The sequence below is a fragment of the Paenibacillus sp. N22P23 genome (assembly GCF_059383735.1).
In genome coordinates this window covers 1-230,686 of the sequence record NZ_JBXENT010000005.1, presented here as the reverse complement: position 1 = coordinate 230,686, position 230,686 = coordinate 1, and the positions used below count along the sequence as shown (strand labels likewise).

The following is a 230,686-nucleotide window of genomic DNA, read 5'->3' as shown; positions in this document are numbered from 1 at the left end:
GTCACAGCTGGCATTATAGCAGAAATAACGGCAGCGGGGACGAGCAGCGTCTCCGCTGCCGGTCGAGTAGTCGATTGTTCCGGCTTGCATGTATCGAGCGGCTGGATCGACCTTCACGTTCATGCGTTCCCGGAGCTCGATCCCTACGGGGATGACATTGACGAGATTGGTGTGAAGCAAGGCGTTGCGGTGATTGTTGACGCTGGCAGCTGCGGTGCGGATCGGATCGACGACTTGGCGGCAAGTCGGGTGAGAGCGATGACGACAGTATTCGCGCTGCTGAACGTATCGAAGATCGGTTTGCAGCGGATCGACGAACTATCCGATCTGGCTTGGCTCGATAGAGAAGCCGCATTGCAAGCCGTTCGATCGTATCCGGACTTCATTATAGGATGGAAGGCTAGAATGAGCGGCAGCGTCGTTCGCGATAACGGCATCCGGCCTCTATATATCGCTAGGGAGCTGGCCGAAGCGACCGGTTTGCCGCTCATGGTTCATATCGGGTCTGCTCCCCCGAGAATTGAAGAGATTCTTCCGCTGCTAGCAAGAGATGATGTCGTCACGCACTATTTGAACGGGAAGAGCAACAATTTGTTCAGCGAGGTTGGCAGTCCGATCTCCGAGCTGGACGAGGCTATCGCCAGAGGTGTGCGAATGGATGTCGGACATGGAACGGCAAGCTTCTCCTTCAAGACGGCGGAGGCGGCCAAGCGGTGCGGCATCCGCTTCGATACAATCAGTTCGGATATCTATCGCGGGAATCGGAAGCACGGCCCTGTCTACAGCTTGGCGCATGTCATGTCGAAGTTTCTATGCCTGGGTTATTCGCTAAACGAAGTAATTGGCGCCGTAACGACTAATGCGGCTGAATGGCTGAGAAAACCGGAGCTGGGCCGCATTCAAGCAGGTGACCGGGCGAATCTGACCTTATTCTCTGTGAAAGAGGAACGTACGTTGTTTGTCGATTCGGAGGGAGATACGCGCATGGGCGAACAACAAATTATAGCTAGAGGAGTATGTGCGAATGGGCGATTCATTGAATGCTAAATATGGTTTGAAACGCGTTATTAACGCCAGCGGGCGAATGAGCATTCTCGGTGTGTCGGCGCCTTCCGATACCGTCATGGAAGCGATGAAGCTTGGTGGACAACGTTACGTGGAAATCGCCGATTTGGTAGACAAGGCGGGCGACCATATCGCGAACGTGCTCGGCTCCGAAGCTGCAGTCGTCGTCAACTCAGCATCCAGCGGCATTGCATTGTCTGTTGCGGGTATCGTTACGCAAGGCAATCGGCGCTTGAGTGAACGGCTTCATCAAGAGCCGATTGCCAAGAACGAGATTATCATTCTTAAGGGACATAATGTCCAGTACGGCGCACCGGTGGAGACGATGGTGTTTCTGGGCGGAGGTAAGCTCGTTGAAGTCGGTTATGCGAATGAAGGCAAGGCCGAGCATATCGAAGACGCGATCAGTGATCGCACAGCGGCAATTCTATACGTGAAGTCCCACCACGCGGTGCAAAAGAACATGATTAGCGTAGAGGAAGCTTGGGAAGTGGCGCAGCGCAAAGGTGTTCCGCTAATCGTGGATGCGGCTGCGGAAGAGGATGTCCGTAAATACGTGAAGTTCTCGGACCTCGCGATATACAGCGGATCCAAGGCGATCGAAGGGCCGACTTCCGGTATTGTCGGAGGCAAAAGAGCCTATGTCGAGATGGTTAAAGTGCAGCTGCACGGCATTGGCCGCAGCATGAAGGTCGGTAAGGAAACGACGTTCGGGCTGCTTCAAGCACTTGAGGAGTATATGGTCAAGCCAGATAACAGTGAGCAGGAGAAAGCAGCTCTGCAAACTCTTATGCCACTGAATGAGCAGCTTGGCATCAAAGTATCAATTGTTCAAGACGAGGCGGGGCGGGCGATATTCCGTGCACGCATTCAGATTGATCCGGCGTTATCCGGCACGACGGCCAAGGCAGTCGCTGAAGGATTGCAAGGCGGCGACGTCGCCATTTACACGCGTGATTATGGCGTGAAGCAAGGTTATTTCGATATCGATCCGCGTCCGCTGCTTGGTGACGATATCGATGTGATCGCGGCTAGAATACGTACGCTTACGGGAGGCAATTAACATGTCCAAGATGACGAAACGGTTGTATAAAGGCCGCGCGGCCCTAAATGTGCTGGCTAATTCCGTTCAGAATGCAAAAGATGTTTTCGATGCGGCAGAAGGCTTTGTACTTGTCGGTGTCCTCTCGAAAGACTATTCGACCGTCGAAGCAGCCGTTACCGCGATGAAGCAATACGGGGAAGCGATCGATGACGCGGTCTCCATCGGACTTGGTGCCGGGGACAATCGGCAGGCAGCCGTCGTCGCACAGATTGCCAAGCATTATCCCGGAACGCATATCAATCAGGTTTTCCCGGCAGTTGGCGCTACACGGGCGAATCTGGGAGAGCAAGACAGCTGGATTAACAGCCTCGTTTCGCCTACGGGCCAAGCTGGCTATGTGAATATTTCGACAGGACCCTTCAGCGCGGCGCAACCGGAGCAGGCAATCGTGACCGTGAAGACTGCTATCGCGCTTGTGCGCGATATGGGTGGCAATGCACTCAAATATTTCCCGATGAACGGTTTGAGCCGAGAGGATGAGCTGCGTGCCGTTGCGAAGGCTTGCGCAGAGGAAGGATTCGCGCTCGAACCAACCGGCGGCATCGATATGGACAACTTCGAGGCGATAGTGCACATCGCGCTTGAAGCGGGCGTTCCACAAATCATTCCTCATGTTTATTCATCGATCATCGACAAAGCGAGCGGAAGAACGAATGTCCAGGATGTACGCGCGCTGCTGGAAATCATGAAGAAGCTGGTTGATCGCCATGGCTAACCGTGCACGCGTCGCCGCTTTCGGCGAAGTCATGATGCGTCTGCAGGTACCGGGCTACGAATTATTGTCGCAGGCGGATCATCTTCGTTATTCGTTCTCCGGCACCGGTGTGAACGTTGCCTCTGCACTAGCGCGTTTCGGGCATGAAGGCTACCTTATATCGCGGCTGCCGGACAATGCGCTTGGAGAGGCGGCCGCGGCGAACCTGCGGAAGCTGGGCATCTCCATGGAATACGTTAGCCGCGCCGGTAATTACCTCGGCATGTACTTCCTAGAGAATGGGTTCGGCGCGAGACCTGGTCGTGTCACGTATTCCAATCGGCAGGAGAGCAGCTTTAACACGGCTCCTTCGGATGCTTACGATTATGAAGCGATCGCCTCGGGTATTGACCTTATTCATTTCTGCGGGATCACGCTGGCTATGAACGATGACGTCAGGCGGCATTTGCGTCAGCTAGCAACGGCAGTGAAGAGGAACGGTGGAACGGTCGTCCTCGATTGTAATTACAGGCCGACCCATTGGGGAGATGGAGGATACGCGAAAGCGAAGCCCTATTATGAGCAGATGTTCGAGCTTTCAGACATCGTGATGATGAATGAGCGAGATATGATCCATATTCTCGGCATGTCGACGGACAAGACGGATCGACTGGAGCAGTTGACGGAATTGTTGCCGATGGTCGCTAAGCGATACGCTGGCATATCCGTGATCGCGGGTACACATCGCACGATTAACGGTGGTAACACGCACTCGCTGCGCGGGTTTATGTATAAGAACGGAGCCATGACGATTGCTTCCGAGCCGCTCACTTTTGCCGTTTACGATAGAATCGGAGCGGGTGATGCATTCTGCAGCGGTATCATACATGGCGAGCTCTCCACCTTCGAACCGGAGCGAACGGTTCGCTTCGCGTCCGCCGCGGCTATGCTCGCTCACACGGTTGCGGGGGATACGCCGATCTCGTCGGAGCGAGAAATCGAGCGTGCGATGATCGACCTTGCGAATGGAGACGTGATTCGATAATGAAGCTGTCACGCAGCAAGAAGCCATTGTATGCGCAAATTGCGAGCATCGTGAAGGACAGAATCCTGCACGGCGTTTATCCGGTCGGAACGAGCATACCGCCGGAGCCGCAGCTCGAGCAAGAATTCCAGGTCAGCAAAGTTACGGTGCGTAATGCCATTAAGGAGCTGGCGCAGGATGGCTACGTGGAGACAGGCAGCGGCAAAGGAACGAAGGTCATTCGCAATACGTCCGCCTCCAAGCTGTCCAAGCTGAAGCGTTTTACAGAAGTGCTGGTTGATGAAGGGCATCAAATCGCCAAACAATTGCTTCGCGCGGAGAATGTCACGAATGAGGAAGAATCGATGGCGTACCGATTGTTCGGCGAGCGGTGTTTGCAGATTGAGAGAGTATATCATCTGAACGGTGAACCCTACATTCATTACACGCACTATTTGTCGAGTCGGGCGGCGAACATCGAACTGTCCGACCTGAACGCACAGTCGCTCTATGACTTGATTGAAGAACAGCATGTCTCCATCAGTAAGTACCGGGATGAATTTTCGGTAGCAGCCACAGCTCCTACTATGGTCTTGGCCTCGCTCGGAATCAAGGCGGGAACGCCGCTTCTCAAGCGGTCGCGCTATGCGTACGACGAGAGCGGAGAATTGATTGAATATAGCGAGGGCTTCTACAATACCGAACGACATCACTATGTCGTCAATTACGACGTATAAATGAAGGGCTGCTCCGGAAGGGATGAAATCCTTCTGGGCAGCCCTTCGCATGTTCCTTTCACAACTAACGCTTTCTCTTACTTGTATAGCTGTGTTTGCTGTTGATTAGCTTCTTCAAATCGCTTCGGAAGAATACATCGCGCAGCTCTTTCGGCTTCAGCGGAATTAAGGGGCTAAAATACGGCACGGTGATGCTCTTCAGCATCACGATATGGATCATCATTACCGTGGTAGCCGCAATAACGCCGGATACGCCTGCAAAATAAGCAGCAACTAAATAAATACAATTTAATGTAAGCATAGTTGTGGATAACCCGCGACTTGAAAAAAAGGTCATTATGACAAAGGAGAAAGCGACAATACACAAGCAGAAAGGGCTGTAAATTTTTATTTTTAGCATATTCTCGCTAATCAACACCGTAGAAATGAAAGCAAAGAATGTGACTAGGTTTGTGTTCACCCTATACATACCGTCGATCATAATTTTAATGACGAGTAGTAAAACAATCACCTCAACAATTGGCGATGTCAACATATCTGCAGGATAAAGCAGCTTATGTACTTTTTTGGACAGTACATCGCTGCGTTCCAATATGATATACATCGCGGCTGAATGAGTGGCTAGGAAGAACGAAATCACCTTAATGAATCTGTTCATGAACCTACCGTATTTACCGTAGTATTCATCCGGCGATTGAAAGTAACTGACGAATAATGTGGGACAAAGTATCGCATGGGGCGTATTATCAACAAATACAACGACTTTCCCCTCCAAAATAGAGCTTGCGGCAATATCCGGCGCATCGGTGGCCGATACCAGCGGGAATATCGTCCATTTGTTCTTCGCTAGGACTCCCTCGACAATGGCAGACTGCAGGATATACTTGACATCATCAAGCTCCTTCAGCCGTTTCTTTACTTCGTGCAGAATTCCGGCATCCACAATATTTCTCATATACACAATGGAGATCGCTGTTGGCGTGAGCGTTCCTTTTTGGACCGTTTCAACCGTTAAATCAGGTGTTTTGAGAAGGCCGCGCAGGATACTGATATTGGTCTGTGCTTTCTCCGTGAAACCAACCAGTAATCCGAATTGATTGCGCTCCGTTAACGAGTCGGCTACGGGGCGCTCTTTCCACATCATGACATCAACACTTACGAGCTTATCGGATTGGTGATATAGGACAACCGCTTTAGCTTGTACGATTGCCTGTACGGCTTGTTCGGGGTTATTTAATAGCTCGAGTTCGGCAGATTGGAGCGCTGAGGCGATATTTTCCGCAAGCGGTTTTATCACATGCTGCTCTAGCCTGTCGGAATTGACCAATCCATCCATATAGAAAACGGTTACCTGAACGCTGCCGCTATCGTCTTCAATTTTACGCGTCTTAAAGTCGGAGCTGTGTCCCAATGCATTCTGAATCGCCGTTAAGTTGCTTTGCACTCCAAATACCCCACTTTATGTAGAAACATCAGATTTCCATATTTTGAGCTTGGATATCCTGTTCTATGCAGTGATGCATGATTCTTGATTTGAATACTAAGGGGAGGAGAACTTGTCAAAGTACTCGATAAACCTTGTGGCTGTTATAGAAAGCGGCATGTTGCGCATGATCATAATCCCCACCTGAGAAGGCGGCAGCTGCACGTCCAGCTTAATTTCGAAGAGAGAGCCCTCTTCCAGCTCCTTCTTCACAAATTCTCTTGTGACATACGAGATACCAAGTCCCCGTTTTGCAAACTCGATCAGAAGATCCACGCTTCCGACCTCGATTTCAGGTTTCAGGGTATAGCCATAACTTTGAAATAATTCCGTGATCGCCATTCGTGCTCGACTATTGCGTGAGAATAGAATTAGGTGGTGCTGAAGCAGCATTTCCAGGGAGAGAACGGTCTCCTTCAGCTCCGCGTAACGAGCCCCCGCAACGAAGCAATCTTGCAGTTGGAGGCTCTCCCTCACTTCAAGCAGCGGATCGACGATCGGCATACGAACGACGCCGAGATCGATTTTGCCTTCTTTTAAGAACGAAATAACCTCAGGTGTCGTTCCATGATTCAGGTGAAGCCTGATGCCGGGATGCTTGCGATTAAAATCTTCTAAATACGGAAGCATGTAATGCTTGAACAGCGAGTCGCTTCCGCCGATCCGCAGCTCGCCGCTGTCGAGATTTTTCAGTGCGGCCATCTTCTCCTCGGCCAGCGTGATTAAGATGTGAGACTGTTCAATATAGGAATACAGCAGAACGCCTTCTTGCGTAAGCGCAACCCCTTTCGAATTACGGTAAAACAGCGTAATGCCAAAACTGTCTTCCAGCTGTTTGATGGCATGACTTACGCTCGGCTGGGTAATATAAAGCGCCTTGGCAGCTTGCGTTAGGCTGCCTGTCTTCGCGGCCCAATAGAAAACTTTATATAACTCATAATTGTTGGTCATAGACGTGGTCTATAGCTCCTCTGAAATATATGTATTACTTGTATAGATGCAATTCGTATTATAGTGGATGTATAGAAGAGATACCAGCGTTTAACTGGAAGGAGTATGGAAAAATGGACCCAACCACTTTTGTATTGTTTGGCGCAACCGGAGATTTAGCGAAACGAAAAATTTATCCGGCTTTATATAACTTATTTATCGATCAGAAGCTGCCGGAAGCTTTCACATTGTATGGACTTGGCAGGAGAGAGCTGTCGACCGAAACCTTTCGGGCGAATGTCGAGCAATCGCTTCGCAAGTATTCAAGGCGTGAAGTGAAAGAGGATCAAGCCGGGCTGGAAAAGTTTCTGCATGCATTCCGTTATAGTGTGCTGGATGTAGGCCGAATCGAGGATTACAGCAAGCTGCTTCACCTCATTGAGCAGCGGGAAGAGGAGCTTCACATCTCGAAACCGAATCGGATGTTTTATTTGTCGGTTGGGCCGGAGCATTTCGAAACCATTGCCGCGAATATCCAGGATAGTGGACTTGGGGCTGTCCATAAACGACTCGTGATCGAGAAACCTTTCGGCTATGATTTGGAATCTGCTCGGGACTTAAATCAGAAGCTGAGCAAAGCTTTCGCAGAGGAAGAAATCTTCCGTATCGATCATTATCTTGGCAAGCCGATGGTACAGAAGCTTGAGATTCTGCAGCAGTCGAATCCCGTTCTGCAGGCATTATGGACCAATCGCTACATCGCCAATGTGCAGATTACAGCTAATGAAACCGTAGGTGTGGAAGAAAGAGCAGGTTATTACGATCATGTCGGCGCTGTTCGAGACATGTTCCAGAACCATATGCTGCAGCTTCTCATGATGCTGGCCAGCCATCTTCCGAATAACAGCGATTCCGAGATGGTCCGCTTTAAGAAGAAGAAAGTGATGGAGGCGCTCGAGCCGCTGCAGAAACAGGAAATCAGCACCAATATTATCCGCGGTCAGTACAAAGCAGGAACGATTCAAGGTAAACCGGTGGTCGGCTACCATGATGAGCCGGGGATTGCGGATACATCCATGAACGATACGTTTATTGCGGCTCGATTGCAGATTGATGATTTCTTCTGGCGCGGCGTTCCTTTCTATATCCGAACAGGCAAACGCATGAAAGAGAAATCAACTCGGATCGTTATTGAGTTCAAGGAGCCGTTAAAACAGACTTCCAAGGATGCGCATGACAGCAGCAAAGCACCGAATCTTCTGGTGTTTGAAATAAGTCCAAACGAAGGCATTATGCTGCAGCTGAATACAAGGGATACGCGGCATAAAGGGGAGTTCAAGCCGATTCATATCGACTTCCACGCCAGCCAAGATGATACTCCGGAAGCTTATGAGAACTTGATTCATGATGCCCTGAACGGAGACCCTAAATTCTTCGCGCACTGGGACGAAGTAGAGCTGTCCTGGCAATGGGTTCAACCGATCTTGGACGCTTTCCAAACGAACAGCGTACCGCTTCATTCCTATGAAGCAGGCACATACGGACCTGCCGAGTCCGATGCGTTATTGGCAGCGGACGGCTATCACTGGTGGTTCGATGAGCAGACCGAACAAGAAATAAACACACAAGAAGGAGAACATTATGCCTATATCACAAACAATTGAACAACTAGCTATCGATACGATCCGTACGTTATCCATTGATGCCATCAACAGCGCCAATTCCGGTCATCCGGGGCTGCCGATGGGCGCCGCTCCGATGGCGTATGCGCTATGGTCCAATTCTTTAAATCACAATCCAAGCCATGCTAAATGGTTTAACCGCGATCGTTTCGTATTGTCAGCAGGTCATGGTTCAGCTTTGCTATATAGCCTTCTGCATTTGTCCGGCTATCAGGTGTCGCTTGATGATCTTAAACAGTTCCGCAAGCTGAACAGCAAGACGCCCGGACACCCTGAATTCGGGCATACCGATGGCGTAGATGCAACAACGGGGCCGCTCGGACAAGGGCTTGCAATGGCAGTCGGAATGGCGATGGCCGAAGCGCATCTTGCTTCGAAATACAATCAGAACGGGTTCCCGGTTGTCGATCATCATACGTATGCGCTGGTTGGCGACGGCTGTCTGATGGAAGGCATTTCATATGAGGCTATGTCGATGGCCGGACATATGAAACTGGGCAAGTTAGTCGTATTGTATGATTCCAACGATATCTCCTTGGATGGAGCATTAAACCTTTCTTTTGGAGAGAATATTCAGAAGAGGGCAGAGTCTGCGAACTGGCAGTATATCCGTGTAGAAGACGGCAACGATATTTCACGTATTGCTGCAGCCATTGAAGCGGCGAAGCAGAATGATGCACAGCCGACTTTGATCGAGGTTCGGACGATTATTGGTTACGGCAGTAAAGCAGCGGGTACTAACAAAGTACACGGCAATCCGCTTGGCAAAGAAGAAGCGAAGGCAACGAAGAAAGTATATGGCTGGGAGTATGAGGACGAGTTCACGGTTCCGCAAGAAGTTAAAGCTCATTTCGAGCAGCTGAAGCGTAAAGGTGAAGCCAAAGAAGAAGCGTGGAACCAATTGCTTGCAGCCTACAAGTCGCAATTCCCGGCACAAGGCAAAGAGCTCGAACAAGTGATTGACGGCTCCGTGCTGATCGATGCAGCAGATATTCTTACTTTCGATTCTTCCAAGACCGTATCCACTCGTATTGCGAGCGGAAACGCGATCAATCATTATGTGAAAACCGTGCCTGCGATCTTCGGAGGCAGCGCGGATCTATCGCACTCGACAATGACGGATATTAGCGAAGAGCAAACCTTCGCCGTAGAGTCGTACTCGGGACGCAATATCTACTTCGGCGTACGTGAGCATGCGATGGGCGCAGCCGGCAACGGCATGGCCTTGCATGGAGGCGTGAAACCATTCGTCAGCACCTTCTTCGTATTCAGCGATTATTTACGCCCGGCAATTCGTCTGGCTGCGCTGCAAAAGCTGCCTTTGACTTATGTATTTACCCATGATTCCATCGCAGTCGGCGAAGACGGCCCTACGCATGAGCCTGTTGAGCATCTGGCTGCACTGCGCACCATTCCCGGATTAACCGTCATCAGACCTTCGGATGCGAACGAAACGGCAAGTGCATGGGCGTATGCGCTTCAGCAAAAAGAAGGTCCGGTAGCGCTAATATTGAGCAGACAGAATCTTCCGATCTATGAAGCGACCAAAGGCAATATCGATGCGGTAGCTAAAGGGGCTTATGTCCTGACTGAAACGAACGCTGAGCCGGATGTCATCCTGATCGCAACCGGATCGGAAGTTTCGCTGGCCGTGAACGCCAAAGCTGAGCTAGAGCAGGATAACCTCTCGGTACGCGTAGTTGCCATGCCGAGCAGAGAGCTGTTCGATCGCCAGTCCGCGGCCTACAAGGAAAGTGTTCTTCCAGCTTCCGTAACGAAGCGGGTTTCCATTGAAGCCGGCATCTCGTTAGGCTGGGAGCGTTATACGGGACTAAGCGGCGCGAATGTATCGATTGATACCTTTGGTGCATCAGGTCCTGGAACAGAAGTGTTGGAGTACTTTGGATTCTCCACGGAAAACGTAGTACGTGTCACGAAAGAATTGCTGCAGTAAGCTGATACATTTATCTATACAATAATGGAGGTCGTAAACCATGAAATTTTTTATCGATTCTGCCAATGTTGAAGATATTAGAAAAGCGTACAAAGTCGGCGTCTTGTCCGGTGTAACTACGAATCCTTCCTTGGTTGCCAAGGAAGGCGTGAAGTTCGAGGATCGCATTGCTGAGATTTTGCGAGAAGTGCCTGAGGTTGAATCCGTTTCTGCCGAAGTCACTCCTGATGCGCTGACTGCCGAAGAAATGATCGCGCAAGCGAATGAACTGATTCAGATTAACGATTATGACAAGAACATCACCATCAAGCTTCCAATGACGCTTGCAGGTTTGGAGGCTTGCCGTTACCTGGCTAACAAAGGCGTGAAAACGAATGTAACGCTGATTTTCACGGTGAACCAGGCGCTCCTGGCTGCCCGCGCCGGCGCTACCTATGTATCCCCATTCCTGGGCCGCTTAGATGATATCTCGGAAGACGGCGTGCAATTGGTCGCAAAAGTTGCTGAATTGTTCCGTATTCACAACTTGGATGCACAGATTATCGCAGCGTCTGTCCGCCACCCGGATCACGTTACTCGTGTAGCGATGGCAGGTGCTCACATTGCGACGATTCCATTCTCGGTCATCGAGCAAATATCCAAGCATCCGCTCACGGATCAAGGCATGGATAAATTCGCTGCCGATTGGAAGAAGACAGCACAGCTGTAATCGTTCGTGAGACCACTCCTCGGAGTGGTCTTTTTTTTCGAACTCATGTTATAGTTAATGCGGAAATGACATGGGACATGGGGTGACATGACGTGAATCGAAGCATAACTTCTATAGCCAGGCTATGGCCCAAAACATTACGAAACCGACTATATGTCATACTCGGCCTCAATGCGCTTATTCCACTTCTGCTCGTCATCTTCATTTCCTATAAAAGCGTCTATCCGCTGCTGGACCAGCGAATCCGCACAGGCATACAGAACAACCTCAACCTTTACCAGCTGTCACTCGAGAACACGCTTGTCAGCCTGAATAATGTGTCGCAGATCCTTGCTTTCGATGGACGGATCGGCAAGAAGCTAAGTTTATTCCTCACGGAGAAGGATCTCTATACGAAGACGCAAATAAACAACGATATTTTGCAGGATCTCAATATTATTTCGAGCACGAACCCCACGCTGGGCTTGTTTTTCTATTATTTCAAAGACAATCAGAACATCCTGTATCCGAACTTCTCCGTCAATAAGCAGTTTGCGCTGGAGAAGCTTCCGCGATTAGTCGAGTTAAACGGCATTACCTATTATGGGCCGCATCGAACCAATCGGGAGTTTAGCGATGTGCAAGTGCTGTCCGTGGCTCGTAAAATTGTCCTTCCCGATCAGGAAGATGTCTATGTTTATTTGGAAACAGGGTATAATATTTGGAACAAAATTTATCAAACCGGCCGCGAACAGAGCATGAATGACTATCATCTTATCGTCGACCAACAAAATAGGATTACATACAGCGAAAATCCGGCGGATTTCCCGATTGGAACCGTTCTGAATTATGATCCTGCCGGCTCGAAAAAGCAATCGAATGGCTATTATGTGTTCGAAACCCAAAGCAATCAAGGCTGGAAAGCGATTGATTTGATTTCCAAAGCCACCTACCATAAAGAAATAAAAAGTTGGTTTGAGCAGCTCGTCGTTATAGTGATTTTATCTCTCCTGCTTGGTTCCTTGTTCGCTTGGCTGATCTGGCGAATGGTTTATGTACCGCTCAAGAAAGTAAATCAGGATATGAGGCTTATCGAGCACAGCGATTTCGACACCCCGCTGTCGGAGTTCGCCATTGTAGAGTTTGACAGCATGATGAGGCACTTCGATGTGATGCGCCATAGGGTTAAGGAATTGCTGGAGGAAAATGCGGCGAAAGAAAAGCGCCGAGCCGATTTCGAGGTGGAGAAGCTGCTTTATCAAATTAACCCGCATTTCATTCACAATACGCTCGATACGATTCAGTGGCTGGCTCGTTTGAAAGGGCAAGAGGATATTGATACGGTCGCTACTTCGCTGAATAAATTGCTGTATTACAACCTTGGCAAGAAAGGGCCTCATTCCACCATTGCAGAAGAATTGGAGGCGCTTCGCGATTACTTGGCGCTGCAGAAGATTCGATATGACTTTGACTTTAGCGTGAATATACAGGCCGCCGAAGAAATGCACAGCTGCCTTGTACCGCGATTTATATTGCAGCCGCTTGTAGAAAACTCCTTATACCACGGTCATTTTGACGACAAGAATGGTTTGATTGAAGTGACGGTGGAGCCGGATGGACCGGGTTACATGACCATTCAAATTCGTGACAACGGCCGCGGCATGACGCCGGAGACTATTGCCCGGCTGCTGGAGAAGCAATCCGATGAACAGAACCGAATCGGTTTGGGGATTGGCGTTTATTATGTGAAGCGGGTCTTCGACTCTCAGTACGATGGACAAGCCGATTTCAGCATAACAAGCACGATCGGAGAGGGGACCTGCATTTCTCTTCGAATTCCCAGAACGCATGCGATGAAGGATGGTGACACACTGTGATGCGCGTACTTGTTGTAGACGACGATCGCTTGGCGCGAACAGGATTAATGACCTTGTTACCATGGAGTCAGTTTGGATTAAAGGTTATCGGTGAGGCGAGCAATGGCGAGAAGGCGCTGGAGTTTCTGCAAGCCCATGAAGTCGATCTGCTTATCACCGATTTGGCGATGCCGGTTCTATCGGGTATTGATCTCATGCGCAGAGTTCGTGAGCTCTATCCGAATATGTTCATCGTCGTGTTGTCCTACCATCAAGATTTCGAGCTGGTGCAGGAAGCGCTTCGCCTTGGCGCTATCGATTATATTGCCAAGATCCAGCTGGAGAAGGTGAAGCTGGAGGAAGTATTGGAGCGCATTACGAATCGGATTGAGTTTGAGCTGAAGCAAAGAATCTATCCCTCGACTTCGGCCGCGAGTACGGAACAGCCAGCGGTTGAACCCCCTATGAAGCAAGAAGAACAAGACAAGCTGACAAACGTCTTTCTTCATATCGGGTGGTTGAAGGAGGATGCCGCGTATCGAAATCTCTTGGAAGCGCTGAAGCCAAGCTACGTACAACTCGAACCATTGCTGGAGGCTAGAGCTAAACTGCTGGAGAAGCTGAAACCGATTCAGACGAATTCGGCAAATGCGTCAGCTTCTATTTCTACTCTTGATGAGCTGCTGCTGGAGATGGCATCCTTACGCGAGTGGTTCCAAGGCGAGCAACGACTTGGACAGTATTCGATTGAGATGATTGAGGCCATACTGAAAGCAGCACATTATATTCGCGTGCATCTGGGCGAGGATCTTCACTTGGATGAGGTTGCGCGAGAGGTTGGCGTAAGCCGCAGTTATTTTAGCGAATGCTTCAAGGACATTACGACGACCTCCTTCCAATCGTACTTACGGGATGTACGAATGAGTTACGCCCTGAAGCTGCTTGAGGAGACGAAACTGCCGATCTATGCGGTATCCCAAAAATCCGGCTATCCGAATGAGAAGTACTTCAGCAAAGTTTTTCGGACTCTTTTTAACCTTCTTCCAAGTGAATATCGCGCAAAGGGTATAAAATCGTCCGATTTCGACAAAAAGGCATTGCAATCCTGAGGATAGAGCGCAAAGTTCGAATCGAACTGCTACCTGTAAAGGACCGTTTTTGCTCTCGCAAAAGGTCCTTTTTGTTTTACGATGGATTGTAAAAAGCCAAACGACAGTACAGGGGGATCAAGATGAAAGCACGATTTCATAAATCGGCTGTCGTGTTGACAGTATGTTTGGCATTGACGGCAGGATGTTCATCCAATAATGGCAACTCGAATGCATCTGGCAAAACCGCGAACGAAACCAATAATGCGGCTATGCCAGCGGATCCATTCGGTAAATATGCAGAGACGGTTACGATCAACATCGGCAAAGGTATCGATCCGGCTTCTGAGAAGACGCTGCCGGCCGGGGACACGGTAGAGAACAATCAATACACCCGTTATACCGAGGACAAATTGAATATCAAGTTTAATCATGTGTGGCAAGCACAAAGTGACGCGAATCTCCAGAAGCTGAAGCTGGCGATTGCGAGTAACGACATTCCGGATGCGATGATCGTGCAATACCCGGATTTGGTGCAGCTGGTAGAAGCGGGACTGATTGAGGACATGACGGATATCTATCAGCATTACGCTTCTCCGCAAATCAAGGACATGTATAATTCTGCGGATGAAATCGGGTTAAAGCAGGCTACCTTTGACGGCAAGCTCATGGCGATTCCAAATTCGCAAACGTTGGCGGACTCGATCTATATGATGTGGATTCGTCAGGATTGGCTGGACAAGCTGGGCTTGCAGCCTCCGAAAACAGTGGATGATATTGCCGCTGTCGCCAAAGCCTTCATCGATAAGGACGCAAGCGGCAAAGGTACAGCGGGGCTTACCGGAAGCAAGGCGCTATTCGAAATGGATAATGCAATCGGCGAGTTCGATCCCATCTTCGCGGCATATCATTCTTACCCGCTAAACTGGGTGAAGGACAGCGCAGGGAACGTTGTGTTTGGCGGTACTACGCCGGAGACGAAGGCAGCGCTTGGCAAGCTTCGCGAAATGTATGCAGCCGGCTTGATCGATCAAGAATTTGCGCTTCGCAGTGATAATTTGGAGCTGGTGAAGGGCGGCACTTCCGGAATCTTCTTCGCACCTTGGTGGATGGGTTACGATCCGATCCAGGAATCGATGAGGAATGATAGGGCGGCGGTATGGAAGCCCTATATGGTGCCTCTGGATTCCGCGGGTCAATTCAATACGCATGTGCAATCGCCGACAAGCGCGTTCTTCGTCGTGAGGAAAGGCTTTAGCCACCCGGAGGCGTTGATGAAATATATTAACGTTCAGGTCGCGGCAGAAACCTATGCGGATCCGGATGCGCTGAAACTCGATCCGGGCGTTGGCTTCCAGAACTGGCCGATACGCAGTGCAACGACTTATGCGGATAATGTCGAACGGAATTCGAAGGCTCTGAGCGATGTGTTGAATGGAACAGCCGATGTTTCCACCTTGAACAGCAACCAGAAGCCGCTGTATGAGGATTGGCTCAGAACGAGAGACAACCCTGCGGCAGACTTCGGGAAATGGGGACCTGCTTTCTCTTACGTCGTAGCCGGCCAGCAATTGTTGAAGCCGATGAACAAAGTATTCAGCTTGTACTATGGACAAACGAAGACGATGGAAACCAAGTGGGACAGCCTGCTGAAGCTGCAGAATAAGACGTTCACGAGAATTATTATGGGCAGCGCGGATTTGGACTCCTTTGACGAATTCGTTAAAAGCTTCAACGCCCAAGGCGGCGATGAAATCTCCAAGGAAGTTGCAGAAGCCATAAAAGAATAGCAATCGGGTGAGTAGTTAGCGCTGGGGTTACCTGGCGCTATTGTTCTATCAATCGAGGATGGAGGAAGCTTTCATGGACAACTTGTTTGTGCTGCCGAATATGTACAGCGCGATTCGAATACCCGGTATGGAATACTCACGGAATCGGGCCGGGTGGTCCTATCCGAACCATCGCCATCCGTTCTTTGAATTTCTATGCTGTGTGAAAGGAGAAATTCGGCAATGGGTGAATGGGCAGCAATATCATCTGTATCCCGGGGATGCGATTCTCATCGGTTCGGACATGTATCATCGAACAGAGGCTGTGACGGATTGCACGTTTTTTGATTTCCACTTTGATGTTGAGCTGCCTGACGTTCATTATATCTTTCAATCGTCCACCTATCAGCTTGTTCGTCATGCAGAGAATGAAGCTTTAATAAGCCGGATCCGGCTGTTTCTGGAGGAGTTTGGCGTGGATCTTCATCGCATGGGGCAAGAGAACGTGCGGGAGAAGGATGCGGCACAGCGGCCGGAGGTATTCAGGCTTCAGATGGAGAAATCGATTCGGATGCTGAGCATTCATGCCAGCTTGCTCGAAATTGTTGGCATGCTCGCGAATCGGCTTCTGCAGGAAAGCGATGGTGAATTCTCGGATACCGAGGTCAGTCCGTCACAAATCAGGCTTGCCCGCGAGGCAGCTTGCTATATCGAGGAGAATCTTCTTGAGGATATTCCTGTGCATCATGTGGCCAAACAGCTGAATGTGCACCGTACCCATCTGCATACCTGCTTCAAGAACGTGTACGGCATCTCTCCAAGCGTCTATATTATAAACGCTCGCATTCGGGAAGCGAAGAATCTGCTGATGACGATGAATTGGAGCATGGAAGAGATTGGACAGCACTTGAGGTTCTCTTCTTCAGCCCATTTCAGCCGAGCTTTCCGAGCCATTGTCGGTATGCCTCCGGTGCGGTTCCGGCAGCATGCCAGAGCGAAATAGAAAAAGATCAAAAACCGGGAAAGGAAGTGACCCCGGGCTTTTGATCTTTAACCTTTATCCAAGCTCAGGGGATTCCTGCAGGGTTACCGTAGGTTTGTGCATCCCGTGAAGCTCGAAGATGACAATTTCATTATCCCCTGCCCGCAGAAGAGGTGCAGGAACATATAGTGTAATTTGCGGTCCAATGTCCCAGTAGCGTCCCAAATTAAAGCCATTGATGAACACGACGCCTTTCGTCCAGCCCTTCATGTTCAAGAAGGTATCGGCAAGCTCATCCACATGAAAGCTGCCTTTATAGAAAGTCGGTCCATTCTGCGGGGCTTTCTGCTCTAGTGGAGAATAAGTCAGCGCCGACAGATCATCGAGCGGCAGCGGATGAATCGTCCAGTCATACAGAAATTGCCGTTCGAGGCGGACGCCTTCGGTAATGCCTTTCGGATCGTTCATTTTCCAGCCATAATTAATCCGACCCATATTCTCTACGAGGAGGCTTAACGACGCGCCTTCCTGCGGGATCTCTAGGGTAATATCGCCTTCAGCGATCTCAATCGTTAAGTCATGTTTATTACGTTCAATAACGCCTTTGTATTCATGGTCCAGGAAGACGAGCGCACGATCACGTACTTCTTGAACGACCACTTTGCTGAGCGGCCTTGGTCCGCTGACCCGAGTCGTGTAGAGGACAAAACCATAGTCTTGACCGAGCTTCTCCATCGTTTCCGGATACACGCTCTTCACCGGATTCGATACGACTTCAAGTACATCGAACAAGCGCGCTTGTTCCGTAAGCTGCACGGCACCATACCGTTTCGTAGGGATCGGCTCCGGAAGAAGCTCCGCCGGAATGTCGACGTACTTCGAGATGACATCCCGAATGGCCAGGTACTTATCGGTTATGGCACCGGATTCGCTAAGCATCGCGTTGTAGTCATAGCTGGTCACCGTAGGCTCGTAGGAGGTGAAGAAGTTCGCTCCGTTGTAGAAGCCGAAATTCGTGCCGCCTTGGAACATATAGAAATTAACGGAAGCGCCTGATTTCAGAATACGGTCCAGCACATCGGCGACATCGTCATAGCCGCGGACATGATGCTCTTCGCCCCAGTGATCAAACCAGCCGTTCCAATATTCCATGCAAACCAGCGGGTTGTCCGGCTCGTATTCGCTTAATTTATCGAAGGCTTCTTCCGGCCTTGAGCCAAAGTTTGCCGTCGCGAGTGTACCCGGCAGCGTACCGCCTTGAAGCATATGATCCTCAGGACCATCGGAGGTAAAGAGCAGAACATCAATGCCGCGGCGAATCATGCCTTCACGCAAATAGGCTAAGTAGGTTGTATCGTTGCCATAGCTGCCGTATTCATTCTCAACCTGCATAGCGAGAATCGGACCGCCATTGGTATGCAGCAGTGGAACTAACAGAGGCATTAGCACATCGTAGTAGGCATCGACCCGGTCCAAGTAAGGCTGATAGCGGCAGCGAAGCTTCATGCCGTCTTCTGCCAGCAGCCACGAAGGCAGGCCGCCGAATTCCCACTCTGCGCAAATATAAGGGCTGGGGCGAACGATCACGTAGAGGCCGATTTCGGCTGCGATCTCAATGAATCGAACGACATCCGCGATACCGATGAAGCAGAACTGCCCTTGTTTGGGCTCGTGTATATTCCAAGCGATATAAGTTTCAACGGTGTTGAAGCCGCATGCTCTCAGCTTCAGCAATCGGTCCCTCCAATACTCGGGAACGACACGGAAATAGTGAATCGCGCCGGAGATCATTTGAAATTTCTTGTTATCAACTACAAATTGGCGTCCATCAATAGCAAATCGGCTCATTGTGCAATACCCCCTGTTAGTTAGCTAATCCATGAATCAAGTTCTATCATAGCAACGAATGAAAGGGCTCGCTATTTCAGATCGTCTTGCCTTTTTGCATAAATGTATGGGGAAATATGCCCTCGACGGGGGCGTAATTGCGACTACATTTGTATAAAAAACGCATACCATTCGAAATGGTTCGAGCCATAAACCGCATGTTACGATGTGCCGGTCAGTACATTCATTCCATTTGGGTGTAAGCTTCACGGCATGATCGATCGAGGAAGCAAGAAAAGAATGGAATATCTAAAGGTGAACACAAAGTGCTCCCTGCATGGGGAGCACTTTGTTCGCGATTTTCCGGCAGGTTCATTCCAAGTGATCATTGCATGGTGGATACGTTTACAGAGAGAGGGATCACACATTGAAATCAGCACTGCTCGCCCGAACCAACGGCATGAAATTATCTACGATTCTTAGCATATTTGTCGTGTTCATCGTCATCATTCCAATTACGCTCAGCAGTATCTTTGTTCTGCGTATGTATAAAACCGATGTCATCAATCAGGCTACCGAGCGAACGCTTCAGTCTTCGCAAACCGTTGCGTATGCGACAAAACAGGAAATTAACAAAATGATCAGCATCTTCGCGGCGATCAGCATGGATCCGGATGTGCTGACGACCGCTTCGGATATTCATACGACCACCTCGGTGGATAGGCAAACGAATATCAGCCAGCTGCATAAAATTCTCAATAAGCATACGTCATCCGTCATGTCGGATGTTCTCTCTGTTAAATTTTACTTCAAGGAAAAGGGCACCTACACCTATCTAAGCAATATGGAAGGGAATGAAATGACGACTCGCAGGACGGATTGGTATCAGCTGGCGCTGAATAAGCCGGACAAAATTCATTTTCTTGGGGAGCAGCCCCTAGTGGTTCATAGCGAGAAGCTGCTTACCAGCATCATGACGGCTTCCTTCTCACCGAGCGCCTTTAATATATTGTCAGATGTGGAAGTGATCTATTTTGCATTTAGCGGAGGCGAATTCGAAAACATTCTGCTGCAGGATACGAATCGATTATCGAAAGTATTTCTGGTAGATGGTGACGGATCCGTTGTGACCTCGAATCAACAGCGGGCACAGCAAGGAGAATCAATAGGGCCGATCCTTCAGAAGCTTACCGGGAAATGGGGGCATTTTCTGAAGACGATCGATGGGAAGAAGATGCTGATTACGTATGCCAATGTCGGTGAAGCCGATTGGAAAATCGTGAATATAACGCCTTACAGCGAGCTAATCGTCAACTATGAGAAAGTGAACAAAATCATTCTGCTTGCCGCGATGATGATCATCGTGTCGCTGGGAGCCGTAGCCATTTATTTTGTACGTAATGTCACAAAGCCGATCCACCGACTCATGCGTCAGATGTCGCGTGTCATGGATGGTGATTTATCTACACATGTACATGCCTCCGGAAGTCTGGAGCTGCTGACCCTTGGCAATACGTTCAATCATATGATTGTGAAGATTCTACAGCTGATGAAGCAGCATGAAGAACAAGAACGAGCGAAACGAATGGCTGAATTCTCGGTGCTGCAATCGCAAATTAATCCGCATTTCTTAATCAATACGCTCAATGCGATTAAGCTGATGGCGCTGATTAGTAAAGCGGACAATATTCAAAACATGACGAACTCGCTCATGCGGTTGTTATCGTCCTCGTTTAACCGCGGCGGGCGGCTTGCGAGGGTCTCAGATGAAGTAGAGAACTTGAAGCATTACTTATCCATTATGGAGATTCGCTATGGGAACAAGTTTGAAACAGTGTGGGAGATTGAAGAATCTGTGCGGACCTTGTTTGTGCTAAAGCTGCTCCTGCAGCCGATCATTGAGAATAGTTTGATCCATGGATTAAACGGGCGGGATCACGGCGGCATCATCTACATCTCGGCGTGCTTGAAGAATGATGCTCTTCTGGTTTGCATCGAGGACAACGGAGTTGGGGTGACGGATCAAGCCTTGGAGAGTTATCGGAAACAAGCGGAAGAGCCTGTCAAAGATCGGAGCTACAGCGGAATGGGCATATTGAACGTTCATCAGCGCATTCAGCTTCATTATGGGAAAACGTACGGCCTTCATATTGAGGCGAGCGAACGAGGCGGTACACGCGTTAAGCTGCTCTTGCCCCTCATAAGCAGTTCTGATGATGAGGAAGTCATGTCGGCGTAGAATGGTTCAAAAAAGATCATGTTTACCTCAATAACAATCATTTGGATGCGGTTACATTGGCGTTATTATGAAGAAGGTTGAAGAACAGCAACCACAGATGGTCACTATAAACGGAGGGTTGAATCAATGCGTAACAAGAAGCTTTTTAATGTATTGCTGGTGGTCTGTATGTTTGCGGTAGCGATGTTGACAGGCTGCGGAAGCAGCAAAGAGAACAACACGAACACGAGTAACAATACCACGGCTGCTGCTGAGACAAACACAGAAGCAGACACAGCTGCGAATACGACGGAAGCAGACACAGCCAAGCCTGTTAAGCTGAAACTCGGCATGTGGGAAGCCAAAACAGATATCGAGTTCTGGACAGAGAAAGTGAAAGAATACACGAAGCTGAAACCAAACGTTTCCATTGAAGTTGAAACGATTCCGGATAACAGCGGTCAATATTTGAAAGTACGCCTTGCAGCAAATGACCTGCCTGATCTGATGTACTTGAAACCGGCTCACTTCCAAATTTATAAAGATTCCTTGCTTCCGCTTGATGAGCTGCCGGCTGCGAAAACAAATAAATTCCCAGGTGTTATCGACGGCAAAACGCTCGGCCTGCCGCTGGTATCCTTCTCGGAGTATGTTTACTATCACCCAAGCATCTTCGAAGAGCTGAATTTGCAAATTCCGCAAACCATGGATGAATTCATTGATGTGCTTGAAAAAATCAAAGCCAGCAATAAATATATCCCGCTTGCACTGGGCGGTAAAGATGACTGGACATTCTATCCGTTCTCTGAATTTGGTCCTCATATTCTTTCCAAGGATGAGCAATACCAAGCGAACTTGGCTACTAATGCAGAACCGTTCGGTAAGGGTTCTACGTTCGAGACAGTTGCTAATATGATCAAGAAAATCGCTGCGGATAAATTGGCAGGACCGGATGCGCTTGGCATTGGTTATGATCAAGCGACTCAATTGTTCCAAGCTAAGCAAGCAGCAATCGTAGCACTGGGACAATGGTATTATGCAGATCATCTGGCGAAGGTTGGCAACGACGATGACCTTGCCGCGTTCCCGATGCCTTGGAGAACTTCTGCAAGCGATCCGCTTCCGAACATGACGCTGGCTGATCAATACGTTTCCATTAACAAAAATTCCGCGAATGTGGAAGAAGCGAAAGCATTCATGGAATGGATGTTTAGCCCTGAAGTTTACCAACCGTATATCAACACGTTGAAAAACACATCTACTGTTGAAGGCGTAACTTCCGATCTTCCATTCTTTAATAAATCGAACGAGGTAGCTCCATTCGTTCCGTTTATCTACGATGCTACTAACGAGAGATATGCAAAAGTAAAAGCAGCTGCTCAATATGATGAGAAGAAAACGGCAGCAGACATCTTTGCGGGTAAAAACGTTGAAGATGTGGAGAAAACGCTGAATGGCAACTGGAAGAAAGCCGTAGAATCGATTAAGTAATAACGGAATAGCTGTGGAGGAGGGTGCTTTGGGTCAAACCATGTACCCTCTCTTATTCAGCAAAGCGGCAGGAAGAGTAGGATAGAGAGATTCGGTTACCTTGCAGGAGGGATGAAAATGAACTACCAGGCGCAGCAAAAATGGGTTATCATCGGCTTTTTATTCATCCCTGTTTCATTGCTGTTATTGTTTTTAGTGTATCCAACCATACAATTGTTTCACTATAGTATTACGAACTGGGATGGGTATAGCGCCTCTAAGAGCTACATTGGCTTGGATAATTACAAGCAGGTGCTTTTCTCGATGCCGGATGCATGGAAATCGATCAGTAATAATGGCATCTATTTTATTGTGCATACGTTATTTATTCCCTTGGAATTAATGGTAGCCGTTCTATTAAATCGGGCCATTCGCGGAAGCTCGTTATTCCGCTTCACTATACTCATGCCTTATGTCGTCAATGGCGTAGCGGTAGCTTATATGTTTAGTTATATTTACTATCCGATTAACGGACCGCTTAACAGCTTGTTGACTTCCGTTGGGCTGGAAAGCTGGATTCATGGCTGGTTGAGCGATTTGAAGCTGGTGAATTTCTCCCTTGTTGCCGTATCGTTGTGGCGTTTCTGCGGGGTGCACGTGATTTTGTTCCTGGCAGGTCTTCAATCGATTCCGCAGGATTTATATGAAGCGGCATCGATCGACGGGGCGAACTTCTGGCAGAAGCAGCGTTATATTACGCTCCCGGGTATTCGCCGAGTCGTAGAAATTATCCTATTCATGAATGTCACGGGAGCATTGCTGCAATTCGATATTCCATTTGTCATGACGGGCGGGGGACCCGGTGTTGCCAGCAGCACCTTTGGCTTATTCTCCTTATTCACGGCCTTCAAGTTTAATAATTTCGGTTTAGCCTCGGCTATGGCCGTAGTATTGCTGATCCTGATTATCGTGTTCTCCTCGATACAGAATTGGATCATCAAGGACAGGAGTGAGAACTGATATGTCCAGGTGGAGACGGAGCTTACCGGGAAATGTGATCTATTATACAATGTTTGCGCTCATCTTCGTCATTGTTTTCGTTCCGATTGCCCTCGTAGTACTCGGAGCCTTCAAGACGAGAACGGAACTGTTTCAAACGACACCGCTTGCTCTGCCCGGCAGCTTCTTGAACTTTAGTAATTTCAAGCTGGCCTACACACAAGGCGATATGCTGAGAGGGCTGTGGAACACAACCATCATTGCATTCATCACGCTCTGCGGTAACGCCATATTAGGCACGATGACTGCCTATATCTTGAATCGGTTTCAGTTTAAATTAAAGAAGGTTGTATACGGCCTGTTTCTGGTCGCCATGATTATTCCCGCTTATACGACCGAAATTGCTCGGTTTCAGATCATTCATTCCATGGGGATGTACGATGCATTGAGTGCTCCGATCATGATCTACATTGGAACGGACATCATGCAGATCTATATTTACATGCAATTTCTAGAGAAAATTTCAAACCAGCTTGATGAAAGCGCCATGCTGGATGGGGCAACGTACGTAAGGATTTTCCGCTCGATTATATTCCCGTTATTGCTGCCTGCAACTGCAACGCTGGCGATTCTGAAGAGCGTAACCGTCATGAACGATGTCTATATTCCATTCTTGTATATGCCTTCGAAAGAACTGGTTACGATGTCGACGGCACTGATGAAGTTTGTCGGTGCACGGGGTTCCGATTTATCCGCGCTTTGCGCCGGTATTGTGCTCGTGCTGATCCCAAGTGCAGCGGTATACATCGCGTTTCAACGTTTTATCTTTAAAGGTCTTATGGACGGCGCCGTGAAGGGTTAACAGTCTTTATCAGAGATGAGGGGGAAACGTTAAAGATGATCAATCTGATGATAGTGGATGATGAACCGTTAGTCAGACTCGTATTGCGTCATATGATCACCTCCCAACATTCAGATATTCATATTGTCGGAGAAGCATCGGACGGCCAAGAAGCGATTCATTTCGTAACGCAGCATCAAGATATTGATATCGTCTGTGTGGATATTCAGATGCCCAAGATGAACGGCTTGCAATTTCTTCAGCAGCTGGGTCAGCTTGAACTTGCGAAGCCGGTCTATCCGATCGTTCTAAGCGCATTTAACGATTACGATTACGTAAGGGAAGCGTTTATAAACGGAGCCAAGGATTATATGCTCAAAGCCAATATGGATGAAGCCTATCTTGCGCCGATTCTGTCTAAAGCCGTGAATGAAGTAATGAAGCATAAAGATGCGGCTCCGGTGCAAGCAGCCGTTGCTGAAGCGGATATGCCGGCGCTTCCTGACAAGAATCTGGAACCCTTGCTTATCTCTCTGTTAAACCATAAACCGTTAGAAGCCTCCGCTCGCAATGAAGCCTCTGCCGAGCTGAAGGCCGTACTTGGTGAAGTGAATCTCATCGCGGCTTCGGTTAAACTCTCACAGACCAGCCTCAATGAAAGCTCGGCGGGCTTTATTAAACAAACGATCCGGACGGTCATTGATTCGCAATCGATCCCGGCCGTAATTCTGGACCGACTGCCTAAGGAGTACACCTTGCTGATGGCGTTTCCCCATCATCGCAGCGAGACTTCTGCGCGTGAGAACATCCATGGTGTGCTGACGACTATAAGCGTACGTTTAAAGCAGTTTATCAATGCTTCTGTCGCCATCGGTGTCAGCGGCTGGGGCAGAAATTCATGCGAGTGGCTTGATTTGGCAGAGCAGTCCTCTAACGCTGCAGAGCTTAGCTATTATCGAGGGTTTGATAAAATTTTTTTTCCTGAGGCGGTACCGGTATCCAAGCATCTGCAGGAGAAGTCTGCCGGATCACAATCCTTCCTGGACCAATTGCGGCTTACCAGGGCTGACGTGGTAAAGAGTCTTAAGAAATCGGATGCCGTGCAATGGAGGATGCAATATACCCAGTTTCGTATGCTGCTCATGCAGGCTGACAGCATTAAACCCGATGTCATTAAATCGGAGTTTACCGAGATGGTCTGGGAAATTGGTGCAATCCTGTATCCATCCGGACTGCGTTGGCAGCAGCTCCAGGAGGGGTTTAGTAGTCCGCTGGACTTTATCGAGCAATTTGATACGATGAGAGGCATTTTGGATTGGATGGAAAGCACACTGGGTAATATTCATGGCTTGATTCACGAGCATGAATGCAAGCAGCATGAGAAATATTCACTCCCTGTCGCGAAAGCAAAAACGTTCTTAGACAAGCACTATTGCGAGGATATTACCCTCCCTTCAATCAGTCAGATGGTAGGCGTCAGCGGGAGCTATCTGAGTAAGCAGTTTTCCAAGGAAGTCGGCAGCAGCTTTATTCAATATTTGACGAGGCTAAGAATTGAAGAGGCGAAACGACTAATGGGAAGCGGCATGAAAGTGTCCGAGGTGTCGGATCGGGTCGGTTACATGAATCCGGAGCATTTCAGTCGTATTTTCAAAAAAATAACGGGTCACAGTCCGAAGACGCATCGCGAAGTTTCCTCAATCATATAAACAATTAATGAGCTCTAATTGTTTTTTTCCTTATTATGTTAAGGGAAACTAATAATTAGAGTTTTTTTATTCCTTTTACCTTTTGTAAGGGTACAAAATGTACCGATGCACATCACTTTCTGTCCGATTCTTTCGCTTGAGTGATAAATTTCAGCAATAATATGCGAAAATAAACGAAAAATAAATCATTTCTTTATCAAATATCATCATTTGAATGCGTTTTCATCATCTGTAAGATACATAGTATCGTAGGAAACCTATGGAAGAGGAGGATTGTAATCAAGGGGTTACGCATGCAGAGCAAGGAGTAGATAGCTGTTCACACGATCCTCAGTGGGCCGCAAGGCAGCTGACAACGGAGGTAATGAATTTGAGGTTATTGAAGAAGACGTTAAGTATGATTACAACGGCGACACTTGTTTTCTCATCCGGCATTATACCCATGCAAAGTTTTTCAAATGTACTGGGCAGTTCGGTTGTTCAAGCCGCGCAAATCGAACAAACTTATAATTCCAACTTAAATGATGCCGGCACCTGGCTGCAATCCCAAGCACCTGCAACAGCTGCGATTACGTCTGCAGCAGGTAAGCTTGCGATCAACGAGCCGACAAATGACGGTTCGTACAAAAATTTCATTATCGATTCTAATTCGCCTGCAGTTGCAGATGGAGATTATACGGCGACGCTGACTACGAAATCAGGTGCAGCAAACCGCTATGGTATCGTAGTTCGCTATATTGACGCGAACAACTGGGTCTATCTGGGGAATGAACCCGGCACAGGCTGGTTTATGAACTGGAAAAGCAACGGCACTGAAGACTGGTATGGTTACTTTGGGGCGGCCTACCCGATCGCGACAGGTTCGCCTGCAGTAGGTGTGCCTCTCAAATTGAATATCAAATATGCAGGCAAAGATTTTGTCGTCTCTATAAACGATACGCAGGTGTTGGACAGCAAAACTACGCCGGCCTTCGTGGCGAAGTCTTCTTCTATTCCTACTGCTGCAGGTAAAGAAGGGGTTATCTCCTTTAAATGGACGCATAACTTTGAGGTTTCTTCTTCCACGCTGAAATATATGGCGGAATCGGCACCGGGGCCGCAGTTGCTTACGTATGCGAATGATTTCGAAACCGGAACGGAAGCGAATCTTGCTGACAATGGAGCGGTGAAGACCGATACGGCTATCAGCGGTGCTGCTTCCTACTCCGGCATGAGCGGTAAGTTTCTGGCAGCCCAGCAAACCGGCAACAATGTCTTCTATTTCAGCGACATGCCTGATATTGCCAATGGTACCGTTGAGATGAAGTTCGGCATTGACGGTGGAGCAGCAGAGCAATTCTGTCCTGCTGTACGCGTGAAGGATGCCACTCATTATTCCTTAGTCTGCCGCGACCCTAACGGATGGATTTGGGACGGATTCAATGGTTCCGGAGAAGTGTGGGGCACATCCCTGAATAAAGCGGAAACACTTGTCCCCGGCAAAATCTACACCTTGAAAGAAACGTTTAATGGGGATACGTACGAGATTTATTTGGATGGCAGACTGATCTATTCTTCTACGACAGGCAATAAGCTGCCGACTGCAGCAGGTAAAATCGGTTTCCGTTCCTACTTCGGTGCGAAATCGCTCAATATCGATAGTGTGAAAGTAACGGATACCAACAATACCGTGGTCTATGATCGCAACTTTGACAATGAAACGGCGCCTGTTACCAATATCGGTACGGTGACGACGAACTCTACCTATTCCTTGAAGACACCTCTGCCCGGCTTTACCGGAAGAGTGGCTAAGGTAGTAACAACGAATGGGGCAAGTCAAGTTGTAGACAGCAAATCACCTATGATTAGCAACGGCACATACAGTGCGAAGCTTCAGCTTGGCAGCACGTATACGAACGCCGGACTGCTGTTCCGTTATCAAGATGAAAGCAACTGGAGTGCAGTAAGAACCGACAGTGCAGGGAACTGGAAGCTGGTCGGCATGAATGACGGCACGAATGTAAGCTTTGATTTAACAAGCACGCCGCAGCCTCTTGGCACGACGCCTCATCAAGTGCAAATTGATTATCATGGTGATCAATACGCGCTTAGCGTAGATGGAACTGAGCTTTATGCCGGTACGCATCCCGAATTGTTCAGCTCTTATGGCCGTGTAGGAATATCGTCGAATGCCTTGGCTCTAACTACATTATTGGATGATATGAAAGTCGATTATGATCAGACCGATGTATATACACCGCCTAAACCTACCAAATACATCAGAGATTATACGGATGGCGTAACAGGAACTTGGAAAAACAATGCAGATGGATCTGCCTATTCGCCGGCACCGTCCATTACGAATAATAAGCTCGTGTTTAATAACTTTTTCGGCGAAATTTATGATTATGATTCTCTTGAAATGCAAGATGGCACTTATACTGTGAAATTCACAACGAGCTCCGGCACCGGTCGGGTTGGCTTCTATTTCCGTTATACGTCGCCTAACCAGCCGTACGCGATGATTTACTATGGCGGCGGCAAAGAGTGGGGATGGCAAACGGATTCGGGACATTATGGCGTGCTCACGACAAACGGCCCGACCCTGCTTGCTGACACGGAATATACGGTAAAAATCAAGTATATCGGACAAAGCGTCAAAGTGTTTGTCAACGATGTACTCGCTGTAAGCGGATCAGCTGATTTCCCTGTAGTGGAAGGCAAAGTGGGTCTCAGAAGCTGGTTCGATGCGAAGAAAATTACGGTCAGCAAACTGTCGCAAGAGAAATATATGCCGCCGGTGCCTCCAACGCCGGGTGCACTGACTCCGATTACAATCGCATCGAGCAAATTAAGCGTTGAGCTCGACAATCGCTTCCCGGCTGTTCGCAGCTACACATGGGTTGGCGGTGAAGTAACAGACACACTCCAAGGTCAAAGCGACTTCCTGTATAAAGTGAAAATTAACGGTAACGAGAGCTTCGCGACTGTGGTTAGCGCAACGAAAACAGCCGGCGATACGGTAGTTTATAAGCTCAATGTACCTGTAATCGATGATAATACAGAAGCAGTTCTTGGAAATGTAAACATGGACGTTACATTCAAGGCTACAGATGGCTCTGTTCTTATGAATACGCATATTAATTCTGAGCCGGCAGGTTATAAAGTAGTCACGCTGGAGTTCCCGGATCAGAAATTGGTGACCGTCTCCAGCGCCAATCCGAATGCGCAAGGCGCATCCGTATGGATTACCGGGGAATGGAATCAATTCTATGAAGAGTATTACACGAATGATGCGGCATTCGGTGAGAAGCTTGCCGATCAAGAAGTAGACAGCAAGAGCAGAACCTATGGTTTCGTCAGCGATGGCAAGCTCGCTGCGACAATCATCAATAATGTTATTAACCAACCGGCGAAAGTAAATATGAATATCGCTGCCGAGAATGGCACTTCGAACAAGCGGCTCTCGATGTGGAACGGGCAGTGGAATGTAAGAGGCGACGTCATTGATGACGCGAAATTCCCTCCTAACTATGATCTGTCGTCCGAGATCATCATCACACCGGACAGAAACAGCGATAGTACAGCGGATTGGAAAGACGCAGCGATCGAGTACAGAGACAAATGGTCTCAGAACCTCCATCCAGGAGCAGACGAGATCAACAATTATGTATCCTATATCGCGATGAACTTTAACAGCTTAACGCAGGCTCCGTTCTTAAGAACGTTGGATAATGCGAAGAAGCTTTACAATCTCTACGATGGCTTTGGTCAGTTAATCCTTGAAAAGGGCTATCAGGCTGAAGGACATGATGACAGCCATCCGGACGTTGCGGGACACTTCGGTATCCGCCCGGGCGGACTCAAGGATTTCAACACGCTTGTCGATGAAGGGTTGAAATATAACGTCAAAGTCGGCGTTCATACCAACATTGATGCTCAAGACCCGGATGGGTATTATGCGAATAATGAGGATTGGACGAGTACCGGTTCAAACTATGATTGGGTCGACCCGACTTATGGGACGGATCGAGTAAAGGATCTTTCAAGCGGGGAGCTGGAAAGAAGATATGCACAGCTTAAACAAGAGGTTCCAAATCTAGCGATGATTTACGATGACATATACAGCGGTGCCGGCTGGCATGCGGATGAATTCGCGAACATTATTCAGAATAAGCTGGGCTTCTGGTTCGCAACCGAGTTCTCCGGACCAATGGAACAGAACGTCATCTGGACGCACTGGGGAACGGACCCTTATTACCCTAGTAAAACAGACGGCAGTATGATCGTTCGTTTCATGAAGAACCAATATCAAGATACGTTCCAAGCGCCAAGTCCGGCAACGAGCGTACTCCTGAGAGGGATGCTGCAAGCGGGTGTCGGTTCATGGCAGGGCAGAACAGATATGCAGAACGGTATTGATCTGTTCTACAACAACAATCTACTGACGAAATACATGCAGCACTTCCCGATTATGAACCTTACCTATGACAGCACAGGTATGGATCAAAGTGTCATATTCAGCAATGGCGTAACGGCTACTTTGGATGAGTATCATGCAAGCCCATCCAATGCGAATCTGATTCTCGGTACGGCGTCTCTCAAGAAAGACGGCAAGAAAATTGCGGTTTATGATGTCGTGCTGAACAAAGCAGCGGGCGACACGGGAATCGGACAATTGGATGTTCAGAATCAGAAATCCCAATTGTTCCTGCCGTGGGATCCGCAAAACGAATCGAAAATTTACTATTGGAATCCTAAAGGCGGTTCAACGACTTGGGATATGCCAAACAGCTGGAACGGCTTATCCTCGGTTGAAATGTACAAGCTGACGGATACCGGACGCGTCTGGGAGCGTACGCTTTCTGTCGTGGACGGTAAAGTGACGATCGACAATACAACGGTTGGCGTTCCTTATGTAATATATAAGTCCAAAGCGGATGAGCAAGGTTCCGCCATTCAGAAAGCTGCCGAGTGGGGCGTTGGCGGACCGGTCAAAGATCCGGGCTTCGACAGTGGCACCTTCACTTCCTGGCAGAAGTCTTCAACCACTAACGGGACTGCAAGTCATGTAACCGCCCAGCATGATTACAACATGAACAATTATGTGAGAATAAGCGGTGCGGACGATGCTGCAATATCACAATCTGTAACAGGTTTGACGCCTGGTAAAACCTATACAGCTTCTGTATGGGTGGACATCAATAACGGTTCAGGCGGCAACAGAGACGATCAAACTGCAAGCGCCTCTAACAGAAACGTGTCCTTACAAGTTTCCAATTACGGAGGTCCGGTAGTATCGAATTCCATCGATGCTTCAAAGGTTCAAAACTTGGAGGAGCCTAGTAAATTTAAAGGCACGTACTTCCAACGATTAGAGGTTGATTTCACGGCTGATCAATCCGGCCAAGCGACGATTACGTTGAAAGCAGATGCAGCAACTGCGGCTACTTCCAATGTATGGTTCGATGACGTGAGACTGTGGGAGAATCCGGGGAAAACGGATTTTGGCTCACACTACTTCTATGAGGATTTCGAGAATGTGTCGGAAGGACTTGGACCATTTGCATTTCGGGCGAACAGCGGTAATCAGACTCATCTTGCGGAGAAAGCAAGCGATGAGCTGAAAGCGGCGGATCCGAATGTGAAGCAGCCGATGACGTATGTTATTGACGGCTTGTTCTCCTTGAAGTCGAATGAACAAGATCTCATTAACCGCACAACTTCAGTGCAAGAGATTGCGGCTACATTGCCATCTACGCTGAAGCTCAAGGCAAATACGACTTATAAAGTCGGACTGAAATACGAAGCGAACAAAGCCGGTTTGTATCAAATTTCGGCGAAGTCGCGCTCTGGCGGGCCGAAACAAAGTGTACTGCTGTCTGAAGCGACAGGAACAGGGAAGAGCAATATCCCGGGCTTCACGCTCCCTATTATTAAATCAACCGGTACAGCCAATGCTGAGCTGACATTTAATACGGGCGATTACAGCGATTACTACATTGCATTTGAAGTTGTCAGAGCACCTGGTGCTCCAACGTTGTCGGCAATTGATGTAGTCGTCGTTCTGGATGATTTCTTCGTGGATGATCTGGATGCTGTTACGGCTAATAACGCACCGGTTATCGGTACGATTGCCCCGATCTCCGTACAGGCAGGAGAGACCGTAAGCTTTACTGTTCCGGCTACAGACGAGGATGGGGACGAACTTGCGTTCAGTGCGTCGAATTTACCGGCAGGTGCAGCAATTGATGCCGAGACCGGCGAATTCGAATGGGCGAACGCAACAGCAGGCGATTACGTTGTGACTGTACAAGCAACAGATGGCACAGCTACCGTTACTCGTGATGTTGCCATTCACGTGGAAGCAGTTGTAACGCCGCCGGTGAATCACGCGCCGGTCATTACAATCACGGAAGCGGTAACGAGCGTGCTTACAGGCGAAGCGGTAAGCTTCACGGCGACAGCAACCGATGAGGATGAAGCCGATCAAGTTGTTCTTAGTGTTGTGGGTGCATTACCGGAGCTTGCGACGTTTAATGCGGAGACGGGCGTCTTCCAATGGACGAATGCTCCGAAAGGTGACTATGTTGTTACGCTGCAAGCAACGGACGGCACGGCTACCGTTACTCGTGATGTTGCCATTCACGTGGAAGCAGTTGTAACGCCGCCAGTGAATCACGCGCCGGTCATTACAATCACGAAAGCGGTAACGAGCGTGCTTACAGGCGAAGCGGTAAGCTTCACGGCGACTGCAACCGATGAGGATGAAGCCGATCAAGTTGTTCTTAGTGTTGTGGGTGCATTACCGGAGCTTGCGACGTTTAATACGGAGACAGGCGTCTTCCAATGGACGAATGCTCCGAAAGGTGACTTTGTTGTTACGCTTGAAGCAACGGATGGCAAAGCTACCGTTACTCGTGATGTTGCCATTCACGTAAGGGATGAAATCGTACCACCGGTGAATCATGCGCCGGTCATTGCGAACATCACAGCGATTCATGTGAACGCAGGAGAAGCGGTAAGCTTCACGGTGACAGCAACAGATGAGGACGAAGATGTACTGACGTACAGTGCGGCTGGCTTGCCAGAGGGTAGTTCCATGGATGCAAGCACAGGCGCATTTGTGTGGAGCAGTGCCGCAGCAGGCAATTACGTCATCACGGTAACGGCTACAGACGGCGAATTGTCGAGCAGTACGGAAGTTGCGATTCATTGTAATGCTGCACCTGTATTTGGTTCGCTTGCGGCGACTGTGCAGGTGAAGAAGAATCATGATGTTCGGTTTACGGTAACCGCAACAGATGCGGATGCAGGAGATACCGTAACGTTGGGTGCCGAGAATTTACCGGCTGATGCTGCATTTGATGCCGCAACAGGCGAATTCAATTGGTCTAACGTGAAAGACGGTGCCATTGTCACCTTCACAGCGGCAGATGGTGAAGTCACGGTTCGCAGAACGGTTGCGATTGAAGTAACAAATGAAAATGTTGACCCAACACCACCGACACCGCCTACACCGACTCCTCCAACAACAGTCGTAACGGAGGGACATGTAGAGCTGAAAGCAACACCGGATGCATCCGGTCAAGCAGCGGTGAAGGTAACGGGAGCAGAACTGCTTCAAGCGGGCGAAGGGAAAACCAAATCCGTCACGGTAACGGTCGATGCTGCTAATCCGATCAACGGCATTGTGTTCCAGCTGCCAGCGCAGCAAGTGAATCAATTGGCAGACGATAAGAAATCCCTTGTGCTGGATGCAGGTCTGGCAACGGTATCGTTCGATGCAGGCATGTGGGACACGATCATCGGCGATAACAGCAAAGAAGTACAGCTATCTATCACACAGGTAGATGTCACTACACTGGACGAGCAGTCCAGAGCACAAATTGGCAATCGTACCGTATACGACTTCACGTTGACTGTAGACGGGACTAAAGTAAGTCAGTTCAAGAAGAAGGACATAACGGTTGAGCTGCCATACAAGCTGAAGGCAGGAGAGAATCCGAACCAAGTCGTTGTGTACTACGTGAACGACGAAGGCAAGCTGGAAGTGGTGAAGAACGCGAAGTACGACAAGAAGACGCAAACCGTCACGTTCGCGCCGGAGCATTTCAGCTATTATGCAGCAGGCTCAGCAGCTATCCAATTCGGAGATATTGAAACGGCAGCGTGGGCGAAGGACAGCATTGAAGCACTCTCTGCACGCGGAGTTGTGCAAGGTGTTGAGGATAATCGCTTCGCACCGCAAGGACAAGTGACGCGGGCAGCCTTCATTACGATGCTGATCCAAGCACTGGATCTGCAAAAAACGGCGACAGGCGCAGAAACACGGTTCAGCGATGTGAAGAGCGGCCAGTGGTACTCGGATGCCATTGCAGCGGCGAAGCAGCTGGGCATCGTAACAGGTAAGCAAGACGGAAGCTTCGGAGTGAATGACAGCATTACACGCCAAGAAATGGCGGTTATTCTCTACCGTGCGCTTCAACTGAAGAAACCGGAAGCAGGAGCGGCATCGTTCACAGATCAAGGCGCAATCTCGGCTTATGCGCAAGAAGCTGTGCTTGCCGTGCAAGAGGCAGGCTTGATGAACGGACTTGGCAACGGCAGCTTCGCCCCTAAAGGCGAGACAACCAGAGCTCAAGCGGCTGTAACGATATACCGCGTAATGAATTCCTTGTAAGGAAGAAGAGAACCGCCAATTCGTGAATGGACGTATTGGCGGTTTTTTTAATACAGCCTGTCAGTCACCTTATCCGGTTGTTCACCTATTGCAACTCAATTGATAGATAGAGAGGTTATTGGTCATGCTCATAAAAACGAAGAAAATAGCAGTGATTTGCAGTGCAATGCTTGTTTGGGGTTCAGTAGCGAACCTGCCCTTCATCCAATCTGTCGGCACGGCCTCCGCTGCAACGGCGGTCACCTATACAGGGGCTGCGGCCGCGCCGGAGCATAAACTGTCATTATGGTATCAGAAGCCTGCAGCAAATTGGGAAACAGAGGCGCTTCCGATTGGCAACGGTTACATGGGGGCCATGATCTATGGCGGCGTAGAACAGGAGCATATTCAGTTTAATGAGGAATCCCTTTGGACAGGCGGACCCCGCTCGAAAGCAGGTAAAGGAAAAGATGGCAACAGACCCGGCGCAGCAAGCCATCTGGCTGATGTACAAGCTAAATTAGCTAATGGCGATGAGGCCGGCGCGCGAACCATTGCGGAGCAGTATCTGACCGGTACACTGGAAGACTATCCCGAGTTTGGGGGTTATCAGAGCTTTGGCGATATCTATTTGGATAACGTGCTGCCGCCATCCGTAACGGTAACGGATTACCGACGTGAGCTTGATCTTGAGGATGGGATTGCGCGGGTAACGTATAAGCAAGGCGGAGTAGAGTACAAGCGTGAATATTTCATGAGCTATCCCGAACATGTAATGGTTATGCGCCTTACCAGCAGTAAACCGAATATGTTGAATTTTATGCTGAGTGTAACGAGCCCGCAATTGCTGAGTAAGCCTACAATCGTGGCTAATGGAAATACATTAACGATGAGTGGGCATTTGTATGATAACAATATGGCCTACGAATCACAGCTAATGGTTCAGAATGAGGATGGCATCGTATCTCCGGGAACCGGGAAATTGACGGTGGCCAATGCGACCTCCGTAACGATCCTGATGTCCGCAGCTACAGACTACGTGAACCACTACCCTGATTATCAAGGGACTGACCCTCATCCGAAGGTCTCCAATTATATTGCGGCTGCTTCCACACATACCTATGAGCAGCTGCGCGCAACCCATCTGGTAGACTATAAGTCTTTGTTTGGCCGTGTGTCCTTGAACCTAAATAATGAAACGGCGACGGTTCCCACAGATGTTCTGCTCAACAATTATAAAGGAAAACGAAACAGTGCTCTTGAAGCGTTATTTTTCCAATATGGCAGATATCTGCTTCTCTCATCGTCCCGGCCGGGATCGCTTCCTGCGAACCTGCAAGGTAAATGGAATAATTCCCTCACGCCTCCATGGGGAGCGGATTATCATACGAATATCAATCTTGAGATGAACTATTGGCCTTCTGAGATTACGAATCTGCAAGAAACGGCGATCCCCTTAGTAGAGTATTTAGATTCATTGCGAGAACCGGGAAACGTAATGGCCAAAACCTACTATGGCATTACAGGCCCGGGCTGGACTGTGCATACGATCAGTAACATCTTCGGCTACACAGCTCCCGGTTGGGATATCGGTACGTGGGGCTGGCATTCTGTTGGCGGTGCCTTCCTATCTCTGCAATTATGGGAGAAATATCAATTCACGGGAAATACCGATTATTTGCGAGACAAGCTCTATCCCATTATGAAAGAAGCGGCGGAGTTTTGGACGAAAACACTGATTACGGACAAGGATGGGACATTAGTTTCCTCCCCGTCGTATTCGCCCGAGCATGGACCTCTTACAGTTGGAACTAACTATGAGCAGGAACTTATCTGGCAGTTGTTTACGGATGTGATCCAGGCAAGCGAAGTGCTTGGAGAGGATGCGGATTTCCGCAACGAGCTCATTGATAAACGCAGCAAATTATCCATGCCTAAGGTTGGGCAATACGGACAGGTTCAAGAGTGGAAAGAGGACATCGACGATCCGACCGATCAGCACCGCCATATTTCTCACTTGGTCGGCCTCTATCCGGGGAACCTGATTAATCAGGTTACGACGCCCGATCTATTTGATGCTGCCAAAGTAACCCTCACGCAGCGCGGTGACGAAGCAACGGGTTGGAGCAGGGCGAACAAGCTTAACTTGTGGGCGCGTGCCTTGGATGGCAACCATGCGCTAACGATACTAAAGGGACAGCTCGCCAGCAGCACGTACACCAATCTATTCGATACCCATCCGCCTTTCCAAATTGACGGTAACTTCGGCGCAACCTCAGGTATTGCAGAGATGTTATTGCAAAGCCATACGGGAAGCATCGACATGCTGCCGGCTATTCCGGATGCTTGGTACTCCGGTGAAGTGAAAGGGCTTGTAGCGCGCGGGGCATTTACGGTTGATATGAAATGGAAAGGGAAGGTCATGACCAATGCGGCCCTTACTTCCTTGGAAGGAAATGTTGCGAAGGTTAAAAATGATATCTTTCTGCATCCGGAGAAATTGACGGTAACAAACGCAAGCGACGGATCAGCTGTGAACTATACCGCTGAAGGCAATGCAATCACTTTTGCTACGGAAGCCGGCGCAACGTACAATATCGCTTCTTCCTTAACGCCGCAGCCTGAACCCATTCATGCTGCTCCGTCCGTAACGGTGGATGACCGTGATCCATCCATTACTTATAGCGGCAGCTGGGGTGAGGGTGGGGGATCCACCTATGCGGGAACGGAGAAATACAGCAAGACTGCTAATAGCTATGCTCAATTTTCTTTTAACGGGAATGCCATTAAACTGATTTCATCCAAACAGAGCAATGCAGGTGAAATGGATATCTACATTGACGGAGTATTGGATGCGGCAGACGTCGATTGCTACTCTGCTGCCTCTCAAAAACAATTGGTCGTGTACGAGAAATCCGGTTTATCGATTGGTCAGCATACGATTAAAGTCGTCGTGAAAGGAACCAAGAATGCGTCTGCGTTGGATAGTTATATTCTGATTGATGCCTTCCAATATTCAACGCAAGTTCCTGCACCGGAGGTGACTGCGGATGATGTGAACAATGTGATCGTCAATGCGGATGATACGATGGAGTATTCCGTTGACGGCGTGAACTATACGAAGCTTGACCCAGCGAATAGGCCGACATTCCCAGGGGCAAAGACGGTGCAAGTGCGACTGGCGGCGAATCAAGTTAACGGGGCCGGCCTGCCGACGACGTTGACCTTTACGAATGGTGCCCCTACGCTTCTTGAACCTTCGGCGTTAAAAGGGAAGGTAGGAGACGTGCTGACTACGGTCGTAGGTGCACTGGATGCGGATGGAGATTCGGTTACGTTTAGCTCGCCGGACTTGCCGGCAGGCGCTGTGCTGAATCCATCGACCGGTCAATTTACATGGACGCCGGCAGCGAATGGCAATTATGAGGTTACCATTCAAGCGACGGATTCGAAGTTGGTCAGCAGTACCGTTTTATATGTCTATGTCACCAATCAAGCGCTTGCAGTAGCGCCAATTAAGCTTGATGAACGGCACAGCTCACTTGTATACAGTGCAGGTTGGAGTAGTTCCTCTGATGCCGGAGATTACCAAGGCACTGAGAAATACAACAACATTGCTGGCAGTTACGTGCAATTATCCTTTATTGGCAATGAAGTGAAGTTTATTGCGGCCAAGCAGACGAATACAGGGATTTTTGATGTCTATCTGGATGGAGTACTGGATCAGCAGAATATTGATAGTTATGCGCCTACGACGATCAAACAACAGGTACTCTATCAGAAATCAGGTTTAACCAATGGTACACATACGTTGAAGATTGTAGTAAAAGGCACCAAAAATGCTTCGGCGAACAACTCTTATATTCTAGCGGATGCGTTCGAGTATACACCGGCAGTTTCGGCACCGCAGGTCACGGCGGATGATGTAAACAATGTCATTATTGGCGCTGATGAGACCATGGAATACGCGGTGGATGGAGGCGCATACGCCAGCTATGTAGCGGATCAAAGACCGACCTTCAAAGGCGCGAAGTCAGTAACTGTACGAACGGCAGCGAATGCGTTTAACCCCGCAGGTCTTGAGACTGCGCTGACGTTTACGAACGGCGCTCCAATCATCAATCCGATAAGTGCCGTTCGTGCCAATGTCGGCGATGAGGTAGCTGTAACGGTCATAGCTAACGATAAGGATGGCGATACGTTTACATTCAGTTCGCCGGACTTGCCTACAGGAGCAACGTTAGATGCACATACCGGGGCATTGCGCCTGAGACCGCTTGCGGCAGGGAATAATCGGGTGACAATTATCGCAACGGATAGCAACGGAAATTCATCTCAACTGGTCGTTGCGATTGATGTGACACTGGGGTCCAATCGCAACCCGGTTATTACGGATCTGGTTCCTATTCATGCAAGAACGGGAGATCATATAACCTTTGCTATAACGGCCGTTGATGCAGATGGTGAAGCAATTGTTTACAGTGTAAACGGTCTGCCTTCAGGTTCGACATTCAATACCGAGCATGGTGCTTTTGATTGGCCGGAGGCTGCAGCCGGGGATTATTCCATCACGGTTACGGCAACTGATGCTCGCGGCGGTTCAGATCAAACGTCAGTCTTGCTGCATGTAATTACTAATCAGGAGCCGGTACTGAAAGCCATTCCGGCTGTTAACGTGAACGCGAAGGACACGATTTCTCTGGTGGTGGAAGCAACCGATGCGGATGGCGATGAAGTATCGTTCAGCTCTGATAATCTCCCGGCCGGAGCGATATTAAATGCGGCAACGGGTGCGTTCATTTGGCCTCAAGCAGTGGCGGGTAATTATTCTGTCCACATCACGGCATCGGATAGTAAGCTAAGCAGTACGGCGACGCTTTCGATTCAAGTTTCGCTGAAATCCCGTTTAATTCCGCCAATTACGGTTGATGACCTTGAACCTGGCGTCAGTTTCGTAGGATCCTGGACATCCAGTGGAGATAACCGCGATTACGCAGGTACTGAGAAATACAGTTCAGCAGTGAATGCCTATGCACAATTCACGTTTACCGGCAAATCTATTAAAGTCATCGGAGGCAAACAGTATAACTTAGGTAAGGCTGATATATTTATTGATGGCGCGCTTGCTCAAGCTGATGTAGATACCTATTCCAGCGGATCGATCAGACAGCAGGTTCTCTATCAAAATAACGCCTTGGCTAATGGACAACATACTATTAAGGTCGTAGTTAAGGGTACGAAGAACGCTTCTTCGACCGGGACCTTCATCATGTTGGATGCTTTCGAATATACGGTACAAACGCCGGAAATCGGAGTATCCGCAGATGATCAGCATAATGTGATTGTAGGTGCTGACAACACAATGGAATATTCGCTTGATGGCGTTACCTATACGAGCTATGATGCTGCGAATATCCCAGTTTTCACAGGTAATAAATCTGTTTCGGTTAGAGTTGCCGCTACGGACGAATATATGGCGGGTGCAGCCAAAACGTTACTATTCTCCAATAGCGCTCCTGTTATTGAGGCAGTGGGGCCGATCGTTGTAGATGCAGGCCAAACAGCTGCCTTTACGGCGGTTGCCAGTGATGCTGATGATGATGTTGTCGTATGGAGCGCTGAAGGTCTTCCAACAGGAGCGTCATTAAATGCCGAGACAGGCGAATTCCAATGGGCGAACGCAACGGCAGGCGATTACGTTGTGACTGTACAAGCAACGGATGGTACAGAGGTTGCTGCTCGTGATGTTGCCATTCGCGTGGAAGCAGTTGTAACGCCGCCGGTGAATCACGCGCCGGTCATTACAATCACGAATGCGGTAACGAGCGTGCTTACAGGCGAAGCGGTAAGCTTCACGGCGACTGCAACCGATGAGGATGAAGCCGATCAAGTTGATCTGAGTGTTCTTGGTGCATTACCGGAGCTTGCGACGTTCGATGCGGAGACGGGGGTCTTCCAATGGACGAATGCTCCGAAAGGAGACTATGTTGTTACGCTTCAAGCAACGGACGGCACGGCTACCGTTACTCGTGATGTTGCCATTCACGTGGAAGCAGTTGTAACGCCGCCGGTGAATCACGCGCCGGTCATTACAATCACGAAAGCGGTAACGAGCGTGCTTACAGGCGAAGCGGTAAGCTTCACGGCGACTGCAACCGATGAGGATGAAGCCGATCAAGTTGTTCTTAGTGTTGTGGGTGCATTACCGGAGCTTGCGACGTTTGATGCGGAGACAGGCGTCTTCCAATGGACGAATGCTCCGAAAGGAGACTATGTTGTTACGCTTCAAGCAACGGACGGCACGGCTACCGTTACTCGTGATGTTGCCATTCACGTAGGTGATGAAGTCGTACCACCGGTGAACCATGCACCGGTCATTGCGAGCATCACAGCGATTCATGTGAACGCAGGTCAAGCGATAAGCTTCACGGCGACAGCAACAGATGAGGACGAAGATGTACTGACGTACATTGCAACAGGCTTGCCGGCGGGCAGTTCCATGGATGCAAGCACAGGCGCATTTGTGTGGAGCAGTGCCGTAGCAGGCAATTACGTCATCACGGTAACGGCTACAGACGGCGAATTGTCGAGCAGTACGGAAGTTACGATTGAAGTAACGACTGGGAATGTTGACCCAACACCACCGACACCGCCTACACCGACTCCTCCAATAACAGTCGTAACGGAGGGACATGTAGAGCTGAAAGCAACACCGGATGCATCCGGTCAAGCAGCGGTGAAGGTAACGGGAGCAGAACTGCTTCAAGCGGGCGAAGGGAAAACCAAATCCGTCACGGTAACGGTCGATGCTGCTAATCCGATCAACGGCATTGTGTTCCAGCTGCCTGCGCAGCAAGTGAATCAATTGGCAGACGATAAGAAATCCCTTGTGCTCGATGCAGGCTTTGCAACGGTATCGTTTGATTCAGGCATGTGGGACACGATCATCGGCGATAGCAGCAAAGAAGTACAGCTATCGGTGAAACAGGTAGATGTCACTACACTGGACGAGCAGTCCAGAGCACAAATTGGCAATCGTACCGTATACGACTTCACGCTAACTGTAGATGGCACTAAAGTAAGTCAGTTCAAGAAGAAGGACATAACGGTTGAGCTGCCATACAAGCTGAAGGCAGGAGAGAATCCGAACCAAGTCGTTGTGTACTACGTGAACGACGAAGGCAAGCTGGAAGTGGTGAAGAACGCGAAGTACGACAAGAAGACGCAAACCGTCACGTTCGCGCCGGAGCACTTCAGCTATTATGCAGCAGGCTCAGCAGCTATCCAATTCGGAGATATTGAAACGGCAGCGTGGGCGAAGGACAGCATTGAAGCACTCGCTGCACGCGGAGTTGTGCAAGGTGTTGAGGATAATCGCTTCGCACCGCAAGGACAAGTGACGCGGGCAGCCTTCATTACGATGCTGATCCAAGCACTGGATCTGCAAACAACGGCGACAGGCGCAGAAACAGGGTTCAGCGATGTGAAGAGCGGCCACTGGTACTCGGATGCCATTGCAGCGGCGAAGCAGCTGGGCATCGTAACAGGTAAGCAAGACGGAAGCTTCGGCGTGAATGACAGCATTACACGTCAAGATATGGCGGTTATTCTCCACCGTGCGCTTCAACTGAAGAAACCGGAAGCAGGAGCGGCATCGTTCACAGATCAAGGCGCAATCTCGGCTTACGCGCAAGAAGCTGTGCTTGCCGTACAAGAGGCAGGCTTGATGAACGGACTTGGCAATGGCAGCTTCGCCCCTAAAGGCGAGACAACCAGAGCTCAAGCGGCTGTAACGATATACCGCGTAATGAATTCCTTGTAAGGAAGAAGAGAACCGCCAATACGTGAATGGACGTATTGGCGGTTTGATTTTTTGGACAAACAACGAGTGCAAACATCATCAAAACGAACCTTATGTAACATTTCTTCACATTTCACGTTAAATTAACGATATTTTTCGAAGAATGATTGGTTATGCATAAATATTCATTTTGTTGTGACTAGATAATATAATCTCCGTTCATCAAACGCAGCTCGTTCATACTGGTATCCCAAGCGGCCTTGTGCGAGAGGCGATTTATTTTGCCTGCTGAAATCTATGAATTCCTGTAACTGGAAATTATAACTTAAAATAACTAGTAACACCAAGGGGTTTGAAACCTATAAGAAATATTGTTCACCCAACTACTTTAATGAAGTAAAAGTTAAAAGCGGTGAAGAAAATTGTCGGAATGAGGCGCCGCGTCAACGCGTTGAAGCGGATTATTGCCTTTGCATAAAAATGCAAAGCACCTACTTTTGTACTGTTTTTCGAATTTAGCCCGTAGTAACCGTTCCGTACAATTCCCCCAACTCATGACATGTTTAAATCTTGTAAATGCGAGAATTCGGTAGATGAGGATCGTATAAATGCTATCGTAGATGCTGAAATTCCCCCAATATACTGTAAATGTCAAATCGATTACAATGATTTCGAAGTCAAGCAGCCTAACTGCAGCATCAAATACTAGCGTTCGAAAGGAGTCATTTAATAGGGGATTCCGTCGTTTGACGGCACACTTGGTAAAGAAGTTCTAAAGTTTTCAGAAAAGGCTATGAATTTCGAAAAAAAGTTTTGAGAAAATTCTAATAGTTTGGTATATTTCAACAAAGTAAATTATTTCTATTTTTGTTGGAATCATAGGGGAGGAATGAACAAAATGAGGAAAGTATCAAATTGGTTTTCCTGTTTGTCTGTCATCGCTCTTGTTGGGGTAATGCTGGCTGGTTGCAGCGGTAATAACAATGCAAACAATGCCAATACAACAACGAACAACAAACCTGCTAACACAACTGAAGCAACGAACACTACCACCAACACCGACACTACGACTGAAACACCCGCGACTCCTGATCCAAACACGCCTGTAGACGGCGGAACAATGACGATTGGTACATTCTCCGATATCGTCTCTGTAAATCCTATTTATATCAATGACACTTCTTCCGGCGATATTGAAACTTTGATCAACGCCAAGTTATACGACGTAGACCGTAATGCCAACCTGGTTGTTGAGCCTTGGTCGATTGCTGCCGAGCTTCCGCAAATCAGTGCAGACGGCAAATCATATATCGTTAAAATCAAGAGCACAGCGAAATGGAACGATGGCCAGCCGCTTACTGCGGACGACGTTCTCTTCACCTTCAACACCGTTAAAAACCCTGATGCCGGCGCACCTGGAATCAGCACAGTCGACAAAATCGATACCATTACGAAAGTCGATGAAACTACGATCGAATTCAAACTGAAGCAAGTGTATGCACCATTCCAATACACACTTGCCAGCTCCCTGGTTCCTTCCCACATCTTGAAAGATGTACCGGTTAAAGAACTGAGCAAGAATGCATACGGCGTAGATCCTACGAAAACCGTTACAAGCGGTCCGTGGAAATTTGCAGAGTGGAAACAAGGCCAGTACATTACGCTTGAAGCGAACCCGAACTACTGGGGTGAGAAAAAGCCGCACTTGGCCAAAATCATCTACAAAATTTACGCTGACCAAAACACAGAAGTACAAGCACTGATCAAAGGCGACATTCAAATGTCTCCAGCGATTCCGGTTACCCAAATCGATGCAATTAAGGCGAAAGAGAATCTGAACGTGATTCTTGCTCCGGGTCCTCAATACGAATATGTACAGTTCAACTTCAAAGATGAGAACTTCCCTGATAAATATTCACCGTTCAAAGGTCAAAAAACACGTCAAGCCATCGCTACTGCACTGAACCGTCAAGGTATGGTTGATAATGTGCTCAAAGGCACTGGTAAGCTGATGAACTCGCCATTCCTTCCAGGCTCATGGGCAGATCCGGGTGACCAAGCAGTAAACTACCCTTATGACGCTGAGAAGGCTAAAGCACTTCTTGCTGAAGACGGCTGGGTAGCAGGTAAAGACGGTATCCTTGTGAAAGACGGACACCGCTTCTCGTTCGAGCTGCAATACAACGCCGGCAACAGCCGTCGTGAGCAAGTTGCCGCAATCATTCAGCAAAACCTGAAAGATGTTGGCGTTGAAGTAACACCTAAAGGCATTGACTTTGCAACATGGATCGACCAAAACATCACGCCTGGTAAGTTCCCTGCGATTCTACTTTCCTGGTCCCTGTCTAACCCGGATCCGGATGCAGAAAGCATTTTCTCTTCGAAATATTACCCGCCAACCGGCCAAAACGGCGGCTGGTATAAGAACGAAGCAATCGACGCTTTGTGGACGAAAGGTCAACTGACTACGGATCAAACAGAGCGCGCAAATGTGTACCATGAAATCGGCAAACAAATCTCGACTGACCTTCCTTATGTATTCTTGTACCAATATGGACTTCCGCAAGTTGTAGACTCCACGAAGATCCACTGGTCAGAAGAAGACAAACCGGAATCGTCCCTCGGCTACGGCTACTTGTACCATGCAATCAACTGGTGGGCAACAGAATAAGGCTTGACAATCATACTGCATAACTGAACAGGGGAAGGGCCGACAGGCCCTTCTCTTGTGTTCAGTAAAAGGGGGGGCGCTGGAATGACTGAATATATGATACGCCGAACACTGCAATCCGTCCTTGTACTATTTTTAATATCCATTCTTACTTTCATCATGATTCACGCCGCACCCGGCGGACCGACGAAGATATTTTTGGCGCCTGGCTTATCACCGGAAGCTGGAGCTGTACAAGCCCATAACTTGGGGCTTGACCGTCCGATTTATGTGCAATACACGATTTGGTTAGGTAACTTGCTTACGGGCGATCTCGGCTATACGTTTAAGAATCATATTCCGGTAGGCGACATTCTGTGGCCAACCGTACAAAACACAATGGTATTAATGGGTGTTGCTTGGCTCTTCTCGCTGCTGATCGCTATACCTTGGGGGATTTATAACAGTACAGCCGAATATGGACTTTCCGACCAGACGGCCAACTTCGTTTCCTATGTCGGATTCGCAATGCCGACGTTCTGGTTTGGCATTATATTGCAGGAGTATTTCTCGATCAAACTTGATTTATTGCCTTTATCGGATATGTATACAATGGGGAAAGAGGGAAACCTCGGCGACCTGTTCTTACACTTGATTCTTCCTGTATCCGTACTCACACTCGGATTTCTGGCTGCGTACACGAAGTATTCGCGCGCAAGTATGCTGGAGGTACTGAACCAAGATTATATTCGTACCGCACGTGCGAAAGGACTGAAAGAGGGAAGGGTTATTTTTCGCCATGCCCTGCGTAATGCACTGATTCCGATCATTACAATTCTCGGTTTGGACCTGCCCATTCTGGTAGGCGGAGCCGCATTAACAGAGCGTGTCTTTAACTGGCCGGGAATGGGACGCCTATTCGTAGATATGGCTGTAGCAAGGGAATATTCCGTGCTGATGTCCATTACGTTGGTTGTATCCGTTATCGTCGTAGTCGGCAATTTGATTGCTGATATTTTGTACGCTGTAGTCGACCCTAGGGTGCAATTAGGCTCTAAAGGAGGGGCGTCATCATGAGTAACGCAGTTCTTGAGAAGAAGCCTGCTTCTAGTACCAACGCGCCTTTGGACAAACGTCCAGACGGACCGTGGAAGACCGCTTGGAAGAAGTTCCGCACTAACCCTTTTGCCGTTACTGGTCTTGTGATCCTCTCCATATTTGTACTTGCTGCGGTAGGAGCCAATTGGTTTTCGCCTTATGACCCTACGCGGATCGATATGATGTTTCCGAATTTGCCTGCAGGGACGGATGGCCATCTGCTAGGAACAGATGAACTGGGTCGAGATATTTTCTCCAGACTGCTGCATAGCTCGCAAATCTCGCTTACAGTTGGTTTCTCAGTTGCCTTTGTATCCGTGTTTATCGGTACACTGGTCGGTGCGTTTTCCGGCTACTTCGGCGGATGGGTGGATACGATTGCGATGCGCTTCGTTGATGTCATGAACTCGATTCCGACGCTGTTCCTGAACATTTTGATTCTGGCGATGTTTGGCTCCAAGATCACGTACATGATTCTTGTTCTTGCGCTCACGAGCTGGATGGGCGTAGCAAGGTTAGTCCGCGGTACGTATTTGCAGCTTCGCGAAATGCAGTATGTAGAAGCAGCTAAGGCTACAGGTGTATCTGATCTTGGTATCATTTTCCGACACTTGCTTCGGAATGCTTCAGCTCCTATCATCGTTACGGCAACACTCATGGTAGGCGGAGCGATTCTGAGTGAATCGGCCCTTTCCTACCTTGGACTTGGCGTTCAAACGCCGAATACAAGCTGGGGACTGATGCTCAGCAACGCACAGGAGTTTATGCTGACGGATCCGCTGCAGGCGATTTATCCGGGTTTGTGTATTCTGCTTGTTGTGCTGGCGGTCAACTTTATTGGCGATGGCATTCGTGATGGCTTGGATCCTAGAAAAACAACGTTACCTCGAAGGAGGCTAGACAGATGGCGGAAAAAATTCTCCAAATCCGGAATTTAACAACTGGCTTTCTGTCTGAGAGAGGTTTAGCCAAGGCGACGGATCGTGTATCGTTCGATTTGGAAAAAGGGAAGACACTTTGCGTCGTCGGCGAATCCGGCAGCGGAAAAAGTGTTACGGCCATGTCCGTCATGCGTCTCATCGATTATGCAGGCGGCTTGATTGTAGATGGTGAAGTGCTGTTTAACGGTCAGGATTTAGTGAAGAAGAAACAATCCGAAATGCTCAAAATCCGCGGCAATTTGATCACGATGATCTTCCAAGACCCGATGTCTGCACTCAATCCGGTCTTTACGGTAGGTGACCAGATTTCAGAAGCGCTGCGTATTCATAAAGGTTTGAAGAAGAAAGAGGCTTGGAGACACAGCATCGAGATGCTGCGCCGCGTCGGCATTCCTGCACCGGAAATTCGCGCGAAGCAGTATCCGTATGAGATGTCCGGAGGGATGTGTCAGCGTGTCGTTATTGCAATGGCGCTTGCCTGCAATCCGGAGCTGCTTATTGCAGATGAGCCGACAACGGCGCTGGACGTAACGGTTCAGGCGCAAATTCTAGACCTACTGCTCCAATTGAAGAAAGAGTTCAACATGTCGATGCTGCTCATTACCCATGATATGGGGGTAGCAGCTGAGGTAGCAGACCGCATTGCGGTCATGTACGCGGGGACTGTAGTGGAAGAGGGAACGGTGCAGGAAATTTTCGAGCGCCCCCGTCATCCGTATACAATTGGGCTGCTCAAATCCATTCCGGGCTTGGAAGGGGAGCGTGGCGGTGATCTGTATACGATCAAAGGCTCGATTCCGCCGATCAGCCAGCTTCCGGAGGGCTGCCGCTTCCACCCGCGCTGTCCGCATGCCATGGATATTTGCCGTCAGAAGGAACCGGTTATGCAGACTTCGGTATCAGGGCATAAAGCGGCATGCTGGCTGGATGACCACGATGGAGCAGATCCCAGACCTGGAGCATTAAGCAGCCAAGAGCTGAAAGTGACGATTAACAGCAAGGTGGAGGTGGCACATTCATGAGCAGTCAATATCTGATTGAAGCCTCCAATGTGAAGAAATATTTTCCGATTAAGAGCGGTTTGCTGAATCGTGTCGTAGGACAGGTCAAGGCGATCGATGATGTTTCATTCGGCATCCGAGCAGGAGAAACATTCGGTCTCGTAGGCGAGTCCGGCTGCGGCAAGTCAACGCTTGCTCGGGTATTGCTTAATCTGAAGCATGCAACAGCCGGAGAAATTAAATTCGAGGGCCGCAACATTCAAGAAGTAGGGACCGGCGAGCTTCGCAAGCTTCGGGAAGAGATGCAAATTATTTTCCAAGATCCGTTTGGTTCACTGAACCCGCGGTTTCTCGTTCGGGATCTGATTGGCGAGCCGCTCAAGGTTCACCGCAGGATGACGGCCAAGGAAATCGATGACCGCGTCGTGGAGCTGATGGAGCTGGTCGGTCTGGATGCTTCGCGCCGCAACCGGTATCCCCATGAGTTCTCAGGCGGTCAACGGCAGCGCATCGGCATTGCCCGGGCAATAGCGCTTAATCCTAAATTCATTGTGGCTGATGAAGCGGTGTCGGCGCTGGACGTTTCCGTTCAGTCGCAGGTGCTCAATCTGTTGGTGAAGCTGCAGAAGGAACTAGGGTTGACTTATCTGTTCATTGCGCACGGTCTAAACGTCGTTCGGCATATTTCCGATCGTGTAGGGGTCATGTATTTGGGCAAAATGGTCGAAGTAGGGCCAACAGAGGACTTGTTCGCCAAACCGCTTCATCCCTATACGTCGGTGCTGCTCTCGGCAATTCCACAGCCAACAACGGAGCGGAAGAAGGATCGCATTATATTGGAAGGAGATGTTCCGTCTCCGGCCAATCCGCCTTCGGGCTGCCGTTTCCACCCGCGCTGTCCATTCGCGCAGGAACGGTGCAAGACAGAGGAGCCTATGCTGCGCGCCGTCATTGACGACCGGCAGGTGGCTTGTCACTATCCACTGTAGAGCTAGCCGCTATTTAAGAGGATGAGTAGAAGCTGCCCCAAAAGTGTACTTAACACTTTTGGGGCAGCTTTTTTGTGCGCCCGGGTAAAGTCTACGATTCGGGCGAAGGTAGGATAACGTTCGAAGAGAGGTACGAGTTACCGCACATAGGTGGTAGCTCACCATCGCTTTTGTGCTGCTGGGCACAAACAACGCTACTTCGCGGCCTTGCGTTTATCACAAGTGCATTATGGAAAAAATTAACGTATAACTTACAAGGAGCCTGCCTATGGATGCACCAACTCAATCGCAAAAGTTCTCCACCGTGCTGGCTGATAATAATCAATTGCTGCATGACGTTTACTCGGACTGCAAAGACGTGATGTTCCGCGAATTTTTGATCGGCGATAAGACAGAAGCCTTTGTTGTATATATTGATGGTTTAGTAAATATAGAGCTGCTGGATCAGCATGTCATCAGGCCCTTGCTGCAGTTGCCGGCAGAATCGGCCGGTGACATGACGTCGGATCGGCTTGCTTCCATTCTGACCTTGTCTCTTGTGTTGGAGCACCATGAGATGGAAGATGCGATCGCATGTTTATCCAATGGATGCGGACTCCTCCTTATTGATGGCATGAGCCAGGGGATTTCAATTGGACTTGCCCAGTGGGACAAGCGCTCTATCACGGAGCCTGGCGCGGAAGCGGTCGTTCGTGGACCAAGGGAAGGGTTCACCGAGACGATTAGCGTCAACACCTCGATGTTGCGCCGCAAAATCAAAACGCCTTCGCTCAAAATGATCCCTTACCATCTTGGACGCCATACCCGTACGGAAGTGATCATCTCATTTATTGAAGGCATTGCGGAGCCTTCGTTAATAGCAGAGGTGCGCGAGCGTATCGAGGGGATTGATATTGACGGGATATTGGAGAGCGGATATATCGAAGGGTTAATTGAAGACAACCCGTTCTCCCCCTTTCCGCAAATTCAAGTAACGGAGCGGCCTGATGTCGTGAGCGCAGCCTTGTTGGAGGGACGAGTCGGAATTCTCGTAGATGGTACTCCGTTCGCGCTGATTGCGCCTGCAACACTGTTCACGATGCTGCAATCGCCGGAGGACTATTATCAGCGGTTCATTATAGGAACGTTCATTCGGTGGCTGCGCTACTTATTTTTTATCATTACGCTCATTCTGCCGTCCCTCTACGTAGCAATCATGACGTTCCATCAAGAGATGGTTCCGACCACACTGCTGCTCAGCATCGCGAAATCCAGGGAGGATATTCCGTTCCCAGCGCTCGTGGAGGCGCTGCTCATGGAGATATCATTTGAGGCGCTCCGCGAAGCGGGCGTACGTTTGCCTAGGCAAGTCGGTGCCGCGGTCAGTATCGTAGGCGCACTTGTTATCGGACAAGCAGCGACTTCGGCCGGATTAGTATCGGCACCCATGGTTATGGTGGTTGCCATTACGGGTATCGCTTCATTCATGATGCCGCAGTACAGCAGCGGTATCGCTATTCGAATGCTGCGATTCCCAATCATGGTGTTATCCGGCATGCTTGGTCTGCTCGGCCTCATGCTCGGCATCATTGTGGTCGTTATCCATCTGTGCTCGCTGCGCTCCGTCGGGGTTCCCTACTTGCAGCCACTGGCGCCGATGAAAGGCAGTGAGCTGAAGGATGTGCTTGTGCGAGCACCGATTTGGATGATGCGTAAGAGACCTTATCTGTCGAAGAAGGCACCGAACAAAACGAGAGCGGCGGCTGGCCAGAAGCCGGGTCCGCCCCAAGGGAATGAGTCGCCATGATAGAGAAAGGTCGTATTTCGCAGCTGCAGCTTGCCGTTCTCATGCACCCCTACATTCTGGCAACGTTAGTATTAAGCGCACCGGCTATATCGATGGTGACAGCAGGCCGCGACATGTGGGCAACCCCGATCATTGCAGGTGTAGTCGCTACTTTGATTGTTCTCATGATGTACGCGCTGCATATCAGGTACCCGAATGAAACGTTTATCGAATATATCGAATCGATTCTGGGGCGTTACTTGGGCAAAAGCCTAGCGTTGATCTATGTGGTATCCATTATTTATACCAATGGGCTGGTACTTCGCCAATATGGCGAATTTATCGCCACAACCTTTCTCATCCAGACGCCGATGATCGTGATCATCATTTGTCTGATGTTCGTTAGTGCATATGCCCTGTACATGGGGATCGAGGTATGGGCTCGTGCAGCTCAGCTGCTCATTCCAATTGCGCTCTTCATTATCCTCGCGATGCTCATTATTATGATCCCGGATATGAGATTGAAGGAAATGTACCCGGTTATGGAGGACGGCCCGCTTCCCTTGCTTAGAGGTTCGATTCTTCCTTCCTCGTGGTTCGCGCAGTACTTCATACTCTCGATGTTTTTGCCTTATCTGACTAAGAATAAAGGCAAGACGCTCAAATGGTCGCTGATCAGCGTGGCATCCGTCACGATTACGTTGGTATTGATCAACTTTTCCATTCTGTTCATGTTCGGTAACCTAAGCAAAGCGTTCAACTATCCGTTTCTCATTGCGGTTCGCTATATTTCGTTGTCGGATTTCCTGGAACATATCGAATCGTTACTGATGGCGACTTGGCTGATCGGAATCTTCATTAAGGTGACCGTTAATTTCTATGGGGCAGTCCTGTGGACCGCCCAGTGGCTGAAGCTGCCGAATTATCGTACGATCATTGCGCCTATCGGGATGCTGGTTATCCTCGTCAGTATTTGGTGTGCACCTAACTATCAAGTACTGCGTACTGCCTTGGGTACCAGTCTGCCTGTATTCACCTTTCTCATGCAGATTATGGTTCCTGCATTGCTGCTCCTTATCGCGATCCTTAAGGGGAGGAAAAGTCATGAAAGCTAAGTGGCGATCTCGTATACTCCTTCCAGGCTTATGCGTTTGTTGGCTGCTGATGCTTACGGGGTGCTGGGACCGTATCGAAATCAACGACCTTGCGCTGATTACAGGAGCGGCAATCGACCGGACAAGCAGTAAGGAAGTCGATCTGTCCTTGCAGATCTATGTACCGCGAGCGGCTGCAAACGGAGGCGGAATGGGCATGGGAGATAAAGGCGGGAGCGGGACATCTAATACATTCGTGTTAACGTCAACAGGTGTGAACATTGCCGATGCTTTATCCCATATACAGGACAAGCTTTCGAGGAAACTGTTTTGGGGACATGCCGAAGTGATCATCTTTGGCGAGGGAGCAGCGAAACAAGGCATTCGTGATGATGTGGATTATCTCATGCGAGCACCGCAGCCAAGAGAACGCGCCTATATTTATGTCTGTCGCAATCAGGCGAAAAGTGTGTTGGCGTTCCAGTCTACACTGGAGCGGGATACATCTGAGGCACTGCGGGAGCTCGCTAAGAGCAAAACCAACATGAGCGCTACGCTTGCAGAGGTCTCCCAAATGCTGACCGAGAAGGCAGATGCCTTTGCACTGCCGTGGCTAAGGGAGCTTAAGCCGCCTAATGCTTCAAACATCGGATCAGCGCGCTATCAGAATGGAACGGCGATCTTCAAAGACGGCCGGATGGTCGGCCTCGTTGACGAGCAAACAACAAGAGGCTTGCTATGGCTTCGGAATGAAATCGAGTATGCGGTCGTAACGGTCGTTCCGAAAGGAGAAGAGGGGACCATATCCGTGCGGATGCTGCGAAGCCAAACCAGGCTCATCCCGCATATCCGTGAAGGAAAGTGGAGCATGACGGTACGTATTCATACGGAGAACGATGCGCTTCAGAATACGACCAGCATTAATTTGGCTTCAAGCGAAGCGGGTGTCAAGAAGGTAGAGCTTGCGCTGGAGCAGGACATGACGAAGCGGATCAGAAATACGCTGAAACGGATCCAACTGGGAATGCAGGCAGATGTATTTGATTTTGCAGGTGAATTTCACCGGGCTTATCCGCAAATATGGCAGCGGACTGTAAACGATTGGGATGAGCAGTTTCCGAACGTAGAGGTTAAGATTGAGCCGGATGCCGTCTTGCTGCGTCCGGGATTGTCTAATGTGAGAGCAAGATCTAGCGATTAGGAGCAGAGGCTATGACTTGGAAATCCATTCCCGCTTTATTGACATGCAGTTTAATCGTAAGCGTTCTACAGTGGTATTGGGTACGCAATGCGCCGAGGAAAGAGAGGATCGCTTATTTTTCTATACTAACGATCGGCTTTGGGCTTGGCGTTCTGCTTTACCTCTATCCCAGGCTGCCAGGTCCATCAGAGCTTATGGAGCTGTGGTTTGGGCAGCTTGGCAGGTTGATGATTGGCGACGGGCAGGGACAATCATGAAAGAGATGCGTATTAGGGGCGGCCAGCTGTTCTGGTTGATCGCCACGATGCAAGCAGGCATGACCATACTGTTGACCATTAATCCGGCTGTAGTGGCCGCGAAGCAGGACGCATGGATGTCGATGGTGCTCGCAAGCTTGTTTGGTGTATTTATAGCCTTTGTCTGCGCGCGGGTCAGTCAGCTGTATCCGGGCAAGACCTTTGTGGAATATGTGCTGCTCATTGTCGGCAAATGGGCAGGTCATCTGCTCATTTTTCTGTACTTCCTGTTCTGGTATGGCGTTCTCGCGATCATTTTACGTCAGTATGCGGAGTTTATTTTGGCTACGATATTGCCGAAAACGCCACTAATTGTTCCGATTATCGGGATGCTCCTTGTCGCGATCTATGTGGCTAGTGCCGGCATTGAAGTCATTGCACGCTGCAGTGAGGTGTTCGGCCCCTTCATTCTGCTTGGCATCTTCGTGCCGGTCATCTTGACCTCCAAAAATTTTCATTGGGATCACATTCTCCCTGTTTATAGCGATACGGGGATCAAAGTGATCTTTCAAGGCTCTCTCCCAACGACGACTTTCTTAGGCGATTGCATTATACTGATCATGCTGTTTGCATTCGTTTCGAATCCGAAATCGGGCACGAAACCAGCCATGCTTGGCGTAGGGATAGCGGGCTTATTAACCTGCATCTCGACCTTTCTATTAGTGGCAGTCATCGGATATGGCGCAGGTTCGGGTTTAACCTATCCCTTCTTCAATCTGATCCGTTACATGTCGTACTTTGATTTTGTCCAAAATTTGGATTCGCTCGTCGTTGCGATCTGGATTATCAGTGTATTTATCAAAGTCTCTCTCTATTTCTTCGTCAGCACCTATGGGACCGCCCAGTGGCTGGGGGTGAAGAAGTGGAGACGCCTCATGTGGGCTGTAGCGCCTATTGCGATGCTGCTTGCATTTGTCCCCAGAGATTTCATCGAGAGCTCGGTCAATTTCCCGCAGAAAATTGCGATTCCGTATCTGCTTCCGTTTCATTGTGTAGGTGTGCCGCTTCTGCTGTGGGGCATTGCTAAGCTAAGGCTGAGAGGTCAAAGTGTCGAAGGCAGAAAATAACTATTGCGGACAGGGGAGTAAACGAGCGATACTTGTTCTATACAATCATAGACGGACGACGACTATATTCCCTCCCGCAGCTGCGTCAGAGGGAATTTTAATGTTTATGGAATGGAAGGAACGTTTCAGAAATGGCAGTGACGACAGATTTTTTTATTAGAAAGAAAGAGGAACTGGGCGTTGCGCTCAATGAAGTGCAGAAGCAGGCGGTTATGCACACCGAGGGTGCGCTGTTGCTGCTGGCCTCGCCTGGATCAGGCAAGACGACAACCATCATTATGCGAATCGGCTACTTAATTGAAGTGAAACGTGTCCATCCTTCGCGTATCAAGGCGGTTACGTTCAGCAAAGCTTCCGCGCAGGATATGAAAGACCGGTTTAGTCGGTTTTTCCCGGAGCAGCCTTCAGGCAGTGTCGATTTCTCTACGATACATAGTCTCGCATTCGAAGTGATGCGGGAATATTTGCGCCGCTCGCATACTTCTTTTCAAATCATAGAAGGCTCTGTAGAAGTAGAAGGAGAAGGAGAGAATGAACAAGCCGGCGGTTTTGACGAGAACAATCCTCTTCTTCATAAGAAGCTGATTCTTCGTGATATTTACCGGAAGGTCCGCCGAGGCGACAATATTACGGAAGAGCAGATGGAAGAACTCACAACCTATATCAGTTTTGTAAAGAATAAGCTGGTCCCTGAATCAGAGTGGGCAAGCGTGAAATGCGATGTTCCGGATGCTGCGCTTCTATTAAAGGAATACGAAGCGTTCAAGCGTTCACGTAGCGACAAGCTGCTCGTGGATTATGACGATATGCTCGTGATCGCGAACCGAGCGCTGGAGCAGAGCAGCGAGCTTCTGTGGAAGTACCAGAACAAATTCGACTATGTGCTGACGGATGAAAGCCAGGATACTTCCTTGGTGCAGCATGCCATTATCGAGAAGCTGGTGCGCAGACATGGCTGCTTATGCGTCGTCGCTGATGATGATCAGAGCATCTATACCTGGCGCGCGGCTGAACCGCAATATTTGCTCGATTTCAAAGAGGTTTACCCGGATGCAGCCCTATTGAAGATGGAGCAGAACTATCGATCTTCGCGGAATATCGTCAGCATTGCGAACCAGTTCATTAAACGGAACCAGAACCGTTATGATAAAAACATGTTTACCCGTAATCCCAGCAACAGGCCGATTCAAATCAAGAGTTTAGCTGATTATAAGGTGCAGGCTAAATATGTCGGAGACAAGGTGGCGCTGATCGAGAATCTAAGTGAGACAGCCGTGCTGTATCGGAATAACTCGTCCTCGATCTCGCTTATGAACGAATTCGACCGCAGAGGCATTCCGTTTTATATGAAGGACGGAGATAACCGGTTCTTCTCCCACTGGATTCTGGAAGACATCCTTAACTTCATGCGTATGGCCTATACGGACAAGCGGCCGGATTTGTTAGAGAAGATTCATACGAAGCTGAATGGTTATATCACCAAAACGCAAATGGCGGCGCTCAGTCAAATCCAGAACAATGAGTCCGTCTTCGACAATTTGATTCGTTTCGTGCCGCTTCAAGACTACCAGCCCAAGCAGTTGCTGGATTGCAAAGATACGTTTGCTTCAATGAAGGAGACGGCTCCCCAATCGGCGATTCGTACAATCCGCTACAAGCTCGGATACGAGAAGGCGCTGGAGAAAATGTGCGAGCGGCTCGGCTTCCGCAAAGAGAATCTGATCGGCATCCTCAATACGCTCGAAGACATTGCTGTAGGGCTGGAAACGCTGGAGGATTTCGCGAATCGGCTCAAGTATCTCGAAGCGGTTATGAAAGCGTCCAAACGCAATAAGAATGCCAATGCCGTTACATTCTCCACGCTGCACAGCGCTAAGGGCTTGGAATTTGAACGTGTATATATGATCGATTTGATCGATGGTATCCTTCCCTCTAACGATGATATGAAGAAGGTGGAAGGCGAAATTTCGCCGGAGATGGAAGAAGCGGTTCGGCTGTTCTACGTCGGCATGACGCGGGCCAAACAGCAGCTTGTGCTTCTGACCTACGGGAATAGAGACGGGGAAGAGGTCAAAGAGTCCCAATTCGTGACGGCTGTTCGTTATCTCCAGACACCGCCAGGTGCTGAACAGACAAGGGCGGCAGCGGCGGAGGTCGCTGCAACCCGAACAGCAGTGGGTGGTCAGAAGAAGCCGGCCGCAGGATCGCGCAAAACGGCAGGAACGGTGACGGTTACTAGCTCGGCCAAGTCGTTTGTGCCGCCGAATCCAAATGCGCTGAAGAGCGTTGCTTCCTTGCAGCCGGGTCAGCAGCTGAAGCACCGTGTATTTGGCAGCGGGGAGCTTCTTGGGGCTTCTGCAGAATTCATCGAAATCCGATTTACAACCGGCGTCCGTAAATTGTCGGTTTCCGCTTGTCTTGAAATGGGGCTCCTTGAGCTGCACTAGTTGTCTTCTTTTTTGGACGATCTCCGCATAAGCTAGCTTGGAATGGATGATGCGGAAGACCGTGTTTACGAAGGAGGCCGTCGCATGCGCAAATGGGGGAGACGGGGCTGGCGAAGCAGCGGCAGGCGGCGCCGGACGCCCGGGAAGCCTGGGAAGAAGATAAGCAGACGCAAGCTGCTGATCTTTCTGATGCTGCTGTTTATTCTGTTCTTCGCGCAGACGTTTATCTTCATTGAACGCAACTTACAAGGCCCGCTCATGACCGTCGCGACTGTGCGTGTGAAACAGGTGGCTACGCAATCGATCAATAAAGCGATCACGGAACAGGTCGCCGGGAGCTCAAATGCGGATAAGCTGATCGATTGGAAAACGAATGCCAGCGGCAAAATTTCCGGGTTTATGCTCAACTATGCCGAGCATATGCGGATCACGTCCGAGACGATTAATACGGTGCAATCTACGCTGAACAAGATGGGAGATATTCCGGAGCGAATTCCGCTTGGTCAGGCGCTGGGCAGTGCGATAATTGCTTCGTTCGGTCCGCGTATTCCGGTGAAATTCGAGCCGATCGGAGCGGTGAAGGTCGATCTGAATACGCGGCAGAAGGATGCCGGGATCAACATGATTTTGGTTGAGGTTTATATGCACATTGTGGCGGAGGTTTCGATCATTATCCCTTTCGATACGAAACCGGAGCTCGTGGAAACCGAAATCCCGATCTCGTATCTGCTCGTTGTAGGTGATGTACCGATGTACTATTACGATAACAAAGGCAATCCCGTCGGCGATTCTGCGCCAGGTGCGCCGAATATCTCCTTGCCGATGGAGCAAGGCGGGGACGGTGTGTCCACCACAACGGAGACGCATGAAGGAGCGGAAAACAGCGGTGATGCTGATGAGGTTCCCACGCTTGCGCCGACAAACGAGCCATAACCAAAGAGCGCTAATCAAGGTTAGGGGCCTGTGATTAGCGCTCTTTGGTTACTTTTTGCGTAATTTGCGACGCTCGTCTCTCTCCCATTGCTTCAGCATTGGGTAGGGATCGAACGACCACTCCACTAACCCACGGTCGCGATACACACCGTAATGCAGGTGCGGAGGGAATTTCCCTTGGGTCCCGGGCTTGCCATAACCGGAGCTGCCTACCCATCCTACAACTTGGCCGGGCTTTACGACGCTGCCAACGGCTAATGTCTTGTCATAGCCGGACAGATGCGCATAATAATGATAGTAATTATTGAGGTCGCGGATGCCAAGACGCCAGCCTCCATAAGGGTTCCAGCCCTTTATCTCAATAATGCCATAGCAGGTGCTGCGAACCGGAACACCATGGTTTGCGAAAATATCGGTTCCTTCATGAATCCGGTAGCCTCCCCAGCTGCGGCGAGTACCCCACGTTCCCTTATAGGAATAATTGGTTCCGATTGGGACTGGAAAGGCATGCTCGAACAAATCCAGCTTGCCGTAGGTCGCATAAATGTTGGCAAACTGGCGGATGCGCTGTACTGCCCTGGTATTGTGGTAATATTGCCACAAACCAATGGAAAAATCATCCTCTTCTGTACCAAATTGCATGAAATGATTGGCTACAGAATACAGTAAATCTGTGTCATTCGTGCGCATCGCACGCCCGTCTCCGTCCCCATCTACACCAAGTCCGCTGAACCAGCGAATCGAAGCAGGTGACTCATCCGACATATCCGGGTTGAGCACACCGGCCCAAGCACTTTCGGTCATAAAGACACTGATGAATTGTCCCAGCTGCTCCCTCGTCTTGGGCCGGGCTCTTGTCATGGTTCGCTCGTACTGGTCTACGGCAGCCAGACGGTACCAGGGAATACGGGTTACGATGCTAATTTCATCGTACAGCTCTCTTCGTTTGGCGTAAGCATCGTCTTTCGGCGCCGTGCCCTTCGCACCCGCGTAAGCAGCGGTGCCTTGCAGAAGCCCTGCCATCACCAACATCACCATGAATAGGCGTATTACAAATGATCCCAGATGAATCAGCCTCCACACGCGCCAACTAGCAAAACTTTCATTTTAGGTTTCGGTCGAATGTCTGAAATGGGTGCAATTGGTTTGAACTGCCCTGCTGTTATGATTTGCAAATCATTGGTTTTTATCCGAAACGTGCTATAATAAGACGCAGAGATTACAGAAAGCAGGTACACCTTCCATGAAGACAAAGCTCACCGAAAGAGCGCCGAAGCCGGATTGGCTTCGTATCAAATTAGCGACAGGCGGCAATTATGCCGAAATTAAAGAGATGATGCGCACCAAAACTTTGCATACTGTATGTGAGGAAGCGCGTTGTCCAAATATTTATGAATGTTGGGCGAATCGGACGGCCACGTTCATGATTCTAGGCGATATATGCACACGTGCATGCCGATTCTGTGCAGTGAAGACAGGCTTGCCGACCGAGCTCGATTTGCAAGAGCCGGAACGCGTAGCGGAAGCTGCTGAACAGATGGGCTTGAAACACTGCGTTGTGACTTCGGTCGCGCGCGATGATTTAGCTGACGGCGGCGCGATGATTTTCGTTGAGACGATTAAAGCCATCCGTAAGAGATTGCCGTTATGCAGCGTAGAAGTGCTGATTCCGGATTTTATGGGCAATTGGGATGCACTGCAAGCGGTCATGGATGCGAATCCGGATATTCTCAACCACAATATTGAAACCGTTGCCCGGCTTTCAAACCGCGTACGTGCGAAAGCGAAGTACCCACGCTCGATGGAGCTGCTGAAGCGCGCCAAAGAAATGAAGCCGAACATTCCTACGAAGTCCAGCATCATGCTTGGCGTCGGCGAGGAATGGGACGAAATTTTGCAGGCAATGGATGATCTGCGTGCGGTGGATTGCAATATATTGACCCTGGGACAATACTTGCAGCCTTCACCAAACCACTTGCCGATTGAGCGATATGTGCATCCAGACGAATTCGCGAAGCTTAAAGAAGAAGGACTGAAACGCGGCTTTAGCCATGTGGAATCGGCACCGCTTGTACGCAGCTCGTATCATGCGCATGAGCAAGTGAAATCCGCAGCACAGGCAGAGCCTGCATCCCTGTGAGAAGGAGTGAGAAGCAGACTTGATCCATATCAGCGGCAGAACCTACGAATTAATACATGAGAACAGAAACGGCTGGAATTTCGAAGCCTTTCGAGAGCGATTCAGTGAAGTACTGGAACGATACGATTACGTAATCGGTGATTGGGGATATAATCAGCTTCGGCTCAAGGGGTTCTTTCGTGATAATCATCCGAAGGTGACGCGCGAGAGCTCGTTCTCCTCGATGACGGATTATATTAATGAGTACTGTAATTTTGGATGCGCCTACTTCGTGCTGGAGAAGCAGCCTGGAGGCGCTAAATCCGGTGAAGACGGTGATCTGAGCGAAGAGCAGGATGGGGAAACTTATGAGACGGCAGAAGGCGTGGAAGCTTATGTAACCGCCTCCCGTGCCGTCGCTGCCGGTCAAGCCGCTGATGCTCCGGTTTCGGAGCACCAGCAGGTGAAGTTCATGCCGCGGCATGAACGGGACCAACGCAGAGAGCAGCAGCGCAACAGCAACCGTAAGGATGCGGCGAAGGATCCGGAGAAGGATAGTCCTCGCGAAGGACGTAAGCCCTTTAATAAGGACCGTGAGCATGGTAAGTCGGCTGCGCGCAACAATAACAATCAGAATGAACGTCCGGAGCGTGGCGGTGGCGAACGCCATGAACGCGGCGAGCGCAATGAACGTGGAGAACGTAACAATGAGCGTCCGGATCGCGGCGGCGAGCAGCGTTCGGAACGCAATGAACGTCCGGATCGGCCGGAACGGAATCGCAACAAGCGCCCTCATTTTAACCAGAAGGCTCCCGTTGCGGCCGCATCGGAGACCCCTTCCCACCCGCCTCAAGGGCGTGGCGGCAAGGAACAGGGCCCTAAACATTAAATGAAAAAGGACTGTCTCAAAAGTGATTAGACTTTTGAGGCAGGCCTTTTTTTTGTTTTTTTAGGGTGAAGTTAGAGTAAATACCCTGCCCCTGTACAATACGGGCAGGGTATCTCCAAATGACAGCTATAAATACTGCACGTTATACAAACGGGCGTAAGCCCCTTCCTTACGCATCAGCTCCTCATGGCGGCCTTGCTCCACAATCTGCCCATGCTCGATGACCACGATGAGATCAGCATGTGTAATCGTCGAGAGTCGGTGCGCCACGACAAGCGTAGTTCGGTTCTGCGAGAGCTCTGCAAGCGATTCCTGGATGGCATGCTCGGATTCCAAGTCAAGCGCAGAGGTTGCCTCATCCAGCACGAGGATGGCCGGGTCCTTCAAGAACACACGGGCAATCGCGATCCGCTGTTTCTGACCGCCTGAGAGCTTGACGCCGCGTTCACCAATTTCCGTGTCATAGCCTTTGGGCAGCGACATGATGAACTCATGCGCGTTGGCTCGTCTGGCAGCTTCATAAATCTGCTCCTCCGTGCTTTCCGGATTGCCAAGCAGAATATTCTCGCGAGCCGAGCCGCTGAACAAGATATTATCCTGCAACACCATTCCGATCTGCGAACGGAGACTATGCTGCGTTACACTGCGAATGGACTGACCGTTAATTGTAATTTCGCCCTCTTGCGTATCGTAGAAGCGTGCCAGCAAACTGACTAATGAGGATTTACCGCCGCCGCTCATGCCGACTAACGCGACCGTGTGGCCCCTTGGAATATGCAGATTAATATGGCGCAGCACCCAGTCCGATTCGTTCTGGTAGCGGAACGATACATTGCGGAATTGAATATCCCCTTGTACAGTACGCAGAGGGACTGCATTCGGCGCATCTGTGATTTCAGCCTGTTCGCCGAGAAGTTCCATAACGCGCTCTAATGATGCTGAAGCTTGAGTGAGCTCAGTCGAAGAGTTGACCAGCCGGCGAAGCGGCGCATACAGTCGGTCAAGATAGCCATAGAAGGCTACGAATTCACCTAACGTGAGCGAGCCTTGTACTACAAAATAACCGCCGCACGCCAGCACGAGCAGCGGCGCGATTTCAGTCAGCGTATTGATGATGGATTGCGTCAACGCATTCCACCGGGTCAAGGCGAAGGCGCGTTCCAGAAACGTTTGGTTCCGATTGCCGAATTGCTGCTGCTCATAGGACTCCAAGGTGAAGCTCTTCACCACGGGAATGCCGTTAACATGCTCATTGAGATAACCCTGCATCTCAGCCATCGCCTGCGATCTCGAGCGCGAATAGCCTCGTAGCCGCTTGTACAGCTTCTTCACGGCATAGCCGTAGAAAGGCAGGATGGCTATAGCCACAAACGTCAGCATGACGTTCATATTGAACATGATGACAAGTGCAATAACGAGCGTGAACATATCCAGCCAGATGTTCATGAGGCCGGTCTCAACAAGTGACTTGGTCTGCTCGGCGTCGTTCATCATCCGGGATATAATCTCGCCGGATTTGCGGTTCTGGTAGAACCGGATGGACAACCGCTGCAAGTGAGCGTAGAGCTTGTTTCGCAAGTCAAAAAGCACGCGGCTCGTAGTCAGCTGCGCGAAATATTGACGGTAATATTCGACTGGATACCGGACCACAACGAAGAGTAAGAAGGCCAAGCCCACGGCCTTAAACAGCTTTGAAGTTTTTTCGTCAACGGAGAGTGAAGCAAGCAGCACATCGTCGACAACATATTTGAGAAACAAGGGAAGCGTCAGCGGAATCGCGAATTTAATGATGCCAATCGCCAGCGTAATCGCAATCAGCCAGCGATAAGGTTTAACAATTTGCAGATAGGCGCGAAAATGGTCCATCTATTTCACATCGTAGCCAAGAAACGCTTCGCGCACCCGGTTCCAGAACGGGAATGGACGGTAGCGTGCGAAGCTAACCTTGCGCGAAGCCACGCTGCAACGAATGGCGTGGATATCGTCCCGTTTAATTGTCAGCTGATCAAACGTCAGCTGCAGCCGTTGATCCTTGCGGGGAATGATGTCGCAGTGATGGTGCTGCGGCAGTACCAGTGAAGAACCCAGCGTACGGTAGACCCGGTTATTGATGGATGCAATTTCAGCCAGCTGCAATGATTCAATCGACGGATGAATGACCGCGCCGCCTAGGCTTTTGTTATACGCTGTACTGCCTGATGGTGTCGAGACGACAATGCCGTCACCGCGGAACATTTCAAACATTTCATCATTGACGTTAATTTGAGCGACTAACATATTGTCGAGGCCTTTAAGCGTGAATTCGTTCAGTGCCGTATGAGTCACTCTGCCTGCGTCCGTGTCTAGTTCGATCTGGGCAAGCGGGTAACGTACGATGCGCGGCTCACTTTCCGCCATCATGCGGACCAGCTCTTCCAATTCGTCGGCTTTCCAATCGGCGAAGAAACCAAGATGACCGGTATGTACGCCGATAAAAGCAAGGTCATCGATTCTGTCGACATACGTGTGGAATGCCTTCAAGAGCGTTCCGTCACCGCCAATGGAGATGACCATTTCCGGACTTTCATCATTGCGCGTTAATCCTCGTGCTGCTGCAAGCTCATGGAAGCGAGTGACAAGCTCTTTCGATAACTTATCACCTCTGTCAATTACGACATAATTCAAATCTAGGCGCCCCTTCCGCGCAGTTAATACTTGAATCATAGCGGATATCTGTGGCGAATTCAATGTCAAAGCGCCGGACCGAGCGCTCCCCAAAGCAGATAAATTAAGCAGGTGGCGATACAGCCATGTACCAACCGCGCGATCAGAAAAGGTTTGTAGCGTAGATCTGTATGGCTGAGGAGACTGGCGATTTGGGCATGGACGGACAAGCCGCCCCAAGAGAGGATGAAAGCGGCGATGGCAGCTTGGTGGACGAGGCCGCTTCTGACCGCTGCGCCTGCAGAACGCGCACCGAGCGTAACCTCGAAGATGCCGTTCACAACGGCGTCAGAGAGAGCAGGCGGAACATGAATCAGGCTGAGTAAAGTCTGAACGCCTTGCACTAGCAGATTGATGCCGCCGGCCTGCCGCAGCAGCTCCATAATGACGGAGAAGACCACGACAAGACCGCCAACGACGATCATGAGGCGCAGCGCTGCTTGTATGGCGTCTTGAAGGAGAACGCCGAGCGTGCGTCCATCCATTAAGCGGGCGAAATGCATCGCGTGTATGGCCTCTGAGAGGCGGCTTTTTCGTTTACCTTTTGCACTGCTGCTGCCCTTGCCTTCGCTGCTGCTGGCCGCTGCGGGGAGTGTCGACTCTGCCTTACGATCATGAAATCGCATAAGCAGCCCGATCATAAGACCGCCGCCATAATGAGCCGCAGCAAGGACCGGTGCGAGCGCGACGTTATGGAAGAAGCCGACGGAAACGGCGCCAATAAGAAAGATGGGGTCCGAAGTTGTCGTAAACGCGACGAGCCGTTCGCCTTCTGACCGATTGATAAGCTTTTGTTCCCAGAGCTGGGCCGTAAGTCTTGCTCCTACCGGGTAACCGGATGCATAGCCCATCGTCACAACGAACCCGCCAATGCCAGGTATCCGGAAGAGCGGCCGCATGAGCGGATCCAATATTTTTCCGAAGAAATGAACGATGCCAAGTCCAAGCAGAAGCTCCGAAATAACGAAGAAGGGGAAAAGGGCCGGAAACAGCACCTCCCACCAAATGGATAGTCCCCGAATGGAAGCACCCAGCGCCTCAGCGGGAAAGCCAATCATCAGCAGAACGAGCAGAACGGCTGACCAAGCCGGTATAATTGACGGACGGAGCAAATAGCGAACGACATGCACGCAGAGGCCCTCCTTGAAATCGTAAATGCCTACTACTACTGCTATATGTACGGGAGAGGACAAACATCACTTGTCCGAAAGAATGCTTTTTGTATAGTAGATGTAAAGGGGGCTTAAAAAGGCCGGTAATAGGGTAAAAAAGTTTAGAAAACGCTTGCAAAACGTGATGTTATTTTTATTCTGGGTATGCTACAATTGTCTTACATCAATCGAACGCCTTGAGGTGATGACTAATGAGTATAATAGCTGGCATTCTCGTCTGTGCATTCATCTACGTCATCCGCGAGTCCCTGATGGCTCCCGGAGAAGAGGATTACGAAAGCTGATTTTACCGACTCTTATTCGTACCAACTACTATCGCCGTAATGCCCTCTTCCTAGAGGGCATTTTTTTGTATGCCTATAGATTCATGTTTCGTGTTAAAATAATTAAAGAAACCACTACAAAAGACCTACAAATCGGAGTGAGAAATGACGATGAATAACTATAGCACTATATATGAAGCGGTTGGAGGGGTTGCCGGCATTAAGGGCATCGTTGAGGCCTTCTATCCTAAGGTTCAGAAGCACCCTTTGCTTGCACCACTGTTCCCAGCGAACATTCTACCTGTCATGGAGAAACAGACGATGTTTCTGACGCAGTTCTTCGGCGGCCCTTCTTTGTACTCAGATGAATATGGACATCCCATGATGCGGGCAAGGCATTTGCCGTTTCCTATAACACCAGAACGTGCGGAGGCTTGGCTAAGTTGTATGCGGGAAGCCCTTGCTGAAACGGATCTGCCTATCGAGCTGCAGGAAGTCATGATTGACCGTTTATCAGGACCGGCTCATCACTTTATAAATCAACAACCATAACAATAGGGAGACGTGACGAAAATGGATCCACTCTATTTAACCTCAATTACATGTATTTGCTGTGAGTCCACCTATAAGTCGTCACGTGTACGCCCAAGCTTTAAGAAACCATCCGGTCGGGATACCGATTTTTGTTCGCATTACAAAACGGAATTCAATCCTGATTTCTATGTTGTACGTGTTTGTCCGAGCTGTGGATTCTCTTCTACGGAGAACGGCAAAACGGCAATGACTGAAGCTCAGATACGTCTCTATCAAGAGACACTGGGAAGCCGCTGGAGTTATCGGGATTATGGCGGCACGCGTACGAAGGAACATGCGCTGGAATGCTATAAGCTTGCGCTCCTCTGCGGCGGCATTATTGACGAGAAGGAGCGCGTCATGGCGGGTATCCTTCATCATATTGCATGGCTGTATCGGTATGAGAACATGAAGGAGCAGGAGGTTCGTTTCCTCCGCTACGCACTGGATGCCTACGTCGCGGTATTTGAAACGGAGAGCGGTTCACTCAATAATGCGAAGCTGATGTATCTGATTGGGGAGTTGAATCGCCGGATCGGCGAGCCGAATACAGCCGTTCGCTGGTTCTCGCGTGTCGTTAATGACAAGCGGATTGAGGATGCTTCCATGATCCGGGCCTGTCGCGATCAATGGCAGCTGCTTCGCGAGCAGCAGCAGTTCGACAATTATGAGGATGAGCCTGCCGCGATGAACGCGTAGGTATACAAAAAGCCGTCCGAGCCTAAGTGCTCGGGCGGCTTTTCGTATGTTCTTAGGCTTGACGCAGCGTCGTATCCGTAAGCAAGTAGTCCTGGTCTGCATCGATAACCGTTACCCGGTTATGGCAGCATGGGAAGACGAGAAGCCGTTTCTTGCCTGTTCGAATATCGCCAAGCTCTTTGGGCCTGATCGGCAGCAGGACGTTGTCTTTCTTGCAGAACGGGCAGCTTGGCACGTACACGTCTTTCATGATAATGTCATAAGGCCAGGCACGCTCAAAGGGAATCACGGAGTGGAAGCTCCTTTATCCTCAGTATCGTTTGCGGCATTCTTCGCGAGCTCGGCAATCTTCTGCAGCAAAATATGTTTTGGCATATGCATCAAATGCTCCAGCGGAACATTCAACTCTTTAGCCAGCTTAATTGCGGTCTCCGCTGAGAGTTGTAAAGGTTGAGACATCGTAAACACTCCTTATCGTATGGGGCTTGTCTGCATATGCAGCGCCCAGATCTGCATAGGATGGAAAAAGGGACAATGATAACGTTATAATTCAGTTATACACTGCGACGATAGAATTCGCAACGCGCAGAAAGAGGAGGCTCCTATGCAATCGACGTTACCGACAACTTGGAATTTAGAAAATATTTATGCGGGAGGTTCCGGCTCTGCCGCATTTGGCGAGGAATTAAGCGGAATGGAGCGCGATATTGACGTACTGACGCGCGAACTGTCTGTGGCGTCTTCAAGTGGTACGCCAGCTTCACCGGAGCAGCTATCGGGCTGGACAGAAGCGGTTCAATCGATCCTGCTCAGGCTGCGCCAGTCAGATTCGTTCGTGGGCTGCTTGCAAGCACAGCAGATGAAAGATGCTGCTGCAAATGGACTAAATGATCGGGTCAAAACCTTGTCGGCCAAGTTCAACGGGGCTCTGACTAACTTTGATGAGCTGCTGCTGCGGACGGATGACGAGAGCTGGGGAAATTGGCTGAGTTCAACTGATGGTTCACCGGTTGCTTTCGTACTGAATGAGCGCCGAGAAGCTGTTAAGGAGAAACTGCCGCCCAAAGAAGAAGCACTCGCTGCCGAGCTGGCGGTTGATGGCTACCACGGCTGGGGAGATTTCTATAACACGATCGTTTCACGTATTCGATTCGAAGTCACCGAGAATGACGGAACCGTGAAGCAGCTTTCGGCCGGCCAAATGCACAATAGGCTCAGTCATAGTGACCGCGGCGTGCGCGAGACTGCTTTCGCAGAGTGGGAGCGCGAGTGGTCGGAGCAGGGGGATCTGTGCGCAGATACCATTAACCGGATCTCAGGATTCCGGTTAAAGCTGTATGAGAAGCGCGGCTGGGGTTCGGCGCTCAAGGAGCCGCTTGCGATTAATCGAATGAGCGAAGCCACGCTGAATGCGATGTGGTCTGCCGTAACCGAAGGCAAGCCTCGGCTTGTCCGCTATATGGAGCGCAAGGCAAAGCTGCTGGGCCTCTCGCAGCTGGATTGGCATGATGTGAGCGCACCGCTCGGTTCATCGAGCAAGACTGTACCGTATAACGAGGCAGCGTCGTTCATTACGGAGCAGTTCCGCTTATTCAGTCCGGATCTGGCATCGTTTACGGAGATGGCTTTCCGTGAAGCGTGGATTGAAGCGGAGGATCGTCCGGGCAAGCGTCCTGGCGGCTTCTGTACGTCGTTCCCTAAGAGTGAGGAAACGCGGATTTTCATGACCTATTCCGGCTCACCGTCGAATATATCTACGCTTGCACATGAGCTGGGACATGCGTATCATCAGCATGTTATGAACGATTTGCCGCCTCTGGCGCAGGAATATGCAAGCAACGTAGCGGAAACGGCTTCTACTTTTGCGGAGATGCTCGTATCTGATTCAGCGCTGAAGGCGGCGGTCAACCGGGAAGAGAAACTGGCGCTGCTCGATGATAAGCTGAATAATGCCGTTTCTTATTTTATGGATATCCACGCTCGGTTCTTATTTGAGAAGAGCTTCTATGAGCAGCGTAAGCAGGGCATGCTGACCAAAGACGAGCTGTGCAAGCTGATGGAAGAAGCACAGCAGGAAGGGTTCAGCGACGCGCTTGGCAAGCTGCACCCGCATTTCTGGGCATCGAAATTGCATTTCTATTTGACGGACGTACCGTTCTACAACTTCCCTTATACATTCGGGTACTTGTTCAGCTGTGGGATATATGCGCAAGCGAAGAAAGAAGGCGAGTCATTCGCGAATCGCTATGTGGCTCTGCTTCGCGATACTGGTTTAATGACGGTAGAGGATTTGGCAGAGAAGCATCTCGGTGTGCGTTTGGATGTGCCGGACTTCTGGCGCGGTGCGGTGACACTGGCTTTGGTGGATGTGGATGAGTTCTTGGAGCTGACTGAAGAAGCATAAGATCAGCTTCGATTGTGAGACATAGGGATAAAACCTGACATAAAGTGGAATACTGATGGATAGAGAACGGTGCGGCCTTATTAGGTGACGGCGCCGTTTTTCTGTCACTGGATCAGGAATTGGAATGGTCCGCTTATGGAAGGAGTTTGAGGAGTATGCAGGTAGAGCAGACGTTTGTGATGGTTAAACCGGATGGTGTGAAGCGAGGGCTGATCGGCCCAATTATTACGCGCTTCGAGCAGAAGGGCTTCGAGCTAGCCGCGATATCGCTGCGCAGGATTGACCGGAACCTCGCTGAGACCCATTATGGGGAGCTGAAGTCAAAGCCGTTCTTCGGCGAATTGGTTGATTATTTGACGTCCGGACCGGTGTGCGCCATGATTTGGCAAGGCCCTCATGCGGTTGAGAATGCGCGTGCGATCATTGGCAAGACAAATCCAGTGGAAGCTGGACCTGGGACGATTCGGGGCGATTTCGGGATGGATATTTCGGGCAATATCGTACATGGTTCGGATTCTGATGCCAGTGCTGCGCGTGAAATTGGGTTGTTCTTTGACCGAGATCATGCTGCGCAGCCGGTTCAATTATTTGGCGGAACGGCTGTGGCGCAGGATGAACATTCGATCCACTAGCATCGCCGGGAGCAGTGAAATAGAAACTTGGAACACTAAGAAAGCCCTCGCGTTTCTCGTTTAGAGAGAACGGAGGGCTTTCGTTATTTAGTGCTCGGTATGATTTGTGTGGGGTATGGATTAGAAGGATTCGTTGATAACCAGTTTGCTAAGCGGCAAACGAGGCGTCGGACGACCTGGTGCAGCTGCCTCACCGATTGCAATCATCATAACCGGGATGTAACGGGCCGGGATATTCAATGCTTCAACGAGCTTCACTTTGTCAAAGCCGCCCATTGCGACAGTGTCGTAACCTTTCGCTTTAGCTGCGAGCATTAGCTGCATAGCGCCAAGACCTGCATTCTTGTTAGCTTCGTCGCGTGCAACTTGTTCGAATGAATAAGCGCCTTCGATTTGATTAACCATATTGTCACGGATCTCTTGCGTTACATGGCCAGCTGCAAGCATGCCGTCAAAGATTTCGCGGCCTGTAATTTGCGCTTGCAAGTCACCAAGAATAACAACAACAGCTGAAGCGTCAGATACTTGTTGTTGACCGTATGCAATCGGACGGACAAGATCTTTCTGAGCTTGGTCTTGAATGACGAGGAAACGCCATTGCTGCAGGTTCCAAGAGGATGGCGCAGTTGCTGCCAGCTCAAGAATCTCGTTCAACGTTGCTTCTGGAATAACTACATCTCTTTTGTATTGACGTACGGAATGACGCTCGCGCATAACTTGCTCGGCGGATTGTACTGCTGCTGTATTGTGTTGGCTCATTTTAGGTATCTCCCTCTTCAATTGGAATGGATGTAAAAATAAGTAACTAACTTTCCACATCTAACTTACATAAGTATAGTGTACTTACAAAAGATAAGCAACTACAAATTTAAGGAAGTCGATTTCGCAAATTACACAAATGCGGGTTGACTCCAATGCGAAAAATGTGGTAAATTATGGTCAATTGTAAGAGGACGCTACGGAAGCACCGTAACGCGCAGAAGAATGATCTGCGTTGTTATGGTGCTTTTTTGCGTCCTTTTTTATTTTTCAGGATGCCTAAAGGAGTGTGAAATGGATCAGTATGAGCAAGCGAAATCTGATTGTTGCTGTGCAAGAATCGAGTTATATCGAACGACTTGGTGACTATATTCGTCAAAGCTCCTTCGGAGCAGGCTGGCAGTTAACTGCCTTTACGAATCCGGCAGCGCTTCGCAGCTATATGCGCGGAGGATATGCCGTTGATCTTCTCATCGCACAACCGAGCTTATTGGATGAACTCGGTGAGTTGGCCGAGAGCGTGTTATGTGCAGCGCTTGTGGGCCATCTCGGACAATCGCAGCATATGCATCAAGTGCTGCAATATCAGCCACTGCCGCAGCTGCTGCAGTCGTTCGCGGCATTATATGCCTCGTCTGAGCATCATACAGTGAAGCTGATGGATGAGGGGGATGCTGAATCTGCGGGTGGGACAAGCATCATCTCGGTGTATTCCCCGGCCGGTGGAATTGGGAAGACCACGCTTGCGCTGCAGCTCGCAAGGCAGTCTGCCGCTTGCGGCGCTCGCGTCTTTTATTTGAATTTGGAGCAGTGGAATGCCGCACCGCTTTGGGACGGCAGGGATGGGCGGGAAGATTTCTCGAATTTGCTGTACACACTGCAAGCAGCTCCTGATAAAGCTTCTGCGCAAATTATTGCACTGCGCAAGCGGCATCCGTGGCTTGGCATTGACTTTATCGTACCGTGTGAGAACGCGGAGGAGCGATTGTCCCTTACGGCTGAGCAAGCAGAGAGACTGCTTGGTGCCATCAAGGGAACTGCGGAATACGACATGATTGTGGTTGATTTGGATAGTAGATTGGATGCCGTACACTTCGGTGTTTTCCATGCAAGCCGCCATGTGCTATGGCTTCTGTCTACTGACCCGAGCAGCCTGCGCAAGATTGAGTTAGCTGCGCAATATGGTGAGCAGAAGAGTGGTCCTTCCTTTATGAAGTTGAAGCCGAAATTCCGATTTGTTCAGTTGAAACCATTCGGCAGTCCTGAATCGGAATGGCATAGCGGCAAGATGGCTTCATTGTCGATTACAGCCTCTGTTCCTTTTGTGAAAGAATGGGCGGCTTACGGACAACAAGGTACTGCCGCGGGATGGTTCGATGCTCCGCAATATCGCGGAGCCATTGAAACACTGCTCGGCAAACTTGGCGAGCTGCAGCCGGGAGGTGAAACCTTTGCCTCTGAACGAAGAAACAGTTCAACTGCTCAAGGATCGAATTCGCAACCAGCTTGAGCTGGGAAGTGCAATGTCAGATGAGGAGTTCGGTTCGCGAATTGAACGAGAAGTATTTCGGTGGTGTATGGACCATCCGATTACTGCAGGTGAGAAAATTCAACTCGTTCGAAGATTGTTTCATTCTTTCCGCGGCTTGGATCTCATTCAGCCGTTGATGGATGACCCGGCCGTTACGGAGATAATGATCAACTCTCATAAGGAACTGTTCGTGGAGCGTGCGGGACAATTGTCGAGAATGCCGATTGCTTTTGAAAGTAAAGAACGGTTGGAGGACTTGATTCAATCCGTAGTAGCCGGTGTTAACCGCGTAGTGAATGAATCTACGCCGATTGTCGATGCCAGGTTGAAGGATGGTTCGAGGGTACATATCGTACTGCCGCCGGTTGCTTTGAAAGGACCGACCATGACAATCCGAAAATTTCCTGAGCAGCCGATGCTGATGGATGATCTGATCGATTGCGGGGCGCTCACTCCTGAGGTTGCCGCTATGCTTGGCAAGCTTGTGAAGGCCAAGTACAACATTTTCATCAGCGGTGGAACAGGATCGGGCAAAACAACCTTCCTTAATGCGCTTACCCAGTTCATTCCCGAGGATGAACGGATTGTAACCATTGAAGATGCTGCCGAGCTGCAAATCCACTCAGTTCCTAATTTAGTCTCGCTGGAGACGCGTAATGCGAACACCGAAGGGAAGGGGGCGATTGCCATGCGTGAGCTGATTCGAGCCTCGCTGAGAATGAGGCCCAATCGTATCGTTGTGGGAGAGGTTCGAGGTGGTGAAGCCATCGATATGCTGGCTGCAATGAACACCGGACATGATGGGAGCTTATCCACCGGACATAGTAACAGTGCCCGCGATATGATTGCTCGTTTGGAAACGATGGCATTGAGCGGAGCCGATTTGCCAATTGCCGTCATTAGGCAGCAAATCGGATCGGCCATTGATATTATCGTACATTTATCCCGCTTACGTGATCGTTCGAGGCGTGTCATCGAGATAACAGAGGTAATCGGTGTACAAGCAGGTGAGGTAGTGCTCCAATCCCTTTACCGGTTTCAAGAAGAAGGTGAGCGAGAAGGTCGAGTACTCGGTGCATTAAGGCGCTGTGAGAACAATAAGTTGCAGAGGACGTGGAAGCTGCAAATGGCGGGAATGACTGAAGCTCAATTGTCGGAAGGTGAAGGTGCTTGAAGAGTGCCCCTACCGAGTGGAAGCTTTGGCTTGGATGGACAAGTGCGGCATCAGAAGTAGGTACAGGCGCAGAAGCAGGAGAGCTGCCTTGTTACTGGGAGTACCGATTGACAAGAAGACAATTCGGTATAGCTGCGTTTGTTGGCGGTCTACTGGTCTTTGCTGCTGCGTTCTTGTTTTATCGTTCTGTTATTGCTGCGCTTGTGCTGTCCTCAGCGGGCATCATGGCACCGCGTATTCACAGGATGGCTTTGCTGGAGCAGCGGAGATTAAGGCTTGCTATTCAGTTTAAAGAAGCACTCTACTCCATCGCATCTTCACTAGCCGCAGGGCGTTCGGTAGAGAATGCCTTCGTAACTGCACTCGAGGATCTAAGATTGCTCTACCCGAATCCGAAGACTGAGATTCTAGTCGAATTTGAAATTCTGTCGGCAAGAATGGGCTATGGGGAATCGCTTGAACAGGGGTTGATCGACTTCAGCCAGCGCGCACAAATCGATGATATTTCGCAGTTTGCCGATGTCTTTACAACCTGCAAACGATCCGGAGGCGATTTAATTGAAGTGATTAGACGTACCTCGCAAATGATCGGTGAGAAGCTGGATGTGCAGCAGGAAATTGCCGTTATGGTAGCGCAGAAACGATTGGAAACTCGAATCATGATGGCAGTTCCGTTTGTATTCCTCGCTTTCCTTAGTTTAACTGCGCCAGACTACATGGCACCTTTGTACAGTGGGATTGGCTACGTCATACTGACAGCAGCACTTATTCTTCTAGGACTTTGCTTTATGCTGCTGACGAGAATTATGAACATCCGCATGTAATTGTTGGAGGAGGTTGGCAGCTTGCTGCTATCCATTATTATGGGGTCTTTGCTTACAGCAATATGGGGCTATGCTTTGCTGCGATGCGGAAGACATGACAAAAGAAGCCAGGTGGAGGGCACTGCAGAACGATTATTGACGCTCCCCTTTCGTTATTTGTTGGAGCAAAGCGGGGTGCTAAACCGAATTCAGCCATTTCTCGCAAGCTTGCACAGCAGGCTGTTCATTCTTAATGGGCGGAGTTGGACGGTCGATGCCACAAACGGTTTCGTTGCTCTGTCTATCGGGACAGGTTATGCGGCAGCAGGCGCGGGAGCGTGGCTTAGTGTACTCAGCAAGGAGCAGGCGCTGCTGTATATAGGCATGCTGCTTGGCGTCCTTCTGCCCGCTGCCAAATGGCGGGATACCGCCGCTAAAGTGGAGCGCCGCAAGCAGGATATCCTCCTGCTTCTGCCTGAGGTAATCAGCAAACTGATGCTATTGCTTGGAGCGGGAGAGACGCTGCAGCGCGCATTAGTGCGAGCAAGTGAACGGAAGGATGAGAAGAGCGGTACTCCTCTGTTCATCGAGCTTCGCAAAGTGAACGAAGCCGTGCGTAACGGCGAGTCCTTTACTGGGGCAATGGAGACGCTGAGCAGGCGCTGCGGTGTTCAAGAGGTGTCGCTTTTTACGACAACGCTGCTGCTGAATTATCGCCGCGGCGGTGACCAGCTTGTACTTTCTTTGAAGGAGCTCTCTTATACCTTATGGGAGAAACGTAAATCTGTAGCCCGTGCAAGAGGGGAAGAAGCTTCCTCGAAGCTTGTGTTTCCGCTTGTCGGTATCTTTATGGTGCTAATGGTGCTTGTCGCCTCACCCGCGATCTTAATGATGCGCGGTTAACTACTACTTATAGAGGAGCGGTTGAATATATGAAAAACATGAAGAACGAACTACATACATTTTGGAGTGATGAGGAGGGACTCGGTACGCTTGAGATCGTACTGATCATTGCCGTAGTCATTATATTGGCACTGCTTTTCAAGGATTGGATTATTGCGCTGATGGAGAAATTGATGGGCGATGCGGATGATAAAGCGAACGAAATTTTCAACTAGGCTTGCTAGGTGGCGTGCGCTGGCGTCGCAAGAGGAAGGAAGCTTTACACTTGAAGCAAGTATGGTGTTTCCAATGATTTTCGCTGCACTCATCACACTTCTGATGCTTGGCATGTATACCTACCAGAAAGTCGTCCTGTATACAGTTGCATCACAAACGGCAGAGAGAACTGCTTTCCGCTGGGATAACAGTGCCAGAGATGCTGTCAGCGGCATGGGCGTGACTGGAAAGTATGATGGATTATATTGGCGTCTTACAGATAATGGGGCTTTGCAATCGTTGTTTGGATGGGAAGGCAGCCGTCAGAGCAACTTGAGTTTTCCGATTGGTGATACCTCAGTGAACACTTCTTATGAAGATGATAGCACTACCAGTAATTCACTTCCCCTTACGAAAATGCGAAATGCGGCAGTCAGCGTTCGACAGCCACTGGGAGGGATCATGATGGTTGACGGTGTCTGGATGAAGCGAATTGAAGTGAAGCTCCGTCAGCCGTTATCGATTCCTCCTCTGGAAGCGATGCTTGGTCATTCGGAGCCTAAGGCTGTAACGGATGCCGTCATTGTTGACCCCGTTGAGCTCATTAGGAATGTGGATATCGTCCGATATTACGCAGGAAGGTTCGCCGGACAGTCCGAGCGAGGCAAGGAACAAGCCCGTGAAGTGCTGCGTAATAGGCAGTCTCTTCAGGATCAGGCGCAGTAGGAGGCAGATGAAATGCACCGATTGAATGATACAAGTCGGCCCGATGCCTCTAAACGGACATTCTTCTGGAGGAACAGTGACGGTGCTGTTTCGATTTACTTGATCGTTTCGACGGCAGCCATACTGCTGTTCACAGCGCTGCTCATCGATTTTGCACGAATTGCGGCTTTTGAGAAACAGAGCAGGCTCGCTGCACAATCTGGCATCCGTTCCGCATTATCTGCCTATGATGAGGCGTTATACGAGCAATATGGACTATTTGGTACAGGCGGGTCTGATCGTGGTGAATTGTTCGCACAAGCTGTGTCGCATAACTGGACTTCTGATGAAGGTGGATTCAGACTCCTTGACGGAAGAACGGAAGCATCGCATGTGGATAGCTATGAGTCACTAGGCAATCATCATGTTTTTAGCCGGCAGGTGCTGGAGGAAATGAAATATAAAGCGCCGATCGATTTTACATTAGAGGTAGCCTCGAAGTTTGCACCAATGGCCTCGGCAATGAAGGAAGCATCGATGTCGGTGGAATTGCTGGAGCGGCTTCGTCAGCTTTACGATGAACGGGAGAAGCGGCTGCAGGAAGTGATCACCATTCAGAAACAATCCGCTGCCAGTGTCAAGAACGCAGTGGGATCACGGATTACCGGAGCGGCTCATGACATTGTGAGCAGCTACGCCTCCTATGAGCAGTGGATCAGAGAAGATACGATACGCACGATGGAGGAATTGCCCCCTCTTCGTGCAGATGCGATTAATTTCTATCGGAGCTATGCGAGTAATGAAGTTAATTCAATTATGGCGGCGCTGGATGATGAGTTCATTCGGCAGCGTGAATCGGAGCGAAAGGCAGTGATTTTGCTTCAAGAAGCAGAAAGTTTGAATAGGGCCATGGAAGATGCGGTTAAGCGGATGAGCGAAGAAGCAACTGCTGATGGATATGACCGGATGAATCAGCAGAAGCTCACAGCGCAGCAATCCGGATCCTTTCAAAAGGGTGATCTGTCGCCTTTGCGAGAATCACGTGATGCCGCGGATGGACTCGTGCTGAAACAAGCTTGGTTTGAGACTTATGAGAAAGAACTGAGTCAGCAAACAGCAGATATTCAGCAGTTAGACGCTGTGGCCGCTTTATTCCGTCAATCCGTATCCAGTGCAGTTGGGGGAATTGGGAGGTCCGGATTATTGAATGAGTCTTATCAGAAGCTCGAGCGTGCTTACAACAACTATGGGGATCGCTATATTCAACCGGGCACGGTCATCCTTAACAGACAGACGGAGATGGAGAGTCGGCAATCCAGCGATCAAGAACGAAAGTCGAATGAAGCGGCCGCCGAGTCCAAATGGGGGCAAGTAAAGCAGCAGCTGCAATCGATGACGTCTTCTCCGAATCAGGAGGTCCACCGAGAGGCTTATCGTGAAGTGAAGAAGCGGATGGAAGCGAACTTGAAATTCAATGAAGCTGCAGGATCACAGCTACAAGAAGATGGCCTAACCGTTGACGCAGACGTGGACGCCGGTGAAAAGGCAAGGATATCGATGACCTCCATGGGGACGATCTTCAGCGGAATGGCGGATGTTCTTGAAGGGATCCGAGATCCGCTCTATGTGAATGAATATATCGTTCATCGTTTCCATTCGTTTGATCCGAAGTTGTTCTCCTCTTCTCCTGGAGAGGGGCAGACGAATAATCAAGCCTTCTCTTCCGCGCTCGCTATCGAGCATCAGGAGGTCGAGTATATTTTGTATGGTTTTCATGAGCCCGCTGCGAATGTGGCTGCCGCATACGGTGAACTGTTCGCTGCTAGGCTTGCGATTCGAACGATGGAAGGATTTATTGCATCCAAAGGGCTTGGTCATCCATTATTGGTGCTTTCTGCTGCTGTTCTATACGGGCTGGAGAAATCGCTTGTCGATATGACGACGATCTCGCAGCAAGGGAAAGTGGAGCTTTCCAAGTATGTTCCTGTGGAATTAAGTTACTTGGATTATTTGAGAGTTTTCCTAATTTTGCATGGCAGCAGCGAAGCCAAGACGGCGCGCATGATCGCTGTCATCGAACGTAACTTAGGCGGAGTGTCATTATCAAGTGTTTCCACTGGCTTGACGGGAGAGCTGACTTCTTCCGTGAAATTATGGTTTTTGCCCGGGCTCATGAAGAGCTTTACTCGCACAGATATTCTGAACGGAAAGGTTAAGGGCAATCGATATGAAGCGACGCATACCATTGGCTGGTCGTACGGGTAGAAGGAGTGGCGAAACAGGAAGCATCACATTAGAAGCGGCGTTAATACTGCCGATCGTGCTTATGGTCGTCATTTTCTTTATTTGTTTGATTCGGCTAAATACGGTGCAGATGGCGCTTCACGGAACAGTTTCGCAAACGGTAAGGCTGGCTGCGGCGAATATCCACCCAGTCGACTTAGCTCTGCAGAAGCTGAGCGCAGCGGCTGCAGAGCCGCAGGCAGAAACAAGTATACCGGTATTGAATCCGTTACCGGGAGTCGATTTCATTGCTGGGAAGCTGGAGAATTGGCTTCCAGCTCCGGCCGGACTATTGCTTTCATCGGCATTGCAGGGGGATTGGAAGCCAGTAGTGGATGCAGCAGCAACAGAAGCGGGAAGGGGCATTATCGAACCGCTGCTTCGCCAAGAAGCCGATAAATCTGTACTCGATCCGGAGCAATTGCATCTCAGCAAACTCTCGCTTCCTGATTTGAAGGATAAGTCGGAGGTTTCACTTCTCATCGAGGCGGAGTATGAGTTCAAGCTTGGATTTCCGTTTACGAAGAAATCGATTGTACTGAAGGAACGTGCTGAGGAACGGGTCTGGGTAAGCGATTCGATTCCAGCTCCTCAGGATCAAGAGTCTGCACAATCCGATGAAGCTCCTATTCAAATTGTACTTCTTGAACCCTCACCGGTTAATCCCGGACGCCGTGCGCGAGTTGTCGTTCAGACGAGTCCGGGCAGAAAGCTGTCCATCCAAGTCATTTACAAAAGTGGTCATAGCGTGGCCAAGCACCTGGGCGATACCTATACAGATGAAAAGGGATTAGCGGAATGGACTTGGCTCGTCTCTGGTAATACCACTCCAGGTGTGTGGGAGCTTATCGTTACGGCAAGTGAAGGTTCAACGCGTGCAGCCAGACATTTTGTAGTGGAGAAGAGAACTGCACACTAGAGTGGGACGGAGGCTCCGAATGATGGCTCATATCGATCTCGTTTTGGCAGCATTGCTGCTTGGAATTGCTCTCGTCTGTGATGTACGTGCGATGCGCATACCGAACAAGTTGACTTTAACTTTCTTCGGAGCTGGACTGATTTATCATTTGAGCAGCAATGGCATGAGTGGAGGGGTTTTCTCGTTAATTGGTGTAATAGGGGGAGTGCTTCCACTGCTTGCCTTGTATATGCTGAAGGGCATTGGAGCGGGGGATGTGAAGCTGTTCGGAGCACTCGGTGCGCTGGTCGGTGCTACCTTTACTTTGCAAGTCCTTATGTATTCCATTTTGTACGGGGGGCTGTTTGGAATCGTAGTCTTGGTGATGAATCAAGCCTTTGCAAAGCGGATGATGGTACTTGCAGTTTCGCTGTTTGCTTCTAATCGAAATCTGCATTCAGATGGCTTCATGACGCTGAAGAAGGATGGTTTACGTTTTCCGTTTATGGTCGCAGTTGTGCCCGGAGCCATTACGGCTTGCTGTTTCATACGTGAATGGCCGCTGTATGGCTAGAAAGGAGTGGATCGTTGATGGTGTTTAAAGAATTAAAGGTCGATTTTACGATGAAGCGTGGACTTGAAATGATCGTTGATTTGGAATCCGGCATTTCAAGGGAGCAGCTGGATCAAATCGAACTCAAGATGCTGCAAAGCCAGGTTATTCCCAAATTGCTCCCCGTGGAATGGGTAGATATCGATGGGAAGCTGACGTTCCGATACCTCATTAATGGCAAACGAATCTTGCTGCATCGGATGCAAACGCAGCAGCTGACAATGGTTCAATTCTATGCATTGCTGCTTGCTGTCGTAGAGGTACTGGATGACTGTAAACAATACATGCTGCGAGAAGACGGCTTTCTGCTTCATGAGGAGTACATCTATTGCGGTGATAACTGGGAGGATGCCGAGCTTGTGTACGTGCCGCTTCGAGATACAAGCATCGTTTCCTCAGCAGGTGAAGCAGTGCTGGCTATGGCTATTCGCTGGGTTGGATATATAGTGGAGCCTGACGGAGCAGGTTTACAGCAAATATTTCAGAATTTAAGAGGCGAGCACGTGGCATGGGGGCAGCTTAGGCGGACACTGCTTTCCCTTCTTGGAAGTGAGTACAGAGAGTCATTGATTGAGCAGCCTGCCGGTGCATCCATTGACCAATCCTTAAGGTCGGACAATGCTGTTTCACCATTCTCTACTCCATCTTCGTTCATACTGAAGAACGAGTCTATACCGCATAGAAGTCCTGGTGCATCTCTAAGGGAAGGGGGAAGTGAACGCCATCAAGGCGGAATTGAGCTTCCGCTAACGGAATTGCCTGTCCATAAGCAATCAACTTCTTCAATAAAGAAAGGCTGGATGCTGGGAGCAGGCGGGCTTATTGTCACGGCAGTCATTTGGCGCTTTCTCTATTTGCCGTCTCCCTCTCAAACCAGTCTGCTTATTTGCACCGGTTTGACGCTCATGACAGCAGCGGCAGTTCTAATCGTGAATCGAAGGATGAGCTCTGGCACGAGGAAGGAAGAAGAGGGCGATGGCTGGGACGTGAGACAGGGATGGTCGGCCGAGGATGGTTTTGTACCTAATTCCATGCCCATCCACGTTAGAAGGTCATACCGAGAAGAATTCATCGAGGAAGATGTTCAATCCGCAATTAAGCCAAGCGGAATTCCATACACAACTGCACCACACATCGGGAAGACAGCTTCTCTCGAAGCATCGCCAAGCGATGCAACCGTATTACTGGGCCAGAGTGCCGAGGCGATAAACGAAGCGAACAAGAGGGGGCCGTGTCTCGAACGCACGGTAGAAGGAGGGTCGGCGGTAATCGTTAGACTGGAACAGAACCAGTTTGTTATCGGCCGAGCAAGTGAAGGAGTGGACCATGTGGATGTGTCATCCGGTATTTCCAGAGCGCATCTTGAATTACACATGAAGCAGGACAACTGGTCGGTGAAAGATATGGGCTCTCGAAATGGAAGTACCCTTAACGGAGTTGTTATGATTCCATACAAATTCTATCCGCTGAGCGATAACGATACGATTCAGCTGGCTGGCGATCTAGGACCGATCTATACATTCCGATCGGGTTTGCCCTCCAATCCCGCACGTCAAGCAGGTTGAAGAGCAGCCCAAAGGAACCTGTTACTTCCCGACAATTAACTGACGTAACGCATCTCGTACGGTATCATAACGGAATTCGAATCCCAGCTCCATCGATTTGCGAGGGACCGCCCTAGAGCCTTCGAGCACAAGGAAGGACAATTCGCCGAGGATGGCTCGGAGCAAGAAGGCCGGTACAGGAAACCAATGCGGCCTCTTCATTGCCTTGCCGATTGCTCTTCCAAACTCATCATTCGTTACCGGTTCTGGTGCGCATGCATTGACGGGTCCCTGTATATTCGGCTCATCGAGGCAGAACAGAATCAGTCGAATCATATCATCTTCATGAATCCAGGGGATCCACTGTTTGCCGCTTCCTATTCTTCCGCCAGCCATCAGCCGGTAAGGCAGCAGCATCTTTGGAAAGGCGCCGCCTTTCATGCCAAGAACTAGTCCGATCCGCAGTTTCACAAGCCGCTTGACCGGTATGCGATCTGCAGCGGCTTCCCATTTCTCTACGACGGATGCGAGAAAATCGGTTATGTGAGCAGGGCTCGACTCATCGCTTACTTTACTGCCATCCGTACCGTAGATGGAAATGCCCGATGCATTTACAACAACGGAGGGCTTACGCTGAAGGGCTTCTACAACTTTGCCGATCGCACGTGCTGCATTCAACCTCGATTGCAAGATAGCGGACTTGCCTTCCGCGTTCCAGCGGCGACTGATGGTTTCCCCTGCCAGATTGACGATTGCGTCGATTCCTTCCAGCTTTACAGGAGATTCAGCAAGCTTGGACCAAGTAATCGTATGCAGCTTCGGGTTCCTGCTTAGCTGTTTCTCAGATCTGGAGATAATCCATACTTCATCTCCCCGCTGCAGCAGCGCTTCAACAAGCATTGCCCCAACATATCCCGTTCCTCCGGTAACCGCTACCTTCATACAGAGACCTCCCATAAACTCCACTCAGTACCTAATTTCCTCAATAATACTGCAAAAGCCGCCCAAGCGGGCGGCTTATTTATTGAGTAAATGTGTATAGGCGGTATAGTCAATTTGCTCCTTCTCCAGAAACGAGATCAAGCTGCGGTAATCGCGCTTAGGCGTTGCCCGAATATAACCTTCGATGCAGTGGTTGCGCGAAACTTCCGTTGCACCGCCTTCAACTGCTACTTGGGCGATTTTGGCTGCAATGGAATGTCTGGCAATGTCCCTGAATGCACTTGGTACAGGAGAGACCAACTGATCAAGAAAACTCTTGGAATCCTCAGGCCACATGCCGCGGCTGCGCTCTACCCAATAGTTCTGCCAATCGAGCTTCGATTTGCCATCCCGCATCGGGAGCACTTTAAGAAATTTACGAAACATAAAATAGCCGCCGATTGACATAAAGACAATCATCACAATTGCCCAAAAAACTATGAAATACATAAACCAATTTGGTGCCATTCGATTATTCACCTCGAGCGAGCTCAGATATGCAAAGTATGCGTAACAAATTGTTTCCATTATAAGCGATGTCGTCCATCTCCCGCAACCGACACGGCACTTCTGTCACGATAGGGCACATCTATGTGGTTCTTCCGAATCTTACAGCCTAGATTTATTTGATCATTCCTTGTAAAATAGGAAGGACAAGCGTTTGCGAGGAAACGGACGCACAGCAGTCCGTGCCTAGTAACGAAAGGAGCGAATGAGTCCATGTTAAAAATCGGATCCCACGTTTCATTTTCCGATAAAGGGCTGCTAACCGCAGCGAATGAGGCCGTATCCTACGGATCGAGTACATTCATGATTTACACCGGAGCACCGCAGAATACACGGCGTAAACCGATTGAAGATTTATATATTCCAGATGGCAGAGACGCAATGGGCAAGGCGGGAATTGACGAGATCGTCGTTCATGCCCCATACATCGTTAATCTTGGCTCTTACAAGGACGATACGTTTGAACTGGCGGTTCGCTTTCTGCAGGAAGAAATTCGCCGTACAGACGCGATCGGCGTACGCAATATCGTACTACATCCAGGTGCTTTCACGGATAAGGATGCAGAGTATGGGATTGCTCGAATCGCAGAAGGTTTGAACGAAGTGCTGAATGGCACGAAAGAAACGAACGTGAATATCGCCCTTGAAACAATGGCGGGCAAAGGTACTGAAATCGGCCGCAGCTTCGATGAGCTTGCCGCCATCATAGATAAAGTTGCTGCCAATGACCGTTTGACGGTTTGTATGGATACATGCCATATGCACGATGCCGGTTATGACATCGTCGATGATATTGACGGCGTATTGACGGAGTTTGACCGTATTGTCGGCCTTAACCGTGTCGCAGTGGTCCATGTCAATGACAGTAAAAATCCGCGCGGAGCGGGTAAAGACCGTCATGCGCCAATCGGCGCAGGCTGGATCGGTCATGATGCTATCCGCAATATCGTGCATCATGAAGGGCTTAAAGGACGTCCGTTCATCCTTGAGACACCATGGATTGGCCAAGAAGACAAAACGCAGCGTCCGATGTACGAAGCAGAAATTGCTTTGCTTCGCGGCGATGCACATACGCGTTTCGGCAGTGAGTTTTTGGAGGACGTGGAGCGTCTGCACCATTTCTTCAATAAACAAGACATCAACCACCGCGGCTACGTGCTGTCCGTGTGGGATGTACTGAAGAACGATGCGAAAGCGAAGAAAGCCGATCCGCGCGAGCCGATGGATCGTTTGTACGACCTTGTAGCCGAGCATCGCATTTTGCCAGAGCTTTCGGAAGAAGCCATCAATCAGCGGATTACGGCTTGGTTCGCGGGCAAAACGCTGCTTGTGAATGCATAAGATGACCTACAGCTACTCTACTTGTTGACGGAAGGAAGACTTGTCTATTATGCAAAACATCTATCAGCCCGGACCGTCCTCGCAGCGCCCGGATAAGCGCAATCGTGCGACAATGCTCATTTCTTGTCCGGATCGGCCCGGAATTGTAGCGGCTGTCTCGCACTTCTTGTACGAGCATGGCGCGAATATCGTGCAGTCCGACCAGTATTCCATGGATCCTGGCGGCGGCATGTTCTTTATTCGTTTTGAATTTGACCTGAGCGACCTGGACACCGAGCTTCCGGTGCTCCAGGAAGATTTTGCGCGCGTGGCGGATCGTTTCGAGATGAAATGGCATACGTTCCGTGCGAGCCGCAAGAAACGTTTGGCCATCTTCGTCTCCAAAGAGGATCACTGCTTGCTGGAGCTTCTGTGGCAATGGCAAGCAGGCGATCTGGAAGCGGATATTGCCATGGTCATCAGCAACCATCCGGACATGAAGGCACTCGTCGAATCGTTCGGTATTCCGTTCCACCACATTCCTGTTACGGCAGAAACGAAAGCCGAAGCAGAGAAGAAACAGCTTGAGTTTGTCTCGGATAAAGCAGATCTGATCGTGCTTGCGCGGTATATGCAAATTATTTCGCCGAAGTTCATCGAGCAGTTCCCGAATCGGATTATTAACATCCATCATTCCTTCTTACCGGCTTTCGTAGGCGGCAAACCGTATGCTCAAGCGTATACGCGAGGCGTCAAAATCATCGGTGCTACAGCGCACTATGTCACGGAAGAGCTCGACGGCGGACCGATCATCGAGCAGGATGTGCAGCGCGTCAGCCATCGTGATGAAGTAGACAACTTAAAGCGCATCGGACGTACGATTGAACGTGTTGTACTTGCGCGTGCGGTGAAGTGGCATGTCGAAGACCGGATTCTTGTACACAAGAACAAGACCGTCGTATTCAATTAATCGAATAATCGTCAGCATTAGCTGACATCAATGGCGTGTTTGCGCGGGACTCTCCGCGCGAACGCGCCATTTTCTTGTCGATTTTTAGCGCACTAACGCATTAAGGATGGAAAAGGCGCAGTGGTAATGGTACAATATTTCAAAGCCAGTGCGGGAAAACCGCCAAAGTGAATTACAGAGAGAGTACTACTGGAAACGTGCCGCGCCTCCCAAGGATGGCGACAGCCGCTTCGATGCAAGTCTATTCGGATTTAGGAGGAGTTTACGTAATGACAGTAACACAGAAGTCCATCGACCAGCTTTCCATTGACACGATCCGCACACTCGCGATCGATTCGATTGAGAAAGCAAATTCCGGCCACCCGGGCATGCCTATGGGAGCGGCTCCGATGGGGTATCAATTGTTTGCGAAAACAATGAACCACAATCCGTCCAACCCAACATGGATCAACCGCGATCGTTTCGTACTTTCCGCAGGTCATGGTTCCATGCTGCTTTACAGCCTGCTGCACCTGACAGGTTATGATCTTCCTATCGAAGAACTGCAAAACTTCCGTCAATGGGGCTCCAAGACACCAGGTCACCCAGAGTTCGGCCACACTGCCGGCGTAGATGCAACAACCGGTCCACTTGGACAAGGGATTGCAATGGCAGTTGGTATGGCTATGGCTGAAGCTCATCTTGGCGCAACTTATAATAAACAAGATCTTAACGTGGTTGACCACTATACATTTGCAATTTGCGGCGACGGCGACTTGATGGAAGGCGTTGCAAGCGAAGCAGCTTCGCTCGCAGCTCACCTGAAGCTTGGCAAACTAGTCGTACTATACGATTCAAACGATATCTCGCTGGATGGCGAGCTGAACCTTTCGTTCTCCGAGAACGTACAAGGGCGCTTCGAAGCATACGGCTGGCAAGTGCTTCGCGTAGAAGACGGCAACGATCTGAACGCGCTGGCTAAAGCAGTAGCTGCTGCACAAGTAGATACAAGCAAACCGACGCTGATCGAAGTGAAAACGACAATCGGCTACGGCAGCCCGAACAAAGGCGGCAAAGGCGGTCATTTGGGTACACACGGCAGCCCGCTTGGTGCTGACGAGACTGTCCTGACTAAGCAATTCTACGGCTGGGAGAATGACGCATTCCACGTGCCGGCAGAAGTTGCAGCACATTTTGCAGAAGTGAAAGCAAACGGTGAGAAAGCAAATGCAGCATGGGATGCCATGTATGCTACTTATAAAGCAGCTCATCCTGAGCTGGCGGCACAATTCGAAACAGCAATCAGCGGCAACCTGCCTGAGGGCTGGGACCAAGATCTGCCTGCTTACACGCCTGCAGACAAAGCGCTTTCGACTCGTGTAGCTTCCGGTAATGCACTTAACGGATTAGCTAAGAATGTTCCAAACCTGCTAGGCGGCTCCGCTGACTTGGAAAGCTCCACAATGACTCACCTGAAAGGTTTGCCTGTATTCAAACCGGGCAGCTATGAAGGCCGCAACGTTTACTTCGGCGTACGTGAGTTTGCAATGGCAGCGGCAATTAACGGGATGAGCCTGCATGGCGGCGTTAAAGCATTCGGCGCCACGTTCTTCGTATTCACGGATTATCTGCGTCCGGCAGTGCGTCTGTCCGCGCTGATGAAACAGCCTGTTGTTTATGTTCTGACGCATGACAGTATTGCAGTTGGCGAAGACGGACCTACACATGAGCCGATCGAGCAATTGGCTTCCCTGCGTATCATTCCACAGCTGACCGTATTGCGTCCGGCGGATGCGAACGAAACTTCGGCAGCTTGGGCTTATGCGCTATCCAAAGCAGACCAACCGGTTGCACTCGTTCTGACTCGTCAGAACCTGCCGGTGCTTGAAGGTACTAACGAGCAAGCTCGCGAAGGCATCGCGAAAGGCGCATATGTCGTTTCCGAAGCGGCTGACGGCAACCCTCAAGCTCAGCTTATCGCTACCGGTTCCGAAGTACAGCTTGCAGTTGCAGCTCAGAAAGCTCTTGCAGCAGAAGGCATTCAAGTTCGTGTCATCAGCATGCCAAGCTTCGACTTGTTCGAGCGTCAGCCTAAGGCTTACAAAGAATCCGTAATACTTCCTGGTGTTAAAGCACGTCTTGCCATCGAAATGGGTTCACCATTCGGTTGGGAGCGTTATGTGGGCGATGGCGGTGCGGTACTGGGGATCGATACATTCGGTGCTTCCGCAAAAGGCGACCGCGTAATTGCAGAGTACGGCTTCACTGTTGAGAATGTTGTAAGCAAAGTAAAAGGTCTGCTGTAGTCATTTCTGTATGAAATGCGGGGCTGATAGCCATATCATTTAGCTGTTAGCCCTGCTTTGCTTTCCCAATCATCATTCATGCTTATACCACAAAGGAGCTAATGCCGAATGTCTCAATTCGAGAATGTTTCAATCGTCAAGAAAGCTAATGTATACTTCGATGGTAAAGTAACAAGCCGCACCGTACTGTTCGCGGATGGAACGAAGAAAACGCTCGGTATCATGATGCCAGGCGAGTATGAATTCGGCACAGATGTGAAGGAAATTATGGAAATCGTGGCAGGCGATTTGAAAGTGCTGCTGCCAGGCGATTCCGAATGGATCAGCATCTCCGGCGAAGGCGAGTTTACGGTTCCGGCAAATGCGAAATTCAAACTTCAAGTGGCAACCGTAACGGATTATATCTGCTCTTATATTCAAGAATAGTCTTACTAAACGAAAGCTGCCCCGCTCGTCGCCTTGGACATCATCCAAAGGCGAGAACGGGGCAGCTTTTTTCTTCGTAAAATTAGACTTAGTCAGCCGTAATGCGTTGTTTGTTGATATAAGCTTCCAACTGCAAACGCTGATAAGGAGCGAGTCCTGCCAGCAAGCAGCCGTAACGGAAGCGACTGCCATTCGTTTCAATACGGATAATGCGCCCGGTTACCGGAGGCAGCTCCGAATCCTGAGGGAAGTGGATCACGACGAACATATCGCACTCCAGCGGGAAGTTGGACGAAATTTGAAGACCGCTTTCGGAAATATCGCAAAGTGTTCCATCGATCAATTGACCGGAGAACGAACCTTCCTGCGCCCATTGATAGATGGAGAGCTTCAGGGGCACATTCAGTGCAAGACGTTCAGCCCGGCGACGGTTCTGTGTGTTCTCAGGAACTTGAACAGAAGCGGTTGCTTCCGAAGCGGCAGCAACTTCTTCAACGTCGCTATGGGTCGTAATCCGTTTGTTGATCCATTGCTCATAGCCATGTGCGAGTGCGGAGAGATCGAGCTCTCCAAGACCCATCGCGTCTCCGACTTGATAAAGGCTCTTCACCGTTTCAAGAATCGGCGTTGGCGTCTTTAGCTCATCCGAAAGCGAAGAAGCGAGGCGCAGATCCTTTAGCATAAGTGCGAGCGAGAATTGAACGCTGAAATCGCGTTCGAGCAGCTTCGGCGCTTTAAGCTCGGCCATTTTGCTGGCTGCTCCACCGGATTGAACGAGCTCAAGGAACGATTTGGCGTCGATGCCACCGCTTGCGGCAATGGCCATCCCTTCGAGCAGAGCGGCAACGTTGATGCCGACAATCGTATTATGGGCCAGCTTCGCAGTTGAACCGCTGCCGCCAGGACCCATTGGAATGACTTTGCGTCCCATTACGTTCAGAACGTCATGTACTTTATGAATCACTTCAATATCGCCGCCGACCATGAAAACAAGGGAACCGCTCTCTGCGGCAGGTTTGCTTCCCGTAACCGGAGCATCGAGGAAGTCGCCAAATTTAGCAGAAACATCCGTATGTAGCTGACGTGCCAAAGCCGGTGAAATTGTGCTGCTGTCGATGACGATGGTACCCGGCATCATGGCTCCGAGAAGACCGTTCTCACCGTAATAAACTTCACGAATCGCGTCGTCGTTGCTGATCATCGTGATAATCAACTCCGATACGCGGGCTGCTGCCGCCGGCGAAGATACTTCATCCGCACCCAGCTCGAGAAGCTTGTCCGCTTTGCCCGGCGTACGGTTAAACACAGTAACGGAATACCCTTTGCGGAGCAAATTGGCAGCCATTGGCTCGCCCATAACGCCTAGGCCGATAAATGCAATTTTAAACATGTATTTTCATCTCCTTGAAAGCGGATTTTATGTGATTTCATTTTATCACAAAATTGTGGGAAGAAGTATTGGCCCCCTCAATCCCTTGTTTTTACCTAACAAATCCATTATCCTTATCCTAGTTGTAAACAGGATAATTTGTGGGAGGTTTAATACGAATGAGTAAAGCAGTTCAGTTTGACTATAGCAAGGCATTGCCGTTCATCGGCCAGCATGAAATCGATAATCTGGCAGCGCAAGTACGCGCAGCACATGACCAACTTCGTGAAGGTACGGGCGCAGGCTCAGACTATCTGGGCTGGATCGACCTGCCGACGAATTATGATAAAGAAGAGTTTTCCCGCATCCAGAAAGCAGCTGCGAAGATCGGATCCGACTCCGAGGTGCTTATCGTAATCGGCATCGGCGGCTCTTATCTGGGCGCTCGCGCAGCAATTGAAATGCTTTCACACTCTTTCTATAACCTGCAGCCGAAAGAACAACGCAAGACGCCGCAAGTCTTGTTCGCAGGCAACAATATCAGCTCTACTTATGTAACGCATTTGCTTCAATTGCTGGAAGGCCGCGACTGGTCGATCAACGTGATCTCGAAATCCGGTACAACGACTGAACCGGCTATCGCATTCCGCGTATTCCGCGAAGCATTGGAAATCAAGTATGGCAAAGCTGAAGCACGCAAGCGTATCTATGCGACAACAGATCGCGAGAAAGGTGCGCTGAAGAAGCTGGCAACGGAAGAAGGCTACGAATCCTTTATCATTCCTGATGATGTAGGCGGACGTTATTCCGTACTGACAGCAGTAGGTTTGCTCCCGATTGCAGCTGCAGGCATCAATATCGAAGAGATGATGAAAGGTGCAGCGGATGCACAACAAGCATACAGCAGCCCAGTGCTTGCTGAGAACGAAGCTTACCAATACGCTGCAGCGCGTAATGCCCTTTACCGCAAAGGAAAAGCTACGGAAATTCTCGTAAACTACGAGCCGGCGCTTCATTTCGTGTCGGAGTGGTGGAAACAATTGTACGGCGAGAGCGAAGGCAAAGACTTCAAAGGGATTTTCCCGGCTGCCGTAGACTTCTCGACTGACCTGCATTCCATGGGGCAATTCATTCAAGAGGGTAACCGTAACATCTTCGAAACGGTCATCCAAGTGAAGAACGTAGCGGAGCAAATTACGATCGGTCATGATGCAGGAGACCTGGACGGGCTTAACTTCTTGACTGGCAAAACGATGGATTTCGTAAACAAGAAAGCGTTCGAAGGCACGCTTCTTGCACATACAGACGGCCAAGTGCCTAACTTTGTCGTGAACATTGCGGACATGACACCTTACACGTTCGGCTACCTGGTGTATTTCTTCGAAATCGCGTGCGGCATCAGCGGCTACCTGCTGGGCGTCAATCCGTTTGACCAACCGGGCGTTGAAGCGTACAAGAAGAACATGTTTGCATTGCTTGGCAAACCGGGCTATGAGAAAGAGAAGGCTGAGCTGGAAGCTCGCCTGTAAGCTCGAATCGCCATGCAGCCCAGATACAAAACGCTGCGTCAACAGGTCAGCAAAGAGATCGTCATTAAGAAATCACGTTTCATCGGCTACGGCAAACCGGTAACGTCGGAAGCAGAAGCGATCGCGTACATTGAGGAACTGAAGAAGCTTCACTGGAACGCATCGCATAACTGCTCTGCCTACGTCATCGGTGAACGCGACGAGATCCAGAAGCAGTCCGATGACGGGGAGCCAAGCGGTACAGCCGGCAAACCGATTCTGGAAGTAATCAAGCATCATGGCCTCAAGAACGTTGTCATTGTCGTGACTCGGTATTTCGGAGGCATAATGCTTGGTGCAGGCGGCCTTATTCGAGCTTATACCGACGGTGCTGTAGCGGCGATTGAAGCGGCAGAGCCGATCGTGAATATTCTGCATCGCGAAGTTATCGTCGATGTGGATTACACCTGGTATGGCAAGCTCGAGAATGAATTCCATGCCCGTAACGTACGAGTCGGCGGGACCGAATTCACCGATCGTGTTGTAATCACCTGTCTGCCGGAAGCGCCGGAGGCCGAGCGTTTCAGCGCGTGGATAACCGATTTAACGCAAGGACAAGCGGTGCTGTCTCTTGGTGAAGAGAAGTACTATATTGAAGGCGAATAACGCAAATAGATGCTCCCCGGTCCAACCTGTGCCGGGGAGCTTCTTATTTGCCGCCTACTCCCTCTGCCAGATGAAGAATAATTAGGATTGACTAGACGCGCCTCCGTCTGCTACATTTAATACCAAGTAGTTTGATGGGAATTAAAAACCACTACAACGATTCCTCAAGGAAAGTGTCAGGGGGTAAGTCAGCTTGAATATCATCATGCGCAGCCGCTTGTGGAGCTTTGGCTTCCGTAGCACCATTATGCTTTATTTCGTATTGCTGATTGTTTTGCCGATTATCGGGATTTATTCGCAATCCTTTGAGCTTGGCCTGCAGCCCTTCTGGGACAGCATCACAGACCCTCTGGCTTGGAAGGCCGTGCTGCTCACAATTAAACTTTCCGTTATTGCTGCACTTATCAACGTCTTTCTTGGGACCATGATTGGATGGGTATTGATTCGTTACCGGTTTCCGGGTCGAAGAGTACTTAATAGTTTAGTAGATTTGCCATTTGCGCTGCCGACGGCTGTCGGCGGCTTGATGATATTGCTGCTGCTGGGTCCAAACAGCTTCGCAGGCGGAATTGCCGACAAGCTCGGATTTCAGATCGTATTTCATGAACCTGCTATTATCGTAGCTATGGTGTTCGTGACATTTCCCTTCGTCATTCGCGGCGTTCAGCCGCTGCTCGAAGAACTCGATAAGTCGGAAGAAGAAGCCTCGTATACGCTTGGCGCATCGAGGGCGAGAACCTTCTTTCAAGTGATATTCCCTTCCATGCTCCCGGGTATTATTAGCGGAGCGATGCTGGCGTTCTCACGAGCGCTCGCCGAATTCGGCGCTGTCGTGCTTGTAGCAGGCAACATTCCGGGAAAAACGCTGATCGCGGCCGTTTATATTTTCGGAGAGATTGAAAGCGATAACGTGCAGGGGGCCGCGGCCGTTTCCGTTATGCTGCTGACACTGTCGTTCCTCATTCTGTGGGCGGTTAACTTCGTCCAATCGAGGAGGCACGGCAAATGAGAAAGCTTTGGATTACGCTAACCTACCTGGTGTTTCTGATTTTATTGATTGCACCGCTCGTGAAGATTTTTACCGGCTCCTGGGGAGACGGCTGGAGCGGCTTCGCAGAAGCGCTAACTCGTAAACAATCGCTGCATGCGCTTATGATGACGGGGTTGATCGTCGTCGTCGTTACGCTGCTGAATACGCTCTTCGGCGTCATGCTCGCCCTCTATCTCGTAAGAGGGACATGGCTAAGCAAACGGATTAAAGGGCTGATGAACAGCATTGTGGATTTGCCGTTCGCAGTTTCGCCGGTCATCGGCGGCTTGATGATCGTGCTTATGCTCGGTCCGAGCTCGGTAATCGGTACTTTTTTCGAAGATATCGGCTTCAAAGTGGTCTATGCATTGCCTGGTATGATCCTTGCTACACTCTTCGTTACGTTCCCGCTGATGGTGCGTGAAGTAATGCCGGTGCTGCAGGAGATCGGCTCTCAGCAGGAGGAAGCCGCATCAACGCTCGGTGCATACTCCTGGTACACCTTCTGGAAGGTAACATGGCCGTCCATCCGCTGGGGCGTCATCTATGGGGTTGTATTGACCGTCGCAAGATCGCTCGGTGAATTTGGTGCAGTACTTGTTGTCTCAGGTAACATCATGAACAAGACGCAAACAGCGACAACGCTCGTTTATCAGGATGTCGAGAATTTCAATGTGATCGCGGCGAGCAGCGTGGCGCTGGTACTGGCAGCGTTCTCTGTCGGCTTGCTGCTGCTTATGGAATGGGCGAAGAAGAGAAAGGAAGTGCATTAAGCGATGCATATCGAGGTGCGCGGTTTAAATAAACAGTTCGGTGATTTCCAAGCGGTTAACGATGTTAGTTTTGAGATTGCAAAAGGTCAGTTAATCGGTCTGCTTGGTCCAAGCGGCGGCGGCAAAACGTCGATTCTCCGCATGCTTGCAGGGCTCGAGACACCAACCTCCGGTGATATCGTGTTTCATGGCAAACGGGTCAATGACCTGCCGCCGCAGGAACGAGGGATCGGGTTTGTATTTCAGAACTATGCGCTGTTCAAACATATGACAGTTTATGATAATGTGGCTTTCGGCTTGAAGGTCAAGAAGGAACCCAAGGATGTCATCCGCGAGCGCGTTATGTCGCTGCTTGAACTGACGGGTCTGAAGGGCTTCGAGCATCGTTATCCGCATCAGCTCTCCGGCGGTCAACGCCAACGTGTAGCTTTTGCCCGGGCGCTTGCACCACAGCCGCAGCTGCTGCTGCTGGATGAGCCGTTTGCCGCGATTGACGCGAAGATTCGGCACGAGCTTCGGACATGGCTGAAGGAAATGATTGAGCGTCTTGGGATCACGTCGATTTTCGTTACGCATGACCAGGATGAAGCGATCGAAGTAGCCGATGAAATTATGATCATTAATAAAGGCCGCCTGGAACAGAAAGGTACGCCTTGGGATATTTATAAAAGCCCGCAAACGCAATTTGTGGCCAGCTTCATTGGGGAGTCCACGATCGTTGATAAAGTGGAGATGCTTAAAGGCTTCGAAGAAGCTAAGAATTGGCCGGGTACAAAAGCACTCATTCGTCCGGAATATATCGAGATCGGCAAGCGTCATGAATTCCGTCTTCCTTCCGCAACTGTGCAAGGGAAAGTGAAGCATCTGCATTTCCGCGGAAGCGAATGGATGGTTGAAGTAGAGGTCGGCGACATCAAGCTGATTACGTATCGTTCGCTTGAGAAGGATGTGCTGCAGCCGGGCGAGGAGATTAGTGTCCTCATTCACCGCGCTTATCTGTTTAACGACAACGACACATGGATTATGGAGAACAAACTGAAAGAAGATCCAATGCCGATGCATATTTAACTTAAGAAAGCGTTGTGTACACAATGAAATCGATCCTAACAACAGGTTGGCGCATTGCGGTAGCGGCGCTTATGGCGTCTTCGCTTCTCTTCACAGCAGCATGCGGGACTTCGGATAATGATGACCAAACCACCACCGCAAAAGGTGATCTCACACTCGTTATCGGTGCTTATTCGGTAGCCAAGGATGCATTCGATGTGCTATTGCCTAAATTTGCAGAGCAATGGAAAGCGAAGACAGGGCAGACGATTACGTTCCAGGAATCGTACGAGTCGTCCGGCACGCAAGCCCGGGCGATCGCAGGCGGCTTCGAAGCCGATTTAGCGGCACTGGCCATGGAAAGCGATATCGAGAAGATTGAGAAGGCGGGCTTCATTACAAACGATTGGCGGAATGTCGGCAATGGCGGCATGATTACGCGCTCCATCGCTGTTATGGGCACACGTGAAGGCAACCCCAAAGGTATTCACGATTGGGAAGATCTAACCCGCAAAGGTGTGAAGATTCTTTATCCGAATCCGAAAACCTCCGGCGGCGCGCAGTGGGACATCAATGCGATGTACGGTGCGGGACTGAAGGAGTCGGAAGCCAAGACAGGGCAGAAAGATCCGGCTTATGCTAAGTCGTTTCTGGAACGCATTCATCATAATGTAGAGTCGCTCGATAAGAGCGGGCGTGCATCGATGGCTGCCTTTGAATACGGAGTCGGCGATGTTATCATCACATACGAGAATGAGCTGCTTGCGCGAATTAAGAAAGGTACTCCATACGAGATTATCGTACCGAAGTCGACCATCTTGATCGAGAACCCAGCTGCGATTGTTGATGTGAACGTCGATAAGCACGGCACGCGTAAAGCGACTGAAGCCTTGCTTGCCTATTTGCACAGTGAGGAAGCGCAGCGTATCTTCGCGGACAACGGTTTCCGACCGGTTAATGAAAAGGTGATGGAAGAGGTTAAAGGTAATTTTAAGACCCCAGAGGATTTGTTTGATATTAGCTACTTGGGAGGATGGGCGGAAGTTCGCAAGACGCTCTACTCACCGAAAGGCGTATGGTATCAAGTGTTGGCCGGTATTTGATCGATCATATAGCAAAAAGCTCCCTGCTAGCAGGGAGCTTTTTTTTTTACTGTTTCTATTCGATTTAGCCGATGACTACTGCATCCTTCGAGTAGGAAACAGAGGCTTTCAGCACTTTAGAGAAGAAAGACAGCGGCACGTAAAGTGTATTGTCCTTCATGACAGGAGCTGCACCAAGCGTGACTTGGGCGGCAATTGTGTCATAGTTGTCTTTGCCAACTTGCAAGGAGACATGCTGCGTACCTTTGTCTACACCGATCCGACCCGCATTCCAGCTAAGCTCATAGCCTAATTGTGCCGAAATAGCGCGAAGCGGAGCCATTGCAATGCCATCTTTGCCGACGAAGAGATGAGCGCCGGCGATTGTTTTGCCACCGACGACTTTTATGGACAAGGAGCTGAGGTTGCCCGGAACGGCTGAAACCGGTTTGCTGCCCGGAATGGCAACGGGGATTTCACGAATCCCTGCTGCAAATGGTGCGATCTCGTACTGCTGGAAGACGAGTACCGCTTTGCCATTCTTGATAAAGAAAGGCTGGTTATCTGCGATCGACTTGAAGGTATCCTTGAAATAAATATCCGAATGTGCGGCGATTTCAGCGGAAACAACCTTATTAAGGATCGCTTTATACCCATCTCCAAACAGCTCTTTGAGCTTCACTGCGGAAGCTTTGGTTTCATTACGGACATTGTAGCTGTCAACGCGAGTCCAGCCATGAGCGCCGCCTGTATAGGCAGCAGTAATCATTTTAAAGGATAAAACTCCCCCTGCACCTGTGCTGCCATCTGCAATCAGTTCGTAACTGACTTTAAAAAGATACGGCCTGAATTCATAAACACCGACCGCAGCGGCAGCATCGTCTTTGGCTTGTTTCTTCAACTTCTCAAGCTCTGCATGTGCACGTGCTGAAATGTTAGCATTCAGTGTATTCTGGTAGCTTTTATCTTGCATCCCGCTGATGACGGGGATATGAAGTTCAGACTCATAATAGTCGGTTTTATCACTGACAGTTTTGGAACTCAATTGGACAGTGACCGCTTGAATGCTAACCTCTGATTGTGTAATTACGATAGGTGTGGCTTGATCTGCAAAAGCGAGCGGTGCAGAAAGCGTAAGAAGAAGCGTGCTAACGGCTCCGATTGTCGTAATCCGTTTGAATGGTTGCTGTATGTTGAACATGAATAATCCCTCCAGGTCTGTTGTAGGCTAGGACCTCAGTATAACGGGCTTCATTCCGGCAGGAGTGACAAAATGGTAACGATGTTCATATGGATGGTTTTTCAATCGAATCAACATAACAATCCTTTATTCTTTTCATCATTATGATTGATTTCTCTTATCAACTGCTGCCACGTATAATGAAAACCACAACCAGACACGGAGGTGGCAGATGGCGACTATGAAGCTCCAACAAACGATAAAACCGATTGGCCCTTTTATTGCAAACCTCAGCTCTGCTGGTGGTAAGAAAGCAGGCGGAATCGGATTTACATTTCTATTGGCGGCTGCGGGATATGGATTATCCCAGCTGCCGGTTCTTCATTATGTAGGCCAGATGGCATGCGCTATTATTCTCGCGGTCATTTATAGACAGGTGTGGGGATATCCGGCGGCTCTTCGCGCGGGGATCACCTTCTCGGGAAAAAGCTTACTGAGACTCGCCATTATCCTCTACGGGTTAAAGCTAAATCTGCTGCAAGTTTTCGAAGATGGAACCAGCCTGCTTATTCGAGATATCGCAGCTGCATTATTCGCTATCGGTTGTACACTCCTGCTGTCTAAGCTGATGAAAGCCGACCTGAAGCTGTCGCTGCTGCTTGGCATCGGCACCGGGATTTGCGGGGCAGCGGCTATTGCAGCCGTCTCACCGATCTTGCGCAGCAAGGAGGAAGACACCGCTGTAAGTGTCGGTCTCATCGCACTTGCAGGGACTGTATTTGCAGTTGGCTACACAATGATTCGCCCTGTACTTGCGTTGACGGAGCTTCAATATGGCATCTGGTCCGGAACGAGCTTGCATGAGATTGCTCATGTTGCGCTCGCGGCCGCACCTGCTGGAGAAGATGCGCTGGCAAGCGCACTGCTCGCAAAGCTCGGCCGCGTTTTCTTGCTTGTGCCGTTAAGTCTCGTGCTCCTAGTTGTGCGGCGGGAGCAGGTACGGCGGCGGTTAAAACAACAGACATCGGATACGGACGATAAAGCTGAGGTGCATCAAGCAGCTGCTAAGCTTCAACTGCCTTGGTTCCTTCTTGGTTTTCTCGCACTAAGTGCGATTGGCAGCAGCAGTGCCGGGCAATCTTTTATCCATGAAGCGCCAGAAGTAATGAATGCCATTACCCAAATCACCACTTTCTTGCTAACCATGGCGATGGTAGCGCTGGGGCTCAATGTAGATCTACGCGGAAGCGGCAAGGCGATTATAAAGCCGCTGGCAGCCATGTTCATCGCTTCTATCCTGCTCGCAGTGGGCACTTATTTCACGATATGAATAAACAAAAAGAGCTGCACCGCAACAGTCATATAAATAGACAGTCGGTACAGCTCTTCGTTATGAATTAAACGGTTTGAAGGATGAACTTCTCAATGACATGGCGAACGCCTTCATCATTGTTGGATTTCGTTACATATTGCGCGATATCTTTGAGCTTCTGCACGGCATTGCCCATCGCTACGCCGAGGCCGGCAACTTCGATCATCTCGTGATCATTCCACGAGTCGCCGATGGCGATGACTTGATCGAGCGAACAGCCGATATGCTCCGCCATAAACGCAATCGCATGCCCCTTCGTACCTTCCTTGTGAGTAACCTCTAGGAAGTGGGGTTTGGATTTTGTGATATGTGCCTGATTGCCGATTAATGGAGCAAGGTCTGCGGCAACTTCATCGAGGCGGGCAGGATCATCGATCATGAGCATTTTTGCCGTCGGGCGTTTAATCAGCGATTTCAAATCCGGCTCTACCACGAACGGAATATTCGCCAGCTTCGAGTAGTCGCGCGCCTTCTGATTATCTTCTTTTACATAAATAATATCATCCGTATACAGCTGCAGATGAATGCCATGGTCCTCGCAGTACTGCATCAGCAATTCGGCAGCATCCTGAGGAACGTAGCGCTCATAGAGGACTTGCTCGTCCAGTAATGTTTTGACGCTGGAGCCCTGGTACGTGATGATCGGGACATTCAGCTCAATTTGATGAGCAATCTTCTTCGCGGATGGGAACATGCGGCCTGTCGCCAAAGTGACGAACACACCTTGCTCCATTGCTGCTGTCAGTGCTTCTTTCGTTCCAGGTGTAACCGTGCAATCATCGGTTAAGAGCGTGTCATCAATATCAATGGCAATTAATTTATACATGATTTCTCTCTGCTCCTTCTCTCTCTTGCGTGCGCATTTTCATTGATTGTAGCGGAAATCAGAGGCAGGAACAACCCTAATCCTTATGTCGACATCGTAAATTGGTGGCGATAGGCAGTCGGCGTCATGTTCTCACTTTCTTGAAAGCGCTTGTTAAAATAGCTCGGATGAACGTAACCAGATAACCTCGCAACCTCATGTACGCTGAGGTCCTGTCGTTCGACGAGCAGCTGCTTGGCCCGCCCAATCCGGCACATGGTCACGAATTCCAGCGGTGTTTGACCCGTGGCACGGCGAAACCATCTGCAGAAAGCAAATCGATTCGTCCCGGCGCGTCCTGCCCACTCATCGAGGTCGAATGGTTCGGCTGCGACAGCTTGCAGCTCAGGCAGAAGCTTCAGCATCCGTTCAATCGCGGACGCACCGGCGCTTGGTGCCGTGAGGGGTTCGGCCTGCTCGATGAATTCAGCGATAATGCCATACATCAACATGGAAATGCGGCTGGGATGCAGCATTTTGTGTTGATTGATTTCTTCAAGCAGCTCGTCAATTAAGCTTTCCAGCACGGATGGGAACCTTAATCGCCATCCAATTGAGCGGTGGAAACCGCGCTCGGTCAGATCAGCGAGAACACCGCTGCCGTAGAAGTGAATCCACTTGATGTCCCACGGCTGATCATCGTCGGCAAAGTACTCCTGTTTATCGCCCGGGAAATATAGAAAGGCATCACCCGAGCTCAGCTCATATCGTTGCTGATCATGCTCAACATAGCCCTTGCCTGAGGTGACTAGATGCAGGTTGAATTCCTGCAGCATGCCTGACGCGCGGCGCACATCATGGCCTTGATTATGCTCATAATAGCCGGCAGATTCCGGGAAACAATAGAACCTATTCCTCCGCAGCAGCGGAAGCGTCAAATGATGCTTAGCCATCGGTACACTCCTTGAAATCAATATCGTTATAGTCCATGCAATATATTTCGATTTTTGAAAGTGAAATCCTTTACTATAATGATCAATATAACGATATGAAGGAGCTCAGAACGATGACGACTATGAAACGAATCGCAATTGCAGGCATTGAGCAGGGAGTTACGCAGCTCATTCAAGGCTCGATGATGCTTAACATTGATCGCATGGATTATTCAGGTGAGCTGCTTGATGCCTATGTCGCTGCCGGAGGTAACGCAATTGATACCGGGCATATATACGGTGCAAGCTCGGCACAGGCTATCGGGCAATGGATGGCTGAGCGCGGGAACCGCGATGAGATCGTCATCATCGGGAAAGGTGCGCATCCTTACGAACAATCCCGAATGACCAAAATCTGTATTCAAAGCGATTTGGTGGAGTCGCTTGAGCGGCTGCAGACCGATTATATGGATATGTACATGCTCCACCGTGACGATCCGAATGTGAACGTCGGCTATATTCTGGAAGGTCTTAATGATCAGCTGGCTGCCGGTCGCTGCCGTGCAATCGGTGCATCCAACTGGAGCGTAGCCCGAATTCAAGAAGCCAATGCCTATGCAGCCAAGCATGGGATAACTGGCTTCGCTTGCAGCAGTCCGAATTTGGCGCTTGCTAGACCTAATGAAGCGCGCTGGGCAGGCTGTGTGACGACAACAGCTGAAGACGAAGCTTGGCATGAGAAGTCGCAGCTGCCGATCCTTTCCTGGTCATCGCAATCCGGCGGGTTCTTTACGGACCGTTATTCCCCGGATAATCGAGAGGATGCCGATATGGTTCGCGTCAATTACAGTGAGGAGAACTGGGAGCGCAAGCGCAGAGCGACTCTGCTGGCGGAGAAATACGGCGTTACCGCTAATCACATCGCTTTGGCCTATGTTCTGAATCAACCGTTCCCGGTAGCGGCTATCATCGGACCGCATAAACCAACTGAGCTGCATGACAGCCTCAAGGCATTGCCGGTTACGCTGACCGATGCCGAGCGCGATTGGCTGAACCTGCTTACAGAGAAAGCGGCATTGTAGCACGTTAGCGATAGCTTAATAGAACTTATCATTTCAAGGCGTTCCCTTGCACGAACGGACTGCTGCAGCGATGCAGCAATGAGGTCTGTTTCATGTGCGAGGGAACGCCTTTTTGCTTTGCCGGGAAGGAACTTGCGACAGCCGCCTGAATGCGATAGAGTGAGTTACAGGTTCATTTTGGAAGAGGTGTCTCGGTGAGTATTTATGGTGAGAAAGCGGTAAAACAGCGGCGGCGCGTTACCATGGCTGTCCTGCTGACAGTGGCGGTAGTGGTTGGATTTGCCGGGGGAAGGTTCAGTATGCTGCTTCAGTATCCCATTATGAAGGAACCGGCGTTCCGCAATTTATCTTACGCGTATAAAGAAATCATGAATCGTTATTTGGAAGGTGCAGATTCGAAAGCGCTTGTCGACGGAGCTGCAGAAGGCATGGTCGGATCGCTTGGCGATCCTTATTCGGTCTACTTGACAGGGGATCGCGGGGAGCAGTACATAAGCTCGTATGAGGATCATTTTGTCGGAATCGGTGTTGAAATTCGTGAGGAAGATGGCCGGTTTATTATCGATAAATTGATTAAGAGCGCCCCGGCGGAGAAGTCCGGCTTGAAGGCCGGCGATGTGTTTGTCTCCATTGACGGAACCTCGGCCAAGGGACTTGACTTAACGAAGCTGAAGGACCTTGTGCAGGGCAAAGAAGGAACGACAGCTAAGCTGACTGTTCAACGTGAAGGCTCGAGTAAGCCGCTTGCCATATCCGTTGTGCGTGGTGCCGTTCCGGTGCTTACGGTCACTTCGAAGATGTTGTCAGACGGAATCGGTGAAATCACCATCAGCCGGTTTGCGGAGAAGACATCGGATGAATTTAACGCTGCCACTGAAGAGCTGCAGAAGAAAGGAATGAAGTCACTCTTGCTTGATCTGCGCGGTAACCCGGGCGGGTTGCTGGAGCCGACCATTACGATTGCTAATCGTTTCGTTCCGAAGGGGAAAACGATCGTACAGGTCGTGTATAAGGGCGAAACACGCGTCATTACCCATCAATCGAAACAGAAAGAACCGTGGAAGCTGCCGATTGCGATATTGGTGGACGCCCATACGGCAAGCTCTGCCGAGGTGCTGACCGCGGCGCTTAAAGCGACTGCGGGCGCACAGGTAATTGGCGAGAAGACATTCGGTAAGGGAATCGTACAAAACTTCCGTCAATTAAAGGACGGCTCTGTGCTTAAGCTGACGGAGGCGCAGTGGCGTTCGCCGGATGGTCAATGGATTCATAAGAAAGGCATCGAGCCGGATTACGTTGTTGCGGCACCGGATTATGCACAGCTGCCACGACTTGCGGCTGGTTTAAAACTTGGGATTGGCGATTATGGCGACAAGGTGCAAACGGTGCAGAACATGCTGCAAGCGCTCGGATATGCGGTCGGTGCAGGCAAAGGGATCTATGATGAAGATACAGCTGCAGCAGTTCGCAGCTTACAGGCGAGTGAAGATTTGCCGCAAACCGGTATGATGAATGACAAGACCGCCTACCGTATGATGGTGAAGCTGACGAGTAAATTCGAGGTGGAAGATCCACAGCGAAACAAAGCAATATCGCTGCTGCAAGCGGCTGAGTAGTACCAATTTGGCGACGACAACTTCCATTGCGCGTTTTCAATCACTGTGATATGCTTGTAAGAATTTATCCGGAATTGGATTGCAGGAGGCGACATCTTTGGCTCATTATTACATGGAACCATCCCGCACCTTTAGCGAATTTTTGCTGGTGCCGAATTTAACCACGAAGGATTGCAACCCTTCAAACGTAAGTCTCAAAACACCGATCGTGAAGTTCAAGAAAGGTGAGAAACCGGCCTATTCGTTGAATATTCCGTTCTCATCCGCCGTTATGCAGGCAGTCTCCGACGATCGTATGGCCGTTGCACTTGCGCGCAGCGGAGGCATCTCATTTATTTTCGGCTCTCAGTCTGTGGAAAGCCAAGCGGAGATGGTGCGCAAAGCGAAGAGCTATAAGGCGGGCTTCGTAGTCAGCCGCTCAAACCTGACGCCAGAGCACACACTGAAAGATGTGCTGGAGCTCAAAGAGCGTACTGGTCATTCCAGCGTTGCCATTACAAGCGATGGTTCGCCGAAAGGCAAACTGGTGGGCATTGTAACCGGCCGTGATTATCGGATCAGCCGGGACCCGCAGTCCAAAGCGGTTAGTGAGTTCATGACACCATTCTCGAAGCTGATTTATGGCAAATCCGGTATTACACTTTCAGAAGCCAATGATCTGATTTGGGATCATAAGCTGAACTGTTTGCCTATTGTAGACGAGCAGGGCAATTTGGATTATTTGGTTTTCCGTAAGGATTATGATGAGCATAAAGAAAATCCGTCTGAGCTGCTTGATGCGAATAAGAGCTATATCGTTGGTGCGGGTATTAATACGAAAGACTATACAGAACGTGTACCGGCGCTTGTTGCTGCAGGCGTGGATGTGCTCGTTATCGATTCTTCTGACGGCTACTCGGAGTGGCAGAAAGAAACGATTGCATTCGTGAAATCGAACTCCGATGTGAAGATCGGCGCTGGTAATGTAGTTGACCGCGAAGGTTTCCTATACCTGGTAGAAGCAGGCGCAGACTTTATCAAAGTCGGTATCGGCGGCGGTTCGATCTGCATTACGCGCGAACAGAAGGGGATTGGCCGTGGACAAGCTTCGGCGATGATCGAAGTTGCTGCAGCGCGCGATGAATATTTCCAGCAAACCGGCATCTATGTGCCGATTTGTTCTGATGGCGGTATCGTGCACGATTATCACATTACGTTGGCACTCGCTATGGGCGCAGACTTCGTTATGATGGGCCGATATTTCGCCCGTTTCGACGAGAGCCCGACTCGCAAGCTGAAGGTCGGCAACAACTTTGTGAAAGAGTTCTGGGGCGAAGGCTCCAACCGTGCACGCAACTGGGAACGTTACGACACCGGCGGCAAAGCGGGACTAATGTTCGAGGAAGGCGTGGACTCTTACGTGCCTTACGCAGGAAGCTTGCATGAGAACTTGAGCAAGACCATTCACAAAATCAAATCGACCATGTGCAACTGCGGTTCGCTTACGATCGCAGAACTGCAGCAAAATGCACGTATCACGCTGGTTTCGGCGACGAGCATCATTGAGGGCGGCGCGCATGACGTGATTTTGAAAGAGAATAGCATTGCCGGAGAATAATTAGAATAGGGCTGCTCGGAAGGAATCTGAAACGATTCGCCGGGCAGCCCTTTTTGTTGTTTCTATATGACTTAGAAAATAACTTAGAAAAAATAATTACGCTCTACACGGCTGATCCGTACGCTGTATGATGCATACCAGTCTGTTCTGCCTTTATCCTGCGCGTTTAGGTGGAGGGGGTTGGCTTTCCAATTCTTAATGGCATCAAGGGATTCCCAGTAGGAAATGGTGATGCCGAGCCCATCGCTGTCGCGTGCGCTTTCAACACCCAGAAAACCTGGCTGTGCGGCAGCAAGCTTACTCATTTGTTCTGCCATATCGCCGTAGCCCTTGTCGCCCGGAGTCCGGAGCGAGGTGAAGATGACGGCGTAATAAGGAGGCTCCGGTGTCTTGGCGATGCCGGAGGACTCGAGATGATCGTTGGAATGGCTGCTCATCGGTAGTAGTATACCTCCCAATTGGTCTAGTATGGTTTAGGATAATGTTTCCCAGCGCTCCCACATTTCTTGCGGGTTCCGTTCATACACTTCCTGCTCGCGATACAAGTAAGCATGCATGATGAACTCGCGGCGAATGGTGGCGAAGTCGGCGTGGAACTGCTTGATGAATTCGTTAAGTTCCTTCTCCGTGTAGCTTCTGCCTTCCTCGAGCTTCTGCGCCAAATGCTCCAGCACGATTCGTTTCTTCTTCAGTTGAGCGGGGATATGCTTAAGTTTACCGTCAGCAGTGATGAAATTACGCAGTACAGTCTGCTTTAATCGTTCGTTTTTCTCGTCCATGGGTTCGATCTCCTTCGTTTCCTTCGTCGCAGGCCGTGCAAGGATGGATTGCAGCGAGCCTTCATATTGCCCTAGAAAATAATGATCCAGCGAGAAGAAAATCGCATTCTTGTCGCGACGCTCGTGAATGAGACTGACTGCCCGCAGTTTGGCGGCATGATGCGTGATGGTAGCGGGGGAAAGACAAAGTTTCTCCGCAAGCAGTTGTCCGGTCATTTCGCCTTCCGCCAGCAAAATAAGCATTCGGATGCGAGTAGGATCAGCGAGTGCTTTATGATAGTTGACGATCTTATCAAGCTGCATCATGGCTGTGGCCTGCCTTTCGATATATGTTAGATGATTATCTAATTAGAAGATAATCTAATTAGATGAACATGTCAATCCGCAAATTGTAAAATAGGCGATATTCTATATCCGGATATCGATTAGAACGCAATATAATAGGGATCTCGCTTGTCTATGACAACCGAAATCCCTATCCATACGAACCATTCCTATTCAATTGGATACTGCACTCCATTCCATTTTCCAAACAACAACCGTTGCTAATCACTATTTTTGCTGATCTTGCTCTTACTGTTGATGGATCCTCATTCTTGAATTTTTAATTATTCATTTCCTAATCGTAATCCTTGCTTAAACCCGAAATGCTCAACCTGACCATTGATCGAAATAATGACCTTGCTCACTGTTTCCCGCATGTCCCGAAAACAACTATACCGGATAACTCCTTTCCCGAATCATTGAGGGACATACTTCGCTAACCTTCTTCAATGGACTATCCCCTCTCAGAGAAAGTGGAGATCTTCTTGATCAACCAGCTTTCTTCTCTACCCGAGCCTCTCGGCTTGGGGGCGAGCTGCTTGTTTGATCTGACCTTAGTGTACAGGCAATTCGCCTATTATGTAAATATTCAGAAAAATCAAAATAATGCCAATCTGACGAGATATTTGCCTATTATCTCTACTTTTCTCGCGATTCTTTACAATTACTCCATATATCGAATTTTGTCGTTTTTTGAAGGAGGCAGAAAATGTATTGACAGAAAGTTAGTCGGAGCATATATTATAACCAGTGGTTAGTAACCGTTGGTTATAATTCTTCGTCGCTAGGAAGAAACATGGGAATAGGAGTGGTTTTTACATGAAAATCGAGCGAATTTCGGAGCATGTATGGTGTTTAAGGATATGGATGGTAATCCCCATCCGGGTATGGGTGGTCACCGGTGAGGACGGCGTAACGCTGGTGGATGCGGGTATTCCGCTTATGACAAAGGGCATCATTTCATTCATAGATCAATTGCAGGAAGGGCCGCTGAAGCGTATCGTGCTTACCCACGGGCATTCGGATCATGTCGGTGCGATAACGGGATTATTGGCTCGATATCCAGATGCCGAGGTGTACGCGCATGAGATCGAGTTTCCGTACATGGAGGGGAGCAAACCTTATCCAAGACGCAAGAAAGCGGGGCAATCAGTTAAAGCAGGCCTGGCAAAACCGCTGGAGCAGGGCAATGACGGGCTTGCAAATATCGGCAGCTTGAGCGTTTATCATACCCCAGGTCATGCACCAGGGCATGTCGTGTATTTTCATGAACAAGATGGCGTGCTGCTTGCCGGAGATCTGTTTACTTCGAAGAAAGGCCGCCTTCGCAGGCCGATGCCGATGTTTACGGGAGATATGGCAGAAGCGATCCGAAGCAGCGAAATCGTGCGAAAACTGCAGCCGAAGCGATTGGAAGTTTGTCATGGAGGACCGGTTATGCAGCCTGCTGCACAGCTGGATGCTTATCAAGCTGCAAGCAGGGCGCATTAACGGGCATGATGCTGAAGAAGCTGGGCTGCTATTTCCGCTAGCCGCTCTTTCAGTTGGGGCGGCTCCAGCACTTGAATGCGAGTTCCGAAGCTGAGCAGGTGATAGGGGATAAAGGTTTGGACCAAATGCTCTTCCATCATAAAATTGGCGGTATCGATAGAACGATTGACGAGTCCTTCGCTGAACAACCACAATTCACAGAGGGCATTCAGGGCTTGCGGGTTACCTTGAATCACGATGGAGATGAGTTGATCTTCACCTTCGGGTTGTCTCTTTAAATTCTGGATCAGAAAAGAACGTGCCGAGAATGCTTCCGGACGCTCGAATACGTGGTCCGTTCCGTTTAGTGTTATGATGCGATCCACACGAAAGCTGCGCGTGGCTTGCCGGAGATGGCAGTGGGCGATAATGTACCATTTTCCTCTCCAATGCACGAGGCCGTAAGGGTCAATGGAACGTTCCTGTTCATTCAAGCCATAGCCCTTCTGATAGACCATATGTTGCGTCGTGCAGCTTGCGACAGACTGCTCAAGCTGTTGAAGGAAACCCTCAATATTCGATTGGGGTGCGGATGGATTTACCACCTCGAACCCAACCATATGCCGTTCAATCTCGCTGCGCTGCGCCTCATTGGTGTAGCGTTTTAATTTTGTAACGGCCTGTTTCAGCACGTCACCATAGGGATAGCCTGCTTCCTGTGCGAAGAGTGCAGCGTGAATAAGCGCCTTTTGCTCCTCCAGATCGAAGAAGAGCGGCGATTCTTTAAAATGCTCAAGCAGGCTGTATCCGCCGTTATGGCCGGAATCGGCTACAATCGGAACGCCGCTCGCACAGAGTGCATCGATGTACCGGTATACGGTCCGGATATGCATTTCGAGCGAGTCGGCCAGCTGTTTGGCGGTCATTCGTTTATTCGCTTTAAGCAGCCACAGGATGGCCAGCATGTTGTCTGCTTTGGACACGGAGGGCTGCCTCCTTATTATTTTGGAATAAAGCCGTCCTTGAACGGATTCAAGAAAAGTTTCGGAATATCGGTTTCGAAGCGAACCAGCTTGCCCGTAGACGGGTGCAAGAAAGCTAAGAGCCGCGCATGGAGACCAAGGCGAGGAATAGCCTTTGATTTGGAGCCGTACTTCTTATCGCCGACAATCGGATGCCCGATGTCTTCCATGTGGACGCGGATTTGATTTTTGCGGCCTGTTTCAAGTGATACCTCGAGCAAGGAGTAATTCCGATTGCTCTGCACCACTTTGTAATGTGTGACTGCATGCTGGGCGTCGGTTGGATTGGAGGTGGAGTACATTTTGAGCGTTTTGCTTTCTTTGAGATACGATGAAATGGTGCCTTCCTGCTTCTTGACCATTCCTTCGACGAGTGCGATGTACGTTCGTTCTTTCACCGTGTCCTGCCACGTGTTCTGGAGTTCCTGCTGTACGCGCTCGCTCTTGGCAAACATCATAACGCCGGAAGTGTCGCGGTCGAGGCGATGGACAACGAAGATCCGATTGTTTGGATCCGTCAGGCGAACATGTGCGGTTAGTTGGCGATAGGCAGTCAGCTCGGACTCTTGATCGGAGGCAATGGACAGCAGTCCTGCTTCTTTCACCACGACGATGAGATTGTCATCCTCGAATAGTATTGAAAGACCAATCAAAGGAGGCGCTTCTATGATGCGCTCCTTGGAGACCGTCACGGTCTGCCCGGGCTTCAGCGCGAAGTTGAACACTTTCTGCGTCTTGCCATCTACTGCGATTTGGCCGCGACTCAGCATAGCTTTGATCGCGTTGCGGCCTTCGCCTTTCACGGATTGAAGCAAGAACGCCAGCAGTTCGGCGTTCTCTTGCACGGGGTAGCTGCGGCTTGACGCCGGCGCAGCTTGGCGCGGCGCTGCCGCTGCCGCTGCTCTGGCGGCGCCAGCGTTGCCACGCGCGCCGGGGGCGTTGGCGGCTTTGCCATGTTTGCCGGCGAAGCCAGGCTTGCCGCGAGAAGCGGAAGCGCCGCGAGAATCGGCGTTGGAGCCGGCGAAGCCAGGCTTGCCGCGCGAAGCGGAAGCGCCTGCGGAATCGCGGGAAGCTCCCGATCCGGATTTAGCGAATGCGGCGGACTGCTTGTTCCCGGCATTCAATTTTTGTTTAGGTGATCTTGATTGTTGCTTGTTATCCATTCATAAACGCTCCTAGTACGAATTGTATATTCATTTTACTATACCGAAAGAAGCGCAGTCATACAAATAAGACATTGTCCTCGTGGACGATTCTTGTGCGATTTGAGGTTTAGGATGTTCGAAATGGTAGCGGGTACGAGTGAATTTCGCGGAAATGGAAGGCTGTAAGCGGCTATACCGCTCTCATCAGCGAAACGAGGCCGAAGTGAGGCGCAAAAGAGGATATACCGCTAATAATGTGGCACAAACGCCGAAACCAAAGTAAACTCGCCCTTATCGAGAGCTGATGGCGGATATTCCGCTCTCATCAGCGAAACGAGGCCGAAGTGGAGCACGAAAGAGGATATACCGCTAATAATGTGGCACAAACGCCGAAATCAAAGTAAACTCGCCCTTATCGGGAGCTGATAGCGGATATGCCGCTCTCATTAGCGAAACGAGGTCGAAGTGGAGCACGAAAGCGGATATCCCGCTAATAATGTGCGTTATCGCCGAAACTAATTAGAGTATTGACCGCCCTCGCCCTTGAGAGTGCATAAATTGAACTCTCAGCGGCGAATCCGCCGAAAAGCAGAGTTGAGAATTCGAAAGTCGAACTCTCACCATACCACGCAAGCCCCGGTCGGCCTCTGCCGAAGCTGAGAGTACATTAATCGAACTCTCAGCGGTGGATCCGCCGAAAAACAGAGTTGAGAGTTCGAAAGTCGAACTCTCACCCTGCCAAGCAGCCCCGGATTGGCCTCTGCCGAAGCTGAGAGTCCCAGTCCCACTCTCAGGAGCGAAACGGTGGCGAAAGCCGGGAGGCCGCCGCAAGGGCCAACAAAAAAGCCGAGCGCATACGCACTCGGCTCCAATCTCCTACACCTGTACCCCTTGCCTCCGGTACACTTCCGGAAAATGCTCGCCGACCAGCAGCTCGCCGGGCTGGACGTTCACGTAAGAGAGCATGACATGCTCGCCAACCGGCTCGTAGCGGGTATGGCCCGGCATATAATGAACCGCGATGGCGCGGCGTTTCATGTCGGAGCGATTATGCGGGCTGCCGTGCCAGGTTAGGCAATGGTGGTAGCCCACTTGGCCTTTCTTGATTTCGAACGGCACTGCTTCGACGACGGCATTGTTTGGCAGCATCTCCGGACGCTTGTGGAACGGCTTGAATTCCTTCGTGCTGGAGAGGTAACGCTGGTGGTTGCCCCATTTGTGACTGCCCGGCACCATCCACATGCAGCCGTTCTCAATGACGGCATCATCGAGCGCAACCCAAGCGCTCACGAGATCAGCAGGTTGGATGATCGGCCACAGCGGATGATCCTGATGCCACGCTGTAGGACCGCCGGTAACCGGAGGCTTATATTGAATTTGATCATGCCAAATCCGCAGCGAACTGGTATGCGACAGCTGTGCAACCTCCTCGCAGATGACCGGATGAGCGGCATGCTGCAAGAAGCGATCGCTTGCGAGCCAGATATTCACGATTTGGACGACTTTCTCGCTCGCGATCATTTTCATATTGTCGTAAGGGGAGTCCGATGAAAGCATGTTATGGTTCAAAACCGGCTTCTGCACCGTTTCGCCATTCATGACTTTATCTAATTCTTCACGCAGCGCCTCAACCTCCGAATCGCTGAGCACGACGTCGCCTTTCAGAAACCCGTTGTTTTCAAATTCCTCAATTTGTGCTTGACTTAACATAGAATGATTCCTCCCTGAACCCTAATGAGTTGGCTTTACTTCACTGCTATGTGCTAAGCATAATGCAATTTGAAAGCGGTGTATTTACACATACACAACAGGGCTTTGCACTTTTCAAATATTGTGATGAAGGAGTCGATCCCCGCATGTCGCTGCCACATCCCGATTATGTAATTGGAGCGATCGAAGATCTGCTGCCTACCGTTAATTTTGCAAGTCATGCCCAAGCAGAGCCGCAAATGGTGTTCGGACCCCGAATTATCCCGGACTACCAGCTTTTCTACATCCTCTCAGGAGAAGCTGAGGTGCGTATCGGATCAGAACGATGCGTCCTCGGACCGGGAGACAGTGCGCTGTATGGTCCTCATTGTCCACATAAATTGACGATATCCAGCGAGGTCGTCTTTATCGGCATCCATTTTACCTATCGCGGCGCTTCGCTTGACCCCTTACATCCGGCCTTTACGATTGAGAGCTGCAGCGAGGAGACGCTTCTGTCCGGCAGACGAAGCAGCTACAAGCTCGAAATTACTGGCCAAGAGGAGCTGGAGCTGCCGCCGTTTTTCACCATTCCAGGGCTTGAACCGATCCTGATGCGGATTGTAAAAGAGTACTTAAACGAGCAGCCCGGCTACACGATTGTGATGCGTGCTCTGATGACAGAGCTGCTCGCCGTTATTGTTCGGAACCAGTTGACGAAACGTCCGAAGTCGCAGGAGCAGCGCAAGATCGATCCGGCCCTGCATGCCATGAATAAGGAACCCGAGAAAAACTGGAGTGTCGCCGAGCTCGCCGCGCTGTGCGGCTACCATGTCATCTATTTCTCTTCCTTGTTTCGAAAATGCACTGGCGAAAGTCCGAAGCAATATCTCATCTCCGAACGAATTCGCAAGGCAAAGTACTATTTGCTGAGCGGGGAGAAAATGGAGGTTATAGCAGAGCGGCTGGGTTATGCGAGCGTTCATTATTTTTCGCGGAATTTCAAAGAAGAGACGGGGCTTACGCCGACGGAATTCAAGCAGCAGTAATCGTTATTTTCTAGTATCTAGCAAATTGCATTTGATAGACAAACTAGAGGGTGGATGATACGATAGTTTGATGTAAGATTTAGGGATTATTGGAGGAAACACGCGTGAGTCTGACTATCAATTTGAAGCAAAAATGGCTCTTATCCGTCTTAGCTGCAGGACTTGTAATAGCACCGCTATCCGTGAACGTGAATACGGCTGAAGCCGCATCAGCAAGTGCAGCAACCGCCCCGGCAGCCTATGCCGCAGTCGCTGCTAAACCGACCAACCAGACTACTTCTGTCCTAGTAGATGGGAAGAAACTGGCGATCAGCCCTTCGCCCCTAACGCAGAAGGGGACGACTTTTGTTCCGATGCGCACGATCTTTACGGCGCTAAAGGCGAGTGTAACCTGGGAACCGAAGACGAAAACAATTATTGCTGTTAAGGGACGTACAACGATCTCCCTGCAGCTTGGCAATAAGAAAGCGGTCAAGAATGGGAAAAACATCCTGCTCTCGCAAGCGCCGCAGCAGTTGAATGGCGCAACCATGGTGCCGCTCCGTTTCATCGCAGAGGCGCTGGGCGCCGATGTGCAGTTCGATCAAGCGAAACATGTGATCCGAATCACGTCTGCTGAAGCTATTCAACAGAAGAAGCAAGATGCGATTGATCATGCAGAGCAAGAGAAGCACCCGGTCCTCATGACAACCAAACAAATCGTCGCGAAGAACGATGATAAGGTCGTGATGATCATGACGGACACTGCGCAAGGCAGCGGCGTCGTTATTGGGAAAGACGAGATTTTGACCAACTATCATGTCATTGCGGATGCGGCCAAAGGAAGCGCCATGCTTCTGAATGGGACGGAGCTGGAGCTGCAAGGCGTTGTCGGCTACAACGAGAACTACGACTTGGCAATCGTCAAGACGAAGACTGCACTCAACGTAGAGCCCGTAGATATCGGTGTCGGCGCAGCCAAAGGCGATCATGTCGTCGCAATCGGCAGCCCGCTCGGTTTACAAAATACGATTTCCGATGGCGTAATCAGCAACATTACCTTTGACGGCGCACAGTATTATCAAATCAGCGTGCCAATCGATCACGGCAGCTCAGGCGGCGGTTTGTTCAACGATTACGGCGAGCTGATCGGAATTACGGCTGCAGGTATTGATACAACGCAGGCTGATTTGAATTTTGCTGTATCTTCTATGAATATCTTAATGCTTAAATACGATTTGGAAGAAACACCGCCTACGAAGATCGAATTTCTGCCTCCTACTCTTCCGGAAACGCTAGTAGGCGAGTCCACGGATACGATTAAGCAGCTGATCAAGGATGAGTTTGCGGAACTGAGCACATCAGGCGGCACAACAGAGCTAGGGCAAGTGGAAGTGAAGCGGGATGCGCAAGGATGGCTGGTCGTAAGCGCAGTGATCGATCCGGCGATCTATATGCAGTATGGTCATGAGTCCAGTGAAGAAATGCGAACTTGGGCATTGAACACCGGCTATGAACTGCGTCGCATGCTCCCGGACGATACGATCCAGCTGATCGTTTACTATGATCAAGAGTTTAGCTTCGAGCCTCGCGGCTTCGCGCAGGATGAAGTAACGGCGCTTGGCAACGGCAAATGGCGCGTCAAATTTCCAGTTATTTCGTATCAGGGCAAAGATAAAGTATTCGTCAGCGTCCGCGCATAGCGGAATGTTAAACAGAACAATAAGCAGTCCGGTTGAGCTAGGCAGGATGCGTATGCACCCGCCGCGCGAAACGGGCTGCTCTTCTTTTTTAAGTTGATTTTCGTTACAATGGGATAGTTAGGCTAGTCTAGGTTCATATTCAAGCAAATGAAGGAATGACGTTCAATGAAAGTAGTACTTTCCACTTTAAACGCTAAATATATACACACCTCGCTCGCGCTGCGTTGTTTGAAGGCCTACAGCGAGAAGGACTTTGATATCGATATCGCGGAGTTTACGATTAAGGACCCTGCGATGAATATCGTCGCTGACTTATTTGCCCGCAACCCGGATGTTGTGGGCTTCTCCTGCTATATTTGGAACATTGAAGAGACGATTACGGTGATTGACATGCTGCGGAAAATCAAACCTGAAATCCGCATCGTCCTCGGCGGTCCTGAAGTGAGCTACGACACAGCTTTCTGGTTGGAGCGTCTGCCGCAGGTCGACTATATCGTTGTTGGGGAAGGCGAAGAGACCTTCCATCACTTGCTCACGGAGCTTGCGGATACACGCAAATTCCATCTGGTGTTTGGCCTTGCCTTCCGGAAGGAACACCAAGATGGTCGAATCGAGATGATTGTGAATCCACCTCGTCCGAAGCTTGATCTTGCGACGCTGCCTTCACCGCACCGTTTCGAGGAGGATGTGCCGCGTCTGGCAAGCCGTGTCGTCTATTTCGAGACAAGCCGCGGTTGTCCGTTCAGCTGCCAATTCTGCTTGTCGAGCATCGAGGTTGGCGTGCGCTACTTCGATATGGAGCGAACCAAATCGGATCTGCTCTATCTCATCAATGCCGGCGCGAAGCTCATTAAATTCGTCGATCGCACCTTTAATATCAAGCGCGATTACGCGCTGGAGATATTCCGGTTTCTCATCGAGAATCACGGCGGCTGTGTATTCCAGTTTGAAATTACAGCAGATATCATGCGTCCGGAAGTGCTGGATTACTTAGCCGAGCACGCGCCGCCGGGCATTTTCCGCTTCGAGATCGGCGTTCAATCGACCAATGATCTGACGAACGAAGCTGTGCAGCGCCGTCAGAACTTCATGAAGTTGACGCGTACGGTCATGAAAGTTAAGGAAAGCGGCAAAATCGATCAGCATCTCGATTTGATCGCCGGACTGCCGCATGAGAATTACGATTCGTTCCGCAAAACGTTCAACGACGTGTTTGAGCTGCGTCCGGAAGAACTGCAACTTGGCTTCCTCAAGATGCTGCGCGGCACAGGCATGCGTCTCGACGCGGAGAAGCACGGTTATATTTATATGGATCGCGCGCCATACGAGATTCTCGGCAATGACATTATGCCGTTCTCGGACATCGTTCGGATCAAACGAGTAGAGGACGTGCTAGAGAAGTACTGGAATGCGCATCGGATGGATCATACGCTGCTTTACCTTGTGGAGCGGGCATTCCCATCCGCCTTCGATTTCTTCCAGCAGTTCGGCGATTACTGGGAAGGCCGCGGCTGGCAGAAAATCGGTCATCAGCTGGAGGACTTGTTCTCACGGCTGTGGTCGTTTCTTACGGAAGCACATGCGAAGGATGAAGCTGCAGAATGGCAGCTTGATGTCGCGCTCGGCCTGATGAAGCTGGATTACTTCTTGAATCACAACTACAAACCGCGCAAAGTATGGTGGGACTTCAGCATGGAGAAGGCGGAGTGGAGCGGCTGGATGCAGCGTCTTACTGATCGTCCGTCGGATGTGTCGGAAGCATTTGCCGCGCTTGGACTTGGCGAGAAGGAGCTTCAGAAGCATGCTGTAATTGAGAGGCTGCCGTTCCAATTGAAGCGGTATTTGGAGGAAGGCGTCGTTTCGACGGAAGAAGAAACACTGCTGGTTGTCATCTACAGCGGTGGCGGCAAAGGCGATTCAAAGTCGGCTGAATTCTTTACTCTATCGCTTGTTCCTTCCGGCCAAGCTTGAGCCGGGTTGGCATATGGTGTAAAATTTAAGAGGTTTTATACAATCCGCACTACTAAGGAGCAATGAACATGGTATATGCAGCTAATCAAGAGCGTTATGCAACGATGAAGTATAACCGCTGTGGACGTACAGGCCTTAAACTGCCTGCGATCTCGTTAGGGCTTTGGCATAATTTCGGCGGCGTAGACAAGTATGAGAACGGCCGCGCGATGCTTCACCGTGCTTTCGATTTGGGCATTACGCATTTTGACTTGGCGAACAACTACGGTCCTCCGGCAGGATCTGCAGAAGAAATGTTCGGCAAAATGATGCTCGCGGACTTTAAACCGTACCGTGACGAAATGATCATCTCCTCCAAAGCCGGTTACTATATGTGGCCGGGCCCATACGGCGAGTGGGGCTCCCGCAAGTATCTGATTGCAAGCTTGGAGCAAAGCTTGAAACGGATGAACCTGGAGTATGTAGATATTTTCTACTCGCACCGCCCGGATCCGGAAACACCGCTTGAAGAAACAATGGGCGCGCTCGATCACATGGTACGCTCCGGCAAAGCGCTTTATGTTGGGATCTCCAGCTACAGTGCGGAGCAAACGGCGCAAGCCATTGCGATCATGAAGCATCTGGGCACGCCGCTTGTCATTCATCAGCCGAGCTACAACATGTTCGACCGCTGGGTGGAGAACGGCTTGCAGGACGTGCTGGAAGAGAACGGCGTTGGCAGCATCGCGTTCTGCCCGCTGGCACAAGGACTCCTGACGAACAAATATTTAAACGGGATCCCAAGCGATTCGCGTGCGGCAAGCGCAACAGGCTTCCTAAGCGAAAGCGCAGTGTCCCCGGAGCGCGTAGCACAGCTGCAGAAACTAAATGCTATTGCAGCAGAGCGCGGGCAGTCGCTGGCTCAGATGTCGCTGGCATGGGTGCTTCGCGGTGGTCGCGTCACTTCGGCTCTGATCGGCGCAAGCCGCGTCAGCCAAATCGAGGACAACGTTGCAGCGCTGAACAATCTCTCGTTTACGAGCGAAGAGCTGGCAAGCATTGAAGATATTCTAAAGCGTTAATTGAAAAAATAAAGCCTTGGAGGCATGCCTCCAAGGCTTTTTTATGTAACGAAATGAGTCGCTAAATTTACAAAGAACTCACTCAACATCATAACATCCGGCTCCGAAACAGTCTATATTTTTGGCTGGTTTTTCGGTACATTTTGAAAGAATCGTAAACAGGTCTGAGGGAGTTGTTGAGGGATGAGTGAGCGTTGTCCGATTGCGCTTGGTGATTTGACTGCATGTATGCGGGAGGCACTTGGAAACGGAGTAACAGCTGTAGAGGTAGAACGGCTGCATGGCGGGGCACAGAAGGCTGTATATATTGTCCACGCCAAGAACGGTTTTAAATTGATGCTCTACGTCTGGGATCTGAAGCAAAATTACTTTGAAGAAGAGGTTGCGGCCAATTTGGCAAATGGCGAGCAGGGCTCGTTCGGAGCAGAGCTCTTCCGTCATAACAATCAGTTTCTGACCGGGCATGGCGTTCGCACTCCTGCCCTTTATTCCATGGATACGTCGAGGGAGAAATGCCCGTTTGACTTTGCACTTGTGGAATATATGTCCGGCGGCGACTTAATCCCCTATCTGGAGCATTCATCAGAGGCTCTTCGTGATCAGGTGTTTGGCAGGTGCAATGAATTGCTTCACAGCCTGCATCAGATAAAGCGATCATCTTGGGGAAAGGTATGGCTGCAAGGCAGTCGGCAATCGGAACCTTGTGAAACTGGTATTCACGATAATGCGATGGTTCAACTGAATTTCCTTGCAGGCGAGGTCGGACAGATCACGCAGCAGCATGAGAGACTGCTGGAAGTGTTGGAAGGCATGCGCAGCGAAATCCCTCCACGTGAGGACTATAGTCTCATTCACAGTGAACTGGGGCCGGATCATATTTTGCTGAATGGGAATATGGAACCGTACTTCATTGATATTGAAGGAGCGGAGTTCTTCGATCTGGAATATGAGCACAGCTTTCTCCAGTTCCGCTTTCCGAATTATGCGAAGTATTTGTCCAGGGACGACTTGGATGAGACGAGATTACGCTTCTATCGATTCTGCCATCATATATCTTGCGCTTCCGGAGGACTTAAACTGCTGCAAAGAGGATTTCCGAACCGACAGCTGGCAGCAGGAATTTATACCAGCAATCTGGCTCAGACGTTGTCCTACACCTGACCAAGCGGCTATAATGGGCTTATCAGACGAAGGAGTGAAGTCAAGATGAAAGTGGAAATTTGGTCGGACATTGCGTGTCCGTTTTGTTATATCGGCAAGCGTCTCTTCGAGAAGGGATTAGATCAATTCGAGCACAAGGATAAGGTAGAGGTCATCTATCGCAGCTTCCAGCTGGATCCGAATGCGGAGAAATATCCGAAGCATGATGTATATGGATTGGTAGCGGATAAATACGGCGTCTCCCGCGAGCGTTCCATTCAGCTGCATGAGAATTTGGTACAGCAAGCTGCGGCGCAGGGGCTTACGTTCAATTTCGAGCATGCGATTCCGGCGAACTCGCTCGATGCACACCGTTTGATTCATTTTGCAGGTATGCAAGGCAAACGAACCGAGGTAGCGGAGCTGCTGTTCAAGGCGTATTTTACCGATTCCAAGCATATTGCCGAGATGGAGACGCTTCGAGAAATCGCGGTGGAAGCCGGCCTGAATCCGGATGAAGTGGAGACCATGCTGGGCGGCGATGCGTTCAAAGCCGAAGTTCAAGCAGAGAGCAGCGAAGCAAGTATGCTTGGCGCGAATGGTGTTCCGTTCTTCGTTATCAACCGCAAATACGCGGTAGCGGGAGCGCTTCAAAGCGATGTATTCCTCGATGTCCTGCAGAAGGGCTGGGAAGAGGAGAAACCGCTCATCATTCTCGATCCTTCTTCGACAGGCAGCACCGGAGTTTGTACCGATGATTCCTGCGGAATCGGCGAGATCGAACAGAACTAACGCGCAGCGACGTTGAACAATAAAAAGCACGGTAAAGTCCGGAGCCAAATCGCTCCCGAGCTTTACCGTGCTTTTTAGCTTTTACGCATATCTGGCTGACAAGCCGATACATGCGACGCCTGCTAGAATGAGCAGACAGCCGATGATTTTGAGTGCGGATAACGACTCCCCAAACAGGTAATAAGCGCCGATGATGGAGATGATGTAGGCCAGACTCTGGATCGGATAGGCCAAGCTGAGGTCGACCTTCGATACGATAAACAGCCACAATACCGTTGCGCAGCCATAGATGAACAATCCGCCCATGATATAGGGGGAGAACATCAGCTCAAGTATCGTGCGCAGCGATTCGAAAGGTTTCGCGCGTTGCATGAGTCCGTATTTCCACAGAAACTGCCCGCTTACAAGCATGAGCGTATTGGCGAGAATGAGAAGGAATTGGACCACATTCAAAGCGTCTCACGTCCTTCCACAGCCTTCTGAAGATCGAGCAGCTTCTTCTCCATAACGGCGAATTCCTGCGTTAACGTCTTCATTTTCTCCGACTGGTTCGACAAGCTCATCGTCTGCCGCACGAGCAGCGCAAGGATGAAGATAATGGTGACCAGAAACACGAAGGTAGGCATGTAGGCGATGCCCATCCATAAGGCAAACCGGTTGAGCAGCGGGATACAAGCGGCAGCCAGTACGCCGGCAATGGCGGTGATCAGCCAGAGGAACGCATAGCGGTCCTTCAATTTATGGGTTACCGTGAACGAAATGATAAGCCCAAGGAAAAACAACGTAATGACAATAGCGACAAGCTGATTCATCTGGCGGGATCCTTTCGTTTATGAGAAGCTTTTGCGAATGAGCGAGAACATCGTAACCTTCATCATATAGTAAATCGATTTGGACCAGTTGATAGAGGATGAGCCGCCTTGACGGTTGCGCATTTCAACACTGATCTCTTTGAGCTTGTAACCTCGCTTGGACAAGCTGACGAGCACTTCGACCTCCGGATAATCCGTCGGGTAGTTGCGTGAGAACTGCTCGATCGCTCGGCGTCCGACGATGCGAAAGCCGGATGTAGGGTCGTAAACAGATACGCCTGTCAGCATCCGAATCAGCCAGTGAAAGTAGAAAATGCCGATGCGGCGGGAAAGGCTTCCCTTGTAGCTGCTTTCTTCAACAAAACGCGAGCCGATAACCATATCATAGTCATGGCTGGTAATTTCGTTAACAAGCTTCTCAATGTCGGCAGGCCGATGCTGCCCGTCTGCATCCAGTTGAATGGCATATTTGTAGCCGCCGCGGTCTGCATACTTATAGCCGCTTTGCATAGAGCCGCCGATTCCGAGATTCACCGCATGGCGAAGGGAAGGGAATCCCTCTCTTTGAATGATCTCAGGCGTACGGTCCTTAGAGCCATCATCTATCACGACAAAATCATAAGGTGTGTGTCGTTTGAGCTCCTGCACGGTGCGGGCAAGTGTATCTTCTTCGTTGTAGGCAGGAATAATGACTAATATATCGCTGCTCCGTTGTTGCTGCATAATCGTATTACCTTCTTTCCTATCCTTCTACGTGTGCGCCTTGCGTTTCAACAAATCTTTTATAGTATAATAGAAAACGGATCTTTATAGAATACCAGTTAATTGGAAAGGGAGTTATGCTTTGTTTTCACTACGGTCCGAAACGTCCCGGATGCGGAAGTTCGTTTGGATTCTAATGGCGTCGGTTCTACTCATTCATGTGATCACTGTCTTGTCGCTCGGCGACCATTTCCTGCTCGGCTCATATGAGAAACGCAACAATGATGATGTCAAATATGTACATGCCGCGCAGGTTCTGCTCGAGCATCACACGCTTGTTTATAACAGCGGAATGAACCCGACCAACTATATCATGCCGGTAGTTCCTGTTGTGCTCAGCGGATTTATGTCGTTTCTGGATCGCGATGCTGCCGTGATGGGCTTCCGTTTACTCCAGTGCTTGATGCAGGCGGCTTCGGTTTATCTCATTTTCATCATCGCACGTGAAATGCTGGGCAGACGCGTCGCTGTTGTGGCTGTATTGCTCGATGCGCTCTATGTGCCGAACTTGTTTGCCTCTGGTGCGATTCTAACAGAATCGACGTTTAAACTGCTCTTTTTGTTGCTGATTTGCAGCATCATTTATGCCCTGCAGCGCAGAAAGGCATCCGCCTATGTGTTTGTTGGCATCATGCTGGGGCTCTCCTGTTATGTCAAACCGCAATGTGCACTGATCCCGATCTGCTTGCTGATTATCTGGCTCGTAAAGCGTTACAACTGGAAGGATATTTTCAAGTTTACCGCTATCGTTGGTGTATGCAGCATGCTGCTGCTCTCGCCGTGGTGGGTCCGCAACTATGTCGACTTTCATGAATTTATTCCATTCACCAAGTCCACCGGTAATCCAATGCTGCTGGGAGCGCTGATCAAACGGGCCAATCCGCCAAAAGGTTTCTTCGAGCAATATCCGGAATACAAGGATCAGAAGCTGTTCTCAGGCAGCGACAGCGCGGAGAAGCGGGCTGCGCAGCGAGTCATTGCATATGGCTTCAAACATCACACGTTCGATTACGCGTACTGGTTTACGGTCGGGAAGTCCATACAGCTCTTCGAGAGTCCCTTCTACTCCAAGCCGGTACCGGGATTACCTAGACCGGCGATCAACGTGGTGCACTGGCTGTACGTGCTCGCTGGCTTCGCTGGACTCGTCGTACTTGGCATTCGAGGACGTTTGAAGCTGATCTTGCCAGTGCTGCTGCCTTTTCTCTACTATTGGTTCATTCATCTACCATTTATTACCTTCGGACGCTATGGTTATCCTCTGGTATGTCTATTAACGATATTTGCTGCTGCGGGTGTAGTGGCGCTGCTGGAGCGAAGAGGGGTTTGGAAGAAGGACAAGGAGACTGCCGTTTAATCGGCGGTCTTCTTTTTTTGCTGCCCCAGTAGTGGAAAAGTAAACCGGCATAGTACAATGAGACAAGAGTGTGAAGGCGTTTACAGCCTTTGCAAAATGATAGAGCCGGAGGGACGCGCTATGCAATCAGTTCCGATTCAAGCAATGAACGCACGCGTAGTACGAGTGAGCACGGCGAAAGATTATTGGACCATCGTCTTTGGCATTTGGCTGATTGGCGGCATTTTCGTAGACGGGTTTGCTCATAATCATGGGGTCGTCGAAACATTCTTTACCCCATGGCATGCCATTCTTTATTCAGGTTTTATGGTTTCCGCTATTTGGATGTGCTGGCTGCTGTACCGCTCCAAGCGGACTACCGGCTTACCCTGGCTGAAGGCAGCACCTGTCGGCTATGGGCTTGGATTAACCGGCGTTGTCATCTTCTTGCTTGGCGGACTCTTTGATATGTACTGGCATGTTGTATTCGGTATTGAGCAAAACACGGCAGCGCTGCTGAGTCCTTCTCATCTCATGCTGCTGTTAGGTGGGTTATTGATTTTATCGAGCCCGTTTAGGGCAAGTTGGCATAATGAGAAAATGACCAAACCAGGCTGGGTGGAGTTCGCCCCTGCTTTTCTATCCTTGGTCATTACAGTCGGCGCCGTCAGCTTCTTCCTCATGTACGCCTGGATGTTCCGTTACAATTTACCGGCTGCCGCTGTGGTAGACTGGTATGTTAGTCGATTTAGTAATGGGATTGTTGCTGAAAGTAACGAAATGCGCGGTCTTACATACATTTTGCTGGATACGCTTATTTATATGTATCCGGTGTTTCTGCTTATGAAACGATGGCAGCTGCCACTCGGCACAATGACGCTGCTGTTTGCGATGATCACGACGATGATGAATGTGCTGGACGGGTTCGTGTACTACCAGTCGATTATTATTGCAGGTGCCGCAGGTCTGCTGGGTGATCTGCTTTATCGGTATTTGAAGGCGGGCGAAGGCAGAATGTGGGCACAGCGGTTGATCGCGGCGGTGCTGCCCATTGCGCTGTGGGGCTTCTATTACGGGTACATGCATGTGGTCGATGGAATCGGGTGGTCGGCAGAGCTATGGTCAGGCTCGATTGTGGAGGCGACCTTACTTTCTCTAGGCGTTCATTTCCTGTCTGCTTCGAAAGTGAAAGGATAGCGGGATGCGGAAATGGGGCTTGGTACTGAGAGGGCTGGTTATCTCCGGTATAGTAGTGCTTCTCGTAGGCGGCTGTACAGCCAAACCACTTGGCAATGTGGAGATCGATCCACCAACAAGAGGATTGCTTCACTATTTGCAGCAGGATCAAATGACTAATGTGTCTGACCGGGGATATAAAGTGATCGTATCTAAGGAGAAGTCGGTTGAGAGCGGTCGAGAGATTGAATTAGACTTGCAGGTGCTTGATCCGTCTGGTGTAGCGGTGGAGAGCTTTACAGAGGATATGACGAAGCTGATGCATCTGATTGTGGTGAGCGCAGACCTATCTACGTTTTCGCATGTTCATCCGGTTCATGAAGGGCTAGGGAAATTCAAAGTGAAGCTGAGCTTTCCGCATGGAGGTCGGTTTCTGCTTATTTCGGAATTTATGCCGGATGACGTTGGGCTCACGGTATATAAGAAATGGATCACGGTTGGCGGAGCGAAGTCTGTAAGTGAGAAGATTACGGCTAGCGAGTCTATGCAAACGATCGTCTCCGGCGTGGAGGTGACCCTCTCTGCGATGCCTGATCTTACGGAAGTGAAGGCAGGAGAAATGGAAATGCTGAACTTTACATTGAAGGATGCCGCTACCGGTAAGGCCATTATGCTAGAGCCCTATCTGGGAACAGCGGGACATTGCGTTATATTGGACGAGAGTGCCACGCAGTATTTGCATGTGCATGCCGTAACCGAAATGAGCGCAAGCTCATCAAGCGTAATGTTCCATACGCAGTTTCCCAAGGCAGGCCTATATAAGCTATGGGCACAGTTTCAGTATAAGGGGAAGGTGCTTGTTGCCCCGTTTGTTATTAAGTTGTGATTGATGATGAGTATCTCGCCGCTCCCGCGGAACTCTTCAATTTACTTGCCATTGCAAAAAAAAGGCCCTCACAAAAGTTGTCTTGTGAGGGCCTCTTCGTTGTTCGTATTAAGGCGTAACGCTGCGCAGAACGGTCATGCTGCCATCCAGCTCGTAGCTGCCAAGGCTTGCAGGGAGCAAGAAACATTCGCCGGCTTTAACGGCTTGCGTGCCGCCATCCCAGCTCAACGAGCCTGTTCCTTCTGCAATAACAAGAATGACGAATGATTCCGGTGTCGTTGATAGTTTCCAAGGCGCGCGTACAAGCCCTTTCTCAACGACGAAATACGGGGATTCTGCGATGTTTAGCCATTCATTGTCGCCGATCGCATCAGTCTTCATGCGGCTCGCGCCTGCGCCTTCATAAGCGGTCACATTGAGGGAGTCTTCGACATGAAGTTCGCGAAGCTTACCGTCCAGACCTGGACGATTGTAGTCAAACACCCGGTATGTCGTGTCGGAGTTTTGCTGAATTTCAGCGACTACAACCCCAGCGCACAGCGCGTGTACAGTGCCGGCCGGGATGTAGAACGCATCCCCGGCTTCGACCGGTACTTCTTGCAGGCAGTCCATTACACGGCCTTCTTCAATGGCAGAAGCGAGGGCAGCGCGGTCAACGCCTTCTTTGAGGCCGTAGATGATTTTGGCGCCTGGCTCCGCAGCCAGTATGTACCACATTTCGGTTTTGCCAAGCTCGCCTTCCGGCAATCCTTCGTAAGCATCGGTAGGATGCACTTGAATGGACAGATCGTCATTGCAATCCAGCAGCTTGATGAGCAGCGGGAAACGGCCATTCTCGGCGTATCCCTTCGTGCCGAAGTATTCGCGTCCGAATTTCTCGCGAATGTCATCCAGTCCAAGTCCGGCAAGTTCACCATTCATGACTTTGGTTGTGCCGTTCGGATGATCGCCGATCATCCAGCCTTCGCCGATGGAGCCTTCCGGAAGCTCAAGGCCGAATTGCTCCAGTGCGCGGCCGCCCCAGATCCGCTCTTTCATTTCGGGTTTAAATTGCAACGGGTAAGTCTGTGTCAATTGAATCACTCCTCTGTCTAAACTTCCTGGTTTCCTCAAACTACAATAAGGCTTGTGGCTGTGCAGCAGGCTGGAACATTTCTAGGAATTCGCCATCCGGGCCGTAGAAGAAGAAATAACGCGCGCCATTCGGCAGCATTGTAATTTCGGTATCTTTAAGCGGGACGCCAAGATCAGTGATACGTTTAAATTCTGCATCCACATCGTCGACTGTGAATGCGACATGATGTGTGCGACCTTCATCTGACAATTGGCCGTTATAGCCTTCGATCAGTTCGATTTCGGATTCCTGGCCATCGGTACCGGCCAAGAAAGCAAGGCGGATGACATTGTTGGAATGCTTTAAGGTGTAAAGGTATTTCAAACCAACAATCTCGGTATAGAATGCGATCGATTTCTCCAAATCTGAAACCATAATGCCAACATGCTCAAGTTTACGAACTGCCATGAATAACAACCTCCTCATAAATTGGCTAATCTGATCTGAAAAGATTTAAAAGCTCTGACCCTAGCTGGTCTTACAGTTGCCTTTTCTCGATTGCGAGCAAATAAGGTGCCTCTGCTTTCTGCGCCATACGGTACAACACCGTCTGCGCCATTGTCTGAGGCAGCGCGGATGCCCATTGCAGGGCAGCATCGGCTTCTTCAGCGCCGCCGGGGTGACCGGGATATAGCACAACGGTCACGATGCCGGAAGGTCGAAGGACCGAAAGCGCGGCCTCAAGAGCGGCGATCGTGCCATCTGGAGTCGTGATGACGGTCTGATCCGCGCCGGGCAGGTAGCCGAGGTTAAACATAACCGCCGCAGCCTTCCCGTACGAATCGGCAGATAGATGCGCCAGCATATCGGCATGACTCGCATGAACGAGGCGGACCGCTGCCTTTGCCTGAGCTTGCGGCTTGTCCACCACAATATTATCGCCGCTTGCTTCATTGCCGCTTAAGCGCTGCCTCGTCCGCTCCAGCGCTTCCTCCTGGATGTCGAAGGCATAGACAGTCCCGCGGGGGCCAATGAGCTCCGCAAGGAACTGCGTGTCTACGCCGTTGCCGCAGGTCGCGTCAATGACGATGTCGCCAGGCGAAACGCGCTCCTTCACGAGTTTATGAGCCATACTGAGTACGCTTAGGAATCCCATCTTACCGCGCCTCCCACAAGCGGCCTTGCCATGTGTTGCGGGTGGTCAGCTCGCGGTCGATCGCGTTCAGCACTTCCCATTTCTTAAGACTCCACATCGGACCGATCAGCAGATCGCGAGGCGCATCGCCTGTAAGTCGGTGAACGATCATCTCCGGCGGAAGCAGCTCCAGCGTATCGACAATCAGCTTCACATATTCGTCTTGATCCAGAAAGCGGAGCAGGCCTGCTTCATACTGCTTGACCATCGGCGTTTTGCGCATAAGATGAAGCAGGTGAATTTTGATGCCCTGTACATCCATGGCAGCAACAGCTCTGCCGGTATCGAGCATCATTTCATGCGTTTCCTGAGGCAGGCCGTAAATAACATGCGCGCAAACGCGAATACCGCGTGCCCGAAGACGCTTAACCGCATCTTCGTAACAGGCTGTATCGTGAGCGCGATTAATCAGTGTGGAAGTGGACTCATGGATCGTTTGCAGTCCCATTTCGACCCACAGATAAGTCCGTTCATTCAGTTCCGCCAAATAATCGACGACATCGTCAGGCAAGCAATCCGGCCGTGTGGCAATAGACAAGCCGACGACGCCGGGCTGAACGAGGATCGCTTCATAATATTCCCGCAGCTCTTCAACCGGCGCATACGTATTCGTATAGGCTTGGAAGTACCCAATATACTGCGCTTCGGGCCACTTCTGATGCTGCAAATCTCTAATTTTATTGAATTGGGTCACCAAGTCGTCTCTGCGGCTGCCTGCGAAATCACCTGAGCCTCTTGCGCTGCAGAAGGTACAGCCGCCAGTTGCGATCTTACCGTCCCGGTTTGGGCAGGTAAATCCGGCATCGAGCATGACCTTGAAAACTTTGCTCCCGAATTGCTCCCGCATTTCGTAGTTCCATGTATGAAACCTTTTGTCGCTCCACAGGCTAGGCTGAAGGGAGTCGGCATCCGGCTGAGTTTGAACTTTCATTGTTAGGCTCCTCTTGCTTTTATTAAATCTTATATCCCCAATCATAACGAAAAAAGAGACAAAACGCTACGATAAGGCTGTAAACGGCGCCAGTAACGCACTTCATTAGAAGAAAAAAAGCGGTTTCAAAATAGGCGCAATGCTGTAAAAAAGATTAGAAAAGGGCTTGCTAAACCTTACATGAAGTGTTATATTAAAAGTGCGACATAACAGCAAAAACACTACATTTAACCCTCTTTCAACCACTTGTCATAGCAGGTCGATTTTCTGGAAATTCGCTTGAAAATAATCAAGTTGAGGTGATGAGGAATGGATTCACAAGTTAAAATTCCACATGGTGACGAGAAAGTTACGGTCGAATTAACGAGAAAAGAACTCATGTCGCTCGCTGGCATCCGTTTTTACGGTAATCATAATGTTGAGGTTTCCGCTCGCAAGAAGCTGCATGACATTTTGGAGTCGCAAGAGACCGCTCAGAACCAACTGCTCAACTAAACAAGTAGTCAAGGCCATTACCAGCCGAAGGCGTATCCCGCGCCCTCGGCTTTTTATATGCACAGAAACTGGAAAAGCCTTGCATACGCGCGGACTTTACAAGTGCAGCGCAATTCGGGCACAATAGGGACTAGTGACCAAAAACGTGGAGGAATCAATTATTATGCGCCTTAGAGGAAGAAAAGGAATATTGGAGAGTTTGGAAGCACAACCGGAGCTTGTGGTGCTGGATGCAGCGCCTTATAAAGGACGCTGGCGTGAATTTTTCGGCAACGATAATCCGATCTATATTGAGCTTGGGATGGGGAAAGGCCGATTTATCAGCGATATGAGCGTTCGGAATCCTCATATTAATTTCATCGGCGTCGATATGTACGATGAGCTGATCCGCCGTGCAAGTGATAAAGCGCGGTTAGCATGGGAGAAGGAAGGCGTAACTCAGCCGCCAAACTTGGCGCTGCTGCGTGCCAATATTGAGGGCATCGAAGAGATGTTTGCGCCTGGGGAAGTGCAGCGCATCCACTTGAATTTCAGCGATCCATGGCCAAAAGCAAAGCACGGGCGCAGAAGACTGACGCACCCGCGCTTCGTGAAGAAGTACATGGAGATTCTAAACGAATATGGCGAGATTCATTTCAAGACCGATTCGCAGCTGCTATTCGAGTTCTCGCTCAACAGCTTTGCAGACATGGAGCTGCATATGCGCAATATATCGCTACATCTTCACAAAGAAACGCTGCGCGATGATCTTGTGCTGACGGAATATGAAGCCAAGTTCGTCGAGAAGGGCAACAATATTCACCGCGTCGAAGTTGTGATCGGCGAGAAGGCGATCGCGGCTCATAAAGAAGCGAAGCTGGTTGCCGCTCAGAAGAGTGACCAGGCTGCGGAAACGGACAGTGAGACAAACGAGCCAATTACCGCGCCTGCCGCGATATCAGAAGGATAATGGAGACCGAGATACATTCTTGACCAGCCGACGGATCCGCCAAGAATGATCGCTGCTGGCAGAATAATCGGTAACATGGCGGATTCCGCCAGAAGCCAAGGCAAGAGCCAAGCGCATATAGCCGTTGTGTGACCCGAAGGAAACGAGGAGTCGCGCAGCGGCTTTTTGCATACATGCACGCTGCTCAGTGCCTGATAGGGGCGGAGTCTGCTGAATTTACGTTTCATGATGGCAACTGGGATGTGACTGATAATCACGGCGGCAAAAGCTTGCCAGCCGGCTATTCCCCAAATGCCTGGTGCGGACAGTCCGCAAAGCAAAGCAGTCAGCAAGGTGAACGTTGCGCCGCCTGCATGGGTAATCGTCCCCAGCCATCCCCCTAATAACCGATTTACGGCTCTGTGCGCCGACCTGCGGTTTGCCCATAATAATAAGCGCTGCTCCTGTGTTAAAGCCCAGAACACGACATTGACCACTCGAATCCCCTCCAGGTTGTATGCAAATGTCACGCCTATTCTCCGGCTGCAAGTCACCAAGCACCTGCCGCCTGCAAATCAAGTATAGGTTGGAATTGTTTCTGCCGTATTAACGAATAAATAACCGATTATGAAGTAATTAGACGAATGCTGCATGTCCGATCCTTGGATCGTACATATAAACCATTCGTCTTCACGTACTCTTCATGCAGCATTGATACGCGAATAATACAAATCATGTAAACTGGCTCCACAAGCTGGCCGCGCATGTAAGGCGGTACTAGCGGATGGAGGCGATGTCCAATGCGTCTTGCTTTGTTCACGGATACTTACGCTCCTGAGGTTAACGGAGTGGCACGAACGCTTGAGCGGTGGGAGCACTACCTGCGCCGCCGCGATATTCCATGCCTTGTTTTCGCTCCTCAGCCTGCTGCTGCCACGCATGAAGAACCCATGGTCACTCGTTTTGCCAGCATGCCTTTCTTCCTCTACCCCGAATGCCGTCTTGCACTGCCGAATCCCATTCATATTCATCGCACTTTACAAGCGTTTCAGCCAACACTTATTCATGTAGCGACCCCGTTCAATCTTGGGCTTTGCGGTATTCATTATTCTCATAAACACCGAATACCGCTGGTTGCTTCCTATCATACACATTTTGACCGCTATTTGGCGTTTTACAATACCCGTTGGATGGTTAAGATGTTATGGAGGTATATGGAATGGTTTCATCAGGAATGCAGGTTCATTTTCGTACCCTCCGCATCGACGCTTCTTGAGCTGAAGGAACGGGGGTGGGATGAACATCGATTAGCTGTTTGGACACGGGGTATGGATACGAAGAGCTTTCATCCGAATGTGGATAAAGCCGCGCTGCTCGCGCAGTATCAAATTCCGAAGGATCGCTTCATCGTGCTTTATGTAGGCAGACTTGCACCTGAAAAAAACGTGGATTGCGCGATTGCCGCATTTGCAAAGTTTGAGCGAGAGGTGTGCAAAGATGCCATTTTCGTTATAGCTGGCGACGGTCCATCCATGACTACCTTGAAGCAACAAGCTGCACGGGAAGGGATTTCGGCTTGTTTTCTTGGATTTACAGCGATGCCGGCGCTTCAACAGTGGTATGCGGCAGCGGATGTCATGCTGTTTCCATCTCCTACGGAGACATTCGGCAATGTCGTATTGGAAGCGATGGCATGCGGCACGCCTGTCATATGTGCTGATACGGGAGGTGTGGTGGATACGGTTGTCCACGAGTGGAGCGGTTTAAGGTGCGAGGCTGGCAACGTGAACGCCTTCAGTGCTGCGCTGGAACGCATGTACCGTAACCCTGAGCTTCGCAAACGTTTCACAGCGAGAGGATTGGCGCACAGCCTCAGACAATCCTGGGATGCCATATTCGAAGAGCTTCTCATGAGATTCCAACAAGCGGAATCCGCCGTCCCGCGTTCATCAAATCGTCACACTAGGGGTTAATTAACATGAAACCTTTACCAGTTCTAATCGTTTATTGAAAAAGAAACATGTTTTTATCGTAAATGGATGAAAATAAGGGTGAAACGGACGAAAACAAGGTATCAGTCCCGTCAATACCCAATGCAAGCGCTTTTCTTCGACTTCTTGGCGGTTAAGCGGCGTTTTCTACTTTTGACAAAAGGGCACATTGTGTGGAAAATCAGTAGGGTTGCGGAATATAAAAAAAGATGTGCCGCGATTCACTGACAGCGAGATCAAACAAAACTAGAGAGAATATAAAAAATGGGGTCTCAAGGGGGTAGTAAAAAATAATGGTTAATACAATCATTATTATGTTTCAAATCTTTTTGGCATTTGTCGGCGTGTATCAATTCACTATTTCTCTGTTCGGAATTGTAAGGAAACGTAAGGAATTGAAGCACAAGCCGCAGAAATCATTTGCCGTGCTTGTCGCTGCGCACAATGAAGCACAGGTAGTCGGAGCGCTTGTTGAAAACTTGAAAAAGCTGGATTACCCAAAAGAACTATACGATATCTTCGTCATTTGCGACAACTGCACGGACAACACGGCAGAAATCGTCCGCAGCTATGGCGTGCAGGCATGTGAGCGGAAGAATCCGCATCTGCGCGGCAAAGGCCATGCGATCGAATGGATGCTGAAGGAATTGTGGGCAATGCCCCGTCAGTATGATGCCATCGTGATGTTCGACGCAGATAACCTGGTCGGCAATGACTTCTTGATTCATATGAACAATGATCTATGCGAAGGCCACAAGGTCATCCAAGGCTATTTGGATACGAAGAACCCAACGGATTCTTGGGTTACGGCTTCTTATGCGATCACATACTGGTATTGCAACCGGTTGTGGCAGCTGTCCCGCAGAAACTTGAACATGGCCAACTATCTTGGCGGCACGGGCATGTGCTTTGATACCGCGCTCATGAAGGAAATGGGCTGGGGTGCAACAAGTCTCGTTGAAGATTTGGAGTTCTCGATGCGCTGCGTGAAACGCGGCATTCATCCGGTTTTGAATTATGATGCGAAAGTGTACGACGAGAAGCCGCTTAGCTTCAAAGCTTCTTCCAGACAGCGTCTGCGCTGGATGCAAGGTCACTTTACCGTAGCTCGCAGTTATTTCTTCCCGCTGCTGTGGGCAAGTATTAAAGAGCGCAGCTTCGTGAAGTTTGATGCGGCGCTGTACTCCATCTCGGTATACAACACGTTTATCGGCTTCTTGGTTACAGCATTGCTGTGGATGGATAATGTCATCCCGGCGAAGAATGCTTTTTCATCCATTTACTATTACTTGCCGTATTGGGTAGCTGGTGTTGCAATTCTTGCTACAGTAGTGATGTTCCCACTCGTTATGATGCTTGAAGGCATTCGTTCATGGCGCATGTACGGACATCTGTTCTCGATGGTGTTCTTCCAGCTTTCCTGGCTGCCGATTACTTGCTACGCGTTCTTCACGCAAAACAACAAGCAATGGAGTCATACGCAGCATACGCGTGTGCTTCGCTTGGAAGAAGTGCAGAGCAAACAGGTCTAGTGTACTTTCAGTCAGCTCCGTCAATCGAAGCTTGACAGTCCTGAATTGGCTGTGCTATAGTATTTCAGTAACATGTCTTACAGAAACTCAAACATGTATACGCACAAGTAGAGGCACCCGCTTCTCACCTACTCGGCGATGGCCGAATGGTTCGCGATCGATGATTGGAACAGGCTTCAGCTTAACAGCTGCGTGAACAGCCAACAATCTTGATTATTGGAATGCGGGTCCCGAGCGGATCCGCATTTTTTGATTTTTGCTTGCGTGATTCATAATTTATGGAGGTGGCAGGTTATTAGCAGGGAACATCAAATCAACGATGAAATTCGGGCCAGAGAAGTGCGTGTAGTCGGTGCTGAAGGCGAACAACTAGGCATCAAGCTTTTCCGCGAGGCACTGCAATTGGCAATCGATTTGAACTTGGACCTAGTGAACGTTGCACCGACAGCGAAACCGCCGGTGTGCCGGATTATGGACTATGGCAAATTCCGTTATGAGCAGCAAAAGAAAGAAAAAGAAGCTCGCAAGAATCAGAAGATTGTAGACACGAAGGAAGTTTGGTTCCGTGCTAACATCGACGAGAACGATTACCAAACTAAATTCCGCAATGTTGTAAAGTTTCTGGGTGAAGGCGATAAAGTGAAATGTTCGGTTCGTTTCCGCGGACGTGAAATTACACATGCTTCTGTAGGTCAGAAGATTCTTGATCGGCTTGCAACAGAGGTTGCTGATCTGTGCGTCATGGAGCGTGTTCCTAAACTTGAGGGCCGCAGTATGATTATGATTTTGGCACCGAAACAGACTAACTAACATTCTTTGAGGAGGAACACCCCATGCCTAAAATGAAAACTCACAGCAGTTTGAAAGATCGTTTCAAAATCACTGGCACTGGCAAAGTAATTCGTTACAAAGCTTACAAAAACCACCTTCTTTCCGGCAAATCGTCCCGTCAGAAGCGTGTACTGAACACTCAACCAAACTTGGCTAAAGGCGATTTCAAACGTCTGCAACAAGGCCTTGCAAACATCAAAGGTTAATTAGATCGATCTAATTCGTATAACTATTACTCGGGAGGTTTCTACTCATGGCAAGAGTTAAAGGCGGATTCGTCCGCGCACGTCGTCGTAAAAGAATTTTGAAGCTAGCAAAAGGTTATTTCGGTTCAAAGCATCGCCTGTTTAAAACAGCGAAAGAGCAAGTAATGAAATCTTTGCTTTATGCTTACCGTGACCGTCGTCAACACAAACGTGACATCCGCAAACTGTGGATCGTTCGTATCAATGCAGCAGCTCGTCTGAATGGCCTGTCATACAGCAAATTCATGTACGGTTTGAAGCTTGCGGGTATCGAAGTAAACCGCAAAATGCTTGCTGATCTTGCAGTTAACGACATCAACTCGTTCAACACTTTTGCAAACCTTGCAAAGCAAAAAGTAAACGCGTAGTCTACGGATTACCGTTTTAACGATAAAGCGCCCTTCCGCTCAGCGGGAGGGCGCTTTTTATTTGTTTTAATCTATATGGACAGCGGTACAATCGCATTCTGATGCTAGTGAATAGAGTATAGGACAACGCCGTTTATACTTCCGAGATAAATATCCTCTATGAGCATTTGTCGGCGGAGGCAAATCACATGCATTGTAAGCTATGTTGAGGAGGGAAATCCTTATGCAACGCGTTACGAAAGAACAAGTTCAGAAGATGGTCGGCAAAACGGTCTATGCGGTTCGCAAAGACGGTTCTGTCGTCACTGGTAAACTCGTTCGCGCCCATCAAAATCAATTGCAGCTCATGCCGCTTAGCAACGGCAAAGAGGTTCAGACAAGAGCGATCATAGCACTTGTATTATTCGATCTGCTTGCGATCGGCTTATTCGCCGGCGGAGGCTTTGGCTGGGGCGGAGGCTTCGGCGGACCAGGCTTCGGTGGACCAGGCTTTGGTGGACCAGGCTACGGCGGACCAGGCTTTGGTGGACCAGGCTTCGGTGGACCAGGTTTCGGTGGACCGGGCTTCGGTGGCCCGGGAGGCGGCTGCGATTGCCAGCCGATTGCCGGTTATAATAACACCCCGTACTACTAATCGCATCCATGGCAGAATAAGCGAACTAGGTTAATAATGATTTAACCATCTCGTAGCAGCGAACCTGATGAATGAAACGGACGGTCTGATAGCCCAGCCTCGAATAGAGACGCTGGGCTTTTGGATTTCCATGATCGACAAACAATCTGGCGAAGCTGCAGCCCTTTTCTTTGGCGCTTGTTTCCGCTTTGGCTATGAGAAGCGTGCCGATTTGTTTGCCGCGATGCTGAGGATGGACGACGAGCATGTCGAAGAGGAGCGTGTCGCCCCGCGTATAGTAATGGATGAATCCAAGCGGTATGCTTCTTTTGGACCGTGAGTAAACAAGCGAGACACCGTCGCTTAGACGTCTGGGCAGCTCGCGAATCGTCTGGGCATCATTTGGCGAAGCTGTATAAGAGAGCGGTATGAGCTCCTTCTTGATTAAACGGATGATCTCCTCGTCATCCGTGCGTGCTCGCCTTGCTCGAATCATAGGGCATCCTGCTTTCTTAGGTGCATGATTCTTCATCTTATGTTGCAAATAGCGGCGAGGCGCGCCTAAGAATCGCGTATACATAACTTTTTATAATTATGCTGGTGCAAGTCCTTGACGAATGAAATTGTGGAGCATATAATAAACGATAAGCTAATAAGTAAACGGCTATGAAGAGGACGAAGTGTTAAGGGCTCTTTTGCTCCAGAGAGCGATCGGATCTGCTGAAACCGACGCCAATACCCCTTTCCAACGAGCTCACCTCGGAGCTGTTTCCCTGAAAAGATCGATAAGATCGTATTAGGGGAAATCGTAAGGCACACGTTATTGTGCCAAGGTAATGAACGATGGTTCGTTCTTACCTCATGAGGTTATGCGCTGTGAGGCGTATAACATATTTGGGTGGTACCACGGAAGCTAAACCTTTCGTCCCTGGACGCAATAGACGTCTGGGAACGAAAGGTTTTTTTGTTTTTCTAATATTCCAACTCGTTTCACCTAGGAAGGGAGGACGACTTAATGGTCGCTCAACATGCAACGTTAAGGTCAAAAGAAGAAATTAAGGAAAACCTGAGAAAACCGGAGGTTATTACCGGCTCAGAAATTTTGCTTCGCAGCTTGGTGCTCGAGGATGTGGAGTGTGTGTTCGGCTATCCAGGCGGAGCTGTGTTGTACATTTATGATGCCATGCACGGATTTTCGGATTTTCAGCATCTGCTGACCCGTCACGAGCAAGGCGCCATTCATGCGGCCGACGGCTATGCGCGGGCTAGCGGAAAAGTTGGCGTATGTATCGCAACATCAGGACCGGGAGCTACGAATCTCGTCACAGGAATCGCAACTGCGTATATGGACTCGGTGCCGCTTGTCGTCATTACCGGCAACGTAGCGACTACACTTATCGGTACGGATGCTTTCCAAGAGGCTGACATTACCGGCATTACAATGCCGATTACGAAACATAGCTATCTGGTGCGCAAGGCTGCTGATTTGCCTCGTATCATTCATGAAGCGTTCCACATCGCCAATACCGGCCGTAAAGGTCCAGTATTGATCGATATTCCGAAGGATGTTTCCGCCGAGCTTGCTATGTTCGAGCCGGTAACGGAAGTTAGCATCCGCGGCTACAACCCAACGGTTACGCCGAATAAACTGCAAGTTGAGAAAATGATTAAAGCGATCACGGAAGCTGAACGTCCGATCGTATTGGCAGGCGGCGGCGTTGTGTACTCCGGTGGTCATGAGGAATTGCTCGAGTTCATTACGAAATCGGGTATTCCAATTACGACGACATTGCTCGGACTAGGCGCATTCCCAAGCGGTAACGAGCTATGGCTCGGTATGCCGGGCATGCATGGTACCTACACAGCTAATACAGCCATTCAATCGGCGGATTTGCTAATCAATATCGGTGCTCGCTTCGACGACCGCGTAACGGGCAAATTGTCCGGCTTCGCTCCGCTGGCGAAGATCGTCCACATCGATATCGATCCGGCGGAAATCGGTAAGAACGTTCCGACGGACATTCCGATTGTTGGTGATGTGAAGACTGTTCTTCAAATCGCAAACAAAGAAGTGAAATATGCGGAGAAAGCTGATGCATGGCGTGCGAAGCTTGCAGCTTCCTGTAAGGAAGTACCGTACAGCTATACAGATTCCGATACAGAATTGAAACCGCAATGGGTTATCGAAATGCTCTACGAAGAGTCGAAGGGTGAAGCGATTGTAACGACTGACGTTGGCCAGCACCAAATGTGGGCAGCACAGTACTATAAGTTTAATCAGCCGCGCTCGTGGGTGACTTCCGGCGGACTCGGTACGATGGGATTTGGTTTCCCGTCGGCAATCGGTGCCCAAATGGCGAACCCGGACCGTTTGGTTATCTCCATTAACGGTGACGGCGGGATGCAGATGTGTGCGCAGGAACTTGCCATTTGCGCGATCAACAACATTCCGGTTAAAGTCGTTATTATCAACAATCAGGTACTCGGCATGGTACGTCAGTGGCAAGAGTTGATCTATGACAATCGTTACAGCCACATCGATCTTTCCGGCAGCCCTGATTTTGTGAAATTGGCTGATGCTTACGGCGTTCGTGGATTCCGCGCTTCTAATAAAGAAGATGCACGTGCTGTATGGCAAGAAGCCATGAATCATCCGGGACCGGCAGTAGTGGAGTTTGTCGTTCGTAAACATGAGAATGTGTATCCAATGGTTACACAAGGCTCCACAATTGACCAAATGCTAATGGGGGATTCTGAATGATGAAGAGACATACGGTAGCAGTTCTCGTAAACGATCAGCCAGGCGTCCTCCAGCGCGTTTCCGGTTTGTTTGGACGCCGCGGCTTCAATATTGAAAGCATTACGGTTGGGACGAGCGAAGAAACCGGCTTGTCCCGCATGGTCATCGTCACAACCGGCGATGACAAGATGCTTGAGCAAGTCATCAAGCAGCTGTACAAGCTCATCGACGTTATTAAAGTCGTTGATTTAAGCGCCAATCCGATGGTTGGCCGTGAGCTTGCGCTTATTAAAGTAAGTGCGGAACCAACGTCCCGTCCTGAAATTCTCGGCGTAGTCGAAACGTTCCGTGCCGCTGTTGTCGATATCGGCACAACGTCGCTGATGGTGCAAGTAGTAGGCGATACGGAAAAAATCGATGCAATGATCGAACTGCTGAAGCCATATGGCATTCGCGAACTGTCTCGTACAGGCGTAACGGCGATGATCCGCGGAAACGCTAGATAACTAGATCATAGGTAACCTAAGCATGTAAAGCTTCAAGCCCGTCCAAAATTCAGGTCAACACCGCTTTTGGGCGGGGGTTAGAGTGAGGGAACCAGCATTGTGTTCGCTTGATTAGTCCCTTCTGTAACACCCGCTCAAAAGGGTTAAATTAAAGGAGGCAACATTCACATGGCAGTTACATTGTACTATGAGAAAGATGCAGACCAAAGCGTTCTGCAAAGCAAAACAATCGCAGTTATCGGTTACGGTTCCCAAGGTCATGCTCAAGCACAAAACCTTCGCGACAGCGGTCTGAAAGTAATTATCGGCCTTCGCGCTGGTAAATCTGCTGAGAAAGCTAAAAACGACGGCTTTGAAGTATTGTCCGTTGCCGAAGCTGTAAAACTTGCTGATGTTGTACAAATCTTGATGCCTGACGAAACGCAAGCACGCGTTTACAAAGAAGAAATCGAGCCGAACCTGAAACAAGGCGCAGCTTTGATGTTCTCCCACGGCTTCAACGTTCACTTTGGTCAAATCAAACCTCGTAAAGACACAGATGTATTGCTAGTTGCTCCTAAGTCCCCGGGCCACATGGTTCGTCGTACTTATGTTGAAGGCTTTGGCGTACCTGGTCTTATCGCGATCGAGCAAGATGCAACCGGCAACGCAAAAGCAATCGGTCTTGCATACGCAAAAGGTATCGGCTGTACACGTGCAGGCGTTATCGAAACTTCGTTCCGCGAAGAAACAGAAACAGATCTGTTCGGCGAGCAAGCAGTACTTTGCGGCGGCGCAACTGCACTTGTTAAAGCAGGTTTCGAAACGCTTGTTGAAGCAGGCTATGCTCCGGAAATGGCTTACTTCGAGTGTCTGCATGAGCTGAAGCTTATCGTTGACCTGATGTATGAAGGCGGCCTTTCCACAATGCGTGATTCCATCTCCAACACAGCTGAATACGGCGACTATGTAACAGGTCCTCGCATTGTAACTGACGAGACGAAGAAAGCTATGAAAGCCGTTCTTACAGATATCCAACAAGGTAAATTCGCTCGCGATTTCATCTTGGAAAACCAATCCAACAATGCATTCATGACGGCAACTCGCCGTAACGAAGCTCAACACCCAATCGAAGTGGTTGGCGGTCAACTTCGTGAATTGATGCACTGGATCAAGAAATAATAAGGCATTATCCCCGTAACCGGTTATGCAGATTGGTTTGACTTCCAGGTTCTTGGGAGGCAGCATTCTGCGGTTGAATGTATAAATATGCATACCCGGATAAAGTGACCGGTCCCTGCGTCTCCTACTGGAGGCGTCAGGGCCGTTTCGCTATCCGGGATTATTCTTGAGTCCGAGGTGTAGCTAATGCGTAAAATTTATATTTTCGATACGACGCTTCGTGACGGCGAGCAATCTCCGGGCGTTAACCTCAACACGAAGGAAAAGGTTGAGATTGCGTACCAGTTGGAGAAGCTTGGCGTCGATCGGATCGAAGCCGGCTTCCCGGCTGCGTCCCCGGGCGATCTTGCAGCGGTTAATGCCGTTGCGCGTGCCGTCAAGAATGCTTCTGTCATCGGCCTGGCGCGTTCTCGCGAACAGGACATCGATGCGGTTGTTGAAGCGCTGAAAGGCGCTCAAGATCCATGCCTGCATCTGTTCCTTGCGACGAGCCCAATCCACCGTAAGCACAAGCTGCGTATGGAGAAGGATCAAGTACTGGAGACAGCAGAGCGTGCGATCCGTTATGCGAAGCAATATTTTAGCAAAATCGAATTCTCGCCTGAGGATGCGGGCCGTACGGAGCTTGATTTCTTGTGTCAAGTAACGGACATGGCGATTCGCGCAGGCGCAACGGTTGTTAATATTCCGGATACGGTTGGCTACATGAACCCGTCCGAGTATGGTCATATCTTCAAGACGCTCAAGGAGCAGGTGCCGGGCATCGAGAAAATTCAGCTTAGCGCACACTGTCACGACGATCTTGGCATGGCGACAGCCAATGCACTGGCAGCGATTCTAAACGGTGCGGATCAAATCGAGGGTACGATCAACGGAATCGGCGAACGCGCCGGTAACACGGCACTCGAAGAGATCGCGATGGCACTTGCTACGCGTGCGGATTACTTCGGTGCGACAACGACGCTCAACCTGAAGGAAATTGCAAAAACAAGCCGTCTCGTGAGCAAACTGACGGGCATGGTTGTCCCTGGCAACAAGGCCATCGTAGGCGCGAATGCGTTTGCGCATGAGTCTGGTATCCATCAGGATGGCATGTTGAAAGAGAAAACGACATACGAAATCATCTCTCCGGATTCAATCGGTCTGCGTGATTCCAAGCTTGTGCTTGGCAAGCATTCGGGACGCGCTGCGTTCCGTGAGAAGCTGATTGACCTAGGCTACGAGCTTGACGACGAAGCCGTAAACACGGCTTTCGCGAAATTCAAAGACTTGGCAGACAAGAAGAAAAACGTCATGGACGAGGATATTCGCGCCATGCTGGAAGAGAAACTCACCGATACGCCTGAAGTGTATTCGCTTGAGACGATCCAAGTCAGCTATGGCAACAAGTCAGTTCCAAGTGCAACGATCCGTGTTCGCACTGCTGAAGGCGAAGTGAAGGAGCAATCGGCAGAAGGCAACGGTTCTGTTGATGCGATTTACAACGCGATTGATGCGCTGACAACAGAAACGGTAGAGCTGGAGGACTACTCCATCAAATCCGTTTCGCAAGGTAAAGATGCGCTTGGCGAGGTGCATGTTGTGCTGAAGCAAGATGAAGTATCCGCTCAAGGCCGCGGCCTTAGCACGGATATTTTGGAAGCGAGCGCACGTGCTTACATCGACGCATTGAATCGTCTCGTGGAGAAGCGGAAGTCCCCGGGCAGACGCGACAAAATGAGCTTGATCTAGTGAAACGAACGCTCCGGCGGCCAATTATGGCTGCCAGGGCGTTTTTTTGTGGTTACTGGATGGGGGAGAATGAAAACCTTGCCACGGAGCAGCAGGGGGTTAATCTGGCGGTGACTGCGTTTAGTCGATTTCGTGCCCGTTGCTTACTGTCGCTGAATGCTGCATGTCCAATCTCGATTGTACACGCAAACCAATCAGCTTCGGCCATGTTATAATATAGAAAAAATCGACATTCGTGGTCGCTTCGGGTCTGTGACCGGAGATGCGAGCGCCGTGCCGATTGGGGGAACGTTATCAGATGCTGTTCGTGTGGATTGTGCTTTGGATTACGGCGGTGCTGCTTGTTACGGCAAACCGGCGAAATGCCGCTGGCCGCTGGCTCAGCTTAGTTGCCTTCTGCGGTGGGATGGGAGCGCTGGCATCCGTTCTGGAAGGTTGGATCACTACGATGCTGGCTAATCAAGATATCGATGCATCAGGCGAGCATGTGCTGCGGATTATCCAGCGCACCTGTTCATGGACAAGCTACTATGGATTGCCTTACGGATTTCTATGCTTCGGGACAGCCTATAATTCGGACCGAATACCGCCTGCGCTCTCTCGTAGATTTCCAGCAGTGGCAGCTATACTACCCCTTGGGATGCTTGCGCTGCCTATAGCAGAGTCGTATCCTGTGCATTTCAAAATACTCGCCATTTGGGCGATCCCATATTTTATCATCGGCGCGATCCTGCTGCTGACCAAGTCGCATGTGCATCCGGCGGAGCGCCGAGCTCATGCCGTACTGTTAATCGCTGTGCTGCCTGCTGTTCTGATCGCGCTGACGATGAATTTCATTATGCCGCTCTTCGGCCTATATGGACTCTGGCGCTATAATGTATGGCCGATTAGCATTGCTTTCGTCATCTTTATCTTTGCCCTGTTTAATTTCGGTTTTCTAGGTGTTCAGCTGCTCATTGAGCGCAAGCAATTGAATTACTCGCTGCGGGCGATTACAAGCGGCACGGCGATGCTGAATCATGCGATCAAGAATGACATCGGGAAAATCAAACTGTTTACCGATAAAATGAACCGCGAAGCAGGAGCGAATGAGGAGCTGCGCAGCGATCTGAGCGTCATCAGCACAGCGGCCGGACATATTGAAGCGATGATTCGCAGCGTGCATGAGCGGACGCAGGAGCTGCGTCTGCAGCTGCGGGAGGTTCACCTGACGGAGCTGGTGCGCGATCAGCTGGCGATGCTTGAGGAGCAAACAAGCAGCCGAGACATAGGCATAACCGTGCACTACGACGAGCAGGCAACAGCAGTAGCTGATGCAGAACAAACGTCGGAAGCGATTCATAATGTGCTGCAAAATGCAATTGATGCGATGCCAGGCGGTGGGAGCTTAACCGTCACTGTAATCGGCGGCAAACGCGGCAGCACAATTGAGATTAGCGATACAGGTGCAGGTATTGAGCGCTCGCATCTGAGGAAAGTCATTGAGCCGTTCTTCACGACGAAGAGCGGCAAATCGATGAATTTCGGACTGGGATTGGCATACTGCGCTCAACTGATGAGCCGCCAGGGCGGGGAGCTTCGGATCAGCAGCGAGGCGGGAGTCGGCACAGTGGTGCGGTTTCATTTTAAAGCGGTCAAACGGGTTAAAGGAGCAGAGAGATGAGCGAGAGAGCGATTTCGATTGTATTGGTCGAGGATGATCCGGACTGGCGCAGAGGATTGATCGCCTATTTAAATGGTGAGCCTGATATGGAGGTAGTCGGTGAGGCTGATCACGCGGATGCGGCACTCGCTGTTGTGGCGGATAGGAATCCGGATGTCATTCTGCTTGATATCATGCTGGCTGACAGTCCGGAGGGCTTACGGCTGGCAGCAGAGCTGTCTGTCGCGTCACATGCGCGCGTTATTATGCTTACCTCGATGGAGGATCGTGCTTTTGTCGTGGAGGCGTTCCGAGCAGGGGCAGTTAATTACTTGGTGAAATCGGACTTTACTTCGATTCCGAGTGCGGTGCGCAAGGCGGCTGAGGATCGATCGGCAATCGACGGCTCTGCGGCAAGGCTGATGCTGGAGGAGTTCAGGCGGCTCAAGAAGCTCGAACGCGAGTATGAAACGGATAAATTCAAACGGATGCTGACGCCATCGGAGGTGCAGCTGCTGTCGATGATTCACGAAGGCTACAGTCAGACGCAAATTGCAGAGAAATCCTTCCTCTCGCTGCGTACGGTCAAGAACCATGTGAATAACATCCTGCGCAAGCTCGGCGGCAAGAGCAGCAAAGAAGCGGCGCAGCGAGCGAAAGACAACGAATTATTTTGAGTTGGAAGCTGATTGGTTTGCGTGTGCAATCGAGATTGGACATGCAGCATTCAGCTGCTCGGATTGGTTGCCTCCCCGATACGCTAACGAATCCAGGAGGTCTTATTTGCCCCATTATGAACAAAAATAAATTCTAACGAATCGTACAGGTCTTATTCAGTCATATCATCGCATCAAAAGGCATTTTTGGGCTAATAAGACCTCAGTGATTCGTTAGAATTTTTGAGGGGCTATATTCTCACAAATAAGGCGTCTGTGGTTCGTTAAAATTCTCGAGATGCAACTTTCTCGCTTTCTCGCAGCATTCGGCTAAGCTGATTGGTTTGCGCGAACAAGCGGGATTGGATATGCAGCATTCAGTTAAGCTGATTGGCTATCGCAAGTACAGCTTTCGAGGCTTATTCGTTCAGCCTATAAAAGTCATAGCTTTCATATCTTTGTCAATGTCGGCTTCTTATGGTACAACTAGGAGTAGACTGAGAATCATAATCAAAGGGCGGCAATAGAAGACAATGTTTCTTCTCTAGTCCTGAATAAAAGGAGAGTCAATCAGACATGGCAGACGTGAAGAAGATTGCAGTTATCGCCGGTGACGGAATTGGACCGGAGGTTGTTGGCGAAGCGATTAAGGTAATGAAGAAAACAGAGGAGCTGTTCGGCTTGCAGTTCGAGTTCGAACATGGCTTGTTCGGCGGTATCGCGATCGACGAGAAAGGGACTCCGCTTCCACAAGAAACACTCGACATTTGTAAAAATGCCGATGCGGTTCTGCTTGGCGCAGTTGGCGGCCCGAAATGGGATAACAATTCGAAAGAGCTTCGCCCGGAAACCGGCTTGCTCGGTATTCGTAAAGCGCTTGGCTTGTTCTCCAACATTCGCCCAGCTAATGTATTTGACTGCTTGATGGAAGCTTCCACATTGAAGCCGGAAGTTCTTGAAGGCACAGACTTGATCGTTGTGCGCGAATTGACAGGTGGCATCTACTTCGGCGAGAAATTCCGCCGCGAAGGCGCTAACGGAGAAGAAGCGGTAGATACTTGCGTATACAACGTAATGGAAATTGAGCGTATTGCTCGCCAAGGCTTCGAAATTGCACAAACTCGCCGCAAGAAATTGGCTTCTGTAGATAAAGCAAACGTACTTGAAACTTCCCGTCTGTGGCGTGAAGTAGTAAACCGGATCGCACCTGAGTACCCGGATGTTGAGCTTGAGCACGTTCTGGTCGACAACTGCGCTATGCAGCTGCTTCGCCGTCCTTCGAGCTTCGACGTTATCGTAACAGAGAACATGTTTGGAGATATTATCAGTGATGAGGCAGCGATGCTGACTGGTTCCATCGGTATGCTTTCCTCCGCTTCGCTTGGCGAAGGCAGCTTCGGCCTATATGAGCCGGTGCACGGCTCCGCTCCTGACATTGCTGGACAGGGCATTTCGAACCCAATCGCAACGATTCTCTCGGTTGCACTGATGTACCGTTTGACATTTGGTTACATGGAAGCAGCACAAAGCATCGAAGATGCGGTTAAATCCGTTCTAGACGCTGGCCACCGTACAGGTGACATTGCTGTTGATAAGAGCAAAGCAATCGGCACAGTCGAAATGGGCGATCTCATCATCGCAGCGTTGAAGAAGTAATCTTGGAGGTCACAACATGGCAGAACGTTTGGTAGGTCGCCTTGCTCCCGACTTCTCGATGGAGACGGCAACAGGCAACGGTCAAGGCTTCAGCACGGCGGCACTTTCCGATTTCAGAGGCAAATGGCTTGTCCTTTTCTTCTATCCTCTTGATTTCACATTTGTATGCCCAACTGAAATTACAGCGCTTAGCGAAGCTGCTGGTCAATTCGGCAAAGTCGGTGCAGAAATCCTTGGCGTATCCGTGGACAGCAAACACTCCCACCGCGCTTGGATCAACACACCGGTTAATGATAACGGGTTAGGCCAGCTGAACTTCCCGCTTGCTTCTGACCTCACGAAGAACGTTGCTCGTGACTACGGCGTCCTGATCGAAGAAGAAGGGATCGCGCTTCGCGGTTTGTTCATCATTGATCCGGAAGGCGAAGTCAAATACCAAGTTGTTAACCACAACAATGTGGGTCGCAGTGTTGAAGAAACATTCCGCGTATTACAAGCTTTGCAATCCGGCGGTCTGTGCCCAATCAACTGGAAACCAGGCGACCAACACCTGGTTTCGAAATAAGAATCGACATCTTGCATACGATTAACCCGGGACCTCTAAGAGGCCTCGGGTTTTTCTATACTCTGGAAACGCAGGAAAGCAGGAATTTTGCCAGAGAGGCGCGAATAAGTTATACAAAGTTTCAGATGTGATTGATGAAGGGTAATGGAGGCTAAGGAGGAGACTGACATGAGCTTTTGCTGTGGAGCAAGCATGATCGGCACGAATGGCACGCTGAAGCATTTTCGCACGCATATTCATAATGTTCCTATTCTTTTCTGTCCAGTATGTCATCGCGTTGAAATTCATCACATGATTGAGAATGAATATGAGATTCTTGCTGAGTATGCACACGGCGACGGCGCATCGGAAGTCGACTTCATCGAATATGTCGAGCAGGAAGATAAAGAACTGTTCGAGAACTGTGTAAACAATGAGAACGAAGATCCAATGGATGTCGTGACCAATCAAATTGATATGGCACTTGATCTCTTAAGCTTCGCGAAGCAAATCGCGGACGAGGCTTGGGAAGCGGAATTGAAAAAGCGGCTCGGCGTATTAAACCAGCGGCGTAATAAGCTACTGCAGCGACGAACCTCTGAAGGATATTGCTAGATACGAAAAGCCTCCTGATGAAGGGGGCTTTTTCTTTTATATACCATTGTGTTCGACCCCCTCAAGTAAGAGGGACATCACGAAAAATGTAAATGTGAGGTGGAGCGGTTGTTACTTGTTCTGTTCAAACGGATTTTTGGCGGTAAGCCCGATACGTCCGCTGTCACCCTAGATACGAAAATCACTCCTGAAGATATGGTGGAGATGATCCGCAGCGGAGAAGCTTCGCGCAATGATTTTATCGCGTCGTATAAGCCGTATATAGCGAAGGTGACAAGTAGATTCTGCAAAAGATATATTGATCCTACTCGTTCGGATGAGTTCAGCATTGCGCTGGCTGCCTTCGACGAAGCGGTTGAACAATTCTCAAGTCAGGCAGGAAAATCGTTTCTCGGCTTTGCCGAAACGGTCATTCGGCGCAGGCTTATTGACTATGTGCGAAAAGAACAAAGGCATTCCGGCACTGTTCCTTACAGCGCCTTTGATCAGGATGACGAGGAAGAATTAACCGTCAATCCGATTGAAACGAAGGAAGCGCTGCAGCGTTACTCCATTTCGCAGGATGTGGAGGCTAGGCGGCTTGAAATCAGTGAATACGACAGCCGGCTGAAGCAGTTTGGTATCTCGTTTGGCGAGCTGCCTGATTTATCGCCGAAGCATTCCGATTCAAGGATTCTGCTTATCTCGATCAGCAAATTACTTGCTAACGCTCCGGAGCTCTACGAGATTATGGAGACGAAACAGAAGCTGCCCATTAAAGAGTTATGCGAGATGGCGGGTGTATCCCGCAAAACGATCGAACGAAATCGTAAATACATTATAGCCATTGCACTACTACATAACGGTGATTATCCTTACCTGCAGGAATATATACAGCCCCAAGAGCCACCACAGCAGGAACAACCCCAGGTGAAAGGAGTGAGAGCATGAGTCGTGGAATTGTGATGGAAACAGGCCCTAAATACGTAATACTACTAATGCCGGATGGGCAATTCCGCAAGGTGCCTACAGGCCGGAAGCCTCAGGTTGGCGAGGAGTTTAACTTCACTGAGCAGCGAAGATTCGCCCAGCCGCGTAAATTGTACAGCTTTAGCGCAGGCGCGGCAGCGATTCTGCTTCTCCTCTTTGTTCCGTTTCTGCTAAACCACATGAATCAAGGACCGCAGGTTGTCGCTTATCTGACCATGGATGTGAATCCAAGTATTGAGCTTGGCATCACAGAGGATGAGCATGTTGAAGAACTGCGGGCGATTAATAACGATGGCAAGGATGTAACGGAAGGTTTGGTTTATAAAGGGCTGCCGCTTGAGCAAGTCACGGAAGCCATAATGGATCGAATTAGTGCCGGTCCGTATCTAAACAGCGGTGAAGGCGACGTCATTATTACAAGTGTGCTGGTCGCTAATCCGGCTGTATCAGAATATGAGAATACAGTAACGACGCATATGGATGCGGCCGTGCGCAAATCGCTCTCGAAGACGGATAAAGGCCGCAGCTTGAAGATTGAAGTGACAACACTTTCTGCGCCTGAAGAGATTCGCGAAGAGGCGAAGCAGGACGGACTGTCTGCAGGAAAGCTGGCGTTCTACTTAATGGCGAAGCAGCAAGGCCATAAGGTGTCAATTGAACAGCTCAAGACGCAGTCGATTCACCAGACGGCGAAGCCGTGGGGCGGCGTGAAAGCAGTCATTAATGAAAACAACAAACCGCCGGCACCTGTAGCTAAGAGTGGTCAAGAGCAAGGGGATACGGTGAGAAAACAAGAACAAACGACTCCCGCTCCATCGAAGCAGGCATGGGAGCAGCAGAAGGAACAGCAGCGAGAGCACTTAAGAGAACTGCTGAAGAAAGAGCAGGAGAAACGGGAGCAAAGGAAAGATGGTCATCGCGGCAATCGTTCAGATTCCAATGATAAATCGGGAATGAATGAGAACAAGGATCAAGTTAACGGCAGCGGCGGCAAGGGTATCAAGACGGACAACAACAAAGGGAATGATAAAGGAAACAGTAAGGGCAATAACAAGGGGAATAACAATAGCAGCAACAAAGATAGTAATAAAGTCATTGGCAAAGGCTGGAATCGCGGGGATCATTCTTCAGGTGGAGGCGTCACGACCTTAACACCTGCTCAGAACCCATTTCAGAAGGGAAATGGTATTCGTAAGGATGACAACCGAGACGACAACAAACGAGATGATGACAAAGGTAAAAGTGACAATAAGCAAAGCGATGACGATCGTAAGAATGACGATCGCAGCAACGACCAAAAAGGCGGCCAAGGTGAAGTGAAAAACACTTCCAATGGTCGTCATAATGGCGTTTCAGACGATGATAAGAACCAAGGCGATCGCAAAAACGGCAGCACGGGTAAGAACAACAATAATGATAATGACAATGGGAAACAAAACGATAAGAACGACGGCAGGTCCAGTAAACAAGGTAAAATGGACGATAAGAATGACGATCGCAATCAAGGTAGAGACAGCAGTAACGGTAAGGGGAACAACGGCCGCGGACAAGGAAAACGCAATTAGAATAGGTAGACGAAAGGCGCAGGCATCAGAGCTGCGCCTTTCGTACTACTTTCTTTCGGTATTATTCGACAGTATCTCCTGTTGACAGAAAAAGGACGTAATTACTATGATTATTGTAAGCGATCTCGGGCTCGGAACCTGCATAAAGAAAGCAATTTTGATGTGCGGAGGCGAGAAATAATGGAAATGCTCCATATTCGAGAAAAGGCTGATGCGATCAAGGCACGACAAAGAGGAAGAAACATCGCGAAGACGATCGGCTTCAGTCTTGTTGATCAGACCGTAATTGCGTATACGATTTCCGAACTAGCACTTCAGCTCATTTCTTACTCGGAGAAGGGACATATGACCATTCGGCAAATCAGTCCGTCCAAAGGGGAACCCGCGAGCGGCATTGAAATCAGACTGTTCGATCACTTCCGCGGTCCCAGTCGAATCCATCTTCAGTTGGTAGAGAAACTGGCAGACGATATTGAGCTGTCTCATGATCAGTTACGAGGAACCATGATAACGCTCCGTAAATGGATTGTTTCTCCATTGCGCATGGATTCGCCGAACTGTGCAGCAGGAGAGGAGTAAATCAATGCAAGCCATTAGAAAGCGATATTTCCCAGCGCTGGCTGAATATATTCGAAGCGGCAGCGAGGCATCGCTTTTTGAAGCGACCGAAATCGGAAAGCTGCTTCATGGCATTCATCCGGAAGATATTATTGCGATTCATGAAGATTCGATGCAGATGCTTGTTGCCAATGTCGAGTCAGAGGAAGCACTCAAGTTGTACAGCCGGTCGTTTATTTTTCTAATTGAGCTCATGGTCGCTTTCCGATTCCGTCTCCAGCCGGAGCAAACGCCGGATCAGCGTTTCAGCGAGATGCGGGACATGCTGCTCAGCTCACACCGCTCTTTCCGCATGGTGAAGAATAAATACGAAAATGTGCTGCAGCATATGGACAGCGGCATTGCCATTCTAGATAGCGATGGGATTGTCTCCTTTATCAATGTTCAGATGGCCAAGCTGCTCGACATCCCTCGCAAAACGTTAATCGGCTGCAATTTAACCGATATTTTATGGCATAATCAGCTTAGTCGGAGCAAGAAGCGCATTATTCTCAGACTCTATAAAGAAATGTTTTTGCGAAGAAGCCGTTACCTGGAGTTTCAGGATGTGAATGGTCGCTTCCTGCTCGTAACCGTTACGTATGGTGATCAGCTGGATGGTGACTATCTGTTCAGTGTCAAAGATGTCACGGAATATAAGCAGATTGAGCAATCGGCCTATCAGAACGATAAGCTGGCGATGCTGGGTAAGATCGCAGCTGCTATCGCGCATGAAATTCGCAACCCCCTTACATCCATCCGTGGTTTTATCCAACTCTTAAAGCCTCACCTCACCCAGTTAGGGAAAGAAGAATATTCCCGTATCATCTTGACTGAGATTGATCGTGCGAACGATATTATTTATGAGTTTCTGAACTCTTCGAAGCCGTCTGCCCCGATGAAGCAGAAGGTGCTTATTAATTCGCTGCTGAAAGAAGTCATCCTCCTCTCCGACAGCGAGGCGCTCATGAAGGGCTGCCAAATTCATCTGGAAACCTATGACGAGGAACTCTCCACATCGATTGATGTGAAGCAGGTGAAGCAGGTTATTTTGAATATCGTCCGTAACGCAATGGACGCTATTGACGAAATGGGCGGTGAACGAAGCGGCCGCATTGATATTATTACAAGGCGGGACGGCAAAGACGCCGAAATTACGATTCGCGATAATGGAAAAGGCATGGATGTCGTGACCAAATCCAAGCTGTTTGACCCCTTCTTCACGACGAAGGCTTCGGGCACGGGATTAGGCCTTTCGGTCAGCTATCGCATTGTCCGCAACCACGGCGGGAAGATACGGGTTTCGAGCAGCAGCGGTGAAGGTACGGAGTTCAATATCTATTTGCCATTGGCCGAATAAAGCATTAGAATCGGGGTATAACCCGTGTTAATCGCAGAAGTTGTCTTGCAGAGGCTGATCATGCTTGACCATCAGAGCTGCATGACAAGGACGAACTAGGAAATCGGGGAAACCCGGTTTTTTTGTGTTGATTAGCCTTGTGCAGGCTACGAGTTTCAAGACAGGAGTTGTTTACAGACGATGAGTATTACATTCACATATGAGACGAAGAACGCACGGAATGCAGCAGATGCTGCCGATGTAGTCGTATCCTTCATCAGTAAAGAAGAACTAAAGCAGCCCGGAGGGGCAGTGGCAGGCATCCATCCGCAGCTGGATGAAGCGCTGCGGCAGCATGTTGAGAAGGATCTCTTCAAAGGTGATCTCCGTGAAACGCTTGTGCTGCCAACGTTAGGACTGCTGCCGGAGTCGCATGTGATCTTCGTCGGCATATCTTCTCAGGATCATCTTACGGTTGATGGGCTGCGGGATGCAGCGGCTACAGCGGCTAAAGCTGCCAAGCGGTTAAAGGCTGCGAGTGTAGTACAGCTGCTGCCTCAGGTGCTGGCAATTGGAACAGCCGTATTCACAGTGTGTCAGGCTGCGCAGGCGATAACCGAAGGTTATATTCTCGGCTTATTCACACGTACGACGGCAAAGAAGATTGACAACCGTAGGCAGTCCCTCGTGAATAAAGTTGCTTTTACAGTAACACAGACATTACCGGAACCACTGGCAGCCGCAGCAGCGGAGCAGTGGGAGAGCGGTACCCGCCGAGGTGTTGTATTCGCGGAGTCCGTTGTGTTAGCAAGGAATTTGATCAATTTGCCTGGCAACACCTTGACCCCGGAAGTGCTGGCAAACGAAGCACAGACGCTGGCACAGGCTTATAACCTCCATGTTGAAATTATGGATGAACAGACATGTGAGAAGCTGGGGATGGGTGGACTTATTGGCGTCGGCAAAGGCAGTATTAACCCTCCGCGTATGATTGTTATTCAGTATGAAGGCGCTCCAGGTGACGAGGACAAATGGGGCATTATCGGTAAAGGCATCACCTTCGATACAGGCGGCATTTCCTTGAAAAAGGGCCTTGGGATGGAAGAGATGATTTCCGATATGGGCGGCGCTGCTGCCGTACTGGGACTGGCGCGTGTCCTAGGCGAGCTGCGTCCCAAGCTCAATGCTGTTATCGTCATTCCGACAGCGGAGAATATGCCTTCCGATCGGGCGATGAAGCCAGGCGATGTTCTGACGATGATGAACGGCACGACAGTTGAAATTGTGAATACCGACGCGGAGGGCCGACTCGTTCTCGCTGATGGACTCACAACAGCCATCCGCCGCGGAGCAACGAAGCTGATTGACGTTGCGACTTTAACCGGAGCGGTTATGGTAGCGCTTGGAGATGTCGCTACAGGCGTCATTACGAATGATGAGACGCTTCAGCAGCAGGTTATTCTCGCATCCAAGCGAGCCGGGGAACGTATCTGGCCGCTGCCTGCGTACCCGGAATTCCGCAAGCAACTGGACAGTGATGCCGCAGATATGAAGAATGGCGGGGGACGCTACGGCGGCGCAAGCATCGGCGGTTTGTTTATCGGCGCCTTCGCAGAGGAGAAGCCGTGGGTGCATTTGGACATCGGCGGTACGGCATGGCTGGAGCGGGATCGGTCATGGGAAGTTAAAGGTGGTACAGGAGTTATGGTGCGCACACTTGGCGAGCTGCTCGTTTAACACTTTTTATATAGCGCGGCCATTCATAGGTGTAACATCACGAGGGAGATAACCGCATGAATTTCTGGAACCACTTAATGTCTGTTTTTCGCCGAAAGCAAATGTCCGAACAACGCAGAGGATTACTGACCTCCATCATGGAAGGCATACCGGCTGTCATTATCGCGAACCTGCTTGGCGGTCCTATCTTAACCATTTATGTCGTGTATTTGGGCGGCTCGGCATCGGATGTCGGGCTGGTCATGGCTATTCCTGCTCTTGCCAATCTCGTGCAGTTGGTGGCGGCTTTCTACATGCAGCGGTTAAATAATCGCAAGCTGCTCCTCACGATATTCGGTACCATCCATCGACTGTTCTGGGTTGCGACCGGGCTTATTCCGTTCTTTGTCTCAGAGGAGCTGCGGGTCGACGTCTTTATCGGTTTATTTCTCATTTCCTTTATTTGCGCCTCCACAAGTACGGTCTTCTGGACCTCTATCGTTGCGGATATGGTGCCGCCGCAAGTGCGCGGACGCTATTTCGGCATTCGAAACACGATTCACTGGGCCGTTGGGAGCATAACGCTGCTTGTAGGCGGACAAATTCTGGAACGCATGAACGATGAGACCGGATTTGTCATTCTGTACATTGTCAGTGCAGTATGCACGGTCTGGAATGGGATCGAGCTGTGGCGTTATCCGAATCCGCCGTTCGAGAAATCGACAGCATCGAGCTCTGCAGCGCTCTTCCTCAAGCCCCTTAAAGATAGAAGCTATATGAAAGCGACGATATTCATTGCGGTATTTATTTTGCTGCAAAATGCGGTGATTCCGTTATTCTCGTATGTAATGCTAGAGACGCTGCATATCAGTAAGTGGGGCATTACGGTGCTTACGACGGTTCAGATGCTAACGACGATGTTCAGCTACTATTATTGGGGCAACCTCAATACTAGATTCGATTCGCGGACGCTGCTGCTGTGGGCGCTGCCGATCATCGCCGGTTCCTGTGTGCTATGGGTAGGGATTGAGTTTCTGCCAGTCCTGCTCGTCCTAACTATTGTCAACATCGCGCTTGGCGCCGGGCTTGGCGGCTACAACTTGCTTGTCTTTAACTTTATTATCGGCGATACACCAAAGTCTGATCGTCCGATGTATGTGGCCGTGTTCTCGGCACTTACCGGTGTGACCGGGTTTGTCGGTCCACTCTTCGGAGGCTGGCTGTATAAGCAAATCGAGGACAGTCCATATTGGCTGCAAAGCTACGGGGTCTCTCTAATTATCGGTGCTGCACTCCTTCTGCTTGCCCTTGCAATAGGACCGACTGTGCTTCGAGCGGAGCGCAGCGAACAGCAGACGCTCACGGATTGAGGAAGCTTGAAGGTAAGGAATGAAGCTGAGAGTTCGATTTCTCGACTCTCAGCTTCTCTGCGTCACGTTTTCTGCGCTGAGAGTCCGTTTTTCGAACTCTCGTTGATTGGTTGTGCTTAGCACAGCAATTTGATCCAGGATGATGACGTTATCGTAATCGAAAGGTTGGAGGAGATGGGGGTTAGTTGGTTGGCTTGATAAGCCATGACCGGATAGTAGGGACAGTATAATAATAAGCGGCTGCATTACCCACGTGGGAAGTGCAGTCGCTTTTTTATTAGTCGTACTATCGCAATCTTACAGGTTTCGATAGGTGCGAAGCAGAATATGAATCAATAGTGAAAACGCCATCAGTCGATCGAGGAGGATTATGAAGATGTATTTGACGAGAATGCGTCCCGAGCAAATTCGTAAAGCGGTGGGTGACGGATTGCCGCTCATTATGGCAGCAGGCGTGGTGGAATATCATGGTCCTCATCTGCCGATTGGAACGGATGTCATGCTTGCGGACTATATATGCACCGAGGTGGAGAAGCAGAGTCCTTGTGTCGTAGCGCCGCCGATTTCGTTCGGGCCAACCCTTTCCTGGGCCGGCGGGCCTCTGGATGGGGAGATTGATTTTGACCCGGAGCCCTTCTATGTCTACGTCAAGGAGCTGCTGAAGCGGTTTCGTATGATTGGCTTCAAGCGGATTTACATTGTGCAGCATCATCAGGGCATGGAAGGGCTGCAGGCGCTTAGCCTGAGACGTGCGGCAGCGGAGCTGTTGCGCGAGGAAGCGCTGGAATGGGGGAATTCCTGGGGATGGAAGGCGATGGAAGAACTGCCGAATCCACTTATTTTCGAAACGATACAGGTCGGGGGCATCGATAAATATTTGCAATATCCGCCGGACAATGCCGGGCCGATTCCGATCGGTCATGCGGGAAAAGGCGAAACGCAGATGATTCAGCACATCGACCCGTCGACAGTTAACATAGAAGCGCTGGGCAGCATCGCTCGTGAGCAATTGCCGGTGTGGCTGCTTAATGCGACAGAGGCGGATGCAGCTGAAGGGAAGTATTGGCTGGAATTGTGTGTTGATGGCTGGGTGCGCACGATCAAAGCAGGTACTGTATGAGCTTCAAGCTCTTAAGTAACATGGAGATTGAAAAGTAATGCCAGCCCGATAGATATGGGATATAATACCAGTTGGGAGTTAGATTATTCAAGTCATGGAACGGGACCACGGAAGGCTTCAGAGTTCGATAGGATGTTTTGAGCGTTATTTGGAGGCAAATAATCGCTGTACAGTTCGTTAGAGCATTCCGCGGAAAGCTAACGAACCGTCGGAGCCTTATTTGGTCGGAATTCCCACCTCCAGGAATCTAACGAACCGTATGGGCCTTATTCGGGAGCAATCGGCCCCCAAATAGCCGAAAACCGCCAAATAGGACCTCTATGATTCGTTAGAATTTTTATAGAGGGATTTGCGGGCAAATAAGACCTCTACGGTTCGTTAGATTTTTTTTGGAGCTATTTTGAGGCAAAAAGCGCTGTACAGTTCGTTAGAGCATTCCGCGGAAAGAATCTAAACCGCGAACCAATTGACCTGCCATCACGAATCACTAATATAGCGCTGCCATCAACTCGCAGGAGGTAGGTATGCATAGAAGAACGGTCGGTATTATTTTCATTATTATCGCAGCCTTTCTATATGGCATCTGGTATGTATCAGCTGCTATATTCGGCTCGAACGTAACTTCCTGGAACAGTGAATTATTCAATGCCATGTTGGAGTATGTAGGTAATGGTCCCTTAGTCATGAGTAGGCTCGCATTAATTGTGGGTATCTGCTATCTGGTTGCTGCAGAGTTTGAACGGCCCATCTCCAAGCTGATGAACCAGATTAAGACCAATTGGAATGATTTTGGCAGCCATGATAATCAGAATAAGCCATAACGTTGAGAGGCGGTTCCAAAATGACAAGAACAGAGCTGCGCCTGCCTAGAAGCCGGCCCGAAGAGCTGGGCATTCGTCCGCAGGCCATTACGGCCTTACTGAATGACTGGCAGAAGCGTCAAATCGAAATTCATAGCCTGATGATGATGCGTAATGGCCATGTAGCAGCCGAGGGCTGGTGGGCACCTTATGCAAGGCAGCTGCCGCATACGCTGTTCTCGCTCAGCAAGAGCTTCACCTCTACAGCCATTGGAATGGCCGCGATGGAGGGACTGTTATCCCTTGATGATGCCGTCATTTCCTACTTCCCGGAGGAGACACCGCAGGATCCTTCACCTAATCTGCAATTGATGCGTATTCGCCATTTGCTCATGATGGGAACCGGTAATGAAACGGACACCATTGTTAATCTCTTAACTAGTGAGGATGGCAATTGGATACGGGCCTTCCTGCATGCTCCGGTGGAGCGGGAGCCGGGCACTCATTTCGTTTATAACAGTGGAGCGACCTACATGCTGTCGGCCATTCTTCAGAAGGTATCCGGACAGAAGCTGATTGATTATTTGCAGTCTAGATTGTTTGAGCCGCTTGGGATTATGGGAGCGACATGGGGAGAGTGTCCTCGTGGAATCAGCATCGGTGGTTGGGGATTGGCGCTGACTACGGAAGGCGTTGCGAAGTTCGGGCAGCTCTATTTGCAGAAGGGGTTATGGGAAGGCAAGCGTCTCATCTCCGAAGCTTGGATCGAGGAAGCGACTTCGAAACAAATTGACAATGGCGATGGCGGAGACAACGAATGGGCACAGGGGTATGGCTATCAGTTCTGGCAATGCCGGCACGGTGCGTACCGTGGGGATGGTGCATTCGGCCAGTTCTGCATCGTGTTGCCGGAGCAAGATATGGTGATCGCCATCACGAGCAGCACGAATGACATGCAGGGCGTTATAGATGCCATCTGGACGCATATTCTTCCTAATGTAGAGGAACGACCGCTCCCCCTTGGAGCAAATGGCGAACAAGCCGCACAGCTATCCGCGCAGCTGGCATCCTTAGCTCTTAGTCCGCCGCACTTCGGCGAGAGCTCTGCGCTGGAGGATTCCGTATCCAATAAACGATATAAGCTGAATGACAACCCGCAGCAGTGGGAATCTCTGACGTTCCGCTTTGAGCGGGACGAAGCTATTGTTACATTCGAAGGAGCCGAAGGGCTGTATACCATAAATTGCGGACGCTGCACGTGGAAGGAAGGCAACAGCAAGCTTCTTCAACCGGAGCCAAGTGCGCGTTCCAAGGAGCGTGCAGTGTCCAGCTTTACTTGGCAGGAGCAAGACACGCTCAATATAACGTTACGTTTTGTCGAAACCCCGTTTATCGTGACTTTTGAGGTTCAATTCGAGGATCAGAATCAGGAGCTGGAGCTGCGCTGGCGGCAAAATGTTTCTTTCGTATCGACCGAAACGAACACCATTCGCGGAATCAACTAGATCGCTATGAACATCATGATTTGGTTTGGGCTGCTGGCATTGCTGCTGCTTTCCTATCTCGATCAGCGTAAAGCCATGTCGATACGGATGTGGCTGATGATCGTCGCGTTCTACTGTTTATGTAATTTCTACGTCAATATTAGTCGGGTATTGATACCGGTAGGGTTCATCATCGGACTTTCTTACATGAACAAGAAGAAGCATGGCTTCTTACAGAAGGCACTGATCTTCGGTCTTGTTACGGTTGCGGCTAATTTCTATCTGCCAACCATCTCCTTCCACGAGCTAAAAGTGCATGCCAAGGCAGATCAATATGCTGCGCAGTTCAATGAAGTGCGATCCATAACGACCATCTCTTCCGATTCCGAGATTCATGAGCTGCTTCAGAAAGAAGCGGAACGCTTGAAGACGGCTAATCTCGCATCCGAGATTGATATCCAAGACCCGCATGTGTTGTTTCAAATCTGGGTCCTGACCCATCGCAATGAGACGAAGACGATGACGGATTTGGATTGGCTGTGGTACCAAGCACCTCAGGAGCTGCATTATTACTGGCAGTCCAGCCGCAGCGATGAGATGAGGACTGACGTGGAAACGGTGATTTTCGCCGATGTCGGCTACATGGGACTCTATCATCGGGATAAGGAGAACAGCAAGTATAAGCTTCAAGCTATCTATGAATTCGATCGTTTGAAGATTGGCAATCCCTCGATCCCGTGACCCTGTGATAAAATGAGAAGTAACGGCGACTATGCAGCTAGGGCAGATAGACAGGGTGGGGTGCAAGTGAATCAGTACTTGATTAAGCTCCTTCAACAGGCGGAGCTGAACGTGTCGGAGTTTGCCATTCATACGCGCACGGAAATGAGCTTCCGTGACCGCGCGTTCTCGAGTGAATACATGATGTCCTATCACAAAACAGGAACGGCAAAGCTGCGAATCGGCGATGCGGTCTATGAGATCGTGCCAGGCAGCGTCATCTTTATTCCTCCCCATTTGATCCATGATCAATATAAGGATACGGATGACGAAGCGATTATTCTGTGGTGGCATTTTACGTACAAAGTGGAGCGGGTTCTGGATGTGCTTCCGCTGTTTCAAATCCCGTATATTTATCAGTTAAAGCAGAAGGAACGCTTCGAGACGGTTTTCGAGCAGCTCATGGAATCGAGGCGTAATGCCTCGTCGCTCCCGGCGGCGATTCTGCAGAAAGCGAAGTCGCTTGAACTCTTGTATCTCTTATTTGACGAGGCAATCGGACAGCGAACAGGTGCTGATAGTGCCGCAGCGCAGCAGAGCTTCCTCGGCATGCTGTGCCAAATCGTGCAGCAACCGGAGAAGCCGCTTTCGTTAACGGAGATGGCACAGCAGCTGCACTTGAACACAGCTTATGTCAGCAGCAGATTCAAGGAGCTGTACGGCATGTCACCGATCGGTTTGCAGCGCAGATTGCGTATCGAGAAGGCGAAGGCGCTGCTGCTCACCGACTTGGATATGAGTGTTACGCAGGTGGCTGAGGCACTTCACTTCTCAGAGGTGACTAATTTCACAAGGCTGTTTAAAAAGTATACCGGCATGGCGCCTGTTCAGTACCGCAGGTTCAAGCAGGAAACCATAACCTAAAGAAATGATCATTATAGCGATAAAACTGCTCTATTGGAAGCGTACTCTTTTCTCCTACAATGTCCGTATAGACGTGTAGGAGGGAACTGACCTAATGATTTCAACCAATATTATTTTTCCATCGGCGCAGGTCGTTGAGGTACGTGAAGAAGAACTAGCTCCATTGCAGCCCGGCGAGGTGCGCTGCAAAGCCAGAAAATCGTTGATCAGCACCGGCACGGAAACGCTTTGCCTGCGCGGGATTTTCGATACGAATACGAACTGGGAGTCCTGGGTGCAGTATCCGTTTTATCCGGGGTACTCCATGGCTGCTGAAATTATTGAAGTCGGTGAAGGCGTCGAATTGTTTAAGGTTGGCGATCGGGTCACCTCCAATATGCAGCACAGACAATACTTCAATACCCATGCGAACAATGTGAAGCCGATTCCTGACGGCATTACGGATGAACAAGCTTCCTGGCTGACGCTTGGACAAATTACGCAAGTAGGCACGCGTCGCGCGGAACTGAAGCTCGGCGAATCGGTTGCCATCATCGGCCAAGGCTTGCTCGGCCAGCTAGTCGTGCAGTATATGAGAGCGGCCGGCGCAAGACAAATTATTGCCATTGATCAGGCGGAATCACGACTGGAGTTCTCCCGCAAGAGCGGAGCGACGCACACGATCTGCGCTGCTGCTGATGTAGCGGCTGAAGAAGTGCGCCGAATCACGGGCGGAAGCATGTGCGACGTGGTGTATGATATCACCGGCCATCCGGCAGTACTGGCACCAGCTACACTGCTGGCGAAGGAAATGGGCCGTGTCGTATTGCTGGGGGATACAACGCAGCCATCAAAGCAAGTGATCGGACCGCGCGTTGTTTCGAACTCCGTAGCTATTCTTGGTGTTCATGCCAGCATGACGCGCAACTATAACGGCGTGACCGGTGATCAGATGACAGCCGTATTCTACGATTACCTGCTCCAAGGTCGCATGAACACGGATCATTTGATGACGCATACGTACTCGCCGCTTGAAGCGCCTGCTGCGTATGACTTCTTGATGAAAGACCGTACCTCGGCGATCGGCGTTCTATTTGATTGGGATCGGCTGTAAGGATTGCATGCAATAGTAGTGCGGGGAGGCTGCCTTGACGGGCAGCCTTTTTTGCGTTTCTTCCTCACCTGAGGAGGTAACGAAAACGTTCAATTGTGCACCGTACAGCGTGGACGACTTTTCACGCAGTGTGAGATAATCGAATGTACCCAACTCTATCTACTGAAAAGGATCGATTCCGATGAAGGTGTTCCAATCGCTCCAGTTTAAGCTCATTATCGGCATATTCGCGGTGCTCGTTCCACTTGTCGCCTATCATCTCTATACGAACTTTTATGCCATTCATGTCGTACGAGAGAAAGTAGCGTCCTCCAATAATGATTTGGTGGACTTGTTCATGCAGAGCAAGGTCGATCAAGTGCTTGAAGATACGAGTAAATATTTGCTGACTAGGGCTGCCAGCGATCCTGATGTGCTGTCTTTGAACCTATTCTCAGACAGTGATGGGGAGTATCAGATGCGCAAGGCGCGCATCATTAACCGACTGCGGGACGATCTCGTGCTGTACAGTACAATCAATACGTTCTTCGTCTATTCTCGCAATGCGCAAGATTTAACCGTTACGGACGGTAATTATAAAGATTTCGGTGAACTGGCCAACTGGCTGGATAAAAGCAGCGTGAACGATCATGCCGGCTGGACCGTATTGCACAACGGTCGGGGATATGGATTGTTCACGGCCGTTCATGCCTCTCCGGATGTGATGCTCGGCGCATGGATTGACGTGAAGAGCTTGCTGGTTCCGTTCCGCCAATTGAACCTCGGGGGAGGCGGGGAGGCTATGGTGCTCGGACCGAAAGGCGAGCCATTGACGTCCTCCTCATTAACGGACTCCGGTCTGGATGATCTTCGCCCTCAACTCGACCTGTTGAACGATTCCTATGTAGTGCTGGATCAGCCGGAGGGGAAGAAGCTTGCTGTAGGTACGAAATCACAGCTGTCAGATATCCGCATCGTTGTTCTCGTACCTGAGCGAAACCTGCTTCAGCGGCTTACCTTCTTCTTAAGGGCGGCATGGATCATTCCGATCGGCGCTGTATTGGTGCTGTGCTTGTACATCCTTCTGCTCAGGCGAGTGCTGTTCATGCCGCTCAGCGACCTGATGCGCGGTATGCGGCGGATCATTCAAGGGGATTTGAATTTCCGACTGGCTGAGGACAAGACCAGCGAGCTATCATTCCTATCATCTACCTATAATCATATGGCCGATCAGATCAAGCAGCTTCGGATCGGCATTTATGAACAGGAGCTACGCGTCAAACAAGCAGAACTGAAGCATCTGCAGGTACAGATCAATCCCCATTTTTATTTGAACAGCCTTCATATTATTTATAGCTTGGCTACGCTGAAGCTGTACGGGAATGTGCAGAAGATGGCGTTATATTTGGCGGATTACTTCAAATTCACCATTAGGACGAATCGGTCGCATGTGACCTTGAACGAAGAAATGAAGCATATTCGCAATTATTTGGAAATCCAAAAGCTGAGATATCCCGATATGTTGGATTTTGAGATCAACATTCCGGCACCGTGGGGAGAAGCTTCCATACCGGCGCTATCGATTCAGCCGTTCGTCGAGAACGCGATCGTTCATGGCATGCGAATGGAAGGCGAGTCGTTCTTTGTTCGGATGGTTGCGCAAGCGCTTCCGGATGATCCGGAGCGATTCGTCGTCGAGATTGCCGACAACGGAGAAGGGTTCCCTGCCGAGCAGCTGTTGAAGCTCGCATCGGGAAGTTATATGGAGGAGGCGGATGGCAGCCACATCGGGATCTGGAATGTGATTCATCGGCTGCAGCTGTATTTTGGCGACAAGGCGTCAGCGCACTTCGCGAACGGCGATCCGGACGGTGCGATCGTTCGACTGACCTTACCTTTCAACATGGGAACAGACGGAGGAGGCAATGAACATGTTTAATCTATTGATCGTAGACGACGAGAAATATTCGGTCGCCGGCATTACGCAAGGCATTGATTGGGCGGACCTGCCTATCGATAACATCTACGAGGCTTACAGCGCCAAGCAAGCGAAAGAACTGATGAACCGCGTGAACGTAGATCTCCTGATCTCGGACATCGAGATGCCCGGTGACAACGGGATTCAGCTCCTCGAATGGACGCGCGAGCAATTTCCGGAGACGGAAACGATCTTCCTAACCGGACATGCCAACTTCAGCTATGCCCAGCAGGCCATTCATCTGGGAAGCTATGAATATATCGTAAAGCCGATCGATTATGACGAGCTTAAGGGAATTGTCGTCAAAGCCTTGAAGGAAATCGGTGAGAAGCGTGAAGCCAAAGCTTATCAGGAAACGTACCGGCGTTATCACGACAGATGGGTACAGCAGAAGCCGCTCCTCATTGAACGCTTCTGGCAGGATCTCTTGAGCCAGCGCATCTCTTCTTCGCCGGATAATATCGACGAGGCGATCCATCTCTATAATCTGCCGCTGTCTTCTCATCAAACGGTGCTTCCAATCTTGATTAGCGTGGAACAGTGGAACAAAGAGCTCGATACCCGGGACGAAGAGATCATGGAGTATGCGATCCGGAATTCGGCAGCGGAAATTTTGCTTTCGGATGGCCGTGGTGTGGTGATGCAAGACAGGTCAGGTGTTAATGTGGCTCTACTTTATGACGGGGTAAACAGTGATGATGGCATTGAGCAATTGAAGAATCGCTGCCGGAGCATGCTTGAAGCGGCTAAGCGGTATTTCTACTGCGAGATTTCCTGTTATATCGGGGAAGGGACGGAGCTTTCCAGCTTACCCGCCTCCTATCGAACATTATTGGAGCAGGAACAAGATAACGTGGCCGAGTCGAACCATGTGTTTATGTGGTCGGAATCGGCGGGGCGTACGACACAGCAGGTCATTCCATTTGCACCTGTCGACGACTGGATGGTACTCTTCGAAGCAGGTAATAAGCATGAGCTGTTCAAGCGATTGGAAGATACGGTAAAGGCGATGAGGGAACGCGAGGCAACGGCGGATATGGTAGACATGCTGACGACCTCGATCAAGCATTTACTCTATCGATCGTTTCACCGCCAAGGGTTACCGATCCACAGCGGTTACGCCGCAAGAGTCGGCATTCGGTCGTTGTCACAGTTTCATTCTTGGGCAAAACAAACGCTTGAGGAAGCGTTCGAGGTCTATCATGGCCAAGTGCCGGACACGAGGGCAGTTATCGACACAATCCATCAGTTCGTGGCGCTGCATCTCATGGACGAAGAACTGAAGCGGGAAGATATCGCAAAGCATGTCTTTCTTAACCCGGCGTACTTGTCCCGTTTGTACAAGAAGGAGACGGGGATTGCGTTATCGGACTACATCATGCATGCCCGAGTGGAGAAATCCAAGGCATTGTTGTCAGACACGGATCGTAAAGTATCCGATATCGCAGAGTCGGTGGGATACACGAATTTATCTCACTTCGCGAAAGTGTTTCGTAAGATCGTCGGCATCGGCCCCAAGGAATACCGGCAAAAATTCAATAAATAGCTAGTTCAAGCCTCCGATGATGGCATCGGAGGTTTTTTATATCGCAAACTTGCCGACGAGGTAACGGAAACGTCGGAATTGTCACCGTACGTCGTAGAGTAAACGCTTCCAAACGCTATATCATTCAGGATGACATCAGTAAACGGTGTTGGTAAGAGATATGGATTATGGAGGAGGAAGCAAATTGGGGAAGCAAGTGAAGGCAGGGTTGATCGTCAAATGGTTGCTGGCACTCGTTGTAGCGGTTCCGTTATGGCTGCCTAATCAAGGTGCATCGGCGGCGGAAGCTTCTGGGACATGGACGAATAGCTTCGATCCCGATGTATTTACGGGTTGGGGGTTGTGGGCAGGGGAAGGCAGCTCGGTCAAGCAAGAAAGCGTGACCGGCGTATCCGGCCAAGCGGTACGTATTGATTATGATCGTTCCGCGCTCGGCTGGGGGCTGGTCGCACATGCGGAGCTGCCTGCGGATTGGCATCTGGACGATAGTATGAAGACCATCCAGTTCTATGCCAAAGGCGATGGGGAAGAGCAGACGTTCTACGTTGGCGTGGAGGAGAAAGACGGGGGAGACAAATACCGCAAGCTGGTGACCATTGGGGAGAGGGATTGGACGCTTATTACAATTCCGGTTTCGGAGCTCACCTATCAGGATGGCGGCGACCAGCATCTCGATTGGGACAAAGTGAACGCCATCAATATCAGTCCTGAGATGAATCGCTCCGGTCAACTTACGATTGACGACATGACTTTAGGGGCGTTCGAACCCAGCTTCACAAACAGCTTCTCTCCTGACACCTTCGGTGATTGGGGATTGTGGGCCGGAGATGGCAGTCAGATTGCAAAAACAGAGACAGAAGGTGTGGCAGGTCTTGGTGCTCGATTCACCTATACGCGTTCCGATGCAGGCTGGGGGCTTGTCGCGCATGGAACCATTCCTGCGGACTGGAAGCTTGAAGGCACGCAGGCACTGAAGTTCATGATTCGCGGTGACGGAACGGATCGGCACTATTCCGTTGGCCTTGAGGAGAAGGATGGCGGGGACAAGTTCCGTTCCGTTATCGAGGTGAAAGGCAGCGGCTGGACGCCCGTGACAATCGCAGCCTCGGAGCTCGCGTACCAGGATGGCGGCGGCGATGGGAAGCTGGATTGGAGCCTGATCAATGGCATTAATATCAGTCCGGAAGAGAATGGCACCGGTTACTGGGAGCTTGATAGCTTCTCGTTCTACAAGGGCGGTTTATTGCCTCCGGTGGTGCGTGAACCATCGTTAAAGATAGCGAAGCTGGCCGCTCAGAAAGCGGGATCGGTGTTCGAAGGCAAGAATATCAAGATCGAAGCGAAGCTGAGCAATAGCAGATCTTCGTCGACCTCGCAGACGCGAAAGCTGAACTATACAGTGAAGGATGCATGGGGTACGAAGGTGCTGACAGGAAGCATAGCTATTCCCGTCATCACAGCCGGAGGAGAAGTAAGCTTGTCCGCGTCATTCATAGCGCCGAGCTACGGATACTTCACGTTTGAAGCGGTCACGGAGGATGATGGAGGCTTGACGTCTGCTATGACGACTGCATTCGCTGCTGTTGCAGCTCCTTCCTCAGCAGGGAAACATTCGCAGTCCGATTCACTTAACGGCTTCTCGACGCACTATGATTACCTCGCGAGTGATGCTCTCCGCCAGCAAGAGGCAGAGCTCATCCGTTTATCGGGTTCTGAGCTGGTCCGCAATGATTTTCTGTGGAACACGATTGAGCCTTCGAAGGGCACCTATAACTGGTCGCTCTATGATCGAATTGTAGCGGCGAACAAGAAGAACGGCCTTCAAATGATCGGCATGCTGGCTTATAGTGCGACTTGGGCGAGTACTGCAGCAAGCGGTGTTGAGATGCCCGAGCATTACCCACCGCGTACAGTTGGCGAATATGCAGACTTCGTTTATCGGACGGTAATGCGGTATAAGGATACCGTCGATCTGTGGGAGATATGGAACGAGCCGAATCTGGATGGCTTCTTCAGACCGGTGCATTCGGCGGAAGCGTATGTAGAGTTGCTGAAGGCTGGATATTTGGCGGCCAAGCGGGCAGATCCTTCTGCGACCGTCGTCATGAGCGGTCTATCGGGAACGGGCGGCAGCTATTTGGATGAAATGATCGCTCAGGGAGCGATGAAATATACCGATGCCGTAGTTATTCATCCTTACCAGGCGGGAGATCCGGAAGCCGGAAATGCGTTCGTTCACGATATCGCAGGCGTTCAAGCGAAAATGCCGAACAAGCCGGTTTGGCTGACGGAGTGGGGCTGGAGAACGGATGAGCAAGGTGCGGATAAACAAGCGCTCTACACGGTGAAGGGATATCTGCTCGCCGATGCGATGGGCGTCGAGAAGAATACGCTGTACTCATTCAATATTGCGACCGATACGCAATTCGGCCTTGCCGATTCCGGTGTTGGCGGTGCTGTGAAGCCGATTTACCCAGCGGTGGCTGCCATGAATCGAGTATTGTCGGGTCGTGCTTATGCAGGAGATGTTAGTCTTGGCAGCGATGGCGATGGCGTGACCGCACTTGCATTCGATCGGCATGGAGCAGAGCCTGTTATTGCATTATGGTCGACGACTTCCAAGATGATTCAGTTAACCTCATCCAAGTCCGTGACGGTATTCGATTTCTTCGGCAACTCCTCATCGGTTGCGCCTAACAAAGGGAAAGTGACGATACAGCTGTCTGCACAGCCGATATACGTGCAAGGGAGTGACCTCCGGTCGTACGTCAACCGAGCTGTCCCCAGAACGACGAAGAAGCTGTCTACAGGGAAGCCTGTCGATCCTGCGGAAGCCTGGATTATGAACAGTCCCTATACGCGGATTGGCAATGCGAAGCTGACACGGGGTTTCGATAATTCATTCTCAGTCGAGGTTTATAACTATAGTAGCCGCAAGCTCGCAGGAACGCTGGAGCTGAAAGGGATTCCGAAGAGTTGGTTTACATCAGCGAAGGGGATGTTCCGCGATTACGAGGTCAAGCCTTACGCAAGCCAGACGATCACTTTTCAATTAAAGCCGCTGGCAGCTGCTGAGCTCGGTACCGTTCAGGCAACTGTTCAACCGCTTGGTTCGAAGACGGCATTAGCTGCCAAGAAGGTTGCCCTGGACGTTGTTCCGAAATTGGCAGTTCAAGTCGATAAGAAGGTCGTGCAGCTTGCGAACACGACAAACCTTCCCTTGTCTGGTACAGTGACACTGCCTGCTCCATCAGGTTGGGGGCTGACGTTGGGACAGACGACATTTGAGCTTGCGCCGGGGGCAACGGTTTCACTTCCATACACGTTGGCTCCGCTTAGCGGAACGAAAGCAACAGGCACTCTGTCGATAAACGGAAGCGTAAGCACAGGCGGAGAAACGATTCCTTTCGAGCAGAAGCTTTATGTAGTGACGGCTAATCAAGTCTCTCAGGCTCCCATAATCGACGGCCTCGCAGATGACAGCTGGCAATTAGCCGCATCTGCGATTGCAAACGAGCAGATGCAAGTTAGCGTGAATTATCGCGCGAACTGGCAAGTAAACGATGTTTCGGCGAACGTGAAGCTGATGTGGGATGCATCGAAGCTGTACGTGCTGGCGGTGGTGAAGGATGAGAAAGCCTTCCAGCCGCAATCGGGTGGAGGCATGTGGCAGGGCGATTCACTTCAGCTGGCATTCGACGCCACGAACTCGGCAGGAACCGGTTATGGGCCGCAAGTATACGAGATGCAAATCGGTAAACCCGATGGAGCCGAGCCTCAGCTATTTAAAGGAATGGGCTTTGCCAAAGGCGGGTTGATGGAGAATGGGGAAATTGCCGTCATTCGCGATGAAGCGAACGGTACAACCTTCTATGAGCTGAGTATTCCGTTTGCCGAGCTTGATGGTTTCGGCGCTGGTTCGGCCTTGAAGGCCGCAGGCTTCTCATTCCTCGTCAACGACAACGATGGCAGCGGCCGCGAGGGTTATATCGAATGGTCTTCCGGTGTGGGAGACGCCAAGAACGCTTCGCACTTCGGTACGTTGTGGCTGATTAATTAGTTTGGCAGTACGAGGAGGGCATAGTGACAGCAACGGTTTCGCAGTTTCAGCGATATCGGTAGTATGTCCTCCTCTTCTTATAGCTGCACAAATTTATGGGAGCAGGTGAATTAGTGAAGAACACAAGGCAGGGAAGTTGGGTGAAAGCAGGTTTGAAGGTAGGCATTGCGGCAGCAATGGGACTTACAATGCTGTTCCCCGCAGGTGTCAGCTTCGCAGGTACGGCAACGACGATTACCGTGGACACGGCTTCGAATGCGGGAAGCGTCAATCCATACGTATGGGGCGTTGGGGCACCGGACAAGTATGCGTGGTGGGCCGGTAATACGGCACTGAAGACGAGAATCAGCGATGCGAAGATTAAGCTGGTGCGCGTGAATCCGATTCAGAACATGCTGTATAACGGCAGGGACCCTTATCCATCAGCCGGTACATTTGCTCTGACGGACATGGATGCGATTCTGAACACGATCTATGATGCCGGAGCAGAGCCGCTCTTTGTCATTGCTGGCTTTCCGGCAGGCGTACCGAATACTCGTGATGCAAGCGGGACGATTACGTCCGCCAACTGGACCGAATACGCCAACTTCATGAAGGGCGTCGTAAAGCGCTATAACACGGACCATGTGTTAGGGGCTTCCAAGACGATCCGTTATTGGGAGCTTTGGAACGAGCCTACCATTGAAGGCGACGGGAAATTCTCGAGCCAAGCCAACTACAAAACGTTTGCACAGACGGTTGGTAATGCCATGAAGGCACAAGATTCCTCGATTAAGCTGATCGGTCCGGTAGACGCATGGTCAGATCTTACCTCGACCGGATACGTATCCTATGCGGCAAAGCAATTAGAGAGCCAGGTTGATATCCTGAGCTGGCATGATTACGGCCCAGACCCTACGAATTCCGATGCCACAAGACTCGCATGGACGAAGCCGCACTATCAGGATAATATTGCAACGGTGAAATCCGGCGGAGCCGGTGACATTTTCAAAGGACCGTCCGGCAAGATATATGGGGCGGCAATAACGGAATATAACATGAGCCACCAAGACGGAGGCGCAACGTATAACGCAAAGTACCACAACCAATTTAATGCCGTCTATTCAGCGAGTGCTATTGTGAATGCAATGAAAGGCAACGCGGACATGTTCATGTCTTACAATCTAGCGGAGACTGGCACGAATTTGCTCGGTTTGCTCGATAACGCATCATACAGTCCTTATAAGCCTTACTATGCATACCATCTGTTCGGCAATCATTTCGGCAACCAGAAGCTGACCGGTACAGGTGGCACGACCAATCTCGAATTTGTATCCTCGAAAGACACGGCGACCGGTAAAACCTACATCATCGCGGTCAATAAAGATGCCAGCGTGACCTATGATGCAGCGGTGCAATTGCAAAATATTTCTTCTGCCACCGGTAACGTGAACGTATGGAAGCTGGATGCTTCGACGAATCCGACCTCCAGCACCTCGCAGGCCTATTCGGGCAGCCAGTTCACGTATTCGATCGCACCAATGACGGTCGTTGCATTCGAAGTGACGCCGGGTACCGGAGGCGGCGGATCTACGTTGTTTACGAACGGTTTGGAAAGCTCGGAAGCGGCACCGACCTGGCTCGATACGTTGGATGGCAGTATGAACGTTACGGGCTATTCCGCAGGCACGAATCCGGAATGCTCGCCGCGTCTGGAATCCCCGCATGCGGGAACAGCTGCGTTGATGTTCTCTGGTACGGACAACAGCACTTCCCAATCCTATGCCAAGTGCAAAGTGTTTGACGTTAATATTCCGATTACGGCATCGACCAAACTAGGCTACTGGCTGTACCCGCAAGTGAATAATGCGCGTTACGTTGCCGTTGACCTGATCATGACGGACGGTACGACGCTTCGCGACAGCGGAGCAGTCGATTACAACGGCTATAGCATGCACCCGAACGCCGGTCATGGCGGGGCAATCGCGCTGAATACATGGACGAATATCAAGTCGAATATCGGTACGGTACTCTCAGGTAAAACGATTGACCGGATTATTCTGAATTACGACCATGCTGCCGACACGGGACAATATCGCGGATATGTCGACGATATTGTCATCACGAACGGAACGCTTCCGTGACGCTGTCAGGAGGTTAAATAAGCCGAATACTTTGCTGCTTCAAAAGTACGCTTCTGGCGACTTTTGAGGCCTTTTTTTTTGCCTCGGGAAATGCGGAATACTGTGTAACCAAAACGTCCATCATGTCACGAGCATGCGTAGAGGGAGGCAGGGCTGCTCTTCTATAATTCAGATAGAGACGGAGAGACTGAACGACATCATAGAGAGAAAGAGAGAAAGTGAGGCATGAATGATGAAAACAATACCCGCGAACCTGAACGCCGGCGCTGTTGCTAAGGCCGAGAAGAAGCTGACCAAACCGAGCCGGTTTCGCAGCTTAATCCGCTTCCGCATGCTCTACCTGATGATGCTTCCGACGATTGCGCTCGTCATCATCAATAATTACTTGCCGATGTTCGGCATCCTCATCGCCTTCAAGAAGATTAACTATGAGCTGGGGATACTGGGCAGCCCATGGATCGGGTTCGAGAACTTCAAGTTCCTCTTTGCTACAACGGATGCTTGGAATATCACGCGTAACACACTGCTCTACAACATCGTTTTTATCGCGACGAACTTGGTGCTTGCCGTGGCGTTTGCGCTCATGCTGAACGAAATACGCAGCAGAGCACTGGCGAAGTTTTTCCAAAGTGCGATGTTCCTGCCCTATTTTCTATCCGCCGTTGTGATCAGTTATCTCGTGTTCGCGATGCTTGGCGAAGAGCATGGCTTCATAAACAACGTACTGCTCAAGTCTCTCGGCCTTGATCCGATCTCCTGGTACGCCAAGCCGGAAGCATGGCCGATCCTGCTGCCCATCATTAACGCTTGGAAGAATGTCGGCTACTTCTCGGTTGTGTATCTGGCAGCCATCGTCGGAATTGACGAGGAATATTACGAAGCGGCGCTAATCGACGGCGCAGGCAAGTGGAAGCAGATGATCAGCATTACGCTGCCGCTGCTGATGCCGGTTATGGTCATCATGACCTTGCTGCAGATCGGACGAATCTTCTATGCGGACTTCGGATTGTTCTTCCAAGTCACGCTCGACACCGGGGCGTTATATCCGACGACAAACGTGATCGACACTTACGTTTACCGCTCATTCATGGTTATGGGAGACATCGGCATGTCCTCCGCGGCGGGATTATATCAATCAGCCATCGGACTCGTACTCGTATTTGCATCCAACTTCATCGTCAAAAAAATCAATCGCGACAACGCGCTTTTCTAAGGAGGCTCTCATGATGAAAGCAGTACATGTACCACATTCGCCTAATGCCATCTCGAAGCGCTCCAATTATTTGATCAGCGCGGTATTCTGGTTCTACACCATCGCATGCGTGTTTCCGCTGGCACTCATCATCGTCGTTTCGTTCACAGATGAAATGTCGATTCTCAAAGACGGCTACCAGCTGTTCCCGAAAGCATTCAGCACCATGGCTTATCAGCTGCTGTTCGAAGATTCCGCGCAAATCGTACGCTCTTACGGCATTTCCTTGTTCGTTACGATCGTCGGCACCATGCTGAGTCTGCTGCTCACAGCGGCCTTCGCTTACCCGATCTCGCGCAAAGAGCTCCCCTATCGAAACAGCTTCACGTTCTTCATCTTCTTCACGATGCTGTTTAACGGCGGACTTGTTCCGTGGTATCTCGTATACGTCAAATATCTTCACCTGGGTGACTCGATCTGGGCGCTTATCGTGCCGATGCTCGTGCAGCCATTCAATATACTCATCATGCGCACGTTCTTCCAGACCACGATTCCCGGTGCCTTGCTGGAAGCGGCAACCATTGATGGAGCGGGTGAATTCAAAATTTTCTACAGCATTGTGCTTCCCTTATCTTTGCCGGTCATCGCGACAATTGCTCTGTTCAATACGCTGATGTATTGGAACGACTGGTTTCTGAGTCTGATTTTTATCAGCGATAATGTGACAGTCAGCGTGCAGTATCTCATGTACAAAACCATGCTGAACATCCAGTATCTCACCTCTAATGTGCAAGCATCGGAGGCCCTTACCCGAGGCGGAGGAACGCTTCATCTGCCGAGCGAGGCCATTCGCATGGCGATGGCGGTTATCGGCATCGGACCTATCATTCTCGCGTATCCGTTTTTCCAGAGCTATTTTGTTAAAGGTCTTACGATCGGGGCTGTCAAAGGCTGATTCCGGCAAGCTATACTACTGGTATTGGTTTGTCCGGTTAGCATAGATTAATAGTCATCCACTTGGGAGGGTAAACGAATGATTTCCAGAAAAAGAAAGAGCTATTCGGCAGTCGCCTTGACCTGTGCGCTTGGGCTCGTATTGACGGGCTGCGGCAGCAACGGCAACAATGTCAGCAACAGTACCAACGGGGAAGCAACGAAGCAAGCGAACACAGCGAATACGAGTGCGGCAACTGAAACCGAAACCGAAACGACTAATGCCTCAACTGAACCTGCTGCGCCTAAGCTGGAAGAAGCCGATTTGACGCTTTATTATCCGGGATCACCTCAGAAAGACGAGCAAGAAGTGGAAGCGGCGGTTAACGATTATTTGAAAGACAAGATCAATGCCAAGCTGGACTTGATGCCGATTGATTGGGGCAGCTGGGACAGCAAAATCAACCTGATGATTTCATCATCCCAACCGGCTGATATTATTTTTACTGCGGCTTGGAATGGATTCACCGTGAATGTCGGAAAAGGCGCATTCTTGGACTTGACCGACTTGATTGATCAATATGGCAAAGAGATGAAAGCCGTTATGAACCCAGCGCTCCTAAGCGGGTCGAAGGTGAACGGCCGCAATTACGGCATTCCGACGAACAAGGAGCTGGCGGCGACACGCGGGTTGCTGCTGCGCAAAGACATTGTTGAGAAATACGGCTTTGATTTAAGCACGATTCATACGACAGCGGATTTGGAGCCGATGCTAAAGACGGTCAAAGAGAAAGAAGCCGATATGACGCCATTCTACGTATCGAGCGACAGCGGTTTGCTGACCAATCTGAACTTTGATACATTGGGTGACAACTCGGTTCCCGGCGTCTTGCATAAGATCGGCACGGAAACGACGATATTGAACGAGCCGGCAACGCCGGAATTCAAAGATGCAGCCGCGCTTAGTCGTAAATGGTACCAAGCAGGCTACATCAACAAAGATGCTGCAACGACGAAAGTCAAACCGGATGAGCTGATGAAGGCAGGCAAAGTGTTCAGTTATACGGCCTCTCTGAAGCCGGGCGCTGCAGAAGAAGTCATGCGTTCGGTTGGTGTTCCGCTTGTTCAAGTTGAACTGACGGAGCCGACTACGACGACAGGCGACACAACGGGGTCGATGCTCGCGATCTCCCGCACTTCGAAGAATCCGGAGCGCGCCATGATGCTGATCAACTTGCTGCATACAGACAAAACGCTCAATAATTTGATCAACTACGGCATCGAAGGGAAACACTATGTGAAGGTAGAGGGCTCGGATGATGTCATCAAGTATCCGGACGGCGTTGAGGCTGCAACTTCAACTTACAGCCCGGGCACAAATTGGCAAATCGGTAATCAGTTCCTCAACTTCTTGTTCGACACCGAGAATCCGAAAAAGTGGGAGATGTTCAAAACATTCAACGATTCGGCGAAGCCTTCCATCGGGCTTGGTTTCACCTTCAACAGCGATAGTGTGAAGAGTGAAGTAGCCGCATGCGTTAACGTCTACAAAGAGTTCTTCGGCACATTGAACGCGGGGACTGTTGATCCGGACAAATATATTGCGCAATTCCTCGACAAATTGAAGGCTTCCGGCGTTGATAAAATCATTGCCGAGAAACAGAAGCAATTCGACGAGTGGAACAAATCCAAAGGTTAATTTGCAGTGAGCCGTCCAGGCTTCCTCTTAGGGGGGAGTTTGGGCGGCTTTTCTGCTGCAGCGAGCTGCGTCCAACATTGCGCTATACAGGCAGGGAATATATACTACATGGAAAGTGATGATCAGTGAAAATACATACGCTACAACGCACGAAACTTGTAGATGATAGCGGGGAAGAAGGATTAACGATGAATAGCGAACAGTTGAACTATATGATAGGCGTAGATATTGGGACGACCAGCACGAAATCCGTGCTGTTCCTGGAGGATGGCAGTATCGTCACCTCCGCGCATGTGGAATATCCGCTTTACACACCGACACCGGAAGTGGCGGAGCAGGATCCGGATGAGATTTTTGCAGCGGTAGTCTCGACAATGAAGAAAATCATGCAAGGCGTGAATGCTGAGGATGTGCTGTTTGTTTCGTTCAGTTCGGCCATGCATAGCGTTATTCCGGTCGATGCCGATGGGAAGCCGCTCATGAGATGCTTAACCTGGGCGGATAATCGCAGCGCAGCTTGGACGGCTAAGTTCAAGCATGAAATGGGCGGTCATGAGGTTTATTTGCGGACAGGCACGCCGGTGCACCCGATGTCGCCGATCACGAAACTGCTCTGGCTTCGAAATGACGAACCAGCGCTATTCGGCCTTGCGAAGAAGTTTATTTCGATCAAGGAATATGTCTTCTTCAAGCTGTTTGGCGTCTATGTCGTCGATCACTCGATTGCTTCGGCGACAGGCATGATGAATCTGGAGATGCTGGACTGGGATGAGGAAGCGCTGCGTATTGCGGGCATTACGAGTGACCGGTTGTCGGAGCTCGTTCCGACGACACATGTGCTTAGCGGGATGAAGGCTGAATTAGCGGAACAAATCGGATTGCTGCCGAGCACGCCTTTCGTTGTAGGCGCTAGTGATGGACCGCTGTCCAATCTGGGCGTGGATGCGATTGATCCAGGCGTCGTGGCGCTTACGATCGGCACAAGCGGCGCGATCCGCACGGTCGTAGATAAACCCGTCACGGATCCGAAAGGTCGTTACTTCTGCTACGCGCTGATGGCGGACAAATGGGTTATCGGCGGGGCGGTGAACAATGGCGGCGTCATCTTCCGCTGGCTCAGGGATGAGCTGGCTTCGGCCGAGGCGGAAGAAGCGAAGCGTATGGGCTTAGACCCGTACGATGTGCTGACGCAAATGATGGAGGAGGTGCGTCCCGGTTCGGATGGGTTGATTTTCCACCCCTACCTGACGGGAGAGCGAGCACCGCTATATAACCCCGATGCGCGCGGTTCATTCTTCGGTCTGTCGCTGCATCACCGTAAGGCGCATATGATGCGTGCTGTGCTGGAAGGCATTAATTACAATTTGTATTCCGTTCTTCAAGCCTTGGAGGAAACGATCGGTAAGCCGGCCAAAATCCACGCCACAGGCGGATTTGCACGCTCTGCGCTATGGCGTCAGATGATGGCGGATATATTGGGACAGAAGATCGTCATTCCGGAGAGCTTCGAGAGCTCCTGCCTAGGCGCGGTTGTGCTCGGTTTGATGGCGATCGGCCGCACCGACTCGTTGTCCATCGTCTCGAAGATGACGGGCTCCACCTTCGAGCTTAAACCAAATAAAGAAGCAGCAGACCTCTACGAGGAGCTGCTGCCTATCTACCTGCGCCTATCGGATAAGCTTACAGACGAATACGCAAGTATTGCCGCCTACCAGCGGAAACTGTTTCAATAGTTCAGGGCCGATGCGGTTTCAAGCAACCGATTCAATTAACCGTCAGCGAATATCGTGGTTAATGGCAATGATCCCGATAACCTGAGGCTTATCGGCACTGCCGCCAAACCAGATGTCGCCGTTGCCGACCATGACGCCTTGGTAATTCACGAACACTTGTTCAGCCGACTGCTCGGCGATCGCTTGTTTAACCGACTTGTCGATGATGGTGTCATATTGTTCGACAAATTCGCGGCGTGTCTTGATCAGCATTGTACCTGACGTGCTGTTCACTCTGAGCGGATACAGAATATGATTCGCCACGGTGACCTTATTGTCCGCAGCGATGGCTGCTTTGACCGCTTTGAATACCTTGAAGAACGCCTGCGGATCATCGATGCCGGCTACTTCAAACGGATTAGTTCCGGCTTTGATTTGACTCGTGATGGTCGGCATAGATCCGACTTGGTGCTCTGCTGTGCTCTTATCTTTATCCGATTGGCTGCAGCCAACTAGGGAAATTACGACTGTGAAGGATATGAGAACGGCTGATGTCAGCCTGTACCAAACATTTGATCGTCTTCCAGTATGTGAGTGCATTACCATCATCCTTTCTTCTCTTATGCTTTCACTTTATGGACGAAAGGATTCAGCGTAATGTTTCGATCTGCGAAATAGAAAATAGTTCTAGCTTTGGAGGCGCGGTTAGTTTCTTCTCAAATGGCCAAAAAGACCAGTGAACGTTCGGCTTGCGAACGGTTCACTGGTCTTTTCTTTAAGCCTTGCTTAGGAGTTGTCGATTATCGTCTGGTAGGTCGTGCGGTCGCAATGCTGCACCAATTTCACGAGCAGTTCCTTTGCCGCGTCGTAGTCATCGGTATGCAGGACGGAAGACGAGGTATGAATGTACCTTGCACATACGCCGATAACGGTCGAAGGGATGCCGATTCCTTGCGTATGTACCGCTCCTGCATCTGTTCCGCCTTGGGATACGAAATACTGATACGGAATATTGTGCGTTTGCGCCATATCCAGCACGTACTCCACCATGCCGCGGTGCGTTAGCATGCTTGGATCATAGAGACGCAGGAGAGTGCCTTGACCAAGCTGGCCAAAGGCAGATTTATCGCCGTTCATGTCGTTCGCTGCGCTGGCATCCATAGCGAAGAACAGATCCGGTTTAATCATGGCAGATGCTGTTTTGGCTCCGCGCAGACCGAGCTCTTCTTGTACGGTTGCTCCGGAATACAAAACATTCGGGAGCTTCTGTCCGTGCAGCTCTTTAAGCAGCTCGATGGCAAGGCCGACGCCATAGCGGTTATCCCATGATTTGGCCATAATTTTCTTCGGATTCGCAAGCGGGGTGAACGGACAATACGGTACGGCCTGCTGTCCGATACGCACGCCAACTTCTTCGGCATGCTGGCGGCTGTCCGCGCCGATGTCGATATACATCCCCTTCACATCAAGCGGCTTGCCGCGCGCCGCTTCATCGAGCAGATGAACAGGCGTCGTTCCGATGATGCCGACAATCGGCCCGTTCTCGGTCATCACTTGAATGCGCTGCGCAGGCAGCACTTGGCTGAACCAGCCTCCAAGCGTCTGGAATTTGAGCATCCCGTTCTCCGTAATGCCTGTGATCATGAAGCCAACTTCGTCCAAATGACCTGCCGCCATAATGACCGGACCGCTCTCATCGCCGCGCATGACGCCAAAGATGCTGCCCAACCGATCCTGAACGATTTCATCTGTATATTTCGTAAGCTCAGCGCGAACAAAACTCCGCAGCTCCCGCTCAAAGCCGGATGCCGCTTGAAATTCGGTTAACGTACGCATCAGTTCCATCGTTTCTTGATTCATCTTAATTCCTCGCTATCGTAATGGGATGGGGGATATGCAGTAGGATCAAACACCAAACACCACTATTCTACCGCCTTTCCAAACGAAGGTAAATGAGACTTGTTGTCGAACTATACTAAAGCGCTTCCAAAGTTTAGTTTCGATTGACCTGTTAAAGATAATATTCCCCCATTGCCTGCCTGGAATTAAGAGCGATAAGATAACGGTACGTTCATGTTGAAGTCGCATACATACTCGGTAAAGGGTGATGAGAGAACATGTATCGGGTGCTGATTGTAGATGATGAGAAGGAAATCAGGGAGGGGCTGCGGCTTCGTTTCCCTTGGGTGGAATTTGGCATCGATCTGGATGAAATATATACGGCTGACGATGGTGAAACCGCGCTTGAGCTGACCGAGCAGTTAAACCCGGACGTGATTGTGACGGATATCAAAATGAGCCGCATGTCGGGTCTCGAATTTATTCAGTCCCTTCATCAACGAGGAAATTTCTCGGGCAAGTCAATCGTAATCAGCGGCTATGATGATTTTGATCTGGTGAAGCATGCGATGCAGCTTGGCGCCATTGATTATGTGCTCAAGCCGATTAACATCGAGGAGCTGTCGCAAGTCATTCACAAGGCCCTCAGCCAAATTCGCGAGGAACGGCTCGACAAACAGAATAAACTGCTGCTGGAGAATCAAGTGCATTTTGCATTACCAAAAATGCAGGAGGAAGTCGTTCGCGAAGCAGCGGAGAACGAGTATAACCCTTACTGGGAATCGCGCATGATGCATAGACTCGGCAATTTGCAGCTGGAGTGGCTGACGCAGCATAAGCTCGCGCTCATGCTCATTGAAGTGGATGATCTGAAGGCAATCGACCAAGGGAAGCTGTATCGCAAGGAAAAGGAGCTTGTCTTGTTTGGCATCAGCAATGTCGTGAAGCAGACGCTTCAGGAGGAATATGCTCACCAGGTCTGCATGTACAGCGATGCGAAGTCCCGTTTCGTGATCGTCCTCAGCTGTAATCATCAGGAGCAGCTTTGCACCATTAAGGATATTGCGGTTACATGCATTGACCGGATTAACGACTATGTCAAAGTGAAGGTCAGCATTGGACTCGCCTCAACGGTTGGAGGTATTAAGCAGCTGCATGACATGAGGCAGGAAGCAGCTGATATTTTGGAGCAGAAGGCGGTCTACGGCGGCAATCGGCTGCTGCTTCGTCAGGATCTCGGCGTCGATGCGGAGTTCTCGGAGCTGTCGCTTGGCAACGTCAATGAAATGTTCGATCTTATTCGTTATGGCTCTGATCGGGAAATTCGAACCGTCATGCAGTCTTTCCCCGAATTTGTTCGGACATGGGGCGCGACTAACATTAAAGACATCCAACAGAAAATCTTCGAGTGGCTGCTGGAATTATTCAAGAAAGCAGCCGCAGGCGGCTGGAAGGAACGCGGCTGGGAACGCAATCCCATCGCCATTTGGGACCGTCTGGAGCAGTACGATACGCTGGATTCGCTGCGCATTCAGGTGGAGAGCTATCTGGTGTCCATCGCCGCGGATTTCAGGAAAAATTGGGTGCCGCAAAGCCAAATTATTTCGGAAGCGGAGAAGGTCATTCAGCGGAACTATGGGGATAATTTGACGCTGCACACCGTTTCGCTGGAGGTTCATGTTACGCCGGTGTGGCTCAGCAAGCTGTTCAAGAAGGAGAAGCAGCAAACCTTTTTGGAATATTTAACTGAAGTGCGGATCGAGAAAGCGAAGGAAATGCTGGGTGACGTTGCAAACAAAATTTATCAGGTCTCGCAAGAGGTAGGCTACCGCGACCCGGTTCATTTTACGAAGCTGTTCAAGAAGAACGTTGGTCACACGCCTAAAGAATATCGAAAGCTGAGAGGAATCAACGATGAGTAGCTATACGCTTCAGCAAGCGGCCTCTTTGCGCAATAAAGTGATTGGCATGTTCTTTATGATCATTATCGTGCCGTTTCTGCTCTTTGCCTATTATGCGCATATCAAGTCAGTTGAGGGCATTTCGAATGCCAATGCTTCGTTCTCGATGGACTATATGCTCCAATCGAAGCGGAATTTGGATCGCTATCTGAACCAGCTGAACGAGCAGATTAATGGCATCATCGGTAATGCGAAGTTTCAGCAGCTGATGGAGGCCTCGATGGTTCCCACGAAGGATGAGAGCTCGTTTATATCCGGCATGATGCTGCTGCTCGATCAGTCCAAGTCGCAGGTGGATGCTTTTCGAGTACGTGTATTTCCGATAGATCCGAGCAAACATCCGATGTATATCAATACGCTGGATGAACAGAAGGGATTTCAGACAAGCAACTGGTTCCGAACCGCACAGAAGACGATTACGCCGACGTGGCATCTGTTCATGCCTGCGGAAAGCACTTATTTCAGGCCGATGCTGTCCAAAATCAAGCGGTTTACAGGGCTGCATGACCAAATTCCGCGCGGTATCGTCATTACGGATTTGACGGAGGATCAGCTGAAACGCTATCTCTTGCCTTCGCAGCGGATGAAGGGACAGCGAATGTTTCTGATGACGCGCAGCGGTTATGTGCTCTATGATACGGCAGACAATGAGCTGGCCGGCAAGCTTATTCCGTCCAAGCCGCTCATTGATTCGATTGCAGGCTCGACGCAGAAGGCGGAAACGCTCACGATTGACGGGGAGAAGCAGCTGGTCACCTATGTGAAGCTGGATACGGAGCAATGGATGCTGGTCAGTACGACGCCATTGGAGCAACTCACGCATCCGATACAGGAAATGGATAAGCTGCTCGTTTTCTTCCTCATTATTTATTTGATCTGCTGCATCGGGGTCATCATCTATATCACGCTGCATTTCACCCATCCGCTGCACAGGCTTGTGCGTTCCATGCGCAAGCTGGAATCCGGCGAATTCCAATTCATGCTGCCGCCTTCGGACCGCAGAGACGAGATCGGTTGGCTGTATCGGGGCTTTAACAACATGACCGGCAAAATCCAGCAGCTGCTCGACCAAACGACGCAAGCCGAGCGGACGAAGAAAGAGTTGGAGTTTCAGGTATTGAGCCACCAGATTAATCCGCACTTCCTGTACAATACGCTGGAATCGATCCGGTGGAAGGCGGAGTACCATAACATGCCGGATATTAGCGAAATGGTTTCCTCTCTAGGTAATTTGCTGCGTCTGAGCCTTAATCAAGGCAAGGAGATTACGACCGTGTCGAGGGAAATCGAGCAAGTGAAGGCGTATGTCCGCATCGAGCAGGCTCGCCTGGGCAACCAGGTTCGGTTCTTGATTTCGATCGATGAAGAGGTGCTGCATGCGCCGTTTCTCCGCCTGCTGCTGCAGCCGCTTGTCGAGAATGCGATTCATCATGGCATCCGGAGCAATCCCGAGAAAGGGAAGATCATGCTGACCGGACGCCGCGAGGGAGCGGATATTGTCATTGAGCTGAGCGACAATGGTCAAGGCATTCCGGAGGCGGTGCTGCAGGAGTTGAACAACCTGGAGGAGAAGGCAGTCCCTGTCGCCAAGCGCCGCGGCGTCGGTCTTCGCAACGTGAACGACCGGCTGAAGCTGTATTTTGGCGAGGCTTATACGCTGCAGATCGAAGCCAGAGCGGGAAGCGGGACGCGCATCGTTCTTCGGCATCCGATCATGGAGCCGGAGGAGGAGCTGTCTTAGCGGGTGGGCGGGCATGCGGGTCCTCCGCAAACCATCGTGGAGCGGGAGTGTGGGGGGTCCTAGTAGGCGAAGCCTCTGGGAACCAATCCTAGCAGGTTGTAGCCTACGGATCCACTGGCAACCCCAATGAGGAGCGGGAGAATGGGCAGTCCTAGCAGGTGGCGACATGCGGCTCTTCCGGTAACTAGTCGTGGAGCAGGAGAGTGAGTAGTCATAGCAGGTGGCGCCTAGCATGTGATGTTGGAGGGGCACTATTCCGAGGATCGGAATATGTGCCCTTTGTTATTGGCGGGAACTACGAGCTGCCGCACATGTGCGGGAAACGGAGAAAGTATCCTCAAGAGAGGTAGCAGGTACCGCACATGTGTGGGAGGTCGGACAAGAGTAGCTCCCAGAGCAACACATTAGCAGTTAGTGGGCGAAATCAGCGAAAGAGTAGCTCCCAGAGCAACACATCGGATAGAAACCAGTTTTTTTAAGCTAAAGAGGATCTCCCACTGATCTACATTGGAGAAAACCGGGGTACTCGAGCAAAAGAAGATCCCCTGATGAGCTTCATTGGTACGGGGCCACCGCCACGCAGCCGATCGACCCGCGAAACGCAACTTTCCAAGCAGAGGCCAAGTTTACACCACAAAGTTTAATTTTGGCTCATAGTAGCTGTGCGGGCCATCCCTTATGATGATTATAGAAACGAACAGCAGCTACCAAACACGAACAAGAAAGGTTAGGACGCCAATGAAACCAAGCAGCGAAGTTGTGAATAAATCGATACCTAAACCTATCTTTCGCAAAAGGTCGAGCTTCGTCTCCGATCTCATGCGGAACCACTCGCTCTATGTCATGTTCCTACCGGTTGGCATCCTGCTACTTGTCTTCAACTACTTGCCGCTCGCGGGACTCATCATCGCTTTTAAGAATTACGACTTCGCCAGAGGCATCTTCGGCAGTCCATGGGCGCAGCCCATTCTCGACAACTTCGACTACCTGCTCTCTTCGGATGCCGCTTCGCGTGCAGTCCGAAACACGATACTGCTGAATGGCTTATTCATCGCAGTGGGGCTGATCTTCGAGGTAGGACTAGCGCTGATGCTGAACGAAGTGCGGAACAAATATTTTAAGCGGATTACGCAGTCGATCACGTTTCTGCCGTTCTTTATCTCCTGGATCGTCGTCGGCGTCTTTACATACAACCTGCTCAACTACGAGAATGGCGCGATCAATCGAATTGTGGAGTGGTTGGGCTTCCAGCCGATCGATTTCTACAGCGAAGCAGGGCTGTGGCCGCTCATTCTAACGATCGCCATCCGCTGGAAAGTGACCGGATATGGCACGATCATCTACTTGGCCGCTTTAACCAGCATTGACAACTCGTATTATGAAGCCGCTTCCATCGACGGGGCATCCCGCTGGCAGCAGATCCGGTACATCAGCATTCCGATGCTGAAGCCGACGATCATCATCCTCACCTTGCTCGCCGTCGGACGAATCATGAATGCGGATTTCGGAATGTTCTACGCCATGGTCGGCGACGCTTCGCTCCTCTATCCGACAACAGATGTTATTGATACGCTGGTCTATCGAAGCTTACGGAAGTCCGGTGATATCGGAATGGCCTCAGCAGCCGGATTTATCCAATCGGTCGTTGCCTTCGTCCTCGTGCTTGGCAGCAACTATGCGGCAAGAAGGGTCGACAAGGACTCAGCTATTTTCTAACTACAGTCTGCGAACATAAGGAGGGGCACCATGCCGGTAAAACGTATATCCATCTCGCAAACGATCATTATCGTCATCATTTCCTTGTTCAGCCTTGCTTGTCTGCTGCCGTTTCTCATGGTCATTACCGGCTCGCTCGCAACGGAGAACGATATTATAAACAACGGCTACTCGTTGTTCCCGAGACATATCACCTTCATGTCGTATGAAATTCTGCTGCTCGGTTCCAATCGAATTATCGAAGCTTACGGAATCAGCATGATCGTCACGGTTGCAGGCACACTGCTCTCGGTTTTCCTGACCAGCTTAGGCGGGTACGTCATGGCTCGGCGGTCTTTTAAATACCGCAACATTCTCTCGATCTACGTCATCATCACGATGTTGTTCAGCGGTGGATTAGTACCTTGGTACATCGTATGCGTCAACTACTTGCACCTGAAGGATACGATCTTCGCGATGATTCTGCCGCCGCTCGCGAACGCATTCAATATGTTCCTGATTCGCAACTTCCTGTTCTCCATCCCGGAGGACATTTATGAATCCGCCAAAATGGACGGGGCAAGCGAGTACCGCATCTACTACCAGCTGATCATGCCTTTATCTAAACCAGTTCTCGCCACCGTCGGCTTGTTCGTCGCACTGGGGTACTGGAACGATTGGTTCCTTGGCCTCATGTTCATCGATAAGCAAGAGCTGCAGCCGCTGCAACTGCTCCTTCGGACACTCGTTTCGAACGTAGAGTTCCTCCGAAGCTCCAGCAATGCCGCCGATATGCAGCGCATCTCCGCACAGCTGCCATCCGAGTCCATTAAGATGGCGCTCACGGTCGTAACGATCGGGCCGATCATCTTCTTGTATCCGTTCCTGCAGCGGTATTTTGTCCAAGGCTTGATGGTAGGTGCAGTGAAAGGATAACAGGGCAGCTATAACGGCGCTACCGGTAGCGCTGGATAGTATAAAAAACAAGCTCAAGGGGAGAGGTACACGATGAAGAAGATGCGTTCAAAGCTTCCACTGCTGCTCACGATTGTGCTTATGCTGAGTCTAATCGTTTCGGCATGTAGTTCAGGGAACAATGAGAACAGTAAAAACAATGGCGATTCATCCGGTACAACCAATGCTGCGGCTGACAACACCACGAATGCATCTGCAGAGGATACGAACAATGCAGCAGCAACGACTGACAATACAGCGAAAGAGCAAGAGGAAGTGACGCTGAAGTTTTATTTTGGCGGTGACAAGAAAGCAGCTACGGATGAAGTATGGTCTGCAGTCAGCGATTACGTGAAAACAAAAGGGCTTAATGTGAAATTCGATATCAACTTTATCCCGTTTGGCGACTTTAAGGATAAAATGCTCGTTATGGCCGCTTCAGGCGATAAATGGGACATGAACTTTGACGGCGACTGGCTCTCTTATAAGCAAATGGCTGCCAAAGGCTCCTATATGGCTCTCAATGATTTGCTTCCAAAATTCGCACCGACCCTGTTTGCCAAATATCAAGAACAAGGTACACTCACCGCTGCAACGGTCGATGGGCAAATCGTCGGCCTTCCTTGGACGATGAGTATGAACCAACGTAAATATGCAGTATGGCGGGTGGATCTTACAGATAAAGCAGGCATTACGCCGGCTGTGGATTCCATCAAAACAATTGAAGACCTCGATGCATTCCTGCACAAGCTGAAAGAAGCGTTCCCGAAAGATAAGCTGTCCCGTTCCACGCCGCTTGGCATCTACATGGAGCGCGATGAGTGGGTTGACCTTGGCTTCCACGGCATGGGCTTCTACCTGAACGATCCGGCTGTGAAGATCCAACCGGTTGAACAACAACCGTTCTACAAAGAAGCAGCACTTATGGCTAAGAAGTGGTACGACGACGGTATCATCAACAGAGATGCCATGATCGACAAAGAAGACGGCGCGGCACAATGGAGAAACGGCAAAATGTTCTACACCGACTCCTCGCATGAATGGGTGAACGCAAACCCGGGCTTCGCGGATCCTTCTTACAAGCTGTCCAGCTCGCTGCTCTACCCGGACAAGAAATATGTCAACCGTACAGCATTGGCTAACGTTGTAGCGATCAACCGCAACTCTGAGCATGCTGATCGTGTACTGCAATTCCTGGATATGCTCGAAACAGACAAAACGCTTTATGACCTCGTGCAATACGGGATCGAAGGCAAAACGTATGTGATCGACGGCGAAACAGCGAACTATCCGGAAGGCATGCAAACGACGACGTCCAACTACATGGAGTGGGGCGGCCAATGGGCACTGTGGAAACCACAGTTCATGCGTCCAAACCCAGCTTATGGCAAAGACTTCTGGGTGCATGAGGCTGAATTCGCAGCATTGCCGGTTAACGTAAACTCGCCGGTCGACGGACTGTTCATTTCCGAAGATAACATCAAGAATGAAGTTGCCAAACGCGACCAAGCTGTCGAAGAATTCCACAAACCGATCGAATACGGGAATGCCAAAGATGTGGATAAAGCAGTAGCGGATTACATCGAGAAGCAGAAGGCAAACGGCCTTGATAAAATCATCGCAGAAGCGCAGAAACAAATCGATGCCTACTTGGCTGCTAAGAAATAATCGAGAAATCCGCGCCTCTTACCAGGCGCGGATTTTTTATACGGAGCAAGCAGCTAAGGTTGCCCTAGATAACGATTGGATTGACTCATTACAAGGTGCAGCGAGCCTCCCTTATACTCTATTTGTAAACGATTACAAATATGGAAGGGTGTAGATCATGAAGAAGAAGTTTTATCCACTCATCATGGCTTTCTTACTCGCTGTATCCTGTTTTCCGTTCTTACCGCTGGTGGCATCGGCGGATACCGTCCTGTTCTCGTCAGGCCTGGAATCCGGACAAACCGCACCAAATTTCTTGGACACCATTGATTTCTCATCGAATGTGAGCGGATTAACGGCAGGCATTTCGCCGGAGGCTTCACCGCGTTCAGGCGAGCAAGCACATACAGGCACGACGGCACTCATGTATTCAGGCAACGCGAACGGCGGCTCGACAACGTATGCGTATTTCAAGGTGTTTAACGTTAGTATTCCCGTGACATCGGCGTCCAAGCTGCAATATTTCATCTATCCGCAGCAGGATAACGGAAGGTACATGGCGGTTGATTTCCATTTCACGGACGGTTCTACGCTGCGCGACAGCGGTTCGGTAGATCAGAACGGATATACCGTTCATCCAGCCGGCGGTCATGGCGGCACTATCCCGCTCAATGCTTGGTCGCAGATCGATTCGAGCTTTGGCGCGCAGAATGCCGGGAAGACGATCGACCGCATCTGGGTCGCCTACGACCGCGCAGGAAGTACAGGCAACTTCCGCGGCTACATTGACGATATTACGATTTCGAATACGACGACGACTAGTTCCACACGCAACAGCGTCATCGTCAGCACCGTCTATCCAACGAGCGACATCGTGATCTCGGACTACAATGCCGTCACGGGTTTCGGCGCGGACAACACAGGTGTGAACGATGCGACTACGGCCATTCAGACTGCGATTGATGCTTGCTACAACGATGGCGGTGGAACAGTGTGGCTGCCTGCAGGAACCTACAAAGTATCCGGTACGATTCAGGTTCGAGCATTCTGCTCCGTTCGAGGCGATTACCGGGATGCGGACAGCGGAACCGGCAGCTATGGTACTGTGATCTCTGCGAATCTGGCATCAGGTGATTCCGGAGCTGTGTTGTTCAGGATCGGGGGAAGCGCATCGGTGCAAGGTTTGACGGTTTATTATCCGAACCAGAACGCGACGAATCCGGTTCACTACAACTACACCTTCGAAATTCCGGGCAATGCCTGGATCAGCAGTGAGAATTACATGACAGCGACCATCATGAACGTAACGATGCTCAATTCGTACCGCGGAATAGGAATCAGCACGATGGCCTCCGATCACACGGGCGGTTCGCAGGTTCATGAGCAAGCGACTGTGAAGAATGTGAAGGGCACCATTCTATATCGAGGTGTTGAAGCTTACAACGGTGCAGATGTAGGAACATGGGAGCATGTGAACTTTAACAGCTCGTATTGGGCTAATGCAGGAGCGTCTTACAATGCGCCGAGTGCGACAACGATTAAGAACTGGACGCGAACGAACGCTACTGCGTTCACGCTTGGCGACTTGGAGTGGGATCAGTTCTATGCGATGGAGGCATCTGATTTCAACATTGGAATCAACATCGTAACGGGTCAGCGAATTCAGTTCTCGGGCGCCTTTATCTGGGCGAATATCCAGAACACGAATATTGCGGTGAAGGTGGACAATATTGATACCCGCTGGGGCGTATCGTTCCTGCGCAGCGTGCTGAAGGGCAGCACCGCTTCCGTTCAGAATAACACGGCAGGTTATGTGAAAGTGACGGACTCTGATTTGACCGGCGCCACATCAGGTACGGTAACGATCTCAGGTCCCGGAACATCACCGGTAGTTTCCCCTTCCGCAACGACGCCGAAAGTCAGCCGGGCTGTGCTGTACGATGTCACGAAAGCGCCGTACAATGCACCGTTTACATCCTCGCGCGGCCCAGCGCTGCCTACGGTGGATGCGACTTCGGCAATCCAATCCGCGCTTAATGCTGCTGGAACGGCCGGCGGCGGAATTGTTTATGTGCCAGCAGGTTGGTTTAAAGTCAGCACGCACTTGACCGTACCGGCCAATGTAGAGCTGCGCGGCTCGGCATCGTCACCGACGAGGGATCAAGGCGGATCAAGTGCGGGCACGGTGCTGTTTGCTTATGAAGGTAAGGATACGACAACACCGAATTCGAGCACGGCGTTTATTACGCTGAATGGCAATACCGCCGGCTTACGCGGTTTGCGTGTGTTTTATCCGGAGAACAACCCGGCAGCAGGCATCAAAGCATTTCCATATACGATTAGAGGCAACGGCAGCAGCGTATATATGATTAATGTGGGACTGCCTAATTCGTATAACGCCATTGATTTGATGACAAATCGTAATGATAACCACTATGTGGAGAAGGTACAAGGAACCTTGTTCAAGAATGGTATTACAGTAGGGCTCAGTACGTCCGGTTATATAACCGGCATCCTCACTAACGGCAACGCCGTATGCCGCACCGGCTACAACATTCCCGGCTGGGTCGTGGAGACTAACGTCTTTTCGCAGGTCATCGATGCATTTACGAGACCGAATGAGACGCTTGTAACCGTGAACGGAGCTTCCGATGAGAAGCTGGTTAACGTTTTTGCCTACGGCTCCAAGAACGGGGTAGTGGTGCAGTCGGGAACGGTAAACGCATTCAACTTAGGAACGGATAATCTCGGCTCAGGCGGGTACACCGTGAATGTGAGTGGCGGCAATGTCAACGTGATGAATCTGATGCGCTATAACGGTACGACATCCTTGGGAACGGTCACAATCTATAACGAAATGCACCTATGAGTTCATTTCATAGGTCCAAGAATCGGAGGAGCAAACAGTGGCAAAGATCACAGGTGTAAAATGTATCCGAACACGGCATGACGGCAGCTGGACGATCGTAAAAGTGACGACAGATCAAGACGGATTGTATGGAATTGGCTCGGCGACGGATATGTTTAATCCGGAAGCCGTCGTACAGGTGGTGGAGCAGTTGTTTGCCCCGCTGCTGATCGGCAGAGAGGCAGGCCAGATCGAGGACATTTGGCAAATGATGCATACGAGCGGCTATTGGCGGCATGGCTCTATTACCCAAACGGCCATCGGCGGCATCGATATGGCGCTCTGGGACATTAAAGGCAAAGAGGCTAATTTGCCGGTGTATCAGCTGCTTGGCGGCGCCTGCAGATCGGCCGTCCCGTGTTATGGTCATGCCGATGGACGCGATCAGGAGGAATTGACCGAAGCGGTTCACCGATACATCGAGGAAGGCTACACGGTCATCCGTTGTCAGCTTGGTTCCTACGGCGGTGGTGGTTTTGTACCGGCAGATAAGGCGAACGTTCCTGTCCCAAGCTGGTCAGCTAATGTGTTCAATGAAGCAATCTATATGAACGCCATTCCGGCAATGTTTGAGAAGCTGCGTGTTACTTTTGGCAACGATATTCAGTTTACGCATGACGTTCATTCACACCTTCAGCCGATTGCCGCTGTTCAGCTGGCCAAACGGTTAGATCCCTACCAATTGTTCTTCCTTGAGGATATATTGCCGCCGGAGCAGATTGGTTGGTTCCGTCAATTGCGGCAGCAGTCTTCGACACCGCAAGCCGTTGGGGAGCTGTTCACCAGCCCGCATGAATGGACCGACCTCATTACGGAGAGGCTCATCGATTTCATCCGCGTGCGTGTGTCCAAAGGCGGAGGCATTAGTGCCTGCCGCAAGCTTGCCTCACTTGGCGAAACGTTCGGTGTTCGGACGGCCTGGCAGGAAGGCGGGGAGAACGACCCTGTCAATCAAGCGGCAGCCGTTCATCTGGACCGCGCCGTTTGGAATTTCGGCATTCAGGAAATTAATCATTTCAAAGAAGCGGAATGCGAGGCGTTCCCGGGTCATGTTGAGCGCAAAGGCGGATACCTCTATTTGTCGGAGAAGCCTGGCTTAGGCGTCGACATTGATGAGGAGAAAGCTGCACTGCTCGTGGGTGACGGATGGAGCCGATCGGCCTACCATATTCCATATAAGCTTGATCGCAGACCGGATGGAACGCTTGTCCGTCCGTGAAGGGTGAGCGAAATGAAGCGGGGAGGCCGAGTAGATGAAAACAATTGCCGTAACAGGAGCAAGCGGGAAGCTTGGCGGGTGGGTCGTGAAGGAGCTGCTCGAACAAGGCTATACCGTCATTGCTTTGGATAATAAGAAATCGGATAAACTGCGCTGCAGGCAGATCACAGTGGATCTATCGAACCTCGGACAAGTGATCGGTGGTGTCAACGGAGCGGATGCTATCATTCATTTGGCTGCTATTCCGTCGCCGGGACAGTTCACGAACGAGTTTACGTTCTCGAACAATGTGCTATCCACCTACAATGTGCTCGAAGCGGCATCGGTACTGGGCATTCAGAAGGTTGTTTGCGGCTCGAGCGAATCATCGTACGGCTTCGCATGGGCGCCGAAGAAGTTTGATCCTCAATATGTACCTGTTGATGAGGTGCATCCGCAGCTCCCGCAGGAATGCTATGGTTTATCCAAGATCGTCAATGAACAGACAGGCGAAATGTTCAACCGCAGAACCGGCATGCAGGTTGCCGCTATGCGGTACTCCCTCATCGCTACACCGGATGAGCTCAAGTCGTTCAGAGCACGAATGGATCAACCGATCAATTTTAAATCTATTTTATGGAGCTACGTTGATATTAGAGACGCCGTTTCAGCTACAATTGCTGCCTTAACGACGGATGGATACGGCGCGGTCTCACTCAATATTACGAGCAGCGATACGCTGAGCGATTGGGATACGGAGCGGCTGTTGAACGAATTTTATCCGGAGGTGCACGACCGTAGAAGAAGCTTTGAAGGACGAGAAGCGCTGGTCAGCAATGAGGCAGCCTTCCGGGTACTAAACTGGAAGCCTGTATACTCGTGGAAGGATCAAGCGGAATGAACAGAAGGAGCCCCTCTGACAAGGGGGGCTCTTTGTTGTTTACGTGCAAACCTAGGAAATCTGTACATAGACAGCTTACATGGGATGGAACTATACTACTAAGAGAGTTCTAATCTGTTCCAGAGAGAAAGTGTGAGTTTCATGCGGATTAATTCCAGAATCATCTATATTATTTTCGGTATTGCCGTGCTGTTGGTTGCGATTAATAACGCTTCTTACTACTGGTATACCAAGACGTTGTTAAAAGATGACTTGTCCGCGCGTATGGCGTCTACAGCCAATCAAATCCGAACCTCGATTGAACAATCGAAGGAAGGCTCTTTCTACACAGAGGATCTGATCGGGGAGAAACTGCGCACGGCCGCATTGTTCATCAAGGGACAACTTAGCCCAGATCTGAATCAAATTACAAACGGACAGCTTCGTACACTTGCGCAGCAGGCAGGCATTGCCGGTATATCGCTCATGCAGCGTGTTGCAGGCAGTGACGACATCGGGGTTCGCAAATCCTCGGAGCCGAATGAGCTTAAGATTACGAGTACGAAACCGTTCGGTTATTGGTTTACAGCGTACGACCAGCTGTTAACAAAGCACGATGTGACGATACCTGAAGGCCAGAGCTTGCCTAATTTCTGGTCCGGCATCGCCGAGGTTCCGGCCTCCGGCGCAAGCGAAGTCAGTAAATTCGGCTTCTATAATGACGGATCGACGGATTATATTATTACGGTATTCGTGAATGCTGATCAGGTTCTGAAATATCAGAAGATTGTCGGCAGCGATATGATTGTGAAGAAGACGATTGCTGCGAATCACGACATTGTAGAAATTGCGGGCTTAAACGGCGCTACGTTCGGCAAGCCGCCCAAAACCTATACCGATAATAACGGGACTTCTTTCATCTCCATCTATGATCGTCCTGTTCTGTTTGGAAGCTATGAAATCAAACACGCCGACGACTTAGACCGCTTTACGGAGGCCGTTCAAACGAACAAACCGATGAGCAGTCTTGAGAAATGGAAGGGTAAAACCATCCTCAAAACATTCGTCTACATTCCGGCCAAAACGCGTGTGGCGGAAGTGCAAAGAGATGTTCCTTATGTCATCACGATCGTTTCCGATTACACCTCGATCGAGCAAACGCTGCATAGGCAGTTGGTTCGTTTAGCATTGCTTGTCGTTCTATTTACGGTTTTCAGCTTGTTGTGCATGTATCTCGTATTCCGATATATGGGGAAAAGCAAGGAAACCGCAGTGCGGTCCACGCAGGAGCTGTATATTCAGAATATGGATGTCATGTTTACCGAGATCCGCAGCCAGCGGCATGACTTCCTGAATCATGTTCAAACGATGTATGCCCTCCTATCAAGAGGGAAGCGGGAAGAACAGCTGCGATACATGGAAGAACTAATCGAAGAAATCAACGAAGTGAACGATATTATTCGCATCGGCCATCCTGCCGTTGCAGCCTTGATTCAGGCGAAACTGGCGCAGGCGATGAGAACGAAGATCATGTTCGATCATCATTTTACGGGCCTCGAAGGGTTATCGCTAGGCGTTAAATCCGTGGATATCGTGAAAATAATCGGTAATCTCATCGACAACGCCTTCGATGAAGTAAGCGAACTGGCTCCGGAGCTGCGCCACGTCATCGTGAAAGGCTGGTCGGAAACGGGCATGCTGCATTTCTCCGTTGCTAACTTGGTGCATGGTGATTTTGATCCCGCAAGCGTCAGGAAGATGTTCGGGACAGGTTTCAGTACCAAAGTCGGCGGGGAGCATGGCGGCCTTGGCCTGGCTGTTGTTAAGGAACGTATCGAGTATTACAAAGGCACAATCGATGTGAAAATGGTAGAGGGATACATCCACTTCCAGCTGGCAATTCCCGTGATGTAATCTCAAATACTTGTATCTTACAACTGAGGAACCTCTTGCGCTTCATACGAGCGCAGGAGGTTCTTTTTGCTATTGGCAAGACTATGAGCTACTCAAAACGCGGAATGCGAGATGTGGGATGCGAGGTGCGAGATGTGAGATGCAAAATGCGAGATGTGAGATGCAGAATGCGGCAAGCGAAATGCTCTAACGAATCGTACAGGGCTTATTTGCCCCCAAATTGCCTCCAATAAATTCTAACGAATCGTAGGAGCACTATTCGACGGTTTTTGGGCAATTGGGAGCCGATTTCTCCATTATAAGGCCTGCACGATTCGTTAGAATCTCGGAGCCCCGAAAATCTGCCGAATAAGGCCTGCACGATTCGTTAGAATCTCGGAACGTGTGGAAGGTGGAACGTGAAATGTTGAATGCGTGGAAAGATGTCGATATTATCGTCAGCGACGTGGAAGCGCCGAAGGAATGGCATGCCTATTTAAAGGATAAAGACGTAAGCTGGGTTAATGCCGACTAATAGTGATAATGCTATAATAGATGTAAATCTATGGACGAGGTGATTGATCTTGCTAGGTCGAAGCGGGAATCCTACTTTGAGTGACAAGTCCTTCGAGAAATCAGGCCACTATACTGGTACTGTTCGCATGACCATCGAAGGTACGGTAAACAAAGCTTTTATTACACTAGCCATTCTGCTTGGGGCCGCGTTCGCCACTTGGTCGATGTATTTCAATGGTCAGAATGTAATGCCTTATGCGATTGGCGGGGCAATAGGCGGTTTGATCCTGGCACTTGTGATCAGCTTCAAATCGACCACAGCGCCGTATCTCGTACCGATCTATGCCGCGTTGGAAGGCGCTTTCCTCGGCGCGCTCTCGGCTGGTTACGAAGGAAAGTACAACGGCATTACGCTGCAAGCTGCGTTAATTACGATGTGTGTGTTTATTGCTTTGCTGCTCGCGTACAAAACAAGAATTATTAAAGCAACAGAGAACTTCAAGCTTGGCGTATTCGCGGCGACAGCCGGCATTGCATTGGTTTATCTGGTCAGCATCGTGCTTGGAATGTTCGGCGTAAACGTTCCGTACTTGCATGACAACAGTTTGATCGGAATTGGAATTTCGCTCGTAATCGTCATTGTTGCTGCTCTTAATCTCGTGCTCGATTTCGATTTCATCGAGCAAGGGGCGCAGCGCGGGGCGCCGAAGTACATGGAATGGTACGGCGCGTTCGGCTTGATCGTGACGCTTGTCTGGCTGTATATCGAAATTCTGCGTCTGCTCTCGAAACTTCGCAGCCGCTAGATACCGCAGGTATGAAAGAAGCATCGTTTCTTCGTGAGAAGAGACGATGCTTTTTATTATGGCAATGATTAGCTTCGGAACACGGAAGGGCTGGTTCCGGTCACTTTCTTGAACACATTGCAGAAGTAATTCTGATCCTCGTAGCCGACAAGCTGGGAGATCCGGGCGATTTTGAGCGTCGTCGTCCGCAGCAGCTCTTTGGATCTATCAATTCGGACCTTGGTTAAATAGTCATTAAAGCTGATGCCGGCGACCGTCTTGAACCGTTTGGAGAAATAATTAGGATGAATGAAATACGTTTCGCCGACCCATTGCAGGGACAACTCCTCCGCATAATGAACCTCGATATACTGCTTGACGCTCTCGATAATTTCGTCGCAGGATTGATCGGTTCCCCGGTTCAGCATGCCGCTCAGACGCTGCAGCTGCTGCTCGATGATGTCGATAATATCCTTCCAGCTGCGAAGATTGTCTAAGCTGGCAATTGGTGTTCCCAAGTTCCAATTGGGCAGATCGGTTGCGGTCTTAGCCGCATACTTGCGCAGCATGTGAATGATCTCCGTATAGAGATACTCCACTTGTTCATATCTGGCGCCTGACGTTTCAGCGAGTGTACGGAATAGCTGGCCCGCATAATCGAGAAATTCTTGATGCCGCCCCTCTTCGAGCATCGCGCTGAGCCCGCGTTCTGCCTGGACAAAGATCCGAGGATATGCGGATGCGGCGGAGGAAGTCGTTTCGATATCGGTATATACGTTACCGTTGCCGAAGAGCAGACGATTCTGCAGCACCTTGCGCGCTTCCGTGCAAGAGAGGCGAAGCTGCGTCATTTCCGGCTTGATGCCTCCGAGTCCGATCGAGATGACAAGGCCCAGATGCTGCTTGATCCACTCTACGGTTTGGTTGAAGGTTTCGAGTAATCCTTGCAGCACAAGCTCGCTCTGTGAACCGAGGAAAACAACGATCTCCTCGGAGTGGTAGGCGTGCTTGAATGCCAAGAACTGAACGCCAGCCTCGGCAGCCAGTGTATTCTCAATAATATTCTGGATCGCAAACCTCGCGAGCGGCTCGTCGTTCTCTTGAAATCGTGAGGATTCGTTGCGGTACACGATCTTAACGGATGCTCCGGCGAAGCAAGAGCATTGCATGAGGCTGGCAGGAATGCCGTCCCAACGCAATTCCTGCTCGGAGATGAGATGCGTCAACTGGAAATCCAGCGGCTGCAGATTACTCTGCCGAATCATATCGCTCAGCTCATTCAGCTTGCTGCGATCGGCTGCTTCCTGCTGTTCCTTCCGCAGCTCCTCGCAAATCCCCTCGAGCAGCACATTCAGCTTCTCTTTGTCGATCGGCTTAAGCAAGTAGTCTCTTACATTATAGAGAAGCGCTTCGCGTACATACTCGAACTCATCGAAACCGCTGATGATAACGAATTTGGTTCGTGGGAAATTGACCCGTGCGGAATTGATAAACTGCAGCCCGTCCATCCCGGGCATTCGAACATCGGTCAGCACGATGTCCGGCTGACAGTTCGCCAGCTGAAACATGGCCTCGAAGCCGTCTCCTGCCTCCCCGGCAAGCTGCAAGCCGAGCGTTTCCCAGGCGATTTTGCGAATTAACCCTTCACGAAGCAAAGGCTCATCATCCACGATTAATACTTTCATCGATACCGCCTCCTGCCGTTTGCTTTGGTAGTACAAAATAGATTCGCGTTCCCGCCCCCGGCTTGCTGTCAATAACGACCTGAGGATCGCTGCCGTAATACATCTGAATGCGTTTAAACACATTGGAAAGTCCAATCATCGTTCGGGATGAAATCTGACGGGACATCATGTCGTTCGGATCGCTCAGTTTGCGGTGAAACAGCTCAATCATGGCTGGTTCCATCCCGACTCCGTTATCCTCAACAATAATTTGCAGCGAATGCTCATCAAGGCTGACGAGAGTCACGCGGACGAATTTATAGCCCACCTTCTGCTCCAGTCCATGTATGATCGCATTCTCCACGAGCGGCTGAATGAGAAACTTCGGTAGAATGAACGAATCGATCTGCTCATCCGTATGAATTTCGTAATCAAACTTCTCAGGAAACCGGATTTTGTAAATCGATAAATATTGGTTCAAGTGGTCCATTTCTTCCCGAATCGTTGCAATGCTGCCGCCATTGAGGTTATACCTAAGCATCTTGCCGAGTGCCAGACAGATATATGAAATCCGCTCATCCCCATGTATGGAAGAGATGCTGTCGATGGTACTGAGTGTGTTGTATAGAAAGTGCGGGTTGATTTGCGTTTGCAGCGCTTTGATTTCCGCTTCTTTCTTTAAGAGCTCGGTTTCATACACCTTGGAAATCAGCGTGCTAATTTCGGATGTCATCTTATTGAAGCTATGCTGAATGGTGGAGAGCTCATCGGAGCCTTTAACTTCAATAAACGCTTGAAAGTCGCCCATCTCTACGAGCTTCATTTTCTTATTCAATTCCTTGAGCGGACGTGTAACACCGGCGGCAATGAGGGAACCGAGCAGCATGGCGATCAAGAAGCTGATGGCTGCGATGAGGATAAGCGTATTCCGGAACGTATTTACCTTCTCCAGAATGCGGTCAAGCGGCACGCTGCCGATGACGATCCAATCGCTGACCCCGAGCTTGTGATAGAAACCGATATTGGTGTTCTCGTCATCTTGAAACCGGAAATCCATGTATTTCCGATTCACCTGTGCTTCCTTGTATCCGTTGAATAAAGGGGTGCCGGCAATGGACTTGCCGATTTGGTCTTCATTACGGGAGTACACGATATGACCGCTAGTATCCGCTATATAATACGTACTTCCATCATCATTCTGTAAGCCCAGCAAGGTTTTCTCCAGCACGCGGGGGTCAATATCGATCTTGATGTAGCCGATGGGATGCTGGGCATTCATCGTAATTCGTTTGAGCAGCTGGATGTAGCTGATGGTTTTGACAGGTGTTACCGTTGTGCTGATTGTTGTATAGGACACACTCCAGAAAGGGAAGCCATCCTGCTCGAGCGCCTTTTGGTATAAAATAGCTTGTTCCTGGTCGAGAAGCTTTCTTACACTAGCATTGTAGTAGTAGTAACTGCTGATTTGCTCACCTTTCAGGTCTGTGATGGCAATGAAGGATATGAGCGGATTTTGTACTTTCTGGGAGGCGAGCTTGTTTCGATAATACTGCTGGGTATCAAAGTTGAGAGGGGCATCCAGAAATTTCTGCAGCGACGTATCACTGAAATAGCTGTATCCGGTATTTCCGATCGTCTTGAAATGGAGGTCGAGGGTATCCACTGTTTGTTCCGTCAGCTTCTCAAGTCCCTGCAAGGTAGAGGCTTCAAGCTCATGGCTCATAATTCTATAGTACGAATAGCCCATGATAAAAGCCGTAAGGCTGATGACAATAAAGAAGGATAATATCATTTTGTTGCGGAATTGATTGTTAAGACTTTGAATGAAAGACCACATCTTGCTCAAACAAACCCCTCCAGGCACTGACAGCGCTTACTCCGAATATTCGACAACTTCCGAAGTTTTCCTTTAATGGCGATTCTGAATTTACAGATAAAAGTTAAAATATTGCTAATAGGATGTTAGGATATTACATAGAAAGCGCTCTCAATGAGGGACTATACTACAGGTGTAGAAGAAATCATTTAAGGGGAGGCAGTCAAGTGAACAACGCAAAACGTCTTAGAAAATGGACAGTATTAGCATGTGTCATGGTCTTGATGCTTATTGTATCAGCTTGTGGGGGCGGTAATAACAACAACACGGCAAATAACACAAGTACAAACACAGAGTCGACGAATACGACGACAGAACCAGCAGCCGACAACACGAATAATGCTGCAACAAATGAAGCAGCTACAACAGATACACCAGCAGCAAACGTCGAAATTACAGTTTGGGACCAACCAACACCTGAAGACACACAGAAAGAGTTGAAAGAAGAAATTTACGCAGAGTTCGAAACCCAAAATCCAGGCATTAAAGTGAAACATGAATTGATGCCGCAAGGTACGAATGACCGTGAAGTTTTCGTTACAGCAATGGCTGGCGGCAACGGACCGGATGCTTACCACGCAGCTCACTTCCCAATCATTGCTGACTGGGTTGGCCAAGGCCTAGCGCTTGACCTGACTCCATACTGGGATGGATATGCGGACAAAGACAAATTTATCGCATCCTCGATGCAAGCCGGCACTATCGACGGCAAAGTTTACGGCGTGCCTCATGATATGTATGTAACAGGTTTGTTCTGGAACAAGAAAATGTTCGAAGCAGCAGGACTTGATCGCGATACGCCTCCTGCAAACTGGGATCAACTGGTTGAGTTTGGTAAGAAGCTGACTAACGTTGACAAGAAACAATACGGTATCACGCTTCTGGGTATGGAATGGGCTGACTGGTGGTTCGAGTACTATGTATGGCAAGCTGGCGGCGACTTGACGCACCTGCAGCCGGACGGCACTGTTCAACTGGCCTTCACAGAAGATCCTTCCGTTAAAGCCCTTCAGTTCTACAAAGATTTGAAATGGACACACAAAATCGTTCAAAACAACGTGCTCCAAAGCTACCAAGACAACATGAATGATATTTTCCAAGGCCGCGCAGCGATGTCCAATGCAGCATCCGGCGGATTCGGCGACTATGTTGCTCAAGGTATGGATTTGAATGATGTAGGCTTTGCACCATATCCGGTAGGTCCTGGCGGTAAAGGTCCAGGCCAAATCGGCGGCGCGTACTGGATTATCAATCCTAAGACATCCAAAGAAAAACAAGATGCAGCTTGGAAATACATCACGTACATGAACTCCAAAGAAGTAATGGAGAAATTCCTTACATTCCAACAAGACAACGGTATGTTCCCGAACCTGTTGTCGGTTCGCAACGACGTGGATCCTTCCCAATTCGCGAAAGATATCTCTCCTGAGCTCGTTGCTGCTGTAAACAAAGCGGCTTCCGATACTCACCTGGAGTACTTCTTGAAAGAGCGTCTTACTCCTTATGTAGTTAAAGCGGTTCAAAAGGCGTTGACGGATGAGAAATCCGATCCGAAACAGCTGCTTCAAGAAGCGCAAGATGCAGCACAGAAAGAAGTTATCGATGCGTATAACGCATCCGTGAAGAAATAATATGACGCAGGCGGAGGCAGCGAGCGGGCAAGTCATGCCGCGAGCTGCTCCGCCTGTAATTCCGAAAGGAAGCGGAAGCGATGAAAACAGCTACTGGGCAGCAGCCGCAAGTGCAATTAAAAACTCCCTACCGATTTAAGATATCGTGGACGCCTATTTTCTTTTTGACACCGGCTATCGTGTGTTTCTTGGTATTTAAATATTACCCGCTGCTGCAAGCCGTATATATGGGTTTCTTTGATTATAAGGTCATTAACCCGCCCGGCAAGTTTGTCTGGCTGGATAATTATAAGTATTTATGGCATTCGACGGAGTTCTGGAACGCGCTCCGGAACACCTTTGCTTTCTTTTTTATTTATTTTGTACTTACGTTCTGGGTGCCGATCGTACAGGCGGTTTTGCTAAACGAAGTTAAATTTGCCAGCAAAACGATGCGTTCGTTGTACTTGCTCCCTACAGCCGTTCCGTCAGTAGCGGGCTATCTGCTTTGGAAATGGCTCTATAATCCGGATTACGGTTTATTGAACTACCTGCTCAGCTTCATCGGACTTGGTCCATACGGCTGGCTCAACGATCCCGCAATGTCCAAGTGGGCAATTGTGTTGCCCGGCGTGTTTGCAACCGGAATGGGGATGCTCATTTACTATTCGGCTCTTCAAGGCATTCCGAGCGAGAACGTAGAGGCAGCCAAGATTGATGGTGCCGGACCTTGGCGCAGAATGACAGCGATCGTGTTTCCAAGCTTGAAGTTCGTTATCGGGATTCAGTTTATATCGTTTATAAGCGGTGTATTCCTGACGTTTGACCCGATGTACATTATGACTGGCGGTGGACCGGCGAACAGCACGCGGACACTGGCGATGCTCGTATTCAATAGCTCCTTCAAGGAGTTCCGATTTGGGGTAGCGGGTTCGATCTCACTCGTTATGTTCGTAATCATCGCGCTTATCACTTATTTGCAGCTCAAATTGTCCAACAGGGATTAAGATGATTGGTTAGAGGAGACTTCAAGTCGACTCAGCATTCATCTAATTTAGAGGTTCCAGGAAGGAGTATCTCATGGCTGGACGCGGACGCATTAGGGAGAAAGGCGGATTATCCGTCAAAATTGTCTCCTATTCAGTTGCCATTTTCTTTATTCTATCTTCGATCGTTCCGCTTGTCTGGATGATCAGTTCCTCAATGAAAGATAACATTTCCATTTACAGCTTTCCGCCTAAATGGGTTCCTGAGGTACCCAAAACCGTAAGCGTAACGCTCAATTACGATGGCGCGGATATCTCGAAGCCTGAAGAATATGAGCTGGATGCGATGGAAGCGATTTGGTTTACTTGGAAAAGAATGCAGAATGAAGCAGTCGGTGCGATGAAGGTAACCGGCGTGAAGGATGGCGTCATCGTTTATACAGCGTCGATGCCGGCTTATAACTTTACGGTTGGACGGCCGCAGATCGTTCCGACCATGGTAGCGACACATGCGGTGATGAAGAACAAGCTGGCCAAAATTCGTGCCGGGAAATTTACAACGTTCGATTTCAAAGGTGAAGGCAGCGCTTATAAGGGCTCCACTGAAATTGCAGCGGAATTGCCGGTTCACGCGACAAACGCGCTGAAATGGCTTTCGGAATCGAAAGTTGTGAAAGGTAAAGTGCTCACCATCTCTGAGGTGAAGGACTGGAAAAGGCTGTTCGACAATTACATCGTGCTATGGAAAAAATCCGGTGACGAAAGCAAAGGCGCTAATTTCGGTTTCCCGCATTTCTTATTGAACAGCGTGATCGTAACCGGCTCAACCATTGTTCTTCAATTGCTGATCGGCGGAACGGCAGGCTATGCGCTTGCGCATCTGGTTCGGAGCAAAGTCGGTACGTGGTTGACACTGTTCTTCGTTGCTACGATTATGATTCCGGAAATCGCAATTCTCGTTCCGCTTTATTTAACGATGGATAAACTCCATCTGGTCAACTCGCTATGGGGCATTATTTTGCCGCATACGGCGTGGGGGATCGTTATCTTCTTGTTCAAAGGATTCTTTGAACAGCTGCCGGGCGAGCTGCTGCAGGCGGGACGCATCGACGGCGCCTCCGAGTTTAAGATTTTCTGGCGAATCATTGTACCGATGTCGGCACCGATCTTTACGGTTGTCGCGGTTATGACGTTCATTGCGGTATGGAATGAGTTCCTGTGGCCGCTCGTTGTTGCTCGGACGCAAGACGTATGGACATTCACCGTTGCGCTTAATGACTTCCAGCAGCGGCAAAGCATGGGGTCCAACGTCATTATGTCCAGCTTAGTTATCGCTACGATTCCGCTTATGCTGATCATCACTTCCTGTCAGAAACTCATCGAGAAGGGTGTTTCTTTCACAGGCTTGAAAGGGTAGGGGACTTACGTGGAACGTAAAGTTGCTTTAGTAACAGGCTCAGGGCGCGGGATCGGCAGAGGCATTGCACTTGCTTTTGCACGATCCGGTTACGATGTGTGTGTCAATTACAACACAAGTGCGGAGATGGCACAGGAAGTAGTTCGTGAGATTAACGCCCTCGGGGTGAAGGCGGAGGCTGTACAAGCGAATATCTCCACGCTCGAAGGTGTCGATTCACTGTTCGAGCAATTTAATAGTCGATTCGGTAGATTGGATGTACATGTCAACAATTCGGGCATCACCCGGATGAAGCCATTCCTTGAAACGCCGCCGGAGCTGTTCGATGAAGTGTTCAATACCGATTTGAAAGGGCTCTATTTCTGCTCGCAGCAGGCGGCGCGGTTAATGATCAAGAACGGTACACGCGGAGTCATCATTCAGATCAGCTCCAATCATGCCGAAGGAACATGGGCCAATTCAACTGTCTATGCCTCGGCGAAGGCGGCTGTTAACAAGCTGACGAAGAACATGGCCTTGGATTTATCCCCTCACGGCATTCGGGTTGTCGGCATCGCGCCGGGTTACACGAATAACGGCTGGGGGGATGGAAATGAGCGCATTCAGAAGGCTATTGAATCGATCTCAACACGTATTCCGATGGGACGTTTCTGTACGCCGGCAGAGGTAGGCGAAGCGGCTGTATTTCTGGCTTCCGATAGTGCGGGTTATATGACAGGAACGACTATGTTCATGGACGGCGGCGCATTGCTCCCGGTATGGGCAGAGAAGGGTAACGGCTAGCTGCTCAACGAAACCAGTATGGACGTAAAGGAGATAGGAAGCTGTGAAAATAACAGATTTGAAGCTCTATCATGTGAAGCCTCGCTGGCTGTTTCTGAAGATCGAGACCGATGAAGGCATTGTAGGCTGGGGGGAACCGATTGTCGAGGGACGTGCCCTTACAGTAGCTACAGCCATTGAAGAGTTGAAACGTTATCTAATCGGCGAAGATCCGCTTCGCATTGAGCATCATTGGCAAATCATGTACCGGGGAACCTTCTACCGCGGCGGTCCTGTACTCGTAAGTGCGATAAGCGGGATCGAGCAGGCGCTGTGGGATATTAAAGGCAAGTTCTACAACATGCCTGTCTATGAGATGCTTGGCGGCAGAGTGCGCGATAAAATCCGCATGTACTGTCACTGCCACGGTGAAACACCGGAAGCGTTCGCGGCCAGTGCGAAACGCAGAGTGGAAGCGGGCTTCAACGCGATCAAAACAGGTGTAGACGCGCCGGTTCGCCAAGTCGATTCACTGGCCTTCGTAGAGAGTCAAGTGAACAAATTCATTGCAGCACGTGAAGCTGTAGGCAGTGGTATAGACATTGCCATCGACTTCCACGGTCGCGTCAGCCCAGCTATGGCGATTCGCCTTGCCGCGGCGCTCGAACCTTATTATCCGATGTTTATCGAAGAGCCTTGCTTGCCTGAGAATGTGGACTCGCTCCTGCGCGTTGCCCAATCGACCAGCATTCCGATCGCAACAGGTGAGCGGCTGTTTACGCGCTGGGGCTTCCGTGAAGCGCTGGAGAAAGGCGCAGTAGCGATCGTGCAGCCTGATCTGTGCCATGCCGGCGGGATCTTCGAAGGACGCAAGATCGCTGCCATGGCGGAGACTTACTATGCGTCCATCGCGCCGCACAATCCGCTTGGGCCGATCTCGCTTGCATCCTGCTTGCAATTGGATGCTTGTACGCCGAACTTCCTGATTCAAGAGCATCCGTCGATGGCGGAGAAATGGGACCTCGGAGAAGGCTACTTGAAGAAGCCGTTTGAAGTGATTGACGGTCATGTTGCTATCCCGCAAGGACCTGGCCTTGGCATCGAAATTAATGAAGAAGCGCTCATTGAACGCAGCTACGCAGGCGACTGGGACACCCCACGACTAGCCTACGATGACGGCTCGTTCGCGGAGTGGTAGAATGACAGGCCGCTCTCTCCGGCAAGTACGGAGAGGGCGGTCTTTTTGCTGTTTTGGAGATGGTGATAGCTGCTGCGCATGATGGTGTGCAATTAAGGGGGAAGCGCGGCAATGTCAGCTGCTGTGCCATCGGCAACCCCAACCCCAACCCCAACCCCAACCCCAACCCCAACCCCAACCCCAACCCCAACCCCAACCCCAACCCCAACCCCAACCCCAACAGCAGTAGCAACTATGCTGATTGTTGTCGGTGATACGGCTAACGAATCGTGAGAGCGTTATTTGCTCGAAAATCACCACTAATTAATTCTAACGAATCGTGAAGGTCTTATTTGAGGGGAATGCAGCTAAATAAGGTATTTCTAACCGAAATAAGACCTACAGGATTCGTTAGAACTTCAAACCCAGTCATTTTGCTCAAATAAGGCTTCCAGGATTCGTTAGAATCCCGACTAAGAGTTCTCGGAGTTGTGCCTGTCTCATACGTCTAGCAGCAAAGCATTAAGGTTAGTTGGAAGCTGAGAGTTCGATTTCTCGATTCTCAGCTGCAGATCGGTGTGATTTTGGCGCTGAGAGTTCGTTTTTCGCACGCTCAGCATCAATCGCTTGGAGATTCTAGTTGGTTTGGAAGTTGAGAGTTCGATTTCTCGATTCTCAGCTGCAGATCGGTGTGAATTTGGCGTGGAGAGTTCGATTTCTGGACTCTCAGCATCTTTCGCGTGGAGATTCTAGTTAGTAGAAGGCTGAGAGTTCGATTTATTGACTCTCAGCTGCAGATCGGCGTGATTTTTGGCACTGAGAGCCAATGGAAAGCTACGCTCTACCCCTTTGACATACATACAATCGCCCGCTAACATGAAGGCAACTAGGGCTGGTTATGTAAGAGGCAGCTGAGATAATGGAGGAGCGTGAGGATCGATGCAAGCGAAACTGGAGCTAATTGTCCGTTCGACGGAGATCGATGTGAACGGGCATGTCAATAATGCCAAGTATTTGGAATACCTCGAATGGGGACGGGAAGCGTGGTATGAGCAGGCAGGCTTGCACTATGATGTGTTACTCGCCATGGGTGTTCAAACGGTGACGGTTAATATCAATATCAACTATCGTAAGGAATGCAGGCAAGGCGATCGGTTGACGGTTACGACAACGCCGGAGCGGGCTGGGCGGAGCAGCTATGTACTCAAACAGGAGATCGTGAATGAGAAAGGCGAACTGTGCGGGGATGCAGCCGTTACATGCGTGACGATGGATTCGAACACGCGCAAGAGCCGGGAGCTGCCGCCGGAGCTGAGAAGTCAGTTTTAGCTGTAGAAGCCGTATTACGAGATAGCAAATAGGCAATCATGGGAAAGAGGCGATGCATGCTCGTAGATGCATCGCCTCTTTCATAGGTTATATAGAGAGTAAGCCGAACCAATTCGCATGAGGAGGTAGTCGCGATGAACGATTTTCGCATTGAGAAGGATTCCATGGGTGAGATACAGGTTGAAGCGCACCGGCTGTGGGGAGCGCAAACCGAGCGAAGTCTGCACAATTTTCGGATCGGGACGGAGAAGATGCCGCGCGAGTTAATAACCGCTTTTGCTTATCTGAAGAAAGCGGCAGCAACCGTGAACGGAAGCTTGGGTAAGCTGGATGCCCAAAAATCTGAAGCTATTGCAGCTGCAGCGGATGAAGTGATTGCGGGGACGTGGCAGGATGAGTTTCCGCTTGCCGTATGGCAGACAGGGAGCGGCACGCAGTCCAATATGAACGTCAATGAAGTGATCGCAAGACGCTCGGCACAATTGCTGGAGGAGAAGGGGCATGCGGCAGCCGTTCATCCCAACGATGACGTCAACCGCTCGCAGAGCTCTAACGATACCTTCCCAACCGCTATGCATATCGCTGCGCTGATTGCGGTAGAAGACCTCGTCCTGCCGGCTATTACGCAGCTAAAATCCACATTGGAGCAGAAGAGTGCAAGCTTCATGGATGTCATCAAAATCGGCCGCACCCATCTGCAGGATGCCACACCGCTTACACTTGGCCAAGAGATCAGCGGCTGGGTTCGGATGCTGGAGAAAGGGGAGCGGAATATTCGAACAAGCCGGGAGGAGCTGCGTGAGCTTGCGATCGGTGGAACTGCCGTGGGAACAGGCCTGAATGCCCCGCCAGGCTTTAGTGAGAAAGTCTCGGCGGAGATCAGCCGCCTCACAGGCAAGAACTTCATAAGTGCGCCGAATAAATTCCACGCGCTGACGAGCCATGACGAGATTGTCTTCGTTCATGGCGCGATTAAAGCGCTCGCCGCGGATTTAATGAAGATCGCAAACGACGTTCGCTGGCTCGCAAGCGGCCCACGCTGCGGCATTGGCGAAATTCGTATTCCGGAGAACGAGCCGGGCAGCTCCATCATGCCGGGGAAGGTCAATCCGACGCAGTGTGAGGCGCTGACCATGGTCGTCTGTCAGATCATGGGCAATGACGCGGCAATCGGCTTCGCGGCCAGTCAGGGAAACTTCGAGCTGAATGTGTTTAAGCCTGTCATCATTCACAACTTCCTGCAGTCGACCCGAATTCTCAGTGATGCGATCCGCTCCTTTGATGAGCACTGTGCGGTTGGCATTGAGCCGAATCGGGAAGCCATTGCCCGGCATCTAAACGAGTCGCTGATGCTCGTAACGGCGCTTAATCCTCATATCGGCTATGAGAATGCGGCAGCCATTGCGAAGTCTGCTCATAAGGAAGGACTTACACTGCGCGAGGCTGCAATCCGCAGCGGGCTTATAACAGCTGCCAAGTTCGATGAAGTCGTGAAAGCGGAAGAGATGATCTGACAAATTCGACAAAACATTACAAAATACGCTATGTACAAGTAGTGCTTTTCTCTCCTATAATTAACCATGTTAACCTAATTAAAACAATAGTAATCCAACTACTTATTCATATGACAAAGGCAAACCAATGGAAATGTTGGGACGCAAAGCCTAGGCCTAAAGCATCGAAACAGATGCCATGGTGGACAGGTTACCGAGTGAAAAGGAGTCCATCCTTAACACGGGTGGACTCTTTTTATATGTATACAAATATTAGGAGGTAGGCTTGTTGTATGCTTAGGGAGAAAAACCGTGTCATGCTTTTCATTTCTGCAATTATTGTACTTCTATCGCTTCTGGTACACGCATTCGATTGGCTCGGTTTTTCCATGCACCATGATCATCAACCAGATCTGAATGGTTCTATGCTTCTGGCCTTCCTTAATCAAACCTTCTTCGCACTACCTATTATTTTCTTATTGCTTGCCGGATTTTGCATGCGTTTACAAGAGGATCAGCAGACCGTTCCGCTTCTCATGACGCTGTCGCTCACCTTCAGCAGTATATCCATCATCGCAGGCGGTAACGGCATGGTGGAATACCACTTCTCCATCTTTATGGTACTCGCCATCATTTTGTACTACGACCTCATTGCCATGCTTCTCATCAGCACCGTCATCTTCGCACTTCAGCATGTACTCGGATTCTTGTCTTTCCCTGAGCTCGTCTACGGCACCAGTGATTACTCGCTGGCCATGGTCTCCATTCACATCGTGTTTGTCATCTTGTTTATCGGCGCCGTTACCTATCAAATTGTGACGCGCAGAGCGTTCATCAACGCACTGGAATCGGCCCAACAGCAGAAAATTCAAGCAGCGGTCAAACAAATTATCGAGAACGTGACGGAAACATCGGACCAGGTGCTCATGAATTCCAAGGAGCTTAGCTGCAACGCGGCCACACTCAATCTTCTGGCAGGAGATATCGTACAAGCGATGCAGCAGGTGGATGCAACGGTGAACTTGCAGGAGCATGGGGCACAAACAGGTAAGAAAGTGATCGGAGAGATGATCCGAGATATTCATACGATTGCCGAAACGTCAGCTACGGTGTCTACTTTCTCGAGTGAGGTCGCTACAGAGGCCGATAACGGGAATGATGCCATTCAGAAGGCCGTCAGGCAGATGACATCGACGAGCAATGCCGTTCAAGAATCCGCAACCAAAGTGAAGCTGCTTGGTCAGCGATCGCAAGAAATAGATGATATAACAAGCATCATTACGGACATCGCATCCCAAACCAGTCTGCTGGCACTGAATGCGGCAATCGAAGCGGCGCGGGCTGGCGAGCATGGCAGAGGGTTCACGGTCGTATCGAATGAGGTTCGCAAGCTATCTGAACAAACCACCGCTTCGGCCCAGCGAATTGCTGAGCTCGTCCAAGACATTCAGGCGAATAACCGTGCTTCTATTCAATCGATGGATCAAGTCATTGACGAAGTAGCTTCGGGAAACCAAGCCGTCTGTGATGCGGGAGCCGCATTCGAACGTATTATGAGATCCATTAAAACCGTCGCAGAGCAAATTCATTATATTTCCGGCGCCTCCCAGCAAATGTCGGCAAGCACGCAACAGTTTAGCGTCAATATTGAGGAAATCTCCCGAATGTCCGCCGAATTAACGGGCAGCGTCAAGATGGTGACGGGCAGCTCCAATGAGCAGCATCAACTCATTTCCAGATCGTCGGAGCTGGCGTCCATGCTGGAGAAATTAAGCGATAAATTAGATCAAACGATGATCAGCACGAAGAAATCCTTCCGCGCCTTATAATCCGAAGAGTAGTGCAATTCTGACAAAAATGACTTTGCGTTCATAGCCAATATCAAGTATTATGAGTAGAAAAGACAAGATCTGGCTAAAAAGGAGACACAATGCTATGAATGCTTCGAAAAAAAGTCATTGTAAAATCGTCGACTGCACGATCCGCGACGGCGGACTCGTGAATAACTGGGATTTCAGCGTTGAGTTCGTTCAGCATCTGTACAACTCGCTGAATGAAGCTGGCGTCGAGTATATGGAAATCGGGTACAAAAACTCGCCGAAGCTGTTGAAAGGCGCTGAAGATGCTGGTCCATGGCGTTTCCTGGACGACGACTTCCTTCGTAAAGTCATCCCGCAGAAGCTGAATACGAAGCTCTCTGCACTTGTCGATATCGGACGGGTAGATGAGAACGATATTCTTCCACGCGAAGAGAGCATGCTCGATCTGATCCGCGTAGCTTGCTATATTCAAGACGTGCCGAAGGCGCTGGAGCTGGTTAACGTATTCAACTCCCGCGGCTACGAAACAACATTGAACATCATGGCGCTCTCCAATGTAATGGAGAATCAATTGTTAGAAGCATTCGAATTGATCGAAGCAAGTGTAGTCGACGTCGTATACGTGGTTGACTCCTATGGCAGCTTGGATCCGAATGACTTCAACTACTTGGTCAGCAAATTCCAGAAGTACCTGCCAAGCAAACGCCTAGGCGTACACACGCACAACAACATGCAGCTTGCATTCGCCAATACGCTCGTTTCCGTTGAGAAAGGCGTCGAGTTCCTGGATGCTTCCGTATACGGTATGGGCCGCGCTGCAGGCAACTGCCCAACTGAACTGCTTGTCGCTCATCTGAAGAACACGAAGTACAATGTGCGTCCGGTGCTGGATATGATCGAGAAGTACATGATTACGCTTCGTGAAAAAGAAGAGTGGGGCTATATTATTCCTTATATGATTACAGGTATGTTGGACGAGCACCCTCGTTCCGCAATGGCACTTCGCAATTCCGATGACAAGGACAAGTCGGTTGATTTCTACGATAAACTGACTACGCCTGAAGTACTGCATAGCAAATAAGCTCTTCTATCATAGATAAGCTCCCAGGCCGAAGAGGTCTGGGAGCTTGTTTTTGTTATTATGAAGAATGTCGCCAATACTCGGCTCGGTATGCGCTAGGCGTTATTCCAAATTGCCGTTTGAACATACGATTAAAGAAGCTTAAATCCTCGAAGCCAACCTCAAGCGCGATGGACATGATTTTGCCGGACGTCGTCTCCAGCAGCTTCTTCGCTGCTTGCAAGCGAATATGGTTGCGGAACTCGATAAAAGTCATGCCAATATGCTGCTTGAATTTGGTGGTGAATGCCGTTTGGCTAAGGTTACATAAGGTGCTAAGCTGCTGCAAGCTCAGCGGCTTCGCGTAATGCTGCCTCGTAAAGTCGCAAACATTCCGAATGAGCGCATCCTCGTCACTTGACGCAGACGCAGTCATCGGTTTCTTCAACGATCGCTCGTAGCAGCGGCTTAGATAGATGAATAACTGCATCATATGCGCTCTGACCATCAGCTCATAATTGGCTTCACGATTCGTGTCTTCATAAACAAGCCGATCGAGGATGGCCAGCGCCTCCATTCGGTCCAGCTTGCCGATATTCATCACGGACTGATTACTTGTTTTCTCTCTAAGAAAGGGCTCCACGTAGTAGAAATCGATGAATGCCGTGACACCGGCCATATGAGAGAGCTCCTGCTCGAAATAATAGGAATCGAAAATAATATTGTTCACGGTAAGCGGCGTGCCCGGCAGACGTTTGTAGCCATGAGGAATATGGCGATGGATGATGAAGATATCCCCTTCGCGAATGAGGAACTGCTGATCTTGAAATAAATGAACGCCTTGGCCCTCAGTCACATAGATAATTTCGACGAAATCATGCGTATGCAGCTCATAATCTGTGGTGACGGGAGCTCGAAATGCCCGAAACGGAAATGAAGGATTATCCATAAACTGCTGGTTCACATAATGATCCATACGTTGCCCCTCCGAGCTGTCAGAAAGTCCAACCTTTTCGTTAAATTACCCAATCGAGCGCGGTTGTTCGTGTAATAAGTTTACTATAGCAGAACCGTCTTCAATGGAGAATGAAGAACAAGAACTTAGGGAGGGAAAGGCATGAGCGCAGCATCGCCAAAGCAGGAGGCATTCGATTTGCAAGGCCATCTGGAAGAGTTCTACCGTAATGGATTCACGGTTATTCGAAACATGCTGGACGAAGAACGAGTGGATACTTATCGCGAGACATTTGAGCATGAATTTAAAACGACGGAGCCTGACGGCTACGGCGCCAATTTGCGCACGAAAATGTTTGAACGAAACAATCTGTTTCTGCAGTTGATCGACGAGGAGCGGACAGTGGCATTTGCTGAAGCGGTGCTCGGCAAAAACTGTCATATGTTCTCCAATAACGGACTGTACACGACGCCGGGTACCGGCATTGATTTCTGGCATGTGGATGAGGATCTGTTCTTTCCGATGCCTGAAGAGGCAGAGCTGGACCCGCGAATTCAGATGCCATGCTTTATGTTTACAGCGATGTACTATTTGACTGATGTGACTGAAGATATGGGGCCGACGCAGCTTGTCCCGGGCAGTCACCGAAGCGGCAGGCACCCGGCCTCGCCGAAAGAAACGCCGATCTATAACGGTCAAGGACCGGTCTCGATTATCGCCAAGAAAGGAGATATGCTGCTATTCAACGGCCAGACCTGGCATCGCGGCGCACGCAATGAAAGCAGTCAAATACGGATGGTTCAACAGGTAACTTACGGTCGCCGCTGGGTATCACAGCGCTTCTATCCGTTCATTACCTATACGATGCCGCAGCATGTTATTGAGGCTGCGAAGGATAATCCACGGCTCACTCGGCTGCTTGGATTTCATCCGCGCGGGCCGTATGGATAAATAGGCATATTCTCATTGAATTTTTGGAGGGCATCCATTACAATAGAGTCCACTCATGGAAGTGATTGGCGTTACGAACTGTTGAAGGAGTGGATGCGGCTTGAAGAAATCATTAGCGCTAATCATCGAACAATTGGAATCGCGTCAGACCATGCAAGCCCTGTCTCCACAACGGGTATGGGATGCAGCACTCGATCAAGAAATAGCCGCTTTACCTTTAATTTCTGCCGGGACTCCGAAATCCGCGGCACCTGCGCTCATCGCGCTCAAAGCCGGACTGCATTTGCTTAACGAAAGCTTGGACGCGTCGCATGAACAGTCCCAAGAAATTGAAGACGACCCGACGGGCTGCTACTGGCATGGCATTATGCACCGGATGGAAGGTGATTTCTCCAATGCGAACTACTGGTTCAGCAATGCAGGCGCCCATCCGGCGATGGAGAGCTTGCAATCACGAGTAGCGGATTGGCTGCAGAACAGCGTCATATTAGGAGATCTGCAGGAAGGCGCCATTCGTGACGCACTGCAAACGATGAAACGCCAAGTACGCTGGCAAGCTCCGGCACTCACAAGCATGATTGCGCTGCAAGAGAGCGGGACCATTTCGGAAGAAGCCAGAGGTGCGATTGAATATGTGCAGCACATGGAGCTTATGGAGCTGTTTGCGTATACGCATCAAGCGGCCAAACGAGCTGTAGCAGAATCATCCATATAAACAATAAAAAGCTGTATCCGACACCTTCAGAAGGGGCGGATACAGCTTTTTTGTACCTTATTCGGACGTTTGCTCTTTGTAACGCGGGCTGTTTCCTTCATCCTTGGTCTTCGCTGTTTCTGATTGAGGTGCAGTTCGCTGACGGAACGGCCACCAGTTAGCTTCACCAAACAGATTCGCAAGTGCGGGAATGACAAGACCCATAAAGACAGTCGCATACAGGATTAGACCAATTACGATACCTGCGCCGATTTGCAAGAGCGTATTCACGCCGGACATCATAAGGGCTGCGAACGTGCCGCCCATAATGACCGCAGCGGAAATGATAACGCCGCCTGTCGTCGACATCGCTTTAGTCATCGCATACGTAATGCCCCGCGGTCGATATTCTTCCTTGAATCTAGCCATGAGGAAGATGCTGTAATCGACGCCAAGCGCAACGATAATGAGGAAGACGAAGAACGAAGCGCTCCACGACAAGCCTTCCTTGCCGAGCAATTGAACGAATATGAACTCGACGATGCCCATGGTGATCAGGAAGTTAAAGCCAAGGGAGAGCAGCACATAGAGCGGTGCCAGAATGGAACGCAGCAGAATCATCAATACGATGAAAATACCGATTAAGACATAGGCACCTGTTCGCGTGAAGTCATTCTTCGAAATATCCTTCAACTCCGAAATTTGTGCCGATGTGCCGGATAGATAGACTTTCGTTCCATCAATGGCACTTCCTTCGAAGCTGTGATTCAGCGCTTCCCGAATCTGATCAACCGTTGTCAGCGCCTCAGGAGAATACGGGTTGACCGAGAGGACAATCTCCATCTTAGCGGTTTCCCCATCCGTGGATATATAGTAATCGAGCGCCTGCTTCAGTTCGGGACTATCGAGCGCTTCCTGAGGAAGATTCCAGCCCGGAATCTGACTGTCCCCAATCGTACTTTGCGCGTCCTTCACGGATGTGAGTCCCTTCGAGATGTCGCCAAGACCTGCTGCCCCGTCCTTCAAGCCGCCGGTAAGCGCTTGAAGTCCGCTTCCGAGCTTGGCTGTACCGTCCGCAGCTTGGGATTGACCGTCAGCCAATTGGCCAAGTCCGCCCGCAACCTTGTTTATGCCGGGATTCAGTTGAGTGAAGCTTGCTGACAGCTTAGATGCACCGGCATAGAGGTCGTTTAATCCTCCGGAAAGGCCTTGCTGCTTACCTAGCAGCTGCTGCATAGCAGGCTCATTCTTCAGCTCCGGATATTTCTTCAGCAGGGCCTGCAAATCTTGGCTCATGGAGCCGGAAACTTCGGCGCTCTGCTTGAGTCCGCCGGATAGCTGGCCGGCACCTTGAGACGCCTGCTGCATGCCGCCGTAGATTTGCTGCAGCCCGCTCTGAGCTTCAGAGGTGCGGGCGGCCATCGCCCGCAAGCCATCTGTCAGCTTCTGAATATCAACTTGCCTGCTCGTGATCGAGTCGCCGGCCGTAAGCAGGCCGCCTGCTACTTGATCGACGCCATCCTTCATCTTCTGGAGCGCGTCTGAGGTTTGTGTCAGCTGGTTCGAGACCGTCAGGTCCGCGAGCTGCTCGCCGAGCGGTCTTACGGCGCTGCGTACCTCTTTTACACCGCTTAGCTTTGCTACATTCGCGCTTGCCGTTTCGAGAGCGGCCAGTGCGGCAGGATTGCGCATCGACTCCTCGGATCGCAGCGCGACGGAAAGCGGGAATACTTCACCGGCACCGAAGGCATGCTCCACTTGACGGAAGCCTTGCACGGAGCCGAGCTGTGGATTAATTTCTGCCAAATCGTCAAAGGACCGTTTGCCATGGTACAGGAACGTAATTGGCGTAAGCAGCAGAACGGTGACAACCAGAATGGCTACAGGTCTGCGTGCGGCCAAAGCAGCCATTGCCCCCCACAGCTTCGACTCGCCATGGCCTTGACCGCTTGCAACTTTGCTCGGCCAGAAGGCGGCTTTACCGAAGATCATCAACAAGGCAGGCGTTAAGGTAAGTCCTGCGATGAGCGTAACGGCAACGCCGATGGATACGCCCACGGCGGATTGATAAAGGCCAAACTGGGCGAAACCAATGAGGAAGAACGCAACGAATACCGTACTTGCGGAGAATGCAACGGTCTTGCCAACGGTCCGCATCGTTCTTACAAGTGCTTCTACCTTGTCACCGTCATGGCTGAGCTCCTCGCGGAAACGCTGGATAAGCAAGATACAATAATCGGTTCCCGCACCGAACAAGACGGCGATCAGGAAGGATTCAGTAAAGGAAGAGACCGGCATGCCGTAATCCGTGGCCAGTGCAACGAGCCCGCGTGTGATGACTAAGGAAATGCCAATCGTAATAAGCGGGATGAACGGGGCGACCGGCGAACGGAAAACAAGCAGAAGAATAACGAGCACGAGCGCTACGGTGAGCAGCTCCGTCTTCTTCAATCCTTCCTCTGAGCTCTGTTGAAAATCTTTCCCGATTGGGGCACTCCCTGTGAGCTCTACCTTGCTTCCGCTCGGAGCACCTTTTACTTTCGCGGTAAGAAGATCAACCGCTTCTTGAGTGAGCGCATCATTATCTGCTCGGCTGAAACCGACGATAAGCAGCTCGGTTGTGCCGTCCTTGCTGCGGAATTTCTCAGCTAGCTCCGGCGTTTCGTAAGCCGACTGTACCGACTTGAAACCATCCTTGCCGCTAAGCTGTGCAAGCTCGGCAGCTTTGGCCTTGAGCCAATCGCGGTCCTGCGCTGTCATGCCGCCTTCGCGGGAATAAACGAGGATCGCACTGGATTTGGTGGTTGTTTCCGGATTGATCCGCTCCATAAGCTGCTTGGCTACGACGGATTCGGAATCGGCCGGAATAAACTTCTGCTCGGTTTGACGGACAATTGCCGCAAGATCGGGCAATGCAAACATGGAAGCGACAGTAATCACCAGCCAGCCGATCAGGACGGCCCATCTGGCGCGGGCTATTCCCCGAATGATTCGTTCAGACATTTCAATACCTCCTCGAAACTCGAAACTAAACATGTTCTCTATGAATAGTTATAGCGCAAGACAAAACCTTTCGTCAATAATTTTGAACTAACGGTCATAATTATTTCACAGGTTTGGAAACGAGCATCTTTCATGAATTCGGTTACAATCCCAATAGAGAGCATTCTATGTTTCATGATGAAATTTATACCGATGGTCAACTCGTGTTTACGGGGCTGGGGGGCTATGCTACAATAAGCATTGACTGAACGCGAACAACTTAGATGGAGGATATAGCGATGAACCGCGAGCTCAAGAAAGAACAGACACGCATTCGAATCAAAGAAGCTGCGCTCTCTTTATTTGCTGAGCTGGGTTACGAGCAGACATCCGTTGAAAGTATTGCCAAGCAAGCCGGGGTTGCGAAGGGCACTTTTTTCAATTATTTCGCCTCCAAGGATGAACTGATCTGCGATTTGCAAGCGATCTTTGCGTTAAACGAGGTGGCGAAGCTCAAAGACATGCCAGGCCCTCTGGTGCCGCGTCTACAACTGCTATTATTTCAAATCGTGAAACAATTCGAGCTTAGCAAACCGCTTACGCGCGCATTATTTCAAGCCATGCTCGGCAGTGCCAAGGCGCTTGATACCCATAACTCGATGCTCACTACTCTCAAAGAAGCCTTGCTGCCGCTAATTGCCGAGGGGCAGGAGAACGGCGAGTTTCGCAGAGACATGCCAGCCGAAATGTTGGCCCAGCAAGCCTTTCAGGCATACTTCGGCACACTCTTCGTATGGTCGATGGAGGAGAATGAGGATCCACTCGATACCCGTATGGCAATTACTTTTGATCTCTTCTTCAAAGGCATAGCCGTGCAGTAACCCTAATTCAACAAAAGCAGCTCCGGTTCATTCATTCAACGCAGAATGAGAACCGGAGCTGCTTTTTTTTATATCATACGTCGAACGTCACACAAACTGCCGTTACTAGAAGCCGTTCAGCTCTCCGTCGCCTCGGATGGCTGCAGCGTGGTGCTGTGCATTCGGGTGGAAATATCCGCCGGCTTGGAATGGTTTGCCGCCGACTGTTATTCCGAATAGGGAAATGCCGATGTCCTCGGATTCATGGAACATGTGGAGCAGTGCAGTTTGCGTCATGCCGTCGATCTCTATGTACCATAGCTTATAGCCGGAGTCAGTCACGACAACCAAATGAGCAGACCTATAAATCAACCTCGTAGTGACGTCATTGTAGGTAATGCTCAGCTCTGCTAGTGAGTAGGTTTCCATGGGCAGCAGCGCTCCTTTCTTCCCCCAAAATATACTTCTCCCGATTGTACTGTCGTGCCGGAGAGAATGCAACAATTTGAGCACCGATTCCGTCGATGGTAATAAGCCGGCTTTTACATATAATGGTTCGGCTACCAACGGAATCGAGGGGGAATTCGGATGCAGCAACGTAAACGAATAATCAGAGAACATGCACCGAGTAAAGAGAATGTAACGGTACAAGGAAAGATCAAGACGTCGTTTCTGCTGCTGGCTGCACTAACGTTCTTGCTGGCAGGTTGTTCCTCGGCAGATAATCAGAACGATTCCGCTGCCAATACGGATACTTCTTCAAGCAACAGTACGTCCTCGGAAACAAGAAATAACAGCGCCGCAGCAGATAGCAGCGACAATCACAGTAGTACGAGTAACAGCAGCAAAGACAGTGGAGATTCCGCTGCAGAAGAACCGGCTCCCGCTACAGATGAATCTCATAGTGATGAAGAGGAGACTTCTCCGCCGGGCAGTCAGTATGATGACTCAGAACCGGGTCAGTTGACCGCTGGGGAATGGAACGACCTGACAGCGTGGAAGGAATGGATGAGGCTGCTGAATGGCGGCGAAGGCAGGGAATTACAATCCTATTGGTCTGTTTTTCCGCAAAATCGATTAGAGGTTGTTGTGACCGGTGGCGGTAAGCCGGTATCCGATGCGGAGGTCAGCCTTGTTGATGAGGATGGCGATACATTGTGGGAGTCGCGGACCAATATCGAAGGAGAAGCGTCAGCCTATGCGGGATTATTCGATGAGCAGCAGAACCAAGAGAAGGTTGGGGTTATCGTCCGTTCGGGAAATCAAGAGAAGCAGTATGAGAATGTGCAGATTCCGAGAGGTTCCGCGCTGCGAGTGGATCTAAACGAACAGGTGAAGCCGTCGCTTGGCGTTGATCTGATGCTCGTTGTGGATACGACAGGTTCCATGCAAGATGAGCTGGATTTTCTGAAGTCGGAGCTGAAGGATGTCGTCGCCCGCGTCGGCAGGGATAACGGCCAGCAGTTGGATATTCAAGTAAGCACGAATTTCTATCGGGATCGCAGCGATAAATATCTGGTCAAAGACTATCCGTTTACGAAAGATATCGATACTGCCGTCAAGCAGCTTTCCCAGCAAAGTGCCGATGGCGGAGGCGATTTTCCGGAAGCGGTAGATGAAGCGCTGAAGAATGCCATCGATGATCATAAATGGAGTGACGATGCAAGGGCGAGACTGTTGTTTCTCGTTCTCGACGCCCCGCCGCATCATGAACGCAAAGTGACGAAACGAATTCATGAGCTGATGGAAACAGCCGCAGCAGAGGGAATACGGATCATCCCGGTTGCCTCAAGCGGTGTTGATGTACAAACCGAATATTTAATGCGTTTCATGGCTACAGCGACAGGCGGCACTTATTTATTTCTAACGGATCACAGCGGTATCGGGAATGATCACATGGAGCCGGCGGTGGGGGAATATGAGGTGAAACGTCTCAATGATTTACTCGTGGACGTTATCAATCGGTACACGTCGGAATAGAACTTTTTATGTCGGAAAATGTTTAAGAAAAGCTTTGTAAAGATGCTGGACAAAAAGGTCCGTAATGGTACAAACTAGAGGAGATTATCCTTAAGCGGTATTACCTTCCAATTCGCAATTGCAATGTTGAAAATATGAGAAAAATGGTGAATTTTGTGAGTGAGGCTGCAGAGCGGACGTTCAAGATCAGGCCACTTGGAGATCGGGCGCTTGTCGTTCATTTGGATGAAGAGGGGCATGAAGGAGAACGCTCGCTGCTCGCTGCCGGAATGGCGGAATTGCTGCGAGAGGCAGGGCTGTCTTGGCTCATCGATGTGGTTCCGGCTTACGATACGGTAACCGTTGTCTATGCGAGGATCGACTATGAGCTGGCGGCCGCCTATGTACAGCGAATTCTATTAGGCTCGCAGCATCATTATGCTGCTAATCCTAGGCTTATTGATATTCCGGTATGCTATGGCGGTCGTTATGGGCCCGATCTGGCAGCGTGCGCCTCGCGTGCGGGTATGACGGAAGCGAACTTCGTTTCTTGCCATGCTTCAGCGGTTTACCACGTTGCCATGATCGGCTTCATGCCGGGTTTTCCTTATTTGAGCGGTTTGCCAGCCGAACTTCGTCAACCGCGTCTTGCCACGCCGCGAAGCAGCGTGCCTGCAGGGGCTGTCGGCATTGCCGGCGGGCAGACCGGCATCTATCCGCTATCGACGCCGGGAGGATGGCAGTTAATCGGTCTTACGCCGCTTCGGTTGTTTGATCCGAAGCGTGCGGATCCCTTTCTGCTGCGCATGGGCGATGTGCTGCGTTTTGTTCCGATTTCCGAGACGGACATGGAGGAGCAAGGTGAAGCACTATGAGTCTACGAATCATCAAACCGGGTTTACATACAACGGTACAAGATTTGGGAAGACCGGGTTGGCGGCGCTTCGGCGTTCCCGAAGGCGGCGCGATGGACAGCATTGCTCTGCGAACGGCCAATTTGCTCGTTGGCAATGCGCCAGGAGCTGCGGGGCTTGAGCTTACGTTGAAAGGCCCGCAGCTCCTGGCGGAAGAAGCGATGCTGATCGCCGTTTGCGGCGCCGAAATCACACCGCTCGTAGACGGAGAGGCGCTCCCGCTAAGGCGGCCGGTTTGGATCGACGCCGGCACGGTCGTCACCTTCGGTTCTGCGGTTAGCGGGTGCCGCGCTTACGTTGCGGCAGCCGGCGGCATTGCCGCCGAGGCGGTGCTGGGCAGCCGCAGCACGGACACGCGCGCCGGCATTGGCGGCATCGCCGGGAGCAAGCTGCGCAGCGGCGACGTGCTGCCGCTCGGCAGCGCCTCGCCTTGGGCGGCCGCGTGGCACGCCGCCCTTGCCGCGCGCGCCGCGGCGGAGCCGCAGGGCCGCCGAAGCTGGGCGGCCCCCGGCTGGTTCGCGCCGCCGCTGGCGGCGCAAGCGGCGCTGCTGCGCGGCAGCGCAAGAGCGGCCGGCATCCGGCTGCGCGTGATGCCGGGCGCCGAGTACGGGCAATTCCGCGAAGCGGCCCGTACGGCGTTCATGCGGGAGCGCTATCGCGTGGCTCCCGCATCGGACCGGATGGGGGTCCGCCTAGAAGGACCCCCGCTCGAGATGGAGGACAGCGAAGAACTGCTGTCCCACGGCGTCATCGCCGGCACGATACAGGTGCCGCGCGGCGGCGCGCCCATCATTCTCGGCGCAGACTGCCAGACAACCGGCGGCTATCCGAAGCTTGCGCATGTCATTACGGCAGACCTGCCGCTGCTCGCGCAGTGCAAGCCCGGTGATTACATCAGCTTCGAGGAAGTGACGCTGGCTGAGGCTCAGCGCATCGATAGAGAGCAAGAACGCGAGATGCTGCATCTCGCTGCAGTCCTCGCGATTTGTTATAAACCAAAGTAAGTTCATTTTGTGATCATGAAAGGACCGCCAAAAGCCGATATGACTACTATCCACGATTTATCGCAGTCACAGCAGGTGATTGATTTGAACTGTGATTTTGGCGAAAGCTACGGCGTTTATACTTTCGGCCAAGATGTAGAGCTGCTGGCACATGTCACTTCTGTTAATATTGCATGCGGCTTCCACGCCGGAGATCCTCATTCGATGCGTGAAGCTGTTTATCGCGCCGCAGAGGCGGGTGTGGCAATCGGCGCCCATCCCGGGTTACCGGATAGACTTGGTTTTGGGCGTCGCGAGATGGCGGTCAGCGCGCAGGAAGTTTACGATTTCACGCTCTACCAGATCGGCGCATTAGATGCATTCGTTCGTGCTGCCGGCGTCAGCATGCGTCATGTAAAGCCGCATGGCGCGCTCTATCATATGGCAGGTCGCAGCGAAGAGCTTGCAGAAGCGTTCGTTCGCGCGGTGAACGATTACGATCCGTTCCTCATGATTTATGGACAATGGGGAAGCGCGCTCTTGGCCGCTGCAGATAAGCGCAACATGCAATCGGTATCCGAGATTTTCGCGGACCGTTCCTATCAAGCGGACGGGACGCTTACTCCCCGAGATCAGCAGGGGGCGAAGCTGGCCTCCTCCGAGGAAGCGCTGCTCCAGACGCTTAGCATCATTACAACGGGGACAGCAAGGACAATCGAAGGCAAGGAGATCGTTATTCAAGGAGACACCGTTTGTCTCCATGGCGACGGGCAGCGTGCAGCAGAATTTGCCGCTGCACTGCGCAAAGGCTTGGAATCAGCGGGAATCGCTCTTCGGCCGCCGACCTCGCGTAGGTAACTTGCAGCTTTCGAGAAGATACTGCTCTGCTCGTAACAGTCGACTTTATTCACATGGGCATGCAGGCAGCATCGGCTTTCTTTGTTGAAGGAGGACATCAAGACAATATGTCTATAAATAGGGCGGAAAAAATAACGATGTGGACGGCTTTCGCCGCCATCATCAGCTTTATCCTTATGCAGGTATTTCATAGCGAACTCTATCGGACAATTTCGGATCGAACGTATTTGTTTGTGCATTCCGGCATGGAATTTATTAGTTATGCAGTGAGCTTCACCATGCTGGTGTTAGGCTGGCTGTTCTTCGTGAAGTCTTTGTCGAAGCACAGGCTTTATACGGCGGCATTATTCGGCGCTGTCGGGTTGTTTGACATGCTGCATGGACTCACTTCAAAGGGCATGCCATTCTTCCATTCGATTGGGGAAACAACCTTATCCGCCCTGTTCTCCATGACCGCTCAGCTCATAGGTTCTGTTGGGCTGTTCCTTATATTCCGCAAGAATGATGCTCCGGTTTCGGCAGGGAAACGGCTCCCGGCTGTGATGATTTCGATTGGGTTTGCATCAATGGTCGCGTTCATTTACTTTGCTATGGCGGATCAGGCTGGTATTGCAGTGCTCACAGGCGAGTCGCTTGAACTGTTGAATGTACTCGTTCATTTTGTCATCATCTTCTCTTACATAAGCACGATCAGCATGGTGCTCTACCTGAATCGCAATGAACGACCGCAAGCGCTGCTGACCATTATACAATCGCTTGTTTTCTTCTTGTTTGCCAGTTTGCAGTTCATCCTAAGCTCCGGCGGCGTGGACACGGATATGCTCCTTGGACATGTGTATAAGCTGGCCGGCTTCTACTTCTTGATGAAGGGGATTTATTACGTTACGCTCGAAGAACCGTTCAAACAACAGCAACGGACAGAATCGCGCATCAATTTCTTGGCTTATCACGATGAGCTTACCGGTTTATCCAACCGGCGTCAGCTGCAAGCGCAGCTAGGCGCGGAATTGGTACGTGCGCAGCAGAGCAACCATAAGCTCGCTGTATTCCTTCTAGATATCGATAGGTTCAAAACCTTTAATGATGCGCTTGGCCATTCGTTCGGTGATCAAATGCTGCAGGCCGTTTCCCAGCGACTTCGACTTGCTGCCGATAAATCGAATCATGTGTTTCGCATGGGAGGAGACGAGTTTGTCGTCCTCATGCCAGACATCAAGGATGAAGAGACGGAACAGGTAGAAACGAGAGCGAAGACACTGATGGGACTCTTCGATGCACCGTTTGTGCTTGGTGAAGCGGAATATCATATTACGATCAGCCTCGGGATCTCCTTCTATCCGCAAGATGGAGAAAGCGTCGAAGTGCTGCTCAAGAATGCAGATACGGCCATGTACAGCGCTAAAGCGCATCGCAATGAGTTCTCCAGCTACGATCCGGAGATGAATCGCAAATCGCATGATCGACTAAGGCTGGAAAGCGATCTGCGCCGTGCGATCGAACAGGAGCAGTTCACGCTCGCTTATCAGCCGCTCGTGAATCTTAGTACTGGTAAAGTGATTGGCGTCGAGGCGTTAGTTCGCTGGAATCATCCACAGCGGGGATTACTGCCGCCAGGTGATTTTATTCCACTGACTGAAGAGAATGGACTGATTCTGCAGCTTGGCGAATGGGTGCTCAAAGCGGCCTGCAAACAGAACGTTGCTTGGCAGGAGGCTGGCATGCCGCCACTGATGATGTCAGTGAACTTGTCTATGCGGCAATTCAGACAGCATCAACTGGCGGAACGCATTAAGAGCATATTGGATCAAACGGGTATGCCGCCTAAGTATCTGGAGCTGGAGATTACGGAGAGTATGACCAGTGACGTGGAGTTTGCGAGTGATACACTGACCAGCTTGAAGGAAATCGGTGTACAGATCAGCATCGATGATTTCGGAACGGGCTACAGCTCGCTAATCTCGCTCAAACGCTTCCCGATTGATAAGCTCAAGATCGACCGCTCATTCGTCAGTGATTTGACGCAGGGCGGCAGCGATGCGGCTATTGTCTCAACCATTACAACGATGGCCAAAAATTTAAAGCTTAAAGTGACAGCCGAAGGCGTAGAGAATGACGAACAAATTAAGTTTTTGCGTGAGCGCAACTGCGAAGAAGCGCAGGGCTTTTACTTTACCAAGCCGATTCCGGCGAATTTGTTCGAGAACTGGTACAGGCATCGCAGCAGTCAATCGGCTTAAGCTCTTAAGAGGCTTAAGAGGAGTTTTTACATATGCAGCAACGTCTTTCAAAAGTATTTATCTATGGCTCGCTCTTGCCGGGCCATAGCAATCATCATGTCTGTGCCGGATTCATTCAAGCTGCTGCGCCTGGTGTCATTCATGGAAGGCTGGTCGATTACGGACCTTACCCGGCGATGCTGCGGGATGCCGCAGCTTTCTCAAGTGGTGCCCGTGTTCGTGGGATGTGGATTGTCGTGAATGAGCAAGGTTTGAAACGAATGGATGAACTGGAGCAGTTCGTGGGGATCGAAGAGGTCAATGATTACGATCGGATTTGGGTTACCGACATTCATCAGCCGGAGCAAAGCGGGTGGGTGTATGTATGGGATACGCCGAGAGGCTGCCCGCCAATCGCGGAAGACTATTGGCCGGACTTCTACGCCCGCAAGCGAGGCTGACATATATGTGCAACTACTCGTTCGGTGCGGGAATCGACATCGATATACGTAAGGATAAATTACGCTCAGTCGTCTTGCTGAGCGTTTTTGCGTTGTTGAACGTATGGATGATTCCGAAGGCGAGCACCAAGCAAGCCATTGTAAAGACGATAACACGTTTGATTTTGTGAATGACTGCAGTACCGTCATCACGGTGAATACGTCTGCGTCTGATCGATTGGCGCCAGATGAGCAGGATCGGCGCTGCGAGGATGATGAGACCAACGGTAATCATCTGCTTCCGGTAAGCCATGCCAAGCGGGAATACGTTAATGGATGCATACAGAAAGGCTTCGATGACCAGGACCTGAATCGGGACTACCAGAGCGACTTCTGACGCCTTACGTCGCTTTGTACGGCTCACGACATCGCCTTGGTGCTTCACGGTAAGCCGAGCCAAATTCAGCAGCCGAGAGACGGAATAGAAAGCGATGGCTGCAGTGGGCAGCATAATGAGCGCGAAGAACATCAGTGCATTATCGAGCACAAACCAGTTGCGGTAGGAATACGTTGCGATCAGCATGATCATTTTGGCCAAGGCCAGCAGCGTCATTGAGCCGAGCAAGACAAGCGTTAGGACAGCAGTTCGTCTTAGACTGTGAGTCGTACGCCGGAAGGCCATGCTGCCTGTTGTGAGCCCTGCAAAGAGAGACAGCAAGAGTAATAGAACGGCCATCGCTGCATTGATGACATAAACTTGTGTGGACATATTCGGTTTCCCCCCATTTCCACGGAATGAACTAGTTTTAGTTTACTTGGAAGCGCTGCGGTTCGAGAACGGGCGCAAGTCCAGTGCTTAAACTGGACTTAGGTCGTAGCAGTAGGCAATATACCTTTATTCCTTGCGTTTGCGATATTGTGAAGGAGACACGCCATAATAGGCGGTAAACTGTTTCGTAAAATGATGGATAGAGGCATAACCCAGATCCTCTGCAATGACAGTTATGGTCCGATTGCTCTCCCAGAGTGCGGCTGCTGCCTGCTTCATGACAGCACGGCTCCAATAAGCTTTCGGAGAGATGCCCGCCGTTTGCTTGAAGAGCGAGTGGAATCTCGTTTTCTGCAGCCCGCTTTGTGCCAGCCAGCTTGTATAATTAGAGCCTGCGTGCGCCTCTTTGTCGATGCGGTGCATAATTGCTTTCATGCGATAGTCGCTTTGATCACTTTCGCCGGCAATCTGGATGAACTCCAGGATAAACGCTTTGAGCAGACTTCGTGCGACCGTATCGCCGAATGCGCGCTGTAGTTGATGCTGCTTCACGATATGGGGAAACAGATCCATTAAGATGGTATGATGCTGCAAATGAATGAGATGCGGCAATGGTTCAAGAACGGTGTTTTCTCGCACCGTTGTCAATAAGTCTGGCAGAAGATCAGCCGGATCCCAGTACAAATGATGCTCAGTCGACCCAGGCTTCTCATTCCAGAGCTCGAAATACAGATTATATGTCGCTAGTCGATTTTCATTGTCGGTGTAGAAGGAATGCATCAGCTGAGGCGGCAGAAAGATCAAATCGCCTTTCTTCAGCGGATAAACTTGCCCATTGATCGTAATCCTTCCTCTGCCTCCATCAACGAGATGAAAGGCATAACAATACCCGAAGCGCCCGGACTCAAACTGGTTTCGCTCGTAGGGGAACTGGTAGTGATGTCCGATGCGGATGAATGGCTGTATCTCGCTAATAAGCTGCTGTTCTGCTGCATCCAACCTCGATTCACTCCTCGCTGCATGTCCCGCCCTTATACCTATTGTATCATGAAGTGTGCATATCCTGAACTGTACCTAACATGAAAAAAAAGCTCAAGCCTCTTAAGTGGAGAGGGCTTGAGCTTCTTTGAAATATAAGAACGTATAAGTTTCACCTTATACGAATCTTATATTTTTCCGGAATGAAACGAGCGTCTCCGCCAAAAGGACGGCGACAGCCGTTTCACCTTATATCAAACTTACAGGTCGCCCCAGTTGAGGTTGGACGATTTGCTGTAGTTGGTTACTTTCTGCTCGAAGAAATCGGTTTTCATCCCGTTCATATTGCTGAAGCTTTCCACCCATTTCATCGGATGCTCGACGATTTCTGGATACAGAATATCGAGATTCAGCTTGCGCAGACGTTCATTGGATAGAAACTTAATGTACTTCTCGATGATTTCGTCTGTGAGGCCCGGAATCGTGTTGTTCGTAATATATTGACCCCATTCAATTTCATGCTCAACAGCTGTACGCATCATTTGACGAAGCTCTTCAATCAGCACCGGCGTGAACAGCTCCGGATTTTCTTTGCGCACTTCACGGAAAATACCTTGGAATAATGCCAAGTGAGTCAATTCATCACGCTGGATGTATTTGATCTCGGAAACGGTACCGAGCATTTTGCCTTGACGGCCAAGAGCATAGAAGAAGCTAAATCCACTGTAGAAGTAGATCCCTTCTAGGATGTAGTTCGCCATGATCGTTTTGATGAGATTTTGCGACGACGGATTGGCAATGAAATTCTCGTAGAGATCGGTGATGAACCGATTCCGCTTCAAGAGGTTCTTGTCTTCGCGCCACAGGTTATAAATTTGATCGCGTACTTCAGGGGATACTACGCTGTCTAGAATATAGGAGTAGGACTGGCTGTGAACAGCTTCCTGGAACGTGTGAACCGTTAAGCACAGGTTTACCTCAGGCGCTGTAATATATTCGTTTACGTTCGGCAGGTTTGCCGTTTGAAGCGAATCCAAGAAGATAAGAAAGCTAATAATTTTATCATAACTGTTACGCTCGGAGAGCGACAGGTTTCTGTAATCTTTAGCATCCTGAGCAAGTGGAATCTCTTCCGGAATCCAGAAGTTATTCATCATCGTACGGTACATCTTTGTTGCCCAGTCATATTTTACATTGTTAAGCTCAATCAGATTGGTCGTATTTCCGCCAATCATGCGACGCATACCCCAATCGCGGTCGCCTTCTTCATTGAACAATTTCTTCTTTTGCAGATCCATTAAATGGGCTGCCTCCTTTTTTACTCCAAAAATAAGCTGCAAAGTTTTTAAGAGCTGCCGAGAATGGAAGCCCGGAGGTCGAATCGAAGTCGGAAAAACGTTAGTGGTCGCCTTTGTAGCCGGATGATAACCTCTAAAGGTCTCATCATTCAAAATCATCCGGATACAACAGCGATTGCAGACTCGGTTCGACCGTAGGGCGGAATCATTCTCGATTGCTTCTTAAGCGCTGCAGCTTACGCAATCTTCAACTTCCAAGCTCTTATTACGGCAATAGTAAACGGTTTTGAGGCCATTCTCCCAAGCTGCCATATACAAGTCCATAAATTCCTTCGCCGTGTATTCCGGCGTAATGTACAGGTTAAACGATTGCGCTTGATCGATATGGCGCTGGCGGCGGCCCGCTGCGCGGATGCTCCAGTGTTGATCGATGTGATGCGCTTCTTTGTAGAACCAGAACGTTTCTTCGTTCAGGTTAGGCGCTGTTTGCGGGATAACTGCATTCTTCTTCTCTTCAACGAAGAATTTGTTGAAGATCGGGTCGATACCTGCAGTCGAACCAGCGATCAAGGAAGTGGAGGCTGTAGGTGCAATAGCGAACATCCATGCGTTACGGACGCCGTTCTCGGCTACATCCTTCTTCAGTTTCTGCCAGTGCGGCGCATCATAACCGCGGGAATCGAAAAATTCTCCCGTTTGCCATTCACTGCCTTCAAATACGCGGTAAGCGCCTTTTTCTTTGGCGATTTCCATCGATGCTTTGATTGCGCAGTAGTTGATCCACTCATACAGCTCATCAGCACGATCCAAATGCTCTTCGGATTCCCATGCAATGCCGTTAAGGGCAAGCCACTGGTGGTAACCGCTCGTACCAAGTCCAACCGCACGATACTTCTGGTTCGTAATTTCCGCTTGCGGGATTGGGTAATGGTTAAGGTCGATAACGTTATCCATCATCCGCATTTGGCAGGTGACAACCTCTTCGATTTCCTCTTTCGTTCTGGAACGGCCAAGGTTAAGGGAAGAGAGGTTACATACGACATAGTCGCCGCTTTTCACTTGGGTTGTAATTACACCGTCTTCATGCGTTGTCGTAATATATTCAGTTGGGCTCATGTTCTGGCAAATTTCCGTACAAAGGTTAGAACAATAGATGATGCCTTTATGTTTATTCGGGTTCGCACGGTTTACCGTATCACGGTAGAAAATGAATGGTGTACCTGTTTCAAAGGAGCTTGCAAGAATTTTCTTCATGATTTCGATAGCTGGTACTTCATCACGGGAGAGTGAAGGATTGTTCACGCACTCCTCATAACGACGCTCCCACTCTTCGCCCCATGCATCCTCAAGTGCCCAGCCCATGTAGCTGCGTACTTCGTGAGGATCGAATAGGAACCACGACTCACGCTCTTGCACCTTGCGCATGAACAGGTCAGGTATGCAGACACCAGGGAAGATATCATGTGCTTTCATCCGGTCGTCGCCGTTGTTTGTTTTTAGATTAAGGAAGTCGAAAATATCTTTATGCCATACGTCGAGGTAAACCGCGACTGCACCGGAACGAACGCCGAGCTGGTCAACGGCAACCGCCGTGTTGTTGTAGTTCTTGATCCAAGGGACGACGCCGCCGGCAACGCCTTTGAATCCGCGGATGTTGGAGCCGCGGCTGCGCACTTTACCGATGTAGATACCCATGCCGCCGCCGAATTTGGACACTTGCGCAAAGCTGGAGTCTACGTTGTAGATGCCCCACAGGTTATCTGGCACTGTATCGATGAAGCAGCTGGAAAGCTGGTGGAACGGTTTACGTGCATTTGCAAGAGTTGGTGTAGCAACAGTCATTTGAAGTCGGCTGAGTACATCGTAGAACTTGCGTGCCCAAGCGAGCTTGTCATCCTCTTTCATAGCTAGATGCATCGCTACGCCCATAAACAATTCTTGCGGAAGCTCAAGCACGTCGCCGCTGAAGCTCTTGATCAGGTAGCGGTCCGAAAGGGTTTTGAGGCCGATGTAATTGAACAGATAATCGCGTTCAGGCGCGATGTAATTGCCGAGCTCACGGATTTCATCACGGGTGTAGTGCTCTAATATGTAGCTCCCGTAAAGCCCTTTGTCTGTCAAATACGTGATCAGAGAGTAGAAGTCTCCGTAGCCGAAATAGCCGTATTTGCGATTGATTGCAGATTCTTTATAGAGATCGTACACAAGAAGTTTGGCTGCAACGTACTGCCAGTTCGGCTGTTCGATGCTTGTTTTCTCTACCGCAACCTGTGTGAGTGTACGCTGAATTTCTTTAGTTGTAATGTTGTTGCGGAAATAAGGAAGCAAAGCAGTTTCAAGCTCAAGCGGATCGCAGTCGTTATAGCCGACACACGAGAAATCAATAACTTTCTTAAGCTTTGAAAAGATTAATTCTTCTTTCTGACCGTTCCTCTTAATAATATCCACGAGCAGAGCCACTCCTTGTCGAAGGATGTCGTCTGACAACCTCTAATACACAATATGTTGTTAGTACTACCCTAAATTACACCAATATATAGTGGCTGTCAAGTTATACTATTCGACAACTGACCATACCGATACAGCTGTTTTGAGGGTGTGAAAAGCCCATGAAAACGTACAGCTGCGGCATTTTTATCGATCGGGACAGCCCGTTTCTATAAACGAAGCAAATATAAAAAAGTGAGTACTATATTAATTGCGGAAACTAATTATAGCACTAACTATAGGGGACGTGTGGTGACAATAATAGGGATAAAGATTCGCTGCGCAAAATAGCGAAAAGTTGTTCAAACAACGTTTGGATTTTTCGTTGGTGTTCGCCCATTACCTTTAGTACACTTAGGCTAGTTTATTGTTCATTATAAAAAGAGAGGACGTGACTACACGACATCATGAACCGCCGAATTCGATATAAATCCCATTCTGCATTACAAGCTGCAGTCTTGTGCATCTGGATGTGCCTCATGCTAACCGGCATCCCGGGCTTGGCATCCGCACACGCTGAGCTTGAACAAGCCCAACCTGAGGCAAACGTTAAATATGAGCAAAGTCCAAAAGAAGTTGAGCTGAACTTTAACGAATCCATCGAGGCTAAAGTAGGATCCATAGAAGTACTTGATTCCAAATCAAGACCCGTAACGAAAGAAACTGCGCAAGCAAGCAATGATCATCGTTCGCTTCATTTGCCGCTTCCTTCGCTTGGCGAAGGCGTGTACACCGTGTCTTATTCTGTCATTTCAGAGGACGGCCATCCCATTAGCGGATCTTACGTCTTTATTGTAGGAAATCCTCAGGAAGGCGTGGATGCGGCTGCATTTGATCCCCATAAAGAGCTTGGCCATGAAGGTCACAGCGCCACTACGCAACTGACGACAGGACAATTTATTATTTACGCTGCCCGCATCGTTTATTATGGATCGCTGCTATGGGCAGCGGGACTAATGCTGTGGCCATTACTGACACGTGGACGTGGCAAACTGCTTCCGGACATCCAGCGAAAGTGGGAACAAATCGCCTTGCGGACACTGCTCGTTGGTTCGCTTGTGTATATTTTTGTCCATGCCCGTGAGATATTGACCGGTTATCCAAGGGATGAATACAGCAAGCTCTTCTTGCAGACGAACATCGGACGCGAATGGATTGCGCTGCTGGTGATAGTTCTTCTCGGATTTATCGTCATTCGTTTCCATGCCGTCTTGAAGACAATTTGGGCGCTGCTCATTCTTGCAGAAGAGAGCTGGAGCGGTCATGCAGTGGTATTTACTCCTAAAACAGCATCTGTCATGTTTGATTTCGTGCATCTGGCTGCTGCTGCTGTTTGGGTAGGTGGATTGATCCTGCTTGGTTTGCTTTGGCAGGTGGACCGCAAGGAAGCCGGACGCTTCGCCGTCTTGTTCTCCCGAGCTGCACTGTTGTCGCTTGCGCTGCTCATCTTGTCGGGAATTGGCATGACGCTGCTGTTCCTGCCTTCACTTGACTATTTATTCTACACGGCATGGGGAACGATTTTGCTGATCAAGACAGGGCTCGTCCTGCTTGTCCTAATCGTTGGAGGCATTCTTCATCTGCGAGTACGCAGAGGCGATCTTCCGACAAACATACTGCTTCGTGTAGATGCGTCTTTAATGGCACTCATTATTGTATCGGCAGCACTCTTTACCTATATTAGTCCGCTGCCGGCTAACGAACCGGTCGTGTATCACAAAATGGGCGATACGATGCATCTGTCCCTTCGGGTAACGCCGAACAAGCCGGGAGATAATCAGTTTATCGTGAAGGTTTGGCTGCCGGATGCGGTTGGCGCTCCGAAATCAGTGTCGATGCGGTTGTATGCACTGGATCAGAAAGAGCTTGGTCCGATTCAGGTGCCAATTGAGCTTTTCGAAGATACTGAAATTACATCCTTTGACGGCTATGTGAAGGCTGCTTACAAGGCAGAAGGACCGTTCGTTCCATTCGCTGGGCGCTGGGAGGCCGAAATCCGCGTGATGGATAAGGATGATAACGAACAAGTGCAGAAGGTGGAGTTCCGGAATTATTAGAAGGAGCGGAAGGGAAGGTGGCAAAATGACATATAATCGCATCAAATGGTTCATTTTGTGGACGCCGACCCTAACAATAGCGCTATGGGAATACTTGCGGCATACGCTGCTCCTGCCTTATGTTTCGATGGATCTTGGCAATGCGCTTGCACCGGTCATCGTGATGACGGTAACGGCGACACTTGTAATTAAGCTGTTTCGCATGCTGGAGGCCACAAATGAATCGCTGCAGCAGGCGAAGGCAGCTAAGGCAGCTTTCATGGAACGAGAGCAGCTTGCAAGGGAGCTGCATGACGGCATCTCGCAGTCCCTCTTCCTCTTGTCGGTGAAGCTGGATAAGCTGGAGCAGGCCAAGGACAATGAAGCGGTGATGGAGACGGCGCAGCAGCTGCGCCGCACGGTACGGCATGTGTATGAAGATGTGCGGCAGTCGATTGCGGGATTGCAAAGCGAGCCCTCCAAGACTGATGTGCAGTGGATGCAGGCGGTTCGGGAAATGGCGGAGGACCTGCAGCGCGGCGGCCTTGCGGTGGAGCTGGATTGGCAGCTCACCGAAGGCAAACTAAGCGGCAAGGAAAAGGTGGAGCTGCTCGCAATTGTTCGTGAGGCCATGCAGAACGTACGCAAGCATGCTCATGCTACTTGTTTGTCGGTACATGCCTTGCCGGACTCTGATGGCGGCAGCGGCTTTCGCTGCACCATCGAAGATGACGGAACGGGAGCAGAGCCGGCCCAGCTCATGGCTAAGGGGCGATACGGCATTCGGATGATGCAGGATCGAGCCAAGGCGATGGGCTGGCAGTTTCATGTCCAGGCGAAAGCTGCGGAAGACGAACTGCCGGCTAAGGGAACCATTGTCGAAGTGATTAAGGAGGCGGAGCGCTGATATGAGCGAAACTCAAATAACGGTGCTGATTGTCGACGACCATCCTCATGGACGGGAAGGAATGCGCGACATCCTCAGCGGCGATGCATCCTTTACAATAGTAGGAGAAGCGGCGAACGGCGAGCAGGCAGTCATGCTTGCAGCCTCATTAGTACCTGATTTGGTGCTGATGGACATCAACATGCCCGTGATGAACGGAATGGAAGCGACGCAGCGCATTAAGACCGTCGATCCGCGAATCAAAATCATTATGGTTACCGTGTCGGATGATATTTCTGATCTGTTTGAAGCGATCAAACGCGGGGCGCAGGGCTACCTGCTGAAGAATCTGTCGCCATCGGCTTGGCTGGAGTATTTGCGCGCTGTTGCCGTGGACGAAGCTCCGTTGTCCAAAGAGCTTGCTTTTCGCATGCTGCAGGAGTTTAACGGAGGAAGCTCGGGGCTGGCGGGATCTGTTGCAGGAATCGGAGGAAAAGCTTCTGCAGCAGGAGTTGCACGTAGTGATGAGTCAGGCAAAACGGAGCAAGGCGCAGCGCTTACGGCATTGACGCAGCGTGAACGTGAAGTGCTGGAACGGGTAGCTTTTGGCGGCTCCAATCGGCAAATTGCCGAGAGCTTCGGGATTTCCGAGCATACGGTAAAGAACCATTTGAAAAATATTTTGCAAAAGCTGCATCTAGAGAATCGGGTTCAGCTCACTCGGTATGCGCTGGAGAAGGGGCTTGCGAAGGAATAACACGAACAAGCCAAGACACAAACTTGTAACATACGTATAGCTCGAACGAGTCATGGCGTATTTAGCTTGTTGCGTTATACTGCTCCTATGTAGATGAGAGCAGGAGGATGTAAAATGAACAAATTAAAGAAATGGTCTGTGCTCGGCATGACGCTGATGGCGATGTTCCTTTTTGCGGGAGTCGCCAGTGCACACGTAACGGTTTGGCCAAAGGAAGCCGCTCAGAACAGCTATGAGGTCTTCTCGGTGCGCGTTCCAAGTGAGAAAGAGAATGTGACGACGAAGGTCGTGAAAGTAAAAGTACCTGACGGCGTGAATGTTAGCCGCGTTGAGCCTAAGGCTGGCTGGAAATACGAGCTCGAACTAAACGCAGAAACGAAAGCAATTGCATCCATTACATGGACAGCTGAAGGCGATGGCTTGGCGCAAACGGAATTCACCGAATTCCGCGTATCGGGTAAAGTCGCAGCCGATGCGAAACAGCTGGTATGGAAAGCATACCAAACTTACAGCGACAGCTCGCTGGTGGAGTGGGTCGGAGGCGACGGCGCGGATTATCCGGCTTCTGTAACAACGGTGATGCCGGCTTCGGTCGAAGGCGACAGTCACGGCGGCGGCACTAATGGTTCTGTAGGTTCAGCGCCGGATGCGGGAACATCTTCGGGCTCGGAAGGCACAGGAAACGCGGCGACGTCGGATGCCTCTGCAAATGCGGGAACGCCGGAAACAGCTCCTGCTGCGGACGAGACTGCTGCGACCGAAAAGGCGGACAGCGGTTCGGATACACTGAATCGTACGCTTTCGATTTTCGCAGTAGCACTGGCGGCAGCAGCGTTTGGTGTCGCGGTTTCTCGCAAGAGACAGCGTTAATTAGGTAGAAGCGGATGAGGCGGACTTAACGGCGTGCAATCGCCTGAAAGTCTGCCTTTTTCTGTGCGACGTCTCTCCAGATGCAGAATGGGATATGACGCTCTCATGGTAGATCAACCGTCCTAACCCGAGTAAACCCACCTTTTTCTGGGTGCTGGAAGCGGAAATGGCGCTTACAGCAGCGAACTGGTCAAAGAGCTGCTCTTAAGCGGATATAGCGCATACGAAGTGGCTCAACTTCACATGGTCTGGCTATACTGCTGCGAGTGAAGAATTCTGATGCTCGGCGTCGGCGATCAGAGGTTAGGTTGGTGACTGAGAGTCGGATTTTCGAACTCTCAGAAGAGAAACCCGGCGATTTTAAAGTTGAGAGTCGCTAAATCGAACTCTCAGCTGCGGAGGAGTCTGAAATGGGGTTAGTTTGTTGACTGAGAGTCCGAATTTCGAACTCTCAGAGGAGAAATCCGGCGGTTTTGCAGTTGAGAGTCGCAAAATCGAACTAGCTGCGGCGGAGTCTGAAATGGGGTTAGTTTGGTGACTGAGAGTCGGAATTTCGAACTCTCAGAGGAGAAACCCGGCGATTTTAAAGTTGAGAGTCGCTAAATCGAACTCTCAGCTGCGGAGGAGTCTGAAATGGGGTTAGTTTGTTGACTGAGAGTCCGAATTTCGAACTCTCAG

The 230,686-nt window shown here is 50.2% G+C and carries 182 protein-coding genes and 1 riboswitch (1 of these 183 cut by a window edge); of the genes, 140 read left to right on the top strand and 42 right to left on the bottom strand.

The genetic code is table 11. From position 1 onward, the window contains the following. The 5 genes in view from AC506A_RS21235 to AC506A_RS21215 are tightly spaced (at most 1 nt apart) and all read left to right on the top strand, a layout consistent with a single transcriptional unit that may run on beyond the window. Positions 1-1,047: the 3' portion of an amidohydrolase/deacetylase family metallohydrolase gene (locus AC506A_RS21235; protein WP_495463008.1), read on the top strand. It extends 63 nt beyond the left edge of the window; the window shows 1,047 of its 1,110 coding nt (coding positions 64-1,110); the start codon falls outside the window, past its left edge; it ends in the stop codon at positions 1,045-1,047. Continuing rightward, positions 1,025-2,128: a DgaE family pyridoxal phosphate-dependent ammonia lyase gene (locus AC506A_RS21230; RefSeq protein ID WP_495463007.1), complete on the top strand. Its 1,104-nt coding sequence runs from the start codon at positions 1,025-1,027 to the stop codon at positions 2,126-2,128. Before AC506A_RS21235 ends, AC506A_RS21230 begins: the two co-directional genes overlap by 23 nt. A gap of 1 nt (position 2,129) precedes the next feature. Further along, positions 2,130-2,885: a 2-dehydro-3-deoxy-phosphogluconate aldolase gene (dagF, locus tag AC506A_RS21225; RefSeq protein WP_495463006.1), complete on the top strand. Its 756-nt coding sequence runs from the start codon at positions 2,130-2,132 to the stop codon at positions 2,883-2,885. Further along, positions 2,878-3,909, top strand: a complete 1,032-nt coding sequence (locus AC506A_RS21220; RefSeq protein ID WP_495463005.1) for a sugar kinase — start codon at positions 2,878-2,880, stop codon at positions 3,907-3,909. The genes dagF and AC506A_RS21220 overlap by 8 nt, the downstream gene beginning before the upstream one ends. Then, positions 3,909-4,625: a GntR family transcriptional regulator gene (locus AC506A_RS21215; protein WP_495463004.1), complete on the top strand. Its 717-nt coding sequence runs from the start codon at positions 3,909-3,911 to the stop codon at positions 4,623-4,625. Before AC506A_RS21220 ends, AC506A_RS21215 begins: the two co-directional genes overlap by 1 nt. Positions 4,626-4,689: 64 nt before the next feature. Here the strand turns inward: AC506A_RS21215 and AC506A_RS21210 are convergent, their stop codons facing one another. Beyond that, complete coding sequence (locus tag AC506A_RS21210; RefSeq protein ID WP_495463003.1) at positions 4,690-6,069, bottom strand: spore germination protein; 1,380 nt, start codon at positions 6,067-6,069, stop codon at positions 4,690-4,692. 96 nt (positions 6,070-6,165) lie between these two features. Further along, entirely contained in the window at positions 6,166-7,059 is an 894-nt protein-coding gene (locus AC506A_RS21205) for a LysR family transcriptional regulator (RefSeq protein WP_495463002.1), read from the bottom strand. A 113-nt stretch (positions 7,060-7,172) separates the two neighbouring features. Here AC506A_RS21205 and zwf point away from each other — a divergent pair, with 113 nt between their 5' ends. The 7 genes from zwf (at position 7,173) to AC506A_RS21170 (ending at position 17,078) form a co-directional block, all read left to right on the top strand. Then, positions 7,173-8,702: a glucose-6-phosphate dehydrogenase gene (gene zwf / locus AC506A_RS21200; RefSeq protein WP_495463001.1), complete on the top strand. Its 1,530-nt coding sequence runs from the start codon at positions 7,173-7,175 to the stop codon at positions 8,700-8,702. Beyond that, positions 8,686-10,674 carry a transketolase gene (gene tkt / locus AC506A_RS21195; RefSeq protein WP_495463121.1) on the top strand — a complete coding sequence of 663 codons (1,989 nt, stop codon included), beginning with the start codon at positions 8,686-8,688 and terminating at the stop codon, positions 10,672-10,674. The genes zwf and tkt (AC506A_RS21195) overlap by 17 nt, the downstream gene beginning before the upstream one ends. A 40-nt stretch (positions 10,675-10,714) precedes the next feature. Continuing rightward, complete coding sequence (gene fsa, locus AC506A_RS21190; RefSeq protein WP_495463000.1) at positions 10,715-11,383, top strand: fructose-6-phosphate aldolase; 669 nt, start codon at positions 10,715-10,717, stop codon at positions 11,381-11,383. Positions 11,384-11,475: 92 nt separating this feature from the next. Then, positions 11,476-13,239 (top strand): histidine kinase, encoded by a 1,764-nt coding sequence (locus AC506A_RS21185; RefSeq protein ID WP_495462999.1) that lies wholly within the window; start codon positions 11,476-11,478, stop codon positions 13,237-13,239. Further along, positions 13,239-14,327: a response regulator gene (locus AC506A_RS21180; protein WP_495463120.1), complete on the top strand. Its 1,089-nt coding sequence runs from the start codon at positions 13,239-13,241 to the stop codon at positions 14,325-14,327. The genes AC506A_RS21185 and AC506A_RS21180 overlap by 1 nt, the downstream gene beginning before the upstream one ends. Positions 14,328-14,449: 122 nt before the next feature. Further along, positions 14,450-16,096 (top strand): type 2 periplasmic-binding domain-containing protein, encoded by a 1,647-nt coding sequence (locus AC506A_RS21175; RefSeq protein WP_495462998.1) that lies wholly within the window; start codon positions 14,450-14,452, stop codon positions 16,094-16,096. 73 nt (positions 16,097-16,169) lie between these two features. Then, positions 16,170-17,078, top strand: a complete 909-nt coding sequence (locus AC506A_RS21170; protein WP_495462997.1) for an AraC family transcriptional regulator — start codon at positions 16,170-16,172, stop codon at positions 17,076-17,078. A gap of 54 nt (positions 17,079-17,132) precedes the next feature. Here the strand turns inward: AC506A_RS21170 and AC506A_RS21165 are convergent, their stop codons facing one another. Further along, positions 17,133-18,905, bottom strand: coding sequence for a glycoside hydrolase family 35 protein (locus AC506A_RS21165; RefSeq protein ID WP_495462996.1), 1,773 nt, complete (start codon positions 18,903-18,905; stop codon positions 17,133-17,135). A gap of 406 nt (positions 18,906-19,311) precedes the next feature. Here AC506A_RS21165 and AC506A_RS21160 point away from each other — a divergent pair, with 406 nt between their 5' ends. The 19 genes from AC506A_RS21160 (at position 19,312) to yunB (ending at position 58,045) form a co-directional block, all read left to right on the top strand. After that, a complete protein-coding gene (locus AC506A_RS21160) occupies positions 19,312-21,123 on the top strand; it encodes a cache domain-containing sensor histidine kinase (protein WP_495462995.1) in 1,812 nt (603 codons plus the stop codon). A 126-nt stretch (positions 21,124-21,249) separates the two neighbouring features. Continuing rightward, a complete protein-coding gene (locus tag AC506A_RS21155; RefSeq protein ID WP_495462994.1) occupies positions 21,250-22,593 on the top strand; it encodes an ABC transporter substrate-binding protein in 1,344 nt (447 codons plus the stop codon). A gap of 117 nt (positions 22,594-22,710) precedes the next feature. After that, on the top strand, positions 22,711-23,592 hold the full coding sequence (locus AC506A_RS21150) for a carbohydrate ABC transporter permease (protein ID WP_495462993.1): 882 nt from the start codon (positions 22,711-22,713) through the stop codon (positions 23,590-23,592). A 1-nt stretch (position 23,593) separates the two neighbouring features. Beyond that, positions 23,594-24,433 (top strand): carbohydrate ABC transporter permease, encoded by an 840-nt coding sequence (locus tag AC506A_RS21145; protein ID WP_495462992.1) that lies wholly within the window; start codon positions 23,594-23,596, stop codon positions 24,431-24,433. 35 nt (positions 24,434-24,468) lie between these two features. After that, positions 24,469-26,121 (top strand): response regulator transcription factor, encoded by a 1,653-nt coding sequence (locus tag AC506A_RS21140; protein ID WP_495462991.1) that lies wholly within the window; start codon positions 24,469-24,471, stop codon positions 26,119-26,121. Between the two features lie 370 nt (positions 26,122-26,491). After that, positions 26,492-34,783: an endo-alpha-N-acetylgalactosaminidase family protein gene (locus tag AC506A_RS21135; RefSeq protein ID WP_495462990.1), complete on the top strand. Its 8,292-nt coding sequence runs from the start codon at positions 26,492-26,494 to the stop codon at positions 34,781-34,783. Between the two features lie 124 nt (positions 34,784-34,907). Next, the gene (locus AC506A_RS21130; protein ID WP_495462989.1) at positions 34,908-42,584 is read left to right on the top strand and encodes a DUF4073 domain-containing protein; all 7,677 of its coding nucleotides are present in this window, start codon (positions 34,908-34,910) and stop codon (positions 42,582-42,584) included. Between the two features lie 877 nt (positions 42,585-43,461). Further along, entirely contained in the window at positions 43,462-45,234 is a 1,773-nt protein-coding gene (locus AC506A_RS21125; RefSeq protein ID WP_495462988.1) for an ABC transporter substrate-binding protein, read from the top strand. Between the two features lie 84 nt (positions 45,235-45,318). Further along, a complete protein-coding gene (locus AC506A_RS21120) occupies positions 45,319-46,290 on the top strand; it encodes an ABC transporter permease (protein ID WP_495462987.1) in 972 nt (323 codons plus the stop codon). Further along, the gene (locus AC506A_RS21115) at positions 46,287-47,249 is read left to right on the top strand and encodes an ABC transporter permease (protein ID WP_495462986.1); all 963 of its coding nucleotides are present in this window, start codon (positions 46,287-46,289) and stop codon (positions 47,247-47,249) included. Before AC506A_RS21120 ends, AC506A_RS21115 begins: the two co-directional genes overlap by 4 nt. Further along, positions 47,216-48,274, top strand: coding sequence for an ABC transporter ATP-binding protein (locus AC506A_RS21110; RefSeq protein ID WP_495462985.1), 1,059 nt, complete (start codon positions 47,216-47,218; stop codon positions 48,272-48,274). Before AC506A_RS21115 ends, AC506A_RS21110 begins: the two co-directional genes overlap by 34 nt. Next, a complete protein-coding gene (locus AC506A_RS21105; protein ID WP_495462984.1) occupies positions 48,271-49,242 on the top strand; it encodes an ABC transporter ATP-binding protein in 972 nt (323 codons plus the stop codon). Before AC506A_RS21110 ends, AC506A_RS21105 begins: the two co-directional genes overlap by 4 nt. A gap of 268 nt (positions 49,243-49,510) precedes the next feature. Further along, the gene (locus AC506A_RS21100; protein WP_495462983.1) at positions 49,511-51,028 is read left to right on the top strand and encodes a spore germination protein; all 1,518 of its coding nucleotides are present in this window, start codon (positions 49,511-49,513) and stop codon (positions 51,026-51,028) included. Then, positions 51,025-52,122, top strand: a complete 1,098-nt coding sequence (locus tag AC506A_RS21095; protein WP_495462982.1) for a GerAB/ArcD/ProY family transporter — start codon at positions 51,025-51,027, stop codon at positions 52,120-52,122. The genes AC506A_RS21100 and AC506A_RS21095 overlap by 4 nt, the downstream gene beginning before the upstream one ends. Continuing rightward, positions 52,112-53,302: a Ger(x)C family spore germination protein gene (locus AC506A_RS21090; RefSeq protein ID WP_495462981.1), complete on the top strand. Its 1,191-nt coding sequence runs from the start codon at positions 52,112-52,114 to the stop codon at positions 53,300-53,302. Before AC506A_RS21095 ends, AC506A_RS21090 begins: the two co-directional genes overlap by 11 nt. An 11-nt stretch (positions 53,303-53,313) precedes the next feature. Then, positions 53,314-53,559: a hypothetical protein gene (locus tag AC506A_RS21085; protein ID WP_495462980.1), complete on the top strand. Its 246-nt coding sequence runs from the start codon at positions 53,314-53,316 to the stop codon at positions 53,557-53,559. Then, the gene (locus AC506A_RS21080; protein ID WP_495462979.1) at positions 53,556-54,665 is read left to right on the top strand and encodes a GerAB/ArcD/ProY family transporter; all 1,110 of its coding nucleotides are present in this window, start codon (positions 53,556-53,558) and stop codon (positions 54,663-54,665) included. Before AC506A_RS21085 ends, AC506A_RS21080 begins: the two co-directional genes overlap by 4 nt. A 131-nt stretch (positions 54,666-54,796) precedes the next feature. Then, positions 54,797-57,112: an ATP-dependent helicase gene (locus tag AC506A_RS21075; protein ID WP_495462978.1), complete on the top strand. Its 2,316-nt coding sequence runs from the start codon at positions 54,797-54,799 to the stop codon at positions 57,110-57,112. A gap of 84 nt (positions 57,113-57,196) precedes the next feature. Next, positions 57,197-58,045: a sporulation protein YunB gene (gene yunB, locus AC506A_RS21070; RefSeq protein ID WP_495462977.1), complete on the top strand. Its 849-nt coding sequence runs from the start codon at positions 57,197-57,199 to the stop codon at positions 58,043-58,045. A 48-nt stretch (positions 58,046-58,093) separates the two neighbouring features. On the opposite strand, the gene AC506A_RS21065 is transcribed toward yunB, so the two are convergent. Further along, positions 58,094-59,077: a M23 family metallopeptidase gene (locus AC506A_RS21065; protein ID WP_495463119.1), complete on the bottom strand. Its 984-nt coding sequence runs from the start codon at positions 59,075-59,077 to the stop codon at positions 58,094-58,096. 211 nt (positions 59,078-59,288) lie between these two features. Between AC506A_RS21065 and lipA the strand changes: the two genes are divergently transcribed. Next, positions 59,289-60,185, top strand: a complete 897-nt coding sequence (lipA, locus tag AC506A_RS21060) for a lipoyl synthase (protein WP_495462976.1) — start codon at positions 59,289-59,291, stop codon at positions 60,183-60,185. Between the two features lie 19 nt (positions 60,186-60,204). After that, the gene (locus tag AC506A_RS21055) at positions 60,205-61,053 is read left to right on the top strand and encodes a YutD family protein (RefSeq protein WP_495462975.1); all 849 of its coding nucleotides are present in this window, start codon (positions 60,205-60,207) and stop codon (positions 61,051-61,053) included. A gap of 126 nt (positions 61,054-61,179) precedes the next feature. On the opposite strand, the gene AC506A_RS21050 is transcribed toward AC506A_RS21055, so the two are convergent. From AC506A_RS21050 to ylbJ, 3 genes are all read right to left on the bottom strand, one after another. Next, complete coding sequence (locus tag AC506A_RS21050; protein WP_495462974.1) at positions 61,180-62,919, bottom strand: ABC transporter ATP-binding protein; 1,740 nt, start codon at positions 62,917-62,919, stop codon at positions 61,180-61,182. Beyond that, the gene (locus AC506A_RS21045) at positions 62,920-63,717 is read right to left on the bottom strand and encodes an NAD kinase (RefSeq protein ID WP_495462973.1); all 798 of its coding nucleotides are present in this window, start codon (positions 63,715-63,717) and stop codon (positions 62,920-62,922) included. A gap of 65 nt (positions 63,718-63,782) precedes the next feature. Beyond that, positions 63,783-64,814: a sporulation integral membrane protein YlbJ gene (gene ylbJ, locus AC506A_RS21040; protein WP_495463118.1), complete on the bottom strand. Its 1,032-nt coding sequence runs from the start codon at positions 64,812-64,814 to the stop codon at positions 63,783-63,785. Positions 64,815-65,362: 548 nt separating this feature from the next. On the opposite strand from ylbJ, the gene AC506A_RS21035 reads away from it, so the two are divergent. Beyond that, the gene (locus AC506A_RS21035; RefSeq protein WP_495462972.1) at positions 65,363-65,743 is read left to right on the top strand and encodes a globin domain-containing protein; all 381 of its coding nucleotides are present in this window, start codon (positions 65,363-65,365) and stop codon (positions 65,741-65,743) included. A 21-nt stretch (positions 65,744-65,764) separates the two neighbouring features. Further along, entirely contained in the window at positions 65,765-66,463 is a 699-nt protein-coding gene (locus AC506A_RS21030; RefSeq protein WP_495462971.1) for a DUF2225 domain-containing protein, read from the top strand. 52 nt (positions 66,464-66,515) lie between these two features. On the opposite strand, the gene AC506A_RS21025 is transcribed toward AC506A_RS21030, so the two are convergent. Next, positions 66,516-66,752: a hypothetical protein gene (locus AC506A_RS21025; RefSeq protein ID WP_495462970.1), complete on the bottom strand. Its 237-nt coding sequence runs from the start codon at positions 66,750-66,752 to the stop codon at positions 66,516-66,518. Continuing rightward, entirely contained in the window at positions 66,749-66,922 is a 174-nt protein-coding gene (locus AC506A_RS21020) for a YycC family protein (RefSeq protein WP_494820219.1), read from the bottom strand. Before AC506A_RS21020 ends, AC506A_RS21025 begins: the two co-directional genes overlap by 4 nt. 145 nt (positions 66,923-67,067) lie before the next feature. Between AC506A_RS21020 and AC506A_RS21015 the strand changes: the two genes are divergently transcribed. After that, on the top strand, positions 67,068-68,867 hold the full coding sequence (locus tag AC506A_RS21015; RefSeq protein ID WP_495462969.1) for a M3 family oligoendopeptidase: 1,800 nt from the start codon (positions 67,068-67,070) through the stop codon (positions 68,865-68,867). A 155-nt stretch (positions 68,868-69,022) separates the two neighbouring features. After that, positions 69,023-69,499 (top strand): nucleoside-diphosphate kinase, encoded by a 477-nt coding sequence (gene ndk, locus AC506A_RS21010; RefSeq protein WP_495462968.1) that lies wholly within the window; start codon positions 69,023-69,025, stop codon positions 69,497-69,499. Between the two features lie 120 nt (positions 69,500-69,619). On the opposite strand, the gene AC506A_RS21005 is transcribed toward ndk, so the two are convergent. Next, entirely contained in the window at positions 69,620-70,258 is a 639-nt protein-coding gene (locus tag AC506A_RS21005; RefSeq protein WP_495462967.1) for a nitroreductase family protein, read from the bottom strand. Between the two features lie 289 nt (positions 70,259-70,547). Here AC506A_RS21005 and AC506A_RS21000 point away from each other — a divergent pair, with 289 nt between their 5' ends. From AC506A_RS21000 to AC506A_RS20955, 10 genes are read left to right on the top strand one after another with little or no spacing between them, the layout of a single operon-like run. Then, positions 70,548-71,768 (top strand): P-loop NTPase family protein, encoded by a 1,221-nt coding sequence (locus tag AC506A_RS21000; protein ID WP_495462966.1) that lies wholly within the window; start codon positions 70,548-70,550, stop codon positions 71,766-71,768. Further along, entirely contained in the window at positions 71,716-72,963 is a 1,248-nt protein-coding gene (locus tag AC506A_RS20995) for a TadA family conjugal transfer-associated ATPase (protein ID WP_495463117.1), read from the top strand. The genes AC506A_RS21000 and AC506A_RS20995 overlap by 53 nt, the downstream gene beginning before the upstream one ends. Next, positions 72,960-73,787: a type II secretion system F family protein gene (locus tag AC506A_RS20990; RefSeq protein WP_495462965.1), complete on the top strand. Its 828-nt coding sequence runs from the start codon at positions 72,960-72,962 to the stop codon at positions 73,785-73,787. Before AC506A_RS20995 ends, AC506A_RS20990 begins: the two co-directional genes overlap by 4 nt. 21 nt (positions 73,788-73,808) lie before the next feature. Beyond that, positions 73,809-74,669, top strand: a complete 861-nt coding sequence (locus AC506A_RS20985) for a type II secretion system F family protein (protein ID WP_495462964.1) — start codon at positions 73,809-73,811, stop codon at positions 74,667-74,669. A 29-nt stretch (positions 74,670-74,698) separates the two neighbouring features. Beyond that, entirely contained in the window at positions 74,699-74,884 is a 186-nt protein-coding gene (locus AC506A_RS20980; RefSeq protein WP_495462963.1) for a Flp1 family type IVb pilin, read from the top strand. Next, the gene (locus AC506A_RS20975; protein ID WP_495462962.1) at positions 74,850-75,590 is read left to right on the top strand and encodes a TadE family protein; all 741 of its coding nucleotides are present in this window, start codon (positions 74,850-74,852) and stop codon (positions 75,588-75,590) included. The genes AC506A_RS20980 and AC506A_RS20975 overlap by 35 nt, the downstream gene beginning before the upstream one ends. A gap of 12 nt (positions 75,591-75,602) precedes the next feature. After that, entirely contained in the window at positions 75,603-77,834 is a 2,232-nt protein-coding gene (locus AC506A_RS20970) for a hypothetical protein (RefSeq protein WP_495462961.1), read from the top strand. Then, positions 77,797-78,771, top strand: coding sequence for a TadE/TadG family type IV pilus assembly protein (locus tag AC506A_RS20965; protein WP_495462960.1), 975 nt, complete (start codon positions 77,797-77,799; stop codon positions 78,769-78,771). Before AC506A_RS20970 ends, AC506A_RS20965 begins: the two co-directional genes overlap by 38 nt. A gap of 19 nt (positions 78,772-78,790) precedes the next feature. After that, positions 78,791-79,324, top strand: coding sequence for an A24 family peptidase (locus tag AC506A_RS20960; RefSeq protein ID WP_495462959.1), 534 nt, complete (start codon positions 78,791-78,793; stop codon positions 79,322-79,324). 17 nt (positions 79,325-79,341) lie between these two features. Continuing rightward, positions 79,342-80,928 (top strand): DUF6382 and FHA domain-containing protein, encoded by a 1,587-nt coding sequence (locus AC506A_RS20955; RefSeq protein WP_495462958.1) that lies wholly within the window; start codon positions 79,342-79,344, stop codon positions 80,926-80,928. A 21-nt stretch (positions 80,929-80,949) separates the two neighbouring features. Here AC506A_RS20955 and AC506A_RS20950 read toward each other — a convergent pair whose 3' ends face one another. Together AC506A_RS20950 and AC506A_RS20945 are read right to left on the bottom strand one after the other, a co-directional pair. Beyond that, positions 80,950-81,849, bottom strand: a complete 900-nt coding sequence (locus tag AC506A_RS20950) for a TIGR01777 family oxidoreductase (protein ID WP_495462957.1) — start codon at positions 81,847-81,849, stop codon at positions 80,950-80,952. A gap of 75 nt (positions 81,850-81,924) precedes the next feature. Next, positions 81,925-82,356 (bottom strand): DUF2621 family protein, encoded by a 432-nt coding sequence (locus AC506A_RS20945; protein ID WP_495462956.1) that lies wholly within the window; start codon positions 82,354-82,356, stop codon positions 81,925-81,927. 252 nt (positions 82,357-82,608) lie between these two features. Here AC506A_RS20945 and AC506A_RS20940 point away from each other — a divergent pair, with 252 nt between their 5' ends. From AC506A_RS20940 to ppnP, 4 genes are all read left to right on the top strand, one after another. Continuing rightward, positions 82,609-83,736: a deoxyribonuclease IV gene (locus AC506A_RS20940; RefSeq protein WP_495462955.1), complete on the top strand. Its 1,128-nt coding sequence runs from the start codon at positions 82,609-82,611 to the stop codon at positions 83,734-83,736. A gap of 49 nt (positions 83,737-83,785) precedes the next feature. Further along, the gene (gene purU / locus AC506A_RS20935; protein ID WP_495462954.1) at positions 83,786-84,685 is read left to right on the top strand and encodes a formyltetrahydrofolate deformylase; all 900 of its coding nucleotides are present in this window, start codon (positions 83,786-83,788) and stop codon (positions 84,683-84,685) included. Between the two features lie 269 nt (positions 84,686-84,954). Beyond that, the gene (gene tkt / locus AC506A_RS20930; protein WP_495462953.1) at positions 84,955-86,970 is read left to right on the top strand and encodes a transketolase; all 2,016 of its coding nucleotides are present in this window, start codon (positions 84,955-84,957) and stop codon (positions 86,968-86,970) included. 108 nt (positions 86,971-87,078) lie between these two features. Continuing rightward, positions 87,079-87,396 carry a pyrimidine/purine nucleoside phosphorylase gene (gene ppnP, locus AC506A_RS20925; RefSeq protein ID WP_495462952.1) on the top strand — a complete coding sequence of 106 codons (318 nt, stop codon included), beginning with the start codon at positions 87,079-87,081 and terminating at the stop codon, positions 87,394-87,396. Positions 87,397-87,484: 88 nt separating this feature from the next. Here ppnP and AC506A_RS20920 read toward each other — a convergent pair whose 3' ends face one another. Then, on the bottom strand, positions 87,485-88,786 hold the full coding sequence (locus AC506A_RS20920) for an NAD(P)-binding domain-containing protein (protein WP_495462951.1): 1,302 nt from the start codon (positions 88,784-88,786) through the stop codon (positions 87,485-87,487). Positions 88,787-88,944: 158 nt separating this feature from the next. Here AC506A_RS20920 and AC506A_RS20915 point away from each other — a divergent pair, with 158 nt between their 5' ends. The 6 genes from AC506A_RS20915 (at position 88,945) to AC506A_RS20890 (ending at position 94,892) form a co-directional block, all read left to right on the top strand. After that, positions 88,945-90,294, top strand: coding sequence for a glucose-6-phosphate isomerase (locus AC506A_RS20915; protein WP_495462950.1), 1,350 nt, complete (start codon positions 88,945-88,947; stop codon positions 90,292-90,294). A 12-nt stretch (positions 90,295-90,306) separates the two neighbouring features. Continuing rightward, on the top strand, positions 90,307-90,939 hold the full coding sequence (locus AC506A_RS20910; protein ID WP_495462949.1) for a YigZ family protein: 633 nt from the start codon (positions 90,307-90,309) through the stop codon (positions 90,937-90,939). 205 nt (positions 90,940-91,144) lie between these two features. Beyond that, positions 91,145-91,948, top strand: coding sequence for a sulfate ABC transporter permease subunit CysT (cysT, locus tag AC506A_RS20905; RefSeq protein WP_495463116.1), 804 nt, complete (start codon positions 91,145-91,147; stop codon positions 91,946-91,948). After that, positions 91,945-92,742: a sulfate ABC transporter permease subunit gene (locus AC506A_RS20900; RefSeq protein WP_495462948.1), complete on the top strand. Its 798-nt coding sequence runs from the start codon at positions 91,945-91,947 to the stop codon at positions 92,740-92,742. Before cysT ends, AC506A_RS20900 begins: the two co-directional genes overlap by 4 nt. A 3-nt stretch (positions 92,743-92,745) precedes the next feature. Then, a complete protein-coding gene (locus AC506A_RS20895) occupies positions 92,746-93,810 on the top strand; it encodes a sulfate/molybdate ABC transporter ATP-binding protein (RefSeq protein ID WP_495462947.1) in 1,065 nt (354 codons plus the stop codon). A gap of 23 nt (positions 93,811-93,833) precedes the next feature. After that, the gene (locus tag AC506A_RS20890) at positions 93,834-94,892 is read left to right on the top strand and encodes a sulfate ABC transporter substrate-binding protein (protein ID WP_495462946.1); all 1,059 of its coding nucleotides are present in this window, start codon (positions 93,834-93,836) and stop codon (positions 94,890-94,892) included. A 64-nt stretch (positions 94,893-94,956) separates the two neighbouring features. Here AC506A_RS20890 and AC506A_RS20885 read toward each other — a convergent pair whose 3' ends face one another. Continuing rightward, positions 94,957-96,072: a PdaC/SigV domain-containing protein gene (locus tag AC506A_RS20885; RefSeq protein WP_495462945.1), complete on the bottom strand. Its 1,116-nt coding sequence runs from the start codon at positions 96,070-96,072 to the stop codon at positions 94,957-94,959. 211 nt (positions 96,073-96,283) lie between these two features. Here AC506A_RS20885 and AC506A_RS20880 point away from each other — a divergent pair, with 211 nt between their 5' ends. Continuing rightward, positions 96,284-97,381: a YeiH family protein gene (locus AC506A_RS20880; RefSeq protein ID WP_495462944.1), complete on the top strand. Its 1,098-nt coding sequence runs from the start codon at positions 96,284-96,286 to the stop codon at positions 97,379-97,381. A 67-nt stretch (positions 97,382-97,448) separates the two neighbouring features. Here the strand turns inward: AC506A_RS20880 and AC506A_RS20875 are convergent, their stop codons facing one another. After that, positions 97,449-98,249 (bottom strand): Cof-type HAD-IIB family hydrolase, encoded by an 801-nt coding sequence (locus AC506A_RS20875; protein ID WP_495462943.1) that lies wholly within the window; start codon positions 98,247-98,249, stop codon positions 97,449-97,451. 83 nt (positions 98,250-98,332) lie between these two features. Next, a complete protein-coding gene (locus AC506A_RS20870) occupies positions 98,333-99,181 on the bottom strand; it encodes a helix-turn-helix transcriptional regulator (RefSeq protein WP_495462942.1) in 849 nt (282 codons plus the stop codon). Between the two features lie 113 nt (positions 99,182-99,294). Between AC506A_RS20870 and AC506A_RS20865 the strand changes: the two genes are divergently transcribed. From AC506A_RS20865 to AC506A_RS20855, 3 genes are all read left to right on the top strand, one after another. Next, entirely contained in the window at positions 99,295-100,242 is a 948-nt protein-coding gene (locus AC506A_RS20865) for an aldo/keto reductase (protein WP_495462941.1), read from the top strand. 194 nt (positions 100,243-100,436) lie between these two features. Next, positions 100,437-101,858 (top strand): S41 family peptidase, encoded by a 1,422-nt coding sequence (locus AC506A_RS20860; RefSeq protein ID WP_495462940.1) that lies wholly within the window; start codon positions 100,437-100,439, stop codon positions 101,856-101,858. A 97-nt stretch (positions 101,859-101,955) separates the two neighbouring features. Next, positions 101,956-103,455 (top strand): IMP dehydrogenase, encoded by a 1,500-nt coding sequence (locus AC506A_RS20855; protein ID WP_495462939.1) that lies wholly within the window; start codon positions 101,956-101,958, stop codon positions 103,453-103,455. Between the two features lie 83 nt (positions 103,456-103,538). Here the strand turns inward: AC506A_RS20855 and AC506A_RS20850 are convergent, their stop codons facing one another. Together AC506A_RS20850 and AC506A_RS20845 are read right to left on the bottom strand one after the other, a co-directional pair. Further along, positions 103,539-103,892: an antibiotic biosynthesis monooxygenase family protein gene (locus AC506A_RS20850; RefSeq protein ID WP_495462938.1), complete on the bottom strand. Its 354-nt coding sequence runs from the start codon at positions 103,890-103,892 to the stop codon at positions 103,539-103,541. Between the two features lie 36 nt (positions 103,893-103,928). Continuing rightward, a complete protein-coding gene (locus tag AC506A_RS20845; protein ID WP_495463115.1) occupies positions 103,929-104,537 on the bottom strand; it encodes a DUF2087 domain-containing protein in 609 nt (202 codons plus the stop codon). 840 nt (positions 104,538-105,377) lie between these two features. Between AC506A_RS20845 and AC506A_RS20840 the strand changes: the two genes are divergently transcribed. Then, entirely contained in the window at positions 105,378-106,049 is a 672-nt protein-coding gene (locus tag AC506A_RS20840; RefSeq protein WP_495462937.1) for an MBL fold metallo-hydrolase, read from the top strand. Here the strand turns inward: AC506A_RS20840 and AC506A_RS20835 are convergent. The 3 genes from AC506A_RS20835 to AC506A_RS20825 all read right to left on the bottom strand — a co-directional run bounded on the left by AC506A_RS20835 (position 106,046) and on the right by AC506A_RS20825 (position 109,905). Next, entirely contained in the window at positions 106,046-107,011 is a 966-nt protein-coding gene (locus AC506A_RS20835; RefSeq protein WP_495462936.1) for a helix-turn-helix transcriptional regulator, read from the bottom strand. The two genes, AC506A_RS20840 and AC506A_RS20835, sit on opposite strands and share 4 nt — an antisense overlap. Before the next feature lie 17 nt (positions 107,012-107,028). Further along, complete coding sequence (locus AC506A_RS20830; protein WP_495462935.1) at positions 107,029-108,213, bottom strand: RluA family pseudouridine synthase; 1,185 nt, start codon at positions 108,211-108,213, stop codon at positions 107,029-107,031. 858 nt (positions 108,214-109,071) lie between these two features. After that, a complete protein-coding gene (locus AC506A_RS20825) occupies positions 109,072-109,905 on the bottom strand; it encodes a phytanoyl-CoA dioxygenase family protein (protein WP_495462934.1) in 834 nt (277 codons plus the stop codon). Positions 109,906-110,051: 146 nt separating this feature from the next. On the opposite strand from AC506A_RS20825, the gene AC506A_RS20820 reads away from it, so the two are divergent. From AC506A_RS20820 to AC506A_RS20795, 6 genes are all read left to right on the top strand, one after another. Continuing rightward, entirely contained in the window at positions 110,052-110,933 is an 882-nt protein-coding gene (locus tag AC506A_RS20820) for a helix-turn-helix transcriptional regulator (protein WP_495462933.1), read from the top strand. Between the two features lie 104 nt (positions 110,934-111,037). Then, the gene (locus AC506A_RS20815; RefSeq protein WP_495462932.1) at positions 111,038-112,615 is read left to right on the top strand and encodes a stalk domain-containing protein; all 1,578 of its coding nucleotides are present in this window, start codon (positions 111,038-111,040) and stop codon (positions 112,613-112,615) included. 165 nt (positions 112,616-112,780) lie between these two features. Further along, positions 112,781-114,586, top strand: a complete 1,806-nt coding sequence (locus tag AC506A_RS20810; RefSeq protein WP_495462931.1) for a B12-binding domain-containing radical SAM protein — start codon at positions 112,781-112,783, stop codon at positions 114,584-114,586. Positions 114,587-114,654: 68 nt separating this feature from the next. Next, complete coding sequence (mgrA, locus tag AC506A_RS20805) at positions 114,655-115,647, top strand: L-glyceraldehyde 3-phosphate reductase (RefSeq protein ID WP_495462930.1); 993 nt, start codon at positions 114,655-114,657, stop codon at positions 115,645-115,647. 183 nt (positions 115,648-115,830) lie between these two features. Beyond that, a complete protein-coding gene (locus AC506A_RS20800; protein ID WP_495462929.1) occupies positions 115,831-116,808 on the top strand; it encodes a phosphotransferase in 978 nt (325 codons plus the stop codon). 45 nt (positions 116,809-116,853) lie between these two features. Continuing rightward, positions 116,854-117,579, top strand: a complete 726-nt coding sequence (locus AC506A_RS20795; protein WP_495462928.1) for a DsbA family oxidoreductase — start codon at positions 116,854-116,856, stop codon at positions 117,577-117,579. 81 nt (positions 117,580-117,660) lie between these two features. Here the strand turns inward: AC506A_RS20795 and AC506A_RS20790 are convergent, their stop codons facing one another. From AC506A_RS20790 to AC506A_RS20780, 3 genes are read right to left on the bottom strand one after another with little or no spacing between them, the layout of a single operon-like run. Next, positions 117,661-118,026, bottom strand: a complete 366-nt coding sequence (locus tag AC506A_RS20790) for an EamA family transporter (RefSeq protein WP_495463114.1) — start codon at positions 118,024-118,026, stop codon at positions 117,661-117,663. A gap of 2 nt (positions 118,027-118,028) precedes the next feature. Beyond that, positions 118,029-118,391, bottom strand: coding sequence for a DUF2304 domain-containing protein (locus tag AC506A_RS20785; RefSeq protein WP_495462927.1), 363 nt, complete (start codon positions 118,389-118,391; stop codon positions 118,029-118,031). An 18-nt stretch (positions 118,392-118,409) separates the two neighbouring features. Further along, positions 118,410-119,114, bottom strand: coding sequence for a glycosyltransferase family 2 protein (locus AC506A_RS20780; RefSeq protein ID WP_495462926.1), 705 nt, complete (start codon positions 119,112-119,114; stop codon positions 118,410-118,412). Between the two features lie 121 nt (positions 119,115-119,235). Here AC506A_RS20780 and AC506A_RS20775 point away from each other — a divergent pair, with 121 nt between their 5' ends. From AC506A_RS20775 to AC506A_RS20765, 3 genes are all read left to right on the top strand, one after another. After that, a complete protein-coding gene (locus tag AC506A_RS20775) occupies positions 119,236-120,510 on the top strand; it encodes a glycosyltransferase family 39 protein (protein WP_495462925.1) in 1,275 nt (424 codons plus the stop codon). A 120-nt stretch (positions 120,511-120,630) separates the two neighbouring features. After that, entirely contained in the window at positions 120,631-121,686 is a 1,056-nt protein-coding gene (locus tag AC506A_RS20770; RefSeq protein WP_495462924.1) for a hypothetical protein, read from the top strand. Positions 121,687-121,690: 4 nt separating this feature from the next. Continuing rightward, the gene (locus AC506A_RS20765; RefSeq protein WP_495462923.1) at positions 121,691-122,551 is read left to right on the top strand and encodes a DUF8832 domain-containing protein; all 861 of its coding nucleotides are present in this window, start codon (positions 121,691-121,693) and stop codon (positions 122,549-122,551) included. Positions 122,552-122,659: 108 nt separating this feature from the next. On the opposite strand, the gene AC506A_RS20760 is transcribed toward AC506A_RS20765, so the two are convergent. The 4 genes from AC506A_RS20760 to mnmL form a co-directional block, all read right to left on the bottom strand. Further along, the gene (locus AC506A_RS20760; protein WP_495462922.1) at positions 122,660-123,625 is read right to left on the bottom strand and encodes a type I phosphomannose isomerase catalytic subunit; all 966 of its coding nucleotides are present in this window, start codon (positions 123,623-123,625) and stop codon (positions 122,660-122,662) included. A gap of 40 nt (positions 123,626-123,665) precedes the next feature. Beyond that, complete coding sequence (locus tag AC506A_RS20755; protein ID WP_495462921.1) at positions 123,666-124,073, bottom strand: VOC family protein; 408 nt, start codon at positions 124,071-124,073, stop codon at positions 123,666-123,668. A gap of 70 nt (positions 124,074-124,143) precedes the next feature. Further along, positions 124,144-124,761 carry a tRNA 5-(aminomethyl)-2-thiouridylate-methyltransferase MnmM gene (gene mnmM, locus AC506A_RS20750; RefSeq protein WP_495462920.1) on the bottom strand — a complete coding sequence of 206 codons (618 nt, stop codon included), beginning with the start codon at positions 124,759-124,761 and terminating at the stop codon, positions 124,144-124,146. A 1-nt stretch (position 124,762) separates the two neighbouring features. Beyond that, positions 124,763-125,731 (bottom strand): tRNA modification radical SAM protein MnmL/YtqA, encoded by a 969-nt coding sequence (mnmL, locus tag AC506A_RS20745; RefSeq protein WP_495462919.1) that lies wholly within the window; start codon positions 125,729-125,731, stop codon positions 124,763-124,765. Positions 125,732-126,040: 309 nt separating this feature from the next. On the opposite strand from mnmL, the gene AC506A_RS20740 reads away from it, so the two are divergent. Together AC506A_RS20740 and trmB are read left to right on the top strand one after the other, a co-directional pair. After that, the gene (locus tag AC506A_RS20740) at positions 126,041-126,226 is read left to right on the top strand and encodes a hypothetical protein (protein ID WP_475781205.1); all 186 of its coding nucleotides are present in this window, start codon (positions 126,041-126,043) and stop codon (positions 126,224-126,226) included. Positions 126,227-126,389: 163 nt separating this feature from the next. Continuing rightward, complete coding sequence (gene trmB, locus AC506A_RS20735; RefSeq protein WP_495462918.1) at positions 126,390-127,175, top strand: tRNA (guanosine(46)-N7)-methyltransferase TrmB; 786 nt, start codon at positions 126,390-126,392, stop codon at positions 127,173-127,175. Here trmB and AC506A_RS20730 read toward each other — a convergent pair. Then, a complete protein-coding gene (locus tag AC506A_RS20730; protein ID WP_495462917.1) occupies positions 127,094-127,651 on the bottom strand; it encodes a phosphatase PAP2 family protein in 558 nt (185 codons plus the stop codon). The genes trmB and AC506A_RS20730 overlap by 82 nt on opposite strands. Positions 127,652-127,779: 128 nt before the next feature. Next, positions 127,780-127,974 carry a hypothetical protein gene (locus AC506A_RS20725; protein WP_495462916.1) on the bottom strand — a complete coding sequence of 65 codons (195 nt, stop codon included), beginning with the start codon at positions 127,972-127,974 and terminating at the stop codon, positions 127,780-127,782. On the opposite strand from AC506A_RS20725, the gene AC506A_RS20720 reads away from it, so the two are divergent. The 6 genes from AC506A_RS20720 to AC506A_RS20695 all read left to right on the top strand — a co-directional run bounded on the left by AC506A_RS20720 (position 127,955) and on the right by AC506A_RS20695 (position 132,755). After that, positions 127,955-129,127, top strand: a complete 1,173-nt coding sequence (locus AC506A_RS20720) for a glycosyltransferase family 4 protein (RefSeq protein WP_495462915.1) — start codon at positions 127,955-127,957, stop codon at positions 129,125-129,127. The two genes, AC506A_RS20725 and AC506A_RS20720, sit on opposite strands and share 20 nt — an antisense overlap. Before the next feature lie 311 nt (positions 129,128-129,438). Next, positions 129,439-130,677 carry a glycosyltransferase family 2 protein gene (locus AC506A_RS20715; protein ID WP_495462914.1) on the top strand — a complete coding sequence of 413 codons (1,239 nt, stop codon included), beginning with the start codon at positions 129,439-129,441 and terminating at the stop codon, positions 130,675-130,677. Positions 130,678-130,944: 267 nt separating this feature from the next. Continuing rightward, positions 130,945-131,487 (top strand): translation initiation factor IF-3, encoded by a 543-nt coding sequence (infC, locus tag AC506A_RS20710; RefSeq protein WP_495463113.1) that lies wholly within the window; start codon positions 130,945-130,947, stop codon positions 131,485-131,487. Positions 131,488-131,510: 23 nt separating this feature from the next. After that, complete coding sequence (rpmI, locus tag AC506A_RS20705; RefSeq protein WP_090576365.1) at positions 131,511-131,714, top strand: 50S ribosomal protein L35; 204 nt, start codon at positions 131,511-131,513, stop codon at positions 131,712-131,714. Positions 131,715-131,761: 47 nt separating this feature from the next. Beyond that, complete coding sequence (rplT, locus tag AC506A_RS20700) at positions 131,762-132,121, top strand: 50S ribosomal protein L20 (protein WP_475781210.1); 360 nt, start codon at positions 131,762-131,764, stop codon at positions 132,119-132,121. Positions 132,122-132,344: 223 nt separating this feature from the next. Next, entirely contained in the window at positions 132,345-132,755 is a 411-nt protein-coding gene (locus AC506A_RS20695; protein ID WP_495462913.1) for a hypothetical protein, read from the top strand. 25 nt (positions 132,756-132,780) lie between these two features. Here the strand turns inward: AC506A_RS20695 and AC506A_RS20690 are convergent, their stop codons facing one another. Further along, a complete protein-coding gene (locus tag AC506A_RS20690) occupies positions 132,781-133,230 on the bottom strand; it encodes a GNAT family N-acetyltransferase (RefSeq protein ID WP_495462912.1) in 450 nt (149 codons plus the stop codon). A 519-nt stretch (positions 133,231-133,749) separates the two neighbouring features. Here AC506A_RS20690 and ilvB point away from each other — a divergent pair. The 29 genes from ilvB to gntK all read left to right on the top strand — a co-directional run bounded on the left by ilvB (position 133,750) and on the right by gntK (position 172,925). Further along, positions 133,750-135,495, top strand: coding sequence for a biosynthetic-type acetolactate synthase large subunit (ilvB, locus tag AC506A_RS20685; RefSeq protein ID WP_495462911.1), 1,746 nt, complete (start codon positions 133,750-133,752; stop codon positions 135,493-135,495). Continuing rightward, positions 135,492-135,980 (top strand): acetolactate synthase small subunit, encoded by a 489-nt coding sequence (gene ilvN, locus AC506A_RS20680; RefSeq protein ID WP_475781214.1) that lies wholly within the window; start codon positions 135,492-135,494, stop codon positions 135,978-135,980. Before ilvB ends, ilvN begins: the two co-directional genes overlap by 4 nt. Positions 135,981-136,148: 168 nt before the next feature. Beyond that, complete coding sequence (gene ilvC / locus AC506A_RS20675) at positions 136,149-137,141, top strand: ketol-acid reductoisomerase (protein WP_495462910.1); 993 nt, start codon at positions 136,149-136,151, stop codon at positions 137,139-137,141. A gap of 186 nt (positions 137,142-137,327) precedes the next feature. After that, the gene (locus AC506A_RS20670; RefSeq protein ID WP_495462909.1) at positions 137,328-138,872 is read left to right on the top strand and encodes a 2-isopropylmalate synthase; all 1,545 of its coding nucleotides are present in this window, start codon (positions 137,328-137,330) and stop codon (positions 138,870-138,872) included. Positions 138,873-139,170: 298 nt separating this feature from the next. Next, positions 139,171-140,535, top strand: coding sequence for a sensor histidine kinase (locus AC506A_RS20665; RefSeq protein WP_495462908.1), 1,365 nt, complete (start codon positions 139,171-139,173; stop codon positions 140,533-140,535). After that, a complete protein-coding gene (locus AC506A_RS20660) occupies positions 140,532-141,191 on the top strand; it encodes a response regulator (protein WP_495462907.1) in 660 nt (219 codons plus the stop codon). Before AC506A_RS20665 ends, AC506A_RS20660 begins: the two co-directional genes overlap by 4 nt. A 555-nt stretch (positions 141,192-141,746) precedes the next feature. Beyond that, on the top strand, positions 141,747-142,826 hold the full coding sequence (gene leuB / locus AC506A_RS20655) for a 3-isopropylmalate dehydrogenase (protein WP_495462906.1): 1,080 nt from the start codon (positions 141,747-141,749) through the stop codon (positions 142,824-142,826). A 16-nt stretch (positions 142,827-142,842) separates the two neighbouring features. Beyond that, entirely contained in the window at positions 142,843-143,391 is a 549-nt protein-coding gene (locus AC506A_RS20650) for a peroxiredoxin (RefSeq protein ID WP_495462905.1), read from the top strand. Between the two features lie 168 nt (positions 143,392-143,559). Continuing rightward, entirely contained in the window at positions 143,560-143,985 is a 426-nt protein-coding gene (locus AC506A_RS20645) for a hypothetical protein (protein ID WP_090977421.1), read from the top strand. A gap of 108 nt (positions 143,986-144,093) precedes the next feature. Then, the gene (sigI, locus tag AC506A_RS20640) at positions 144,094-144,915 is read left to right on the top strand and encodes an RNA polymerase sigma factor SigI (protein ID WP_495462904.1); all 822 of its coding nucleotides are present in this window, start codon (positions 144,094-144,096) and stop codon (positions 144,913-144,915) included. Next, positions 144,912-146,519 carry an anti-sigma-I factor RsgI family protein gene (locus AC506A_RS20635; RefSeq protein WP_495462903.1) on the top strand — a complete coding sequence of 536 codons (1,608 nt, stop codon included), beginning with the start codon at positions 144,912-144,914 and terminating at the stop codon, positions 146,517-146,519. The genes sigI and AC506A_RS20635 overlap by 4 nt, the downstream gene beginning before the upstream one ends. A 180-nt stretch (positions 146,520-146,699) precedes the next feature. After that, the gene (locus tag AC506A_RS20630) at positions 146,700-147,098 is read left to right on the top strand and encodes an ATP-binding protein (protein WP_495462902.1); all 399 of its coding nucleotides are present in this window, start codon (positions 146,700-146,702) and stop codon (positions 147,096-147,098) included. Between the two features lie 4 nt (positions 147,099-147,102). After that, complete coding sequence (locus AC506A_RS20625; RefSeq protein ID WP_495462901.1) at positions 147,103-148,476, top strand: ATP-binding protein; 1,374 nt, start codon at positions 147,103-147,105, stop codon at positions 148,474-148,476. A gap of 180 nt (positions 148,477-148,656) precedes the next feature. Then, positions 148,657-150,192, top strand: coding sequence for a leucyl aminopeptidase (locus tag AC506A_RS20620; RefSeq protein ID WP_495462900.1), 1,536 nt, complete (start codon positions 148,657-148,659; stop codon positions 150,190-150,192). A 56-nt stretch (positions 150,193-150,248) separates the two neighbouring features. Then, the gene (locus AC506A_RS20615) at positions 150,249-151,541 is read left to right on the top strand and encodes an MFS transporter (RefSeq protein WP_495462899.1); all 1,293 of its coding nucleotides are present in this window, start codon (positions 150,249-150,251) and stop codon (positions 151,539-151,541) included. Positions 151,542-151,917: 376 nt separating this feature from the next. Further along, positions 151,918-152,661 (top strand): creatininase family protein, encoded by a 744-nt coding sequence (locus AC506A_RS20610; RefSeq protein ID WP_495462898.1) that lies wholly within the window; start codon positions 151,918-151,920, stop codon positions 152,659-152,661. 524 nt (positions 152,662-153,185) lie between these two features. Beyond that, on the top strand, positions 153,186-153,482 hold the full coding sequence (locus AC506A_RS20605) for a hypothetical protein (protein WP_495462897.1): 297 nt from the start codon (positions 153,186-153,188) through the stop codon (positions 153,480-153,482). Positions 153,483-153,502: 20 nt separating this feature from the next. Beyond that, complete coding sequence (locus AC506A_RS20600) at positions 153,503-154,966, top strand: serine hydrolase domain-containing protein (protein ID WP_495462896.1); 1,464 nt, start codon at positions 153,503-153,505, stop codon at positions 154,964-154,966. A 6-nt stretch (positions 154,967-154,972) separates the two neighbouring features. Further along, complete coding sequence (locus AC506A_RS20595) at positions 154,973-155,686, top strand: hypothetical protein (RefSeq protein WP_495462895.1); 714 nt, start codon at positions 154,973-154,975, stop codon at positions 155,684-155,686. A gap of 66 nt (positions 155,687-155,752) precedes the next feature. Then, positions 155,753-156,589 carry a helix-turn-helix transcriptional regulator gene (locus AC506A_RS20590; RefSeq protein ID WP_495462894.1) on the top strand — a complete coding sequence of 279 codons (837 nt, stop codon included), beginning with the start codon at positions 155,753-155,755 and terminating at the stop codon, positions 156,587-156,589. 94 nt (positions 156,590-156,683) lie between these two features. Beyond that, positions 156,684-157,682 carry a zinc-dependent alcohol dehydrogenase gene (locus tag AC506A_RS20585; protein WP_495462893.1) on the top strand — a complete coding sequence of 333 codons (999 nt, stop codon included), beginning with the start codon at positions 156,684-156,686 and terminating at the stop codon, positions 157,680-157,682. A 181-nt stretch (positions 157,683-157,863) separates the two neighbouring features. After that, positions 157,864-159,600, top strand: a complete 1,737-nt coding sequence (locus tag AC506A_RS20580) for a sensor histidine kinase (protein WP_495462892.1) — start codon at positions 157,864-157,866, stop codon at positions 159,598-159,600. Beyond that, the gene (locus AC506A_RS20575) at positions 159,593-161,185 is read left to right on the top strand and encodes a response regulator transcription factor (RefSeq protein ID WP_495462891.1); all 1,593 of its coding nucleotides are present in this window, start codon (positions 159,593-159,595) and stop codon (positions 161,183-161,185) included. Before AC506A_RS20580 ends, AC506A_RS20575 begins: the two co-directional genes overlap by 8 nt. Positions 161,186-161,369: 184 nt before the next feature. After that, on the top strand, positions 161,370-165,245 hold the full coding sequence (locus AC506A_RS20570; protein ID WP_495462890.1) for a sugar-binding protein: 3,876 nt from the start codon (positions 161,370-161,372) through the stop codon (positions 165,243-165,245). A gap of 113 nt (positions 165,246-165,358) precedes the next feature. Further along, positions 165,359-167,368, top strand: a complete 2,010-nt coding sequence (locus AC506A_RS20565; RefSeq protein WP_495462889.1) for a hypothetical protein — start codon at positions 165,359-165,361, stop codon at positions 167,366-167,368. A gap of 229 nt (positions 167,369-167,597) precedes the next feature. After that, on the top strand, positions 167,598-168,581 hold the full coding sequence (locus tag AC506A_RS20560) for an ABC transporter permease (RefSeq protein ID WP_495462888.1): 984 nt from the start codon (positions 167,598-167,600) through the stop codon (positions 168,579-168,581). Between the two features lie 10 nt (positions 168,582-168,591). Then, positions 168,592-169,515, top strand: coding sequence for a carbohydrate ABC transporter permease (locus AC506A_RS20555; protein ID WP_495462887.1), 924 nt, complete (start codon positions 168,592-168,594; stop codon positions 169,513-169,515). A 78-nt stretch (positions 169,516-169,593) separates the two neighbouring features. After that, on the top strand, positions 169,594-171,192 hold the full coding sequence (locus tag AC506A_RS20550; protein ID WP_495462886.1) for an ABC transporter substrate-binding protein: 1,599 nt from the start codon (positions 169,594-169,596) through the stop codon (positions 171,190-171,192). Between the two features lie 188 nt (positions 171,193-171,380). After that, entirely contained in the window at positions 171,381-172,925 is a 1,545-nt protein-coding gene (gene gntK, locus AC506A_RS20545; RefSeq protein ID WP_495462885.1) for a gluconokinase, read from the top strand. 42 nt (positions 172,926-172,967) lie between these two features. On the opposite strand, the gene AC506A_RS20540 is transcribed toward gntK, so the two are convergent. Together AC506A_RS20540 and AC506A_RS20535 are read right to left on the bottom strand one after the other, a co-directional pair. Further along, a complete protein-coding gene (locus AC506A_RS20540; protein ID WP_495462884.1) occupies positions 172,968-173,513 on the bottom strand; it encodes a hypothetical protein in 546 nt (181 codons plus the stop codon). A gap of 177 nt (positions 173,514-173,690) precedes the next feature. After that, entirely contained in the window at positions 173,691-174,764 is a 1,074-nt protein-coding gene (locus tag AC506A_RS20535; RefSeq protein ID WP_495462883.1) for a M42 family metallopeptidase, read from the bottom strand. A 257-nt stretch (positions 174,765-175,021) separates the two neighbouring features. Here AC506A_RS20535 and AC506A_RS20530 point away from each other — a divergent pair, with 257 nt between their 5' ends. From AC506A_RS20530 to AC506A_RS20485, 10 genes are all read left to right on the top strand, one after another. Further along, positions 175,022-176,665 (top strand): response regulator, encoded by a 1,644-nt coding sequence (locus AC506A_RS20530; RefSeq protein WP_495462882.1) that lies wholly within the window; start codon positions 175,022-175,024, stop codon positions 176,663-176,665. Then, on the top strand, positions 176,658-178,445 hold the full coding sequence (locus AC506A_RS20525) for a cache domain-containing sensor histidine kinase (RefSeq protein WP_495462881.1): 1,788 nt from the start codon (positions 176,658-176,660) through the stop codon (positions 178,443-178,445). Before AC506A_RS20530 ends, AC506A_RS20525 begins: the two co-directional genes overlap by 8 nt. A gap of 738 nt (positions 178,446-179,183) precedes the next feature. Beyond that, positions 179,184-180,161, top strand: coding sequence for an ABC transporter permease (locus AC506A_RS20520; protein WP_495462880.1), 978 nt, complete (start codon positions 179,184-179,186; stop codon positions 180,159-180,161). 30 nt (positions 180,162-180,191) lie between these two features. Next, entirely contained in the window at positions 180,192-181,076 is an 885-nt protein-coding gene (locus AC506A_RS20515) for a carbohydrate ABC transporter permease (RefSeq protein ID WP_495462879.1), read from the top strand. Between the two features lie 72 nt (positions 181,077-181,148). Then, complete coding sequence (locus AC506A_RS20510) at positions 181,149-182,762, top strand: DUF3502 domain-containing protein (protein WP_495462878.1); 1,614 nt, start codon at positions 181,149-181,151, stop codon at positions 182,760-182,762. 157 nt (positions 182,763-182,919) lie between these two features. Then, positions 182,920-185,610, top strand: coding sequence for a glycosyl hydrolase family 28-related protein (locus tag AC506A_RS20505; protein WP_495462877.1), 2,691 nt, complete (start codon positions 182,920-182,922; stop codon positions 185,608-185,610). Between the two features lie 37 nt (positions 185,611-185,647). Beyond that, on the top strand, positions 185,648-186,868 hold the full coding sequence (locus AC506A_RS20500; protein WP_495462876.1) for an enolase C-terminal domain-like protein: 1,221 nt from the start codon (positions 185,648-185,650) through the stop codon (positions 186,866-186,868). A gap of 34 nt (positions 186,869-186,902) precedes the next feature. After that, on the top strand, positions 186,903-187,748 hold the full coding sequence (locus AC506A_RS20495; protein WP_495462875.1) for an NAD-dependent epimerase/dehydratase family protein: 846 nt from the start codon (positions 186,903-186,905) through the stop codon (positions 187,746-187,748). A 141-nt stretch (positions 187,749-187,889) separates the two neighbouring features. Beyond that, the gene (locus AC506A_RS20490; RefSeq protein ID WP_495462874.1) at positions 187,890-189,641 is read left to right on the top strand and encodes a sensor histidine kinase; all 1,752 of its coding nucleotides are present in this window, start codon (positions 187,890-187,892) and stop codon (positions 189,639-189,641) included. 563 nt (positions 189,642-190,204) lie between these two features. Further along, entirely contained in the window at positions 190,205-190,942 is a 738-nt protein-coding gene (locus tag AC506A_RS20485; RefSeq protein ID WP_495462873.1) for a Bax inhibitor-1/YccA family protein, read from the top strand. Between the two features lie 68 nt (positions 190,943-191,010). On the opposite strand, the gene AC506A_RS20480 is transcribed toward AC506A_RS20485, so the two are convergent. Then, positions 191,011-192,606 (bottom strand): response regulator, encoded by a 1,596-nt coding sequence (locus tag AC506A_RS20480; RefSeq protein ID WP_495462872.1) that lies wholly within the window; start codon positions 192,604-192,606, stop codon positions 191,011-191,013. Beyond that, positions 192,584-194,422, bottom strand: coding sequence for a histidine kinase (locus AC506A_RS20475; protein WP_495463112.1), 1,839 nt, complete (start codon positions 194,420-194,422; stop codon positions 192,584-192,586). The genes AC506A_RS20480 and AC506A_RS20475 overlap by 23 nt, the downstream gene beginning before the upstream one ends. 206 nt (positions 194,423-194,628) lie before the next feature. Between AC506A_RS20475 and AC506A_RS20470 the strand changes: the two genes are divergently transcribed. The 9 genes from AC506A_RS20470 to AC506A_RS20430 all read left to right on the top strand — a co-directional run bounded on the left by AC506A_RS20470 (position 194,629) and on the right by AC506A_RS20430 (position 206,136). Further along, positions 194,629-196,092: a sugar ABC transporter substrate-binding protein gene (locus AC506A_RS20470; protein WP_495462871.1), complete on the top strand. Its 1,464-nt coding sequence runs from the start codon at positions 194,629-194,631 to the stop codon at positions 196,090-196,092. 80 nt (positions 196,093-196,172) lie between these two features. Then, positions 196,173-197,078 (top strand): carbohydrate ABC transporter permease, encoded by a 906-nt coding sequence (locus AC506A_RS20465; protein ID WP_495462870.1) that lies wholly within the window; start codon positions 196,173-196,175, stop codon positions 197,076-197,078. Positions 197,079-197,151: 73 nt separating this feature from the next. Further along, complete coding sequence (locus AC506A_RS20460; protein WP_495462869.1) at positions 197,152-198,474, top strand: carbohydrate ABC transporter permease; 1,323 nt, start codon at positions 197,152-197,154, stop codon at positions 198,472-198,474. 9 nt (positions 198,475-198,483) lie between these two features. Then, positions 198,484-199,257 (top strand): SDR family NAD(P)-dependent oxidoreductase, encoded by a 774-nt coding sequence (locus AC506A_RS20455; RefSeq protein WP_495462868.1) that lies wholly within the window; start codon positions 198,484-198,486, stop codon positions 199,255-199,257. A gap of 43 nt (positions 199,258-199,300) precedes the next feature. Continuing rightward, a complete protein-coding gene (gene dgoD / locus AC506A_RS20450) occupies positions 199,301-200,434 on the top strand; it encodes a galactonate dehydratase (RefSeq protein WP_495462867.1) in 1,134 nt (377 codons plus the stop codon). A 918-nt stretch (positions 200,435-201,352) separates the two neighbouring features. Next, positions 201,353-201,742, top strand: a complete 390-nt coding sequence (locus tag AC506A_RS20445; protein ID WP_495462866.1) for an acyl-CoA thioesterase — start codon at positions 201,353-201,355, stop codon at positions 201,740-201,742. A 134-nt stretch (positions 201,743-201,876) separates the two neighbouring features. Continuing rightward, on the top strand, positions 201,877-203,256 hold the full coding sequence (fumC, locus tag AC506A_RS20440; RefSeq protein ID WP_495462865.1) for a class II fumarate hydratase: 1,380 nt from the start codon (positions 201,877-201,879) through the stop codon (positions 203,254-203,256). A gap of 108 nt (positions 203,257-203,364) precedes the next feature. Beyond that, positions 203,365-203,454, top strand: a riboswitch (cyclic di-GMP riboswitch). 74 nt (positions 203,455-203,528) lie between these two features. Next, positions 203,529-205,064, top strand: coding sequence for a methyl-accepting chemotaxis protein (locus tag AC506A_RS20435; protein WP_495462864.1), 1,536 nt, complete (start codon positions 203,529-203,531; stop codon positions 205,062-205,064). 106 nt (positions 205,065-205,170) lie between these two features. After that, entirely contained in the window at positions 205,171-206,136 is a 966-nt protein-coding gene (locus AC506A_RS20430; RefSeq protein ID WP_495462863.1) for an aldolase catalytic domain-containing protein, read from the top strand. Between the two features lie 58 nt (positions 206,137-206,194). Here the strand turns inward: AC506A_RS20430 and AC506A_RS20425 are convergent, their stop codons facing one another. Further along, on the bottom strand, positions 206,195-207,091 hold the full coding sequence (locus tag AC506A_RS20425) for a helix-turn-helix domain-containing protein (RefSeq protein ID WP_495462862.1): 897 nt from the start codon (positions 207,089-207,091) through the stop codon (positions 206,195-206,197). 141 nt (positions 207,092-207,232) lie between these two features. On the opposite strand from AC506A_RS20425, the gene AC506A_RS20420 reads away from it, so the two are divergent. Next, positions 207,233-208,021 (top strand): phytanoyl-CoA dioxygenase family protein, encoded by a 789-nt coding sequence (locus AC506A_RS20420; RefSeq protein WP_495462861.1) that lies wholly within the window; start codon positions 207,233-207,235, stop codon positions 208,019-208,021. A gap of 100 nt (positions 208,022-208,121) precedes the next feature. After that, positions 208,122-208,736 carry a hypothetical protein gene (locus tag AC506A_RS20415; RefSeq protein ID WP_495462860.1) on the top strand — a complete coding sequence of 205 codons (615 nt, stop codon included), beginning with the start codon at positions 208,122-208,124 and terminating at the stop codon, positions 208,734-208,736. 57 nt (positions 208,737-208,793) lie between these two features. On the opposite strand, the gene AC506A_RS20410 is transcribed toward AC506A_RS20415, so the two are convergent. Then, on the bottom strand, positions 208,794-211,718 hold the full coding sequence (locus AC506A_RS20410) for an MMPL family transporter (RefSeq protein WP_495462859.1): 2,925 nt from the start codon (positions 211,716-211,718) through the stop codon (positions 208,794-208,796). 278 nt (positions 211,719-211,996) lie between these two features. Here AC506A_RS20410 and AC506A_RS20405 point away from each other — a divergent pair, with 278 nt between their 5' ends. Continuing rightward, on the top strand, positions 211,997-212,578 hold the full coding sequence (locus AC506A_RS20405) for a TetR/AcrR family transcriptional regulator (RefSeq protein WP_495462858.1): 582 nt from the start codon (positions 211,997-211,999) through the stop codon (positions 212,576-212,578). A gap of 105 nt (positions 212,579-212,683) precedes the next feature. Here the strand turns inward: AC506A_RS20405 and AC506A_RS20400 are convergent, their stop codons facing one another. Further along, a complete protein-coding gene (locus tag AC506A_RS20400; RefSeq protein ID WP_495462857.1) occupies positions 212,684-212,986 on the bottom strand; it encodes a hypothetical protein in 303 nt (100 codons plus the stop codon). Positions 212,987-213,145: 159 nt separating this feature from the next. Between AC506A_RS20400 and AC506A_RS20395 the strand changes: the two genes are divergently transcribed. From AC506A_RS20395 to AC506A_RS20370, 6 genes are all read left to right on the top strand, one after another. Further along, the gene (locus AC506A_RS20395; RefSeq protein WP_495462856.1) at positions 213,146-214,537 is read left to right on the top strand and encodes a vWA domain-containing protein; all 1,392 of its coding nucleotides are present in this window, start codon (positions 213,146-213,148) and stop codon (positions 214,535-214,537) included. Positions 214,538-214,680: 143 nt separating this feature from the next. Beyond that, a complete protein-coding gene (gene pxpB, locus AC506A_RS20390; RefSeq protein WP_495462855.1) occupies positions 214,681-215,391 on the top strand; it encodes a 5-oxoprolinase subunit PxpB in 711 nt (236 codons plus the stop codon). Further along, complete coding sequence (locus AC506A_RS20385; RefSeq protein ID WP_495462854.1) at positions 215,388-216,434, top strand: 5-oxoprolinase subunit C family protein; 1,047 nt, start codon at positions 215,388-215,390, stop codon at positions 216,432-216,434. Before pxpB ends, AC506A_RS20385 begins: the two co-directional genes overlap by 4 nt. Before the next feature lie 39 nt (positions 216,435-216,473). Continuing rightward, the gene (locus AC506A_RS20380; protein ID WP_495462853.1) at positions 216,474-217,271 is read left to right on the top strand and encodes a LamB/YcsF family protein; all 798 of its coding nucleotides are present in this window, start codon (positions 216,474-216,476) and stop codon (positions 217,269-217,271) included. 107 nt (positions 217,272-217,378) lie between these two features. Further along, positions 217,379-219,508, top strand: a complete 2,130-nt coding sequence (locus AC506A_RS20375) for a bifunctional diguanylate cyclase/phosphodiesterase (protein ID WP_495462852.1) — start codon at positions 217,379-217,381, stop codon at positions 219,506-219,508. Positions 219,509-219,540: 32 nt separating this feature from the next. Beyond that, a complete protein-coding gene (locus AC506A_RS20370) occupies positions 219,541-219,948 on the top strand; it encodes a gamma-glutamylcyclotransferase family protein (protein WP_495462851.1) in 408 nt (135 codons plus the stop codon). Between the two features lie 13 nt (positions 219,949-219,961). Here the strand turns inward: AC506A_RS20370 and AC506A_RS20365 are convergent, their stop codons facing one another. From AC506A_RS20365 to AC506A_RS20350, 4 genes are all read right to left on the bottom strand, one after another. After that, positions 219,962-220,696 carry a hypothetical protein gene (locus tag AC506A_RS20365; RefSeq protein WP_495462850.1) on the bottom strand — a complete coding sequence of 245 codons (735 nt, stop codon included), beginning with the start codon at positions 220,694-220,696 and terminating at the stop codon, positions 219,962-219,964. 126 nt (positions 220,697-220,822) lie between these two features. Continuing rightward, positions 220,823-221,695 (bottom strand): AraC family transcriptional regulator, encoded by an 873-nt coding sequence (locus tag AC506A_RS20360; RefSeq protein WP_495462849.1) that lies wholly within the window; start codon positions 221,693-221,695, stop codon positions 220,823-220,825. A 239-nt stretch (positions 221,696-221,934) separates the two neighbouring features. Beyond that, the gene (locus AC506A_RS20355; protein ID WP_090977289.1) at positions 221,935-222,972 is read right to left on the bottom strand and encodes a ribonucleotide-diphosphate reductase subunit beta; all 1,038 of its coding nucleotides are present in this window, start codon (positions 222,970-222,972) and stop codon (positions 221,935-221,937) included. Between the two features lie 222 nt (positions 222,973-223,194). Beyond that, the gene (locus AC506A_RS20350) at positions 223,195-225,420 is read right to left on the bottom strand and encodes a ribonucleoside-diphosphate reductase subunit alpha (RefSeq protein WP_495462848.1); all 2,226 of its coding nucleotides are present in this window, start codon (positions 225,418-225,420) and stop codon (positions 223,195-223,197) included. A gap of 518 nt (positions 225,421-225,938) precedes the next feature. Here AC506A_RS20350 and AC506A_RS20345 point away from each other — a divergent pair. The 4 genes from AC506A_RS20345 (at position 225,939) to AC506A_RS20330 (ending at position 230,008) form a co-directional block, all read left to right on the top strand. Next, positions 225,939-227,516: a copper resistance CopC/CopD family protein gene (locus AC506A_RS20345; RefSeq protein WP_495462847.1), complete on the top strand. Its 1,578-nt coding sequence runs from the start codon at positions 225,939-225,941 to the stop codon at positions 227,514-227,516. A 25-nt stretch (positions 227,517-227,541) separates the two neighbouring features. Further along, positions 227,542-228,402, top strand: coding sequence for a sensor histidine kinase (locus AC506A_RS20340; RefSeq protein ID WP_495462846.1), 861 nt, complete (start codon positions 227,542-227,544; stop codon positions 228,400-228,402). A gap of 1 nt (position 228,403) precedes the next feature. Further along, entirely contained in the window at positions 228,404-229,138 is a 735-nt protein-coding gene (locus AC506A_RS20335; protein WP_495462845.1) for a response regulator, read from the top strand. Between the two features lie 114 nt (positions 229,139-229,252). Next, on the top strand, positions 229,253-230,008 hold the full coding sequence (locus AC506A_RS20330) for a YcnI family copper-binding membrane protein (RefSeq protein ID WP_495462844.1): 756 nt from the start codon (positions 229,253-229,255) through the stop codon (positions 230,006-230,008). Positions 230,009-230,686: the final 678 nt, after the last annotated feature.

What these genes read in the sequence shown, in the direction of transcription:
- AC506A_RS21230 (WP_495463007.1), top strand. Translation starts at nt 1,025, where the DNA reads ATGGGCGATTCATTGAATGCTAAATATGGTTTGAAACGCGTTATTAAC.
- dagF (WP_495463006.1), top strand. Translation starts at nt 2,130, where the DNA reads ATGTCCAAGATGACGAAACGGTTGTATAAAGGCCGCGCGGCCCTAAAT.
- AC506A_RS21220 (WP_495463005.1), top strand. Translation starts at nt 2,878, where the DNA reads ATGGCTAACCGTGCACGCGTCGCCGCTTTCGGCGAAGTCATGATGCGT.
- AC506A_RS21215 (WP_495463004.1), top strand. Translation starts at nt 3,909, where the DNA reads ATGAAGCTGTCACGCAGCAAGAAGCCATTGTATGCGCAAATTGCGAGC.
- AC506A_RS21205 (WP_495463002.1), bottom strand. Translation starts at nt 7,059, where the DNA reads ATGACCAACAATTATGAGTTATATAAAGTTTTCTATTGGGCCGCGAAG.
- zwf (WP_495463001.1), top strand. Translation starts at nt 7,173, where the DNA reads ATGGACCCAACCACTTTTGTATTGTTTGGCGCAACCGGAGATTTAGCG.
- fsa (WP_495463000.1), top strand. Translation starts at nt 10,715, where the DNA reads ATGAAATTTTTTATCGATTCTGCCAATGTTGAAGATATTAGAAAAGCG.
- AC506A_RS21180 (WP_495463120.1), top strand. Translation starts at nt 13,239, where the DNA reads ATGCGCGTACTTGTTGTAGACGACGATCGCTTGGCGCGAACAGGATTA.
- AC506A_RS21175 (WP_495462998.1), top strand. Translation starts at nt 14,450, where the DNA reads ATGAAAGCACGATTTCATAAATCGGCTGTCGTGTTGACAGTATGTTTG.
- AC506A_RS21170 (WP_495462997.1), top strand. Translation starts at nt 16,170, where the DNA reads ATGGACAACTTGTTTGTGCTGCCGAATATGTACAGCGCGATTCGAATA.
- AC506A_RS21165 (WP_495462996.1), bottom strand. Translation starts at nt 18,905, where the DNA reads ATGAGCCGATTTGCTATTGATGGACGCCAATTTGTAGTTGATAACAAG.
- AC506A_RS21155 (WP_495462994.1), top strand. Translation starts at nt 21,250, where the DNA reads ATGCGTAACAAGAAGCTTTTTAATGTATTGCTGGTGGTCTGTATGTTT.
- AC506A_RS21150 (WP_495462993.1), top strand. Translation starts at nt 22,711, where the DNA reads ATGAACTACCAGGCGCAGCAAAAATGGGTTATCATCGGCTTTTTATTC.
- AC506A_RS21145 (WP_495462992.1), top strand. Translation starts at nt 23,594, where the DNA reads ATGTCCAGGTGGAGACGGAGCTTACCGGGAAATGTGATCTATTATACA.
- AC506A_RS21140 (WP_495462991.1), top strand. Translation starts at nt 24,469, where the DNA reads ATGATCAATCTGATGATAGTGGATGATGAACCGTTAGTCAGACTCGTA.
- AC506A_RS21130 (WP_495462989.1), top strand. Translation starts at nt 34,908, where the DNA reads ATGCTCATAAAAACGAAGAAAATAGCAGTGATTTGCAGTGCAATGCTT.
- AC506A_RS21125 (WP_495462988.1), top strand. Translation starts at nt 43,462, where the DNA reads ATGAGGAAAGTATCAAATTGGTTTTCCTGTTTGTCTGTCATCGCTCTT.
- AC506A_RS21120 (WP_495462987.1), top strand. Translation starts at nt 45,319, where the DNA reads ATGACTGAATATATGATACGCCGAACACTGCAATCCGTCCTTGTACTA.
- AC506A_RS21115 (WP_495462986.1), top strand. Translation starts at nt 46,287, where the DNA reads ATGAGTAACGCAGTTCTTGAGAAGAAGCCTGCTTCTAGTACCAACGCG.
- AC506A_RS21110 (WP_495462985.1), top strand. Translation starts at nt 47,216, where the DNA reads ATGGCGGAAAAAATTCTCCAAATCCGGAATTTAACAACTGGCTTTCTG.
- AC506A_RS21105 (WP_495462984.1), top strand. Translation starts at nt 48,271, where the DNA reads ATGAGCAGTCAATATCTGATTGAAGCCTCCAATGTGAAGAAATATTTT.
- AC506A_RS21100 (WP_495462983.1), top strand. Translation starts at nt 49,511, where the DNA reads ATGGATGCACCAACTCAATCGCAAAAGTTCTCCACCGTGCTGGCTGAT.
- AC506A_RS21095 (WP_495462982.1), top strand. Translation starts at nt 51,025, where the DNA reads ATGATAGAGAAAGGTCGTATTTCGCAGCTGCAGCTTGCCGTTCTCATG.
- AC506A_RS21090 (WP_495462981.1), top strand. Translation starts at nt 52,112, where the DNA reads ATGAAAGCTAAGTGGCGATCTCGTATACTCCTTCCAGGCTTATGCGTT.
- AC506A_RS21085 (WP_495462980.1), top strand. Translation starts at nt 53,314, where the DNA reads ATGACTTGGAAATCCATTCCCGCTTTATTGACATGCAGTTTAATCGTA.
- AC506A_RS21080 (WP_495462979.1), top strand. Translation starts at nt 53,556, where the DNA reads ATGAAAGAGATGCGTATTAGGGGCGGCCAGCTGTTCTGGTTGATCGCC.
- AC506A_RS21075 (WP_495462978.1), top strand. Translation starts at nt 54,797, where the DNA reads ATGGCAGTGACGACAGATTTTTTTATTAGAAAGAAAGAGGAACTGGGC.
- yunB (WP_495462977.1), top strand. Translation starts at nt 57,197, where the DNA reads ATGCGCAAATGGGGGAGACGGGGCTGGCGAAGCAGCGGCAGGCGGCGC.
- AC506A_RS21065 (WP_495463119.1), bottom strand. Translation starts at nt 59,077, where the DNA reads ATGTTGGTGATGGCAGGGCTTCTGCAAGGCACCGCTGCTTACGCGGGT.
- lipA (WP_495462976.1), top strand. Translation starts at nt 59,289, where the DNA reads ATGAAGACAAAGCTCACCGAAAGAGCGCCGAAGCCGGATTGGCTTCGT.
- AC506A_RS21050 (WP_495462974.1), bottom strand. Translation starts at nt 62,919, where the DNA reads ATGGACCATTTTCGCGCCTATCTGCAAATTGTTAAACCTTATCGCTGG.
- ylbJ (WP_495463118.1), bottom strand. Translation starts at nt 64,814, where the DNA reads ATGATTGGCTTTCCCGCTGAGGCGCTGGGTGCTTCCATTCGGGGACTA.
- AC506A_RS21035 (WP_495462972.1), top strand. Translation starts at nt 65,363, where the DNA reads ATGAATAACTATAGCACTATATATGAAGCGGTTGGAGGGGTTGCCGGC.
- AC506A_RS21030 (WP_495462971.1), top strand. Translation starts at nt 65,765, where the DNA reads ATGGATCCACTCTATTTAACCTCAATTACATGTATTTGCTGTGAGTCC.
- AC506A_RS21020 (WP_494820219.1), bottom strand. Translation starts at nt 66,922, where the DNA reads ATGTCTCAACCTTTACAACTCTCAGCGGAGACCGCAATTAAGCTGGCT.
- AC506A_RS21015 (WP_495462969.1), top strand. Translation starts at nt 67,068, where the DNA reads ATGCAATCGACGTTACCGACAACTTGGAATTTAGAAAATATTTATGCG.
- ndk (WP_495462968.1), top strand. Translation starts at nt 69,023, where the DNA reads ATGCAGGTAGAGCAGACGTTTGTGATGGTTAAACCGGATGGTGTGAAG.
- AC506A_RS21005 (WP_495462967.1), bottom strand. Translation starts at nt 70,258, where the DNA reads ATGAGCCAACACAATACAGCAGCAGTACAATCCGCCGAGCAAGTTATG.
- AC506A_RS20980 (WP_495462963.1), top strand. Translation starts at nt 74,699, where the DNA reads ATGAAAAACATGAAGAACGAACTACATACATTTTGGAGTGATGAGGAG.
- AC506A_RS20975 (WP_495462962.1), top strand. Translation starts at nt 74,850, where the DNA reads ATGCGGATGATAAAGCGAACGAAATTTTCAACTAGGCTTGCTAGGTGG.
- AC506A_RS20970 (WP_495462961.1), top strand. Translation starts at nt 75,603, where the DNA reads ATGCACCGATTGAATGATACAAGTCGGCCCGATGCCTCTAAACGGACA.
- AC506A_RS20965 (WP_495462960.1), top strand. Translation starts at nt 77,797, where the DNA reads ATGAAGCGACGCATACCATTGGCTGGTCGTACGGGTAGAAGGAGTGGC.
- AC506A_RS20960 (WP_495462959.1), top strand. Translation starts at nt 78,791, where the DNA reads ATGATGGCTCATATCGATCTCGTTTTGGCAGCATTGCTGCTTGGAATT.
- AC506A_RS20955 (WP_495462958.1), top strand. Translation starts at nt 79,342, where the DNA reads ATGGTGTTTAAAGAATTAAAGGTCGATTTTACGATGAAGCGTGGACTT.
- AC506A_RS20950 (WP_495462957.1), bottom strand. Translation starts at nt 81,849, where the DNA reads ATGAAGGTAGCGGTTACCGGAGGAACGGGATATGTTGGGGCAATGCTT.
- AC506A_RS20945 (WP_495462956.1), bottom strand. Translation starts at nt 82,356, where the DNA reads ATGGCACCAAATTGGTTTATGTATTTCATAGTTTTTTGGGCAATTGTG.
- AC506A_RS20940 (WP_495462955.1), top strand. Translation starts at nt 82,609, where the DNA reads ATGTTAAAAATCGGATCCCACGTTTCATTTTCCGATAAAGGGCTGCTA.
- purU (WP_495462954.1), top strand. Translation starts at nt 83,786, where the DNA reads ATGCAAAACATCTATCAGCCCGGACCGTCCTCGCAGCGCCCGGATAAG.
- tkt (WP_495462953.1), top strand. Translation starts at nt 84,955, where the DNA reads ATGACAGTAACACAGAAGTCCATCGACCAGCTTTCCATTGACACGATC.
- ppnP (WP_495462952.1), top strand. Translation starts at nt 87,079, where the DNA reads ATGTCTCAATTCGAGAATGTTTCAATCGTCAAGAAAGCTAATGTATAC.
- AC506A_RS20920 (WP_495462951.1), bottom strand. Translation starts at nt 88,786, where the DNA reads ATGTTTAAAATTGCATTTATCGGCCTAGGCGTTATGGGCGAGCCAATG.
- AC506A_RS20915 (WP_495462950.1), top strand. Translation starts at nt 88,945, where the DNA reads ATGAGTAAAGCAGTTCAGTTTGACTATAGCAAGGCATTGCCGTTCATC.
- AC506A_RS20910 (WP_495462949.1), top strand. Translation starts at nt 90,307, where the DNA reads ATGCAGCCCAGATACAAAACGCTGCGTCAACAGGTCAGCAAAGAGATC.
- cysT (WP_495463116.1), top strand. Translation starts at nt 91,145, where the DNA reads ATGCGCAGCCGCTTGTGGAGCTTTGGCTTCCGTAGCACCATTATGCTT.
- AC506A_RS20900 (WP_495462948.1), top strand. Translation starts at nt 91,945, where the DNA reads ATGAGAAAGCTTTGGATTACGCTAACCTACCTGGTGTTTCTGATTTTA.
- AC506A_RS20895 (WP_495462947.1), top strand. Translation starts at nt 92,746, where the DNA reads ATGCATATCGAGGTGCGCGGTTTAAATAAACAGTTCGGTGATTTCCAA.
- AC506A_RS20890 (WP_495462946.1), top strand. Translation starts at nt 93,834, where the DNA reads ATGAAATCGATCCTAACAACAGGTTGGCGCATTGCGGTAGCGGCGCTT.
- AC506A_RS20885 (WP_495462945.1), bottom strand. Translation starts at nt 96,072, where the DNA reads ATGTTCAACATACAGCAACCATTCAAACGGATTACGACAATCGGAGCC.
- AC506A_RS20880 (WP_495462944.1), top strand. Translation starts at nt 96,284, where the DNA reads ATGGCGACTATGAAGCTCCAACAAACGATAAAACCGATTGGCCCTTTT.
- AC506A_RS20875 (WP_495462943.1), bottom strand. Translation starts at nt 98,249, where the DNA reads ATGTATAAATTAATTGCCATTGATATTGATGACACGCTCTTAACCGAT.
- AC506A_RS20870 (WP_495462942.1), bottom strand. Translation starts at nt 99,181, where the DNA reads ATGGCTAAGCATCATTTGACGCTTCCGCTGCTGCGGAGGAATAGGTTC.
- AC506A_RS20865 (WP_495462941.1), top strand. Translation starts at nt 99,295, where the DNA reads ATGACGACTATGAAACGAATCGCAATTGCAGGCATTGAGCAGGGAGTT.
- AC506A_RS20850 (WP_495462938.1), bottom strand. Translation starts at nt 103,892, where the DNA reads ATGAGCAGCCATTCCAACGATCATCTCGAGTCCTCCGGCATCGCCAAG.
- AC506A_RS20845 (WP_495463115.1), bottom strand. Translation starts at nt 104,537, where the DNA reads ATGCAGCTTGATAAGATCGTCAACTATCATAAAGCACTCGCTGATCCT.
- AC506A_RS20840 (WP_495462937.1), top strand. Translation starts at nt 105,378, where the DNA reads ATGAAAATCGAGCGAATTTCGGAGCATGTATGGTGTTTAAGGATATGG.
- AC506A_RS20830 (WP_495462935.1), bottom strand. Translation starts at nt 108,213, where the DNA reads ATGGATAACAAGCAACAATCAAGATCACCTAAACAAAAATTGAATGCC.
- AC506A_RS20825 (WP_495462934.1), bottom strand. Translation starts at nt 109,905, where the DNA reads ATGTTAAGTCAAGCACAAATTGAGGAATTTGAAAACAACGGGTTTCTG.
- AC506A_RS20820 (WP_495462933.1), top strand. Translation starts at nt 110,052, where the DNA reads ATGTCGCTGCCACATCCCGATTATGTAATTGGAGCGATCGAAGATCTG.
- AC506A_RS20810 (WP_495462931.1), top strand. Translation starts at nt 112,781, where the DNA reads ATGAAAGTAGTACTTTCCACTTTAAACGCTAAATATATACACACCTCG.
- mgrA (WP_495462930.1), top strand. Translation starts at nt 114,655, where the DNA reads ATGGTATATGCAGCTAATCAAGAGCGTTATGCAACGATGAAGTATAAC.
- AC506A_RS20800 (WP_495462929.1), top strand. Translation starts at nt 115,831, where the DNA reads ATGAGTGAGCGTTGTCCGATTGCGCTTGGTGATTTGACTGCATGTATG.
- AC506A_RS20795 (WP_495462928.1), top strand. Translation starts at nt 116,854, where the DNA reads ATGAAAGTGGAAATTTGGTCGGACATTGCGTGTCCGTTTTGTTATATC.
- AC506A_RS20785 (WP_495462927.1), bottom strand. Translation starts at nt 118,391, where the DNA reads ATGAATCAGCTTGTCGCTATTGTCATTACGTTGTTTTTCCTTGGGCTT.
- AC506A_RS20780 (WP_495462926.1), bottom strand. Translation starts at nt 119,114, where the DNA reads ATGCAGCAACAACGGAGCAGCGATATATTAGTCATTATTCCTGCCTAC.
- AC506A_RS20770 (WP_495462924.1), top strand. Translation starts at nt 120,631, where the DNA reads ATGCAATCAGTTCCGATTCAAGCAATGAACGCACGCGTAGTACGAGTG.
- AC506A_RS20765 (WP_495462923.1), top strand. Translation starts at nt 121,691, where the DNA reads ATGCGGAAATGGGGCTTGGTACTGAGAGGGCTGGTTATCTCCGGTATA.
- AC506A_RS20755 (WP_495462921.1), bottom strand. Translation starts at nt 124,073, where the DNA reads ATGGCAGTTCGTAAACTTGAGCATGTTGGCATTATGGTTTCAGATTTG.
- mnmM (WP_495462920.1), bottom strand. Translation starts at nt 124,761, where the DNA reads ATGGGATTCCTAAGCGTACTCAGTATGGCTCATAAACTCGTGAAGGAG.
- mnmL (WP_495462919.1), bottom strand. Translation starts at nt 125,731, where the DNA reads ATGAAAGTTCAAACTCAGCCGGATGCCGACTCCCTTCAGCCTAGCCTG.
- AC506A_RS20740 (WP_475781205.1), top strand. Translation starts at nt 126,041, where the DNA reads ATGGATTCACAAGTTAAAATTCCACATGGTGACGAGAAAGTTACGGTC.
- trmB (WP_495462918.1), top strand. Translation starts at nt 126,390, where the DNA reads ATGCGCCTTAGAGGAAGAAAAGGAATATTGGAGAGTTTGGAAGCACAA.
- AC506A_RS20720 (WP_495462915.1), top strand. Translation starts at nt 127,955, where the DNA reads ATGCGTCTTGCTTTGTTCACGGATACTTACGCTCCTGAGGTTAACGGA.
- AC506A_RS20715 (WP_495462914.1), top strand. Translation starts at nt 129,439, where the DNA reads ATGGTTAATACAATCATTATTATGTTTCAAATCTTTTTGGCATTTGTC.
- rpmI (WP_090576365.1), top strand. Translation starts at nt 131,511, where the DNA reads ATGCCTAAAATGAAAACTCACAGCAGTTTGAAAGATCGTTTCAAAATC.
- rplT (WP_475781210.1), top strand. Translation starts at nt 131,762, where the DNA reads ATGGCAAGAGTTAAAGGCGGATTCGTCCGCGCACGTCGTCGTAAAAGA.
- AC506A_RS20695 (WP_495462913.1), top strand. Translation starts at nt 132,345, where the DNA reads ATGCAACGCGTTACGAAAGAACAAGTTCAGAAGATGGTCGGCAAAACG.
- AC506A_RS20690 (WP_495462912.1), bottom strand. Translation starts at nt 133,230, where the DNA reads ATGATTCGAGCAAGGCGAGCACGCACGGATGACGAGGAGATCATCCGT.
- ilvB (WP_495462911.1), top strand. Translation starts at nt 133,750, where the DNA reads ATGGTCGCTCAACATGCAACGTTAAGGTCAAAAGAAGAAATTAAGGAA.
- ilvN (WP_475781214.1), top strand. Translation starts at nt 135,492, where the DNA reads ATGATGAAGAGACATACGGTAGCAGTTCTCGTAAACGATCAGCCAGGC.
- ilvC (WP_495462910.1), top strand. Translation starts at nt 136,149, where the DNA reads ATGGCAGTTACATTGTACTATGAGAAAGATGCAGACCAAAGCGTTCTG.
- AC506A_RS20670 (WP_495462909.1), top strand. Translation starts at nt 137,328, where the DNA reads ATGCGTAAAATTTATATTTTCGATACGACGCTTCGTGACGGCGAGCAA.
- AC506A_RS20665 (WP_495462908.1), top strand. Translation starts at nt 139,171, where the DNA reads ATGCTGTTCGTGTGGATTGTGCTTTGGATTACGGCGGTGCTGCTTGTT.
- AC506A_RS20660 (WP_495462907.1), top strand. Translation starts at nt 140,532, where the DNA reads ATGAGCGAGAGAGCGATTTCGATTGTATTGGTCGAGGATGATCCGGAC.
- leuB (WP_495462906.1), top strand. Translation starts at nt 141,747, where the DNA reads ATGGCAGACGTGAAGAAGATTGCAGTTATCGCCGGTGACGGAATTGGA.
- AC506A_RS20650 (WP_495462905.1), top strand. Translation starts at nt 142,843, where the DNA reads ATGGCAGAACGTTTGGTAGGTCGCCTTGCTCCCGACTTCTCGATGGAG.
- AC506A_RS20645 (WP_090977421.1), top strand. Translation starts at nt 143,560, where the DNA reads ATGAGCTTTTGCTGTGGAGCAAGCATGATCGGCACGAATGGCACGCTG.
- AC506A_RS20635 (WP_495462903.1), top strand. Translation starts at nt 144,912, where the DNA reads ATGAGTCGTGGAATTGTGATGGAAACAGGCCCTAAATACGTAATACTA.
- AC506A_RS20630 (WP_495462902.1), top strand. Translation starts at nt 146,700, where the DNA reads ATGGAAATGCTCCATATTCGAGAAAAGGCTGATGCGATCAAGGCACGA.
- AC506A_RS20625 (WP_495462901.1), top strand. Translation starts at nt 147,103, where the DNA reads ATGCAAGCCATTAGAAAGCGATATTTCCCAGCGCTGGCTGAATATATT.
- AC506A_RS20620 (WP_495462900.1), top strand. Translation starts at nt 148,657, where the DNA reads ATGAGTATTACATTCACATATGAGACGAAGAACGCACGGAATGCAGCA.
- AC506A_RS20615 (WP_495462899.1), top strand. Translation starts at nt 150,249, where the DNA reads ATGAATTTCTGGAACCACTTAATGTCTGTTTTTCGCCGAAAGCAAATG.
- AC506A_RS20610 (WP_495462898.1), top strand. Translation starts at nt 151,918, where the DNA reads ATGTATTTGACGAGAATGCGTCCCGAGCAAATTCGTAAAGCGGTGGGT.
- AC506A_RS20605 (WP_495462897.1), top strand. Translation starts at nt 153,186, where the DNA reads ATGCATAGAAGAACGGTCGGTATTATTTTCATTATTATCGCAGCCTTT.
- AC506A_RS20600 (WP_495462896.1), top strand. Translation starts at nt 153,503, where the DNA reads ATGACAAGAACAGAGCTGCGCCTGCCTAGAAGCCGGCCCGAAGAGCTG.
- AC506A_RS20595 (WP_495462895.1), top strand. Translation starts at nt 154,973, where the DNA reads ATGAACATCATGATTTGGTTTGGGCTGCTGGCATTGCTGCTGCTTTCC.
- AC506A_RS20585 (WP_495462893.1), top strand. Translation starts at nt 156,684, where the DNA reads ATGATTTCAACCAATATTATTTTTCCATCGGCGCAGGTCGTTGAGGTA.
- AC506A_RS20580 (WP_495462892.1), top strand. Translation starts at nt 157,864, where the DNA reads ATGAAGGTGTTCCAATCGCTCCAGTTTAAGCTCATTATCGGCATATTC.
- AC506A_RS20575 (WP_495462891.1), top strand. Translation starts at nt 159,593, where the DNA reads ATGTTTAATCTATTGATCGTAGACGACGAGAAATATTCGGTCGCCGGC.
- AC506A_RS20560 (WP_495462888.1), top strand. Translation starts at nt 167,598, where the DNA reads ATGATGAAAACAATACCCGCGAACCTGAACGCCGGCGCTGTTGCTAAG.
- AC506A_RS20555 (WP_495462887.1), top strand. Translation starts at nt 168,592, where the DNA reads ATGATGAAAGCAGTACATGTACCACATTCGCCTAATGCCATCTCGAAG.
- AC506A_RS20550 (WP_495462886.1), top strand. Translation starts at nt 169,594, where the DNA reads ATGATTTCCAGAAAAAGAAAGAGCTATTCGGCAGTCGCCTTGACCTGT.
- gntK (WP_495462885.1), top strand. Translation starts at nt 171,381, where the DNA reads ATGAATAGCGAACAGTTGAACTATATGATAGGCGTAGATATTGGGACG.
- AC506A_RS20540 (WP_495462884.1), bottom strand. Translation starts at nt 173,513, where the DNA reads ATGATGGTAATGCACTCACATACTGGAAGACGATCAAATGTTTGGTAC.
- AC506A_RS20535 (WP_495462883.1), bottom strand. Translation starts at nt 174,764, where the DNA reads ATGAATCAAGAAACGATGGAACTGATGCGTACGTTAACCGAATTTCAA.
- AC506A_RS20530 (WP_495462882.1), top strand. Translation starts at nt 175,022, where the DNA reads ATGTATCGGGTGCTGATTGTAGATGATGAGAAGGAAATCAGGGAGGGG.
- AC506A_RS20525 (WP_495462881.1), top strand. Translation starts at nt 176,658, where the DNA reads ATGAGTAGCTATACGCTTCAGCAAGCGGCCTCTTTGCGCAATAAAGTG.
- AC506A_RS20520 (WP_495462880.1), top strand. Translation starts at nt 179,184, where the DNA reads ATGAAACCAAGCAGCGAAGTTGTGAATAAATCGATACCTAAACCTATC.
- AC506A_RS20515 (WP_495462879.1), top strand. Translation starts at nt 180,192, where the DNA reads ATGCCGGTAAAACGTATATCCATCTCGCAAACGATCATTATCGTCATC.
- AC506A_RS20510 (WP_495462878.1), top strand. Translation starts at nt 181,149, where the DNA reads ATGAAGAAGATGCGTTCAAAGCTTCCACTGCTGCTCACGATTGTGCTT.
- AC506A_RS20505 (WP_495462877.1), top strand. Translation starts at nt 182,920, where the DNA reads ATGAAGAAGAAGTTTTATCCACTCATCATGGCTTTCTTACTCGCTGTA.
- AC506A_RS20495 (WP_495462875.1), top strand. Translation starts at nt 186,903, where the DNA reads ATGAAAACAATTGCCGTAACAGGAGCAAGCGGGAAGCTTGGCGGGTGG.
- AC506A_RS20490 (WP_495462874.1), top strand. Translation starts at nt 187,890, where the DNA reads ATGCGGATTAATTCCAGAATCATCTATATTATTTTCGGTATTGCCGTG.
- AC506A_RS20480 (WP_495462872.1), bottom strand. Translation starts at nt 192,606, where the DNA reads ATGAAAGTATTAATCGTGGATGATGAGCCTTTGCTTCGTGAAGGGTTA.
- AC506A_RS20475 (WP_495463112.1), bottom strand. Translation starts at nt 194,422, where the DNA reads ATGTGGTCTTTCATTCAAAGTCTTAACAATCAATTCCGCAACAAAATG.
- AC506A_RS20465 (WP_495462870.1), top strand. Translation starts at nt 196,173, where the DNA reads ATGAAAACAGCTACTGGGCAGCAGCCGCAAGTGCAATTAAAAACTCCC.
- AC506A_RS20460 (WP_495462869.1), top strand. Translation starts at nt 197,152, where the DNA reads ATGGCTGGACGCGGACGCATTAGGGAGAAAGGCGGATTATCCGTCAAA.
- AC506A_RS20445 (WP_495462866.1), top strand. Translation starts at nt 201,353, where the DNA reads ATGCAAGCGAAACTGGAGCTAATTGTCCGTTCGACGGAGATCGATGTG.
- fumC (WP_495462865.1), top strand. Translation starts at nt 201,877, where the DNA reads ATGAACGATTTTCGCATTGAGAAGGATTCCATGGGTGAGATACAGGTT.
- AC506A_RS20435 (WP_495462864.1), top strand. Translation starts at nt 203,529, where the DNA reads ATGCTTAGGGAGAAAAACCGTGTCATGCTTTTCATTTCTGCAATTATT.
- AC506A_RS20430 (WP_495462863.1), top strand. Translation starts at nt 205,171, where the DNA reads ATGAATGCTTCGAAAAAAAGTCATTGTAAAATCGTCGACTGCACGATC.
- AC506A_RS20425 (WP_495462862.1), bottom strand. Translation starts at nt 207,091, where the DNA reads ATGGATCATTATGTGAACCAGCAGTTTATGGATAATCCTTCATTTCCG.
- AC506A_RS20420 (WP_495462861.1), top strand. Translation starts at nt 207,233, where the DNA reads ATGAGCGCAGCATCGCCAAAGCAGGAGGCATTCGATTTGCAAGGCCAT.
- AC506A_RS20410 (WP_495462859.1), bottom strand. Translation starts at nt 211,718, where the DNA reads ATGTCTGAACGAATCATTCGGGGAATAGCCCGCGCCAGATGGGCCGTC.
- AC506A_RS20405 (WP_495462858.1), top strand. Translation starts at nt 211,997, where the DNA reads ATGAACCGCGAGCTCAAGAAAGAACAGACACGCATTCGAATCAAAGAA.
- AC506A_RS20400 (WP_495462857.1), bottom strand. Translation starts at nt 212,986, where the DNA reads ATGGAAACCTACTCACTAGCAGAGCTGAGCATTACCTACAATGACGTC.
- AC506A_RS20395 (WP_495462856.1), top strand. Translation starts at nt 213,146, where the DNA reads ATGCAGCAACGTAAACGAATAATCAGAGAACATGCACCGAGTAAAGAG.
- pxpB (WP_495462855.1), top strand. Translation starts at nt 214,681, where the DNA reads ATGGTGAATTTTGTGAGTGAGGCTGCAGAGCGGACGTTCAAGATCAGG.
- AC506A_RS20385 (WP_495462854.1), top strand. Translation starts at nt 215,388, where the DNA reads ATGAGTCTACGAATCATCAAACCGGGTTTACATACAACGGTACAAGAT.
- AC506A_RS20380 (WP_495462853.1), top strand. Translation starts at nt 216,474, where the DNA reads ATGACTACTATCCACGATTTATCGCAGTCACAGCAGGTGATTGATTTG.
- AC506A_RS20375 (WP_495462852.1), top strand. Translation starts at nt 217,379, where the DNA reads ATGTCTATAAATAGGGCGGAAAAAATAACGATGTGGACGGCTTTCGCC.
- AC506A_RS20370 (WP_495462851.1), top strand. Translation starts at nt 219,541, where the DNA reads ATGCAGCAACGTCTTTCAAAAGTATTTATCTATGGCTCGCTCTTGCCG.
- AC506A_RS20365 (WP_495462850.1), bottom strand. Translation starts at nt 220,696, where the DNA reads ATGTCCACACAAGTTTATGTCATCAATGCAGCGATGGCCGTTCTATTA.
- AC506A_RS20355 (WP_090977289.1), bottom strand. Translation starts at nt 222,972, where the DNA reads ATGGATCTGCAAAAGAAGAAATTGTTCAATGAAGAAGGCGACCGCGAT.
- AC506A_RS20345 (WP_495462847.1), top strand. Translation starts at nt 225,939, where the DNA reads ATGCTAACCGGCATCCCGGGCTTGGCATCCGCACACGCTGAGCTTGAA.
- AC506A_RS20340 (WP_495462846.1), top strand. Translation starts at nt 227,542, where the DNA reads ATGACATATAATCGCATCAAATGGTTCATTTTGTGGACGCCGACCCTA.
- AC506A_RS20335 (WP_495462845.1), top strand. Translation starts at nt 228,404, where the DNA reads ATGAGCGAAACTCAAATAACGGTGCTGATTGTCGACGACCATCCTCAT.
- AC506A_RS20330 (WP_495462844.1), top strand. Translation starts at nt 229,253, where the DNA reads ATGAACAAATTAAAGAAATGGTCTGTGCTCGGCATGACGCTGATGGCG.